Source organism: Asticcacaulis excentricus CB 48 (genome assembly GCF_000175215.2).
Taxonomy (GTDB): Bacteria; Pseudomonadota; Alphaproteobacteria; order Caulobacterales; family Caulobacteraceae; genus Asticcacaulis; species Asticcacaulis excentricus.
In genome coordinates, this window is the sequence record NC_014816.1 from 1633780 (window position 1) to 1860067 (window position 226288).

General features: G+C 60.0%; 211 protein-coding genes, 3 tRNA genes, 1 other RNA gene and 2 riboswitches (1 of these 217 cut by a window edge). Of the genes, 94 read left to right on the top strand and 121 right to left on the bottom strand.

Annotation, left to right across the window (positions count from 1 at the left end):
* From ASTEX_RS07495 to glmU, 8 genes are all read right to left on the bottom strand, one after another.
* Nucleotides 1–1046, bottom strand: partial view of an MATE family efflux transporter gene (locus ASTEX_RS07495; RefSeq protein WP_013479007.1) — the 5' portion only. The gene continues 325 nt to the left of window position 1, outside the view; 1046 of the gene's 1371 nt are visible here — the first part of the coding sequence; it begins with the start codon at nt 1044–1046; its stop codon lies beyond the left edge, outside the window.
* 79 nt (nt 1047–1125) lie between these two features.
* On the bottom strand, nt 1126–1533 hold the full coding sequence (locus ASTEX_RS20270; protein WP_144004631.1) for a hypothetical protein: 408 nt from the start codon (nt 1531–1533) through the stop codon (nt 1126–1128).
* A gap of 175 nt (nt 1534–1708) precedes the next feature.
* A complete protein-coding gene (locus ASTEX_RS07505) occupies nt 1709–3412 on the bottom strand; it encodes a methyl-accepting chemotaxis protein (protein WP_013479009.1) in 1704 nt (567 codons plus the stop codon).
* A 136-nt stretch (nt 3413–3548) separates the two neighbouring features.
* Nucleotides 3549–4922: a class II 3-deoxy-7-phosphoheptulonate synthase gene (locus tag ASTEX_RS07510; protein ID WP_013479010.1), complete on the bottom strand. Its 1374-nt coding sequence runs from the start codon at nt 4920–4922 to the stop codon at nt 3549–3551.
* Between the two features lie 114 nt (nt 4923–5036).
* Nucleotides 5037–6317 (bottom strand): O-antigen ligase family protein, encoded by a 1281-nt coding sequence (locus ASTEX_RS07515; protein ID WP_013479011.1) that lies wholly within the window; start codon nt 6315–6317, stop codon nt 5037–5039.
* Nucleotides 6318–6427: 110 nt separating this feature from the next.
* Entirely contained in the window at nt 6428–7804 is a 1377-nt protein-coding gene (gene gor, locus ASTEX_RS07520) for a glutathione-disulfide reductase (protein WP_013479012.1), read from the bottom strand.
* Between the two features lie 11 nt (nt 7805–7815).
* Nucleotides 7816–8508, bottom strand: a complete 693-nt coding sequence (rpiA, locus tag ASTEX_RS07525) for a ribose-5-phosphate isomerase RpiA (RefSeq protein ID WP_013479013.1) — start codon at nt 8506–8508, stop codon at nt 7816–7818.
* A gap of 3 nt (nt 8509–8511) precedes the next feature.
* Entirely contained in the window at nt 8512–9876 is a 1365-nt protein-coding gene (gene glmU / locus ASTEX_RS07530; protein ID WP_013479014.1) for a bifunctional UDP-N-acetylglucosamine diphosphorylase/glucosamine-1-phosphate N-acetyltransferase GlmU, read from the bottom strand.
* 91 nt (nt 9877–9967) lie between these two features.
* Here glmU and ASTEX_RS07535 point away from each other — a divergent pair, with 91 nt between their 5' ends.
* Nucleotides 9968–10654 (top strand): HAD-IA family hydrolase, encoded by a 687-nt coding sequence (locus tag ASTEX_RS07535; RefSeq protein ID WP_013479015.1) that lies wholly within the window; start codon nt 9968–9970, stop codon nt 10652–10654.
* Nucleotides 10655–10709: 55 nt separating this feature from the next.
* Nucleotides 10710–10784, top strand: a tRNA-Val gene (locus ASTEX_RS07540).
* Nucleotides 10785–11016: 232 nt separating this feature from the next.
* On the opposite strand, the gene ASTEX_RS07545 is transcribed toward ASTEX_RS07540, so the two are convergent.
* A complete protein-coding gene (locus tag ASTEX_RS07545; protein WP_013479016.1) occupies nt 11017–12861 on the bottom strand; it encodes a monovalent cation:proton antiporter-2 (CPA2) family protein in 1845 nt (614 codons plus the stop codon).
* 129 nt (nt 12862–12990) lie between these two features.
* Here ASTEX_RS07545 and ASTEX_RS07550 point away from each other — a divergent pair, with 129 nt between their 5' ends.
* The 5 genes from ASTEX_RS07550 to ASTEX_RS07570 all read left to right on the top strand — a co-directional run bounded on the left by ASTEX_RS07550 (nt 12991) and on the right by ASTEX_RS07570 (nt 17419).
* The gene (locus ASTEX_RS07550; RefSeq protein WP_013479017.1) at nt 12991–13806 is read left to right on the top strand and encodes an N-formylglutamate amidohydrolase; all 816 of its coding nucleotides are present in this window, start codon (nt 12991–12993) and stop codon (nt 13804–13806) included.
* Between the two features lie 34 nt (nt 13807–13840).
* Nucleotides 13841–14746: a bifunctional methylenetetrahydrofolate dehydrogenase/methenyltetrahydrofolate cyclohydrolase FolD gene (folD, locus tag ASTEX_RS07555; protein WP_013479018.1), complete on the top strand. Its 906-nt coding sequence runs from the start codon at nt 13841–13843 to the stop codon at nt 14744–14746.
* Nucleotides 14747–14749: 3 nt separating this feature from the next.
* Nucleotides 14750–15979, top strand: coding sequence for an NAD(P)/FAD-dependent oxidoreductase (locus ASTEX_RS07560; RefSeq protein ID WP_013479019.1), 1230 nt, complete (start codon nt 14750–14752; stop codon nt 15977–15979).
* Nucleotides 15980–16064: 85 nt separating this feature from the next.
* A complete protein-coding gene (locus tag ASTEX_RS07565) occupies nt 16065–16772 on the top strand; it encodes a CoA transferase subunit A (RefSeq protein WP_013479020.1) in 708 nt (235 codons plus the stop codon).
* Between the two features lie 2 nt (nt 16773–16774).
* Entirely contained in the window at nt 16775–17419 is a 645-nt protein-coding gene (locus ASTEX_RS07570; RefSeq protein WP_013479021.1) for a 3-oxoacid CoA-transferase subunit B, read from the top strand.
* Between the two features lie 159 nt (nt 17420–17578).
* Here ASTEX_RS07570 and ASTEX_RS07575 read toward each other — a convergent pair whose 3' ends face one another.
* A complete protein-coding gene (locus tag ASTEX_RS07575) occupies nt 17579–18025 on the bottom strand; it encodes a PaaI family thioesterase (protein ID WP_013479022.1) in 447 nt (148 codons plus the stop codon).
* Nucleotides 18026–18068: 43 nt separating this feature from the next.
* Between ASTEX_RS07575 and ASTEX_RS07580 the strand changes: the two genes are divergently transcribed.
* The 5 genes from ASTEX_RS07580 to ASTEX_RS07600 all read left to right on the top strand — a co-directional run bounded on the left by ASTEX_RS07580 (nt 18069) and on the right by ASTEX_RS07600 (nt 22187).
* Nucleotides 18069–18317 (top strand): histone H1/H5 family protein, encoded by a 249-nt coding sequence (locus ASTEX_RS07580; protein ID WP_013479023.1) that lies wholly within the window; start codon nt 18069–18071, stop codon nt 18315–18317.
* 198 nt (nt 18318–18515) lie between these two features.
* On the top strand, nt 18516–19649 hold the full coding sequence (locus ASTEX_RS07585) for an MlaE family ABC transporter permease (protein WP_013479024.1): 1134 nt from the start codon (nt 18516–18518) through the stop codon (nt 19647–19649).
* Complete coding sequence (locus ASTEX_RS07590; protein WP_013479025.1) at nt 19649–20458, top strand: ABC transporter ATP-binding protein; 810 nt, start codon at nt 19649–19651, stop codon at nt 20456–20458. The genes ASTEX_RS07585 and ASTEX_RS07590 overlap by 1 nt, the downstream gene beginning before the upstream one ends.
* 71 nt (nt 20459–20529) lie before the next feature.
* A complete protein-coding gene (locus ASTEX_RS07595) occupies nt 20530–21492 on the top strand; it encodes an MlaD family protein (RefSeq protein ID WP_013479026.1) in 963 nt (320 codons plus the stop codon).
* Nucleotides 21492–22187 carry an ABC-type transport auxiliary lipoprotein family protein gene (locus ASTEX_RS07600; protein WP_013479027.1) on the top strand — a complete coding sequence of 232 codons (696 nt, stop codon included), beginning with the start codon at nt 21492–21494 and terminating at the stop codon, nt 22185–22187. Before ASTEX_RS07595 ends, ASTEX_RS07600 begins: the two co-directional genes overlap by 1 nt.
* Nucleotides 22188–22232: 45 nt before the next feature.
* Here ASTEX_RS07600 and spbR read toward each other — a convergent pair whose 3' ends face one another.
* Nucleotides 22233–23384, bottom strand: coding sequence for a SpbR family protein (spbR, locus tag ASTEX_RS07605; RefSeq protein WP_013479028.1), 1152 nt, complete (start codon nt 23382–23384; stop codon nt 22233–22235).
* Nucleotides 23385–23562: 178 nt separating this feature from the next.
* Between spbR and ASTEX_RS07610 the strand changes: the two genes are divergently transcribed.
* Complete coding sequence (locus tag ASTEX_RS07610) at nt 23563–25344, top strand: ATP-binding response regulator (RefSeq protein ID WP_013479029.1); 1782 nt, start codon at nt 23563–23565, stop codon at nt 25342–25344.
* On the opposite strand, the gene ASTEX_RS07615 is transcribed toward ASTEX_RS07610, so the two are convergent.
* The 14 genes from ASTEX_RS07615 to ASTEX_RS07680 all read right to left on the bottom strand — a co-directional run bounded on the left by ASTEX_RS07615 (nt 25334) and on the right by ASTEX_RS07680 (nt 37917).
* The gene (locus ASTEX_RS07615) at nt 25334–25954 is read right to left on the bottom strand and encodes an HD domain-containing protein (RefSeq protein WP_013479030.1); all 621 of its coding nucleotides are present in this window, start codon (nt 25952–25954) and stop codon (nt 25334–25336) included. The genes ASTEX_RS07610 and ASTEX_RS07615 overlap by 11 nt on opposite strands.
* Nucleotides 25942–26748 (bottom strand): transglycosylase SLT domain-containing protein, encoded by an 807-nt coding sequence (locus ASTEX_RS07620; protein WP_245532486.1) that lies wholly within the window; start codon nt 26746–26748, stop codon nt 25942–25944. Before ASTEX_RS07620 ends, ASTEX_RS07615 begins: the two co-directional genes overlap by 13 nt.
* 126 nt (nt 26749–26874) lie before the next feature.
* On the bottom strand, nt 26875–27957 hold the full coding sequence (locus ASTEX_RS07625) for an NAD(P)/FAD-dependent oxidoreductase (protein WP_013479032.1): 1083 nt from the start codon (nt 27955–27957) through the stop codon (nt 26875–26877).
* A gap of 135 nt (nt 27958–28092) precedes the next feature.
* Nucleotides 28093–28168 (bottom strand) — tRNA-His (locus tag ASTEX_RS07630).
* A gap of 103 nt (nt 28169–28271) precedes the next feature.
* The gene (locus ASTEX_RS07635) at nt 28272–28826 is read right to left on the bottom strand and encodes an energy transducer TonB (RefSeq protein ID WP_013479033.1); all 555 of its coding nucleotides are present in this window, start codon (nt 28824–28826) and stop codon (nt 28272–28274) included.
* A 22-nt stretch (nt 28827–28848) separates the two neighbouring features.
* Nucleotides 28849–29625 (bottom strand): M48 family metallopeptidase, encoded by a 777-nt coding sequence (locus ASTEX_RS07640; protein ID WP_013479034.1) that lies wholly within the window; start codon nt 29623–29625, stop codon nt 28849–28851.
* A 140-nt stretch (nt 29626–29765) separates the two neighbouring features.
* The gene (locus ASTEX_RS19295) at nt 29766–30482 is read right to left on the bottom strand and encodes an energy transducer TonB (protein ID WP_013479035.1); all 717 of its coding nucleotides are present in this window, start codon (nt 30480–30482) and stop codon (nt 29766–29768) included.
* A gap of 391 nt (nt 30483–30873) precedes the next feature.
* Nucleotides 30874–31524, bottom strand: coding sequence for an energy transducer TonB (locus ASTEX_RS07650; RefSeq protein WP_245532487.1), 651 nt, complete (start codon nt 31522–31524; stop codon nt 30874–30876).
* A gap of 83 nt (nt 31525–31607) precedes the next feature.
* Nucleotides 31608–32045, bottom strand: coding sequence for an ExbD/TolR family protein (locus tag ASTEX_RS07655; protein WP_013479037.1), 438 nt, complete (start codon nt 32043–32045; stop codon nt 31608–31610).
* 6 nt (nt 32046–32051) lie between these two features.
* Complete coding sequence (locus ASTEX_RS07660) at nt 32052–32927, bottom strand: MotA/TolQ/ExbB proton channel family protein (protein WP_013479038.1); 876 nt, start codon at nt 32925–32927, stop codon at nt 32052–32054.
* Nucleotides 32928–33678: 751 nt separating this feature from the next.
* A complete protein-coding gene (locus ASTEX_RS07665; protein ID WP_013479039.1) occupies nt 33679–35007 on the bottom strand; it encodes a lytic murein transglycosylase in 1329 nt (442 codons plus the stop codon).
* An 80-nt stretch (nt 35008–35087) separates the two neighbouring features.
* Nucleotides 35088–35390, bottom strand: coding sequence for a winged helix-turn-helix domain-containing protein (locus ASTEX_RS07670; RefSeq protein WP_013479040.1), 303 nt, complete (start codon nt 35388–35390; stop codon nt 35088–35090).
* A gap of 4 nt (nt 35391–35394) precedes the next feature.
* A complete protein-coding gene (locus ASTEX_RS20650; protein ID WP_013479041.1) occupies nt 35395–36684 on the bottom strand; it encodes a hypothetical protein in 1290 nt (429 codons plus the stop codon).
* A gap of 9 nt (nt 36685–36693) precedes the next feature.
* Nucleotides 36694–37917: an acyltransferase family protein gene (locus ASTEX_RS07680; protein ID WP_168148083.1), complete on the bottom strand. Its 1224-nt coding sequence runs from the start codon at nt 37915–37917 to the stop codon at nt 36694–36696.
* A gap of 270 nt (nt 37918–38187) precedes the next feature.
* Here ASTEX_RS07680 and ykgO point away from each other — a divergent pair, with 270 nt between their 5' ends.
* The 4 genes from ykgO to ASTEX_RS07700 all read left to right on the top strand — a co-directional run bounded on the left by ykgO (nt 38188) and on the right by ASTEX_RS07700 (nt 39888).
* Nucleotides 38188–38313 carry a type B 50S ribosomal protein L36 gene (ykgO, locus tag ASTEX_RS07685; RefSeq protein WP_013479043.1) on the top strand — a complete coding sequence of 42 codons (126 nt, stop codon included), beginning with the start codon at nt 38188–38190 and terminating at the stop codon, nt 38311–38313.
* 193 nt (nt 38314–38506) lie between these two features.
* Nucleotides 38507–38776 (top strand): nucleoid-associated protein GapR, encoded by a 270-nt coding sequence (gapR, locus tag ASTEX_RS07690; RefSeq protein ID WP_013479044.1) that lies wholly within the window; start codon nt 38507–38509, stop codon nt 38774–38776.
* A 71-nt stretch (nt 38777–38847) separates the two neighbouring features.
* Complete coding sequence (locus ASTEX_RS07695) at nt 38848–39246, top strand: hypothetical protein (protein WP_013479045.1); 399 nt, start codon at nt 38848–38850, stop codon at nt 39244–39246.
* A 54-nt stretch (nt 39247–39300) separates the two neighbouring features.
* Nucleotides 39301–39888 carry a DUF3833 domain-containing protein gene (locus tag ASTEX_RS07700; RefSeq protein WP_013479046.1) on the top strand — a complete coding sequence of 196 codons (588 nt, stop codon included), beginning with the start codon at nt 39301–39303 and terminating at the stop codon, nt 39886–39888.
* Here ASTEX_RS07700 and ASTEX_RS07705 read toward each other — a convergent pair whose 3' ends face one another.
* Nucleotides 39889–41352, bottom strand: coding sequence for a sigma-54-dependent transcriptional regulator (locus ASTEX_RS07705; protein WP_013479047.1), 1464 nt, complete (start codon nt 41350–41352; stop codon nt 39889–39891).
* Nucleotides 41353–41547: 195 nt separating this feature from the next.
* Between ASTEX_RS07705 and ASTEX_RS07710 the strand changes: the two genes are divergently transcribed.
* On the top strand, nt 41548–43371 hold the full coding sequence (locus tag ASTEX_RS07710; RefSeq protein WP_013479048.1) for a M3 family oligoendopeptidase: 1824 nt from the start codon (nt 41548–41550) through the stop codon (nt 43369–43371).
* Nucleotides 43372–43858: 487 nt separating this feature from the next.
* On the opposite strand, the gene ASTEX_RS07715 is transcribed toward ASTEX_RS07710, so the two are convergent.
* Complete coding sequence (locus ASTEX_RS07715) at nt 43859–44515, bottom strand: YitT family protein (protein WP_013479050.1); 657 nt, start codon at nt 44513–44515, stop codon at nt 43859–43861.
* Nucleotides 44516–44708: 193 nt separating this feature from the next.
* On the opposite strand from ASTEX_RS07715, the gene ASTEX_RS07720 reads away from it, so the two are divergent.
* The 5 genes from ASTEX_RS07720 to ASTEX_RS07740 all read left to right on the top strand — a co-directional run bounded on the left by ASTEX_RS07720 (nt 44709) and on the right by ASTEX_RS07740 (nt 48902).
* Nucleotides 44709–44951, top strand: coding sequence for an aa3-type cytochrome c oxidase subunit IV (locus ASTEX_RS07720; RefSeq protein ID WP_013479051.1), 243 nt, complete (start codon nt 44709–44711; stop codon nt 44949–44951).
* Between the two features lie 47 nt (nt 44952–44998).
* Nucleotides 44999–45838 (top strand): DUF817 domain-containing protein, encoded by an 840-nt coding sequence (locus tag ASTEX_RS07725; RefSeq protein ID WP_013479052.1) that lies wholly within the window; start codon nt 44999–45001, stop codon nt 45836–45838.
* A gap of 172 nt (nt 45839–46010) precedes the next feature.
* Nucleotides 46011–47138: a Re/Si-specific NAD(P)(+) transhydrogenase subunit alpha gene (locus ASTEX_RS07730; protein WP_013479053.1), complete on the top strand. Its 1128-nt coding sequence runs from the start codon at nt 46011–46013 to the stop codon at nt 47136–47138.
* Nucleotides 47139–47148: 10 nt separating this feature from the next.
* Nucleotides 47149–47484, top strand: coding sequence for an NAD(P) transhydrogenase subunit alpha part 2 (locus ASTEX_RS07735; RefSeq protein ID WP_013479054.1), 336 nt, complete (start codon nt 47149–47151; stop codon nt 47482–47484).
* Nucleotides 47484–48902, top strand: coding sequence for an NAD(P)(+) transhydrogenase (Re/Si-specific) subunit beta (locus ASTEX_RS07740; protein ID WP_013479055.1), 1419 nt, complete (start codon nt 47484–47486; stop codon nt 48900–48902). The genes ASTEX_RS07735 and ASTEX_RS07740 overlap by 1 nt, the downstream gene beginning before the upstream one ends.
* Nucleotides 48903–48981: 79 nt before the next feature.
* Here the strand turns inward: ASTEX_RS07740 and ASTEX_RS19880 are convergent.
* The 5 genes from ASTEX_RS19880 to gcvT form a co-directional block, all read right to left on the bottom strand.
* Nucleotides 48982–50336, bottom strand: a protein-coding gene (locus tag ASTEX_RS19880) for an IS3 family transposase (protein WP_085930436.1) whose coding sequence is annotated in 2 segments (ribosomal slippage) — nt 48982–49865 and nt 49865–50336 — 1356 coding nt in all. Because the reading frame shifts where the segments join, the coding sequence is not laid out codon by codon here.
* A gap of 59 nt (nt 50337–50395) precedes the next feature.
* Nucleotides 50396–50905, bottom strand: a complete 510-nt coding sequence (locus ASTEX_RS07755; RefSeq protein ID WP_013479056.1) for a PGPGW domain-containing protein — start codon at nt 50903–50905, stop codon at nt 50396–50398.
* A 370-nt stretch (nt 50906–51275) separates the two neighbouring features.
* Entirely contained in the window at nt 51276–54122 is a 2847-nt protein-coding gene (gene gcvP, locus ASTEX_RS07760; protein ID WP_013479057.1) for an aminomethyl-transferring glycine dehydrogenase, read from the bottom strand.
* A gap of 45 nt (nt 54123–54167) precedes the next feature.
* Nucleotides 54168–54536 (bottom strand): glycine cleavage system protein GcvH, encoded by a 369-nt coding sequence (gene gcvH, locus ASTEX_RS07765; protein ID WP_013479058.1) that lies wholly within the window; start codon nt 54534–54536, stop codon nt 54168–54170.
* Between the two features lie 12 nt (nt 54537–54548).
* Nucleotides 54549–55661, bottom strand: a complete 1113-nt coding sequence (gene gcvT, locus ASTEX_RS07770) for a glycine cleavage system aminomethyltransferase GcvT (RefSeq protein WP_013479059.1) — start codon at nt 55659–55661, stop codon at nt 54549–54551.
* Between the two features lie 151 nt (nt 55662–55812).
* Nucleotides 55813–55902, bottom strand: a riboswitch (glycine riboswitch).
* Between the two features lie 137 nt (nt 55903–56039).
* On the opposite strand from gcvT, the gene ASTEX_RS07775 reads away from it, so the two are divergent.
* A complete protein-coding gene (locus tag ASTEX_RS07775) occupies nt 56040–56234 on the top strand; it encodes a hypothetical protein (protein WP_013479060.1) in 195 nt (64 codons plus the stop codon).
* Here the strand turns inward: ASTEX_RS07775 and ASTEX_RS07780 are convergent.
* Nucleotides 56221–56985, bottom strand: coding sequence for an NYN domain-containing protein (locus ASTEX_RS07780; protein WP_013479061.1), 765 nt, complete (start codon nt 56983–56985; stop codon nt 56221–56223). The two genes, ASTEX_RS07775 and ASTEX_RS07780, sit on opposite strands and share 14 nt — an antisense overlap.
* A gap of 108 nt (nt 56986–57093) precedes the next feature.
* Nucleotides 57094–57762 (bottom strand): hypothetical protein, encoded by a 669-nt coding sequence (locus ASTEX_RS07785; protein WP_013479062.1) that lies wholly within the window; start codon nt 57760–57762, stop codon nt 57094–57096.
* 179 nt (nt 57763–57941) lie between these two features.
* Here ASTEX_RS07785 and ispH point away from each other — a divergent pair, with 179 nt between their 5' ends.
* Together ispH and rnhA are read left to right on the top strand one after the other, a co-directional pair.
* Nucleotides 57942–58892 carry a 4-hydroxy-3-methylbut-2-enyl diphosphate reductase gene (ispH, locus tag ASTEX_RS07790; RefSeq protein WP_041659089.1) on the top strand — a complete coding sequence of 317 codons (951 nt, stop codon included), beginning with the start codon at nt 57942–57944 and terminating at the stop codon, nt 58890–58892.
* A gap of 1 nt (nt 58893) precedes the next feature.
* Nucleotides 58894–59337 carry a ribonuclease HI gene (gene rnhA / locus ASTEX_RS07795; protein ID WP_013479064.1) on the top strand — a complete coding sequence of 148 codons (444 nt, stop codon included), beginning with the start codon at nt 58894–58896 and terminating at the stop codon, nt 59335–59337.
* A 37-nt stretch (nt 59338–59374) separates the two neighbouring features.
* Here rnhA and ASTEX_RS07800 read toward each other — a convergent pair whose 3' ends face one another.
* The 3 genes from ASTEX_RS07800 to ASTEX_RS07810 all read right to left on the bottom strand — a co-directional run bounded on the left by ASTEX_RS07800 (nt 59375) and on the right by ASTEX_RS07810 (nt 62588).
* The gene (locus ASTEX_RS07800) at nt 59375–59761 is read right to left on the bottom strand and encodes a TFIIB-type zinc ribbon-containing protein (protein WP_013479065.1); all 387 of its coding nucleotides are present in this window, start codon (nt 59759–59761) and stop codon (nt 59375–59377) included.
* A 95-nt stretch (nt 59762–59856) separates the two neighbouring features.
* A complete protein-coding gene (locus ASTEX_RS07805) occupies nt 59857–61944 on the bottom strand; it encodes a TonB-dependent receptor (RefSeq protein WP_041658600.1) in 2088 nt (695 codons plus the stop codon).
* A gap of 122 nt (nt 61945–62066) precedes the next feature.
* Nucleotides 62067–62588, bottom strand: coding sequence for a gamma carbonic anhydrase family protein (locus ASTEX_RS07810; RefSeq protein WP_013479067.1), 522 nt, complete (start codon nt 62586–62588; stop codon nt 62067–62069).
* A gap of 449 nt (nt 62589–63037) precedes the next feature.
* Here ASTEX_RS07810 and ASTEX_RS07815 point away from each other — a divergent pair, with 449 nt between their 5' ends.
* Nucleotides 63038–63832: a PhoH family protein gene (locus ASTEX_RS07815; RefSeq protein WP_280959870.1), complete on the top strand. Its 795-nt coding sequence runs from the start codon at nt 63038–63040 to the stop codon at nt 63830–63832.
* A gap of 69 nt (nt 63833–63901) precedes the next feature.
* Here the strand turns inward: ASTEX_RS07815 and ASTEX_RS19885 are convergent, their stop codons facing one another.
* The 3 genes from ASTEX_RS19885 to ASTEX_RS07835 form a co-directional block, all read right to left on the bottom strand.
* Complete coding sequence (locus ASTEX_RS19885; protein WP_013479069.1) at nt 63902–64987, bottom strand: D-Ala-D-Ala carboxypeptidase family metallohydrolase; 1086 nt, start codon at nt 64985–64987, stop codon at nt 63902–63904.
* On the bottom strand, nt 64987–66360 hold the full coding sequence (locus ASTEX_RS07830; protein ID WP_144004634.1) for a hypothetical protein: 1374 nt from the start codon (nt 66358–66360) through the stop codon (nt 64987–64989). Before ASTEX_RS07830 ends, ASTEX_RS19885 begins: the two co-directional genes overlap by 1 nt.
* Nucleotides 66361–66498: 138 nt before the next feature.
* Entirely contained in the window at nt 66499–67875 is a 1377-nt protein-coding gene (locus tag ASTEX_RS07835; protein WP_049781639.1) for a hypothetical protein, read from the bottom strand.
* 167 nt (nt 67876–68042) lie between these two features.
* Between ASTEX_RS07835 and ASTEX_RS07840 the strand changes: the two genes are divergently transcribed.
* From ASTEX_RS07840 to ASTEX_RS07850, 3 genes are all read left to right on the top strand, one after another.
* The gene (locus ASTEX_RS07840) at nt 68043–69098 is read left to right on the top strand and encodes a DUF2336 domain-containing protein (RefSeq protein ID WP_144004635.1); all 1056 of its coding nucleotides are present in this window, start codon (nt 68043–68045) and stop codon (nt 69096–69098) included.
* Between the two features lie 49 nt (nt 69099–69147).
* Nucleotides 69148–69906, top strand: coding sequence for an NAD kinase (locus tag ASTEX_RS07845; RefSeq protein WP_013479073.1), 759 nt, complete (start codon nt 69148–69150; stop codon nt 69904–69906).
* Between the two features lie 96 nt (nt 69907–70002).
* Nucleotides 70003–70491: a hypothetical protein gene (locus ASTEX_RS07850; protein ID WP_013479074.1), complete on the top strand. Its 489-nt coding sequence runs from the start codon at nt 70003–70005 to the stop codon at nt 70489–70491.
* Between the two features lie 70 nt (nt 70492–70561).
* Here the strand turns inward: ASTEX_RS07850 and ASTEX_RS07855 are convergent, their stop codons facing one another.
* On the bottom strand, nt 70562–71884 hold the full coding sequence (locus ASTEX_RS07855) for a NupC/NupG family nucleoside CNT transporter (RefSeq protein ID WP_013479075.1): 1323 nt from the start codon (nt 71882–71884) through the stop codon (nt 70562–70564).
* A gap of 234 nt (nt 71885–72118) precedes the next feature.
* Here ASTEX_RS07855 and ASTEX_RS07860 point away from each other — a divergent pair, with 234 nt between their 5' ends.
* Together ASTEX_RS07860 and ASTEX_RS07865 are read left to right on the top strand one after the other, a co-directional pair.
* A complete protein-coding gene (locus tag ASTEX_RS07860; protein ID WP_013479076.1) occupies nt 72119–72820 on the top strand; it encodes a response regulator in 702 nt (233 codons plus the stop codon).
* 135 nt (nt 72821–72955) lie between these two features.
* On the top strand, nt 72956–74317 hold the full coding sequence (locus tag ASTEX_RS07865) for an ATP-binding protein (RefSeq protein WP_013479077.1): 1362 nt from the start codon (nt 72956–72958) through the stop codon (nt 74315–74317).
* Here the strand turns inward: ASTEX_RS07865 and ASTEX_RS07870 are convergent.
* Complete coding sequence (locus ASTEX_RS07870; RefSeq protein ID WP_013479078.1) at nt 74310–74672, bottom strand: VOC family protein; 363 nt, start codon at nt 74670–74672, stop codon at nt 74310–74312. The genes ASTEX_RS07865 and ASTEX_RS07870 overlap by 8 nt on opposite strands.
* A 134-nt stretch (nt 74673–74806) precedes the next feature.
* Here ASTEX_RS07870 and ASTEX_RS07875 point away from each other — a divergent pair, with 134 nt between their 5' ends.
* Nucleotides 74807–75376, top strand: coding sequence for a hypothetical protein (locus tag ASTEX_RS07875; protein ID WP_013479079.1), 570 nt, complete (start codon nt 74807–74809; stop codon nt 75374–75376).
* 301 nt (nt 75377–75677) lie between these two features.
* Here the strand turns inward: ASTEX_RS07875 and ASTEX_RS07880 are convergent, their stop codons facing one another.
* Genes ASTEX_RS07880 through ASTEX_RS07890 form a run of 3 tightly spaced genes read right to left on the bottom strand, consistent with a single transcriptional unit; the run spans nt 75678 to nt 77415 of the window.
* Nucleotides 75678–76460: a GIN domain-containing protein gene (locus ASTEX_RS07880; protein ID WP_013479080.1), complete on the bottom strand. Its 783-nt coding sequence runs from the start codon at nt 76458–76460 to the stop codon at nt 75678–75680.
* A gap of 17 nt (nt 76461–76477) precedes the next feature.
* Nucleotides 76478–77044: a DUF1700 domain-containing protein gene (locus tag ASTEX_RS07885; protein ID WP_013479081.1), complete on the bottom strand. Its 567-nt coding sequence runs from the start codon at nt 77042–77044 to the stop codon at nt 76478–76480.
* 5 nt (nt 77045–77049) lie between these two features.
* A complete protein-coding gene (locus ASTEX_RS07890; RefSeq protein WP_013479082.1) occupies nt 77050–77415 on the bottom strand; it encodes a PadR family transcriptional regulator in 366 nt (121 codons plus the stop codon).
* Nucleotides 77416–77635: 220 nt separating this feature from the next.
* Here ASTEX_RS07890 and ubiA point away from each other — a divergent pair, with 220 nt between their 5' ends.
* The 8 genes from ubiA to hisN all read left to right on the top strand — a co-directional run bounded on the left by ubiA (nt 77636) and on the right by hisN (nt 86317).
* Nucleotides 77636–78562, top strand: coding sequence for a 4-hydroxybenzoate octaprenyltransferase (ubiA, locus tag ASTEX_RS07895; protein WP_013479083.1), 927 nt, complete (start codon nt 77636–77638; stop codon nt 78560–78562).
* Between the two features lie 27 nt (nt 78563–78589).
* On the top strand, nt 78590–79387 hold the full coding sequence (locus tag ASTEX_RS07900) for a DUF3298 and DUF4163 domain-containing protein (RefSeq protein WP_013479084.1): 798 nt from the start codon (nt 78590–78592) through the stop codon (nt 79385–79387).
* Nucleotides 79384–80028, top strand: coding sequence for a class I SAM-dependent methyltransferase (locus tag ASTEX_RS07905; protein WP_013479085.1), 645 nt, complete (start codon nt 79384–79386; stop codon nt 80026–80028). Before ASTEX_RS07900 ends, ASTEX_RS07905 begins: the two co-directional genes overlap by 4 nt.
* Nucleotides 80025–80363 (top strand): VOC family protein, encoded by a 339-nt coding sequence (locus ASTEX_RS07910; RefSeq protein WP_013479086.1) that lies wholly within the window; start codon nt 80025–80027, stop codon nt 80361–80363. The genes ASTEX_RS07905 and ASTEX_RS07910 overlap by 4 nt, the downstream gene beginning before the upstream one ends.
* Nucleotides 80364–80423: 60 nt before the next feature.
* Nucleotides 80424–82013, top strand: a complete 1590-nt coding sequence (locus ASTEX_RS07915) for an ArnT family glycosyltransferase (protein ID WP_013479087.1) — start codon at nt 80424–80426, stop codon at nt 82011–82013.
* Nucleotides 82014–82077: 64 nt separating this feature from the next.
* On the top strand, nt 82078–84942 hold the full coding sequence (locus ASTEX_RS07920) for a M16 family metallopeptidase (RefSeq protein WP_013479088.1): 2865 nt from the start codon (nt 82078–82080) through the stop codon (nt 84940–84942).
* A gap of 81 nt (nt 84943–85023) precedes the next feature.
* Complete coding sequence (locus ASTEX_RS07925) at nt 85024–85416, top strand: helix-turn-helix domain-containing protein (RefSeq protein WP_085930442.1); 393 nt, start codon at nt 85024–85026, stop codon at nt 85414–85416.
* 73 nt (nt 85417–85489) lie between these two features.
* The gene (hisN, locus tag ASTEX_RS07930) at nt 85490–86317 is read left to right on the top strand and encodes a histidinol-phosphatase (RefSeq protein ID WP_013479090.1); all 828 of its coding nucleotides are present in this window, start codon (nt 85490–85492) and stop codon (nt 86315–86317) included.
* Here hisN and ASTEX_RS07935 read toward each other — a convergent pair whose 3' ends face one another.
* The 7 genes from ASTEX_RS07935 to ASTEX_RS07960 form a co-directional block, all read right to left on the bottom strand.
* The gene (locus ASTEX_RS07935) at nt 86318–87661 is read right to left on the bottom strand and encodes an alpha/beta hydrolase (RefSeq protein ID WP_013479091.1); all 1344 of its coding nucleotides are present in this window, start codon (nt 87659–87661) and stop codon (nt 86318–86320) included.
* 23 nt (nt 87662–87684) lie between these two features.
* The gene (locus ASTEX_RS07940; protein ID WP_144004636.1) at nt 87685–88569 is read right to left on the bottom strand and encodes a class I SAM-dependent methyltransferase; all 885 of its coding nucleotides are present in this window, start codon (nt 88567–88569) and stop codon (nt 87685–87687) included.
* Between the two features lie 128 nt (nt 88570–88697).
* A complete protein-coding gene (gene bfr / locus ASTEX_RS07945; protein WP_013479093.1) occupies nt 88698–89183 on the bottom strand; it encodes a bacterioferritin in 486 nt (161 codons plus the stop codon).
* Between the two features lie 47 nt (nt 89184–89230).
* Nucleotides 89231–89416 (bottom strand): (2Fe-2S)-binding protein, encoded by a 186-nt coding sequence (locus ASTEX_RS19890; protein ID WP_013479094.1) that lies wholly within the window; start codon nt 89414–89416, stop codon nt 89231–89233.
* A 115-nt stretch (nt 89417–89531) separates the two neighbouring features.
* On the bottom strand, nt 89532–89768 hold the full coding sequence (locus ASTEX_RS07950) for a hypothetical protein (protein ID WP_013479095.1): 237 nt from the start codon (nt 89766–89768) through the stop codon (nt 89532–89534).
* A 160-nt stretch (nt 89769–89928) separates the two neighbouring features.
* Nucleotides 89929–92313: a glycoside hydrolase family 3 N-terminal domain-containing protein gene (locus ASTEX_RS07955; protein WP_013479096.1), complete on the bottom strand. Its 2385-nt coding sequence runs from the start codon at nt 92311–92313 to the stop codon at nt 89929–89931.
* Between the two features lie 395 nt (nt 92314–92708).
* Nucleotides 92709–93356: an OmpW/AlkL family protein gene (locus ASTEX_RS07960; RefSeq protein ID WP_013479097.1), complete on the bottom strand. Its 648-nt coding sequence runs from the start codon at nt 93354–93356 to the stop codon at nt 92709–92711.
* Nucleotides 93357–93570: 214 nt separating this feature from the next.
* Between ASTEX_RS07960 and ASTEX_RS07965 the strand changes: the two genes are divergently transcribed.
* Nucleotides 93571–93882: a rhodanese-like domain-containing protein gene (locus ASTEX_RS07965; RefSeq protein ID WP_013479098.1), complete on the top strand. Its 312-nt coding sequence runs from the start codon at nt 93571–93573 to the stop codon at nt 93880–93882.
* 587 nt (nt 93883–94469) lie between these two features.
* On the opposite strand, the gene ASTEX_RS07970 is transcribed toward ASTEX_RS07965, so the two are convergent.
* The 3 genes from ASTEX_RS07970 to uvrC form a co-directional block, all read right to left on the bottom strand.
* The gene (locus ASTEX_RS07970) at nt 94470–96851 is read right to left on the bottom strand and encodes a TonB-dependent receptor (protein WP_013479100.1); all 2382 of its coding nucleotides are present in this window, start codon (nt 96849–96851) and stop codon (nt 94470–94472) included.
* Between the two features lie 68 nt (nt 96852–96919).
* Nucleotides 96920–97108: a YezD family protein gene (locus tag ASTEX_RS07975; RefSeq protein WP_013479101.1), complete on the bottom strand. Its 189-nt coding sequence runs from the start codon at nt 97106–97108 to the stop codon at nt 96920–96922.
* A gap of 307 nt (nt 97109–97415) precedes the next feature.
* Nucleotides 97416–99335, bottom strand: a complete 1920-nt coding sequence (gene uvrC / locus ASTEX_RS07980; RefSeq protein WP_013479102.1) for an excinuclease ABC subunit UvrC — start codon at nt 99333–99335, stop codon at nt 97416–97418.
* Between the two features lie 157 nt (nt 99336–99492).
* Between uvrC and ASTEX_RS07985 the strand changes: the two genes are divergently transcribed.
* Nucleotides 99493–100692 carry an acyltransferase family protein gene (locus ASTEX_RS07985; protein ID WP_144004637.1) on the top strand — a complete coding sequence of 400 codons (1200 nt, stop codon included), beginning with the start codon at nt 99493–99495 and terminating at the stop codon, nt 100690–100692.
* On the opposite strand, the gene ASTEX_RS07990 is transcribed toward ASTEX_RS07985, so the two are convergent.
* On the bottom strand, nt 100625–101098 hold the full coding sequence (locus ASTEX_RS07990; protein ID WP_013479104.1) for an NUDIX domain-containing protein: 474 nt from the start codon (nt 101096–101098) through the stop codon (nt 100625–100627). The genes ASTEX_RS07985 and ASTEX_RS07990 overlap by 68 nt on opposite strands.
* A 210-nt stretch (nt 101099–101308) precedes the next feature.
* Here ASTEX_RS07990 and ASTEX_RS07995 point away from each other — a divergent pair, with 210 nt between their 5' ends.
* Complete coding sequence (locus tag ASTEX_RS07995) at nt 101309–102082, top strand: SDR family oxidoreductase (RefSeq protein ID WP_013479105.1); 774 nt, start codon at nt 101309–101311, stop codon at nt 102080–102082.
* A 206-nt stretch (nt 102083–102288) separates the two neighbouring features.
* Here ASTEX_RS07995 and ASTEX_RS08000 read toward each other — a convergent pair whose 3' ends face one another.
* Nucleotides 102289–103320: a polyprenyl synthetase family protein gene (locus ASTEX_RS08000; RefSeq protein WP_013479106.1), complete on the bottom strand. Its 1032-nt coding sequence runs from the start codon at nt 103318–103320 to the stop codon at nt 102289–102291.
* Nucleotides 103321–103485: 165 nt separating this feature from the next.
* Between ASTEX_RS08000 and ASTEX_RS08005 the strand changes: the two genes are divergently transcribed.
* Nucleotides 103486–104220 (top strand): tRNA1(Val) (adenine(37)-N6)-methyltransferase, encoded by a 735-nt coding sequence (locus tag ASTEX_RS08005; protein WP_013479107.1) that lies wholly within the window; start codon nt 103486–103488, stop codon nt 104218–104220.
* 443 nt (nt 104221–104663) lie between these two features.
* On the opposite strand, the gene clpB is transcribed toward ASTEX_RS08005, so the two are convergent.
* Entirely contained in the window at nt 104664–107243 is a 2580-nt protein-coding gene (gene clpB / locus ASTEX_RS08010) for an ATP-dependent chaperone ClpB (RefSeq protein WP_013479108.1), read from the bottom strand.
* 190 nt (nt 107244–107433) lie between these two features.
* Between clpB and ASTEX_RS08015 the strand changes: the two genes are divergently transcribed.
* A complete protein-coding gene (locus ASTEX_RS08015) occupies nt 107434–107883 on the top strand; it encodes a MarR family winged helix-turn-helix transcriptional regulator (RefSeq protein WP_013479109.1) in 450 nt (149 codons plus the stop codon).
* Between the two features lie 17 nt (nt 107884–107900).
* Nucleotides 107901–108302, top strand: a complete 402-nt coding sequence (locus ASTEX_RS08020; protein WP_013479110.1) for a DUF1398 family protein — start codon at nt 107901–107903, stop codon at nt 108300–108302.
* Here ASTEX_RS08020 and ASTEX_RS08025 read toward each other — a convergent pair whose 3' ends face one another.
* The 3 genes from ASTEX_RS08025 to ASTEX_RS08035 form a co-directional block, all read right to left on the bottom strand.
* Nucleotides 108303–108650 (bottom strand): cupin domain-containing protein, encoded by a 348-nt coding sequence (locus ASTEX_RS08025; protein ID WP_013479111.1) that lies wholly within the window; start codon nt 108648–108650, stop codon nt 108303–108305.
* A 73-nt stretch (nt 108651–108723) separates the two neighbouring features.
* Entirely contained in the window at nt 108724–109245 is a 522-nt protein-coding gene (gene infC / locus ASTEX_RS08030; protein ID WP_013479112.1) for a translation initiation factor IF-3, read from the bottom strand.
* A gap of 152 nt (nt 109246–109397) precedes the next feature.
* A complete protein-coding gene (locus tag ASTEX_RS08035; protein WP_245532488.1) occupies nt 109398–110558 on the bottom strand; it encodes a glycosyltransferase family 4 protein in 1161 nt (386 codons plus the stop codon).
* 43 nt (nt 110559–110601) lie between these two features.
* On the opposite strand from ASTEX_RS08035, the gene ASTEX_RS08040 reads away from it, so the two are divergent.
* Together ASTEX_RS08040 and ASTEX_RS08045 are read left to right on the top strand one after the other, a co-directional pair.
* Nucleotides 110602–111360 carry an alpha/beta hydrolase family protein gene (locus ASTEX_RS08040; RefSeq protein WP_245532489.1) on the top strand — a complete coding sequence of 253 codons (759 nt, stop codon included), beginning with the start codon at nt 110602–110604 and terminating at the stop codon, nt 111358–111360.
* Nucleotides 111361–111396: 36 nt separating this feature from the next.
* Nucleotides 111397–113139, top strand: a complete 1743-nt coding sequence (locus tag ASTEX_RS08045; RefSeq protein ID WP_013479115.1) for a gamma-glutamyltransferase family protein — start codon at nt 111397–111399, stop codon at nt 113137–113139.
* On the opposite strand, the gene ASTEX_RS08050 is transcribed toward ASTEX_RS08045, so the two are convergent.
* The 3 genes from ASTEX_RS08050 to ASTEX_RS08060 all read right to left on the bottom strand — a co-directional run bounded on the left by ASTEX_RS08050 (nt 113122) and on the right by ASTEX_RS08060 (nt 115586).
* Nucleotides 113122–113976: a Rossmann-fold NAD(P)-binding domain-containing protein gene (locus tag ASTEX_RS08050; protein ID WP_041658605.1), complete on the bottom strand. Its 855-nt coding sequence runs from the start codon at nt 113974–113976 to the stop codon at nt 113122–113124. The two genes, ASTEX_RS08045 and ASTEX_RS08050, sit on opposite strands and share 18 nt — an antisense overlap.
* Nucleotides 113977–113981: 5 nt before the next feature.
* Nucleotides 113982–114239: a hypothetical protein gene (locus ASTEX_RS08055; RefSeq protein WP_013479117.1), complete on the bottom strand. Its 258-nt coding sequence runs from the start codon at nt 114237–114239 to the stop codon at nt 113982–113984.
* A 69-nt stretch (nt 114240–114308) separates the two neighbouring features.
* Nucleotides 114309–115586, bottom strand: a complete 1278-nt coding sequence (locus tag ASTEX_RS08060; protein WP_013479118.1) for a Y-family DNA polymerase — start codon at nt 115584–115586, stop codon at nt 114309–114311.
* A 114-nt stretch (nt 115587–115700) separates the two neighbouring features.
* On the opposite strand from ASTEX_RS08060, the gene ASTEX_RS08065 reads away from it, so the two are divergent.
* Nucleotides 115701–116999 carry an MFS transporter gene (locus tag ASTEX_RS08065; RefSeq protein ID WP_013479119.1) on the top strand — a complete coding sequence of 433 codons (1299 nt, stop codon included), beginning with the start codon at nt 115701–115703 and terminating at the stop codon, nt 116997–116999.
* Between the two features lie 2 nt (nt 117000–117001).
* On the opposite strand, the gene ASTEX_RS20960 is transcribed toward ASTEX_RS08065, so the two are convergent.
* Nucleotides 117002–117136 (bottom strand): hypothetical protein, encoded by a 135-nt coding sequence (locus ASTEX_RS20960; RefSeq protein ID WP_280959862.1) that lies wholly within the window; start codon nt 117134–117136, stop codon nt 117002–117004.
* Nucleotides 117137–117331: 195 nt separating this feature from the next.
* Here ASTEX_RS20960 and ASTEX_RS08070 point away from each other — a divergent pair.
* Nucleotides 117332–117408 (top strand) — tRNA-Arg (locus ASTEX_RS08070).
* 115 nt (nt 117409–117523) lie between these two features.
* Here the strand turns inward: ASTEX_RS08070 and ASTEX_RS08075 are convergent.
* Nucleotides 117524–119209 carry a methyl-accepting chemotaxis protein gene (locus ASTEX_RS08075; RefSeq protein WP_013479121.1) on the bottom strand — a complete coding sequence of 562 codons (1686 nt, stop codon included), beginning with the start codon at nt 119207–119209 and terminating at the stop codon, nt 117524–117526.
* A gap of 165 nt (nt 119210–119374) precedes the next feature.
* The gene (locus ASTEX_RS08080; RefSeq protein ID WP_013479122.1) at nt 119375–120670 is read right to left on the bottom strand and encodes a protein kinase; all 1296 of its coding nucleotides are present in this window, start codon (nt 120668–120670) and stop codon (nt 119375–119377) included.
* Between the two features lie 180 nt (nt 120671–120850).
* Here ASTEX_RS08080 and ggt point away from each other — a divergent pair, with 180 nt between their 5' ends.
* Together ggt and ASTEX_RS08090 are read left to right on the top strand one after the other, a co-directional pair.
* On the top strand, nt 120851–122551 hold the full coding sequence (ggt, locus tag ASTEX_RS08085) for a gamma-glutamyltransferase (RefSeq protein WP_013479123.1): 1701 nt from the start codon (nt 120851–120853) through the stop codon (nt 122549–122551).
* Between the two features lie 4 nt (nt 122552–122555).
* Complete coding sequence (locus ASTEX_RS08090; protein WP_013479124.1) at nt 122556–123266, top strand: NAD-dependent deacylase; 711 nt, start codon at nt 122556–122558, stop codon at nt 123264–123266.
* Here the strand turns inward: ASTEX_RS08090 and ASTEX_RS08095 are convergent.
* The 12 genes from ASTEX_RS08095 to ssrS all read right to left on the bottom strand — a co-directional run bounded on the left by ASTEX_RS08095 (nt 123263) and on the right by ssrS (nt 134824).
* A complete protein-coding gene (locus ASTEX_RS08095; protein ID WP_013479125.1) occupies nt 123263–123802 on the bottom strand; it encodes a hypothetical protein in 540 nt (179 codons plus the stop codon). The two genes, ASTEX_RS08090 and ASTEX_RS08095, sit on opposite strands and share 4 nt — an antisense overlap.
* A gap of 33 nt (nt 123803–123835) precedes the next feature.
* Nucleotides 123836–124999, bottom strand: a complete 1164-nt coding sequence (gene rodA / locus ASTEX_RS08100; RefSeq protein ID WP_013479126.1) for a rod shape-determining protein RodA — start codon at nt 124997–124999, stop codon at nt 123836–123838.
* Nucleotides 125000–125006: 7 nt separating this feature from the next.
* The gene (gene mrdA / locus ASTEX_RS08105) at nt 125007–126989 is read right to left on the bottom strand and encodes a penicillin-binding protein 2 (RefSeq protein ID WP_013479127.1); all 1983 of its coding nucleotides are present in this window, start codon (nt 126987–126989) and stop codon (nt 125007–125009) included.
* Nucleotides 126986–127609, bottom strand: a complete 624-nt coding sequence (locus ASTEX_RS08110; protein ID WP_013479128.1) for a hypothetical protein — start codon at nt 127607–127609, stop codon at nt 126986–126988. Before ASTEX_RS08110 ends, mrdA begins: the two co-directional genes overlap by 4 nt.
* 4 nt (nt 127610–127613) lie before the next feature.
* Nucleotides 127614–128747 (bottom strand): rod shape-determining protein MreC, encoded by a 1134-nt coding sequence (gene mreC / locus ASTEX_RS08115; protein ID WP_013479129.1) that lies wholly within the window; start codon nt 128745–128747, stop codon nt 127614–127616.
* A gap of 139 nt (nt 128748–128886) precedes the next feature.
* Nucleotides 128887–129930: a rod shape-determining protein gene (locus ASTEX_RS08120; protein ID WP_013479130.1), complete on the bottom strand. Its 1044-nt coding sequence runs from the start codon at nt 129928–129930 to the stop codon at nt 128887–128889.
* Between the two features lie 190 nt (nt 129931–130120).
* The gene (locus ASTEX_RS08125; protein WP_013479131.1) at nt 130121–130921 is read right to left on the bottom strand and encodes a TVP38/TMEM64 family protein; all 801 of its coding nucleotides are present in this window, start codon (nt 130919–130921) and stop codon (nt 130121–130123) included.
* A gap of 108 nt (nt 130922–131029) precedes the next feature.
* Nucleotides 131030–131788 (bottom strand): YebC/PmpR family DNA-binding transcriptional regulator, encoded by a 759-nt coding sequence (locus tag ASTEX_RS08130; protein ID WP_013479132.1) that lies wholly within the window; start codon nt 131786–131788, stop codon nt 131030–131032.
* Between the two features lie 57 nt (nt 131789–131845).
* Nucleotides 131846–132679, bottom strand: a complete 834-nt coding sequence (locus tag ASTEX_RS08135; protein WP_013479133.1) for a TIGR00282 family metallophosphoesterase — start codon at nt 132677–132679, stop codon at nt 131846–131848.
* Entirely contained in the window at nt 132679–133266 is a 588-nt protein-coding gene (locus ASTEX_RS08140; RefSeq protein ID WP_013479134.1) for a 5-formyltetrahydrofolate cyclo-ligase, read from the bottom strand. The genes ASTEX_RS08135 and ASTEX_RS08140 overlap by 1 nt, the downstream gene beginning before the upstream one ends.
* A gap of 71 nt (nt 133267–133337) precedes the next feature.
* Nucleotides 133338–134354 carry a TerC family protein gene (locus ASTEX_RS08145; RefSeq protein WP_013479135.1) on the bottom strand — a complete coding sequence of 339 codons (1017 nt, stop codon included), beginning with the start codon at nt 134352–134354 and terminating at the stop codon, nt 133338–133340.
* Between the two features lie 305 nt (nt 134355–134659).
* Nucleotides 134660–134824, bottom strand: a non-coding RNA gene (ssrS, locus tag ASTEX_RS19670) — 6S RNA.
* 200 nt (nt 134825–135024) lie between these two features.
* On the opposite strand from ssrS, the gene ASTEX_RS08150 reads away from it, so the two are divergent.
* The gene (locus ASTEX_RS08150; RefSeq protein ID WP_013479136.1) at nt 135025–137307 is read left to right on the top strand and encodes a beta-glucosidase; all 2283 of its coding nucleotides are present in this window, start codon (nt 135025–135027) and stop codon (nt 137305–137307) included.
* Between the two features lies 1 nt (nt 137308).
* The gene (locus ASTEX_RS08155; RefSeq protein WP_013479137.1) at nt 137309–137698 is read left to right on the top strand and encodes a glyoxalase superfamily protein; all 390 of its coding nucleotides are present in this window, start codon (nt 137309–137311) and stop codon (nt 137696–137698) included.
* Here the strand turns inward: ASTEX_RS08155 and ASTEX_RS08160 are convergent.
* Together ASTEX_RS08160 and ASTEX_RS08165 are read right to left on the bottom strand one after the other, a co-directional pair.
* A complete protein-coding gene (locus ASTEX_RS08160) occupies nt 137695–138024 on the bottom strand; it encodes a cell division protein ZapA (protein WP_013479138.1) in 330 nt (109 codons plus the stop codon). The genes ASTEX_RS08155 and ASTEX_RS08160 overlap by 4 nt on opposite strands.
* On the bottom strand, nt 138024–138323 hold the full coding sequence (locus ASTEX_RS08165) for a hypothetical protein (protein ID WP_013479139.1): 300 nt from the start codon (nt 138321–138323) through the stop codon (nt 138024–138026). The genes ASTEX_RS08160 and ASTEX_RS08165 overlap by 1 nt, the downstream gene beginning before the upstream one ends.
* Before the next feature lie 182 nt (nt 138324–138505).
* Between ASTEX_RS08165 and tkt the strand changes: the two genes are divergently transcribed.
* The 4 genes from tkt to ASTEX_RS08185 all read left to right on the top strand — a co-directional run bounded on the left by tkt (nt 138506) and on the right by ASTEX_RS08185 (nt 142774).
* Nucleotides 138506–140518 (top strand): transketolase, encoded by a 2013-nt coding sequence (gene tkt, locus ASTEX_RS08170; RefSeq protein WP_013479140.1) that lies wholly within the window; start codon nt 138506–138508, stop codon nt 140516–140518.
* Nucleotides 140519–140774: 256 nt separating this feature from the next.
* Nucleotides 140775–140984, top strand: coding sequence for a cold-shock protein (locus ASTEX_RS08175; RefSeq protein ID WP_013479141.1), 210 nt, complete (start codon nt 140775–140777; stop codon nt 140982–140984).
* A gap of 87 nt (nt 140985–141071) precedes the next feature.
* Nucleotides 141072–142076: a class I SAM-dependent methyltransferase gene (locus ASTEX_RS08180; RefSeq protein WP_013479142.1), complete on the top strand. Its 1005-nt coding sequence runs from the start codon at nt 141072–141074 to the stop codon at nt 142074–142076.
* A complete protein-coding gene (locus tag ASTEX_RS08185; RefSeq protein ID WP_013479143.1) occupies nt 142073–142774 on the top strand; it encodes a pseudouridine synthase in 702 nt (233 codons plus the stop codon). The genes ASTEX_RS08180 and ASTEX_RS08185 overlap by 4 nt, the downstream gene beginning before the upstream one ends.
* Before the next feature lie 40 nt (nt 142775–142814).
* Here the strand turns inward: ASTEX_RS08185 and ASTEX_RS19300 are convergent, their stop codons facing one another.
* A complete protein-coding gene (locus ASTEX_RS19300; protein WP_013479144.1) occupies nt 142815–143285 on the bottom strand; it encodes an EF-hand domain-containing protein in 471 nt (156 codons plus the stop codon).
* 172 nt (nt 143286–143457) lie between these two features.
* On the opposite strand from ASTEX_RS19300, the gene ASTEX_RS08195 reads away from it, so the two are divergent.
* The 6 genes from ASTEX_RS08195 (at nt 143458) to ASTEX_RS08220 (ending at nt 150467) form a co-directional block, all read left to right on the top strand.
* The gene (locus tag ASTEX_RS08195) at nt 143458–144183 is read left to right on the top strand and encodes a response regulator (RefSeq protein WP_013479145.1); all 726 of its coding nucleotides are present in this window, start codon (nt 143458–143460) and stop codon (nt 144181–144183) included.
* 12 nt (nt 144184–144195) lie between these two features.
* Nucleotides 144196–145731: a HAMP domain-containing sensor histidine kinase gene (locus ASTEX_RS08200; protein WP_013479146.1), complete on the top strand. Its 1536-nt coding sequence runs from the start codon at nt 144196–144198 to the stop codon at nt 145729–145731.
* 181 nt (nt 145732–145912) lie between these two features.
* Complete coding sequence (gene gap / locus ASTEX_RS08205) at nt 145913–146935, top strand: type I glyceraldehyde-3-phosphate dehydrogenase (RefSeq protein ID WP_041658606.1); 1023 nt, start codon at nt 145913–145915, stop codon at nt 146933–146935.
* Between the two features lie 433 nt (nt 146936–147368).
* A complete protein-coding gene (locus tag ASTEX_RS08210; RefSeq protein ID WP_013479148.1) occupies nt 147369–148562 on the top strand; it encodes a phosphoglycerate kinase in 1194 nt (397 codons plus the stop codon).
* A gap of 136 nt (nt 148563–148698) precedes the next feature.
* A complete protein-coding gene (gene fba, locus ASTEX_RS08215) occupies nt 148699–149739 on the top strand; it encodes a class II fructose-bisphosphate aldolase (RefSeq protein WP_013479149.1) in 1041 nt (346 codons plus the stop codon).
* A 251-nt stretch (nt 149740–149990) separates the two neighbouring features.
* The gene (locus ASTEX_RS08220; protein WP_013479150.1) at nt 149991–150467 is read left to right on the top strand and encodes an Hsp20 family protein; all 477 of its coding nucleotides are present in this window, start codon (nt 149991–149993) and stop codon (nt 150465–150467) included.
* Nucleotides 150468–150637: 170 nt separating this feature from the next.
* Here the strand turns inward: ASTEX_RS08220 and ASTEX_RS08225 are convergent, their stop codons facing one another.
* A complete protein-coding gene (locus tag ASTEX_RS08225) occupies nt 150638–151369 on the bottom strand; it encodes a helix-turn-helix transcriptional regulator (RefSeq protein ID WP_013479151.1) in 732 nt (243 codons plus the stop codon).
* A 66-nt stretch (nt 151370–151435) separates the two neighbouring features.
* Nucleotides 151436–152599: a cystathionine beta-lyase gene (gene metC, locus ASTEX_RS08230; protein ID WP_013479152.1), complete on the bottom strand. Its 1164-nt coding sequence runs from the start codon at nt 152597–152599 to the stop codon at nt 151436–151438.
* Nucleotides 152600–152841: 242 nt separating this feature from the next.
* On the opposite strand from metC, the gene ASTEX_RS08235 reads away from it, so the two are divergent.
* The 4 genes from ASTEX_RS08235 to ASTEX_RS08250 are packed head-to-tail and all read left to right on the top strand — an operon-like array spanning nt 152842 to nt 156670.
* Entirely contained in the window at nt 152842–153870 is a 1029-nt protein-coding gene (locus ASTEX_RS08235; RefSeq protein ID WP_013479153.1) for a sulfate ABC transporter substrate-binding protein, read from the top strand.
* A gap of 12 nt (nt 153871–153882) precedes the next feature.
* On the top strand, nt 153883–154776 hold the full coding sequence (gene cysT / locus ASTEX_RS08240) for a sulfate ABC transporter permease subunit CysT (RefSeq protein WP_013479154.1): 894 nt from the start codon (nt 153883–153885) through the stop codon (nt 154774–154776).
* A 2-nt stretch (nt 154777–154778) separates the two neighbouring features.
* On the top strand, nt 154779–155624 hold the full coding sequence (gene cysW, locus ASTEX_RS08245) for a sulfate ABC transporter permease subunit CysW (RefSeq protein WP_013479155.1): 846 nt from the start codon (nt 154779–154781) through the stop codon (nt 155622–155624).
* An 11-nt stretch (nt 155625–155635) separates the two neighbouring features.
* Nucleotides 155636–156670: a sulfate/molybdate ABC transporter ATP-binding protein gene (locus ASTEX_RS08250; RefSeq protein ID WP_013479156.1), complete on the top strand. Its 1035-nt coding sequence runs from the start codon at nt 155636–155638 to the stop codon at nt 156668–156670.
* On the opposite strand, the gene ASTEX_RS08255 is transcribed toward ASTEX_RS08250, so the two are convergent.
* The gene (locus ASTEX_RS08255) at nt 156671–156988 is read right to left on the bottom strand and encodes a hypothetical protein (protein ID WP_013479157.1); all 318 of its coding nucleotides are present in this window, start codon (nt 156986–156988) and stop codon (nt 156671–156673) included.
* Nucleotides 156989–157050: 62 nt separating this feature from the next.
* Entirely contained in the window at nt 157051–157770 is a 720-nt protein-coding gene (locus ASTEX_RS08260; protein ID WP_013479158.1) for an SDR family NAD(P)-dependent oxidoreductase, read from the bottom strand.
* Nucleotides 157771–157926: 156 nt separating this feature from the next.
* On the opposite strand from ASTEX_RS08260, the gene ASTEX_RS08265 reads away from it, so the two are divergent.
* On the top strand, nt 157927–158493 hold the full coding sequence (locus ASTEX_RS08265; RefSeq protein ID WP_013479159.1) for a TetR/AcrR family transcriptional regulator: 567 nt from the start codon (nt 157927–157929) through the stop codon (nt 158491–158493).
* Nucleotides 158494–158552: 59 nt separating this feature from the next.
* Nucleotides 158553–158741, top strand: a riboswitch (cobalamin riboswitch).
* A gap of 213 nt (nt 158742–158954) precedes the next feature.
* Nucleotides 158955–160784 carry a TonB-dependent receptor plug domain-containing protein gene (locus tag ASTEX_RS08270; protein ID WP_013479160.1) on the top strand — a complete coding sequence of 610 codons (1830 nt, stop codon included), beginning with the start codon at nt 158955–158957 and terminating at the stop codon, nt 160782–160784.
* A gap of 20 nt (nt 160785–160804) precedes the next feature.
* Here the strand turns inward: ASTEX_RS08270 and ASTEX_RS08275 are convergent, their stop codons facing one another.
* Nucleotides 160805–161350, bottom strand: a complete 546-nt coding sequence (locus ASTEX_RS08275) for a hypothetical protein (RefSeq protein ID WP_013479161.1) — start codon at nt 161348–161350, stop codon at nt 160805–160807.
* Between the two features lie 81 nt (nt 161351–161431).
* Here ASTEX_RS08275 and ASTEX_RS08280 point away from each other — a divergent pair, with 81 nt between their 5' ends.
* The gene (locus ASTEX_RS08280) at nt 161432–163264 is read left to right on the top strand and encodes an aminopeptidase P family protein (protein WP_013479162.1); all 1833 of its coding nucleotides are present in this window, start codon (nt 161432–161434) and stop codon (nt 163262–163264) included.
* Between the two features lie 92 nt (nt 163265–163356).
* A complete protein-coding gene (locus ASTEX_RS08285; RefSeq protein WP_013479163.1) occupies nt 163357–163611 on the top strand; it encodes a hypothetical protein in 255 nt (84 codons plus the stop codon).
* A 42-nt stretch (nt 163612–163653) separates the two neighbouring features.
* Here the strand turns inward: ASTEX_RS08285 and ligA are convergent, their stop codons facing one another.
* From ligA to ruvC, 19 genes are all read right to left on the bottom strand, one after another.
* Entirely contained in the window at nt 163654–165747 is a 2094-nt protein-coding gene (gene ligA, locus ASTEX_RS08290) for an NAD-dependent DNA ligase LigA (protein ID WP_013479164.1), read from the bottom strand.
* Between the two features lie 64 nt (nt 165748–165811).
* Nucleotides 165812–167521, bottom strand: coding sequence for a DNA repair protein RecN (gene recN, locus ASTEX_RS08295; RefSeq protein WP_013479165.1), 1710 nt, complete (start codon nt 167519–167521; stop codon nt 165812–165814).
* 51 nt (nt 167522–167572) lie between these two features.
* On the bottom strand, nt 167573–168481 hold the full coding sequence (locus tag ASTEX_RS08300) for an outer membrane protein assembly factor BamD (protein WP_013479166.1): 909 nt from the start codon (nt 168479–168481) through the stop codon (nt 167573–167575).
* 95 nt (nt 168482–168576) lie between these two features.
* Entirely contained in the window at nt 168577–169470 is an 894-nt protein-coding gene (lpxC, locus tag ASTEX_RS08305; protein ID WP_013479167.1) for a UDP-3-O-acyl-N-acetylglucosamine deacetylase, read from the bottom strand.
* 206 nt (nt 169471–169676) lie between these two features.
* Nucleotides 169677–171335: a cell division protein FtsZ gene (gene ftsZ / locus ASTEX_RS08310; protein ID WP_013479168.1), complete on the bottom strand. Its 1659-nt coding sequence runs from the start codon at nt 171333–171335 to the stop codon at nt 169677–169679.
* Between the two features lie 419 nt (nt 171336–171754).
* Complete coding sequence (gene ftsA, locus ASTEX_RS08315) at nt 171755–173113, bottom strand: cell division protein FtsA (protein WP_013479169.1); 1359 nt, start codon at nt 173111–173113, stop codon at nt 171755–171757.
* Nucleotides 173114–173125: 12 nt separating this feature from the next.
* The gene (locus ASTEX_RS08320; protein ID WP_013479170.1) at nt 173126–174010 is read right to left on the bottom strand and encodes a cell division protein FtsQ/DivIB; all 885 of its coding nucleotides are present in this window, start codon (nt 174008–174010) and stop codon (nt 173126–173128) included.
* A gap of 280 nt (nt 174011–174290) precedes the next feature.
* Nucleotides 174291–176192 (bottom strand): ATP-dependent zinc metalloprotease FtsH, encoded by a 1902-nt coding sequence (gene ftsH, locus ASTEX_RS08325; RefSeq protein ID WP_013479171.1) that lies wholly within the window; start codon nt 176190–176192, stop codon nt 174291–174293.
* Nucleotides 176193–176283: 91 nt separating this feature from the next.
* Entirely contained in the window at nt 176284–177564 is a 1281-nt protein-coding gene (gene tilS, locus ASTEX_RS19305) for a tRNA lysidine(34) synthetase TilS (RefSeq protein WP_342626486.1), read from the bottom strand.
* Nucleotides 177555–178463: a tol-pal system YbgF family protein gene (locus tag ASTEX_RS08335; protein ID WP_013479173.1), complete on the bottom strand. Its 909-nt coding sequence runs from the start codon at nt 178461–178463 to the stop codon at nt 177555–177557. Before ASTEX_RS08335 ends, tilS begins: the two co-directional genes overlap by 10 nt.
* Before the next feature lie 175 nt (nt 178464–178638).
* The gene (locus ASTEX_RS08340) at nt 178639–179574 is read right to left on the bottom strand and encodes a CsgG/HfaB family protein (protein WP_013479174.1); all 936 of its coding nucleotides are present in this window, start codon (nt 179572–179574) and stop codon (nt 178639–178641) included.
* A 229-nt stretch (nt 179575–179803) separates the two neighbouring features.
* On the bottom strand, nt 179804–180358 hold the full coding sequence (gene pal / locus ASTEX_RS08345; protein WP_013479175.1) for a peptidoglycan-associated lipoprotein Pal: 555 nt from the start codon (nt 180356–180358) through the stop codon (nt 179804–179806).
* A gap of 275 nt (nt 180359–180633) precedes the next feature.
* A complete protein-coding gene (gene tolB, locus ASTEX_RS08350; RefSeq protein WP_013479176.1) occupies nt 180634–181944 on the bottom strand; it encodes a Tol-Pal system beta propeller repeat protein TolB in 1311 nt (436 codons plus the stop codon).
* A gap of 13 nt (nt 181945–181957) precedes the next feature.
* Entirely contained in the window at nt 181958–182764 is an 807-nt protein-coding gene (locus ASTEX_RS08355) for a hypothetical protein (RefSeq protein ID WP_013479177.1), read from the bottom strand.
* A gap of 2 nt (nt 182765–182766) precedes the next feature.
* Nucleotides 182767–183249: an ExbD/TolR family protein gene (locus tag ASTEX_RS08360; RefSeq protein ID WP_013479178.1), complete on the bottom strand. Its 483-nt coding sequence runs from the start codon at nt 183247–183249 to the stop codon at nt 182767–182769.
* A 13-nt stretch (nt 183250–183262) separates the two neighbouring features.
* Nucleotides 183263–183967 carry a MotA/TolQ/ExbB proton channel family protein gene (locus ASTEX_RS08365; RefSeq protein WP_013479179.1) on the bottom strand — a complete coding sequence of 235 codons (705 nt, stop codon included), beginning with the start codon at nt 183965–183967 and terminating at the stop codon, nt 183263–183265.
* 292 nt (nt 183968–184259) lie between these two features.
* Nucleotides 184260–185303: a Holliday junction branch migration DNA helicase RuvB gene (ruvB, locus tag ASTEX_RS08370; protein WP_013479180.1), complete on the bottom strand. Its 1044-nt coding sequence runs from the start codon at nt 185301–185303 to the stop codon at nt 184260–184262.
* Between the two features lie 65 nt (nt 185304–185368).
* On the bottom strand, nt 185369–185986 hold the full coding sequence (gene ruvA / locus ASTEX_RS08375) for a Holliday junction branch migration protein RuvA (RefSeq protein ID WP_013479181.1): 618 nt from the start codon (nt 185984–185986) through the stop codon (nt 185369–185371).
* Nucleotides 185983–186561 carry a crossover junction endodeoxyribonuclease RuvC gene (gene ruvC, locus ASTEX_RS08380; RefSeq protein WP_013479182.1) on the bottom strand — a complete coding sequence of 193 codons (579 nt, stop codon included), beginning with the start codon at nt 186559–186561 and terminating at the stop codon, nt 185983–185985. The genes ruvA and ruvC overlap by 4 nt, the downstream gene beginning before the upstream one ends.
* 232 nt (nt 186562–186793) lie before the next feature.
* Between ruvC and ASTEX_RS08385 the strand changes: the two genes are divergently transcribed.
* From ASTEX_RS08385 to nagA, 12 genes are all read left to right on the top strand, one after another.
* Nucleotides 186794–188596 carry a hypothetical protein gene (locus ASTEX_RS08385; RefSeq protein ID WP_144004639.1) on the top strand — a complete coding sequence of 601 codons (1803 nt, stop codon included), beginning with the start codon at nt 186794–186796 and terminating at the stop codon, nt 188594–188596.
* A 106-nt stretch (nt 188597–188702) separates the two neighbouring features.
* Nucleotides 188703–189053 carry a DMT family protein gene (locus tag ASTEX_RS08390; RefSeq protein WP_013479184.1) on the top strand — a complete coding sequence of 117 codons (351 nt, stop codon included), beginning with the start codon at nt 188703–188705 and terminating at the stop codon, nt 189051–189053.
* Nucleotides 189054–189165: 112 nt separating this feature from the next.
* Nucleotides 189166–189543 (top strand): hypothetical protein, encoded by a 378-nt coding sequence (locus ASTEX_RS08395; protein WP_013479185.1) that lies wholly within the window; start codon nt 189166–189168, stop codon nt 189541–189543.
* 200 nt (nt 189544–189743) lie between these two features.
* The gene (locus ASTEX_RS08400; RefSeq protein WP_013479186.1) at nt 189744–191921 is read left to right on the top strand and encodes an autotransporter assembly complex protein TamA; all 2178 of its coding nucleotides are present in this window, start codon (nt 189744–189746) and stop codon (nt 191919–191921) included.
* On the top strand, nt 191921–196180 hold the full coding sequence (locus ASTEX_RS08405; RefSeq protein WP_013479187.1) for a translocation/assembly module TamB domain-containing protein: 4260 nt from the start codon (nt 191921–191923) through the stop codon (nt 196178–196180). The genes ASTEX_RS08400 and ASTEX_RS08405 overlap by 1 nt, the downstream gene beginning before the upstream one ends.
* A gap of 96 nt (nt 196181–196276) precedes the next feature.
* Complete coding sequence (locus ASTEX_RS08410; RefSeq protein WP_013479188.1) at nt 196277–197905, top strand: ABC-F family ATP-binding cassette domain-containing protein; 1629 nt, start codon at nt 196277–196279, stop codon at nt 197903–197905.
* Nucleotides 197906–197994: 89 nt separating this feature from the next.
* Nucleotides 197995–200247 carry a sensor domain-containing protein gene (locus tag ASTEX_RS08415; protein ID WP_049781642.1) on the top strand — a complete coding sequence of 751 codons (2253 nt, stop codon included), beginning with the start codon at nt 197995–197997 and terminating at the stop codon, nt 200245–200247.
* 149 nt (nt 200248–200396) lie between these two features.
* Nucleotides 200397–201134, top strand: a complete 738-nt coding sequence (locus tag ASTEX_RS08420; RefSeq protein ID WP_013479190.1) for a GntR family transcriptional regulator — start codon at nt 200397–200399, stop codon at nt 201132–201134.
* A 73-nt stretch (nt 201135–201207) separates the two neighbouring features.
* Nucleotides 201208–202344 carry an acyltransferase family protein gene (locus ASTEX_RS08425; protein ID WP_013479191.1) on the top strand — a complete coding sequence of 379 codons (1137 nt, stop codon included), beginning with the start codon at nt 201208–201210 and terminating at the stop codon, nt 202342–202344.
* A gap of 164 nt (nt 202345–202508) precedes the next feature.
* Nucleotides 202509–203780 carry a sugar MFS transporter gene (locus ASTEX_RS08430; protein WP_013479192.1) on the top strand — a complete coding sequence of 424 codons (1272 nt, stop codon included), beginning with the start codon at nt 202509–202511 and terminating at the stop codon, nt 203778–203780.
* An 11-nt stretch (nt 203781–203791) separates the two neighbouring features.
* Nucleotides 203792–204691: a glucosamine kinase nucleotide-binding domain-containing protein gene (locus ASTEX_RS08435; RefSeq protein ID WP_013479193.1), complete on the top strand. Its 900-nt coding sequence runs from the start codon at nt 203792–203794 to the stop codon at nt 204689–204691.
* A complete protein-coding gene (gene nagA, locus ASTEX_RS08440; protein ID WP_013479194.1) occupies nt 204688–205824 on the top strand; it encodes an N-acetylglucosamine-6-phosphate deacetylase in 1137 nt (378 codons plus the stop codon). Before ASTEX_RS08435 ends, nagA begins: the two co-directional genes overlap by 4 nt.
* Nucleotides 205825–205883: 59 nt before the next feature.
* Here the strand turns inward: nagA and ASTEX_RS08445 are convergent, their stop codons facing one another.
* The 3 genes from ASTEX_RS08445 to ASTEX_RS08455 all read right to left on the bottom strand — a co-directional run bounded on the left by ASTEX_RS08445 (nt 205884) and on the right by ASTEX_RS08455 (nt 207807).
* Entirely contained in the window at nt 205884–206447 is a 564-nt protein-coding gene (locus ASTEX_RS08445) for an OmpA family protein (RefSeq protein ID WP_013479195.1), read from the bottom strand.
* A 116-nt stretch (nt 206448–206563) separates the two neighbouring features.
* Nucleotides 206564–207388, bottom strand: a complete 825-nt coding sequence (locus ASTEX_RS08450) for a protein phosphatase 2C domain-containing protein (protein WP_013479196.1) — start codon at nt 207386–207388, stop codon at nt 206564–206566.
* Nucleotides 207389–207399: 11 nt separating this feature from the next.
* Entirely contained in the window at nt 207400–207807 is a 408-nt protein-coding gene (locus ASTEX_RS08455) for an acyl-CoA thioesterase (protein ID WP_013479197.1), read from the bottom strand.
* A gap of 251 nt (nt 207808–208058) precedes the next feature.
* Between ASTEX_RS08455 and ASTEX_RS08460 the strand changes: the two genes are divergently transcribed.
* Nucleotides 208059–208952 carry a hypothetical protein gene (locus ASTEX_RS08460; RefSeq protein WP_013479198.1) on the top strand — a complete coding sequence of 298 codons (894 nt, stop codon included), beginning with the start codon at nt 208059–208061 and terminating at the stop codon, nt 208950–208952.
* A 43-nt stretch (nt 208953–208995) separates the two neighbouring features.
* On the opposite strand, the gene ASTEX_RS19895 is transcribed toward ASTEX_RS08460, so the two are convergent.
* The 3 genes from ASTEX_RS19895 to ASTEX_RS08475 form a co-directional block, all read right to left on the bottom strand.
* Complete coding sequence (locus tag ASTEX_RS19895) at nt 208996–209424, bottom strand: YdcH family protein (RefSeq protein ID WP_013479199.1); 429 nt, start codon at nt 209422–209424, stop codon at nt 208996–208998.
* 83 nt (nt 209425–209507) lie between these two features.
* Nucleotides 209508–210008: a TIGR02444 family protein gene (locus ASTEX_RS08470; RefSeq protein WP_013479200.1), complete on the bottom strand. Its 501-nt coding sequence runs from the start codon at nt 210006–210008 to the stop codon at nt 209508–209510.
* Complete coding sequence (locus tag ASTEX_RS08475) at nt 210001–210579, bottom strand: UbiX family flavin prenyltransferase (RefSeq protein WP_013479201.1); 579 nt, start codon at nt 210577–210579, stop codon at nt 210001–210003. Before ASTEX_RS08475 ends, ASTEX_RS08470 begins: the two co-directional genes overlap by 8 nt.
* Nucleotides 210580–210817: 238 nt before the next feature.
* Here ASTEX_RS08475 and ASTEX_RS08480 point away from each other — a divergent pair, with 238 nt between their 5' ends.
* Nucleotides 210818–211018, top strand: coding sequence for a DUF465 domain-containing protein (locus tag ASTEX_RS08480; RefSeq protein WP_013479202.1), 201 nt, complete (start codon nt 210818–210820; stop codon nt 211016–211018).
* 114 nt (nt 211019–211132) lie between these two features.
* On the opposite strand, the gene ASTEX_RS08485 is transcribed toward ASTEX_RS08480, so the two are convergent.
* The gene (locus ASTEX_RS08485; protein ID WP_013479203.1) at nt 211133–213070 is read right to left on the bottom strand and encodes a sialate O-acetylesterase; all 1938 of its coding nucleotides are present in this window, start codon (nt 213068–213070) and stop codon (nt 211133–211135) included.
* A gap of 205 nt (nt 213071–213275) precedes the next feature.
* Nucleotides 213276–213986 carry a DUF1013 domain-containing protein gene (locus ASTEX_RS08490; protein ID WP_013479204.1) on the bottom strand — a complete coding sequence of 237 codons (711 nt, stop codon included), beginning with the start codon at nt 213984–213986 and terminating at the stop codon, nt 213276–213278.
* A gap of 192 nt (nt 213987–214178) precedes the next feature.
* Here ASTEX_RS08490 and ASTEX_RS08495 point away from each other — a divergent pair, with 192 nt between their 5' ends.
* Entirely contained in the window at nt 214179–214862 is a 684-nt protein-coding gene (locus tag ASTEX_RS08495) for a hypothetical protein (RefSeq protein ID WP_013479205.1), read from the top strand.
* A 4-nt stretch (nt 214863–214866) separates the two neighbouring features.
* Here ASTEX_RS08495 and ASTEX_RS08500 read toward each other — a convergent pair whose 3' ends face one another.
* Complete coding sequence (locus tag ASTEX_RS08500) at nt 214867–215838, bottom strand: NAD(P)H-quinone oxidoreductase (RefSeq protein WP_013479206.1); 972 nt, start codon at nt 215836–215838, stop codon at nt 214867–214869.
* 137 nt (nt 215839–215975) lie between these two features.
* Between ASTEX_RS08500 and ASTEX_RS08505 the strand changes: the two genes are divergently transcribed.
* The 3 genes from ASTEX_RS08505 to thiE all read left to right on the top strand — a co-directional run bounded on the left by ASTEX_RS08505 (nt 215976) and on the right by thiE (nt 217666).
* Nucleotides 215976–216200, top strand: a complete 225-nt coding sequence (locus ASTEX_RS08505) for a DUF1192 domain-containing protein (protein ID WP_013479207.1) — start codon at nt 215976–215978, stop codon at nt 216198–216200.
* A 145-nt stretch (nt 216201–216345) separates the two neighbouring features.
* A complete protein-coding gene (gene rcdA / locus ASTEX_RS08510; protein ID WP_013479208.1) occupies nt 216346–216864 on the top strand; it encodes a protease adaptor protein RcdA in 519 nt (172 codons plus the stop codon).
* A 184-nt stretch (nt 216865–217048) separates the two neighbouring features.
* Complete coding sequence (thiE, locus tag ASTEX_RS08515; protein WP_013479209.1) at nt 217049–217666, top strand: thiamine phosphate synthase; 618 nt, start codon at nt 217049–217051, stop codon at nt 217664–217666.
* A gap of 1 nt (nt 217667) precedes the next feature.
* On the opposite strand, the gene ASTEX_RS08520 is transcribed toward thiE, so the two are convergent.
* Entirely contained in the window at nt 217668–218348 is a 681-nt protein-coding gene (locus tag ASTEX_RS08520; protein WP_013479210.1) for a hypothetical protein, read from the bottom strand.
* A 164-nt stretch (nt 218349–218512) separates the two neighbouring features.
* Here ASTEX_RS08520 and efp point away from each other — a divergent pair, with 164 nt between their 5' ends.
* Nucleotides 218513–219079 carry an elongation factor P gene (efp, locus tag ASTEX_RS08525; protein WP_013479211.1) on the top strand — a complete coding sequence of 189 codons (567 nt, stop codon included), beginning with the start codon at nt 218513–218515 and terminating at the stop codon, nt 219077–219079.
* A gap of 180 nt (nt 219080–219259) precedes the next feature.
* Nucleotides 219260–220054 (top strand): inositol monophosphatase family protein, encoded by a 795-nt coding sequence (locus ASTEX_RS08530; protein WP_013479212.1) that lies wholly within the window; start codon nt 219260–219262, stop codon nt 220052–220054.
* A gap of 65 nt (nt 220055–220119) precedes the next feature.
* Here ASTEX_RS08530 and ASTEX_RS08535 read toward each other — a convergent pair whose 3' ends face one another.
* The 3 genes from ASTEX_RS08535 to ASTEX_RS08545 form a co-directional block, all read right to left on the bottom strand.
* Nucleotides 220120–220764, bottom strand: coding sequence for a TetR/AcrR family transcriptional regulator (locus ASTEX_RS08535; protein ID WP_013479213.1), 645 nt, complete (start codon nt 220762–220764; stop codon nt 220120–220122).
* A complete protein-coding gene (locus ASTEX_RS08540) occupies nt 220765–221625 on the bottom strand; it encodes an SDR family NAD(P)-dependent oxidoreductase (protein WP_013479214.1) in 861 nt (286 codons plus the stop codon). It abuts the gene before it with no gap.
* A 347-nt stretch (nt 221626–221972) separates the two neighbouring features.
* The gene (locus ASTEX_RS08545) at nt 221973–223823 is read right to left on the bottom strand and encodes an ABC transporter transmembrane domain-containing protein (RefSeq protein ID WP_013479215.1); all 1851 of its coding nucleotides are present in this window, start codon (nt 223821–223823) and stop codon (nt 221973–221975) included.
* Nucleotides 223824–223957: 134 nt separating this feature from the next.
* Between ASTEX_RS08545 and rpmE the strand changes: the two genes are divergently transcribed.
* The gene (gene rpmE, locus ASTEX_RS08550) at nt 223958–224182 is read left to right on the top strand and encodes a 50S ribosomal protein L31 (protein ID WP_013479216.1); all 225 of its coding nucleotides are present in this window, start codon (nt 223958–223960) and stop codon (nt 224180–224182) included.
* Between the two features lie 299 nt (nt 224183–224481).
* Here rpmE and ASTEX_RS08555 read toward each other — a convergent pair whose 3' ends face one another.
* Both ASTEX_RS08555 and ASTEX_RS08560 read right to left on the bottom strand, forming a co-directional pair.
* Nucleotides 224482–225639 (bottom strand): calcium:cation antiporter, encoded by a 1158-nt coding sequence (locus ASTEX_RS08555; RefSeq protein WP_083805570.1) that lies wholly within the window; start codon nt 225637–225639, stop codon nt 224482–224484.
* A 115-nt stretch (nt 225640–225754) separates the two neighbouring features.
* Entirely contained in the window at nt 225755–226171 is a 417-nt protein-coding gene (locus tag ASTEX_RS08560; protein ID WP_013479219.1) for a cupin domain-containing protein, read from the bottom strand.
* Nucleotides 226172–226288 lie beyond the last annotated feature (117 nt).

A 226288-nucleotide genomic window follows, 5' to 3' on the forward strand; every position in this document is an offset into this window, starting at 1 on the left:
GACGTATAGCCCGCCGCAATCCCCTGCGAACCGATCAGCACCACAAGGCAGACTCCCATCATAAAAGCCGCCGCTGCCGAAAAGCTGACCCGCCCGATGCGCGCCAGACCCGGCATGTCCCCGGCCCCATAGGCGCGCCCGACCAGCACCGAACAGCCGATGGCCAGCCCCATCGGCACCATGAAGACGATGGAGGCGAAGTTGAGCACAATGGCCCATACAGCGACTGCCTCTTCGGAAATGCGCCCCGCAAACAGGGTCATGCCGGCAAAGGCGGCGACCTCAATGAAGTAGGACGCCCCGGCCGCATAGCCGATCTGACGCTGTTCGCGCCCGCCTTGCGGGTCAGGATTGTGCCGCTTCAGCAGGCCATATTGCGCAATACCCGGCAGCGTCAGGACATAGACAATCAGGGCCACCATGACACAGGCGCGCGCGATCAGGGTCGAAATCGCCGCGCCCATCGCGCCGTCGCTGTCGATGCCCGGAAGAGTGATCACACCGGGTACTAGCAAGAGAAGGAGCACGCCATTGAGAACATTGCCCGCCCAGGTGAAAATCAGGCCCGGACGGGTCCGCCCCAACCCTTCGAGAAACTCCGAACCCGCCACGGCGATCATGTAAAACGGCATGGACAGGGCAAAAACCAGCAGCGGGCCTGACGCGCCATCGGCCATATCCGGCTTGACGGCCAGATGCAGCAGGCCCGGCCCGGCGAGGAACAGCACCACCGCCGCGAAAAGACCAAGGATGATGGCATAGACCATGCCGCGCTGAAACACCGGCCCAATGCGGTGCGGCTCATCGGCACCGATAAAGTGCGCTGTTTTGACCTGAATTCCAACCAGCAGGCCAATCGACGTGACAAGGAAGATCGAGGTAGGGGCCCAGGCCAGCGAATGATAACCCAGTTCCGCCGCGCTGTAGTGCCCGACGATCAGCGTGTCCATCAGCCCCATCAGCATGAAGCCGAGACGCGACCCCACCACCGGCCACGACAGATGGAACAGTTCCTTAAAGGCGGCGGTGTACAGGGCTCTGGTCATGCCCCCGCGTGTAGCCGGTTTCGCTGACCGCATCAACGCTGTGATCACGGCTCTGCTGACAGGGAGTGTCAGCGTGAGTCTAAGGCTTCTGTATAAATATGCTGACGCTTTTGACCTCTTTCAGCAAAGCATCACCTTCCACGCCGTAATTATAACAACGCCGGGGTATGGCTGTTTCGTCCAGTGCGAAAATAGGACCTTCGCCACTGTTGAAAACGGCATACCCGCTTTCTTCTTCACCAATGTAGACTCTGCCTCGTCGGTGGTGACTTTTCAGTTGAGCAACGGTCATACCGACACGGCTGCCAGCAGGGGTCACAAAAATCGAGGAATCCGCCGTCAATCGCCCAATTTTATCGCCTTGACCGAAGGTCTCAGCAACGAGATCGACCTGTCCGCAAATCGCCACAAGGTACCGACTGCCACCTTCACCATCATCCTCGAACATCTCGGTTCGATAATGATCCGCTTGGACGGCGGCGGGCATCGACGCCCCAAGGCGTAATGGACCCATCTGCGTGCCGCTAACAGACATGTCTGTGGCACAGACATAAGGCGTGCCCCCCAATGCAATAACGATCGTAGCCAATGATAGCAGGCCGCCTCCTCTATCAGCAAAGCAGCGTAATCGTGACAACGCCGATGAGATAGGTGTTCAGTGATTACGCCGCACGGCGACCGACAAAGGTCTCCACAGCCGCAGACAGGCTTTGCAGGGCATCGGTCACACGCCGGGCCGTGTCGTCCAGACGCTGATTGGCTTCGCGTGAACGCGCCACCTGGGCGGCCGCGTCCCGCACAGCCTGTTGCGTGGTGTCGGCATTGCGCGCAGCCGTGCTGGCGCCGTTTGAAATGGCGGCCGCCGCCGTACTCTGTTCATAAACTGCGCCGTGGATGCCCGCCGACAGGTTCTCGACCTCGGTCATGACGCCGGTGATCGTGCGGATAGCCTCAACTGTTTCCTGGGTCGCCGTCTGGATGGCGCTAATCTGGCTGACAATATCTTCAGTGGCCTTGGCCGTCTGATTGGCCAGCGACTTGACCTCGGTGGCGACGACGGCAAAGCCCTTGCCCGCGTCACCGGCTCTGGCGGCTTCGATGGTGGCATTCAGCGCCAGCAGATTGGTCTGTTGCGCAATAGCCTGAATGAGAGTGACAACATCGCCGATGCGGCCCGCCGCTTCGACCAGTTGCCCCACCTTTTGCGAGGCAAGTTCGCCCTCCTGTCCGGCCTTGCGGATGACGTCCGAGGCACTTTGCACCGACGCCGTGACCTCTTCGATGGTCGCCGCCAGTTGCGTTGTGGCTTCGGCCATATCCGCGACAGAGCCTGAAGCTTGCGCACTCGTCTGCGCCGCCTGCGCCGTGGCGCGCTCGGTCTGGCCGCCCAGGTCGCGCAGAGTGTGGCTAAGGTCGGTGAAGGTGCCAATATCGCTCTGAAGCGTGCCAAACAGGCCCCGCACCTGTTCCAGAAAGCGCTCGATGTCCTGCTGACCGGCGTCACGGCGCGCCAGAGCGGCCGCGGTTTCCTCAGCCTGCTGCCGGCGCATGGCCTCGCGTTCACGGGCGGCCTCACGCAGGTCCGTAACCGCACGGGCGATCAAGGCAATTTCGTCCTGCCCCGCAGTATGCGGAATATCACGATCCAGTTGCCCCTGAGCCACGTCACGGGCCGCCGAGGCGATCCTTTGAATCTTGCCCAGTTCGCGGCCCAACAGCGGATAAAGCACCGCAATGGTCGCCAGCAGCGTCCCGACCGCAAAGCCCAGTAGCAGAAACGCCTGCGCCCACAGGGCCTTGGTAATATCCGCCACCTTGGATACGCCGACGAACAGGATACCGATTACCTCACCCGCACCGTTACGGATAGGGGCATAGGCGGTCTGGTAATCTTCGCCCAGAATGGCCGCCTTGCCAAAATAGGGTTCTCCTCGGCTGATCGACGGCCATGCGGCACTGTCCTTACCCAGATTGGTGCCCACAGCGCGGTTGCCGTCCGGCTTAATAACATTGGTGCTCAGGCGCACAAAGTCGCCAGGCTTTTCCGCGTCGACGCCGAATACCGTGACGTAGCCCTTATTGATCTTGCCGGTCTCATCGACCAGCGTGTGATCCTCAGGTACCGTGATGCTCTCGGCGGTAACGCCGGTTACCACCCCGTCTGTGATCCCGACCTGTGCGCCATTGGCCTGCGCATAGCGGTCAGCGGCCACGCGCAGCGACCATTCGAGGTCGCGACGCACCTGAGCCTCAAGATTAGAGCGATAGTTGAAGAATTCGATCCCGGCGATGGCGAGTACCGCCACACTGACACACACAAATGCCGCCGAAAGAATACGGCCGCGGAAAGTAGAAAAAATCGACATGGTACGCCTCAGACAAACGGGAAAGCCTGAGTGCGACTATTTGTCGCTATGGTAACCAAGTTCTTAAAAGGCAGGGTTGCAAATAAAAAAAGGGCCGCCGAAGCGACCCTTTTGACAATCGATGCGACCTTCAGGCTTAAGCGGCCTTGGTCACCTTGTCCTTGAGGCCTTGCAGGCGCTCGGCCACAAGGAAGCTCAGTTCCAGCGCCTGATCGGCATTAAGGCGCGGATCACAGTGAGTGTGGTAACGGTGGCTCAGTTCGTCCTCGCTCAGGGCGTGCGCGCCGCCCAGACATTCAGTGACGTTCTGACCGGTCATCTCAAGGTGCAGGCCACCCGGATGGACGTTTTCCGACGCCGCGATGTCGATGAAGGAACGCACTTCCGATAGGATGCGGTCGAAGGGGCGCGTCTTGTAGCCGTTGGCAGCCTTGACGACATTGCCGTGCATGGGATCGATTGACCACACCACCGGCACGCCATGTTCGCGCGAAGCCTTCATCAGGCGCGGTAGGCGCTCACCCACCTTGTCGGAGCCAAAGCGGCCGATCAGGGTGAGACGGCCCGGAATACCTTCCGGATTGAGCGCGTCGATCAGGCGCTTCAGATCGTCAGGCTCCAGGGTCGGGCCGCACTTGACACCAATGGGGTTCTTGATCCCCTGCATGAAGTGGACGTGCGCGCCATCGAGCTGACGGGTGCGCTCACCGATCCACAGGAAGTGGGCCGAGGTGTCGTACCAGTCGCCGGAGGTCGAATCGACGCGCGTCAGGGCCTGTTCGTAATTGAGCAGAAGCGCTTCGTGCGAAGTGAAGAAATCGACCTGCCGGATTTCCTGCGCCTTGTCCGAAGTGATGCCGATGGCCGACATGAAGTTTAGCGTCTCGGAGATCTTTTCGGCCAGTTCGCGGTAACGCTCACCCTGCGGCGAGCCGGAGACGAAGCCCAGCGTCCACTTGTGGATGTTGTACAGGTCTGCATAGCCGCCATTGGCGAAGGCGCGCAGCAGGTTTAGGGTCGAGGACGACTGATGGTAGGCCTTGACCAGACGCTGCGGGTCCGGAATGCGCGCTTCAGGCGTGAATTCCATGCCGTTGATATTGTCGCCGCGATAGCTGGGCAGGGTCACGTCGCCGATGGTTTCAATCGGCGAGGAGCGCGGCTTGCCAAACTGTCCCGCAATGCGCCCAAGCTTAACCACCGGCTTGCCGCCAGCAAAAGTCAGCACGACGGCCATCTGAAGGATCAGACGGAAGGTGTCGCGGATGTTGTCGGCCGAAAATTCCTTGAAGCTTTCGGCGCAGTCGCCACCTTGCAAAAGGAAGGCTTCGCCATTGGCAACCTTACCCAGCGCGGAGGTCAGGCGACGGGCTTCACCAGCAAAGACCAGCGGCGGCAGCGTGGCGATTTCGGCCTCAGCGGCACGTAGCGCCGCCGCATCGGGGTAATCGTCAGGGATGTGGAGCGCGGGGCGCGCGCGCCAACTATGGGGAGACCAGGACTTGTTCATGGCCGCTATTTAAGCGGAGGGCGAAGCAAACTCAATATCCACAATCGTCGAAATCTGCCAAAACCGCTGAGAACACAGTATTTTATAGTATATTCCGCAACCATACGCCGGTTTTTAGATGTTTTGCGAGGCGGTACGCGCCATCAGATAGATGGCCGTCACCAGCGCCATTAGGGCCAACCACCATTCCTGCCAGATGCCGAAGCTGAGCTGCGCGATGACAAACACCGCTGAAAGAGTCGCCAGCGCGTAGGGGCGCGGATCGGTCTGTATCGGGGCAGCGGCTCTGGACAGTTCCCTCAGTTCAACAAAGGCAGCAGCCGGCGCTTCCGGGGCTCCGCGACCGATGCGCAGGATCAGCAGCACCCACACAGCCGCCAGCAGGAACAGGCCGATATAGCCTAGCTCCAGTCCGACCTGAATCGACATGTTGTGCGGATGCAGGGGAATGGGTTTACCGAAATGGCGGCTGGAATCGAAGCCCCAGCCTAGAAAAGGTTTTTGCAGGATTTTCTGAGCGGCGAACTCCCAGATATCGAGGCGCGCATCCCAGGAGGCGGGCAAGAACTGACGGATATTGTCCCCCCATCCCAGACGCCGGATGGCGTCGATTATCAGGGGGGTGAACAGAATCTTGAAGCCTAACAACGTCGCGATGATTTTGTATATGCTGAAGCCACCCACGACCGGGAAACGGCGGGCGACCCAGAACAGCGCCATCGAGACGATCAGGGCCAGCAAGGGGGCACTGGCCCCCGTCACCAGCGGTGCGAGCACACAGGCCGCCAGCGCGATCAGTTTCAGGATACGGAAACGGTGCTCTCCCGCCAGCATGACAGGCCAGTAAAGCAGTACGAAAGCGTAGGTCGCGAGCGACACCTTGACCATGGCAAGGTCCGGGCGGATGGGTTTATAAAGCGCCGCCGAAATCGCCTGATATAGGCTGGCACCGGACAGCGCATCCATGATAATCAGGCCGCACAAGCCGATATAGGTATAAAGAAGACCGGTCATCAGGCCAGAGGCCGTTTTGGGTGTCATCGACCACGCTGCAAGAATAAGAGCCCCGTACCAAACAGGCTGAAGCATGACCTTAAGCCATTCCTGATCTTCCCAGGTCTTGTACTGGCTGAAATCAGCCCCGCTATTGAGGTCGTAAAGCAGGGTCGAACGCGACACCAGCCAGAGCAACAGGATCAGAAGCAACACGCCTATCCAGCCAAACTGGCGCGCTTGTCGCCAGTAACCGAGGAGTAGCAACCCACCAAAAGTCGCCGTCAAGGCATAGCCAAGCGGTCCGGCATAAGTAAAGAACGCCAGAAAGACCAGCGTGATCCCCATGATCACAGCCGTGTAGGAGGGCAATTGCAATTTTGAGGCTTTAGCCGAGGTCATGTACACAATCTTTTCGCGAACACCCCGCTCTTACGTCAGAATTGGTGCAGGAATAAGACAAATAATGCTGCGCTGCAATATTTATCCCCAGCCCATGCCGGGTCTGACGCTTACGCCATGCGCTTGTCGCGTAGGGTGACAAACTCTTCGGCGGCCGTCGGGTGGACGGCGCAAGTGGCATCCCACTGGGCCTTAGTCAGGCCTGCCTTCACGGCAATGCCCGCCATCTGAATAATTTCCGCTGAGTCTGGCCCGACCATGTGCGCCCCCAGCACGACATCGGTCTTGTGATCCACGATCAGCTTCATCAGGGTGCGGCTTTCACCGGCCACAAAGGTCGTCTTCATCGGACGGAAACGTGCCGTATAAATATCAACGCGGATACCTTTGGCTACGGCGTCTTGTTCTGTCAGACCGACTGTGCCGATCTGCGGCTGCGAAAACACCGCCGTCGGGATATTGGCATAGTCATAGGCCATCGGATTGTCTTTGAAGGCCGTCTCGACAAAGGCTACGGCCTCGCGGATGGCCACCGGCGTCAGGTTGCAGCGATTGGTGACGTCGCCCACGGCAAAGATATGCTCAACCGCCGTACGCGAATAAGAATCAACCACCACGGCCCCATCGCGGTCCAGCTCAACCCCGACATCGGTCAGGCCCAGGCCGTTCGTGTGTGGGCGTCGGCCCGTGGCATAGAGCACCTGATCGACCGTCAGTTCGGTGTCGTCGGTCAGGGTAATCTTGATGCCTTTATCGGTTTTTTCGAGCTTTTTGGGGTCGGCGTGGCACATGACTTTAATGCCCTTCTTGCCGATCTCCTGCGTCAGATGCTCGCGCACTTCCTGATCAAAGGCGCGCAGGATCTGATCGCCGCGATAGAGAATATGCGTATCAATACCCCAGCCGTTCATGACACCGGCAAACTCAACCGCGATATAGCCGCCGCCCACGATGGCGATGGATTTCGGCAGCTTATCGAGCAGGAACATGTCGTTTGAGGTGATGGCCAGGGCGTGCCCTTCGACCTCTTCTGGCACAAAGGGCTGACCACCGACGGCGACTAAGATGGTTTTGGCCGTCACCTCATAGGGGGCATCGCCATTGGTAGGCGAAAGATGCACCGTGTGCGGACCGGTGAGTTTCGCCCAGGCGGGAATCAGGTCGGCCCCGGCCTTGACCAAATTTGCGGCGTAGATGTCCGACAGGCGCGACACCTCGGCCAGGTTGGCATTGCGGAACTTGGTCCAGTCGAAACGGCCCGTCTGCGCCTCCCAACCGAAGCCCCGCGCATAGGCCACCTGCTCCGGCACTTCTGATGCATAGACCATGAACTTTTTGGGGACGCAGCCGCGCACCACACAGGTGCCGCCGGGTTTGTCGCCTTCGGCCACGCCGACTTTAAGGCCCAACTGCGCGCTCAGCCGCGCCGCGCGCACCCCGCCGGAGCCAGCCCCCAACACAAAAAGATCATAGTCGAATGTAGACATGTCGCGCTTTCTTACGGATGGAGGATATCGACGCCGCTATCAGTGCCGATCAGCGCAACGTCGGCCAGATCGAGGAACAGGCCATGATCAACGACCCCCGTGGTGGCTTTCAGTGCGCTGGCCAGACCGGAAGGATCAAGGATCGCCCCGCACGGCACGTCAAAGATAAGATTCCCGCCGTCGGTCACAAAGGACTCGCCGCCTTTTTTCCGCAAAACCGGCAATTTGGCGATGTCGAACTCACTCAGCACGTCGCAGATGCGGTTGATCGTGCCCTTATAGGCGAAGGGCTCGACCTCGATCGGCAGGGCAAAGGCCCCCAGCGTGGCCACGTGCTTGGCCGCATCGGCGATAACGATACAGCGATCAGCCATCTCCCAGATCAACTTTTCGCGCAGCAACGCCCCGCCGCCGCCCTTGATCAGAGCCAACCCGGAACCAATTTCGTCCGCGCCATCGACGCAGACGTCCAGCTTGCCCACATCGTTGATATCCTTGATTTCCAGCCCCAACGACTGCGCCAAATGCGTCGTCTGGTTCGAGGTAGAAACGAGCGTCAGCTTCAGTCCGTCTCGCACCGCGTCGGCCACGGCCTTGACGAACCAGGCGGCGGTGGAGCCGGTGCCAAGCCCTACCTTCATGCCGCTCTCGATATGGTCGATAGCCGCTAGACCGGCGGCCTGTTTCTGCGTATCGGCGGACATGACTTAACCTTTCTTTTGGGCGGCTTTTTCCGCCGTCCTTCGTTCACGGAATGCCTTGGCCCATCCAGCCTTTTCGGTCTGCAGTGACCGCTCAAAGGCCAGTGCATCGGCCGGCACATCCTTCGTAATCACCGAACCCGACCCAGTAATGGCCCCGGCCCCCACCGTCACCGGCGCAACCAGCGAGGCGTTAGAGCCGACAAAGGCCCCTTCGCCGATCACCGTGCGGTGTTTGAAATATCCATCATAATTGCAGAAGATAGTGCCCGCACCGATATTGGCCTTCGCGCCGACCTCGCCATCGCCCAGATAGCTCAGGTGATTGGCCTTGGCCCCCTCACCGATCCTGACGTTCTTCACCTCGACGAAATTACCAATGTGCACGTCCTTGCCAATGTCGGCCCCAGGACGCAAACGGGCATAGGGACCGATCAGCGCCCCTTCGGCAACGCAGGCCCCCTCAAGGTGCGAAAAGGCCCGGATCACTGCCCCTGAGGCAACGCTCACACCTTCAGCAAAGACGACATTGGGCTCGACCACCACGCCCGGCGCGATTTGTGTATCCCACGACAGGAAGACCGTCTCCGGCGCGGGCATCGTAACGCCATTCAGCATCAGCGTCTTGCGGCAGCGCGATTGCCAGATGGCTTCGGCAGCGGCCAGTTCGACCTGAGAATTAACGCCAGTGACGTCTTCTTCGCCGACGAAACAGACCTTCGGTTTCAGCCCGCGTGCTTTGGCTATACCCACCACATCGGTCAGGTAATATTCTCCCTTGGCATTGTCGTTGCGCACTTCATCAAGCAGCGAAAACAGAGTGGCACGATCCGCCGCTAGCACTCCGGAATTGCAAGCGCGGATAGCCAGCTGTTGCGCCGTCGCCTCCTTGGCCTCGACAATGGCGCTGAGATTGTCCGCCCCTTCGATAACCAGACGGCCATAGGCCCCCGGATCGGCGGCCTCAAAACCCAGTACCGCCAGATCAGCCTTATCGGCCAGATCAAACACGGTCTTGAGCGTCTGCGTGTCAATCAGCGGGCAATCGGCATAGGAGACCACGACCTGACCTTCGAAATCACTCAGCGCCACCTTGGCCGCCAGCACAGCGTGGCCAGTCCCCAGCGGCGGGTCCTGCACTACCACGTTATCGGCCCCCAGACGCTGACGCGCGCTGTCGCCCACCTGCGGCGAATGCGCCCCGACCACGACAACAATCCGCTCACAGTCAAGACCTTCGGCCGCGTCGATCGCCAGGTCCATCATGGCGCGCCCCGCTACCCGGTGCAGCACCTTGGGCAGAGGCGATTTCATGCGCGTGCCCTGCCCAGCCGCTAGAATGATAGCGGCGCGTTTGCGGTTTTGGCTCATTGTCGTGATTCACCTGTTGCCGTTTGGCCCGATTTAGACCAAAGCACCGGCGAATTGAACGTCAAAAACATCGGCCGGAGCGATTTTGCCTATGACGACCCTTCCCGACCTCAGCGGATTCGGTATCGCCTTCGATCTCGATGGCACGCTGGTGGAAACCGCGCCGGATATTATCGGCACGCTGAACACCATTCTGGCCGAATACGACGTGCCGCCCTTCCCCTACGAAGCCGCACGCAGTCTGGTTGGGCGCGGGGCGCGCTCATTAATACAGCGGGGCTTTGCGGCGGCCAATGTCCCTTTGAGCGAAGAGGCCGAACTGCCCATGGTCGGGCGCTTTCTCGACCTCTATCGTGAACGCATTGATCAGGAAAGCCACGCCTTTGCGGGGCTCGAGGGCGCTCTGGATCAACTGAGAGCCGCCGGTGCCCGATTGGCCGTCTGCACCAACAAGCCGACGGCACTGTCGGAACTACTGCTAACCAAACTCGGTCTGATCGAGCGTTTCGGCTCGGTGCGCGGGGCGGATAGCGTGCCGCTCAAAAAACCCGATCGCGGTCACCTGAAGGCCTGCGCCGTCGACCTCGGCCTGCCGCTTGATAAAATGTTGCTAATCGGCGATTCCGAAACCGACTATCTGACGGCGCAAAACGCCGGCGTTCCTTGCGTGCTGGTTAGCTTTGGCTATTGCGACACGCCAATGGAAGCGATGTCGCCTGCGGCCCTGATCGACCATTTCGACGAACTGCCCACAGCCATCGCCTCTATCCTTCGATAAAAGGTCTTGTCAGGGCGGCGCGCAGCGACTAATAAGCCCGCTCCCAGCTTTGGATGGACGCGTAGCTCAGCGGGAGAGCATTCGCTTCACACGCGAAGGGTCACAGGTTCAATCCCTGTCGCGTCCACCATTCCCTCGTTTCGTCCGAAAAATCGAAATTGATCCTCGAGTTTACGCTCAGAGGTTTCGCCGCACCTTGTTCAAGATGGTCTTCACCCTCCCGGCACCGCACAGGTTGCGCTCCCGCTGGATCTCAAAAAGCACAGCGTTAGATCATCAACAAATTCTCGCAAGTCGTTTCGACCCTACCCTAATCGCCGACGCCCGCTTGGGCCCTTTGATTTTCGTTTAAGTTGTTACACTTACGCCCGCTTGGTCGCTTCGGCGCTGTCAGTCTCGTCGTCGGTCAGTATGCGTTCCAGTTCCTTCTGACTCAGGCGCGTGAAGTTTACCAGATCGGGCTCGGAGTCGAAAAACGCGAAGGATTTTCGCAGCGTCACAATGTCATGCTGCAAGAAGGCCTGCGCGCGGCGTTCGACCTGGGCTTTGGGCGCGCCCATGGTGATCAGGGCTTCACGCGCCACCGCCATCGACGAGTCTAGGGTTTCGCGGTGGTAGTAATCCACCCCCGCCCGGTCCAGCTCATAAGCGTGGCGGCGGTTACGCGCACGGGCAAACACCTTGAGATGCGGGAAATTTTCCTTGGCCAGTTGCACGATCTTCACCGCGCCTTCAGCATCATCAATGGCCACAATCAGCATCCGCGCCTGATCGGCCCCGGCACTACGCAGCACGTCAAGGCGCGTGGCGTCGCCGAAATAGGCGCGGTTGATACCGAAGCGTTGCAGAAGCTGGATCTGGTCCGGATTGTTCTCCAGAATGGTCACCATCACCCCCTGCGAGCGCAGAAAACGGCCAATGATCTGACCAAAGCGACCGAAACCGGCGATGATGACGCTGTTGCGTTCTTCGATAGGATCGGGCGCACGTTCCGGCAACAGCGACAGGAAGCGTGGCACAACGTAGCGGTTAAATAGCTCAAGACAGATGGGGGTGATGCCAATGGAAATGGCCACCACAAGCGTCAGAAACCGCCGCAGATCGGGCGTCAGAAGGCCTAACTGCCCCGACAACTGAAACAGCACAAAGGCGAACTCCCCACCCTGCGCCAGAGACAGGGCCAGACCCGATCCGGCGATGTTATCCATACCGAACCGCCGCGCCAGAGCGTACAGAATCAAGCCCTTAATGGCCATCAGCCCGAAGACCGCCAGCATCAGCTGCACCGGTTGCGTGAGCAGACGATCGACGTCCATGCCCATCCCGACCGAGATAAAGAATAGGCCGAGCAACAGCCCCTTGAACGGCTGAATGTCGGTTTCAATGGTAGTCTTATAGGGGGAGTTGGCCAGAACGACGCCGCCCAAAAACGCGCCCAATGCCGGCGACACGCCGACCAGTTGCATCAAAAGCGTCACCCCGACCACCAGCCCCAGCGAGGTTGCCGTGAACACTTCGCGCAGATTGGTGCGCGCAATACGCGGCAGGAAGTGGCGCGACAGAAGCTGCCCACCCGCAATGACCATGGCAATTGTGGACAGGCCCGCCAGCGCCTGCGCCCAGACCGGCAGGTTTTCCACTAGACTGGCCCCATGCGCTTCCGGGACCTGTCCACTACCGGCAGCCAGAAGCGGGATGATGATCAAGATAGGAATAACGGCGATGTCCTGGAACAGTAGGACGGAGAAGGTCGTTTCGCCAACCTGGGTCTGCATCAGATGCTTTTCCTCTAGCATCTGAAGCACAAGCGCCGTGGATGACATGGAGAGCGCCATGCCGATGGCCAGCGCCGTTTCCCAACTCAGATTAAAACCGAACTTGCTTAGCGCCATGATCGCGCCCATCAGGGCCAGCGAGCACAGAACCACCTGAAGTCCTCCCATGCCGACAATGGTGCGGCGCAGCCGCCACAGCAGCGCGGGCTCAAGCTCAAGGCCGATGAGGAACATCATCATCACCACGCCGAATTCGGCAAAATGCATGGTTGAGGTGACACGATCAATGAAGCCAAAGCCAGACGGTCCGATCAGGATGCCCGCGATTAGATAACCCAGCACGGCCCCCAGCTTGAATCGTGCCGCCAGCGGCACGACCAGACAGGCCGCCGCCAGAAACACAAACACATTGAGCAGTAATCCCGTATCCACGCGCCGTCTCCGCAATCGTCGTCAGAAGATAGGGGCGTTCGGGGGGCTTTAACAATAGCTTGACTCGCAAAAAGGATTCCCGGGACCGCTGCGGTTGACAGGCCGCCGACGGTCGTCTCAACTGTCATTATGAGTGACCCTTCGTCTTCGGACCTCTTCATCCTGACCGAACGTGGCGGACCGCTGGTTATCGCTGCACCACATGTCGGGACCTACCTGCCGCCGGACATTGCCGCCCGGCTAAACCCTGTGGGCCTGTCGGTGATGGAGACAGACTTCCACGTCCATCGGCTGTACGATTTTGCGGCAGAGATTGAGGCGACCACCCTGTTCGCCACCCATTCGCGCTATGTGGTCGATCTCAACCGCGATCCGCACTCCTCGCCTCTCTATCCGGGGATGTTTGAAACCGGCCTTTGTCCCCTGAGCGATTTCGACCGCAACCCCATCTATCTCGAAGGGCAGGAACCAAGCCTTGCCCAGACCGAACAGCGGCGTTTTCAGTACTGGTTCCCCTATCACGCCCGGCTGGAGGAGGTGCTGGAGGCGACGCGACAGCGTCACGGCTTTGCGCTTCTGATTGACGCGCATTCGATCCGTCCGTCCATCCCGCTACTGTTTGACGGTGCCCTGCCCGACCTCAGCTTCGGGTCCGACAGCGGACGCACCCTGCCGCCTGTAGTGATTGAAGCCCTGCAAAGCTGGATGCAGCGCACAAGCGACTGGACTAGCGTGCTGGATGGACGTTTCAAGGGCGGCTTCACCACGCGCGGTCACGGCCGCCCGGAAGATAAGATTTACGCGCTGCAAATTGAAATCGTACAGAGCTGCTATCTCGACATGGATGACCCCACCCGTTTCGACCCACAACGCGCCCGGCCTTTGTCGCAAACGCTGAAACCGTTGCTGGAGATCTTGATTTCGGCGGCGAAACAGGCCAAGTGAGCCGCAAAATTCCCAAGCTTCTCCGGAGAGCCTCATGAGCGCGCGCGGCAATATTATCGACGGCTTCGGCTATGCCAAAGGTCTGCGCGAACGCATCGCCGGGCGCGTAGCCACCTTGAAGGCCGAGCACGGCCTGACGCCTTGTCTGGTGGTGGTGATCGTCGGCGAAGACCCGGCCAGCCAGATCTATGTGAAAAACAAGGGCGAGACGACGAAGGCCGTCGGCATGGAAAGCCGCACTATCGTTTTGCCGGCGGACACGACCGAGGCCGATCTTCTGAAACTGATCGGTGAACTGAATGCTGACACCGGCGTCAACGGCATACTGGTGCAACTGCCCCTGCCGGCGCACATGTCATCGCTTAAGGTCATAGACGCTATCGACCCGCTGAAGGATGTCGATGGCTTTCATGTGCAGAATGCCGGGCGTCTGGCGGTCGGCCTCGACGCCATTGTCCCTTGCACGCCGCTGGGCTCGCTGATGCTGCTGAAAGACGCGCTAAAGACACACGATGACGGCAATCTGTCGGGCCTCAATGCTGTGATCGTTGGGCGCTCCAACATCGTGGGGAAGCCGATGGCGCAGCTTCTGCTCAATGAAAACTGCACCGTGACGATCGCCCATTCGCGCACCGCGAACCTGCCGGACCTGTGCCGCACCGCCGATGTGCTGGTCGCCGCCGTGGGGCGTCCGAAGTTCATTCAGGGCGACTGGGTGAAGGACGGGGCCTATGTCATCGACGTCGGCATCAACCGCATCGAGGTTGACGGCAAGAACAAGATCGTCGGCGATGTCGATTTCGACGCCGCCCTGCCGCGTGCTACGGCCATCACGCCCGTGCCGAAAGGCGTTGGTCCGATGACCATTGCCTGCCTGCTCAACAATACCCTGCAAGCTGCCTGCGTACAGCACGGCCTGCCCGTCCCCGGCGACCTGTAAAACATGAGCGCGGGTGTCGTCATTATAGGGGCGGGGCACGCCGGCGGATCGGCGGCGGCCTTCCTGCGCCAGTACGGGTACGAAGGTCCGATCACCCTGATCGGGGATGAGCCGCACCTGCCTTATCAGCGTCCGCCCCTGTCGAAGGCCTGGCTGAAAGGCGAGGCGTCAGGCGATGACCTCTATCTGCGGCCGCAAAACTTCTATGACGAAGCCAATATCGCCGTTTGGCTGGAGCGCCGCGTCGTGGCCATCGACACGCAGCATAAGACGGTCACCATCGACGGCGAAACGATCGCCTATGAGCACCTGATCATCGCCACCGGCTCAAAGGCGAGGCCTTTCGGCTGTCCGGGCACGGATGAAACGCCTTATCACCTGCTGCGCACCATCGTCGATGCCGAATGGCTCAAGCCGCACCTGAAGGCCGGGCAGCGCATCGGCCTGATCGGCGCGGGCTATGTGGGGCTGGAAGTCGCCGCCTCAGCACGCAAGCTCGGCAGTGCAGTGACGGTGTTTGAGCGCGAAAGCCGCATTCTGGCACGCGTCGCCTCGCCCGTCCTGTCCGACGCCTTTACGCACATCCACGGCGATAACGGCGTCACCCTGATCACCGGGGCGGAGGTGGTGCGCGTCAGCGCCGAAGGCGATTTGCGCTGCGTGCATATGGCCGACGACAGCGTGCATCGATTCGATGTGCTGCTGGTCGGTATTGGCGCGCTGCCCGCCGATGATCTGGCGCAAGCCGCTGGTATCGCGTGTGCAAACGGCATCGTCGTCAATCACGAAGCCCGAACCTCGGTCCCGGATGTGTTCGCCATCGGCGACGTGACCTCGCGCGAAGTCAAGCCGTGGTACGAGGGCCGCTATCGGCTGGAAAGCGTGCCGAGCGCACTGGAGCAAGCCAAGCAGGCCGCCGCCGCCATCACCGGCTTCAAGGCTCCACCGCCCGAAGTGCCGTGGTTCTGGTCTGATCAGTACGACTATAAGCTCCAGATCGCGGGCCTGATGCGCCCTGGTGCCAAACTGATCACGCGCGGCGATCCCATGACGGGGGCGTTCAGCGTGTTTCACCTGAACACCAATCAGCAGGTTATCTGTGTGGAAAGCGTCAACCGCCCAGCAGACTTTATGGCGGGCAAGCAGTTGATCCATAAGGCGGTGGCGGTCGAAGACAACGTCATCGCCGATGCGGAGTCCACACTGAAACCCTATTTGCAGGCTGCCCGCTAAAACCTGCTGCGTTGCGGCAATTTAGGCATGACACAGGGCGGCGTTTCAGTCTAGCTTTCAACAGATACGCGAACGGGAGAGACCGATGCCGTCGAAGATATATTCGGACGCGAAGAGTGCGCTGGAGGGGCTGACGTTTGACGGGATGACGGTGATGGCCGGGGGCTTTGGCCTTTGCGGTATCCCGGAGAACCTGATCGGAGCCCTGCGCGACACGGGCGTGACCGGGATCACCGCCATTTCCAACAATGCCGGGGTCGATGGCTTCGGGCTGGGGATGCTGCTCAATACGCGTCAGATCAAAAAGATGATCTCGTCCTATGTTGGCGAAAACAAGGAGTTCGAGCGGCAGTACCTGGCGGGCGAGCTGGAGCTGGAGTTCAATCCGCAGGGCACCCTGGCGGAACGGATTCGGGCCGGCGGAGCCGGGATTCCGGGCTTCTATACCGCCACCGGCGTTGGCACGCTGGTTGCCGAAGGCAAGGAGCTGAAAGAGTTCAACGGGAAGACCTTTGTTCTTGAGACAGGATTGGTCGCCGACCTCTCCATCGTCAAGGCGTGGAAAGCCGATGAACGCGGCAATCTGATTTTCCGCAAGACGGCGCGCAATTTCAACCCGATGATGGCCACCGCCGGCAAGGTCTGCGTCGCCGAGGTCGAGGAGATCGTGCCGGTGGGGTCGCTCGATCCCGACTGCATCCATACGCCAGGCATATATGTCGATCGCCTGATCAAAGGCACGTTTGAAAAGCGGATCGAACAGCGCACCGTGCGTCAGAGACAAGGAGCCTGATCATGCCCTGGACACGTGACCAACTCGCTGAGCGCGCCGCTAAAGAACTTCAGGACGGTTTCTACGTCAATCTGGGCATTGGCATCCCGACCCTGGTAGCCAACCACATCCCGCAGGGCATGACCGTCACCTTTCAGTCAGAAAACGGTATGCTGGGCATGGGCCCCTTCCCCTATGAGGATGAGGTCGACCCCGACCTGATCAATGCGGGCAAGCAGACCATCACCGAACTGCCCGAAACAAGCTATTTCTCGTCGTCGGACTCGTTCGCCATGATCCGCGGCGGCCATATCGACCTGACCATTCTGGGAGCGATGGAGGTCGGCGAAAACGGCGACATCGCCAACTGGATGATCCCAGGCAAGCTGGTCAAGGGCATGGGCGGGGCGATGGACCTCGTCGCCGGGGTGCAAAAGGTCGTGGTCGTTATGGAACACGCCAACAAACACGGCGAATCCAAAGTGCTGAAACGCTGCGACCTGCCCCTGACCGGAGCCGGCGTGGTCGATCTGATCATCTCGACTTTGGGTGTATTCGAGGTCAAGCCCGATGGCTCAGGCCTTATCCTGGTCGAACTGGCCCCCGATGTGACACTCGAATACATCGCCGCCCAGACACAGGCCTCCTACGAGGTGGCGCTGCGCTAAGGGTTACGAGATTAGCCACAGAAAACAAAAAGACGCGAAAAGGTGCGGTATCGATCTTGTCCGGAGGCAACTATTAAACCGCACAAAGACACACTAAGCGCGTCGCGCCTTAGGTTTAATATCGCATTCCGTGTTTTTTGTTTTTCGTGGTAAAACCCGCTATGCCCCGGACTTACTCGCCCGCTTGATAACGCCGGAGAAGGTCATGACCATGCGGTCGCCGACCTTAATCTGACCCCGGCCGAAGATGGTCGATTGGCCAGCACGGGTAATCTCACCTGTGGCAATCACGATGTCACCCAGATTGCCAGGGCTGAGGAACTGCGCATCCAGTTGCATGGTCACGCCGCCTGAGGTCTGCAAATTGTCCAGCGCAAACACATAAAGCGCCGTATCGGCCAGAGAAAGCAGACAGCCCCCGTGCATGATACCGCCGCCATTGAGGTGTCTTTGCTCGACCTTAAGCGCCACCTGCATCTTGCCGTCGGCGCCGGGCAGATAATAAAACGGCCCTATATGGTTGACATAGTCGTCATGGAAGGGCGAAAGGAACCACCCTTTGAAATCGCCGTCCTTGACCTGAAGCGGTTTGGGCTGATCGGCCATTTGCATACCTCGTTTAAACACGCACAAAAGAGTTAGGCCCGTCATGGCGAACCCGGTGGAAGAGCTGATTGTTGAACTCCTCACGGAGTTGGGAGATAAGGAAACCCTGAGTCCTAATCAAGTCGCCAAAACCATAAACGCCGAAAACTGGCGACGCCAGCTACCGCAGGTGCGTGCCGCCATAGGGCAACTCGTAGAAGCCGGGCGTATCGAAGTGGTGCGCAAGGGCAAGGTGGTCGCATTCGACGGTATCCGCGGCATCTGGCGTATCCGACTGGCGGGCGCGGCGTAAGCCCGCTCCTGATCAAGGTCACCCGCTTGTTTCAATGCGGCCGGCCTGTCTATGGTAATATGTGACTTAAGCGCGAATGTGTTGAATAAATCCGGCGCCTATTGTCTCCTTATTTCAGGAACCTTATCTTTTCGCCGTTATATCCGCTATTGATTGAAGACTGGCGCATAACGCGTTTTGCTTTTACCCTCAGGTTTAATGTCGAAGGCTGATTTTAAAATTGAGACGCCGCCGGGTGGGGAGGCAAGGGTCGTCAGCCTGACAGGTGACTGGACCGCCATTGGTCTGCGCGACGCAGGAGAACGGCTGAAGTCCGCTCTCAAGTCAGCTTCTGCGGTCCGCGTCGAAACGGATGATTTGAAGGGCTTTGATACGGCCGGAGCTTATGCCTTGCGTACCGCTCTGGGCGCGCTTGGCGACGATGCCTTGTTTTCGCATGATCCACGCCTGAGTGCCGTCTATGAGCTGATCCGTGATATCCAGCCTCAGGTGGTTGAGGCACAAAAAAAGACGGCCCAGCAGAAAGCCCATCCGATCATTGCCGAACTGGCGCAACTGGGGCGAAACACAGAGGACGTATTCAACGATCTGCGCGATCTTAACGTCTTTATTGGGCAGTTGATCGTCACCGCCTTTATGTCGCTCGTCACACCGGGACGCATTCGCTGGACACCACTCGTGGCGCAGATGCAACAGGCGGGTTTCGGGGCGCTGATGGTAGTCTGCGTCACCAACTTCTTCGTCGGCGCAGTGATCGCGTTTCTGGGCATCTTACAGCTTCAGCAGTTTGGGGCCGCCGTCTTTGCGGTCGAACTGATCGGCATTTCGGTCCTGCGTGAATTTGGCCCGGTCATCGCGGCTGTGCTGATCGCCGGGCGCTCGGCCTCGTCCTTCACGGCCGAAATCGGTGCGATGAAGATGAATCAGGAAATCAGTGCCATGCGCGTTATGGGCATCAACCCTTTTGATGCCCTGATCTTCCCACGCCTTGCCGCCCTGGTCCTCACCATGCCGCTGATCACCTTCGCAGGGTCCATGGCCGGTCTTCTGGGCGGTTTCGTCGTAGTGTGGGCACAACTGGGTTATGGGCCGCACTTCTTCTCGATCCGGATGACTGAGTACGTGCCCTTCGTGAACTTCTTTGTCGGCATGATCAAGGTGCCGCTCTTTGCCATTGCCATTACCATTATAGGCTGCCGACTGGGCATGAACGTCACTGAAGACGTCATCTCATTGGGCCGTCAGGTGACGCGCGCTGTTGTGCAGGCCATTTTTACGATCATCCTCATAGATGCGATCGTCGCCATGATGTTCAACGGGTTTAACTTCTGATGACCGAAGCCCCCGCACCCGTTTCCGCCCCCCCCACCCATCCCCTCGTCATCGAAGGACTGCGCAATCAGTTCGGTGCCAATATTGTGCACGACAACCTTGACCTGACGGTCGACCGCGGCAAGGTCATGGGTGTGGTTGGCGGCTCCGGCACCGGCAAGACGGTGCTACTCAACTCGATCCTTGGGCTGCAAAAGCCCTCCAAGGGGGCGATACACCTGTTTGGAAAGGACATCACGAAGCTCAGCGAAAAGCAACTACGCCTGACGCAATCACGCTTTGGCGTGCTGTTCCAGAGCGGGGCGCTGTTTTCGGCGCTCAGCGTAATCGAAAATGTCTGCGTGCCCCTGACCGAATACGCGAAGCTGAAACCCGCACAAATGCGCGAAGTCGGCCTGATGAAGATGGCCTTGGCGGGCTTGCCGCTCGATGCCGCTGACAAGCGGCCGTCAGAACTGTCAGGGGGCATGATCAAGCGCACGGCTTTGGCGCGTGCGCTGGTGCTTGATCCGGAGTTGCTGTTCCTCGATGAGCCGACCGCTGGCCTCGACCCCATCGGGGCAGCGGCGTTCGACGCGCTGATCCGCGAACTGTCGGACAGCCTGAACCTGACCGTTTTCATGATCACCCACGATCTCGACAGCCTGTACGCCATCTGCGATGAAGTGGCGGTGCTGGCCGACAAACGCGTGGTGGCACAGGCCCCACCAAAAGTACTGGAACAATCCGACCACCCGTGGATTCATGAGTATTTCAACGGCCCGCGTGGGCGGTCTTCGCAAAGCCGAGGGACGGGAGACGCGTCATGACATGCCGAGGTTATGTCCACGTCTACACGGCGACCCTGAACGGCATACGCGCCGTGACGAGAGGAGAGTAAATGGAAAGACAGGCCCATTACGCGGTTGTCGGACTGATCACCCTGGTGCTCACCGCGGCCGCCTTTGTCTTTGCCTTCTGGCTGATTCAGGGAAGTTTCAACGAAACCTATTCGGAATACGACGTGGTTTTCAACTCTTCGGTCAATGGTCTGACCGAGGGCGGCGAAGTGCATTTCAACGGCATCAAGGTCGGCGAGGTCAAGGAGCTACGTCTGGGTAAGGCCAATACGGCTCAGGTTATTGCGACCGTGCGCGTCGATTCCTCAACCCCTGTGCGCGTTGATTCCACCGCCGTGCTGGAGCCGCTGGGCGTCACTGGCCTCAACTATATCCAGATTTCGCCGGGCTCCAAGGAAGCGGCACTGCTCAAGCGTGAGCCCGGTATCGGCGCCCGCAACCCGATTATTCGAGCCACCGAAAGCCGTCTGGACAAGCTGCTGGCGGGGTCGGGGGGCGTGATAGAGAGCGCCTATGAATCGCTCAACCGTATCAATCGTCTGATGTCCGATGACAATCTCAACGCCTTTTCCAAGACGATGAAAAATATCGAAGACATTACCAGCGATATTGGTGAAGTCACCGAAGACCTCAAACAGCGCAAGCAACTGTTGGATGACGCTCACGAGGCCATTGTGCAGGCCGGCATCGCCGCTGAGAACCTGTCCAAGCTGGCCAATTCGGCCGATGTGCTGGTCAAGGACCGTGTGCCGCAGACCATGAACCGCATCGACGACGCCGCTGCCAAGCTGGCCGATGCCGCGACCGAGGTCGCCAACCTGTCGAAGGTGGCACAAGGGCCGATCAACGAAGTGTCCGAGACCACCCTGCCCGCTCTATCGGATAGCCTGCGCAACCTCAATCAGGCCACCCGCTCCGTCGAAGACCTCGTTGAAGAGGTTCGCGCCAGTCCGCAGGGCCTGATCGGCAAACCCAAGGCCAAAGAGAGAAAGGTCAATCCGTAATGATGACGCGCGTTACACGTCGCTCTTTGAGCCTCGGTCTGCTGACCGCCGGTCTGGCCACCGGCCTCAGCGGCTGCATTACCCTACTGCCCGAAGTGAAGCCGGTGCAGCTTTACAGCATCCGCTTCAATCCGGCCCTGTTGGAAAAAGACGAGGTAAAGGCCCCGCCTGCCTCGCCGGACGCCCGACCGGCCGACGTCTTCGTCAATTTCGATGGCTTTCCCCGTGCCGCCGCCGGAGACCGTATCGTGACCATAGAAGGCAACGAGGTTTCCTACGTGTCGGGCGGCCGTTGGGCCAGCACGGCGCAGGGCCAGTTCCGTGACCTCATGTCTGAAGGCTTTGCACGGCACGCTAGTCCTGAGGTGCGTCTTGGTGATCAGGGCCGTGTGTCCGGCAATTACCGGCTTGACATCAATGTCCGACGCTTTGAAGCGGTTTATGCCAAGCGCCGACCAACCGTCGTTGTGGCTCTGGATGCGCGACTAGTGCGGCTGAAAGACCGGCAGGTGATGGCGGAAAAATTCATATCCTCAGAAATCGTCGTGCGTAAGGGCAGTCTGGGGCCGATGATCGAAGGGTTTGAAAGCGCCGCATCACGTGTGACGGTGGACGTAATCGCTTTCACCGAAACGGCAGTGGGTGAGGCAAAAGCCAAAGAGGCCGCGGTGGAGATACCGGCACCCGCCCAGTAACAAAAAAGCCCGGTCGTTGAACCGGGCTTTTTTATTGACCGTGCCTCAGGCCGCTTGAAGGGTTGATTTGCCACCCCGGCGGCGGCCGCGCGCATCGCGGTCCAGACGCTCATACAGATAGATCAGATCTTCGCGCGGCGCGAACGGCACCTGAGTCAAAAAGCGTTCGATCATACGGGCCTGAAAGCGAAACACGTCGGGATCGGTATTTTCGCTGGCCAGCGAGTGATATGTGTCCACGGCAATACGGAAGGTCTGGAACATACGCGCCGGAAGGCCCGCCCGGTCATAGATGGCGCGCAATCCCAAGGCCCCGGCATCATGCACCATCAGCCAGCAACGATCGTGCGGCACTCCCGACAGCTCCGCCAGAGCGTGCTCAAAGAAGGCCATATGTCCGCGCGCTAGCGCTCGCAGCATCAGGGACGGTGTCATGCGTCCGGCAATGACAAGGTGGCGCGCCAGAGCCGCTGGATCGCGGCTGGCACCCGTCTGATCGGCGACGTCCAGTGTGGCGCGCTCCTGCGTCGCCTCGGTGATCTGCACCGCCGTCTCCGGCTGGATGGCGTGGCGGGACACCAGTTGTTCCTTAAGCGACTGGCTGACCATATGGATAAGCTTTTCGGTCACGGCGACCGGCAGGTTCCGGCGATTGATCAGCGTATTCTGTACAATTTCGGACTCTCCAAAACGTTCCAGCACCGCATCCATCCCTGCACTGCTGAACACGGCTTGATTATTAGCGCAGGCGATCAACACGGCCTCTTCGACGCCGTGCTCGGCCAAAGCCGTGGTCACGGTTTCCGACAAAGTCTCGCGACGTGCCACCGCCATCTGACGCGCAGGCCCTCCAGAGCGGATTATGTCAGCCAGATCTTCGTCCGTAAACACCGGGGAGTAGCTTAGGACGGGTATGGCCACCGCCTGCACGTCGCGCGACAGGCGCAAGGCGACGTCGTGTGGCAGAAGGCTGGAAGTGCGCAACGTGACAGCCAGCGACTTGCGCACCAGCTCGGCGGCATCGTCAGCCAGCAGGCGGATGATTTCCTGCGCGGCGGCACGCTCGACTTCGCTCAATTCGCTGCGCTCCATCAGGCGGCATACCTTATGGGTGGCGACAGCACGATCATCGGCATTGTCACTTCTGACCAGACGGGCGACGTCCGTTTCGGAAAGCAGGTTACGCGAAGCGGTCATGGGAGGAGGTCCTGATCATCTCGTACCGGACGAGTCTAGACGGCACGTCTTGCAATTGTCCGCTCCGCCCCTTAACGAATCCTTACCGACACCCGCGTGAGGGCCTGATCACCTCTCAAAAATTAACTTTTCCGGTTTTGGTAACGGGACCGCAATCTGTTTGCGCCATTCTGGGGCCATGTCAGAGCCCACGTCCCCCTCATATGCCGAAGCCGAGGTCGTTCTCACGCAAGAACAGATCGCGCTTGATTACGGTCTGAAGGCGCAGGTGCGCCTGTTGCCCTATGCGCTTGGCTTTTTTGCCATCGGCCTACCAGTCTATATCTGGGGTGCCAACTATTTTATGTCGCCCCTTTACATTGCGCAGAATATTGGGCTGTTTGTCTGCGTCTGGGCAGCGTTTTTTTTACTTAAACCCTCGCTGAAAACCGACGCCCGCCCCACTCGTCAGAGTCTCAATGTGCGGCTGAGACGGCAGTGGCTGTGCGGGGCCTTGTGGTCGCTGAGCCTTCTGGCGGCATCTTTGAATTGCATCGGCGGCGGTCAGGCCGCACAGGTCTTCGCGACCATCTGCGCCGGGGCCGCGGTGGGCATCATCTTTTTCAGCGCCCCGGTCCTGCTGTTCCTGCTGACGCTTGCGCCGCTGGCCATGGCCGGCCCTATACTGGCTCTCAATCTGACCCATCCGGATGGCGCCTGGACGAGCCTGATTACAGGTGGACTGGCCATGGCACTGGCGCTGGGCTTGATCATGAACCGTCATCTGCAGGAACATTATCAACTGGCCTTCGCGCAACTGCGCACCCTCGAGGAGCGCGAGGCCGCCCGAACCGCCCGCGACGCCCTGACCCGCGATCAGATGGCCCTGATGAAGACTTTGTCGCGCGAAATCGCCACAGGTCTGCGCAGCGTGGATCAGACGCTGGGGCAGGGTCTGTCGCACCTTAGCCGGGCTCCCGCCCCGCGCCATTATGTCGAAAGCGCACGCAGCGAAATCGACCATCTGCTGGGGCTGATCACCACTACGCTGGATGAGGGGGAAGCCCGCTCAGGCCAAATGGTGCTGGACCTGCGGCCGTTGGATATCGAAGGCCTGGTCCGTGAGGTCACCGCCGGTTTCCAAGAGATGGCCGACGCCAGAGGGCTGGATCTCACACTCACCCTGCCGCCCCGCCCCGACGCAGGAGCGGCCATCGGTGATGCGCCGCGTGTGGAGCAGATTCTGTCGCATCTGCTGGCTAATGCCTTGCAATATACCCCAAAGGGCAAGGTCGAGGTTCGGCTGCTGCCACCCTCAGACGGGCATCTGCGGGTGGAGGTGGTGGACTCCGGGCCGGGGCTTGAGCCCGACGAACTGCATCGTGCCTTCCTGCCGCATGAGCGTATTGCGCGCACCTCCGCCGGTTATTCCGGAGCCGGGCTGGGTCTGAACCTATCGCGGCGTCTGGCCGAGTTAATGTACGGTAACGTCGAGGCCCAGAGCACACCGGATGTAGGCTCCAAATTCTGGCTGGAGCTACCGTTTGATCCGACCGCTATACCCCCGCGTCTGATTGACGAGGCTGTCACACCAGTTGCGGAGTCCGTCAGCGGCCTGAAGGTCATGCTGGTATCCAACGACTCTCTGCGTTCGGTTGAATTGCGCGATACGCTGGAAGGGCTGGGGCATCGCTGCCTGACCGCCACCACACGCCCGCGCGCCGTCTCTCTGGCCGCAAAGGGGGATATCGACGCCGTGCTGATTGCCACGGGTGCGTTCGAGGATCTGGACAATGCAGCCAACCGCCAGAAGGTGGGTGAATGGTTGGAGCGACTCCGGGCGACACAGACCCGCGAAACCCTCAACATTCTGGCCCTTTTGCCGGATGGTCAGCAAGCGGAACCTTTGAGTGAAATGGGCGTGCGCCCCCTGCTGATTCCGCAAACGGAGGACGCCCTGCGCCGTGCGCTTAGCGCCTGAGGGTTGCCAACTCACGTTGCAAGTTGGCGCGGGCTTTCGTGTCCAGAGGCTGGAATGCCGGTGTAAGAAACAGACGTTCTGTGGCCAGCATGGGCTCGATAAAGCGCGTCACACGCCCCATGCGATAGGTTTCAATGCCATAGACGGGCTCGTACTCCTGACGCACCCCGTCGGCATAGAGGGCATAGTCAGCCCACGAGGCGCCGAGTATGGCCATGTCGAGATCGAGGAATTGATCCGTGTCAGTATCGCCCGTGCCCCGATGCGTTTTAGTCGCCTCAATCAACGCCGCCACCTTGTCCAGGAGGGAAACATCTAAGCAATCACTCAATCGTTGATAAGTCGCCTCGGCGCTACGCATCTCATTATCCACCCGCGCAGGATCATAGATGACGTCGTGGAAAAAGATGGCCAACGCCACAGCGTCAGGCTCACGCCAGAAAAGGCCGCCGCCGCCGTCGAACATGGCTGAGATATGGCTCAGACGATGATAATAGCGATGGGGTTCCTGGTATTGAGTAGCCAGCCACTGCCAAGTTTCCACGCTAAGCCTGTCTGGCCATCCAAGCCGCGCCGCCAGATCGTTCCAGCGATCGCTTAGCTGAACCATGAGCCGTTCCCGCCCTCTTCGCTCTTGTCCTTTTCCGGACCGAAGGCCGAAAGCAGTTGCGTGGCGAATAACAGACTCTGATCGCTCGTACCATTGCCAAAGGCGATATTGAGCAACTGGGCGTCCGATTGTACGCGTTGCAAACGCGCCAGAAGATAACCGTTGCCATTGGCTTCCATCGGCGTGTCGCTGTCGGGCACATTGGGCAGGTCCATCTGCAACGCCCCTCCGGCTTTGGAATTGAGATTGGCCATCAACTGGGCGGCGCTGACCGGCGCGCCATTGCGGTAGAAGATCGAACGGTTGGCGTTAGCCGCCGCCGGAAACAGGCTGGCCGCCGTCGCACTCGGCCGCCGCTCCACCGCTTCAATCAGGTTGGCGGCACCCGCGGGCCCCAGAAAATGCGCGGCATAAAGCTCACCCGCCGTTGGGTTGCGGCCCGTACGGCCTTTCAGATAGGCGGCATTGCCTGCGGTCATCTCCGCTGCCATGGCCGCCGCCGCGTCCTGATTGTAGCGCAGGCCCAGCACCTGCTGACGCGCCTGCGAGTCGGCTACATAATATTGCCCGTTGCCGCTCTGACGAATGGCGTCGGCATAGCCGCCATAGCCGTGCTTGCCGCCATGTTTTTTGACGGTCGCCAGCCAGGTCTGTTCTATGAATTGAAACAGCCCTGCCGCCGACGAGGTCGGGGCCTTGGCATTGGGGTTCAGTGAGCTTTCGCGCTGAGCGGTTTTCAACAAGTAGCTGAAATCCACGCCCGTCCTCTGGGCCGCCCGCGTGATGGCAGACACCACACTCTGCTTTCGCGGCGAAAGGCCGGAAGAGTCGGGAACGGGAGACGAAGGGCCGGACATGAAAGGCGCGCATTAACCAAAAGATGGGCAAATTTTGCCCGACGAAGGTTAACGACATGTGAATCAAAAACGCTGCGGTGCGTAGGCCTCCGCGCCTTCCGGCGGTTCCTGCCCGGTTATCAGGGCCGTCAGCACAGTGGCGGCATAGGGGCCATATATCCAGCCATTACGGCGCATTCCGGCGGCGACGTAGACGCCGCTAACGTCGCGCCCGATCAGCGGCCATTGATCCGGTGTCGCGGCCCGCACCCCAACGCGCGGCGTAACGTCACGAAGCGCCGACACGGACGCAGGCGTGAATTTACCCGCCTTGTCTTTCAGCGACTCAACGACGCCCGGCTCCACCGCCTCATCGGCCTTACCGGCCTGCATGGTGGCACCAAACTTGGTCAGGCCATCGAGAAACACCCAGTAGCCCCAGGGCGAACGCACCATGCGCCCGGCCAGTGCCGGGTCGCAGCGTCCCTCACGATCGAGCAGATGTCCCTTGATGGGTGTCAGGACCTTCAATGACGGTACAGAGTCTGCAAAGGTCGCCGCCCCATACCCGGCGCAGACCGCCACATGCCCGGCCTGATGCACCGATCCGTCGGACAGTTCGACGCTGTGGGCGGCTACCTTAGAGACATTGCCCTCGACCCAACGCCCGCCCCGCGCTTCGAACTGCGTTTTCATAAAGGCCAGCACCGGCGCGGCCGCCATCAGCCATTCGCCGACAATCTCGATACCGTGCAAAGGCGCATGAAACCCCAGTTTGGCGAGGTCTTCTTCGGCCATCACCTGCCCCTTGGCCCCCAAGGCGGTAAAGCGCGCCATCATGCCGTCAGGCGACGGCCCCGCCTCACCCGACCACACCCAAACGGCGGGCTGCGCCATTTCAAGAATTTCCGACAATCCCAGATCAGCCGCAAAGGCGGGCCAGTGCTTTTGCGCCGCGACATAGCGGACATAGGACATCTCCGGCTGCGCTTCGGTTAGGGCTTCCATCGCTGGGGCAATCATGCCCGCCGACAGGGCCGAGGTGGTGTCTTCGACCCCATCCCTGGCAATCAGGGTCACCGCCAGACCGTAATCCAGCGCGCGCAGAGCGAGGCTGACGCCGGTAATGCCGCCACCAATGACGATAAGGCTGAAAGATGAAGACATAGGCATATCCTTTTCAGGCCTGCCTTATAACCGGATTTGCCCGCAGGACCAGAGCCCACGCGATCATCGCGTCAATACGTCCGTGGACGATCGAATTAACCATGCCGTAGGTTTTTTGGGAGGCTTTTATCACGATGGTACCGTCTGCTGGTTTCGAACCAGCTACCTCCAGAGCCACAATCTGGCGCTCTACCAAGTGAGCTAAGACGGCAGACCATCGTGAGGGCCGATCCTCTAAACCGCGACGGCCCTCCAATCAAGGGGTAATTTCACACGCCGACGCAATAAGCGGTGAAAAAGCGGTTCCGTAACATTCAGTCCACCACCCAGCGAAAGCGGATTTTCAATCCCTCGCCAGCTGTCAGGGTCTCATCCGGATTTCGTGCGGCAACCCGCCCGTGGTCACGCATCAGACGCAGGGTTGCCTGTCCAAAGCCAAATCCCTGCGGACTCTCAGAGATGATCGTACACCCCGTCACACGCCCTTCAGCATCCCAGCGGCACGCAACTGTGCTTTCACCCTTGGCATTGGCATCTATGGCCTTATCGGGCATGTAGTCGGCGAGGTCTATGGTATCGCCGAGGTCCCACCTGGCCTTAATCGTGTTCGAGTCTATGTTTACGGGAACCGGTGGCGATGCCTCCACGGCGGGAATATCATAATGACGGGGTTCGTGGCGCGTCTGACGCGTGACCTGCCCCGAAAGGAAGGCCTCAATACTGTCTGAGACCTGGGACAGACTGGGAAGTGGCTTTGTGTACTCGGCCAGCAAGCCGGCCCCCACAAACAGCAGCAAGGCCACGATAAGCCAAACCACTAGTCTTTTCAGGCGGCGAGCAGCCGCCTCCCGCTCGTCCTCAACGATCATACCCCCGCCCCCTTATATAGTGCTATTTATAGCCCTTTGACTGGATGTAGGTTTCCAGTTGCGCGATGCGCGTATTGTCTGAAGGGTGGGTCGAAAGAAATTCCGGCGGCTTGCCCTGATTGAGCGCCTGCATATTGCGCCACAGAGCGATGGATTCTGAGGCCTTATACCCCGCCTTGACCATGATATCGACGCCGATCCGGTCGGCCTCCAGTTCGTGCTTGCGCGAATAGGGCAGCAGAAGCCCAAGTTGTGCCCCCATGCCGCCATAATTGGCAATCACCTGCTGCGTGCGGCCCGACGTGGCGCCAGCCGCTGTCTGAAGCGCGATCTGCGCGCCGACCTGCTGCGAATAGCGTTCGGCGGCGTGCTTGCCTATGACGTGCGCCGTTTCGTGCCCCAGAACCGCCGCCAGTTGATCATCATTCTTGACCACCTTAAACAATCCGGTATTGACGCCTACCTTGTTGCCCGGAATGACGAAAGCATTCGGCTGATCATCCTGAAACAGCACATATTCCCACTGATTAGGATTGTAGCCCGCCGCCGCGACGATCTTCGCACCGACGGTCTTGACCCGGCGGTTCAGCGCGGCGTCAGTCGAGACTTTCGAGGTCCGCATCAGTTCCTGCCACCCTTGCAGGGCCGACGGCTCCAGATCGGCATTATCGACCAGAAGGAACTGACTGCGGCCAAGCGTGTCATTCGTTTCGCAGGCCACCAAAGTCCCGGCGGCCGCGATCAGGGCCGCGATGGTGAGGGTCTTGGGGCTCAGAATGGTTTTCAGACGCGCAGGCATGGTCACTCCCTCGGATTTTTCCTAAAATATAATGGCGGCTCCGCGTCGGGCGGTCAATGAAAGCTACGCGCTTGTCCATAAGCCGGACGTAAAAAGGCCTCCGGATGTCCGGAGGCCTTGGGATATTCGAGACTTTACGCCTACTGAAGCGCAAAGCCCATCTTGACGCGCATAGTGGCTCCGACTTCAACGGCACCGTTCGATGTATCGGCCCGGCCCTTGGCCTCCACCGCGCGCACGGCGGCATCGCCAAAGCCGTAACCTCTAGGGTCTTCCGACAACACCTCGCACTTCACGCGGCCCTTGGTGTCACGCACCGTGCAGGCCAGCGTCGCCGCCCCTTCAACCTCGGCGTCCATGGCGCGGGTGGGGTAATACTCCATCAGGACTGCTGAGTCGGGGAAACGCGACCATACCGCCCTGACATATGTCGGGCCAACGGCATGAACCGGACCGGATTCGGCCACAGAGCCGGGCTGACCGGTGATGACCGGAATGGGACCAGTGACTTCGGGCAGGTCCGACGGCGTCGCCATGAGAGGCAGACTGTCCTCGACCGGCGGGGCCAGCTTATCCGGCGTGTTTAAACGGATCGGCGTCGTCTGAGGTTTGTGTTCCTGAACCGTTGGCTCAGCGGGCTTTGGCTTGAACGTGACCATTGGCGCTTCGATAACCGGCGTGCCGTCCGGAGCCTCGCCCAGCTTTACTTCAAAGCGTTCGTTGATGATATAGGCCGCAAGACCAAGATGCACCACAGAGGCAAAGGCAATGCCCACCATGACGGGTTTGGACAGGCGCTTTTGGGCGGGGGCCTGAAACAAAGGGTTGCGGGTCGGCGGGATGATGGTCGTTGCCATGCGGCGTTTCCTTTCCTTATGGTCTGGTCTCATGACCGGGGCTCGTCCGGAAAACGGGCGCCGGTACGTTACCGTTTGTTAAACGGCAAGGGTTCGAAGTCTGTTAGCCCGTGTGTCTCAAAGCCCCCTTGCCTGAGACCATTCATCGGGAGAAAACCATCTTCCTCTGACTTAGCAAAACATATCACTTAGTGTTTGTAAGTTAAAATGTCTTTTTCGTGATTGGAGCATATTCCGAAAAGCAGGCAACGGCGTTCGGAGTAAAATACGTTATAAAACAGCATATTGAATCGGATGAATGTTTAGTTGGGCGGATGTTCCGCCACCCGCCCCGCAAACAAAAAAGCCCTCCGGCAGAACCGGAGGGCTTTTCTGAGTTTCGGTAAGAAACCTATTGCAGGGTCCACTTGAAGCGGAACTTCTTGCGGTCACCATCGCGAAGTTCACCATCGGTGCCCTTCTTGATCTTGGCGTACTTCATGAAGCCCTTCACAGTCGCCGCGCCGAAGCCATAGCCCGCAGGCTTTTCGCTTTCGACCGTACAGCCCGTGATCTTGCCTTCAGAGTTCAGAACGCAGTCAATCGTGACTTCGCCCTCAACTTCCGCGTCCTGAGCACGCGGGGGATAAAGGTCAAGCAACTGATCCGATGACGGCGGCGTCCATTGAGCCGTCGTGTAGCGCGGACCAGCGGGAACAACCGGAGCCGGAGGCGGCGGAGGTCCCGGGACGATTTGCGGCGGCCCCTTATACTCGACGCGGTCTTCCTTCTTCGTGGCTTCGATCTGAATCGGAGCCGGAGGCGGAGGCGCATCGGTCTGGATCACCGGTTCGCGAACCTGAAGCTTCGGCGGAGGCGGAGGCATGTCAGGCGGCGGAGGCGGGGGCGGCGGCGGAGGTGGGGGCGGCGGCGCCAGATCTACCAGTTCGGTATCAATCTTGGTGTCTTCATATTCCACCGGCTTGATTTCGAACTTTTCGTGATAGATGTAGTAGGCCAGTCCCACGTGAGCCACGATTGCCACGCCAATACCGACAAACAAGGGCGTTTTGTCCTTGTTTACCGGGGGGTCGAGAATAGGATCTCGACGCCTGTGTGGGGTCTCTTCCATAATCTCAGGCCCTCTTACTTGTTACCATCTTCACCGATCAGAGCAACGCTGTAGTAGCCGTTGTCCTGAAGGGCATTCATCACCTGCATGAAGTCCGCATAGCGGGTCTTGCGATCGCAACGAATGAAGATGCGCTCCTTGTCCGGATCACGTTTGCCGACCTGAATCTTCATGTCGGCCCCAAGATCAGCCAGAGAGGTAGGTTTATCGCCGATGAACACACCGCCATCCTGTTGGATGGAGATATAGATCGGCTTGGGCGGGTTTTGTTGCGGCGGGGCGACGGCTGTCGGAAGGTTCACCTCGATCGACACGGAGGCCATGGGAGCGGCAACCATGAAGATAATCAGAAGAACCAGCATGATATCGACGAACGGCGTAACGTTAATTTCGCTGTTCTGCTCGATATGGAACTTCGAGCCGCCGCTGCCAGAGGATAGCTTGGCTCCCATGAGTACTTACGCCCCTTTGTCGAGTTGACGCGACAGCGAGTTCATCAGTTCCGCAACAAATTGCTCCGAACGAGTACCGTAAGCAGCGATCGAGGTGTTGAAGATGTTGTACATGACGACGGCCGGGATAGCGGCAGCCAGACCAATACCGGTAGCGAGCAGGGCTTCGGCGATACCCGGAGCCACGACGGCAAGGTTTGTCGTACCCGAGTCAGCGATACCGATAAACGAGTTCATGATGCCGTAAACCGTACCGAACAGACCGACGAAAGGCCCGATCGAACCGGTCGAAGCGAGGAAGGTCAGGCCACCCGACAGGCGCTTAGCCAGACCGGCCTGAACAGCGTTGATCGAGGACGAAGCACGGTGCAGGGTCGAGTCGCGGTGCTCACCCGAAACCTGAAGGCCGGCTTGCTTCGAGATCTGGATTTCTTCGGTAGCAACGGCGGCCATGTCAGCCATCGGGTTGCCAGCGAACTCATCCGAAGTCGAGATGCGGTTAATGTCGGCGATCGAACGGGCGCCGCGGAAGGCTTCGAGGTAGTTGTTCGACGACTTGTTCAGCTTCGCGAAGAACATCAGCTTTATGACCAGAATGGTCCAGGAGATAACGGACGCGGCCACCAGACCGATCATGACAGCCTTAACGACCGGCACGGCCATAATGAACATCGAGGCAACGGTGATCTTGCCGTGACCGCCGGAAGCGGACGAGGTGGACGATTCTTCGGTGGTCGCCGCAGGTGCCGCCTCAGCAGCCGGGGCTTCAGCAGCAGCGGGCGACGTAGCCGCAGCCGCGGCAGCCATCGTCGGAGCGCTCAGAAGCAGCGCAGCGGCGCCGAGCAGAGCAATGAGCGGGTTGTGTTTCTTGTGTTCGAGCATTTTTCGCCAATTCCTGAATAAGGATAACCCCCGGTAGGAGGGCTGACCAAGGATTTTCGGGGGCAGCGTGAACCCCCTGGTTTAAGCCTAAGACATATTTAGAACGTGGCACACGAAAGCTCATGTTTCCGTTAAGGTCGCATGTCCCTTCGTGAACCTCTCTTGTGTTACGCATCGTCACGGATCTGCGTCCGCATACGACTGCGCTGCGCACAAACCTTTTGTCCCTACCCTGCCGAATGACTGAGCGTGGACGATCCCTCTGTTACACCAGTGGTTACAAAGTGATTTGCGAACTAAAAAAGCAATCCTCCCTCACCCCGTCAAGGTGCTTATCGTGCCACCGTGCGTTACATTTCGGCCACAGGCAAGGCAATTCCTGCGGCTTTTAGCCAAAAACTCAAACATGTCCGATAGTTAAGCTCGGCCGGTCTTGAGAGAATATTTTTGCGTGAAATGAATTTTTTTTAATTCAGGGTAGTGGTTGTCGTGCAACGTGCATCGAAAAGGCGAAAAAGCACCCGCTTTCAACGCTATGTGTCAAATTTATAAAGACGTTTTTACAAACGCCAAGGCGTCTCACGTCCCGAAAACGGACCGGATTCGGCTTCGTCGGCGCCCTCCATTTTGTTTCAGATAGCGCTACCACCAGTAATATATTACTTAAATCGGGAAAATTTCCCGCGTTGCAGCAAATGACAGTGTTCGGAGCATTCAAAAAGCAGATTTAGCCGCAGGAAACGGTGACCGCTTAACGGCTCGACGGGCCAAGCACTGTGTAGCCTGCCACCTTGGCCGACAGTTCACTGGCCAGTTCGTAGCTGAGGTAGCCATCCGCGACGCGGCCATTGGCCTTTTGCCATTCCCGTAAAGCCTTACGTGTACCAATGCCAATGACGCCATCGACGGTCCCGGCGTTGAAGCCAGCCGCATTCAACGCAGTCTGAACATTTTTGCGCATCGCCAGTGACAGCGGCTGTTCATCCGGCCACGGCATCTTCAACGCGCTTCGACCCGCGATTCCATCGGCGTTCAGCCCGACGGCCAGCGCATAAGCGGTGGAATTATTGTATTTGCGAATGACAAAATGATTGGGCAGCGCGAGAAAGGCTGGCCCTTTTGCCCCCGACGGCAGAATCAGTACCGCCGATGCCGTCTTTTCGCTGGCATTCCAGTTACCGCCGTCGGCGCGGACCACGCCCTTTTGCGCCCACCAGTCGGGCGTCTGGCTTTCGGTTTCAGCCAGATAGAAGTCGAAACCCGCTGGAAGCGTCACCTCAACCGCCCAGGCCTGCCCTGGACGCCAGCCCTCGCTTTTTAGCAGATTGGCGGCGGAAGCCAGAGCGTCCGAGTCCGAGGTCCAGATATTGACGTGGCCATCGCCGTCGCCATCCTGCCCAAGCTTAAGATAATTCTCAGGCAGGAACTGCGTCTGACCCATCGCCCCGGCCCATGAGCCCTTCAGTTCCTGACGCGTGGCCTTGCCGCTCTTTATAATAGTCATCACGCTGAGCAACTGTGTTTCGGCCCAGTCGCGGCGACGCCCGTCATAGGCCAATGTCGCAAAAGCGGTGAGGACATCGATATCGCCCTGCACGCGGCCAAAGTCGCTTTCCATGCCCCAGACACCGCCCAGCACCTCGCGGGGCACGCCATAGCGCGCCTCGATGGCGGCAATATCAGGATTAGCGTTGACGCGCTCACGCCCTGTCTGGATACGCGCGGCCGACACGGCGTTTTTGACATAGGACGAGATCGGCTTTGAAAACTCCGGCTGCCCCGTATCGGCCTTGACAACCGATTCCTTCGGCTGGACGTCAACCAGCAAGTTTTCGACAAAGGCGCGCTCAAAGCCTCTGGCTGCCGCCTTGGCCACAAAGGCTTCACGCCAGTCAGCGAAATTAGCATAGGTTACCGGCGCAGACGCCGGTGAGGTCTTCGGTGGCGTTTGCGGCTTATCAGTCGCCTGCCCTGTTTCCGCCCGCGGCGGCTGCGGCTTGTTCTCAATCGACGTCGGCAGGCTGGAGGCCGTCGAACAGGCGCCGAGGAACAGACACAGACTGAGTACACGCCGCTTCATACAGATCATCCTTCCGATACAAGTCCGAATCTTAGCCTTGGAATGATGTCATTTCCAAGCGCAAAGCGGTAAACATGCTGTTATGAGCGCTTATCGACCAGACCGGATAGCACCTGTATGTAGCGGGCGAAGGCCTGACGCCCGGCAGGGGTGATATGCACGCGCGTCAACGGCTTCTTGCCCTGATAGCCCTTGATGATCTCCACATAGCCCGCGTCCTCCAGCTTGGAGAGGTGCACCGACAGATTGCCTTGCGTCGCTTCGAGCACGCCTTTCAGCTCGTTGAAATCGGCGGCTTCCGCGTCGGCCAGATAGGCCATTATCCCCAACCGCAGGCGGCCGTGGATCGCATCGTCCAGCCGGTTGACGTCAAAGCCACTCATAAACCTACGCCCGCTGCCCTGCGTCGGAACGCATCAGAAGATAACCCGGCACCGCCATCAGCAGGACCAGCGCGCCCGACAGGATCAGCAGATATTCCGGCGTTTCTACCCGCCAGGCCAAAAGAACGGCAGTCACAAACCAGCCGGCGCAGACGAGCGCAGGCCACAACTTACGCTGGGCCACCGCCGCCACGTACCACCCGGCTCCCATTAGGGCGCAGAGCGATATCGGATAAAGCATCCAGATGAGCCACAACTTTTGTGTGAAGGCAGCATAACCAAAGACAAGGTTCATAAACAGGTTGGCCAGCCCGACACCGCCAAATGCGGCATTAATGGCCCGACTGCCGGCATTGGCGTGCGTCTTGTGCCGGTCGCGCCACAAAACCACGCTCAATATAACAAGAAACAGAATGGTCGGCAGGATTCCGTTGATCAGATGCCCCAAGGCCCCCATTCGGAGGCTGCCGCTCATGTCAAGACCGTGCAACAGGCATTGCACGCCGTACAGCAGGCCACCGGACAGGAGCAGCAAGCCGCCCGATAACTGCACCTGCTCGCCGCGATCGACCAAGGCCTTGATAAAGGCTAGAGCTTCCCGCGCGGCCTGCGGATCTGTGTCGGAACCTGTATTGACAGATTTTTCGGTCCTGAGCGTTTCCAGCGCCCGCTCGCGCACCGACGACTGCTTCATCGCATAGCCCGGCGCGGCCATCAGCACCAGCAGGGCCACTCCCAGACAGAAAAGATAGGCCGCCACGTGGGTCATCAGCACGGTTAGGGCTAGCGTCGTTAGGAACCAACCCGCCGAAACCAGACCCAGCCACAGCTTTCGCCGGATCAGGCTGGCGGCGTACCACACTGCACCCTGCATGGCGCAGATGACGATGGGGTACAAAAGCCAGATCGTCGTGGACTTGCGGCTGATCGCCAGCCAACCGAACGTCAAGGCAATGATCAGGTTTAGCAGTCCTGCTGAGGTGTAGCAGGCCGTCAGGGCGCGGGTCGCCACCCCGCCCTTCCCTTTGCGCTCGCGCCAGGCGACATAGACGATCACCCCCAGAAACGGCAGGGTCGGACCGATCGCCAAGCACAGACCATAGGACGACGGGACCTTAATCCAGCCCGCTTCGACAGCCGCGTAGATGAGCGTCTGAAGGCCATAGAGCAGCCCAGCCCAGAAGAAGACCAGCCCCGCCGAAGCCTGCGCACGCGGCCCTTCCCCGGGGAAGGATCGGGCAAATGCCAGATCCGCCGGTTCGGCAACACGCGATTTAAAAAATACCCGACCCATGATCAGCAATCAGACTGTAGCGGTTGTTGCGGGCGACTCGCGCTTGGGTGACACGCGCTTGCGACCCTCCAGAATCGCCCCGATGAAGCTGTACCTTACCAGAAGCTGATAGCTGAGCAGCGAAAGAAACAGCGTGCTCAGAACCGCCAGCGGCAGCTTGACGAAATAAGGCGCCGACAGGTTGAGTAGCAAGTACTGCATCAACAGCACCAGCGGTAGATGTACCAGATAGACCCAGTAGGCCGAATCCGCCACATAGCGCCAGAAGCGACTGGGTCGATCCAGAAAGCGCAGGGCGACGCCGGTCAGCCCCAGACACCAGCTCCAAAGGCCCAGCACATAGGCTGCGGAATACAGAGCCCGCCACGCGCCCCCAGTCACCGCATCGGTTTCGGCCTGATGCCCACCCAGCCATTGCGCCGCGAGCGTCAAAGCCACCGCTGAAAAGAGATTCAGAAACCCTTTCTTGCGGACCATCTCCAGCCGGTTAGCATTGCGATGCAGGCACCAGCCGAAGACGAAGGCCGACAGGTAGGCGGCGGCGGCCAGAGCGTTAGGGACAAACCCCTTGTCCGGCGTCGGGATTCCAAGCCAATGCTCCCATTGCGGCTGCACCTGAATAAGCAGCCACAACGGCAGGCCGAACACCAGCGAAGTCAGGTCCCAGCGGATGACAAAACCAAACAGGCTGTCGGCTGCGCGGCGCAAGGCCCCGGCGCTGTCTATAAAGGCCAGCAGGCCGCGCAGCGGTACACACACCGCATAAAGCAACAGCAGCATGTACAGGAACCAAAGGTGCGTCAGGGGAAAGGTCTCTGCCGTTAGGGGTGGCGGGGGTGCGGGCGGCTGGTTCGCCAGTGCCGGGTTGGCTTTCAGGGCGGCGAGAATGAGAACTGTGATGATGGCTGCCAGAACTGGAAACCAGAACAGGACCAGCGGCCCCGCCACGCGTTTTAGTCGATCTAGGAAAAAGCCCTTAGCCCCGCGCTTGCGATACAGCAGCCGCGCGAAAAAGCCGGCCAGTATGAAGAACAGGCTCATACGGAACATGTGGATGGTGAAAAACAAAACCCCTACCGCGGCATTGCCCGAAGGGTCGTTCACAATCCAGGCGGGCGGCGACATATAGGCCAGCCCGGCGTGCAGGATGATGCCCAAAAACAACGCGCCACCGCGTACCGCATCCAGCGCATAAAAGCGCGCGTCCCCTGTCATTTGCGTCTCATTCGTCATGGCGCCCTCCTCCGGCGTCACCCCGGCCATAACGCCGTTGCATCGAATGGTATAAACTGGTTTATATTTTAAACTAGTCTAAAAATGATAATTCCGTGAGCCGGTCGCCTCCGGTCGTGATTTGTGCAAAAAGCCGCTCACAGATTGTTGACTTGTGTGTGCGCTTCGCGTAGGAACCGCGCCTCACACATGGCTTGAAGGCTTCGCCCCCGTCTGGGTTGTGCGAATTCGGTCAAAGCCTCAGTCATTACTTAGTCAAAGGTTGGGACCATGAAAGTCCGTAGCTCGCTGAAGTCGCTGAAGACCCGTCACCGGGACTGCAAGATCGTCCGTCGCAAGGGCGTGGTCTATGTCATCAACAAGACCGACCCGCGCTTCAAGGCCAAGCAAGGCTAATCGACCCCGATTAGACCCTGAGGGCTTACAGAATTCAGCGTCCGGAGCCCGCTCCGGACGCTTTTCTTGTTTATCATCGCTACAAAATTCATCCACAGCTCAGGCGCGGCTGGCAAATCGCGACGTATTGAGCGGGTGATTCGCATGGTTTATGGTGAACGGGACCCTCGTTTTCCCTTTCAAGGATAATTTAATGGCCGACGATCAGTCCGCTCACCCCGACGTCATCACCGCCGCCGCGCAAGGCCGTCTGAAATCGTTCATCGAGCGCATCGAACGCCTCGAAGAGGACAAGGCCGCCATCGCCGGCGATCTGAAAGACGTTTATGCCGAGGCCAAGGGCGAAGGTTTTGATACCAAGGTGATGCGTAAGGTGGTCAGCCTTCGCAAGAAGGATAAGGTCAAGCTGCAGGAAGAAGAAACCCTGCTGGACCTCTACCTGTCGGCCATTGGCGGGCTGTGATGTGTTCCTCTCCTGACAAAGGAGAGGATTTTTTATTTGACCCAAATGCCTGAGCGGCGTGTGATGCTCAAATGGCGTTCAAATCCAAAACGCCCGGCAAGGGGCTGACGCGCAAGAGTGAACTGAAGACAAAGGCCCCTCTCTCATCACAGGGCGGCCTGACTTCCCGGTCGGCTGCGCCCAAACTGCCCTCCCCGCTCGATGAAAAGAAGGCGTTGCAAAAGCGCACTCTGCGAGCGCTGGAACGCGCCAAAAAGACCGCCGCTGAGGCCGGCGTCGATCTGTCCGAATGGGAAAGCGACTTTATCGACAGCGTCAGCGACCGCGTCAAGACCTATGGCCGCGCCTTCGCCGATCCGGACAAGGGCGCAATCAATGGCACTTTGTCCCTGCTTCAGGGCGTTAAGTTGCGTGAAATCCGTCAGAAGGTGAAATCACGCGCCGCCAAAAATGCCGATGATGAAAATTGAACTGAAGCGTCCCGGATAACGTACCCTGATAAACCGCTATTAATGGAGCGTCCGATGCGTCCACGCGCCCTTCTGTTTGCCCTAGCTCTGACTACCGTTGGTGCTGGCGGTCTGTCCGGCTGTGCTTCACTGGACATCACCAGCAACAGCCGCCCGCAACCAGCTTTTGAGCTTGAGTCCTACTTTGCCGGGGAAACCCGGGCCTATGGCGTGTTCGAAGACCGCAGCGGCAAGGTTAGCCGCACCTTCAGCGTAGTGACGCGCGGCACGCCTACGGCTGATGGCTTTGTGCTGGATGAGCGCTTTTTGTGGAATGATGGCGAGCGTCAGACACGCACCTGGACCTTCCGCAAGCTTAGCAATGGCCTCTATGAAGGCCGCGCACAGGATGTGGCGGGAACCGCACGCATCGAAACGGGCGGCGACGCCATCCGCATCCGCTACCTGCTGAACCTCCCCTATCAGGGCGGCACGCTTAAGGTACGCTTTGACGACTGGTCGCATCTGGTAGCCGACGGGGTCGCTATAAACCGCGCCGATGTGTCAAAATTTGGCGTGCGCGTGGGGCGGGTGACCTTAAGCTTTATCAAGCCTGGACACCCGGCCCCGGTGGCCGAATCATTGACTAAGGACTTCCGGTAATTAACCGGCTTCCTTGACCATACCTTCAAGGCCGCAGTCACGCACCTTGCGATAGAGTGTAGAGCGGCCGATGCCGAGGCGGCGCGCCACTTCCGACATATGCCCGGCATAGACGCTGATGGCGTGTTCGATCAGGTCGCGCTCGATCTCTTCCAGCTTGCGCAGGTGGCCAGCTCCGTCGAGGATCTTCACCGGCTGATCCGGCAGGCCCGCATCAAGCTGCGTCATAGCCGCCTGGTGTTCGGCAATGATAGGCGGCACCGGCGTAGACACGGCGGCCTGCGGCAGGTGCTGACCCGAAATGGCCGGGAAGTCATAGGCCTGAAGGTGCGGCGTATCGGCCAGCACGATGGCGCGATAGATGGTATTTTCCAACTGACGTACATTGCCGGGCCAGTCGTAAGCGCACAGAAGCTGAATGGCGTCCGACGCCACCCCCGCCACGCGCTTGCCCTCTTCGACATTGAAACGGCGAATGAAGTGTTCGATCAGGGCCGGAATATCCTCACGGCGCTCACGCAGGGACGGCGCTTCGATCGGGAAGACATTAAGGCGGTAGAATAGGTCTTCGCGGAAATGTCCGGCCTTGACCTGATCCTGAAGGTTGCGATTGGTCGCCGAAATAATGCGCACATCGACCTTAACCGGGCGTTTGGCACCGATAGGGTCGATTTCGCCTTCCTGAAGGGCGCGCAGCAGCTTGACCTGCATGTCGAGGGGCAGTTCGCCGACTTCATCGAGGAACAGTGTGCCACCGCTGGCCTCCTGAAACTTCCCGAGGTGCTTGTCTGACGCGCCGGTGAAAGAACCTTTTTCGTGGCCGAACAGGATGGATTCGACCAGATTGGCCGGCAAGGCACCGCAGTTGACGGCAACGAAAGGCTTACCTGCGCGATCTGAAGAGCCCTGAATAGCGCGTGCAATCAGTTCCTTACCGACACCGCTTTCGCCCAGGATCAGCACGGGGATGCCTGACCGCGCCGCGCGTTCGCCCAGGCGGCGCACCATCTGCATAGCTCCAGACGTGCCGACCAGATCTTCGAACGAGGTGCGGTTGGTGACCTGCTTTTTTAGACGCGTCACCTCAGCAGCCATATCGCCCATCTGCAAGGCGTTGCGCACGCTGACTAAAATACGCTCGGGCGAAGCCGGCTTAATAAAGAAGTCCTGCGCACCGGCCTGCATGGCTTTGACCACCGTATCGATGCCGCCCGACGCGGTGAGCACCACCACCGGCGTGCGGATGCCCGCCGCGCGGATGTCTTTGAGAGTGTCGATACCCGACTGCCCCGGCATGACCAGATCGAGAATGACCGCATCGATGCCGGAAGTGGTAGTCAGGCGATCATACGCCTGCGGTCCGTTCTCGGCGTGGACGACCGCAAAGCCCTCGCGTTCCAAAACGGCCTGAATCAGCCGCCGCTGGGTCGGGTCATCGTCGCAAATCAGGATTGTCTTGGCCATTTCGGACACCATCTCATCGGGTTTACCGGTCCGAAGGGAGGCGGACACGGCTTATTTTGAGACAGCTTGTAAACGAAAGCCTTGAAAATCTCGTTGAGAGACAAGGTTAATGTGCCGTTGAGAGACTCTTGTCTCCCCCGCTGTTCTGCGCTTTCCCTCTCGATTTTGAATTTTGTTTTGGTTAGAGCCAGAGACATGACACAGACCGCATCGACCGATTCCGCCCCTACCCTGTCCAACGCTCTGCCGGTGTGGGACCTGACGGATCTTTACAGTAGTGTGGACGATCCGAAGATTGCCGCCGACTTCGCCGAAGCCACGGCGACCCTGAAAGAGCTGCAGAAGCTACAGGGCAATTTTGTTGCGGCGCGGGGCAATGCCGAGCGGTTGGGTCTGCTGATTGACCAGGCGGCAACGCTCTATGAGCGGGCCTCGGACCGCATGGCCGGCGCCATGGCCTACACAACCCTCGCCTCGACGATCTCGCGAGAGGATACGCGGATTGCCAAGCTAGATGCCGACCTGCGTAACAAAGCGGCGCTGATCTCGACTGACAGCCTGTTCCTGTCGCTGGAACTGAACCAGTTGGAAGACTGGGAAATCGAACAGGCTCTGCGTGTCACCGAAAAGGCCCAGAAGTGGCGGCCGTGGCTACGGCGTATCCGCGCCAACCGCCCACACGAATTATCGGCCGATCTTGAAAAACTGCTGTTGGAAAAAATGCCGGGGGCGACCTCGTGGGTGCGCCTGTTCGATGAAACCCTGACCCGTTTGCGCGTTAAAATCGGGCCAAAATCGAAGCCCGAAGTCTTGACACTCAATGAAGCCCTGACGCGCCTGTCCTCGCCGGACGAGGCCGTACGCAAGGCGGCTGCCGAAGGCCTGTCGGTCGCGCTTAAAGATAACGCGCCGGTGCTCGCTTTGGCGCTCAATACTCTGGCGTTTGAAAAGCAGGTCGAAGACCGATGGCGCAAGTTCGCCACACCCGCCGCGTCACGCCATCTGGCCAATGAGGTGGATGGGGATGGCGTCGATGCCATGGCCGAAGCGGTCGGCGAATCCTACGCCGCCCTGTCGCATCGCTATTATGCGCTGAAGGCGAAGGTCATGGGCAAGACGGTGCTCAACTTCTGGGACCGCAATGCGCCCCTGACCGCCGCCGCCCCCAAACTCTATAGCTGGGATGAAGCCAGGAGCATTGTGCTCGATTCCTTCGCCCGTCTGGGTCCAGACTTTGCCGAACGCGCTGCTGTCTTTTTTGAAAAGCCGTGGATCGACGCTCAGCCGCGCGAAGGCAAGTCGTCGGGGGCCTATGCCCATCCGGTGTCGTCCAGCCACCACCCCTACGTGATGCTCAACTTCACGGGCGAGCGGCGCGAAATGCTGACCTTAGCTCATGAACTGGGCCATGCGGTGCATCAGACTCTGGCCGCGCCCCTGGGGTCAATTCTGGCCGACACACCGCTGACGCTGGCGGAAACGGCCTCGATTTTTGCCGAAGGGCTGGTGTTCGAATATTTGGTCGCCGACGCTTCGCCCGAAGACAAAAAGGCCCTGCTGGCCGGGAAGATTGAGGACGGCCTCAACAGCGTGGTGCGTCAGATCGCCTTCCACCGGTTCGAAGAGCGCTTCCATGCTGAACGTCTTGAGGGCGAGGTGCCGGTCGATCGGCTCAACGCCCTATGGCTTGAGGTGATGGGCGAGTCACTGGGGCCCGCGATCACGCTGAACGACGGTTATGAATACTGGTGGGCCTATATCAGCCACTTCGTCCACGCGCCCTTCTACGTCTACGCCTATGCCTTTGGTGATCTGCTGGTGTCGGCCCTGATGGAAAAGCGCCGGGAAAACCCCGAAGCCTTCACGCCGCTCTATGCGCAGCTTCTGTCGGCGGGCGGGACTAAGACCTATGTTGAAGCGCTGGCCCCGTTCGGCCTCAATCCGCGCGAAAAGGCCTTCTGGGAGATGGGCTGTCAGCGGCTTAAGGGCCTCATCGACCAGTTCGAAGCACTGGTTTAGGTTCAATTTCCTTCAATCGGAACATAATGACATCCGTTTCATCCGAACGTATGTCTCGACGGTACAGCGCACACCTGATGTGCATCCTCATAAAGGACTTGTCTTACGTCACGCGTCGTCAGGACCTGTACATAGACCCCGCAGGCATCCAGCGCTGTTTTGAGGTCGTACGTACGGCGAATATGCGCCACCGCATCGGGTTTAAACCACGACAAACCGGGATTTCCGGGCTGCCATCTATCCCCGTGATAGAATCGATCTGTTTTTTTAAATGGCGACCGAACCAATCGTAAGTTTCGTTCAGGAGGGCGAGCGCCCAGCCCTCTGCATGATGACTATCTCGCGCGTCATCACAGGCCTGAAATATACCCAATGCATGTCTTTGCCCTTCGATGGTCTTGAAACATACAAAGCGGATAAAGACCGGGGGATCATCTCTTAAGCGCATGGGGTTAATCTGAGAGAACCCAATTGCAAAGTAAAGATTTTAGCGCCCGATGTATCGTTCCGGGCGGTGCCAGCTCATCATCACCAGACTCATGGCGGCTGCGGAGACGACTGAGTACAAAAGCCGCTCCCCCGGTATGACGAACATCGACGCGGCCATAATGATCAGGTCGATGATCAGTTGCGTTTGACCAGCGTTGATGCCGCGTTTTTTCTGAAGATAGAGGGATAAGACCCCCGTACCCCCGGCTCCGGCTCCGTGCCGCGCCAGAGACAATATCCCCATGCCGATGATCGTCCCGCCGAAGACCGCCGCAAACAAAGGCTGCACATAGTCGATATGCACGGCCATCGGCATCAGCACGGCGAGCCCCATGATCGCCATCGAAACAATGATGGTCTTGATCATGAAGACCCGGCCCATGCCCAGATAGGCAAAGACGAAAAAGGGCACGTTGATGAGCATGAACAGCACGCCAACCGGCAACGGGATCAGATAGGACACCAGCAGTGCAATCCCGGCCACCCCGCCCGTAACCAGCCCGACGGTCTTCAGCAGGACGATCCCCAATACGATCATCGAACAGCCGATGGCGAAGGCATAAGCGTCCTCAAGAGGCGTGTGTTTCAAACGCTCCGTCGATCCGTCATTGGTGTTACCGGGCTTTAGCGAGGCCCAAAGTCTGGCAAAAATCATGCGTGTGGCTCTAAGCTAAGATCCCACCCGCCTGTCGTTCATCCCTGCCCGGACCATGCCGGAACCTGCCTTTATAATTTCACTTGCAACCGTTTTAAGCGATTTCAACGCCTGCGTCCATCAGCCGTTGACCGCAAAGCCGCGCTTTTGTAGAAAAGTACGAACGACAGACTTTTTCAGGGACACGAATCCAATGGCCGGACATCAATCGGGCGACTACCACAAGGGCGAGATGAACATCCACGAACAGTCGGAAACCTACGACCTGTTCATGGGCCTCACCAAGTGGGGCAGCCTGATCATCGCCGTCGGCATCCTGTTCTTCGTCCTCCTGTTCGCCGTTAAGGGCGCAGGCTTCTTCATCGCCGGCTTTGTTTCCGCCGTCGTGGCCGTGATCGGCTTTCTGGTGCTCAAGAAGAAGCCGGACGCCCACTGAGCGCGTCAAAAGATCAGAGCCAAAGGCCCCACCCGCTGGGGCCTTTTTTGCAACCGGCGCGGCGGATCATCCACCGCACGCTCGACAGGTTACCCGCGCCGCTGGCGGAATTTATCCTGTTTGGCCTGAAGATGGCTTGGTCATGCCTGTTCGGCGCAGCCATGCTGGGGCTTCTGATCGTTACGCACCTGTTCTGGCCAGATAAGGCCCCGCTGTTGCGCTACGACTTCCTGTTCGTTGCGGCCGTCATCCTGCAAATCCTAATGCTGGTCCTGCGGCTTGAAACCTTCGAGGAGGCGCGGGTCATATTTCTCTATCACGTCGTCGGCACGGTGATGGAAATTTTCAAGACGCATATGGGCTCCTGGGCCTATCCGGGCGACGCCCTCATCCGTATTGAAGGTGTGCCGTTGTTTACCGGCTTTATGTATGCCTGCGTCGGCTCCTTCATCGCCCGCACTAGTCGGGTCATGGACCTGAGATACACCCACTATCCGCCTGTGTGGGCCACCTTTGGACTGGGGGCGTTGATCTATATCAACTTTTTCACTCATCATTACATCTGGGATTTTCGCTATCTGCTGTTCGCCGCCATCGGCGGACTGTGGTGGCGAAGCTGGATCGTCTTCCGCGTTGACCAAAAGGATCGCCGGATGCCCTTCATCCTCGCCAACGCGCTGACGGCCTTCTTCCTGTGGGTGGCCGAAAACATCGGTACGGCCACACGCACCTGGGCCTATCCGGATCAGGACGTCTGGCACATGGTCAGCCTGCACAAGATGGGCGCGTGGGCGTTACTGCTCGTCCTCAGCTTCGTCATGGTCAGCCTCGTCATCCCACCCCTCCCCCCACAGGAAGTTGAAGACCGTAAATCCGCAGAACCGTGATAGGTTGACATCTGCCGCACGTCAGTCTGACTCAACGCTTAGGCCTCTAAAACTGTCTTTACTAAACATCGGCAAGGCCGTAAGGCCAAAGCATAATAAGAATAAAGTGGCGTAAATCGTTGCAATTGTGAGGATTTTTCTGATGTAATCAGACAAATCCGGGGAGAGACACTTGGTTCTTGTCATCGGAATACCAAAGGAAACCCTGACGGGCGAAACGCGGGTCGCCGCGACCCCAGACACGGTCAAGAAATGGGTCGCCAGCGGTCAGCGCGTTGTGGTGGAAACGGGCGCGGGCGTCAGCGCGGCCTTTACCGACGAGGCGTTCACCGCCGCGGGCGCAGAGATCGCGGATACCAAAGTCGTGTGGTCGTCGGCAGACATCCTGCTCAAGGTGCGAGGCCCATCTACGACCGAGGCGAAAACGCTGAAAAAAGGCACGACGGTCGTCGCCCTCCTAGACGCCTACCGTGAGAAAGACGCACTCAAAGCGCTCGTGGAGGCCGGTGTGACCGCCTACGCCATGGAGTTCGTGCCACGCATAACCCGCGCGCAAGTGATGGACGCCCTGTCGTCTCAAGCCAATCTGGCCGGTTATCGCGCCGTGATCGAAGGCGCACACCTTTACGGCAAGGCCTTTCCGATGATGATGACGGCGGCGGGCACGGTCGCCCCGGCCAAGGTGTTTGTGATGGGCGTCGGCGTGGCCGGGCTTCAGGCGATTGCTACAGCGCGGCGTTTGGGGGCGGTCGTCTCCGCCACCGATGTGCGCCCGGCGACCAAGGAACAGGTCGAATCACTAGGGGCCAAGTTCATCGCGGTCGAGGACGAAGAATTCAAAAACGCCCAGACCGCCGGTGGCTATGCCAAGGAAATGTCTGACGACTATAAGGCTAAACAGGCCGAACTGATCAGCGGCCATATCGGCAAGCAGGACATCGTCATCACCACCGCCCTGATCCCCGGCCGCCCTGCACCTCGTCTGGTTACCGCGGCACAGGTCGCTTCGATGAAAGCCGGTTCGGTGCTGGTTGATATCGCGGCCCCGCAAGGCGGCAATGTCGAAGGCTGCGTGCCCGATAGCGTTGTGGAAACGAATGGCGTCAGAATCTACGGCCCGACCAATATCACGGCGGCCATCGCCAATGACGCCTCAGCCCTTTATGCCAAAAATCTTCAGGCCTTCCTGGGGCTGCTGATCAAGGACGGCGCGCTGAGCCCGGATTTCGAGGATGAGATTCTCAAGGCCGCACTCGTCACGCAAAACGGTGCCGTGGTGCACCCCAACTTACAAAATTAAGGGGGAAACCGTGGAACATATCAATCCCACCGTCTTCCATTTCGCCATCTTCGTGCTGGCGGTCTTTGTCGGCTATTACGTTGTTTGGTCGGTGACACCGGCCCTGCATACGCCGCTGATGGCCGTCACCAACGCCATCTCCTCGGTCATTATTGTCGGCGCGCTAATCGCGGCGGCGGCCTCCGGTTTCGGCGCAGGCACCTGGTTTGCCAAGGGCTCCGGCGCGATCGCCAGCGCGCTGGCGGCTGTCAATATCTTCGGCGGTTTCATGGTCACGCGCCGGATGCTGGCCATGTACAAGAAAAAAGAGCGTCCCGCTCAGGCTAAGAAAGAAGGGGCGCACTGATGTCTTTCGCTGATTTTTCTGCCACCGCCTATCTGGTTTCCGGCGTGCTGTTTATTCTGGCCCTGCGCGGCCTGTCGTCACCCGAAACCTCACGTCAGGGCAATCTTTACGGCATGATCGGCATGGCCGTAGCCGTCGGCGTGACGCTTCTTGGTCTTTTTATCGGTGGTGAGATAGACCCCGTAACCATCGCTCTGATTCTGGGCGGTGTGGCGGTCGGCGGCTTTGCCGGGGCGACCATTGCCAAAAAGGTCTCGATGACCTCCATGCCACAGCTTGTGGCCGCCTTCCACTCGCTAGTCGGTCTGGCCGCCTGTCTGGTCGCCGTGGGGGCCCTTTATGCGCCCGACGCCTTCCACATCGACTCCGGCCTCGGCATAAAGACGCAGTCGATCATCGAACTGAGCTTAGGTGTCGCCATTGGCGCCATCACCTTTACCGGCTCGGTCATTGCCTTTGCCAAGCTGAACGGCAACATGTCCGGTGCCCCGATCATCCTGCCGGCCCGTCACGCCCTCAATATCGGCTTAGGGCTGGCTGTCTTTGGCCTGATCGGCGTGCTAATCGCCACGGCGGGGCAGGCGCAATGGGCCTTCTGGCTGATCTTTGCCCTGTCACTGGTGCTGGGTGTGACACTGATCATCCCCATCGGCGGGGCCGACATGCCGGTCGTCGTCTCCATGCTCAACTCCTATTCAGGCTGGGCTGCGGCGGCGCTAGGCTTCACGCTGGAAAACATCGCCCTGATCATCACTGGTGCTTTGGTCGGCTCCTCCGGCGCCATCCTCAGCTACATCATGTGTAAGGGCATGAACCGCTCCTTCGTCTCGGTCATTCTGGGCGGGTTCGGTGCCGATACCTCAACGGCGGCTGCCGCTGGCAAGTTCGAAACGCGCCCGGTCAAGCAGGGCTCCGCCGATGACGCCGCCTTCATTATGAAGAACGCCTCCAAGGTCATCATCGTGCCAGGCTACGGCATGGCGGTGGCTCAGGCTCAGCACGCTCTGCGCGAAATGGCCGACAAGCTGAAAGAGGAAGGCGTTGAGGTCAAATACGCCATCCACCCTGTGGCGGGCCGGATGCCGGGCCATATGAACGTACTGCTGGCCGAAGCCAATGTCCCCTATGATGAGGTCTTCGAACTGGAAGACATCAACAGCGAATTTGCCACGGCGGATGTCGCCTTTGTCATCGGGGCCAATGACGTCACCAACCCGGCGGCCAAGACCGACCCGACATCGGCTATCTTCGGTATGCCTATCCTCGACGTCGAAAAGGCCCAAACCGTGCTGTTCGTCAAACGCGGAATGTCTTCAGGCTATGCCGGGGTCGAAAACGAACTCTTCTTCCGTGACAATACGATGATGCTCTTTGCGGACGCGAAGAAGATGGTCGAAGGGATCGTCAAGGCCCTCTGAGACCCGTCATTGCAACCACAAAAAAACCTCTCGATCCATGATGAACTGACCCCATAAAGTTGGACGGTTTATGGTCTGGCTAGGCGGTTAAGGGCTGAGTTCTGTATTGCACAGGGCTCAGCCCATTTAATTTTAGCTTGATACGGTCATTATTGTAATAGTGGATGTAGGTTTCGATGCCTTCTTGAAGGGCTTCGAAGCTGTCAAACTTTTCGAGATAGAAGAACTCAGATTTCAGGACGGCGAAGAAGCTTTCAATGGGGGCGTTGTCTAGACAGTTCCCTTTTCGTGACATGCTCTGGAGGACGTGGCTTTCCTCGAGTTTTCGTTGATATTCTGGCATCTGATAGTGCCAGCCCTGGTCGGAATGGATTGTGGGTTTCTCGTCCTTTCCCAGTTTGTTCAAGGCCTTCTCGAGCATGTTTCCGACGAGCTTAAAAACAGGATGCCTGGCAGTTTCAAAGGCGATGATTTCTCGATTGTATAGATCCATGACGGGTGAAAGATAGAGTTTTTCACCAGCTACTTTGAACTCGGTCACATCCGTCACCCATTTTTGGTTGATGCCTGGCGCATCGAACTGGCGCTGAAGAAGATCGGGCACCGTTCGTCCGACAGCCCCTTTGTAGGACTTGTATTTCTTGGATCTTACCAACGACTTCAGGCCCATTTGCCTCATCAAACGTTGAACCGTCTTGTGGTTGACGATCGTGCCCAGAAGCTTGAGCGCAGCGGTAATCCGACGATAGCCATACCGGCCTTTGTGGCGGTCGTAGACCGTCTGGATGCTCACTCTTGTCTTTTCGTGTTTATCGCCGGCAAGAAGCGCTTTCTGCTGATAATAGAAGGTACTACGAGCCAACCCTGCTAGTTTCAGTAGGCCTGCAATCGGGTATTGGCGCCTTAGCTCAAGCACTATTTGCGCTTTTTCGGCGTTCGCTTTGCTTGAACTAAGGCATCCAGTTTTTTTAGGTACGCATTCTCCATGCGTAGATAATTCAGCTCGGAAAGCAACTCTTCACGTGTGCGCTTATCATCACCTGAAGATGGCTCGGGCTCGGTGCGTCCTTGACCTGACATGGATTTGGGCCTTCCCTTGCGGCGTGGGTTCAGAGCATCGATGCCGCCAGCACGGTAACGCCTTTCCCATTCTCGAAGGCAAGCCGGATTGCGGATGTTGAAGAAGGCGGCTGTCTCCCGGCAAGCCAGCTTATTCTCCCACATGTGCTTCAGCACGGAAAGCTTGAAAGCACCGCTGTAATGACTGAACTTTTTGATGATGCCCGCCCTGCCATGAAGCCGATAAAGAGCTACCCAACTGCGCACCGTCGTGCAGTCGATGCCCAAGGGCCGACAGATCGTTTCTAAACTCGACGAACCAGCGAGATACTCGTTGATAACCGACAGCTTAAAAGCCTCGGAATATTTAGACATGGAAAACCCCAAAAGTTGGTGTCCAACTTTTGGGGTTCAGTTCATGATCGGGAGGTTTTTTAATCGGCCGATTGCGGACGAAAGCCATGTCGACGGGCCTTACGCAGGAAGCGCCGCCGCACCGGCCCTAGAACGCGATCCTTAGTCCGGGATATTACCAGTTTTTCGGTCCTCAGCATCTGATGCCAGATGATCGACAGGAACTTTGCACGTGGACGCAATAGACGGCGAACAGGCGTCAGCCACTTCGGGTGACGCCGCCATGTGCGGATAAACTGCCGCTTGGCCCAATAAGAGTTACGCAGGACGATAATCAGGCCCGCAATAGATACCGGCATACCCAATGGCCCCGGCAAGGGCGCAATGATAATCCCTAAGACAACAATGAAAAACCCGAGCGCGACCAGTGCCCCGCGCCACAGACGGCTGGCGCCATTGCGAACGTGGCCTTTGCGACGGGTTTTGGGCTTGCGGACTTGCGGCGAGGCGCTTACGAGCGCGCGCGACTTCGACGCCTTCCCAGAGGAAAGTTTGAAAAGTCCCGCCAATAAGCCCTTCGGCCCGTTCATCGTCTTGCTCCGTGGTCCTGTAGCGTCGTTCTAAACCGTTTCAGGCCCTATTCTGTCAGTAGCCCTTCAAAGCTACCATACCAAGGTTATGATATCGTAAGCTCACGCTAATAAACCCGCCGTGATCGCGATATGGGAATCGTCGCAATGTTTATAAAGAGCCTCTAAGGTCTAAATTGCGGCCCTTTGGCCTTAATTCGTTTCACGTTGGGTAAAATCCGCGACACGTGGCGTGATGAGCACAAAGCGTGTCTTTTTTATCGCAAAAAAAAGGACGGCCCCGCAGGACCGCCTCTTATTGAATGAATTCACCTTTGCCAGGTTAGGCGTATTTCTCCGCCGCCTCGCGGGTTATCCGCTCACATTCGCTCTATTCCGCCGCCTCGTCCAAATAGCTTTCCATCGGCGGGCACGAGCAGACTAGATGGCGGTCGCCATAGACATTGTCGATGCGGTTGACCGGCGACCAGTACTTATTAGTCATCGCCCCCCTGGTCGGGAAACAGGCTTCCCGACGGCTATAGACGCGGTCCCAAGTCTCGGCGGCCAGATCGAAGATCGTATGCGGCGCGTGACGCAGCGGGCTTTGTTCCGCCGTTAAGCGGCCATTGGCCACGTCGTCGATTTCGCGCTTGATGTCGATCATGGCATCGCAGAAACGATCCAGCTCGGTCTTAGCCTCGGACTCCGTCGGTTCGATCATCAGCGTCCCCGGCACTGGGAAGCTCATGGTTGGCGCGTGGAAGCCGTGGTCGATCAGGCGCTTGGCCACATCGTCGACCGTTACACCGGTGGTGTCCTTGATCGGACGCATATCGATAATGCACTCGTGCGCCACGCGGCCCTTTTCGCCGCGATAGAGCACCGGATAGTGCCCTTCGAGGCGCGCGGCGATGTAGTTGGCGTTGAGAATGGCCACCTCGGTCGCCTTGCGAAGGCCCTGATCCCCCATCAGGAGCATGTAGGCAAACGAGATCGGCAGGATCGACGCCGAACCATAGGGGGCCGCCGACACCGCCCCCGCCTCGCCCGTTTGCGGGTCGGACGGCAGAAACGGTTTCAGGTGCGCCTTGACGCCGATGGGGCCCATGCCGGGACCACCGCCGCCGTGCGGGATGCAGAAGGTCTTATGCAGGTTAAAGTGACTGACGTCAGAGCCGTAGTGCCCCGGACGCGACAGACCGACCTGCGCATTAAGGTTGGCACCGTCGAGATAGACCTGTCCGCCCGCTGCGTGGACGAGGTCGCAGATCTCCTTGATCGCCTCTTCGAAGACGCCGTGCGTGGACGGATAGGTGATCATGATAGCCGCCAGATTGGCCGCATATTGATCAACCTTGATCTTCAGATCTGCCATATCGACATTGCCGTCCTCGTCACAAGCGACCACGACTGTCTTCATGCCGACCATCTGGGCCGACGCCGGGTTGGTGCCGTGCGCCGAAGCCGGGATCAGGCAGATGTCACGGTGCGCGTCACCACGCGACAGGTGATAGCCCCGGATAGCCAAAAGACCCGCATATTCGCCCTGCGCGCCTGAATTGGGTTGCAAGGAGACCGCGTCATAGCCCGAAATGCCGCATAGGTAGGCTTCGAGCGTGTCGAACATGCGCTGATAGCCCTTCGCCTGATCCTTGGGCGCGAAGGGGTGTAGGTTTGAAAATTCCGGCCATGTAATGGGGATCATCTCAGTCGTGGCATTGAGCTTCATGGTGCACGACCCCAGCGGGATCATGGTGCGATCAAGCGCCAGATCCTTGTCTGACAGACGGCGCAGATAGCGCAGCATCTCGGTTTCCGAGCGATAGAGATGAAAGACCGGATGGGTCAGGATATCGTCTGAACGCCGCAGGGCCGCCGGGATGGCCACGTCCTCGCCCGTGCCGCCGTCCCTACCGGCGGCGAAAGCTTCGATAACGCGCGCCAGCACGGCCGGGGTGACGCTTTCATCCAGCGACACGCCGATGTGGGCGTCGTCGACGCGGCGGAAATTAATGCCGTCGGCCACCGCACGCGCGTGGACGGTCGCTGTGTCGGCTCCGGTCTTCACGGTGATGGTGTCGAAGGCCGCCGTGGTCACGACCTCAAAGCCCAGACCGCGCAGATGCGCGGCAAGGGCGTTGGTCTTTTCATGAATGGCTAAGGCAATGGCCTTCAGCCCTTCCGGACCGTGATAGACGGCGTACATGGAGGCAATGACCGCCAGAAGCACCTGAGCGGTACAGATGTTTGAGGTCGCCTTCTCACGCCGGATATGTTGCTCGCGTGTTTGTAGCGCTAGACGATAGGCCGGCTCGCCGCGGCTATCGACCGACACGCCGATCAGGCGGCCCGGCATAGAGCGTTTCAGCGCGTCCTTGACGGCCATATAGGCAGCGTGCGGGCCACCATAGCCCATCGGCACGCCGTAACGTTGCATGGAACCGATGGCGATGTCCGCGCCCAGTTCGCCCGGCGAGGTCAGCAGCGTCAAGGCCAGCGGATCGGCGGCCATCGATACGACAGCGCCCTTCGCCTTGGCAGACGCGATCACCTGACGGAAATCGCGCACCTCACCCGACGAGCCGGGATATTGCAGCAGGATGCCGAAAACCTCGACACCGATGTTGGTTTGCGGATTGCCGACGACGATTTCCCAGCCCAGCGGTTCGGCGCGTGTGCGGAGGACAGCCAGGGTCTGCGGGTGGCAGTCGGCGTCGACGAAGAAGCGATCGGCCTTGACCTTTGACGAGCGACGCGCAAGCGCCATAGCCTCGGCGGCGGCGGTCGCCTCATCGAGCAGCGAGGCATTGGCCACGTCAAGCCCGGTCAGGTCGCACAGTAGGGTCTGGAAGTTCAGCAGCGCTTCAAGACGCCCCTGACTGATTTCCGGCTGATAGGGCGTGTAGGCCGTGTACCAGGCCGGGTTTTCCAGAATATTGCGCTGAATGACGCCCGGCAGCAACGTGCCGTAATAGCCTTGCCCGATTAGCGACACGAACGGCATGTTTTCCGCCGCAATTCCGCGCAAATGCGCCAGAACCGCCTCTTCGTCCATTGCTTCGCCCACGCCCATGGGGGAGCGTTCGCGGATGGCCACGGGAATGGTCTGATCGATCAGGGCGTCGATATCGGACACCCCCAACTCTGCCAGCATGGCGGAGATTTCAGCTTCTGAGGGACCGATGTGACGGCGGACAAAGGCGCCCTGTTCGACGGGCTGATTGGACTTGGACATGACTAATCCTTGCATCCTCCCCTGCTAAGCAAGGGAGGCACGTGTTTACAGAGTCGCCAGATAGGCTTCGTAGGCTTCGCGATCCATCAGCGCGGCAAGTTGCGACGGATTGGTCAGCTTGATTTTCGCGAACCAGCCACCGGCTTCAGGCACGGCATTGACAGTTTCCGGCGCGTTGCCCAGCTCGCTATTGCCTTCGATCACTTCGCCATCGACCGGCGCATAGACGTCTGAGGCGGCCTTGACGGACTCAACGACAGCGAAGGCGTCGCCCTTGATCAGGGTCTTACCCGCTTCAGGGACTTCGACGAAGACCACATCGCCGAGCGCGTCTGCGGCATAGGCGGTAATGCCGACGAAGGCCGTGCCATCGCCCTGATCCTTGACCCACTCGTGTTCCTTGGTGAATTTCATGATGACGACCTCTTAAGCCTTTGGTTTGCGGTGATAGGAATTAGGGACAAAGGGGATGCTGACGACTTCGCAGGCATAGGACTTGCCGCGCACCTCCAGCTTCAGATGCGTACCAGGCGCCGATTGCGTGGCAGGCACATAGCCCATGGCAATCGAATAGCCGAGTGTCGGCGACGGCACGCCGGAAGTGACGATACCGATGGCCTCACCCTCAATGTTAAGAATTCTGGCCCCGTCACGGGCGGGCGGGCCTTCCAATACGCGCAGCCCCACGCGGGTGCGTTGCGGGTTGTCACGCTCCGCATAGATGCGCTCGATACCGCGGATGTCACCGCGTTCCAGACGCGACTTCGACATGCCAAAACTCAGACCCGACTCGACCACGCCGTAGGTTTCGTCCATTTCATGCCCATAAAGCGGCATCCCGGCTTCCAAGCGGAGCGAATCACGTGCGCCAAGACCGATCGGCTTCACCTGCGGAAAGGCCAGCAGCAGGTCCCACAGTTCAGCGGCGCGGGCGGCAGGGAAGCTGATTTCAAAACCGTCTTCGCCCGTGTAGCCCGACCGCGACACAAAGGCCGTCTCGCCCATCATCTCGAACGTACCGCAATCCATGAAGTACATTTCACAGGCGGCGGGGCAGACCTGCGCCATCACTTCGCTGGCGCGCGGCCCCTGCAAGGCCAGAAGCGCACGATCGGACAGGATGTTAAACGTCGTATCGCCCTTAAGGCTGTCGGCGATGATTGCAAAGTCCTGATCCTTGCAGGCGGCATTGACCACCAGAAAGAAACCATCTGTTTGCGGACGCGACACCATCCAGTCATCGAGAATGCCACCCGCTTCGTTCAGCAGTAGCGAATATTTCTGCTTACCGGGCTTCAGCGCCGCGAAATCGGTCGGTGTCAGGGCTTCGAGGGTGTAGACCGCATCCATCCCGCTCAGGCGTGCCTGCCCCATGTGCGACACGTCGAACAGACCCGCTTCGGCGCGAGTCCATTTGTGCTCAGCCATCACGCCTTCGTACTGAACGGGCATGTTGTAGCCGGCGAACGGGACCATGCGGGCACCGAGCGCGATGTGACGGTCCTCAAGCGGGGTGGATTTCAAAGCGCAATCGGTCATACGCGGCCTCAGGGTTGCAAACGTGCGGAATCGCAGATCTTTTCACTAAAAAGTCTGCCCCCGCTGTCCCTGTGACCTGAGAGATTTAGACCCGGTTCTCGGGCCGTTGCTCCGTCGGTAGGCGCATCATGGCGCCATTTTCCAGCGTGTAAAATGATCCACGGTCCTTTGGCCTGAGCGTTTCCGGGGCGGTTGCGCCTTCGGCGGCATGACAAATCATGCACTCTCCCGTGGGTCATCTCGCTTGTGCGTGAGGCGGGCCAAAGAGTCAATAGGTCGCTCGTCTCTCGACGGGCGCCACTCACAGACGGGAGTTGTAAACTGTCCCCGCCCCTTACGGCTATGCCTACACTCACCGCATCAGCTTAGGAGCCGCACATGACACCCTCTTCGCAATTCACCGAAACGGCAGCTAGCCTCAGCATTGAAGTCCGCAATTTGTTTTACGGCAGCGCGCAGGGCAAGGTCGCAATCGACGCTCTCGCATTTTTGGTGATTTTTCTCAGCGCCCTGATCTTTGGGGCCTTCGCGCTGGCTATTTATTACCGGCGACCGAGCCCTAACCGTTGTTGACCACGACCTTGAGGTGGCCCTTTTCGCGCAGTTCCGGCGGATCATAGGCTTCAGGGCGTTCAATCGCTGAGGGCGGCCCCAGTAAGCGCGTCCGGTATTTGGTCATCTGCGGCAGCAGCGACGCCTCAAGGTGCTCGCGCTCGATCTCGACCACGCGGTCTGCAAATCTAAGGATGTGCTTATTGGGATAGCGACCCGGCGGGCAGACCAGCACCAGTTCCTTCTTGGGGAAGCGTTCCTTCAGGTAGCGGGCGGTCGCTGCGTGGTCGCCATCGGCGGAAACCAAATAACAAACATCGAACAGGTTATCTTCGGCATCCGAAGCAATCGACAGGGCAAGGTTAACGTCGCCCTGCTTTTCAATGGCCAGATGCCACTGATGTCCACAAGCATTGCAGCCGTCGATGGCCGAAACGAAATGGCCTAGACGGCAGAGGACGCCGCGGGCCTGAAGTGCCCGCATGTAGTCTTCGTGGCGCTTCATTTTCGACTTGTTTTGCGGACGGAACGCGGAGCACCACACAACGCGTTTGACCACCTCGTCAGAGGGACTGATCGCCTGCGCCAGCGCCTTGAGGTCGAGCCATTTCAGATAGGGCCGCTTATAGGCATCCACCGCATGATAGAGGTTGAAGCCATCGTAATAGACAGCGGCTCGCTTGCGGAAAAAGGGTAGCCTGAACCCGCCCCCTCGACCGCGTCCCGTTACCGGTGCCGTGCCATGATTTTTGGCTTTATCTGGCTGCGACATGGACCCCGAAACGACGCAAGCGTTAACTCTCTGCTAACACTAAAGCGCATGTTTCGGCGTTTGTCAGTATCTTTCGGGTGACAGTTTTATTTTCACCCACCCGGAGAATTATTGCGGCTTGACCTTGGCGAAGCGGAAGCGCTTGCCCTGACGGTTGAAGTCCACCATTTGCGGCGTCACATCAAAACCAACCAAAACTTCGAAATTCGAACCGGCCACGGTCGAAGAGGCGCGCGGAATGACGATGTTTTCGACGCGCGTGGCCACATCTACCGTTTGCTGACCATTGAATCGTACCGGCAGGTCGAAATATTCCTTGGCCAGCACCGCCTTGTCGCGGTCAGTCACCGCCACCCAGTAGCGATAGGTGTTGGTATCGGCCGGGGCCTTCGGGCCCTTGCCCAGCGAGAAACCAATGATCATAGCGATCTCAATCGGCTCATCACCCTTATAGGCACAATCTGACGCCACACCGTTAATCTGACCGGTCCAGGTGGCGTCAGACGAGGCTTCCTTGTTATCGGCAAATTCGTGATAGCGGGCGGCTTCATAGAGCACCTTCACGTAAGGGCACGGACCATCGGCGCGACGCTTGGCCAGACGCAGGTCCTTCTGTTCCCACTCTTCTTCCTTTTTGGCGCGCTTTGACGCGTCATCTTCCGACTGATCGCGGTCACGGTCGCGATTCTGGGCCGAGGCAAGATCGGGCAGAATCGCCGCCGAAGCGACACCGGCCAGCGACAGACCAATCAGAAGCGCACGCAATTTGGAAGACATTCAGGTCTCTTGAGCTTGAAAAGGCGAAAGGGCGCTGCGAAGCGCCCCCACTTAGTAGCGTCTCGCCTGCGAATTTCAAAGAGCTAAAGAGGGATGTGGGCGACTTCATGGCGAAGCGGTGTTGTGTATGATGCACAAACTCTATGGCGCGCCGCCAAGAAAGCGCTTATCTAAGCCTTATGCCTGATGCCCTTACTCTCAAACTGGCGACCCCGCGCGGTTTCTGCGCCGGCGTCGATCGTGCCATTCAGATCGTCGAACGCGCCCTCGAACTTTACGGCGCGCCGGTCTATGTGCGCCATGAGATCGTCCATAACAAACACGTAGTGGACCGCCTGAAAGGACTGGGCGCGGTGTTCGTCAAAGAACTGGATCACTGTCCGCCAGACCGCCCCGTGGTTTTTTCGGCGCACGGCGTGCCGAAATCGGTCCCGGCCGAAGCGCAGTCGCGGCAGATGTTCTTCCTCGATGCCACCTGCCCGCTGGTATCCAAGGTGCACGTGGAGGCCGAGCGGCATCACGAGGCTGGGCGCGAAATTCTGCTGATAGGCCACGCCGGCCACCCCGAGGTCATCGGCACCATGGGACAATTGCCCGAAGGCGTGGTCAAGCTGATCGAAACGGTCGAAGATGCCCGCCACTTTCAGCCGGCAGACCCGAAAAACCTCGCCTTCGTCACCCAGACCACCCTGTCGGTCGATGACACGGCCGATATCGTCGCTGAACTGAAGGCACGCTTCCCAGACATCTCCCTACCGCACAAGGAAGACATCTGCTACGCCACCACCAACCGCCAGGAGGCGGTCAAGCGCGTGGCCGAAGACTGTGACCTCTTCCTCGTTATCGGCTCCAAAAAATCCTCTAATTCGCAGCGTCTGGTCGAGGTAGCCCTGCGTACCGGGGCCCGTAGCGCGTATCTGATCGATGATGCATCAGAGGTGGATTGGGCATGGTTCGACGGCGCGAAAACGGTGGGCGTCTCCGCCGGAGCTTCGGCACCGGAAAACCTGATCGAAGACCTGATCAAGGCCATTCACGACCGTTTTGACGTGTCAATGAGTGAAGACAATGGCGTTCGAGAAACCGTGACCTTCAAGCTGCCGCGCGTCCTGACCGAAGCGTCGGCCTGAGATGAAGAAGGTCACGATCTACACCGACGGGGCCTGTAAGGGTAATCCCGGCAAGGGCGGCTGGGGTGCCATCCTCACCTTTGGACCGCACGAGAAGGAACTATACGGGTTTGAAGCCGAGACGACCAATAACCGTATGGAGCTGATGGCCGTCATTATGGCGCTGGAGGCGCTGAAAGAACCGTGCGAAATTGATGTGCACGCCGACAGCCAGTACGTTCTCAAAGGCATCAAGGAATGGATTCACGGCTGGAAGGCGCGCGGATGGAAGACCGCCGACAAGAAGCCTGTGAAGAATGACGACCTGTGGATACGCCTCGATGCGGCCCGTCAGCGCCACAAGATTCACTGGCACTGGGTCAAGGGCCACGCAGGGCATGAGATGAACGAACGCGCCGACGGACTGGCCAACAAGGCGATCACAGAAGCGGCGGCTGCGTTTTAAAAGATCGCGGGGCTTGCGACCCCGCGTCTTTCTTTCCTTAATCGAAATCGAAAATATCCAGCATATCAAAGCCCTTCTTCTTCTTGCGATGGCCGTACTTATCGTACTCGATCTTGCGGCCGTATTTGTCGTATTCGACAGGCCGCCCGTACTTGTCCATTTGAGGCGGGCGCTGCTGGTGATAGGGCTGTTGCGGATAGGGTTGCGGCGGTTGCTGATACTGAGGTTGTTGCGGCGGCACATAAGGGGCCGGTTGCGGCGCGGGCGGCGCCACAGTCCCCCCGGCGGCCAGCGACAGCAGCTTTTCCAGTTCCCCGCGATCCAGCCAGACACCACGACACTGGGTGCACACGTCGATCAGTATGCCCTCCTTCAAAACCTCACGGAAGTCACCCCGGCAAACGGGACACTGAAGGGCAGACATGATTTCTCTCCTGTAAAAGATCGTACAAAGAAGACATTGGCCCATAATGGACGCGCTTCAAGAGCACCCGCCCAACGCAATCGGTTCCACAACGCTTAATTTCCAAATTTGTAGTTCAGCGCCAGCTTTACCGCCCGACCGTAATAAAATTGCTCAGCCTGTGTAAGGTAGCGCGCCGTTACTGTACGGGACTCGTTGGATTGAGCGCCCACAAGATTGGAGCCGGTCGCCACAAGGGTCAGCTTCTTGTTCAGCGGATGCGACCAACTGATTTCCGTGCCCCAGTTGACACCTGAACGCGACTGCAAGCCACGGTTTTGCGACAAGAACACCGTAAACTGGTACTGGTCACCGCTCAGGCCGGCACGCTTCGGGCCATCATATTGCAGCATCGGCTTGATTATCCAGAAGGTCGCCTCGCGCGGCCCTCCCGACTCTATAGCTTCTGAACGGTTGCGGGTGAAGCTGGCGCTCCCGCTCTGGCTCCAGCGCCCCTTGCCGGGCAGACGTTTGACCGGAAAGCGCCAGTTGACATCGAAGCCGGCATACTGGGTCTGGCCGCGATTGACCGGTCGCGACAGGATGACCTCGCTGTCGATCAGGGTATTGACGTTTTCGATGGCATTGCTGGCTTCGCGCATGAATACGTTTGCGCCCCAAGACGAGTCCTTGTGCTCCCAATCATAGCTGGCCTCCAGCGAATTGACGAGGACGAGTGCCAGATCGGGATTGCCGCTTTGCGCCCAGGTCAGCGACCCGCGCAGAATTTGCGCATCATATTGCCCCAGATTGATGGGATCGAGGCGGCGGCTATAGCTGAAGCGTATCTTGGCATCTTCGCCCCAGGCGCGGCTAAGGTGCAGGGAGGGGAACCATTCCGTCTCACCGCCCCGACTTCCGGCAATATCGCGGCGACGGTCTTCAACGCGAAGCCCCGGCATGGCTGTCCACTTGCCGGTCAGGGGCCATTGCAGGGTCACATAGGCCGCCGCCGTGGTTTCGCGACCGGCAAAGCGGCTGTCATAGTCGATCAGACCTGGCATATCGCTGTCGAGAGATCGCGCCATATCCAGGCTTTGCCTCTGCCAGTCGAAACCGGCACTGAGCAGCTTATTGTCTCCCAGCGGCTTCTCGTAATCGGCCTTGATCTCCTGCCCGTGATCGCGCTGAATATCGCTGACCTGATTGGTGCCCGCGCTAGCGCCCCTGTACTCATATAAAGTGGAGTCGCGCGTATGGTTCAGTTCGTCGCTCACCTCGACCGTCAGCCGTTCCCCTTTCTCGTCGGCAAAGGTGTAGTTCAACTCGTAAGCCCACAGGCGCAGGAACCACGGCTCATAGGCGCGTTCGCGCGTCATCCCGTCGGCGCTGTCGTCATAGGCTGTCAGAGTATTGCCGGTCCAGCTGGCCTCACTTTGCCGGACCTTCAGCTTCAGCGAACTGCGCGGCCCCAGCTTGTATCCCCCGCGCAAGCCGATATTGCGCCATTGGTTGTCGCCGATATTGATGCCTTCTTCGCGCAGACGGCCCGTCACCTGACCTTGGGCATTGATGTACTCACGCGTGGAAAACGAGCGATTTTTTGCCGGACCGCCATTGGCGGATAGGCTAAGACCCCACGACCATGGCCCCTTCCCGTCGTCATAGCTGAGATTGCCCCCATAGCGATCACGCGAATGCGCCCAGACCGAGGCCGACCCTCTGCGCACGACCTTACCGCGTGGCTTTTTGGTGATGATATTGATAATGCCCTTGCTCGTAGCAGCTGCATACTGGGCCGATGGGTTAGTAATGACCTCAATACGCTCAATCTCCGAAGCCGGGAGCATGCGCAACACCTGCTTGCCCTCCGCCGGTGGCTTGCCATCGACCCAGATGGTCACACCGGTATCGCCGCGCAGAAGGACCTTGTCATCGGGGGAGACGGTGACCGAGGGCACTTTGGACAACACATCGCTCAGTTGGCCCGTGGTCGCCTGCGGGTCCGTCTTGATGTCATAGACGCGACGGTCGATGCGCGTGCCGGCGCTTTTGCTCGCCGTGACGGTGATTTCTTCAATGGCTTCGCTGGATTTGGCGTCTTTTTCAGAGGTCGCGGGTGCCGCCTGAGCGGTTTGGGGGCCCTCCTGCGCCTGAACCGCCGTCGTCAGCGCCAATCCCGCCAGCAGCCCGACGGCTGACATTACATGCCCCAAGCGTCTCTTCATCGAGCCCCCCAAACTGTCGGTATCCCCTCATCCCAAGGACACACGCAATCAAGGCGAGATTCCGGCAGATCCAATCTCAAATACACACGAGCGCGTGATCAGAGAGGTATGAGACCCTTAGCAAATCTGTGGGCGTTCCACACATAGTGATCCGCCGAGAGTGTGAGCCGGGCAATCTGGTCTTCAGTCAGTTCGCGCGCCACCCGCGCCGGAGACCCGATCAGCAGCACGCCGTCCGGGAAGACCTTACCCTCCGGCACCAGCGCCCCGGCCCCTACGATCGAGTTTTTTCCGATAACTGCGCGATTGAGTACCACGGCATTGATGCCGATCAGACTGTTGTCGCCGACCGTGCAGCCGTGCAGCATGGCCTTGTGCCCGATCGTCACGCCCTCCCCGATAGTCAGGGGCGATCCGGGATCAGAATGCAGGACCGATCCATCCTGAATATTGCTGCGCGCCGCAACCGTCATGGGCTCATTATCGGCGCGCAGCACGGCGTTGAACCACACGCTGGCGCTGGCCCCCAGACGCACATCACCGATTACCTGCGCCGAAGGGGCAATCCATACCCCTTCGCCCAGTGTTGGCGCGACGCCGTCCAAAGCAAAAAGACTCATCACAGCCTCTTGGTCAGATTGTTTCCTTACGCTTATGAGCGTGAGATACGGCCTGTGGCAAGCCTTGGGCGGTCGTCGCGTGAAATTCCATTGTTTCGCGTATGCACAAAAGTTTTCCACAACCCATTTAAGAACTCGGTAAGCATTCTGCCGGAATCTGGTACTGTTCTTAAGGGGGGAATCACCAGAGCCCCCCAACAGGACCCGGCGACATCCGGCCCGTTACCTTTCAAGAGGTTTTCAGTGGCTCACAGGTACGTGTTTGCACCCGAAAATGTCCCCCCGCCCCCGGCGGTGCGGCCCCAAGGATGCGACACACCCGGACGCGCCCGCCTTTCCTCCCCTGACGCATATGCGAAGACGAACCCTTACACGGTTTCGTCTTTTTTTGTGCCTCAAATCCCGCTCTTGCTGACGCGCACTGACCGGACGCCTGCGCTGCGATCCGGCTGGCGCTCTTTTCTAAGGAGGCTGTCATGACCAAGCGTTCCACCAAGCGTTTTCTGCGCGAAGGTACTCTCGATGCCGAAGAATATGCCCGCGACACTAAGGTGCGCCGCATTTCCGTGCATCACGCCGCCTGGTCACCGGTCGCTCCGGCCAACGAAGAAAGGGACCAGAGCTACGTTAAAACCATTAAGGCCAAGTCCGACGGACAGGCACAGCTTCTGACCGCCATTGACGAGAAAAACCTCGTTCTGGCCCTGGGGCCCGCGGGGACCGGCAAAACCTACCTCGCTATTGCCAAGGCCGTTGAGGCGCTTGAAGCCGGGAAGGTCGGCCGCATCGTCCTCTCGCGCCCGGCGGTCGAGGCCGGGGAGTCAATTGGCTTCCTGCCCGGCGATATGGAGGACAAGCTCGCCCCCTATCTACGCCCGCTGTACGACGCCCTTACCGATCGCCTCAGCATGAAGCGCGTAAAGGCGCTGATGCAAGAAGGCCTGATCGAAATTGCGCCTGTCGGTTACATGCGCGGCCGCACGCTGAACAACGCCTTTGTGGTTATCGACGAAGCGCAGAACTGCACCTACACACAGCTCAAAATGCTGCTGACGCGGCTGGGCTGGAATTCGACCATGATCGTCACCGGTGATCCGAACCAATCGGACCTCCTGCCTGGCCTGTCGGGTCTGGCCGATGTGGCGGCTAAGTTCGAAGCACTCGACACCGTCGCAGTAGTGCAGTTGAAGGACAAGGACATCGTCCGGCACCCGCTGGTCGCACAGATGCTCGGCGTTTTGTAGGTCCAGACGATTTTGGATGGAAGGGGCGGGGTGTATCCCCGCCCTTTTTCTCAGAATTGCGAAAAAAGGCTACAGCACCAGCGGACGATAGGCCGTCGGCGTCACGCTAAAATCGGCGCGAAGGGCCTGCCGGCGCGGCGTGTCGGAAAAGCCGATATGCACCCATGTCCCCTCATAGATCAACTGATCGAAGACGATATCGCTGGCCATGATCTTGCGGCAGATATCGAGAGGCGTGCCAAAGCGCTGCGACACAAAATCCACCGCCCGGCCAATCATGTGGGCGCTGGTCTTCGAGCCGCCAATTTTCGCATTGAGTGCCGGACCGCGATAGCCACTGCGCACAGTTATGGGCTGCCCGAGAAGCGCGCGCACCTTGTCCATGCGCTGCGCCGTGTCCTTGAGATTATTCAGATGCTCAGGTGTCGGCATGTTTTCTATACCGTTGCGCTCAGCGATGTCCGATTGGGTCAGTTCTTCGAGCGTGAAATACTGGCTGAGCGGCGTATAGCCGGGATAGCTGGGCGGCAGGACCGGCTCCGGCCACACCTGTTTGGCGCGTTCATACAGCGCCTTACGATGATCAAGGCCGTTGGTACCTCCATTGATGATGCGTGTAATGCCTACAAGATCATCGGCATCGGCTAGGGCATTGAGGTTTTTGGCGCGCCAAAAGGCCCCGGAGGCGCGCGCCGCCGTCTCGGCCTCTTCCAGCTTTTGCGGCTGCTCGACCAACGGCAAGCCCGTCAGTTCGCCGTAGCGCTTATAATTGGCCCGCCCGGTAATCATAATAAAACCGCGCCCGATATAGCGAAAGCCGTCGCCGGGTTCGACATTGCCCAATTCCGGACGGTTGCCATAGATGGCTTCGGCAATGGCCGCCTTGCCCTCATTGACCAGTCGCTGGGCATTCTCCAGAGAGCCGACGCGCTTAGGGAAGGTCTTGTAAAGACCCTGGGCGCTGTAGTTCAGGTTTTCGACCAGTGCGCGGAAGTTATCGCACTCATGCGACAGTTGCGCCATGAAGTGCGCTACCCGCCGCGGCGTGTCGATGCCGTATTCGTCCCGCGCGGCTTCTAGTGCCGGAGCATAGACGGATATTCGCGTTGCATTGGCCTGCGGCGACAGGGCTTTGAGCGTGTCCGCCGTAATCATCAGTAATCCCTCGGCCGCAGCGACGGATCGGGCAAGGCGTCGTCGGCCTCGACCACCTGAGCCGGAACCGCTGCCAGCGCCGGGGCGACCGCGGTTGTGGTCACGGCAGATGAAGTCGGCAGGGTGATGACGCGCATTGACGTCTCATCCGCGAAAGGCTGGAGCGGCGTGAAGGTCGAAGCCGGCGGTGGCGCGCCCCCTTTGAAGGTCGAGCGCACCGTCATCAGCTTGCTCAGCACGTCGAACCAGAAGGGCGCGCCCAGCGTCACGGCAAAGGCCGTCATCACCCAGCCTGAAATCAGCGCCACCATCGGCAGCACATTAAACAGCGCGTTGTCGCCGAGCGTCGGCGTCCCGTTATAGGCGTTGGTCGTGATTTCGACCGTGCGCCCAACGGCGAGCTGCGCATTGTGCAACCACTGATCCGGACGATCGAGCCGGAAATCCGGCGCGGGTGTCCGGGGTTCCTTGCTGGGCGGACATTTGCGGTTATCGTGCAGCGGCGTGTCGTTGCCGCAAAAGCGGAACAGGTGCTGCATACTGTCCATGGTGGTGGCGTTCCACCCCAAAGGCAGGCCCAGGCGGCTCAACGGGTTATCCAGACTGGCCGTCGCCTCCACGCCCTTTGCGGCGGTGTCGGTATAGTATTGCTGGGCCGAGGCCTCAACCGCCTTGCGGAGGCTGGGCGAGCGATAGAGCGTATCGGCAATCACCACCGTGTTGACGTTCATCACCACGCAGGCGACGAGGCTGAACCAAAACAGGATGGTTTGGGTTTCATGGCGATACCAGCCAGACACCCGGTCCATGGTGGCATTGAACCACTGTTCGAGAAAAGCGCGCGCCTTGTTCATATCGCCATCGCCGGTATTGACTGCCAGTTGCACCACCTTGGCCAGACGCGGATTATTGAGGTTATGGGTAGCGTTCAGCACGGCTTGGGGGTCGAGACGTCCGGATTGGGTCTGGCCGCCCTTTTCCCCGATCATGTCCAGTACGACAAAGGCAAAATGCTCCGCCGGTATATAGGAAGGCAGCTTGCGTCCCTCAAAAAAACGGCGACGCGGCGGCGGCTTATACTGGCCGCGATAGAGCGTCATGATCAGCGGGTGGTTATAAAACCCTTCGAGAAATTCAAAACCGTGCAGCTTTTCGCCTGATTTACGGTCAAAGCGCAGGGAATGGCCCTTGGGCAAGTTGCACAGAAGCTCGATGAGGCCGCGCTCCAGATTGCGCGACCGACTTTTAAAAAAGCCCTCCAGGGCTTCGCGCGCCGTCGTCGCCAGCACGCTCATCAGCAGGTAGATGAACACCAGCCCAGCGGCGACATCGATGGATTCCGGCAGCAGCATGTCCCCACCCCACCCGTTCATGTAAATTTTTATAAAAAAACAAACAGCCGGGGAATGACGTTAACCAAAATTAACGAAAGCGCAATCACCAAATCGTGACACTTCCCTCAGGGTGGAGAGTGGCGCATTCAGGTCACAGACAATGGCGCGAAAGACGGCCTATTCCGGCCGTTCGAGCGCACTCAACTTTTCGCGGCCTTCGGGGCTGACCGCCAGACCGTCTGCAACGGTTTTGGCCGTCGCGACGGCTCCACGCGGCGACATCATCGCGGCCGCTTTCATAGACGCGTGCGTAATGCCCGCCAGCCGCGCCACTGCCATCTGACGATAGCTGTCAAAGCCCTGCACCATGCAGGCACCGGCGGCCTGTTTGGCCGCAGCCGCCAGCTGCCCCAGATATTCGCTGAGCGCGTCGTCATCGCGTTTAACGCCATCATATTCAATGCACACGCCCGACAGGCCGCACTTGGCCAGAGCCGAGATGACCTTGCGGTCCGAAGAGACGTGCCCCACCACCGTCATGCAGAAGGGCTTGATCAGCGACACAATTTCGAGAACGCGATGGGGCGGCACCCCGTCCAGACCACGCACCTCAAACAGAACTTTCAGCCCCATCTCATTGGCGGCCTTTGCCACTTCGTGAGTGATCTTCTGACGCGCGCGTTGGGAGGCGAAGGTGGAAAAGGCCGCGGGCACGACCATCAGCATCTTGCGCTGATCGGGCTCACGCATGCGCAGAATTTTCAGGCCCTGCTCGATATTGGTGATATCGACCAGTTCACGCAGACCCCAGTCCATATTGGCCAGTGCCTTGCGATCCAACAGGGTGTTGTCAGACGCCTCTACTACCAGTGGCTCCAGACGGTGACCGATCATCACCATCTTCTTCATCTCGAACAGGGGCTCGTTGGACGATGCGATGCGCAGGGTGCGATTGGCCAGAGTTACGGTGGCCGCCACCATCATCGGACGCTGGATATTGGTCATTTGCGGCCCCTGACCGGGTGTGCGAACGGCCTCACCCGTGGATTCGCCCGTGATCGGTTTTACGCGCTCAGGCCCGGCTTCCGGGCGGTCGAACCAGGTCTTAAGGTCAATCGGATTGAGTAAAAAGCGGTCCACATCCTCGACCTGAACCTCATAAAGAGGCACCGGCACTTCGGAAACGTCACCGACAAAGAAATTCCCCAGGTCACGCCACATCTCAGTCACCGACAAGGCCCCGCGCCGCGATCCTTCTGTTGGGATAATGGCCAGCCAGGCGTCGTCATTTATGCGCAAGCACCAGTTCGGCTCCTGAAACCGGCGCTCAAACCCAGTCTTGAGATGTTCGTAAACCAGTTCGCTCTTAACGTCCCATTTGGACCCCAGCCGCACGATCAGAGCATCAAGTTTGAGCAGGAAGGCATGGCCCCGCGCACTGACACGGGTTTCGCGCAGGCGCTCGATGATCATCACCGCGTCCTCACGCTCGAGCACAAGCCGTTCAGGCTCCGCTGCGCTACCCTGCCCTGTCGAAAGGATGTCTTGAGACATGCCGCTGACACCAGCCTTAATTACAACACCATCCCCCTCAGCCTACGGATGCAGCGTTGAAACAACATTAACGCACATGTCAAAAATGCAGCGTACGGGCCTGAGGAGAGAAAGGGCCCTCCGAACGAAAGAGTTAAACAAGTCTTCACCCTAAGTGTTAAAACCTTGTGCACCTTAAGCGAATCGCCCGGAGGCTTGCCATTTCCGCCGTCGCACCGGCCCCTGACGACCTGAACCGCGTCGCCCCTGCGGCAGACGCACCCGAAGTCGTGCGCCCTGACAGCGGTCTTCAGCCTCTAACTCAAGTGCGGACACTTTTGCATCTGATGCAACTAAACGCACTGGCGCGGCGTCAGGCTGGTTTGGCGATCGAAAGTCAGCCAGGCTTTGTCGCGCGCCTGAAGGCGCTGATCGCCGACCTGCCCACAGACAGCGCGCAAGCCGTGCTCGACGAACTGGCTGAGGCCGACTGGGCTGATCCGGATCTGATTGCCGCCCTGTGCCGTATATCGCGGGCCGGGGCCGCGGCTTTGTTGCGTTCGCCGGTCCTGCGCGATCACGACCTTCTGTCGCTTTTAAAGGATTCAGCCGACTGCGCCAGCCTCATCGCGCGACGGTCCCATCTCAGCCCTCCGGTCATCGACGCCCTGATCGCGGGTGCTGACACCGTCACGGTTACAACGCTGTTGAACAACCACAACCTGCGTCTCAATGCCGCCGCCTTCGACGCCCTGACCGACCGCGCTCGCACAGAAATCGCGCTCCGCGCTCCCCTGACGCGCCATCCCCTTCTGACGCGCAAAGCGGCCACCCGTCTGCTCGATTTGGTGGGGCCTGACCTGCGCGCCAGCTTGCTTGGCCGCTTTGAAGGCCTGCATGCCCGGCACTTCCACACCACGCCGCCGACCGATGCGGCGCAGACCCTGCACCGGCTGCAAGGCGGCGACTTCGTTGCCTTCCGTGAGGGCCTGTCGCGCCTGACCGGACTGGACCGCGCGGTCGTGGACCGCGCCCTGACGCAGGACTCTGCCGTGCCTCTAGTTCTGCTTCTGAGCGCCGCTGGGATCGACCGGGCCGCCTTTGCCGACATACTGACTCAGGTTCAGGCTCTTAATGACGGGCACCCACGTATTAATGAGCGCCATCTGGCTTTTGTGCGCGGCCTGTTCGATCTCGATGCCGACGAAGCCCGCCAAAGGCTTGGCGCGATCTATTCCCATTGAACGAAATCCGTTTTAAGACGGCTATCTCCTGCTGTTCAGACCCTGCCTCATGCCCCTAAAACTTGCCTTTACCGCCTCCGAACGCCCCGAAGCCCAGGCCGCCTGCGCGGTCTTACGCAAACGGTATGGCGAGTCGAATGACCCGGATGTGATTGTGGCGCTGGGCGGCGACGGCTGGCTTCTGGAGTGTGTGCACGCGCATTTCCGCGACGAGCGCCCGATCTTTGGCATGAATATGGGCTCAATCGGGTTTCTGCTGAACGAATATCGTGAAAGCGACTTGATGGCACGCATCGAAAGCGCCGAACAAACACGCATCAGCCCGCTTCGCATGACCGCCACCAATGGCCGTGGGGAAGTGCAGGAGGCACTCGCCTTCAACGAAGTGTCACTGCTGCGCCAGACGCATCAGAGCGCTAAACTACGCATTCTGATTGATGGCAAGGCGCGGCTGGAGGAACTGATCTGCGACGGCGCGTTGGTAGCGACGCCGGCCGGTTCAACCGCTTACAATCTGTCGGCGCACGGGCCAATCATCCCTCTCGATGCGCAGGCCCTCGCCCTGACCCCAATCAGCGCCTTCCGCCCCCGCCGCTGGCGCGGTGCTCTGCTGCCTCATTCGGCCAAGGTGCGCTTTGAGGTATTGGAGTGTGACAAGCGCCCGGTGGCGGCCTCGGCCGATACGTTCGAAGTGCGCCATATCCGTGAAGTAGAAGTCGTCGAGGCCCCAGAACTATCGGCGTCCATCCTGTTCGATGCCGGCAATGGCTATGACGAACGCGTATTGACAGAACAGTTTTCGAGCTGATTTTACCGTCCAAAGGTGAAAAAAGCTGGCTATTAGGGCTTCCTAAAGGGGTTTGGGGTATGGTTGACAAAACAGCACCACGGAAATAACCACGTCATGTCCGAAAAAGCCCAGGTCATTCAGATCCCCAACACTTTGCGCGCCAAGGTTGGTGGCAAGCTGGGTGCGCTTGATCCGGCCACGCTTGCCAAGGCGGAAGAAGCCCTGTCGTCTCTTTCCGATCAGTTCGACAACTGGCTGGATGATGAGGTCAACAAACTGGAAAAAGCGCAGGAGACCATCCGTAACGAAGGCCTCAGCGAAAAGAACGCCGAACAGCTCTATTTCCGCTGCCATGACCTCAAGGGGCTCGGCACCACCTATGGCTATCCGCTGATCACCCGCATCGCCGGTTCGGTGTGCAAGATGCTGGACGACGAGATTATTCGTTTGCAGTCGCCGCGCCTTCTGATCGACGCTCACGTTGATGCCATCCGCGCCGTTGTGCGCGGCAAGATCAAGGACGAAAACCATCCGGTGGGCGTAGCGCTGGCTGAAACGCTGGAAGCCCGTGTTAAGGAACATATGGACAAGTTCAAGGACTGAACCGCTTTCGGTCTAGTCACGAGAAAAACCCCGGTTCACACCGGGGTTTTTACATTTCAGGGGACTGATGTCAGTGCTTGACGACTGCTGCGGCGGCCAGCTTGACCTCGCTGAGGCCGAACAGGGTGTCCGGTAAAGCCCCAATGATAGCCGCCGAAAGGCAGGTGGCGACAAAACCGGCAAACAAAGCCTTCCACACCAGACTCAACACCTCTTCGCGACGCTCAGGCATCAGCACACCCAGCCCCGTGACCGTTATACCAACCGAGCCGATATTGGCGAACCCGCAAATGGCATAGGTCATCAGCATCCGCGTGCGCTCGCTCATATCCTCTGCCGGAATGGCACCCAGCTTGAGAAAGGCGACAAATTCGGTCAGGGTCAACTTGGTTCCGAGGATATAACCCGCCTTCTGCGCCTCTTCCCACGGCACGCCGATGATCCACGCCAGAGGCGCAAAAACAACCGACAGACCGCGTTCCAGCGATAAAGGCTCGCCCGCGACGTTCGGGAACATTCCCAGCAGGATATTCACCAGCGAGACGAAAGATACGAAGACGATCAGGATGGCGGAAATATTCATTACCACCATCAGGCCGTCCGCCGTGCCCTTGGAAATGGCGTCGATGGCGCTGTCGTATTTCAGCGACGAATTGTAATCGGCGACGACGCCGCCTTCGCCTTCTTTTTCAGGGACGATAATGCGCGACAACAGCACGCCTGCGGGAGCTGAAATGATCGAAGCGACCAGCACGTGACCCGCCGCATTGGGCAGGGTGGCCTTGAGGATAAGGGCGTAAGCGACCATAGTCGAGCCGGCCACCGTGGCCAGCCCTACCACCATCATCATGAACACTTCTGAGCGCGACAGCTTTGACAGATAGGCGCGAATAACGATGGGGCTTTCGATCATGCCTAGAAAAATATTGGTGGCCACCGCCAGTGCCGAAGCCCCGCCAAGGCCCATCGTCTTTTGAAACAGAAAGCCGAAGCCCTGCGTGATCCATTTAAGGATGTGCCAATGCCACAAAAGCGCCGACAGGGCCGAGATGACAAGGATCAGCGGCAGAACCTGAAAAGCAAAGACGAACAGGGCGCTCTGGTCCTGCACGGTGTAGGGCTGGGCACCGCCCCCCAAATAGCCAAAAACAAACTGCGTTCCCTGATTGGTCGCAGCTGCCAGAGCGTCCACGCCAGCATTCACGCTGTCGAGGACGGCCTGCGATTGCGGAAAACCGAAGAATAAAAACGCCAGAAGGACCTGAACCCCAATGGCACCGAGGGTCAGAAAGACCGGAAACTTTTTCTTGTTTTCCGAGAGCAGCCAGCAGGCTAGCAGCATGATCCCAATGCCCAGTATGCTCTGGACGTTTAGCATTCCGTAAGACGGCATGTACACTATCCCCTGGCGGCTCTGCACACGATTGCGCCGCCCAAACCGTAAATATCCGATAACCTTTGAAACCAAGGCAAGCGGTTTCTTCGTCTGGCTGAAACTATTTTCGCTATCCGCGACCCGCTATGACAAAAAGGCGACAAATCCAGATGACAAATCACCCTATGCCCCTGTAGTCTCGCTACAAACCGGCCCTAAGACGCCGCCCATAACAAGGACAGGACTTATAAAGTGAGCCCTCAGCCCGGTCTTAATGACGCCGTCGTTCGCCATCTGCTGGTTGTTGACGATGATGATCGCATCCGTACCCTGCTCAAGGAGTTCCTGTCGCGTCAGGGCTTCCGCGTCACCGCCGCCGCCCATGCCGACGCCGCCAAGCGGATGCTACAACTTCTGGATTTCGACCTCCTGATCCTCGACGTGATGATGCCGGGCGAAGATGGCTTCTCGCTGTCGAAATGGGTGCGGCAGCATTCCAATGTTCCCATCCTCATCCTGACGGCGCGTGGCCTGCCAGACGACCGCATCATGGGGCTCAGTTTAGGGGCGGATGACTATTTGTCGAAGCCGTTTGAGCCGCAGGAACTCTTGCTTCGGATTGAGGCCATTCTGCGTCGCACAGGTGTCAAGCCTGCTCTGCCGAAGACGATCAGCATGGGTCAGATCACCTTCGACCTGGAACGCGCCGAACTGACGCGAAATGGCGCGATGGTGCGCCTGACAGAGGCAGAGGCGCAGCTTCTGAAATACCTCGCCGAACGCGCCAATGTGCCCGTTGACCGTATGGACCTGGCAAAAGACAGCGTCGATACTACTGGTCGCGCCGTGGATGTACAGGTCACCCGCTTGCGCCGCAAGATCGAGCCGGACCCCAAGAACCCGCGCTACCTGCAAACCGTGCGCGGCAAAGGCTATATGCTGGCACCCGATTAAAGCAACTCCCTCCCTGCTCGCGAGGAGGGAGGACAACGAAGTGGTGGGTGGGGCAAACCACGCAAAGACATGCCCCTTCCGGCGCAGACCAACTGCGCCACCTCCCCCGCCTTCAAGGGGAGGAGGATCGATTGAATGCGCATACCCCGTCTCAAATTCTGGCCCCAGGCCATCAAGCGCAAGATCCCGAAGACACTGTGGGGCCGCGCCCTACTGATCATCGTCCTGCCCGTCGCCTTGATGCAGGTGGCCGTGACCTGGGCCTTTTTCGACATGCACTGGGAAACCGTCACCGCCAAGCTATCGGAAGGCCTGGTCGGCGATGTCGCCTGGGCCGTCGATACTTACAAGGCCGACCCGACGCCGCAGACCATGGCCACCATCTCCGCCGCTGCGCAAAAATCGATGCAGCTGTCCATCGTCTACCAGCCCGGCCGCGCTCTGCCCGAAAACCGTCGACGCAATGCCTGGGCTGCGCTCGACCGGTCGCTGAAACGCGCGCTCAATGAGCAACTGGATGACCCTTTCTGGTTTGACACTACCCGATATGCCGGATCCGTCGATATCCGCGTAAAAGTGAAAGACGGTGTCATCCGGGTGATTGCGCCGCGTGAGCGCGCTTTCGCCACCCGTGCCCATATCTTCGTACTGTGGATGACCGGCGCGACCCTGCTTTTGACCGCCGTGTCGATCCTTTTCATCCGCAATCAGGTGCGCGCCATCGAGCGTCTGTCCGTCGCGGCCGAAAAGTTCGGACGCGGGGAAGACGACCCCAACTTCAAGCCCTATGGTGCGGCCGAAGTGCGGGCGGCGGCACAGAACTTCCTCAAGATGAAGTCGCGCATTCAGCGTTATATCGAACAACGCACCACGCTTCTCGCCTCGGTCAGCCACGATCTGCGCACGCCCTTGACGCGCTTGAAGCTGGAACTGGCCATGGCCCCGCCCGATCCGGCGAATGAACGCATGAAGCAGGACGTTTCCGAAATGGCCTATATGATCGACGAATATCTGGCCTTTGCGCGCGGCGAAATGCAGGAAAGCCCACAGACCACGTCGGTCAACGCTCTGCTGGAAACCGTCGTGGATGGTGCCCGCCGCGCCGGACATCAGCCGGAGTTTGTCCCGCTGTCTGAAGACGTTCAAACCTCGATTCGAGTCATGGCGCTCAGCCGCGCCCTGTCTAATCTGGTGATGAACGGCTTTCACTACGCCACTCAGGTGCACGTCTCGGCCGAAATCGAGCATAAACCGGGCGGTAAACAGTCGCTGCACATCTATGTCGATGATGACGGCCCCGGCATCCCGCCCGAAAAGCGCGAAGAGGCTCTCAAGCCTTTTTCACGTCTTGATGATGCACGCAATCAGAACAAGAAGGGCGTGGGCCTCGGCCTGGCCATCGCGCGCGATACGGTGCGCAGCCACGGCGGCGAACTGAACCTCGACCAGAGCCCACTGGGCGGCCTGCGCGCCGATATAGGCATACCGCTTATTTAACCGGTTTGCGACAGACGGCTTCGATATTGTGCCCGTCCGGATCAAGAACAAAGGCGCCGTAATAGTCCGGATGATAATGGGCGCGGATGCCGGGCGCTCCGTTGTCACGTCCTCCCGCCGCCATCGCTGCCGCGTAGAAGGCGTCCACGGCCTCACGTGTTTCGGCCACCACCGCCACGTGCAGATGGTCCGTCGGTTTGCCGTCGCTCAGCCACAGATAGGGCTTGTGCGTGCCAAAGCCCGTTCCCCACGGCCCGTCCATGACGATCCGATAACCCAGCGGGGCAAAGGCCGCCTCGTAGAAGCGCTTGCTCTGCGTGCGGTCGGACACAAACAGATTCATATGGTCGATCATGATGTCAGGCCTTTCTGTGGCGGGCTTGAAGATTCAATTAACCGTGTTTTCTAACCCTTTATTGACCATATGGGCCCATTGTGCACGCTAAAGCCGAAAAAAATGATCGGCTTGCCCAGAACAGAAGGTTCCCAATGGCCAAGGCCTCTACGCATCGAACGGTTGCCCGTTCCCGCGCCCCGTTGAAGGCGTGCGGTGAGTGCAATCTGTGCTGTAAGGTCTATGACGTCGAGGACGTCGGTAAAAAGGCCGGGAAGCTATGCAGCCACACCCGCGAAAACGCCGGTTGCGGCATCTGGGGACTTCACCCGCAAATCTGTCAGGATTTCAAATGTCTGTGGCTGAAACACGATGACCTGAATGGTCTGTGGCGGCCCAATATAGCGGGCTTTGTCCTGCGCCTTGAACCGAACGGCACGACGCTGAATGTCGATGTGGACCCGGCGCGCCCGGATTCGTGGCGGCAGGCCCCATACTACGCGCAGTTCAAGCTGTGGGGCGAAGGCATCCTGCGGAACGAAAGCCTTGTGGTCGTCTATGCCCCCGAAGGCCTCTATGTGGTCACGCCTGACGAAGACCTGTTCCTGCGCCAGCCGAGACGTGGCGACATACTGGAAACCGGCATGGAAATGACGCTGTTCGGCCCCCGCGCCTTTGCCCGCGTCGTACCCGCCGCCAGAGGCCGTGACGCGCTACGCGCTTAAGACTTTAGCCACGAAAAGCACTAGATCATTATGATTTCTGGTAGAAACATAATGATCTAGATTTTTGTTTAGCCCCTCGCCGGGCGGTGGCTCGCGCCACCTTGGCCGCGGCCTCAAGGGCGGCTTGAGCGGACTGATTCCATTAGAAATCATTCCGCTTTAAAACACAAAAACCACCAAAAGAACGCGAAGCGCCTACAAGAGTATAAGGCCCTGCGGGCCGGTTACTTTTCGTGGCTTTTCGTGTTTTTGTGGCCAACACATAAGGCCTCTCCGTGCAAGCGGAGAGGCCTTTTCGGTTTTAGTCCTGTTCGACGCTGCCCGCACCGCTGATGCGCGTGTCAAGCTGCGCCGGACGGGTTTGCAGATCGACATTGCCCGAACCCGACACATCGACCTTGACCTTGCCGGTCGGGGCGATGGTGGCATCCCCTGAGCCAGAGATGCTGACATCGGCGTCTTCGACGCTGAGGCCGGACAGGTCGGCTTCGCCCGCGCCGGTGATGTCGAGCTTCAGCGCCTTGGCCTTGCCTGTCACCTCGGCTGAGCCCGAGCCACTGATGCGCAGATCAATGGTTGGCTGATCATAGGCGCTGACCCGGAGGTCACCAGAGCCGGAAATCTCGAAATCCTTCACCGAAGGTGCGGTGATAACGATCTTCAGTTCGTCGCTGGCGTGGGCTTCGATATGACCCGGCCCGAAGCGGAACTGCACCACTTTTTCAACATCTGCCCCGTCGGCCAAATAGAGGCGGCCGTTTTCAAGACGCACCCGGTCGGTCAGGGCCTTAGGGCCATTGACGGTCACCGAAGGCGTGGCCCCTTGGGTGTAGACCACCTCTGCCGGGACTTCGATTTTGAGCTGTTCACTGCCACTCCAGACGAGGGTGCGTGTCACGGTGGGTGCGATTTCGGTCTTGGTCGTTTTCATGAAACGAATGTGCTTGTCACCGGCCTCCGACAGGGTCCACACCCCGCCGTTTTTGGCGATGTCATGGCTGGCTAGGCCGGCGGCACCGGCGAGACACGCGACCGACAGGACGAAGGCGGAGCCGGAAATAATGGCAAGTTTGCGGATCATCATGGTCTTCCCTCCTCCGATCAGGCGTTTTGCGCGTCAAGCGCGGGTTTCAGCAGGCGATAGTGCAGACGGGCGTACCAGACGAGGCCGTTGACCAGCCACACGCTGACGATAGCCGTCAGGCCGGCGATGGTGACGGCCAGAGCCATCCCGCCGACGCCGCCCAGAAGCGCAGCAAACACACCGCCCGGCATCCAGAAAGCCCCGGTCGCGAAGACGACGCCGCTGGCGATAAAGATACCGATGGCGCTCATGAAGAAGCCAAACAGGGTGCCGATGACGCCCATCAGCAGCGGCAGCAGGATCAGGATGTCGATGGCCCCAAGCCCCAGAACGGCGAACACCGCGCTGATCGCCGAAGACGGCGACTTGGTGTCTTCCCACTGTTTCAGGCCAATTTCGGCCCGCAGTTCGCGCGCCAGACGCGCTGGATCACCCAGGGCAGATGCCACTTCGGCTTCGCTGCGACCGGCAGCCACGCCGTCCGTGAAATGGGCTTCGTAGTCGGCGACCACATCGGCGATGGAAGCGGCGGGCAGGCCCGTCAGGCCCTGCTTCAACCGGTTGATAAATTCGTTGCGGGTCATGTCCCTTACCCCTCTTGCGTTTCGGTGTGAGCCGCTTGCGGCTCAGGCGGTGCGGCGTCGAGCAGCGCATCGACGCTGCGGGCAAAGCCGCGCCATTCGGCGGCCTGCGCCGCCAACGCGGCGTGCCCGGCCTCGGTCAGACGATAATATTTGCGCGACGGGCCCGATGAGGATTCGACCAGTCGCGTATCGACCAGCCCGTCGGTCTGCATCCGCCGCATCAGCGGATAGATGGTGCCTTCGCCCATGCCGATGGCGTCGGACAGGGTCGAGGCGATCTCATAGGCGTAGCTCTCGTTGCGGGCCAGTAGCGCCAGCACGCACAGGCCGAGCACGCCTTTCTTCAGTTGAATGTCAATGGTTTCAGCCATCTCCGGTTTCCTTTCGACGGAGCCGTGTGCGCCCCGTGATGAAGAGGTGTATATGACAAGCTACTATTTATTACAAGCTACCATTTTAAAACATGTACCATTTGTAATGTAGTAGCCATCACCAACAGGTAGCTTGTCAAAGTCGCCTCCTTGCCGCCTTGCACACACAGAACCGGCTTGGGGCTCGACACCTGCCCGCGAAAGGCGCAAATGAGGGCACATGACTCACGATCCCCTTGCCCTCCCCGATGCCCCAAAAGCCAACTGGGTTGATCTCTATGCACCCGCCCCCCTGCGCCCGTGGCTGAGACTGGGGCGTTTCGACCGCCCCATCGGTATCTGGCTGCTGTTCCTGCCGGGCGCGATGGGACTGGTTTTCGGTGCCGCTGATCCGTTGTCGCCGGAGGTGGCCTATAAGCTGGTCCTGTTTGCGCTGGGTTCCGCTTTGATGCGCGGGGCGGGCTGCGCCTATAATGACTTTGTGGATCGCGATTTCGATGCGCAGGTCGAGCGCACGCGTTTGCGCCCTATCCCGTCCGGACAGATCAGCCCCAAACAGGCGTTGCTGTTCGTCGCCCTCTCCGCGCTGATCAGCCTTGTGATCCTCCTGCAACTGGGCCCGACCGCCATCTGGCTGGGGGTGGCGTCGCTGGGGCTGGTGGCCGCCTATCCCTTTATGAAGCGCATCACCTGGTGGCCTCAGGCGTGGCTAGGGCTGACCTTCAACTGGGGCTTTCTAATGGGCGTCGCCACTATGAAGGGAACGCTGAGCCTTGCCGCCGTGCTCTTCTACGCGGGTCTGATCTTCTGGACCCTGGGCTACGACACCATCTACGCCTATCAGGACATAGAAGACGACGCCATGATCGGCGTCAAATCCTCGGCCCGCGCCTTAGGGGCCAAAGGCAAAAGCGGGGTTTCACTCTTTTACGCCGCCGCCGTGGCCCTGACCGGCATAGGGGCCATAGTCGGCGGCCTGAGCTGGCCGCTGTATGCCGGGCTTGCGGCCGTCTGTCTGCACCTGTTCTGGCAGGTCAACACCTTGCGAATCGATGACAACGCGCGTCTTCTGAAACTGTTCAAGGCGAATCGCGACACCGGCCTGTTGTGGGTCACGGCCATACTGATCGGCCACTGGTCAGCTTAATCAATGGGCGACCCTAAGGAGTTAGACATGCGGATGAGACCGCACCTGCTGATCACGGTCGCGTTTTGCGCACTGACGCTGGCGTCGTGCTCGCGCAAGGACGAGGCGCGCAAAGATGACGCCCCGCCTGTGGCCGCCGCACCGCTTGAGTTTGCGCAGACAACCCCGGACGCCGAAGTCAAGCTGACCTTCCCCGAAGCGATCAAAGCCTTCCCGGACCTGCACAACCGCCTCTATGCCGAAGGCCAGAGCGAGCTGAAGGCCTTTGGCGATCAGGCCGCCAAGGATCGTAAGGAACTGAGCGCCGCCGGTTCCGAGCCGCCACCCTATTTCCGTTCGATCACCTGGACCCTGCCCGCGCAGTCCGAGCATCTGGCCTCGCTCTATGCCGAGCAGTCGGAATTTACCGGCGGCGCGCACCCCAACGCCAATTATCAGAGCGTGCTGTGGGACAAGACCGCCAAACAGGCCATCGACGCGCGGCTATTGTTCGCACCCAATGCCGATCTCGCTGCGGCTGACGCCTTCCTGTGTCGCCAGATCGAGGCTGAGCGGTCGCGCCGCAATCAGACCCCGACGACGCAGACCGCCACCGGCTTTACCTGCCCCAAGCTGATCGACAGCCATCTGGCGCTGGTGGCTTCGACCTCCTCTGGCAAGATCGGCGCGATCGAGGCCTTGTTCGCCCCCTATGAGGTCGGCCCCTATGCCGAAGGGGCCTACCAGATCCGCGTGCCGCAGGCGGTGCTGCGTGGCCTGATCAGCCCGGCCTATGCGGCGGATTTTTCGGGGGAACCCGTGCCGGCCCCCGTAGCTACCCAATGAACGAACCGTCGGCGTTTATCCGCGCCCACACCACCCCTCTGCCGGTCCCCTCTCTGCCCGACCTAAGCCTCTATCAGGCAGCGGAGGTGACGGCGCTTTGGCAAATGACCGAGGCCGAGCTGGCGCAAAATGGGGTGCCCCCTCCCTTCTGGGCCTTTCCGTGGGCGGGCGGTCAGGCGCTTGGCCTGTGGCTTCAGGAAAACCCACACGTCGTCCACGACAAACGCGTGCTCGATCTGGCCTGCGGGTCCGGGCTGGTTGGCATAGTGGCGGCGAAGCTGGGGGCGGCACAGGTCATCGCGAATGATATCGACCCATTTGCCGGGGCCGCCTTGGCACTTAACGCGGCGCTGAACGACGTGGACATTATCTATGATGGCGTTGACCGGCTATCGGGCGAGCCTACCGCCGTCGATGTCATCCTGGCCGGGGATATCTGCTACGAAGAGTCGATGACCGCCGCCATGCTGACATTTCTGCGCAAAGGCCGGTCGCAAGGTATCGCCGTCTATGTTGGCGACCCTCACCGCAACTACTTCCCCGGCGAAGGGTTTGCGCGACTGGCGACCTTCGACATCCATACCGACACCCAAATCGAAGACCGCGCGGTGAAACCCGCCAGCGTCTGGAGCCTGATATGAGCAAACATCACAAAATCGACTATGTTGAATGGCAGGCCACCGCCCTGCCCGAAACCAAAGCCTTCTACCATCAGGCGTTTGGCTGGACCTTTATTGATTACGGCCCAACCTATGCCGCCCTGTCCGAGGCCGGTCTGGATGGCGGTTTCGACGCCGATAACGGGCCGGTAAAGCCGCTGGTTATCCTCTATTCTGAAAACCTCGAAGCGTCACGCGACACGGTTGTCGCCGCGGGCGGACACCTCACGCAGGATATCTTCAGCTTCCCCGGTGGCCGGCGTTTTCATTTCACCGATCCGTCGGGCAATGAACTGGGCGTATGGAGCGACAAATAGGGGTTGCCGCCCCTGCCCCGGCTTGCCATAAGGGCCGGGGCCCCACTCGCGCGTATTGAAATGACCGACACCCTGCTTGCCGACGTCAAAACCCGCTGGACGCAAATCCGCCGCGGCAAATGGGGCGACGACTCTCTGATGCAGGCTCTGGGGCGCGAACCCGTTATGCGCTGGCTTATGGGATTTGCCGTCCTCTGTCTGGCCTGCTTCAACTTTGCGCGCGACCTCAATGATCCGCCCAGTGCCTTTTGGGACGAAAGCTACTACGTCACGGCGCTGGAACGCTACGAAGGCCACATCGCCTCCTACGCCTCGCATCCACCTCTGGGCTTCATGCTGATGAAGGTCGGGCGCGATCTTGTCGGAGACGCCAAAAACGCCGACAGTCGTTTTCTGGCTGAGGTCAAAAAGACCGACACCCGCAAAATCCCCAAAGGCTACAGCTTTACCGGCGTGCGCCTGATGGGGGGCCTGTTCGGCGCGGCTGGAGCCGTTCTGTTCTATCTGATCTGCCTGACGATAACGCGCGAAGCCTTTTCCGCCGCCATCTTCAGCCTGCTCTACGTGTTTGAAAACGCGCTGATTGTGCAATTTCGCGCCGGGCATCTCGATCCGTTTCAGATTACCTTTGCGCTGGGCGGCATACTGGTATGGCTACGCGCCTTCTGTGATCCGCAAAAGGACAGTTGGAAGCAGGCGGCACTGTTCGGGGCGCTGATCGGCCTCAGCTTTATGGTCAAGGTCAATACGATCGTCCTGCTGGCGCTTCCGGCTTTTACCGCCCTCCGCGACCTAAGCCGCAGCCGCTGGCCGATGGACCGCGCGATCGGCCATATCGCCGCCAAGGCCGTGGCCGTTTCCGCCAGCTTTGCCGCTATCACGGTCTCGATCTTTGTGCTGCACACCGTGCTCAACCCGGTGGCACCGGATTTCAAAAGCGATGCCGGACGCAAGGACGCCCCCTTCATCACCGAGCCTTACAAGGCGTGGCTGGAAAAGCGCGGCCCGCTGACGCCGCAGGTGCTCTACGATGCCACAAACGGCTATTTCCGCTTCATGAACAATGACTTCACCGGCATTGTCAAAACGGAAAAGAACGGTTCGAACCCGGCTCTGTGGCCGCTGATGCACAAGAACATTACCTATCGCTGGGACGCCCACAATGGCCGTACCAGCTATGTGCAGATGGCCGGCAACCTGTTCAACTGGACGCTGGGCGGGCTGGCGTTGCTAGCCACTCTGGTGCTTCTGGCACAGCGAACCTTCCAGAAAAAGCCGTGGCTCGATACGCACGATATGGACATAGCGGCGGCAATCGTCGGCATGTGGGTCGTCTTCATGCTAGTCCACATCTGGCTCGGCACGCAGCGGGTCATGTATATCTACCACTATTTTGCGGGCCTGCTGCTAAGCTTTATGCTTCTGCCCCTGCTCTATCAGGTGCTGAAAAGCCGCTTTGCCCGGATCGAAAAGCACAAGGACTACGCGCTGGGGGTTGTCTGTATCGGGGCCGCAGCGGGCTTTATGTGGATCGCCCCGCTGACTTACCATCAACCCCTAACTCGCGCCGCATGCGAAGCGCGCAATGTGCCTTTCAAAATGGTGCCCTGCCAGCCCCGGCTGAAACCGACCGCTTCTTCCTCATCTTAAGCGCGTGCCGTCTTTAAAAGGCCCTAAAGCCTGATAAGGTCTTCTGCATATCGAGGAGCTACGGATGACACTGAAGGCTTTGGCAGTGGGCGTAATGCTGGTGGTTGGGCTGAACGGCGCGGCGATAGCCGAGCCCTTGAAAGCCGGAGCGCCGGGTGCACAGTTCGCACACCTCTATTCCGACCTCCCCGTCGATCCACAGGCACGCTTTGGCCGCCTGTCCAATGGCATGACCTATGTCCTCTATCCCAACGCCGCTCAGCCGGGGAAGATGGTCATGCGCCTGCGCATCGGGGCCGGACCGCTGGATGAGGCCGACGAAGAGAGCGGCATCTCCTACCTCATCACCTTTATGGCCTTTTCGGGTTCGACCCACTACCCCGACGGCGACCTGTTCCGGCAGCTTGAGCGTCAGGGCATCCAGATGGGGGCGGGTCAGCAGACCCTGACCGAGGAAGGCGAAACCAGCTATCAAATCGCCTTGCCACGCAATGATGCGGCGACGCTCGATACCGGTTTCACGGTGATGTCGGACATGGCCTTCGGTTTGACCTTCCCCGAAACGGCGGATCAGCGCGACCGCGCGCTGGTGGTCACGCAACTAAACAATGCCGATCAGCCGGTGCGGCGCCGGTATGACGAGTGGTTGCGCACCGCCTTTGCCGGTCAACTCCTCCCAGAACGACCGCAAAAGGGTCTGCGCGACATCGTGCTCTACACGCCGCGCGAACAGGTCCGCCGCTTCTATGACACCAATTACCGCCCTGAGCGCGCCACCTTGATCATTGTGGGTGACATCGACGCCGCCGCGCTGGAAAAACGTATCGAAAAGACGTTCAGTGCGTGGAAGGCCAAGGCCCCAGCCCCGGCGGCGCGCGATGCCGGCGCCTACACACCCAAAGGACCGCGCGGCACCACCTATTTCGAGCCCGGCCTGCCGGAGATCATCGATATCGCCTGGCTTAAACCCGCCGAAACGCGCTTTCAGAACCGTGAGGCGGTGCGCGACATGATGCGTGAGCATCTGGCGCTGGCCGCGCTCGACAACCGGCTGGAGCGCGTCGCCGCCCGCCCGGATAGCGCCTTTGCCCGCGCTGGTCTCAACCGTCAGTCCTTTCAGCGAACCGGCGAAAGCCTCAGCCTGATGGTTATGCCCAAACCCGGTGAAACGCAAAAGGCCCTTAACGAGGCCCTGACCCTGTCGCGGCAGGTCGGCGAATACGGCTTCAGCGACGCGGAATTTGCCCGCGCCGCCGCCGATTATGAAGCCGGGCTGCGTCAGCGCGCCGACAGCGCCGCCACACGCTCAAACGAGTGGATAGCCGACATGATAGCGGGGTCTATCGGTGATCGCTACGTGATCAATTCCCCGGCGCAGGATCTGCAATTCTATCTGGACCTCAAGCCCGAACTGTCGCGTGATGCGGTCAATAGTTATATCAAGGCGCTGATGCAGCGCGATGGCCCGCTGATTTCGGTCAGCGGCCCCGCCCCGGTGGCCGGGCTGGATACCACAGCCCTCGAGAAGACGTATGCTGCGCTGAAAAACTTACCCGTCGCCGCACCGGAAGCCGAAACGGCCAAGGCCTGGGCCTATGCCGATTTCGGCGCACCGGTCGCGCCGGTCCGCACCGAACAGGATACGGCGCTGGGCACAACGCGCCTGACCTATGCCAATGGCGTAAAGGTGACGATCAAGCCGTCAAAGCTGCAAGCCGGGTCGGTGATGGTCAGTGTGCGCGCCCTCGGCGGGCTTAAGCGTTTGTCGCCCAAAACACCGGATGCGGCCTTCGCCCTGAACTTCTACGATATTTTTCAGGGTGGCCTGAAAAACATGTCAGCCAGCGAGATCGAAGAATCGCTGGCGGGCATGAATTTCGACCTCGCCTACCGCCTGACCGAAGACGCGGCCGTCCTGATAGGGCAAAGCACACCGCACGATTTTGCGCGCGAAATGCAGTTGCTGCGCGCCTTCTACTCAGACGCCGCCTTCGATCCGGCCTATCTGGAGCGTCTGCGCCACTCGATGCCGGCCTACTATACCTTCGCCTCGACCAACCCGTCGGGGGTCATGGCCATGCACCTGCCGCGGCTGGTCTATGATGGCGATGCACGCCTGACGCCGATGTCGCAGGCCGACATGCAGAGCCTCGGCAATGACCGTATCGCGGCACTGATCCGCAATTCGTTGCGCGACACCCCGTTGGAAATCGTCATTGTTGGTGACATCACGCCAGAACAGGCTCGCCCGGCGTTGGATGCCACCTTCGGCGTCCTGCCGCCCCTTCCAGCCCACTATACTCCCGCACCCGATGGAGGCGAGACGGCTCGCTTCCCGACCGCAGGCCTCTACAAGACCCTTTATCACCAGGGCAGCCCCGAACAGGCACTTATGATGATCGCCTTCCCCACTACCGACCGCTACAGCGACCCGAAGACCGGTCTGGGTCTCGACCTGCTGGCTGAGGTCCTGAGCCTGCGCCACTATGAGGCCGGGCGTGCCGAAACCGGCACCACCTATGTCCCTCTGGCCCGCCATGTGCCCTCCACAGGATTTAAAGCCTTCGGCTATCTATCGGCCACGGTGCAACTCTATCCGGGGGCCGAGAGCAGCTTCTATACCGGCTTCCTCAGCCTGATCGACGGGTTGAAAACCGCGCCGGTGACCGATGACGAACTGCTGCGCGGGCGTCAGTTGCTGTTGCGCCGCATGGCCGAAGAGGATCGCAATAACGGCTACTGGTTGGCGGCCCTGTCCGGCATCGACGCCAATGCCGGACAGCGTGACTACGTGCTAAAACGTCAGAACATGCTGAACAGCCTAACCCCCGCCGACCTTCAGGACTTAGCCAAACGCTATCTAGATCCGGCAAAGGCCTTGAAGACGGTGGTGTTACCTGTGCCGAAAGGCGACTCGAAGTCCTCATAACGCACTCATAACGCTGGCACGCCATTTGAACCCTCACAGGCGAACCGTCCCGGAACGGCACGCTTACAGATAGAACGAGGGATAACTCACATGGCTAACGATATCGACCTTCACCTGGGCAAGCGTCTGCGCCGCCGCCGCCGCCTGCTTGGTCTGACCCAACAGCAACTGGCCCTGGCCGTCGGCATCCGCTTCCAGCAAATCCAGAAATATGAGTGCGGGGCCAACCGCATCTCCGCCGCCCGCCTGTTCCAGCTCGCCAAGGCGCTGGAAACTCCAGTGACGTATTTCTACGACGGCCTCGAAGACAACACGACCGAAGTGGCCGCCGTGCAGAACGAAGGCATCGAAGTGTTTTCGCGCAAGGAAACGCTCGACCTCATTCAGGCCTATTACCGTCTGTCGGAGCGTCCGCGCCGCCGTCTGCTCGATCTGGCTAAGTCGCTGAACACCGAAACCGAAACCGCGGCCTGATCTGTCTTCCGTCTTGAGTTCCGCCCGGCGGACGCCTACACATGCGACCGATTCAATGCGCGCAAGGTGGTCAATGGCGTTTTCAGCCGAACTCGAAACTCTGGAAGCCTTTATCCTTCGTCTGGCGGAGGCAGCGGCGGGCGTGGCCCTGCCGCTGTTCCGTTCCGTCGAACTGGGTGAGGTAAGTAAACCCGGCCATTCGAGCGGTTTTGATCCCGTGACCGAAGCCGACAAGGGGGCCGAACGCGCTATCCGCGCCCTGATCGAGGCCGAATATCCCGATCACGGCATTATCGGCGAAGAATACGGCACGGTTCGCGCCGAAGCCAACTATGTGTGGGTGTTGGACCCGATCGACGGCACGCGCGCCTTTATCTCTGGCCTGCCATTGTGGACCACGCTGATCGGTCTGCGCCACAAGGGTCGCCCGATTATGGGCGTCATCGCCCAGCCTTTTCTCAAGGAAATCTTCCTCGGCTCGCCTCTGGGCTCGCGTCTGATCACGCCCTCAGGATCGACGCCGCTCCGGGTACGCGACTGCGCGTCGCTGAGTCAGGCCGTTCTGGCCACCACTGACCCCCACCTCTATTCGAACGACGAAGAACCGGCCTTTACCGCCTTGCGCAAAGCGGCCAAGCTGATGCGCTATGGCTGCGACGCCTACGCCTTCGCCATGGTGGCGCAGGGCACGATGGACGGCGCGCTGGAAACGGGGCTCAAGGCTTGGGACATCGACGCCATCATTCCGGTGATTGAAAATGCCGGGGGCGTCGTGACCGACTGGGCGGGTACGCCTGTGGGGCCTTATGGCGGTCAGGTCATGGCCGCCGGTTCACGCGCGGTGCTCGAGGCCGCCATAGGTCACCTGTCGCCCGCTTCCAAGCCCGCCGAGGCGCACTGATTACGGTTTGGCGCTAACGTCAGCCGGAGTCTCTTCGGCGGCCTCCGTTGGGGCCTCTTCCCAGTCCGCGACCTCGACCTCATCCCGCTGCGCGCGCAGGCCTTCCGGCACCGATAGACGTTCCGGCGGCGGTTGCGGCGCATAGACGGGAATGTCATTCAGTTCATAGGAAAAAAAGATAGGCTGTGCCGTTGCCGGACGCACTTCCGTCTCCACGGGCTCCGCGACAACCACCGCCTCCACTGCCTCAGCGGGGACGTGCGAATCGAACACCTCGGTAGCGGCGGGCAGGACCGGTTCGCTCACCGTAACTTCGGCCACCGGGACCTCTGCCACAGATGAAATAACAGACGCGCTCGGTAGAGCCTCGGAGGGCAGGTTGAAGCTGACCTGCTCATCAAATTCGGCCCAGAAGGCGCGGCGATACGCGTCCATCTCCATCAGGATTTCATGATCAGCGCCCGCGATTTCGACGCAACGCCCCTTGGCCAGTTTCTTGACGAAGGCCTTGGTCGGCTGCTTCATCATCAGGCTATCGTCGCTGGAGATCACCACCGACACCGGCGTGCGCACCTTTTTCAGCACCTTGCCCTTATCCTTGAGCAGGGTATCGCCGATGCGCAGCGCAAACAAAAGCCAGCCCCAGGTCGGCGTCCCCACCGCCAGATGCGGGCAGGCAAACAGTTGCTCGCGCCACAGATTATAGCGCGCTGCATCGTGGGTCAGGGCGTCTTCTTCGAAGGTGTGCTCAAACGGATCGTCAAACAGTTCCGGCACATATTCGCTGGCCTGACCGTGTTTGACCTTCCAGTCGGTCTGGAACATCACCGACCACAGGGAGTGCTTGCCCGTCTTGATGCGCAGCATCGGATTGATGAAGACGGCCGCGCTGAACCGCTCCTCACCACGCGTCAGGGTCGCCAGATTGAGCGCCGCCCCCATAGAATGGCCCAGCATCACCCACGGCTTGGGCGCGCGGTCCTCAAAGCCATCCAGCAGGCGTTGATAATCGTCGAGAAATTCGTCTTCGGAGCGCGCATGACCTTTCAGACGGTCGGGCAGCAAACGCGCCGATAACCCCTGCCCGCGCCAGTCGTGCACGACCACACAAAACCGCCGCTCCAGAAGGTCAGTGACGACCTCATAATATTTTTCAATCGGCTCGGCCCGGCCGGGGCTGACGAAGACCGTGCCGCGCGCCGGTCCCTTCGGATGCCAGAAGCCCAGCCGCAGACGCAGCCCCCCCGCACCGCGGAACCATTCACCCACGCCCCCTTCGGGCGGCCGGTATTCCGGTATCGCCATCAGCGGGGCCGCGGTGGACAGGGAAGCAATGCGTGTCACGGGTGCAGTCTCAAACAGGGTTGTCAGGCAGGCTTACGGAATTTCAGCGTCATCCGGTCGCTTTCGCCGATGGATTCATACAGTGTACCATCAAAATCCGGATTTGGCGGCTCTCCTCTGGGGGCCGTGAGGCGATAGGGCGGCAGGGTCCACACACCGAACGGATGCGCCTTGTTATCCTTGGGGTTGGCGTTGATTTCCGACGCCTCCAGAAACTCAAAACCGGCCTCGGCCGCCAGTTGCTTGACGAAGGGTTCCTGCACATAACCATTGGTCGCCGCCGGGTCCTGCGCATTGCCGACATCGGCGCGGTGCTGCTCAACACCCAGCAGACCTCCGGGCTTAAGCGCCGAAAAGGCATCGGCAAAAGCCTTTTCGGCCAAGCCCGCCGCCATCCAGTCGTGCAGCACCAGCAGGAACAAAACCGAATCAACGCTTTCGGCATCGGCCAGCGCCCCGGTCTGCGGCCCGAAGGCGGAAAAACCCAGTTCACCATAAAGTTTGGGATCGGCGGTGAAGCGGCGGCGATATTCGGCGGTCAGGGTGGCCGCTTCGGGGGCCGTGGCCTCGTTCTCGATCAGGGCGGCGACATAGCGTCCCTTGCCGCGCGCCAGCCACGGCGCCAGAATATCGGTCATATAGCCGGCACCGGGCCACATATCGATGACCGTATCACGCGGCTTGATCTCGAAAAACTCCAGCGTTTCGATGGGGTGGCGAAACTTGTCACGCTGACGGTCGATGTCGTTGCGCCACTTGCCCCCCACGGCCCACGGCAGAGTGCCCTCTTGCGCAGCGCCATTGGTCGCTGTGGACTCGCTCTTGCGGCCACATGCGGTAAGCCCCGTGATGGCCAGAGCCGACGCAGCCAACCCCAGACGCATCATACCGCGCCGGTCGAAACTCATTTTGGAATGGTCACGCGCCAATAGGCTACCCGGATGAACTCGTTTCAATCTGAGAAAACCTAAAGCGGTTTCCCCGCCCTGTGAAGCCTCTTGCAGGACAAAAGCACCAACAAGAGACAAAGGGCTGATCAGGCCTCGCCTTCGATTTCCTTCATGGCACTTTGCAGGTAGTTGGGCTCACCCATCAGACGGATCAGACCAATCTGCGTTTCCAGCCAGTCGATATGGTGTTCGGTATCGGCTAGAATCTGGCGCAGCAGGTCGCGGCTGACGTAATCCTGCACGTCTTCGCATTGCTTGATGCCGGACACGAGTACGCCGTGGCCGCGCGTTTCCACCGACAGATCAGCAGTCAGACACTCGGTGATGGTTTCACCGATCTTCAGCTTGTGCAGGTCCTGAAGATTGGGCAGCCCCTCCAGAAAGAAGATGCGCTTGATCAGCAGATCAGCGTGCTTCATCTCCTCGATGGATTCCTGATAGACGATACGGCCCAGATGCGTCAGGCCCCAGTTTTCCAGCATACGCGCATGGAGAAAATACTGGTTGATCGCCGTCAGCTCATTGGTGAGGACGATATTGAGAAGCTTGATAATCGCCGGATTGCCCTGCATGGCCGCACTCCTGAGGTTGACGGTTGTGGCAGGGCCGAAAACGCCGTCTATTCAGCCGCCAGCCGTACGGTGGCGCTAACGTCTTCGATCATCTGCCGGATGTCGCAGACGCATTTGGCGCATTGCGGGCGGGTCTGGCAATGGTTGAAGACGGCTTTTACCGTGGTTGCCCCCGATAAAATGGCCTTCTGCGCGTCTCTTTCGCGGATAGCGTTACAATTGCAAACGTACACGAGGGAGCCTGTGAGTCCACCATTCTGAGAATGCGTCTCAGATAGCATCGCTCACATTCAATTGCAAGTCACTCGCAATGCGGTTCGCACAAAAATGCGAGGCTTCTTGAGAAGCTCAGGCCTGTTCCTTAAAGGTCACGGCGACGCCGCGCTTTTTGAAATAGGACTGCATCAGCTTGCGGCCCGCGCGATTGTTCTGCGCCAGACGCGACGGCTCCACGACCGCCTCCTTTTGACCCTCTGCCGCCAGAGCTGCCTTCAGAGCGGCAATGTGCGTGTCCAGTTGCGCATTATCGTCGATCAGCGACGTATAGACGTTTTCGAGCGCTTCAGTGACAGTCAGGGTGGTCAAAAGGAAACTCCATTATTCGCCGCTCGTCTGCATTAAACGCAGTCAGAGCGGCCTTCATCAGAAAGCCGCTCTAGCAGAAGGCCCCGGCCCTATCAAGCCGCAGCCCAAAACAGGAAAATAGCGGATGTCGCAACGGGGCGACATCCGCCAGGCCCGACCGTCACGCCACGGTCAGGGTAGTCGTTTTCAGGTCGCGGCTGTTAGGGCCGACCATAATGGTGAAGGTGCCGGCTTCGACGACGCGCTTCATATCGGTGTCGAAGAAGGCGAGATCGGCCGGGGTGATTTCCAGCGTTACTGTCGTCTTCGCACCCGGTTCCAGCGTTACGCGCTTGAAGCCCTTAAGCTCCTTAATCGGGCGCGTAACTGACGAATAGTCGTCGCGGATATAGAGCTGCACCACTTCGTCACCCTTCAGTTTGCCCGTGTTGGTCACATCGATCGAAACGGTCAGGCTTTCGCTGGCGGCAATCGTGGCCTTCGAAAGTCGCGGCGCCGAAATGTCGAAGGTGGTATAGCTAAGGCCGAAACCGAACGGATAGAGCGGTGTGACGTCCCCATCCAGATAGCCGCGACGCGCCGTCGGCTTGTGGTTATAGAAGACCGGCAACTGACCGACGCTGCGGGCGAAAGTGATGGGCAGCTTACCGCCCGGATTGGCGCGCCCAAACAACAGGTCGACAGCGGCATGGCCCGTCTCCTGCCCCAGATACCAGCCTTCGATGATGGCATCCGCCTTGTCCTGAAGCAGGTTGATCGACAATGGGCGGCCATTCAACAGGAAGACCACTGTCGGCTTTTTGAGCGCAAAAATGGCGGCTGCCAGATCGTTCTGCTGTCCGATCAGATCCAGCGATTCGCGGTCACCGAGGTGATTGTCGGCCCAGGCTTCGCGCGATGTTTGCTCATTATCGCCCAGCACCATGACGATGGTGTCGGCAGATTTGGCGGCTTCAACGGCCTCAGCGATCAATTTGGCATTGACGGCCGGATCGACGAACTTCACCTCGTCAGCCGCCCAGTCGCGCTTTTCGGTCAAACGAATGGCCTCACGGTATTCCAGCGTGAAGCCTTGCGCCTTGGCTTCCTTTTCCAGCCCTTCATGAATGGACACGACGTGACGAGGGACTTCCGAGTAGCCACCGATAGGTGTGTCCTTGGCGTGCGTGCCAAGCAACAATAGCTTGCCGACCTTTTTGCCATCAAGTGGCAGGACGCCGTTATTCTTCAGCAGCACCGCCGAGCGCACCGCGGCTTCGCGGGCCAAGGCAATGGCATCGGGCGTCGCTGTCAGCTTGTCGGCCTGCTTGGCATCGACATAGGGGTTTTCGAATAGGCCACCGAGGAATTTCAGCTCCAGAATGCGATGAACGATGGCGTCGATCTCAGCCTCTGAGACGCGCCCCGACTGTACCAGCTTGATCAAGTTCGGATAGGCTTCGCCGTCCGGCGTCTCGATATCCACCCCGGCCTTGACGGCGCGATAGGCGGCCTCGGTCATGTCTGGCACCAGATGGTGACGGCTGATCATCTCCTTGATAGCGAAATAGTCGGATACCAGCACGCCCTTAAAGCCCCACTCGCCGCGCAGAACCGTGTCGAGCAGCCACTTGTTGGCGTGCGACGGGACGCCGTCGATTTCGTTATAAGATGGCATGACCGCCGCGATCGGGGTTTCCTTCACGATCTTTTCAAACGGGGGGAAGAAGACTTCACGCAGGGTGCGCTCAGAAATTGGTGCTGGCCCAACATTGGTGCCGTTTTCTGGCTGACCGTGGCCGGTCATATGCTTGAGCGTGGCAAACACCTTGTCCTTGGCCAGCTTGCGGTCCGTACCGGAGAAACCCAGTACCGCCGCCTTGCCCATCACACCCATCAGGTGGGTGTCCTCTCCATAGGTTTCTTCGACCCGCCCCCAGCGCGGCTCCCTGCAGACATCGACCACCGGCGCCAGTGCCAGATTGGCCCCTCGGGCCCTCATTTCCTTGGCACACACGGAAAACACCTTCTCGACCAGTTGCGGATCGAAACTCGACGCCAGACCAATGGCCTGGGGGAAGGAGGTGGAGTCGCGCGCCACGTAGCCGTGCAGGCTTTCCTCATGCATGAACATCGGGATGCCGAGACGGGTCTTTTCCACGGCCCACTTCTGCGCGGCATTGATATAGACGGCGGTTTCCAGTGGATTGCGATTGATTACGCCGACATCTGCACCAGCATTGGCCTGCGTATTTTCGACACCACGGCGGTCGCTTGGGCGCGCAATCATGCCGAGACCGTGGGGGAAAGCTTCGCTGGCCTTTTTGGGGTCAAAATCGCCTTTTTCGTTTTGAATCTTGCCCTTTTGCAGCCAGATACACATCATCTGCGCGACCTTTTCCTCCAGCGTCATGCGCTTGAGCAGGTCAGTTGTGCGGGCTTCGACCGAGGCCGAGGCGTCCTTATACAGAGGCTTGTCCGTCGCAGCGTGCGAGGCGGCCGAAACCGCCAGAGCGGTAGCGCTCACACCGGCAGCAAAATGGCGTCGGTTCAGTTGCAAAGTCATAACTTTTCTCCCTGTGGTCGTCGCGGGACGCATCCCGTTTCACATTCCGATTAACCGTTTTGTGTGACCGCACACGTTCCACACCGCGGTTATATTTTTGCGACGCACGCGGATTACACCCCGTCGTCGCTGTTTATTGACGACTTGCATAGCCGATATACTGGGCCTTGGAAAGGGGCTAATGATAGCGCTACCAGATCGTTTGCGCACGGTATCGATTGCAGCCGACGCGTCAAATGCGGCACATGAAAAAGGCGGCACCGTTCACGGGGAACGATGCCGCCTTTTTTATCGCGCATAGAAAAAATAACGGCGGACAGCACAACCCGCAAGGCTGTCCGCCGCTACCTGAAACCCTCAGCCCTGTCCGAGGAGACAGAGCCAGAAGGTCAGATTTAGAACCGATAGGCCAGACCGACCGAGGCGACGACCGGGTTGAGATCGACCTTGGACTTCAGCGCACCGTCATTGATCTTGGCATCGGTGTTGAACCACACCTTCTTCACGTCGGCATTGAGCGACCAGTTGCCTTTTAGGGCGATATCTACACCGCCCTGCAGCGCATAGCCCAAACCATCATCTAGCTTCACCTTGAAGCCGTTATAGTCCTTACTGTTGTAGAAGATCATGGCGTTGACGCCCGCACCCACATAAGGGCTGACGCGGCCCTTAGGGTTGAAGTGATACTGAGCCGCAATTACCGGCGGGAGGACGCGCGTCGCATGCACCTTCACATCAGTTGTGCCGCCCACGGCGCGTACTTCGTGCTTGGACGTGCCCAGAATAGCCTCAACGGCGATATGATCAGTGAAGAAATAGGTGAAGCCGAGGCTGGGGATGGTGTCGTCCTTCACCTTGACGTCCAAACCACTATCGACGCCGGCGGCTGTCTTGATGTCGCCTTTTTCGTCAGGGGCGACGCTGGTAATGCGGGTGGTTACGATGAACTGCCCCTTGGCCTTTGGCTTGAAGTCCTGCGCCGACGCGCCGTTGGCAAGGCCCATAACCAGCAGGCTGGCACCGATCAGATAAGCGATTTTCATGGCGAATACTCCTCTTCGTGCGTTTCGCTTCGAAGGTGGGTTTAACCGCCCGCCGCATATCTGTGACCTGCGCATTCCGCCGCGCGTCAGCCTGCCTCAGGGACCGGACGCCGCGCGACAAAAAACCACATTTATTACATGGATATTAGGTGATTGCGACGACCGTTCAAGGATTGTATGACCTTCACACCAGCAGCTTACTAAAGGCAAACTCATGTCCGTTCGTAATCTTACGCCCGCAGAAGTTCAGGCCGCTCTCGACAGCGGGGCAATCCATCTGATCGATGTACGCGAAGTGTATGAATATGAGCGGGTCCACGTCCCCGGCAGCGTCAACCTCCCCTTGTCCACCTTCCATCCGGCCGAACTGCCACAGGACGCCAAGGAGATCATTTTCATGTGCGCCGGAGGGGTCCGATCGCTACGTGCCATTGAGGCGGCGCAAGCCTTCGGCCTCACTGCAGACTCGCATCTGGCCCCCGGCATCAATGGCTGGATCGCCGAGGGCCTCCCGGTTGAGGCATAATAAAAGGCCTTTTCCGCTTAAATCGGACAAGGCCTTTTAAAAACTACAGATCGGAGCCGGTATCAAACCGTCTGCATTGCCATCCCTCGTCTCTATTTCCGCGATACGCTTGACCGTCTTGGGATCATCGGGCGGTTCTATTGCGAAATAGAACTTTTCATTCTCATCCTTGTTCAGCGCTTAATCGCCATTGGCGTCGACGCGTTTGGACGGTGGCAACCTGTCAGGCACCCATTCGTCGGGGCTCAGCTTGCTATCGCCATCCTTGCCCATCCTGGTCAGATCGCCCGTTGGTTAGGTAAGGCCTGAGCCGATAGGGTCATGATCAGCACCATGGTCGTCAACGGCGAAGCGCACTCAAACACAATGAAACGCGTACGCTTGAGCATATGTCCTCCCCGTCTGATCTATGCACCACTGCATTCCTTGCCAGCGGCAGGGCCGCCGAGAGAAAGCGATCGGTTTTTTGAGCAATGTCTATGTTTTCGATCAATCTTTCGCGGTTAAAGGACGCTGTGTGAAAGATGCCGCATTCGGAGAACCGGATCGCGTGAGCTGCAACGTTTACGCGATCCGGAACATAGGGTTTAAAACGCTTTGCGCACCGTGACGCCGAAGCTGCGCGGGTCGCCGGGCTGGCCATAGATGGCCCCGGAATTGCCGGCCTGAAGGCTCAGGAACTGCAGATACTCTTCGTTGAAGGCGTTCTTGGCCCACAAGAAGACCTCAGTGCCGCCGCTGGCGCGGTAGCCGACGCGGAAGTTGGCAATGGTTGAGGCTTCGACGACCGTATATTTCGACACCGACGGATCAGAGTTCCAGTCCGAGCGGTAGGAGACATCACCGCTGAAATAGGCGTCGCCGCTTAGCTTACCGATGGTGGCCGGATGGTTATATTCCCAGCCGATCGAGCCCGCCCACTTCGACACAACGGGCAGATCCTTGCCGCTGAGGTCAGCAATAGAGGAACTGGAGGTTTGCAACTCCAGCGGAGCCGGACCGTTCTTGAACGAAGCGTACTTGCCGTCAGTGTAGCTCACGGAGCCGTAGATCGAGAGGTTGTCGGTCGGACGCCACTTGCCATCCAGTTCCACACCACGCACCTCGACCTTCTCGATATTGGCGAGATAGGGACGGATGGCACCCAGATTGCCGTCCACCACGGTCGCCTGATAGTCTTTGACGTTGGTGCTGTAGATCGCGACATTGACCGTGGCGCGCTTGTCCCAGAACTGTGTCTTCAGGCCCGCTTCAATGGTCTCCACCTCTTCCGGCTTGACGACAATCGAGGCGGTGAAGGGCTGGAAGCTGGCATCAACCGGTACGCCGGCGGCATTGATACCGCCCGACTTATAGCCCTTCGACAGGTTGACATAGCCCAGAACCGTAGGCGTCAGATCATAGGCGAAGTTGATCTGACCCGAAGGGCTGTCGTCCTGATAATCGGCCGTATAGGCATAGGTCGGGGCAATATTGTATTTGGCCGTGATCTGGGACGCGACCGTGGTGGCCAGCCCGCCGGTGACGATCTGACGGAAGCTGCCGTCCTTTTCCTCATAGGTGTAACGCAGGCCCGGCGTGATGCGGAAACGATCCGTCACATTCCAGGTCAGTTGCCCGAACAGCGCATAGGAGCGCACCTTGGTGACCACGTGCGTGTTGGAGGTCAGGCCGTCGATCAGGTTTGCGGGCACATTGGTACCGATCAGCCAGAAGGCGCCGTCCTTGCCCCACTGCTCCACGCCATTGGTTTCGACGCGCTGATTAAAGCCATAGGCCCCGACCACCCAGTTGACCTTACGCTCGCCGTTCGAAGCCAGTCGGAATTCCTGAGAAATCTGCTGTTGTTCGGACGGATTGTTGGATTTGACTCGGATTGACAAAGAGGTGTAGTCGCGGTCGTTTTGCGGCGTCCAGTCCCAGTCACGATAGGCCGTGATCGAGGTCAGGGTGACATCGCCCAGATCCCAGTTGACGGTACCCGACAGGCCATTGATCACCTGCTTGGCTTCGAGTGGCGAATTGACATCGACCAGACGGTCATAGGGGTTGGTGGACGGCGGCGCATAGTTGAGCGCTGCGGCCAGCGCCGGGAACTGACGATTGGCGGCTCGCAGCGATGCACCATAGCGCACGAAGGTCTGGGTATTGGCCTCAGGATCCTGATAGGCGAAGTCGTAGGACAGGCGCACATTCAGCGTGTCGGAGGGCTTCCACAGCAACTGGGCGCGCAGAACCTGACTGTTTACGTCGTTCTGCTTGACGTTTAGGAAGGTGTTCTTGAACAGGCCGTCGCGCTTGGTGCCGCCGAAGGCGAGGCGCACCGCTACCGTGTCGCTGAGCGGACCCGACAGGCTGATCTTGGTTTGCAAGAATCCATAGTCACCGACGCTGGCCTCAATACGACCTTCCGGCGTAAAGCTGGGCGCGCGGGTGGTGATGTTGAGAGCACCGGCGGTGGTGTTCTTGCCAAACAGGGTGCCTTGCGGGCCGCGCAGGATTTCCACGCGCTCGATGTCGATCAGATCGACGACGGCCGAGCCGGGGCGCGCATAAAAGACTTCATCGACATAGATGCCGACGCCCTGTTCAAGGCCGTCGTTGGTCAGGCCGATGCCCGACCCCAGACCGCGAATGGTCGTCGCCGTATTGCGCGGGTTGGACGAGATGAATTGCAGGCTCGGCTGCACCTTTTGCAGGTTCTCGACATTGTAAACACCGCTCGCTTCCAGTTGTTCACCCGAAATGGCCGAGACGGCGATCGGCACCTTTTGCAGGTTTTCGCTTTTGCGGCGGGCGGTGACATAGACATCAGTGATGGCGTTATCGCCAGAGGTTACGTCAGCTGCCCCATCGACAGCAGGCACATCAGCGGCAAACACAGGGGAGGCAAGGGCGAGCGAAGAGACACCAGCCAGAAGGGCGAGCGACATCTTCCCCGCCTGCAAAGCGGAGCGAGAATTGGACATGGAGGATACCTTCGTGTGTGAGAGGCGTCGCTTCCGGTCTGTCCGGTCAGGGCGCGTGTTTTTTTGTTTTAAAGCCGGTCGTCTTTGTCGCGGCGGGTCTCAAAGCGAACCTTTTCGCTCTTTTCGATCTGAACGATACGCGAGTCGTGGATGACCACTTCGACCGACCCATACCGGATCTGGCTGATGGCGTTCAGGATGTGCTGCTCCGCCTCGGATAGGGGCCGCGGTGCGGTCAGGTGATGCAGAGGGCTCATCGTGTATTCCCCAGCGACATTAATTACTATCAAATAAGTTGACTATAACCCCGTTTCCGTCAAACGAATTCTGGCAGAGTTTAGAAATCATCCTGTGTGTCCGCGCTGCAACCCGGCACGCTATGGAAGGCCCCTCTCAGGGAGCGCTCATATAAAATTATGATATTACACGATTATGTTTAATTTCCACAACGCAGTCGCGGCAAGCACGCACACTTACCCCGGCTACAAACCCGGACCGCAGGACTGCCGCAATGCCGCCCTGCTTTAGCAATTCTAATTCAAATTACGACTGGTTTGGTTTTATTCAGATTGCGCCATGAAAGAAGGCGTAAATGCGCTGAGCTAGGGCCTCGCTGATGCCCTCGACCTTTCGCAGGTCTTCAATACGCGCCCTGCCCACCTCACGGCCCGATCCGAAGGCCGCCAACAGGGCACGCTTTTTCCGGGGACCGATCCCTTCGATCTCATCTAGCGGATTTTTGATAATCGCCGCGTCGCGCTTCTGACGATTGGCCCCGATGGCGTAGCGGTGTGCCTCATCGCGCAGGCGCTGGAGATAGTAGAGGACCGGTGATTTGGGCTCCATCATGAAGGGGGCACGCCCCGGCATGAAAAAGCGCTCCATTCCGGCGTCACGGTCCGGCCCCTTGGCTACACCGACAATGCGGATGTCCTCCATGCCGAGCTCGCGCATCACTTCCAAAACGGCCTCCAACTGCCCCTGCCCCCCATCGACGAGCACCAGATCGGGACGGCCAAAGCCCTCTTCCTCAGTCGCGCTTTCCGTGCGGTTTTTCAGACGCAGGAAACGACGGCGGAACACCTCGCGCATCATGGCGTAATCGTCACCGGCGGTCATCTTGTCGAGATCGCGGATGGTAAACTTGCGATACTGCCCTTTCATAAAGCCTTCGGGCCCAGCGACGACCATGCCACCCACCGCGTGCGTGCCACCGAGGTGCGAGTTGTCATAGACCTCGATGCGGTTGGGTGGAGCTGCCAACTCGAAGGCCTCTGCCACGCCCTTAAGCAGACGCGACTGCGCCGACTGCTCAGCCATTCGCCGACCCAAAGCCGCCTTGGCGTTGTTGAGTGCATGGGCCACGGCGTCGGCCTTCTCGCCCCGGCGCGGGCAGTGGATTTCCACCTTGCGCCCCGCGCGCAGTGACAGAGCCTCCATCATCAGGTCCGGTTCACTCAGGGGGTGCGAGACAAGGATGAGCTTCGGCACCGGCCGGTCCTGATAGAACTGACCCAGAAAGGCATCGAGGATTTCGCCCTCAGCACTGTCGGCATCTTCGCCGCTGTCGGGCACACGCGGGAAGTAGGCGCGGTCGCCCCAGTTCTGCCCTGCCCGAAAAAAGATAGTCTGTACGCAGGCGGCACCTCCTTCGCTGACCACAGCAAAAACGTCCGCCTCAGCCTCACCGATGCCAATGGACGACGTCATGGATACGTGGTTGAGCGCCCGCACACGGTCGCGCAGATGCGCCGCCTTCTCGAAATCCATGTCGTCGGAGGCATTCATCATCCGTTTGGTCAGGTCATCGATGACCACGCGCGAGCGGCCCTTCAGGAAGGCCTCGGCCTGTCCTACTAATCCGGCATAATCCTCAAGACTGATCTCACCGGTACACGGCGCCGAACAGCGACGAATCTGGTGCAACATGCAAGGCCGCGTACGCGAAGCATAGACACTGTCGGTGCAGGTACGCAGCAGGAAGGCGCGTTGCAACGTGTCGAGGGTCCGGTTCACCGCCTGGGTCGAAGCAAAGGGGCCAAAATATTCGCCCTGAATGGCGTGGGCGCCACGGTGCTTCGTGATCTGGGCCGCCGCATGGTCCTTTCGTACAAGAATCTCAGCAAAAGACTTATCGTCGCGCAGCAGCACATTGTAGCGCGGTTTCAGCGCCTTGATCAGGCGCGCCTCGAGCAAAAGCGCCTCGCCCTCGGTCTGGGTGCGCACGATGATCATGGACCGGGTCAAATACACCATACGCGCGATACGCTGAGCGTGGACGCGACCCTGTGCGTACTGAAGGATGCGCTTTTTCAACGACTTGGCCTTACCCACGTAGAGCACCTCGTCGTTTTCGCCAATCATGCGATAGACACCGGGCTTGTCATCGGCCAACCGCGCCTCACGCAAAATCAGGGCCGCACCCGTCAGGGGGGCATCGGTCGGGAGAGCTTCGATTTCGGTGTCGGTTGGCAGGTCGGACATGCGCCTGATATAGGCGAAGGGTCAGAACGGGGCAAGAACATCCACATACACCTTCGGCGCTTAAATGACAAAATTGCAAAGGTGAGCCACAGGAATTGACTTGCCATCGTCTGGGCATGGCGTCATGGAAAGACACCTCACACAAAATCGTGATCGCATGACCGCCACGCCCGCCGCCCGCTTGTCCGAAATCCGCGCCCTCACGGGCTTGCGCGGAGTGGCGGCCCTGTTTGTGGTGCTTTATCACGCCACCGGCTATTTTCGCTTTCCCGATCCGTGGCAACACTATGTGCGGCATGGCTACATTTCCGTCGACCTGTTCTTTGTACTGTCTGGCTTTGTCATGGCTATGACCTATGGCAAACTGTTCGATACCGGATTTCAGTGGCCGAATTTTCGCAAATTCATCCTCATGCGCGTGGCACGCGTGTGGCCGTTGTTCGCCCTGATGACACTGATTACCGCCGCCCTGATACCGAGTGTTCTGGGCACGCGCTACTATTCCGAAAACGTCTGGCACGGCCTTCTCCCCAACCTGACGATGACTCAGGCCTGGGGGCTGGCCAATTCTATCGTCCGCCCGTCATGGTCGATTTCGACCGAATGGGCGGCTTATCTCGTCTTTCCCCTGCTGGTGATCGGGGCCCTAAAAGGCTCATGGCAACGAGCGCTTCTGTGGGTTGTGGTGGCCGCCTGTCTGTTGGCCTTTGTCGCCTATGGCCCTCTATGGTTCGGGCAGACGATTCGCCGCTCAGGCCCGCTCGACATCGCCGCCTCCTACGCCAGCGGGACCATATTGCGCTGCCTGCTGAGTTTCTTTATTGGCATGGTTGCCTATCGTTTCCGCGCCCTTGTGCCGTCACGTGCCGGGGTCCTGTTTCTGGTCGCGTCGCTGCTGCTGATCGCGTGGCGGCCTTCAGACCTGATTCTGGTTAGCTTATTTACAGGGCTGATCATGGCCCTGTCCGAAGATGAAGGCCCGGTAGCGAAAATGTTGGCGTGGCGTCCCGTCTATCTGATCGGCGTGTGGTCCTACGCCATATACCTGATCCACGACGTCGTGCTGTTCGTTACGTTTCGCACCCTACCGAAGTTCGGTCTGAGCCTGCCGGGGGAGCGCGTTCACTGGCTGATGGCGGCCATAGGGATTACGATTATTCTGTCCGCCCTGGCCCACTATGGCTTTGAAAAGCCTTCTCGCGATGGGCTGCGCCGATTGATCAGCCGCTGGACGGCCCGTAAGCCGGACCTTCATGCCGTCCCCGGCGACCTCCCGACTGAGCCCGCCCCTACCACAGCGGGTCCGGCGGTAGACCTTGCAGAGCTTCCTGTATCCGCCGCAAAGACCCGCCGTTGATATTGCCCGGCAAGGCGTCGATATCGAAGAAATCAACATTCTTGATTTCGCCTTGCGAGGTCAGTTCACCGCGCTCGAAGCGGTCGATACGATAGAGCAGCACGTGATCGCCGGGGAAGAAGCGTTCATTGGAATGGATGGACAGTAGACGCGGCGTTTCCTGGGCAATAATCCCCGCCTCTTCGCGCAGTTCACGCACCACAGCATCACCCGCCGCCTCAAAGGCATCGACGCCACCACCGGGCAACCACCAGCCTTCAAGATAGGTGTGCTCGATGAGCAGAACGCGGCGCTCATCCTCGACCACCAGGCCACGCACGCCCAGAGTCTTGCCCCGGGTCATGCGCGAATGGGCAAAAAACAGCGGCCGTGTGTACGGCTCGACAAGGCGCTTCCAGTCTTCCATGATGGTAAAAATAAGATAAATAACGCTGTGCGCAAGCCTTGCGCCCGGCTTTTTCTCGCAGCGCCGCGCAACAAGGCTTGAGTTCGCCGTAAGAGGCGCTTAATCAGATTAAAACAGGACTGACCGGGAGATCTCACATGCTGGCCATCGGCATTTTTGCGGGCTTCATCGCCTTCTATTTCATCGTCAACTATATCGACTTTGGCCGTATTGACTAAACCCGCTCCCAAAGTCGCCTCCAAAATCGCTTTGGTCACCGGAGCAGCCAAACGCATCGGCAGGGCCGTAGCCTTTGCGCTGGCCAAACGCGGCTATGACATCGGCGTCCATTACGGTACTTCCGCTAGCGATGCGCAGGCTCTGGTCGAGCGGTTACGCGCCTCGGGCGTACGGGCTGAGGCGCTTCAGGCCGATCTATCGGACGCCGACAGCGTCAACGCGCTCATCCCCGCGGCGGTGGCCGCTCTGGGGCCTGTGAGCCTGCTGATCAACAATGCATCTGTCTTTTTCGATGACCGCGCCGGGACGCTGACGGTCGAACGCTGGCACGCCCATATGAACACCAATCTGCTGGCCCCTGTCCTGCTGGCGCAGGGGTTTGCGGCACAAGGCCCTCTGCCTGATGGGGCGGCCATCGTCAATCTGATCGATCAACGCGTACTAAAGCCCTCACCGCCCTTCTTCTCCTACGGTTTGTCGAAGGCCGGGTTGTGGCACGCTACGCGCACTCTGGCGCAGGAACTGGCGCCCCGCATCCGGGTCAATGCGGTGGGGCCGGGCCCCACCCTGCCCTCCATCCACCAGACCGACGCCGATTTCGAAGCCGAGGCCGCTTCGACCCTGCTGCAAAAGCGGGTGACGCCGGAGGAGATCGCCGAGGCCGTGGTGTTTCTCGCCGAAGCTCCTTCGGTCACCGGCCAGATGATCTGCGTCGATTCGGGCCAGCATCTGGGCTGGAAGACGCCGGATATGGAGGGGCTGTAGGCTGTTATATCGCTGCAATGTCTCGGCGCATCCCAGTCGTTGAATCCCGTCCCGATTATACCTCCCACTTTACTGGGGAGGGGTAGCGCACGACGCCGCGTTTACGCGGTAAGATGCGGTCATGGGGGCTCTTTGTAAATTCCAACCAACGCCCGGGCGGATACAGCGCATGGCTCACCACCTCGCCCTTGGTGCGATGCGATAGATTACTTTGTACGTTCTACGCTGTAATCGGCGAGCGCTTCCAACGCTGTGCGCCAGTCTGAGGGCTCAAAGCCTTTCAGTGCATCCTTAGCCTTCTGTGCGTAATGGCGGGCCGTTTCCATTGTCTTGGCCATCGCCCCCGATTCGACGATCAGGGCCTGAGCCTGCGCCAAATCACCGTCGGTCTGATCGCGCAGGGACACGGTGCGGTGCCAGAAAGCAGCGGCTTCGGGCGTCGCCTTAACCGCGAGGATCAGCGGCAGGGTCGCCTTGCCCTCGGCGAAATCGTCACCGGCATTTTTACCAAGGCTCTGAGTCGTACCGCCGTAATCCAGCGCGTCATCTTGAATCTGAAAGGCCAGGCCGAGGTTCAGGCCATAGTCGCGCAGCGCCTGCTGACCTGCCGAGGACGCGCCCGCCGCCACGGCTCCGCTTTCTGCGGCCGCCGCAAAAAGAACCGCCGTCTTGGCCGCGATGATGTCGATATAGGTCGCTTCGGTAAGGTTAACGTCGTAGGCCTTCATGAGTTGCAGAACTTCGCCTTCAGCAATGACCCCCGATGCCTTGGACAGGATGCCGAGCGCCTGAAGCGAGTCGGTTTCGACCATCAGCTCAAAGGCTCTAGCGAACAGAAAATCCCCGACCAAAACCGAAGAGGGCGCGCCCCAGATAAGGTGGGCCGCAACCTTGCCCCGGCGCAACTGGCTGGAATCAACCACGTCATCGTGCAACAAGGTCGCTGTGTGGATAAACTCAACGGCCGCCGACAGCTTTCGGTGGTGAAGGTTCGTCGTCCCGGCCACACGCGCCGCCGCCACACACAGCAGCGGACGTAAACGTTTGCCACCCGCGCTGACCAGGTGCTCGGCTAGAGCTGGAATCACCGCGACATCACTCTGCATGCGCTCTGTGATGATGGCGTTAACCGCAGCCATGTCGTCTGCGCACAGACGCACCAGCGCCTCGACATCCGCCTTACCCGCAGTCTTCGCGGGGGAGGATTTGTGCGTTTTCTCGATATTGGCGGTATCCAAAACCCACTACTCCGGCACACTTGTAAAGTGTTAAACCCCTTAAACTTCCTTTACGTCTTAGTCCATGCCCCGCGAAGCGAGTTTGTGCTATATCCCGATAAAATTGCTACAGCCCCGGATACACACCTTTTGTCAGAGACAGCCTTACCCCCCCCTGCTGATGTCATGCCGACCACCCTGCTGGGGGGACGGGTGCGGCTTTGGCAACCCGTGAAGGGCTATCGAATTGGCATGGACGGCGCCTTGCTGGCAGCGGGTGCAGCGGGCATGCTGGCTGAGCGCGCCAAAAGGGCCGTGAGTGCTTTAGAGTTAGGCTGTGGTGTGGGGGGCGTCATTTTGTCACTGGTGGCGCGCTGCCCGTTAGTGCACGTCGTGGGTATCGAGCGTGACGAGGCGACCTTTGCAGTGACCCAAATCAATCTGGCACAGGCGGGAGGCGACCACCGTGCGATTCTCGGCGATATTGGTGCCGGATACCGCAGTTTTGACCTAGCGCGATTTGACCTTGTCCTGAGCAATCCGCCCTATTTCGACGATCCTGAGACGCTGCGCGCACCGCATGAGTTGAAACGACCAGCGTGGATTGCCGATGACGGGCTTCAGGCGTGGCTCGACTTCGCACAGGCCGCCGTGGTCGATGGCGGGGAGATTATGTTCATCCACCGTGCCGACCGTTTGGGGGATATCTTAAGTGGCTTACCAAAATGTGGTTCGTTCGTCATCCGCCCCATCCAGGCTTTTGCTGGTGAGGCGGCAAAGCGGGTGCTGGTGCGCGCCAAACGACTGGGAAAGGCCCCGCTGCGTCTCCTGCCACCGCTGGTCCTACACGATAACGGCGAGCGCAAACATACGCCGGAAGTCGAGGCCATTTTGCGTGGCGAGGTGGATTTGGGGTGGTAGAAAACACCTCTCCCGTTTTCAGAGGTGTAGGTCTATCTTTCGCTACCTATGGGATTAAGGCCGCTGTGGCGTTGGGATGCCAGCTTAAACTACCGCTTATTGTGTCATTGTTTATTTGAAAGCAGCCGGCCATATTTAGCGTGGTCTCAAATATTGTTCTTGCGAGTTTTCCGACGAATATATTTCATTTGAGATCGATTTGGCGCATCGACATTAGTCTCGCCTTCTGCGCTCTTATTGGCGACCGCCACAATGATCCATGCGAATGGCAACAAAATCAAGCCAATGATCATACCGATGTCATATGATCCGCGTCTTCATACGCGGCGTTCAGTGCGCTACGCACCACCCTCCTCAGGATCAGGGCAGGCGTTAAAGATGGTAAACCCCACCGCGTGAACCGCGGTGAGGCATTTTGCGCAAGGGTATAGGCGAGTCCCCGTTTAGTTAACCGTCGGCTTGCCGATAACAAGATGATCGCCGTCAAAGCTGACACTGATCACATCACCATCGGCGAACGCCCCCACAAGGATGCGTTTGGCGATCGCATCGACCAATTGTTTCTGAATTACACGCTTGAGCGGACGCGCGCCATAGGCCGGTTCGTATCCCAGTTCCGCCAGGTGGTTGAGCGCCGCGTCGTCGATGGCGAGTGTCATCTGACGATCCTTCAGCAACTTTTCCAGACCCTTGAGCTGGATACGCACTATATTGCCCATTTGAGCCCGACCTAGCCGGTGGAAGAGAATAGTTTCGTCTATGCGATTGAGAAATTCCGGCCGGAAGTGTCGCTTAACCTCATCCATAACCAAACCGCGCACCATTTCGACGTCCTGATCATCCTCCATATTGACGAGATACTGCGACCCCAGATTGGACGTCATGACGATCAGTGTGTTGCGGAAATCGACCACACGCCCCTGCCCGTCTGTCAGCCTTCCATCGTCCAGCACCTGAAGCAGGACGTTGAACACGTCCGGATGTGCCTTTTCGACCTCGTCAAACAGCACGACTTGATAGGGCCGGCGGCGCACGGCTTCCGTCAGCGCCCCGCCCTCGTCATAGCCGACATAGCCCGGAGGCGCGCCGATCATGCGCGAAACCGCATGCTTTTCCATATATTCGGACATGTCGAGGCGCGTGATGGCGGTCTCATCGTCGAACAGGAATTCTGCCAACGCCTTGTTCAACTCAGTCTTGCCGACGCCTGTCGGCCCAAGAAATAGGAATGAACCGATCGGACGATTGGGGTCTTTGAGCCCTGCCCGCGCCCGGCGCACGGCATCGGACACGGCTTCAAGAGCTTCGTCCTGACCGACGACGCGCTTGCGCAGTTCGTCCTCCATGCGTAGCAGCTTGTCACGCTCGCCCTCCATCATCTTGTCTACCGGAATACCGGTCCAGCGCGAGACCACCTGAGCAATCTGCGCCGAATCAACGACTTCCGGAGTCAGCGGGGCCTCTTCCGAGTTGGTTTCAGCCTCAGCGACCATTTTTTCCAGTTGCGGAATCTGACCATAGAGAATTTCCGACGCCCGTTGGAGGTCTCCCGAACGCTGCGCCGACTGAAGCTCGATACGCGCGCGGTCCAGAGCTTCGCGAGCGCGCGAGGCGGCCCCGACCTTGTCCTTTTCCGACTGCCAGCGAGCGGTCAGATGGGCCGACTTGCCCTCCAGATCGCCCAACTCCTCATTGAGCTTTTCCAGGCGCGTTTTTGAGCCCTGATCGCTTTCCTTCTGTAAGGCCTCGCGCTCGATTTTGAGCTGGACGATGCGGCGGTCCAGCTCATCCAATTCTTCCGGCTTGGAATCGACAGCCATACGCACGCGCGAGCCGGCCTCGTCGATCAGGTCAATGGCCTTGTCCGGAAGAAAGCGATCGGCAATATAGCGGTTCGACAGGGTGGCAGCCGCCACGATGGCGCTGTCGGAAATCTTGACGCCGTGGTGAACCTCGTACTTTTCCTTCAGTCCGCGCAGGATAGAAATGGTGTCTTCGACAGTCGGTTCCTGAACAAAAACGGGCTGAAAACGCCGAGCCAGAGCCGGGTCCTTTTCGACATGCTTCTGGTACTCATCGAGCGTCGTCGCACCGACGCAGTGCAATTCACCGCGCGCCAGAGCCGGTTTCAGCAGGTTCGACGCATCCATCGCCCCGTCGGACTTACCGGCACCGACAAGCGTGTGCATTTCGTCGATAAACAGAACAATCTGACCTTCGGCCTGCGTAACCTCATTTAGGACAGACTTTAGACGTTCCTCGAACTCGCCGCGGTACTTGGCCCCGGCGATCAAAGCGCCCATGTCGAGCGACAAAAGCTTCTTGTCTTTCAGCGATTCCGGCACGTCGCCATTGACGATTCGTTGCGCCAGACCTTCGACAATGGCGGTCTTACCAACACCTGGCTCACCGATCAGTACAGGGTTGTTCTTAGTGCGACGGGCCAACACCTGAATGGTCCGGCGAATTTCCTCATCGCGTCCAATGACCGGGTCGATCTTACCATCCAGCGCCGCCTGCGTGAGGTCCCGCGCATATTTGTTGAGCGCATCGAAACCGGCCTCGGCATTGGAGGAGTTGGCGGGCTTGCCCTTGCGAAATTCCTTCTGCGCGTCCTTCAGCGCCCCCAGCGACGTGCCCGCCGCCTTGAGCAAGGCCGCGCCGTCGCTGTTGTTCAGCGCGGCGACCAGCAAACGGTCGGCGGTGACGAAGGCGTCGCCTGCCTTGTTGGCGTCATTTTCCGCATCGGTGAAGGCCTTGGCGGTATCATTGTGCATATAGAGCTGCTGCGTGCCACCGGTGACGGACGGCAGCTTGTTCAGTGTCGCATCGACAGCACCGACAAAGGCTTCTGGGCGTCCGCCCGCGCGCTCAATCAAAGGCCGCGCAACGGACTCGCGGTCCTCGCTCAGCGCCTTGAGCAGATGCAGCGGAGTGAAATACTGATGGTTGCGGCTTTGGGCAATAGCCTGCGCGCTTTGGATAAGCTTTTGAGTTTTCTCGGAGTATTTTTCGATATTCATCGTCTGGGTTCCCCTTCAGAGGCGGATGGATGTGACCGGCCCTTCAACGGAAGCAACCGCTCATGTTCTCCGATATGGTGTGATCTTCGCGCCACACAAGGGGAATTCACAGGGGAATTATTGTCGCATGACAACGGCATGAAACATTTTAATTAACTAGGAAATCAATTAATATAATTTCCTAGTCAACATGACCATATCTCACCTCGAAGATCATCTCGGCTACTGGCTTCGGCTAGTGTCGAATGCTGTCTCTCACAGCTTTGCCCGTCAGGTCGAGGCTCTGGGCGTGACAGTGGCCGAGTGGGTATTCCTGCGTACCCTTTATAACTATGACCACCGCTCACCCTCTCTGCTGGCCGGGCAGATGGGCATGACTCGCGGAGCCATCACGAAATTGGCCGACCGCCTGATCGCCAAATCTTTGGTGACGCGCACCGCCGATCCGGAGGATGGCCGCGCTCAGACCCTTGCCCTGACCCCGGAAGGGCGGGCCAAGGTACCGGTGCTGGCAAAATTGGCCGATGCCAATGACGCGGCATTCTTCGATGCCCTGAGCGCGCAGGAACGCGCTGCCCTGGAGCAGTCTCTCAAGAGCTTGATTACCCGCCGCCACCTGAGCGGCATCCCTACCAATTGATTTTAAAGAACTCTGCAATGAACACGCAACAGATCGCCACCGCCCAAAAGGCCGTCGCGGCTTCACACGATGGCTCAATGGCCTTTCCCCACATTGTGGGCACGCTGATCGAGGCCGGGTTCGAAGCCTATACGGTCGATTATCGCCGCAACCGCAGCACCTACTATCTGCCCGATGGTGATAGTGTGGACATCGACTTGCACCCGGTCGATGACATCGTGGCCGCTGCTTTTGACGCCTCCACTGTCGAGGCCGCCGTGCGCGAAGCCCAAACCCAAGCGCCCGGCTACACCTATGCAGGGTTTTGCCGGAAGGTCAGAGCTGCGGGTTGTGCCGGCTACATGGTGTCCTTCTCAGGTCGTCACGTGGTCTATTTCGGCCGCACGGCTGAAGTACACGTGGAGTATTTTCCGCAGTAGTCAGAGCCGGATCACATAGGTTTTCAGCGTGGTCTCGACCACTTCCCACACGCCAGTGAAACCGGGCTGAATGACGAAACGCGTCCCGGCCTCCAGCCGCAGCGGAGCCTTGCCGTCCTCGTGCAAGATCGAGATGCCCTCGAGGATTTCGCAATATTCCCATTCGTCATAAACGACGCGCCACGCACCCGACGTCGCCTGCCAGAAGCCGGCATATGTCTTTTCATCCTTAGAGATGTCGAGGTTCCACGTCAGAAAGCGCGGATCACCGGCCACGACCCTCTCAGCGGCCGGCGCGCCTGCTTCGGGCTCAGGCAGGGCGTTGCGATCAAACAGAATTACTGACATGCACACCTCAAAAAAAAAACGGCCCCGATTTAATATCGGAGCCGGTTCCAATTCCATTGAATAAGCCAAACGCCTATTTCGGGGCAAGAATCATGATCATCTGGCGACCTTCCATCTTCGGCTCATATTCCACCTTGGTGGTCGCCTCAAAGTCAGCCTTGACCTGATTGAGCAGTTTCATACCCAGTTCCGGGTGAGCCATTTCGCGGCCACGGAAACGCAGCGTCACCTTGACCTTATCGCCTTCTTCGAAGAAGCGCGTCATGGCCTTGGCCTTCACCTCATAATCGTGCTTGTCGATATTGGGGCGAAGCTTGATTTCCTTGATTTCGACGACCTTCTGCTTTTTGCGGGCTTCGGCCTTCTTCTTCTGCTCTTGGAAGCGGTACTTGCCGTAGTCGAGAATTTTGCAGACGGGAGGATCGGCGGTCGGGGAGACTTCGACCAGATCAAGTCCGGCTTCCTCGGCGGCTTCGAGCGCGGCGGACGTCGGCATGATGCCTTGCTTCTCACCGTTCTGGTCGATCAAAAGGACGCGCGGAACCTTAATGTCCTGATTGATACGGGGGCCGTCTTTCGCGGGCGGGGCTTGCATTGGGCGACGAATAGGGATGTCTCCATGGACTGTTTAAACGGACCGGACTCACTTGTCCGGGATTGGGGCCTAATTATAGGAAGGGCCTAGGGGTGATCAATCCCCTTTATGGCGCACAAGAGGTTAATTTTTCAGCCCGTTGTGCCACCGCCTCATGTAAGCAGGGAACGGTAGATATCAAGGGTTGCTGCGCACATGGTTTCCAGGCTGAAACGCTCCTGCACCCGCGCCCGGCCAGCGGCCCCCATGACGGCGCGCGACGAGGCGGAGGTCAGGGCAGCCGCGCGCATGGCGTCTGCCCAGGCCGTGACATCGCCGGGCGCCACCAGCCATCCGGTCACCGCGTCTTCGACCGTTTCCGCCGTCGCGCCGTGTTTAGCCGCTAATACCGGGCGGCCCATAGCCTGCGGCTCAACAGCCGTGCGCCCGAAAGCTTCGGGCTCAAGCGACGGCGCCAGCGCGAAATCGCATAGGCTGTAGGCAGCGGGCATATCGGAACAGTGCCCCACGATCTTTACCTGTGCCTCAAGGCTGAAACCGGCGGCCAGCGCGCGCAATGCTTGCGTATAGTCGCTGCGCCCCTGATCGTCACCGGCAAGGATCAGTTGCACATCGCTGCGATCCAGACCCTTCAACGCTTCGATTACGAGCGTCTGTCCCTTCCAGCGCGTCAGGCGTCCGGCCAGCAGAAAGCGCGTGCGGCCATCGCCGCGGTCAATCCCCCAAGCTTGCGCCAGCTTATCCTTGCGCACCTCATCGACGGCTCCCGGATCAAACTTTTTGAGGTCCACGCCGCGCGGCACGGCGATGACCTTCGCTGGGTCTAGATCGTATTCGCCCAACACATGATCGCGCGTGTAGTCAGAATTGGCGATCACCACATCCGCCGTAGTCATCCGTCCGTTATACCAGCGCTTGAACCCTGACCCCGCCTTATAGATGCCGTGATAGGTGGTGACGGTCTTTATGCCTTCGGCCTTTGCAGCAGGCAGTGCCGACAGCGCCGGGGCGCGCGAACGCACGTGCACGATGTCCGGCCTTTCTTTGCGGATCAGTGCCCTGAGCGCGTAGTAGTTCTTGAACTGTACATAGGGGTTCTTGGAGTGCACAGGCAGGGGCAAAACCACTGCGCCGATCTGCTTCAGATAGCCCTCGAGCCGTCCGCCTTTCGAGACCACTATCGCCCGCCCCCCGGCCTCGATTACCGCGCGTGCCACATCCACCACGGTCTGCTCCACGCCGCCGGTATCTAGCTCCGGCAAGACCTGCATCACGGCATAGGGGAAGGATGAAGGAGAGGATATGGGGGGCATAAGCGCTTGTTCGAGAGGCTCCGGGCAATTAAGGCTTATGCGCATGAGCACCGAACCAAATCAAGACAGCACGCAGTTTCTCAACGAGTCGATCGCTTATCGGCACATTAGGGGGAAAGGGCCTACGGTCCTATGGCTGGGCGGCTTTAAATCGGACATGACCGGCTCAAAAGCCGAAGCGCTGGCGCAGACTGCGCGCCCAGAAGGCTGGGATTTCCTGCGCTTTGACTATGCCGCGCACGGCGAGAGCGCCGGTCGCTGGGAAGACGCTCGCGTCGGCCAGTGGCGGCAGAATGTCTTGGACATAGTCGATCATCTGACCGACGGACCGCTGCTGATCATCGGCTCAAGCATGGGCGGCTGGATGGCGTCGTTGCTGATGCGCGACCGGCCCGAACGCGTGAAGGCCGCCGTCCTGATTGCCCCGGCCCCCGATTTCGCTACCGAACTGATGCTTCCCTCATTGTCGCCCGAAGACCGGCGGGCGCTGGAAATTTCCGGCTTTTTTCATCTGCGCGGGTACGACTACGATGTGCCAATGTCACAGGCCTTTTTCGACGAGGCACGCGTCCACCGGGTGCTGGATCAGCCGCTCGTCTTCGACGGTCCGGTGCGCATCCTGCACGGCCTTGAGGACGAGGTTGTGCCGTGGCAGCACAGCCTGCGGCTGGCGCAGCACCTGTCGTCAAAGGACGTGACTCTTGAACTGATCAAAGGCGGCGATCACCGCCTTTCCAGCCCAGCTGACCTGCAGCGACTGGTGCATACGGTGCGCGCCCTACGCCCCCTTGCCAAACCGTAGAATTTGATACCACATGTGGCGAACCGGAGTTTGCCCATGCACCGCCGATCCTTCTTTGCCGCCCTGCCCGCTCTCGCCACGAGCCCGGCTCTGGCGCTGGACCCGCTGCACGGTGGGGACCGCATTACTGGAGCCAAATTCGCCGGGCGTTCGACCGTCTGGGGCACGCAAGGGGCCGCAGCCACCGCGCACCCGCTAGCCAGCCTGATTGGTATAGACATTCTGCGGCAGGGCGGATCGGCCATCGACGCCGCCATCGCCATCAATGCGGCGCTGGGCTTCCTTGAGCCCATTGCCTGCGGCATTGGTGGGGATGCCTATCTCATGTTGTGGGACCCGGCGCAGAAGACTGTGGTCGGGTTTAATGGGTCAGGCCGCTCGCCCAAGGGCATGAGTCTCGACTATGTGCGCTCTAAAGCGAAGAACGGCCACATCCCGTCGTGGGGCAGCATCTCGGTCTCCGTGCCCGGCGCGGTGGACACCTGGGGGCAGATGCACGCCCGCTACGGCAAGCTGAAATTCGCCGATGTGCTGGCCCCGGCCATCGCCCTGTGCGAACGCGGTGTGCCGGTGGCCCAAACCATCGCCTTCTATCTCAATTCCAGCTACCGGCGCTTTACCAACCCCGATTCGGGCATTGAGGAGGTGCAGAACTTCCTGAAGGTTTACGCACCGAACGGGCGCACCCCGCGCGAAGGCGAAATCTTCCGTAACCCAGACCTTGCCCGCACCTATCGCTATATTGCAGAGAACGGCGCGCGCAGCTTCTATGAGGGACAGATCGCCGACACCATCGATGCCTATTTCCGCCGCATCAGCGGGCATATGCGCAAGTCAGACCTGATCGCGCATCACGGTGAAGACACGACACCGCTCAAGACGACCTATCGCGGCGTAGAGGTGCTGGGGCTGGGGGCCAATACACAGGGCCTGTCCACGCTGCAGATGATGAACATACTGGAGACGTTTGATCTGAAAGGCATGGGGTTTCAGACCACCACTTCGCTGCACACCCAGATCGAGGCCAAGCGTCTGGCCTTTGAGGACCGGGCCAAATTCTTTGGCGATCCCGCCTTCTCCAATATCCCGGTCGAGACCTTGTTGTCCAAGGCCTATGCACAGGAACAAGCGGCAAAAATCCGACAGGACGCCATCCTGCCGCGCATCGTCCCCTATGAGGCTCCGGCGCGCGGAGACACCACCTATTTCACCGTCTCGGACAAAGACGGCATGATGGTAAGCTGGATTCAATCCAACTATCGCGGCATGGGATCAGGCCTGATACCCGACGGTCTCGGATTTATGCTTCAGGACCGTGGCGAATTGTTCTCGCTGCGCGACGGCTCGCCCAATATCTACGCGCCGGGCAAGCGGCCGTTCCACACCATTATTCCTGGCTTTGCCTGCAAGAATGGTCAGCCGTGGCTCAGCTTCGGCGTCATGGGCGGTGATATGCAGCCGCAGGGCCAGGCCCAGATTCTTGTCAATCTGATTGACTACGGGCTGGGCTTACAAGAGGCGGGCGATGCGCCGCGCTGGCACCATGAGGGGTCTTCGGAACCTACGGGCGAAGCGGCGGAAGGCACCGGCACGCTCAATCTCGAAAGCGGTGTGCCGCTCGAAACGCGCATCGGGCTGGAAAAACTCGGCTGGTCGATCAAGCCCTCGCCCGGTAATTATGGCGGCTATCAGGCCATCGTGACGCAGACCGAGCCTTTGGGCCGGGCATATGGAGCGGCCACCGAAATGCGGAAGGACGGACTAGCTCTCGCCTATTAGGCGCCAGACGTCGTGCAGACCTTCGCGATAGGTCGGAAATTGCGGTCGCCAGCCCAGTTCGGCCTTGGCCAGCGCATTGGAAACACGCTTGTTTTCGGTATAAAAGCGCCGCATGCCGGGGCTCAGGTCCGGCGCGTCAAAAGGAATTTTGGGCGGCACAGCAAATCCAAAGGCCTGCGCCGCCCACACCAGCACCGCATCCGCCGGGGCTGGCTCATCGTCGCACAGATTATAGACCGCGCCCGCCCGTCGACGCTCAGCGCTGCGCAACAGAGCGTCGGCACAATCGGTATCATAAAGCCGCGAAAAGACCTGACCCGGCTTGTGAATGCGTCGCGCCGTCCCGTCACGCAGACGTTCTATGACGCTGCGCCCCACACCGTATAGACCGGGCAGACGAAACACGGCCACATCGTGCTGATCGCTTAAGGACTGCCATTGCGATTCGGCTTGCACACGGCGGCGACCTTCGGTGGACAGCGGCGTGAGGGCCTGATTTTCAAAGGCCCAGCCGCCACCCCGGTCACCATAGACACCCGTTGTTGAAAGATAGCCCAGCCACTTGCGTGGCGCATCACGCAGTGCAGTACCAAGTGCCGCAAAGGCCGGACAACCCGCATCATCCGGCGCGGGAGTTATCAGGATAAGGTCGGCCGCCGCGGCAGTATCGCTCAGGTGCAGGCTAAGCGGGTCCACGGCGTCGATGCCCTGCCCGGACAGAAACGCTCGCTTTTCCGCCGTGCGGGCGGTGGCTGAAATGCAATAACCTCGCGCGCGGCACAACCCCGCAAAGGCCTCGCCGATAAAGCCGTACCCGAACACCAGAACGCGCCTCATCGGTTCTATTGTGCGGAGGCCGAAGAGGCCGAAGCTTCGGTCGCCGCCTGAGCCTTGGCTGCACGCTCAGCGGCCTGCTCGGCCTTGCGCTTGGCTTCGCGCTCGGCCTTCTCGCGCTGAGCCCGCACGACATCGGGCAGAACGACTTCATGTCCGAACGGTGCCGGCGAGCGCGTACCCAGCCCCTGCGGCCAGACAAGGCTGAGCGCAATCATCAGAAGGGCGACCACCGCCGAGCTGGTATAAAAGACCTTGTCATTCATAAGCTAAGCTATAACTCGCCCTTGGGCGTTTGAGAACTCAAAATTGCTGCACTGCGTAAGCGCACGACGTCATTCCCAAAACTCAGGCGTTTCCGGTACACGGTTAAAGGCAATCTTGGCACCCACAAATTCGTGGAGTTTGGGCTTGGGGCCAATACTGATCCGATCCTTGCCGAAGCGCTGATTCAGGGCGTCTATGGCCTCCAACAAGCGCATATGGCGCGGGTCTTCGTCAGCTGCCGGACTATAGCCAAAGAGGTCCGGAGCTGTATCCGCCGGAACCAGGCGCATACAGGTGACCGAAACCTTTTTGATACTCGTCTGGTTGAGGGTCCGCACGCAGACGTCCCACAGTGCATCCGCCGCTTCCAGCATCCGGAAACTGTCGGCCGTGGCCATAAACAGGCGCTCGGCCTGCGCGCGGCCTTCTTGTGTGCCGCGGATCGACAGGTGCAGCCCGCCGCACTTATAGCCCATGCGCCGCAGCCGCGATCCGCACTTGGCCGTCAGGCGCCGGGCGACAGCACGGGCAGCCTCCACCGGACGAAGCTCGACGGCCAGAACGTGCGAATGGCTGATGCTGCCGCGTTCAGTCTCAATCTCCGGCGGGTCGACGCCGCGCAAAGCGTACCAGAACTGATCCCCGCCGATGCCCCCCCACAACTGGCGCATCCGGCTGGGACTAAGGTGCCAGAGCTGACGCGGATCGCTGATCCCTGCCCTGAACAGCCTCGCCTTCGTAGCCGGGCCTATCCCCGGAAAATCGCCGATGTCGATGTCGAGCAATGGCCCCGGCAACTGGTCGCGACGCAACACCGTCATGCCCAACGGCTTTTGCATATCGGCCGCTGTCTTGGCCAGCATCCGCGACGGAGCCAGCCCGATCGAGGCCGTCAGACATTCGCCAATATTTGATAAAATCCGCCTTTGAATGCGATGCCCCAGCGCCCGCGCCGCCGCCTCCACCGTCTCAGGCCCCATCAGCCGGCACGCCACCTCATCAATCGAGCAAATCTTTTCGACGGGGATGACATGATCGACCTCCTCAAGGATACGGTGGTGAATGCGCACATATTCGTCCGGGCGAGCCTGCACGACCTTCAGGTCTGGACATATCTGTTTTGCGATCTTTACCTGCGTACCCGTCTTGATCCCCAGCCGCTTGGCCTCCTGACTGGCCGCGATGGCGCAGGTATATTCGCTATCCACCGGCACCACGATCAGCGGACGGCCCCGCAAGCACGGATCAGCCTGTTGCTCACAACTGGCAAAAAAGCTGTTCATGTCGAGATAGAGCCACTTCAGCCCGCTCCCGTCGTCCCACTGTCTGATCTGCGCTTTCTGCATATTGGAACAAAACAAGAACTGATTGAAGGAGTCAAGACACCCCGGTTTCAAAAACCGTATGAAGGCGAAAGGCGGGGCTTTCGCACCTGCACCCAAATGCACTATAGAACGTCAATGTCAGTGACGAAGCCCCAGCCGCCCCGACCGGAACCGTCCATCTCAGGTCCCGACGCCGAGACCGCCACCTCACCCGACACAAAAGGCGGCAAGCCGACGCTTAGACGCGCCATAATGGACAATGGCGCGCTCAGCGTCATGTTCGCCGTCGTCTTCATCAATCTGGTAGGGTTTGGCCTGCTGGTGCCCCTGATGCCCTTCTTCGCCCAGACGTTGAACGCCGGGCCATGGCAGGTGACGCTGATGTTCGCCGCCTATTCGTTGGGGCAGTTCTTTGCAGAACCCCTGTGGGGCAGCCTGTCGGACAAGTGGGGACGCAAACCCGTTCTACTGATCACCACCGCGTCTAACATCCTCTTTTATGTGCTGCTGGCTTTTGCGCCCAATGTCTGGTGGGCCATTGCCATCCGTTTCCTGAATGGTATCGGTTCGGGCAATGTGTCGTGCATTCAGTCCTACGTGTCGGACATGTCCGAACCGCATCAGCGTGCCGGCCGAATGAGCCTGATAGGTGCCGCTTTTTCACTGGGCTTTGTGATCGGCCCGGTCATGGGAGGGTTCCTGGCCCACGAAGAAGCCGGGGCCGCCGGATTCCGCCTACCCCTGTTCCTCGCCGCGGGCCTGTCGGCCGTCGCGACGCTGGGCATACTTTTTTATGTGCGTGAAAGCCGCGTACGCACCCATGCTGCCCCGCAAAATTTCCGCGCCACCTTCGCCGAGGCGCGCCGTCATCCGATCATCAGCCGCCTGATCCTCTCCACCCTGTTCTACATGGCGGCACTGGCCGGACTTGAGGCCACATTCGGCCTTTGGGCCAAGGCCCGCTACGACTGGGGCCCGCGTGAGGTCAGTCTGGTCTTTCTGTTCATTGGCGTCACCGCCGCCCTTATGCAGATGGTCTTTACCCGCCCGCTGGTTCGCAGGTATGGCGAAGCGCGCATACTGGTGCTGGGGCTGACGGTATTCGGCCTGGGCTTCTTCCTTCAGGGGATAAATCAAGTCCCGTGGCTGGTTACGCCGCTGGTCATGGTGGCTGCTCTTGGGCAGGCAGTCATCTTCGCCTCGATCTCAGCTATTATCTCAAAATCGACGGCTACTGACCGTCAGGGTGCCATGCTGGGCCTCAATCAATCAACGGGGGCGATTGCGCGCATCGCCGGGCCGGTGGTCGCCGGCTTCCTGTTCAGTCAACTGGGGGCCGATGGCCCTCTGTGGTTCTGCGCCCTCATGTGCTTCACGGCTGCCCTGCTGGCCCTGCGTGTGTCACAGGTCGAGCGCCGATTGAATGCGGGTTAGACTCAGAAAATCAGAAATGCCGCCAGTGCCATACCGATGCTCAGGCCCACAATGATGTCTAGCGGGCGCACCAGAGACGGTTTGAGCGGCTTGTCAGCGACTTCGCGCCGGAAGGCATAATGATGTTTGATCGCCACGGTTTTTGTCCCGAAATGAGGCAAGGCCCTCTGCGAAAAGCAAGAGCCGTGCCTGTGTTTCGAGAGGGGGCACACAATGGCTCTTCAAAAAAAACACAAAATCAGGGGAAAACTTTTTAAAAGCGCTTGCGTTTAAAATGGCAAGAGACTAATTGTCCGGCCCTCGCCGCTGAGGCGGGAACACGAAATGGACACGCACTCGTAGCTCAGCTGGATAGAGCATCAGACTACGAATCTGAGGGTCAGGAGTTCGAATCTCTTCGAGTGCGCCATTCGTTTCAAAGACAGGCTCCCTTCGGGGAGCCTTTTCTTTTGCTTTTCGTACAAATGCCCAAAACAAAGCCCCGCCATTTCTGACGGGGCTTGTTCTGATAACAGTGACTGTAATCAGGCCGCGCGGACCGTTTGCAGAAACTTGTCCATCTCATGATGCAGACGTTCGGCCTGGGTCGCCAGTTCGGCAGACGAGCTTTGCACCTGCACCGCGGCCTCACCGGTTTGTTCCGCGGCCTGAGCCACACCGGACATGTTAGAAGTGACCTCCTGCGTGCCGACAGAGGCCTGATTGACCGCCTGAATGATCTCCTGAGTCGCCGCACTTTGTTGCTCGACCGCCGAAGCGATGGCCGTGCTGGAGTGGTTCAGGCTCTGGATCGTTCCGGCGATGTTACGCATGGTCGTAGCCGCCCGATTGGTGGCGTCCTGAATCTTGGCGATCTTTTCTGAGATGTCGGTCGTTGCCTTGGCGGTCTGTGACGCCAGCGCCTTGACCTCAGCGGCAACGACCGCAAAGCCCTTACCCGCTTCACCGGCGCGCGCCGACTCGATCGTGGCATTGAGCGCCAGCAGGTTGGTCTGGTTGGCCAGGCCGGCGATTAGATCGACCACCCCCCCGATAGAGGCGGCGGTTTCGTTCAGTTCGCTGACTACGATCTGCGCCTCTTCGGCTTCGCGCACGGCGTTGGCGGCGACCGACGATGAGGTTTCGACCTGACGGCCGATTTCGCCGACCGAGGCGCCCAGCTCCTCTGTAGACGCGGCCACAGAGGTCACATTGGCCCCAGCCTCTTCGGCGGCGGCAGACACCGCCACAGACTGTGCCGAAGCCTCCTGTGCCGTGGCGCTCAGTTGCGCGGCGGCAGCCTGCATCTCGGTGGCAGCAGACGACACCAAAGACACGATACCGCCCACCGACTTTTCAAAATCGTCAGCCAGCTTGAGCATGGACGTGCGGCGTTCGGCCTCGGCTATGGCTTTTTGCTGTTCGGCCGACGCGCGCAGGGTTTCGGCCTCCATCAGGCCCTGACGGAAGGCTTCGGCGGTACGCGACATCGAACCGATCTCGTCGCGACGCTCCTGACCAGGGATGACGACGTCGAGCTTGCCCTTGGCCATCTGCCCCATCAGGCCATCGAGGCGAACAACAGGAGCCGAAATCCCGGTGCGCGTCAGCCACACGGCGAAGCTACCGGCAACCAGTAGGCCGATAAGACCGATGATATTCGCATTACGCACGGCATCATCGGCGCTTTTCTGAAGGCTGGCTGCGAGAGCATTGTTCTCTTCAATCGTACGGTCCACCACACCCCCGACGCCGGTCATGACCTCAAGCAATTCGGGGCCACAGCCATTATCCATCGTTGTGATCGCCGCGTCTTTCTGGCCAGCCTGCGCCAGGCTGAGCACCTCGGCGCAGGCGGTGCTCAGCGCCGTATTGTACTTTTCGCGCAGGGGTTTGAACTCGGACACCTTGCTCGGCAGAAACTTTTCAGCCTTGTCCAATTCGGCATTGAACTTGGTCTTACCCTCTTCGATATCATGCTGAGCCTTTTCCAATTTATCTGCGTCAGAGGCGATCACCGCCTTGAGGATCGAGCGCGACGTCCACGCCGCGTGACGACCAGAGCGCGCCAGTGCCACTGTACCGGGTGCAGGCCCGGTCAAAGCCTGATCATATTTGTTGATGTTGCCCCCCAGCGAAGCATCGGTGTAGAGCACAGCCCCGACGCCGACGATGGCAATTAGTGCTAGAAGCACTATTACCTTAATTTGCATAGATAAGTTGTTCAGCATTGGTGGCCCCGGTTACAGTTACGCTAATGAAACGGCGTTACAAGAAGTCCCGCATTAACATTAACAAGTGGTAACAGGCGCCAGCGCTTCGCCTGACGCCACCCACCCAATTCACGCGATCGATTGCAAAGCCGACCCCATTTCCAAGGGTTGTTACCCGTTAAATCAGAGCGCAATCGCCGCGAGACTTTTAACAATATCAGTGAACAGGGGACGCTTTTCCGGCACATCGAGACATGCCACTGTCAGCCTTTCCATGGCCTCAGGTGCGTCGCATAGCCGCGTCAGCTCCTCCAGCAGGCAACCAAAGGCGCGAACCTCCAGACGCTGAAGCGCCTCCGCTTGCGTGCGGTCAGCCGGGTCATAGGCAGAGGCGGCTCCAAAATCGCCCAGGCAGGCGCGACCATTTCCGTCATGCAGGATATTATGCGCGTAAAGATCGCCGTGCAGGATACCCCGATTGTGCAGGTGGTCGGCGGCGCTCGCGATTTGCTGAGCGATACCCAACACTGTCCCGACGTCAAATCGCACCCCTTCCGCATAAACGTCTCGCGTGCAGGTTTTCAAACTCGGTGGCCCCGCAAGCACGCACCAGTCGGAATCAATTCGCTCCATCACCAGCGCACTGCGTCCGTCCGGATGATCGCACACCTTGCCCATTACGGGTATCAGGCCCTCGTGATGCCCGGCAGCGACGCAGGCCGCCATCTCGCTTTGGGGCAGGCCATCGCTAGTCATGGCGCCCTTGAATATCTTAACGGCGACCTGGCGAGAGAGGTCGCCAGCCGACAGTTGCCCCAGATACGTGGTGCCCGACGCCCCCTCGCCCAGCACGTCACCCAGCGACAGCTGAGACCACGCGATGTCCGCCACCAGCACACGGGCAAGTGCCGCCTCAGCCCTTGCGGCGAAGGGATTGCCGGCCAATCCCAACCAGGAGAGGCGCGGCAACCGGGTCAGCCAAACCGGCAGAGTTTCAAATTGATTGGCCGCCAGACGCACCAGTTCGAGCGCCCGACAGTTTTGAATGGTTTCCGGTAAAGCCGTGAGCCGGTTTCCGGCCAGCATCAGCTTTTGCAGGTCCGCACAATCGCCCAGCCTCCGTGGCAACCTTTCGATGCAATTATCGGTCAGGATCAGCCAGCGCAGACGTGGCGGCAGCGCTTCAGACGGCACCTCGCGGATGCGGCAGGATTTAAACCCGACCATTTCGAGCGCCACGCAGCACCCCAGTACCGGCGGCAGGGTCTCAAACGGATTGTTCGAGCCGAAAAAGATTTTCAGGCGGTGCAGTCGCGCGAAATCCTCAGGCAAGTGGGTCAAGTAGCTAGCGCTCAGATCGAGCACTTCCAGCGTGTCGGCCAGATCGTAAAGCGCTTCGGGAAACGCCGTGAGCCCGCTGAGCCTTACCTGTTTCGCGCCTGAAAGCGCGCCGGAACGGAGATCGTCGAGCGTGTGCATAAAAGTGATCCTGAGCCCCCCACCAAGAGGTCTCCTAGCATCTTTGGTGCTGACTCGCTGTCTTTGTTTCACGCTTAATCAGGGTCAAAAATTGAGCGCGCGTCCCTAAAGCTCTGGCGACTGCGGTAATGGCCTCCTATAGTACGGGTCTGTGTGTTCAATTCCCGCGGAAGCCTCCCCATGCTGTCACGCCGCCTTGTTCTTGCCGCCGCACTGGCTTTTGGTCTGAGCGGATGCGCCGCCTTTACCCCTCGGCCTGCGGAGCGCTTCACCCCGGTTGTGGCAGCGGCCAATCCGCTGGCGGCCAAGGCGGGTATGGAGATACTGGAACGCGGAGGCACGGCGGTCGATGCTGCCATCGCCGTTCAGGCCACCCTGTCTCTGGTTGAGCCGCAAAGCTCCGGCCTCGGCGGCGGGGCCTTCATGGTCTATTACGACCACAAAACAGGTCAGGCGACGGCCTATAATGGCCGAGAGACCGCCCCGAAGTCCGCCGACGGCACCCTGTTCCTCAAGCCCGACGGCACCCCTCTGCCCTTTGGCGAAGCGGTGGTGTCGGGCCGCGCCACCGGCGTGCCGGGTGCGGTACTAATGCTTGACATGGCCCATGCCCAGCACGGCAAGCTGGCCTGGAGGGAGTTGTTCCACACGCCGGAAAAGCTGGCCGAGGAGGGCTTTGTCATTTCGCCGCGTCTGGGGAACTATCTGGCCAGCGGCCGCTTCCCGCAAAGCCAGACGCCCGATGTTAAGGCGTATTTTGGTGACGGCAAGGGTGGCATCAAAAAGACAGGCGACGTGCTTAAAAACCCCGCCTACGCGCAAACCCTGCGCACCCTGGCCGACAAGGGTGCAGTCATCTTTCGAGAAGGGCCGCTGGTCGAGGCCATGATCGTCAAAACCCACGAAGGCCCCCTGCCAGGCGATCTGCAACCGCTCGATTTCAAAATGTATTTCCCGAAGGCCGGGGCACCGGTCTGCGACACCTATCGCGTCTATATTATCTGCGTCCCGCCTCCGCCTTCGTCGGGCGTGTCGCTGCTTCAGGCCCTGAAGATCGTCGAAACCTTCCCGATGAACGACTACGGGGTCAATGATGCGCGCGGCTGGCAGGTGATTATCGAAGCCGAGCGGCTGATGTACGCCGACCGCGATCAATACGTTGCCGACAGCGACTTCGTCAGCGTTCCGGTCAAGGGCTTGCGCGATCCGGTCTATGTGCGCAGCCGTGCGGCCACCATCACCATTGGCAAGGCCTCACCTGCCCCCACCTATGGCACGCCGCCTGCCGCCGTGGCCTGGGCGAGGGACGCCACGCAGGAGCCGGCCGGGACGACGCATTTCGTCATCCGCGACCGCTACGGCAATGCCGTGTCCATGACCACAACGGTCGAAAGCATCTTCGGTACGGGCCGCATGGTTGGCGGGTTCTTCTTGAACAATCAATTGACCGACTTCTCTTTCACACCCGTGACAAAAACCGGCCAGAAGATCGCAAATGCGGTCGAAGGCGCTAAGCGGCCACGCTCCTCCATGTCGCCTGTGCTGATTTTTGATAAGGATAAGCGCCTAGTCGGCATGATCGGTTCGCCGGGGGGCTCGTCCATCCTGTCCTATAATCTCAAGGCGCTGGTGGGGATGCTCGACTGGAATCTCAGTGTGCAGGAGGCGGTCGCCCTGCCGAACGTTGTGGCCAACCCGACGGCCATCCGCATCGAATCAGGCCTGAAATCCGACGTTCTGCAAGGGTTAAAAGACATGGGCTATACGATACAGGAAGTGCAGGGCGAAAACTCCGGTCTGCACGGCGTCATTTTCCGCAATGGGGGCATCGACGGCGGCGCCGATCCACGCCGCGAAGGCGTGGTACTAAAAGGGCAATAGCGCCGTGCGACCCTCCATCGTCATCCTCACGGGCGCCGGCATTTCGGCAGAGTCGGGCGTGCCGACCTTTCGTGCCTCAGACGGACTGTGGTGCGGGCACCGCGTCGAAGCCGTCGCGACACCCGAGGGCTTTGAAGCCAATCCGGTTCTGGTCCACGACTTCTACAATCAGCGCCGCGCACAGTTGAAGGACGTGGCACCCAATGCGGCGCATCACGCTCTGGCGCGGCTGTCGGCGTCCTACGACGGCGATGTGCTGCTGGTGACGCAGAATGTCGATGATCTGCACGACCGGGCGCACCGGGGGGTTACGCCGAAAAACGGCTTCGGCCTGATCCATATGCACGGTGAGCTTCTGCGGGCGCGCTGTGTCGAAACCGGCAAGATATGCGACTGGACGGGCGACATACATATCGACACGCCCTCGCCCTTCGGGAGCCTGGGCCTACGCCCGGACATTGTGTGGTTCGGCGAAATGCCGTTTCAGATGGAACGCATCTACGATGCCCTGTCGGGCTGCGGCCTGTTTATCTCTATCGGCACGTCGGGAAATGTCTATCCGGCAGCGGGCTTCGTGCAAGAGGCCACGCGCGCCGGGGCGCACACGGTAGAACTGAACCTCGAACCGTCTCAGGGCCACAGTTTGTTTAAAGAGTGCCTATATGGCCCCGCCACGGCGTTGGTCCCGGCCTATGTCGAGGGTTTAGTGGGTTAAAACACCCGCACCGCCGTGCAGCCGTTCATCTCGATCAGCAACAGGAGGTCGATCAGAGCCTGCACCGGAGCCGTGCCGAAATCGACGTGCAGGTGGTCAGTATCGACCAGCAGAGAATGGATATGACCTGAAAAGCGCGAGTCCAAATCAACGTTGCGGTCTTCCGGATCAAACCAGGTCTCAAACCACGCCTCCAGCCCCTGAAGGGTTTCCGGCGCGCCGGTCAATGACAGGTTCATTTCGTGCCAGTCGAGCGCTTCGACCGTCATTTCAAGCTCATTGAGCGTCACCACGATCGGGTCAAAGGCCACCTCTTCATCAGGCGACAGTTCAACGATCTGCGGTGCGCCATCCTCGGCCGGACCGGTCATGTAGTCGGCGCAGTAGAGCGACCGGTAAAGCCCCGCCTCGACCGAAACCTCCAACTTGACCTCGGCCACACCGCCCGGATGGGCCTTGGCCTGTACATCGGCGAAATGCGCAAATTGCCCCACATAGGAGTCACGCGCCAATTCGATCAGTTCTTCAAAATCCATAGTCTGTTTCTTTCGCGCCTGTCGGAAGCGCCTTTACTCAAAATGCGACAGGAAAGACTGGGTGCGCGGCAACTCCTGATAACGATGCACCTTGACCCCCATAACCAGGCCGAAGCCGATCATCACGGTCGTCATCACCGACCCGCCATAGGACAGAAGTGGTTGCGGCACGCCCACAACGGGTGCCAGCCCCATCACCATGGCCCCGTTGATCAGCACATAAAGCGCGAAGGTCGCCGTGACCCCCGCCGCCGCCAGCCGCCCGAAATGCGAGTGCGACAGCGACGCGATGCGCAGGGCCATAAACACCGCCAGCGCATAGAGGGCGAACACCGTAAACGCCCCCAGAAACCCTAACTCCTCCCCCACAGCCGCCAGAATAAAGTCGGTGTGTTTTTCCGGGAGAAAGCTCAGTTGCGACTGCGACCCCAGCCCCAGCCCCTTGCCCAGCAACCCGCCGGAACCGATAGCGATCTTAGATTGCAGGATGTGATAGCCGTCGCCGGATGGGTCGGCTTCGGGATTGAGGAACGTCAGGACGCGTTTGCGCTGATAGTCGTGCATGACGAACAGAACAAAAAACGGAATGGCGACCGCGCCACCAAGGGCTGCGGTGCCGATAATACGCCAGTCGAGCCCAGCCACGATCATCACGGTTATCCCGGTGAGCAGGATTAGCATAGCTGTCCCCAGATCGGGCTGGTGCGCCACCAGCAGCACGGGGGCCATGATCATGGCAAAGGGGATCAACAGCTTCCACGATAGAACCGCGTCTTTGGTCCCCGCTTCATGATACCAGCGCGCCAGCGCCATAACGATAGACAGCTTCATGAATTCAGACGGCTGCATGGAGAAGGACCCGATTTCCAGCCAGCGCTGCGCCCCCATACGCACATCGCCGACCAGTTCCACGGCCACCAGCAGCAGTAAGGATACCCCATAGGCCGGATAGGCCAGAAGCATCCACCAGCGCAGGTCGACCAGAGCCAGCACAATCATAAAGAGGAAACACAGACCAAAACGCAGAACGTGATTATAAGCCCAAGGCTCCCATGACATGCCGCCCACCGAATAGAGGACCAGTGCCCCGATGCCGGCAATCAGCGCTAGGACCAGCGCAAAGCCCCAGTCCACCTGAAGCAGTTTGATGTCATAACGTTCGCGTTCACCCCGCCGGGTCATTGCGCTTTCGGCCATGGGAACCTCAGGGTACGGGAGGGATGTAATCGTTGCTTTCAGGCGCAACTTCGGTGCTTTCGACCTCAGGAGGCGCGGTTTCGGCGGCTTCGACGGGCTCGGGCGGTGGCGGGGCGACGATGCGCGCCTGAAGCTCCGGGTCCTTCAGGAGCGCCACCTTCATGATCTCGCGCGCCTTGGGGGCGGCGAAGCGGCCCCCCGCGATACCGTGCTGCACGATAACCGCCATGGCGTAGCGCGGATTATCGACCGGCGCATAGCAGACAAATAGGCCGTGGTCCTTGTTCTTCCATTGCGTCGCCTTGCGGGTGCCCGCGCGGTCATAGTTGATGACCTGAGCCGTACCGGTCTTGCCGGCCATCTTCATGTCGCCCAGATTGAGCTGAGAGTTACGGAACGCCGTGCCGTCGGCGTCATTCGACACCATCTCCATGCCGTCGCGCACGATCTGGATATGCTCAGGCGGTATGCCCAGCGGTTTGAAATCGACATCGGTATCTACCGCCCCGATTTTCTTGATCAGGTGCGGGGTAACCGCCTTCTGGCCGTTGGCGATACGCGCTACATAGACGGCCAGTTGCAGGGCCGATACCGTGGTCGCCCCCTGCCCGATGGCCACCGACAGGGTTTCGCCCGGATGCCACTGCGGGTCCTTGGGCCGCCAGCGCGAACTGCCGTCGTAATATTCGCGCTTCCACTGCGTATTCGGCACCAGTCCCTTTTTCTGTCCGCTGATCTCCAGATCGAAGACCTCGCCCAGCCCCAGCTTGTGCGCCGTGGCCGAGATGCGGTCGACGCCCGCGTCGTTGCAGAAGTGGTAGAAATAGGTGTCGCACGAATATTTCAGCGCCTGACGCATATCGACCGAACCATGCACGCCGTGGCAGCGGAAGGTGCGATTGCCGAAGCGGTAAGACCCGCGGCAGACCACGCGCTGCGCCGGGTCGATGCCCTTGTCGAGGAAGGACAAGGCCGTGGCCATTTTGAAGGTCGAGCCCGGCGCGAAGGTCGAGCCAATCGCCTTGTCCAGCAACGGCGTGCGCTCATATTCATTCAGAAGCTTGTAGGCCTTGGACGAAATACCCGACACGAAGAGGTTGGGGTCGAAGGAGGGCGCCGACACCATGCACAGGATTTCGCCCGTATGGATGTTGATCAGCACGGCGCTGCCTGAATCCTGCTCGAAGACCTCCAGCGCACGGGCCTGCACCTCGGCGTCGAGCGTCAGGGTGATGTCCTCGCCCGGCGTCGGCGGACGCGTGCCATCGGGGTCTTCGGCGACGATATTACCCCGCGCATTGACCTCGATCTTCTGGGCCCCCGCCACGCCACGAAGCTGCTTGTCAAAGGCCTTTTCAACCCCCTGCTTGCCGATGCGGAAGCCCGGATGCAGAAGCAACGGATCGGGGTTTTCCCCTTCAGTCTCAAGGTCATTCTCGGAAATTTTCGAGACGTAGCCCACGACGTGCGAAAAGGCCCCGCCATAGTGATAGACGCGAATTTCGTCCATTACCGCCTGCACGCCGGGGATTTCGGCGGCAAACAGGTTAACGCGCGAAAACTCCTCCCAGGTAAGGTCAGCCGCCACCACCGTTGGCACAAAGCGCTGCGACTGGTTGATGTCGCGTACGATGCGGCGGCGGTTGTCCTGTACCTGCGGCAGGACATAAGAAATCTGATCCAGTGTATCGTCGAGATCGTCGATTTCATTGCGGATAATCAGCACTCGAAACGACGGACGGTTCCCGGCAATGACATTGCCATTGCGATCGAGAATCTTGCCGCGTGGGGGCGGCATGACGCGGAAATTGAACTGATTGGCCGCCGACAGGCGCTTGTACTTGCCACCCTGCACGATCTGAAGTAGCGCCAGTTGCCCGCCCAGCGCAAAGATACCTAGCGCCGTCACCCCGCCCATCAGAAAGATGCGGCGATGAAACGTCCCCTGCTTCTCGTTAACGTCCTCAAAAAAGATGGAGGGTTCGCTCAATTGAACCTCACATCACTGTTGAGAAAGCGCTCAAGCTGAATCAGCACCACGACCACCAGACACCAGGTGGCCAGCATCTGTTCAAACACGCTGATCAGGCGCGGCACAACACCGGAATCGAGCGTCGTCATGATCACGCCGAGTGTAAAAAACAACAGAACCGCAAGGGTATAAGCCCCGATCACCACCCAGGTGTCCTGTCCCACAATATAACTGCGGATGATGAGCGTCACGGCGTGGACGGCCATCAGGCCGATGACATAAAAACCGAGCGGCGCGCCCCAGAAATAATCGAGAAACAGCCCCATCAAACCCAGCAGGATCGGCGCGATAAAGCTGGGGCGGATCAGCGGCCAGGCAAAGGCCAGCGCCACGGGCCACACGGGCTCCGGCAGGTCCCATCCAAACGGCAAAGGCAGGTCGGTGGCCAGCACCAGCGTCGCCAGAACCGCCAACAGGGCCGGATAGAGCAGCCAGTCCTGCGGCCCGACGATCCCTCCCGATCCACGGCGCGGTGTGCGGTTTTCAAACAGCGCCTTGTAAAGGCGCGCACGGCGGCTGGCCGACGGCGTCATGCTGCGGGTGGACGATGAGCGGGGGCGGCGTTGCGGAGCCAGCATGGCCTCAGCCTCCGCTGACGCTGGCGGACGTGGTCGACGCCGGCGCCTCATGGGCCGGAACGGGTTGCGGACGCGGCGTCTGTGCGGCGGGAGAAGACACCGGCGTCGGGCGCGACCGCGCCACACTGGCCGGATTGGCGCTGGAAGCGGTAGAGCTGACAGCGGTTCCGCTGGCTGATACCGTAGCACTGGAAGCGCTGGTGCTTTGCGCGGTCCGGGCCGCCGTTGGAGGCGGCGGCGGCAGGACATCCGTGACAAGTGGCGTTCGCAGCACCTCCTCGGCGCGCGGAAGCTGGCTGAAATCCTTGAACTTCATGACCTTGACCAGATCAACGGGTCCGCGATTGGTGTACAGGTCAACCCGCCAGACGCCATCGACGCCGCGACGCGCCTCCCCTACCGGCAAGCCACGAGGGAAGATGCCTCCATCGCCGGAGGTCAGGATCTGATCACCTTTCTTGAGCACATCCGGCCCTCCGCGCACAAACTCCAGACGCGGAAATCCACCCCCGTCACCCACCATCATGGCACGGGCGTCGGTGCGCGCGACCATGACCGGCACGCGGCTTACGACATCGGTGACCATCAGCACGCGGCTGACGTCCGGGCTGACGCCGACCACACGACCGACAAGCCCGTGTTCATTGATCACCGGATTACCAAAGACGAGTCCTCTGGATGACCCGGCATCAATCAGGCGATTGTTGTTGAACGGACCGCGCGAAACCGAAACCGAACGCGCCGAGACGCTTTCGACTTCCGGCTCCGTGCGCAGATTAAGCAGGACCTCATAGCGGCGGTTAAGTTCCTTGGCCTTGCGATACTCGTCGCGATAGCGTTCCAGCTCTACAATCTTCTGTTTCAGGACACGGTTTTCGCTTACGGCAAAGAAATAATCCTCAATGCCATTGGTACGGTCGCTGACGAAGTGCGCCGGTGAGGACAGCAGATTATTGCTTTTGGCCGCTGCCCGGTCAAAGCCGGCCCGGTTGCCATAGGCCGCCGCATCCAGCCCGCCGCGCCGGTCACCTAGGAACAGCAAAGCCGCAACCACGCAAATGGCGGCGACAAGGATCATCACCCCCCAAGTAATGGGCAGTTTCAGATGTTCAAAAGGCTGGTTATCCCCGTATCGCACGCTGACTTCCCTCCAGGCCCACCCGGACCCTCACTCAGAGGACAGATACTGCAAGTTTCGGTCCGAAACTATCAAGGAAATTGTAGACGCTCTGATGACAGGGCCGACGATTTACGGCCTTGCCCTCGCCTATTCAGGCTCAGAACATCGTCGAGTCGAGGATGCCCTTCATCCAGCGCGGATGCTCCAGCACCTTGCCACAGCCGATGGCCACGCACGACAGCGGGTCTTCGGCGATCGTCACTGGCAGGCCGGTCTGATCGCGGATTTCCGAATCAAGCCCGCGCAACAGCGCGCCACCACCGGTTAGCATGATGCCCTTGTCCGCGATGTCAGCAGCCAGTTCGGGCGGCGTAGCTTCCAGCGCCACCTTCACGGCCTCAATGATTTGCGCCACCGGTTCAGCCAAAGCCTCAGCGGCCTGACGCTCGCTGATGCGCACCTCGCGCGGCACGCCCTGCATCAGGTCACGGCCCTTCACTTCGATAGCCAGACCTTCGCCATCGTGCGGGACGCGGGCGGTGCCGATGTCCTTCTTGATCCGCTCCGCCGTGGTTTCACCGATCAGCAGATTGTGGTTGCGGCGCATAAAGTTGGTGATGGCTTCGTCCATCTTGTCACCACCCACGCGCACCGACTTGGCGTAGACCACACCCGACAGCGACAGAACAGCCACTTCGGTGGTGCCGCCGCCAATATCCACGACCATCGAGCCGGTCGGCTCATGGATGGGCAGGCCAGCGCCGATGGCGGCGGCCATCGGCTCAGGCAGCAGACCGACGCGACGCGCCCCGGCGTTCAGGCACGAGTCGTTGATGGCGCGGCGTTCCACTGCGGTGGCGCCCGACGGCACGCAGACAATAACCTTCGGGTTTACAAAACCCTTGCGATTGTGCACCTTGCGGATGAAATACTTGATCATCTCTTCGGCAACTTCGAAATCGGCAATAACACCGTCGCGCATCGGGCGGATGGCTTCCATATGGCCCGGTGTGCGGCCCAGCATTTGCTTGGCCTCGATGCCCACCGCGTGCACCACCTTGCGCCCACCCATGTTGCGCAGCGCCACCACCGACGGCTCATTGAGCACGATTCCGCGCCCCTTCTGATAGACCAGCGTGTTGGCCGTGCCGAGGTCGATGGCGATATCGTTGGAGAAGCTGCCGAAGAAGGGCTTTAACATTGAGCACTACCGCGAGAAATTTGTCTGGGAGGTGGCCGGGATACCGGCGGCGCATAGGGCCCCGTTAAGGGCGTCGCGCCGCGAAAACACGCGCCGTCCGCAAGGGGAGAACTCCCTTGCCCTTATCTCGCGTCAATTTCAAGGCCTTCAAAAAAAAACTTCGAATCACCTTGAAACGCATAACGGTAAACTATTGATTTTCGTGAGTGCCACTCACGGCGCTGCGGCCTTCGCGCCATTTGGCGATCAGGTGTCTGGCCAGAATGACAACGCCCAGCCAGGCCAGCCCGATCAGCGCGATCAGCGCGGTGCCCTTCCAATCGCCGCCCTCGACGATGCGCGTAAACACATTGCCAAATAGCGCCACCAGCGCCGTCTTGGGGATCGAGCCCAGCCCCAGACCCATTATGAAACCAGTGAACGGAGCCTTTGATACGCCAAAGGCCATGTTGACGATGATAAACGGCGCTGAAGGGACATTGCGCACGATGAACGAGGCCGAAAAGGCGTTGCGCCCGATATAGTCCGACAGCCGCCCCAAATGCCCGCCACCGATGCGGTTGAACGTCTCTGCCCCAATAAGCCGGCCCGTGTAGAAGGTGATCGCCCCGGACACAACGGTCGCCACCCATGAATAGAAGAAGCCCAGCCACGGTCCGAACGCCACCACGCAGGCGGCGATCAGTACAAACTGCGGTGCGCCAATATAGGCCGACAGCGTAAAGACGGCGATGACGATGAAGATACCCCAGGGGGAATCCCGATATTCGGCCATCCACAGCTCAAATTCGTGAGTCACCTCATGGCCAAAATCGGTCTTGCCGATCAGGAAAACGACCCCGATCATGGCAAACAGAGCCAGCGTCACCCAGATGGCCCGAACCGTTTTCGCGTCCATCTCGAACAGAAACTGGCAGCAACGCCGCCACAGGGGCAGCGGGCTGTTGGCGGCATCGCGCCCCGGTTCGGAAGGGTCAGGCGTTTCGGTCATGACGTGCCTATGTGCGACGGCGCGCAATCGAAATCAATATGAAGAGGCAAAGTTTATAGGGTGGCCTTACTGAAACAAAAACCCCTCCGTTTCCAGAGGGGTTGATGATCAGGCGCTGAGCGCTTCCATCTCTTCGTCCGAGATGTCGAAATTGGCATAGACCGCCTGCACATCGTCATCATCATTGAGCGCGTCGATCAGCTTCATCAGCGTCTTGGCCGGGTCGCCGGTGATGGGCGACAGGGTTTGCGGCTTCCAGATAAACTTGGTCGACTTGGGGTCGCCCAAAACCTTGGCTACGGCCTCTGTAACGGTGTTGAGGTCTTCATAGGCCGTGAAAATCAGGTGGCCGCCGTCTTCCTCGTCCTCATCGGTTTCGACATCGGCAGCCCCGGCTTCGATGGCCGCTTCCATGATGGCGTCAGCCGACCCGGCCTTTAGCGGATACTCGATCTGGCCCATGCGGTCCCACATGAAGCTGACCGAACCGGTTTCGCCCAGATTGCCGCCGAACTTGGTGAAGTAGGAACGCACATTGCCACCGGTACGATTGCGGTTATCGGTCAGTGTTTCGACAATGATGCCGATGCCCTGCGGCCCGAAGCCTTCGTAGCGGATTTCTTCCATATTGTCGGATTCACCGGCCGCCCCTTTCTTGATGGCGCGGTCGATGTTGTCCTTCGGCATGGACTCGGCCTTGGCGTTATTGACCGCCAGACGCAAACGCGGATTCATGGCCGGATCAGGCATTCCCGACTTGGCCGCCACAGTGATGTCGCGTGCCAGCTTGGAAAACAGCTTGGAACGGGCCGCGTCGGCACGCCCCTTCTTGTGCATGATGTTCTTGAATTTACTATGGCCAGCCATGGGAAACCTCTGTCAGCGCGCACCCGCGCGCTCATCTTATGGGGATTGGGCGGGGTTCTAAACCGAAACCTGAAGTTCTGGCAACACCGTCTTGAGCCGCCCGCCGAGGCGGATGGGCTCGACGCGCGTAGCCAGCCCCGTCTTGTCATCTGTTTCAACAAACACGCCGCACAGGGTCGCAGGGCCGGAAGCCGGCTTATAGCGCTCCTTACCGATGCGTGTGGTGAAGCGGCGCAGTGGCTCCTCCTTGTCCATGCCAATGACGCTGTCATAATCGGCGCAGGCCCCAGCATCGGTCTGGTAGGCGGTGCCGCCGGGAAGGATCTGCGCATCGGCGGTCGGCACGTGGGTGTGAGTACCCACCACCAGCGAGGCGCGCCCGTCGCAGAAATGCCCCATGGCCATCTTCTCAGAGGTGGCTTCGGCGTGGATATCGACCACCACCGCATCAGCCACCAGACCCAGCGGCGCGCTTTCCAGCGCTTTATCCACGGCGGCAAACGGGTCGTCCATCGACGCCATATGCACCAGACCCAGCGCGTTCATTACCAGAATCCGCTTGCCCGACGCGGTTTCAAACAGATTGACCCCCCGCCCCGGCACATCGGCCAGAGGCGGATAGTTGAGCGGGCGGATCAGGCGCGGCTCACGCACAATATAGGTCAGGGCCTCTTTCTGGTCCCAAGAATGGTTGCCGAGCGTCAGGCAGTCCGCCCCCGCCTCAAACAACTGATTGGCGGTGTTTTCCGACACGCCGAAGCCAGAAGCGGCATTTTCCGCATTCACGATTACGAATTCGAGGTCGAGCGCTCGGCGCACAAAAGGCAGATGTTCGGACACGGCGTCGCGGCCGGCCCGGCCGACCACATCACCGAAAAAAGCAAAACGCATCAGGTGTTCTTTCTAATCTCGATTAGGCCCTCTTCGGTGAGGACGGTATCGAGACGCTGATCGTGGGGTTCGGTGGGCACGCGGGCGACCGCCTGAGCGGAAAAGGCCACGCCCCACACTTGCAATGGATTTGCATTACTCTGATTTACACAGCGAAGATAGTCCAAAGCGCGGTCGTAAAAGCCTCCGCCATAGCCCAGCCGCCCACCTTCACGATCAAAAGCCAGAAGCGGTGCCAGAATGAGATCGGGGAACACTTCCGGTGCATCAGGCCCCGGCTGATGCGTGCCCAATGGGCCTGCCACCAGACGTGCGTCGAGGGTGTAGGCGCGGAAGATCATGCGTCCCTCCGCTTCGACGCTGGGCAAGGCCAGAGTATAGCCGCGCGCTTGAAAGTGCCGCATCAGAGGTCGGGGGTCGATCTCATCCCTGATGGGGTGAAACCCGGCCACGACTGACGCCTTGGGCCACCCCCCCTGCGCCAAAAAGGCCCGAGCCAGCCGTTCACCTGCATCGGGACAGGCGGCGGCCAGCGCGGCCCGGCGGACCTTCATCTCTTTGCGCATGGCGGCTTTGGCGTCTGACATGCCTGTTTAAGGCCATTTCAGACCGTAAAAAGCAAGAGCCCCCTCCGGACAGAGCCGGAAGGGGGCAAAGGTTAGTCTTCTTCGTTTGTCTTCTTTGAGTCGAACGGGAAGGCCCCGGTTGCATGTACCTCGCCCTTCGGCTTGATCAGCAGCGACAGGATCATGGTCAGGACCAGTATCGAGGCTGTCGCCGTCAGGGACCACACAATCGGTATCTTATAGACGTCGATCAGCAGCATCTTCGCACCGATAAAGACCAGAACCAGCGCCAGACCATAGGGCAGCAGATGGAACTTTTCGTGCATCCCGGCCAGCAGGAAGTACATGGCGCGCAGACCCAGAATAGCGAAGACGTTAGAGGTCAGGACGATAAACGGGTCGGTTGTGATGGCGAAGATTGCTGGAATCGAGTCCACCGCGAACACCACGTCGATAATACCGATAAGGATGACCACGATCAGCAACGGGGTGGCGATACGCTTGCCGTCAATGGGGGTAAAGAACTTCTCACCGTCGTAGTGGGGCGAGATGGTGAAGGTCTTGCGCACCCATTTTAAGGCCGGATTGCTCTCAAGATCAGGCTCCTGACCGGCGGCAAGCCACATCTTGAAGCCTGTGAACACCAGAAACGCGCCGAACACGTAGAGCACCCAGTGGAACTGCGCCACCAGCCACGCCCCCACCACAATCATGCCTGCGCGCAGGACCAGCGCCATCAGAATACCGATCATCAGCACGCGCTTTTGGTACTCTGCCGGCACGGCGAAATAGGTGAACAGCATAAGGAAGACGAAGATATTATCGACCGCCAGCGCCTTTTCGACCAGGTAACCAGTGGTGAATTCCAGCGCCTTAGTGTTGGCCAGAGCCTTGGCGGCCGCATCGCCCGAAAGCCCACCCATTTCCCACCACATAATGCCGAGAAAAATAAAGGACGTGGCGACCCAGATCAGCGACCAGATAGCCGCTTCCTTCATCGAGACCTTGTGGGCCCCTTGTTTGTTCAGAGCAAAAAAATCAATAAACAGCGCGACAACAACAAAGGCCGCGAACGTCCCCCACATCAGGGGCGTTGCAATCGTATCCATAGGTGAGACTCAATCTCTAAGGGTTGGCTAGGACAGGTCGGTCAGACCCGCCCTCAGTCTCGCCACTCCGCCGAAACGGTGTCTGATGCCGGAGCTAGGCTCGTGTTGACGACATCAAACGATCGCACCCGGCGATCTGGCTACTCCCTGAGGATAACCGCTTTATTCCAGACATGCGGCACGGATGTCAAGTTGGGATTGTAACGATTGCGCGGTTTAAATCCCGACAAGCTCGACTGTGCAGCAAAAGAGAGGCGGCGGGACCCAGAGATTTTAAAGGACGTGGTTTCGCCACCCCAAAGGGTGGCGGCGCCACGAGAACCGTTGCGAAGCGTTTAAATCCACTCAGACCTGACGTATCAGGTGGGAGCCATATGATAGGGACCACGGTCCCAGTCAGGGACAGCCCCCGTTCTAAGAGATTAAGGTCAGAAGGATTAGGTGTTCGCTGACGTGAGCCGCAGCACGACCCGCCGTCAGACAATCTAGGCGCAAGGCCGCTCCCTTACAAGGGGGACGACCACAGGCTTTTGTAAATCACTGATAAAGCGCTGACTTGTCCTAAGCCATTCAAAAAAAGACATCGATGTCATAAAAACTGACTTCACAGACATTCGATCCCGGCTTATGAAATTGCCCAACCACAAAACCAATTCCAGGGACACCGATCATGCGCCATTTTAAGCCCAGCCTGCTGGCGACCGCCGCCCTTGGCTTCGCCTTCGTCTCGACAATACCCGCCTATGCTCAGGCCCCTGCCACCGCTGTGGAGGCCCCCAAGGGCACGCCATGGACCGACACACGACTGGATGCCGACACCCGGACGGAACTGCTGCTTAAGGAAATGACGCAGGACGAGAAGCTGAAACTCGTCTTCGGTCACTTCGCCACGGCGGCCGACTGGCTGAATGCGCGCGGCGACATTGCCGGGCTAAATTGGAAGCCGCCGGTTGAAAGCCACCACCAATCGGCAGGTTTTGTCTTTGGTGTGCCGCGTCTGGGCATCCCGAACCAGTGGCAAACCGACGCGGGCGTCGGCGTCGCCTCTCAAGTCGGTGATAAGCCGCGCCTGCGCACCGCCCTGCCGTCAGGCATGGCAACGGCGGCGACCTGGGACCGCGATCTGGCTTTCAAGGGCGGTGCCATGATCGGGCGCGAAGCGCGTCTGTCGGGCTTTAATGTCCAGCTGGCCGGCGGCGTCAACCTGATGCGTGAACCGCGCAATGGCCGCAACTTCGAATATGGCGGCGAAGACCCGCTGCTGGCCGGTATCATCGTCGGTGAACAGATCCGCGGGATTCAGTCAAACCACATCATTTCGACAGTCAAGCACTACGCATATAATGCTCAGGAAACCAACCGCTTCACCGCCTCGTCTAACATTTCGGACAAGGCCGGACGCGAGTCCGATCTGCTAGCGTTTCAGTTTGCCATCGAAACCGGCAATCCGGCTTCGGTGATGTGCGCCTATAACCGCGTCAATAATGTCTATGCCTGCGAAAGTGACTACCTTCTGAACGAAGTCCTGAAAAAGGACTGGGGCTACAAGGGTTATGTGATGTCGGACTGGGGCGCGACCCATTCGACCATCCCGGCCGCCAATGCAGGTCTGGATCAGCAGTCGGGCTATCCCTTCGACAAGAGCAACTACTTCGCCGGACCGCTGAAAGAAGCGATCGAAAACGGCTTTGTGAAGCAAGAGCGTCTTGATGATATGGCGCGCCGCATCCTGTGGGGCCTGTTCTCGACCGGTGCCTTCGACAAGCCGGTGCCGGTGGCTGAAGACCAGATCGACTTCAAGGCGCACGCCGCCGTCACTCAGGCCGATGCCGAAGGTGGCATTGTGCTGCTGAAAAACACCGGCCTGCTGCCGCTGGCAACCACCGCCAAAAAGATCGTCGTCATCGGCGGCTATGCCGACAAGGGCGTCATCTCCGGTGGCGGCTCGTCGCAGGTCTATGGTCAGGGCGGTAATCCGGTCAAGGATCTGGGCCTTGGCCCCAAAGCCTTCCCCGGCCCCCTCACCTACTATCCGGACTCGCCGGTCGAAGCGCTTAAAGCCCGCACGAAGGCCGAGGTCGTCTATCATGACGGTAAGGACGTCAAGGCAGCGGTGAAGGCGGCCAAAGGCGCGGACGTGGTCATCGTCTTCGGCACCCAGTGGACGGGCGAATCGCTTGATGCCGAACTGAAGCTCGATGAAAACGCCGACGCCCTGATCGACGCGGTGGCCAAGGCTAATAAAAAGACCGTCGTCGTGCTGCAAACGGGCGGGCCGGTCTTCATGCCGTGGCTGTCGAAGGTCGGAGCCGTGGTCGAAGCCTGGTATCCCGGCACGAAGGGCGGCACGGCCATTGCGCGCGTCCTGACCGGTGAAGTCTCGCCGTCGGGTCGCCTGCCGGTGACCTTTGCCGCTTCGCTTGATCAGTTGCCACGTCCGAAATTGGACGGTGACCCGAAGAGCGACACCATCCGCACCCAGGTCAATTACGACATCGAAGGTGCCGCCATCGGCTATAAGTGGTTCGACAAGAAGGGCCTGAAGCCCCTGTTCGCCTTCGGCCACGGCCTGACCTATTCGACCTTCGGCTATAGCGACCTGAAGACCTCAACGGCGGGCGATAAGCTGCGCGTCAGCGTCACCGTAACCAATACGGGCAAGGTCGCCGCTTCGGACGTGCCGCAGGTCTATGTTTCGGCCCCCGCCTCGGCCGGCTGGGAAGCGCCCAAGCGCCTCGGCGGCTGGGATAAGGTGGCGTTGAAACCCGGCGAGTCGAAGACGGTGACGGTGACGGTCGATCCGCGCTTGCTCGCCACTTTCGACAGCGCGTCAAAGACGTGGAACGTCGCCGCCGGTGCCTACGAGGTGATCCTCGCCCGCTCGGCCACCGATACCGCCAGCAAGACCACCGTCACGCTGAACGCGCAGAAGTATGATGTGAGAGGGAAGTAACATGGCTGCGGCAGAGGACGATCAACTTGACGTTCTGCCTATTCTGCCCAGCCTCTCTCTGAGCGAAACCCAGAGGTTCTATCGCGAATTTCTGGGTTTTGATGCCACCGTGTTTGAGGATCACAACTATCTGATCCTCCGACGCGATGCCTTCGGTTCACCAATCGAACTGCACTTCTGGCTGACGGATCGCCGCGAACTGTGCGAACAGAGCGCGGTCTATATTCGCGGGGGAGGCATAGACAGGCTGCACCAAGAGTTTTGGCAAAAAGACCGTCTGCGCGTGTCGCCAATCCTACCGCGGCCGTGGGGCATGACCGAATTTTACATCCAAGACCCACACAGGAACTTACTCAAATTCGGTCGCGTGAGCGACGAAAGCCGCCGCTAAACCTCGCCAACGAGCTTTTCGAGCCGTTCGGCGGCGTCGGAAATGGCAAAGGCGGCCTTACGTTCGATCTCAAAGGCCCCAGCGGACATGCGCGCCTGCGCCGACTGCGCCTCTTCCAACTGCGCGCGCAGTTCTTCCATCTCATCGACCAGCAACAGCGACGCCATCAGGAACAGGCGCACCTCGCCGATCGCCCCTACGTCGGAGACCACCATTTCCACATGGTCGTTAAAAACGCGCGCCAGTTCCTGCACACGCGCTTCCTGACCGTCGGCGCAACCCACCGTATAGGGCTTGTTATTGACCTTGACCGTAACCTCAGCCATCAGGCGGCCTGTTCGTTGAGAAGTTGACGGATATCCTCGGCGGCCATGCCCAGCGCCTCAAAGGCTTCCGAAGCTGCGGCTTCCAGCGCCTTTTCACGGGCCTTCAGCGCGCCGATTTCGTCCTGAAGGCGGCGGGCCTCTGTGATGGACGAATCGCCCTGCGGATCGACGCTACGTGCGTGCAGATCGCGGATTCGGATTTCGAGCGCATTGAGCGCGCTGTCCAGACGCTCGACCGCCGCTGTCAGGCTGGCGCCCGCGACCGGAGAAAGCTGAGCCGTGTTCTGAGCATTTTCCATAGCTTGACTGTACTTCCTAAAGGGCTGCTTCACAAGTCATGCAGCCTGAAAGGCGAAAATTAGCCCCGTACACCCCTGCGAGGCCAAATTCCTAAAACTCGAATATGGCCATTGTCCGGCATATGGGCTAAAGGACCGCGCAACCTCACCCGCTTTTCCGCGTTTCATTAGTTGAGATTGCCATGTCCCTGCCGCCGATCCCCGGCCTCCCTGCTGCCAAGCCGTCCCCTACCGTTATGGCGGATGCGATTCGCGTCTTGTCGATGGAAGCGGTGCACCGCGCCAAATCCGGCCATCAAGGGATGCCGATGGGTATGGCCGATGTGGCGACCGTTTTGTGGACAAAGTTCCTCAAATACGATCCTAAAAAGCCCGACTGGGCCGACCGCGACCGCTTTGTGCTTTCCGCAGGTCACGGCTCGATGCTGATTTATTCGCTGCTGCACCTGACGGGTTTCAAGTCGGTGTCGATGGAGGACATCAAAAACTTCCGTCAGTGGGGCTCGACCACCGCCGGTCACCCGGAATACGGCCACACGGCGGGCGTCGAATGCACCACAGGACCGCTGGGTCAGGGGTTGGCGACTGCTGTGGGTATGGCCATGGCCGAACGCCACCTCAATGCACGTTTTGGTGATGAGATCGTCGATCATCGCACGTGGGTCATCGCCGGTGACGGCTGCCTGATGGAGGGCGTGTCACACGAAGCCATCTCTCTGGCCGGGCGTCTGAAACTCAACAAGCTGATCGTGCTGTGGGACGACAACAACGTCACCATTGACGGCGTGGCGACCATAGCCGAAACCGGCGATCAACTGGCTCGATTCAAGGCGGCGGGCTGGGCAGTGAAGGCTGTCGATGGCCATGACCACGCGAAGATTGCTGCGGCCATGCGCTGGGCCACTCAACAGTCGAAGCCGGTCCTTCTGGCCTGCAAGACCCTGATTTCGAAGGGAGCCGGCCCCAAGGAAGGCGACCCCCATTCTCACGGCTATACCCTGTTCGATAGCGATATCGAATTGTCGCGCAAGGCCATGGGCTGGGACGCCGAAACCTGGACCGTGCCCGCCCCGATCAAGAAGGCGTGGGAGGCCGCCGGTCGCAAGGCCGCACGTCCGCGCAAGGCGTGGGAAGCGGCTCTGAAAGCGCATCCGCAGCGCGAAGCTTTTGAACGCGGCATGACCGGCGACCTGCCCACCAATGCGTTCGACGCCCTCGATGCGCATATCGAAAAGCAACTGGAACTGAAGGCGGGAGATGCGACGCGCTCAGCGTCCGGAGCCGCTCTGGCGCAGCTTGTGCCGCATATCGACGAAATGATCGGCGGCTCAGCCGACCTGACGGGTTCGAACAACACGCTGGTCAAGGGCATGACCGCCTTCGACGCCCCGGCCTATGACGGTCGCTACGTGCACTACGGCATTCGCGAATTCGGCATGTCTGCGGCACTGAACGGCATGGCGCTACACGGCGGCATCATCCCTTATTCGGGCACCTTCTTTGTCTTCTCCGACTATTCGCGTCCGGCCATCCGTCTGGCGGCGCTGATGGGGATTCGCGTCATCAACGTCCTGACGCACGACTCGATCGGTGTGGGCGAAGACGGCCCCACGCACCAGCCGGTCGAGCATTTGGCCAGCTTCCGCGCCATGCCGAACCTCTTGACCTTCCGCCCTGCGGATATTGTCGAAGCCGCCGAATGCTGGAAAGCGGCGCTTGTGGAGCGCAAGACGCCGTCGCTGATGGTGCTGTCGCGTCAGAAGGTCCCGGCTGTGCGCCATCAAGGCGGCAACCTGTCAGCCAAAGGCGCCTATGAGCTGAAAACCGCGTCAGCTCCGGCGACGGTATCGATCTTCTCATCGGGCACCGAGGTTTCGGTAGCCGTTGCGGCGGCTGAGGCCCTCGAAGCGCAAGGCATCCCGACCCGCGTCGTTTCGACGCCGTGCTGGGCGCTGTTCGACCGTCAACCGGCCAAATATCAGGCCGAAGTCATCGGCTCAGCCCCCGTCAATGTCGCCATCGAAGCGGCGGTGTCGCTGGGCTGGGAACGCTTTATCGGTCAGGACGGTATCTTTGTCGGCATGAACAGCTTCGGCGCCTCGGCACCGCAGGACGTGCTCTACAAACAGTTCGGCATCACCAAGGAGGCCGTGATCGAAAAAGTGACGGCGAAACTGGTGACCAAGGCGGGTTAATCCAGCCGTCAGGCGCAAGCCCTATCGGGCGCGGGCCACGGTCCGCGCCTTTTTCATAAGATACATGTAATAAAAACCGATTGCACCGGTCAAAGCCGCGTGATCGGCCGTTTGGTGTTTGACGCGCCGCACCTATACCTGTACGGTCTTTCGCATCGACTTTTGAACTGCGACTTTCTACTGCGGCCCCGGCCGTATCTGCGAACTTCCTTTCATAGATCGACGACTACCACGCTGCCTTTGAAAGGAATTTATCATGAGCACAGGTACGGTTAAGTGGTTCAACGGAACCAAGGGTTATGGCTTCATTCAGCCGGACGACGGTGGCAACGACGTGTTCGTTCACATCTCGGCCGTTGAACGTTCGGGCCTGCGCGGCCTCAACGAAGGCCAGAAGGTCACCTTCGAACTGGCCCGCGACAAGCGTTCGGGCAAGATGTCGGCTGAAAACCTTCAAGTCGCCTAAGCCTTTTCAGCTTTTGCTGAATGAAAAAGCCGCTCCATCCGGAGCGGCTTTTTTGCATTTGTGCGACGGCTGTGCCAAAAGCCCCCGATGCATGACCCTGTACTTGATACCCTGCTCCGCCCGTTCGATGATGGCCTGATCGACTGGCCCACCACCCCTGCCCTATTCCTACGCGCCCGCTATGGCGCAGCTTTGAGCAGTGTAGAGCGCACGCGCCTGATCTGCGAACAAAGCTTCAAGCCCGAACACGACCGACTGGAACAAGCGGGCTTCAGCCTGCGCGCCGCCACAGACACGGCGCGCTATCCGCTGGTGATCGTTTTGCCGCCTCGTCAGCGCGAGGAATACCGCGCCCTTTTAGCCCGTGCCGTCGAAAGGGCCGAACCGGGCGGCATCGTGCTGGCCTGTGTTTCCAATCTCGAAGGGGCAAAGACGGTCGAAAGCGACCTGAAAGCCCTTTGCGGTAATGTCACCTCGCTGTCGAAGAACAAGTGCCGCGCCTTCTGGGCCACAACCGACGCCATCAACGCCGATCAGGTGTCGCTGTGGCGGACGCTGGATGCACCGCGACCGATTCTCGACGGGCGGTTTCAAAGTCGTCCCGGCCTGTTTGCCTGGGATCGAATTGATGCTGGGTCTGAGCGACTGGTGGCGCACTTACCTGCTTTGAGTGGTCATGGGGCTGATCTGGGCGGCGGCTACGGCTATCTGAGCGACGAAGTTCTGCGCCGCTATCCGGAGGTGCGCCTCGACCTTTATGAGGCCGAACAGCGGGCGGTCGAGTTGGCCGAACTCAATCTCAAAGCCTATGGCGAACGGATCGCCTGCCGCTGGCACGACGTGACCAAGGGCATCGACGGCCCCTATGACTTTATCGTCTCCAATCCGCCGTTTCATGCCGGACGCGCCGATCAGCCGAAACTGGGGCAGGCCTTTATCCGTAGCGCCGCCGCCGCGCTGAAACCCGGCGGCAGCCTGTACATGGTCGCCAACCGCCACCTCCCCTACGAGGCCGGGCTGAAAGCGGCTTTCAAAAGCGTCAGCCTGCTGCACGAGGACCGCGACTATAAGGTCTATCGGGGGATTAAATGAGGCTGATCAAACTTCTGGCCAATCTTGGTTACGGGTCGCGCAAAGAGGTGCAGAAATATATCCGCATGGGTATCGTCACCGACGCCGAAGGCAACCTTCTGAATGACGATGCCAAAACCGCCCATGAGGATATCCGCTTCAATGAGCGTCCGCTTGACCCGGCGCACGGCGTTGTATTGATGCTGAACAAGCCAACCGGCTATGTCTGTTCTCTGAAAGACACAGGCAAGCTGGTCTATGAGTTGCTGCCGCACCGTTTCAGCGAGCGTAAGCCAGTCCTTTCCACCGTCGGGCGGCTGGACGCGGACACGTCGGGCCTGCTGCTGTTCACCGATGATGGCGACTATCTGCACCGCATCATCTCGCCCAAAAACCACGTCGCCAAAATTTATGAGGTGACACTGGCCCGCCCGCTGCAAGGCCATGAGGCGGCGATCTTTGCCTCTGGTGAACTGATGCTGGAGTCGGAAAAGACGCCGCTCAAACCGGCGGCAATGGAACAAACGGGCGAAAAGACCGCGCGCCTGACCCTCTATGAAGGGCGCTATCATCAGGTGCGCCGCATGTTCGCCGCCGTCGGCAACCACGTCGAAGCCCTGCACCGCTCCCAGATGGGTGATCTGACGCTAGGGGAGCTGCGACCGGGAAAATGGCGCCTTCTGACGACCGAAGAACGCGACGGTTTGCTGCAAGGTTAAAAAAGCGGCCTGAGACAACTTCAGACCGCTTTTTCATCATCTACTTCTTTTGTGGCCCACATTCGCCATGGGGGCGTTTCGGCGCGTCACCTCTGGGGCCCTTGCCCTCCGGACCCTGCGGCGGTCCGGGCAAGGCCAGACGCTCATCGGCATCGATAAAGCCGTTTTTATTGACGTCACCGGCATCGAAATGCGTTTTCAGCGGGGCCGAAACCTCTGTCCACGATAGCTTGCCATCATGGTCGCTGTCCAGCGCCACAAGACGGGTCGGCCCCATCGGTGGGCCTTTGACATCAGGGCCGTCTTTACCGTCCGGGGCACAGTGCGGCGGCCGGAAGGCCTCGAACTCGGCCTTGCTGATCTGGCCATCCTTATTGCTGTCCATCGCCTCAAAAACAGGCGGCGGAGGTGGCGGCGGTGGTGCCTTGTCTTCTGCCCATACAGGCAGGCTGGCGAGGATCAGAGCGCTGCCGGCGGCAACGCTGGCCAAGAAAACAGAATTACGTGTCATGGGTGTCTCCCAACATCTGGAAACCCCAAAATGCACGGGCCGCGTATCCTCAGAATTTCAGTGTTGGTTGAATTTTGTCTAAAATGTGTCTTGGTGTGTCCATGGCGACATTCTGCGACCCAGATGTCGCGTCATAAGTCGCCTCTGTTCCTGATTAGACGTAAGATATCTCATGACGCCCGACACCGCCGCCAGCCCCCACCGCCCGCACATCCTCGTCGTCGATGACGATTTCGACCTCCGCGAACTGATTTCCGGCTTCCTCAGCCAGAACGGTTTCGAGGTCCACACCGCCGCCAGCGGGCGTGAGATGGACAAGGTGCTGCAACGCGGCGATATCGGTCTAGTCGTGCTCGACTACATGATGCCGGGCGAAGACGGCCTGTCGATCTGCAAGCGCCTGAACCAGAAGGGCGGCCCACCGGTGATCATGCTTTCGGCCAAGGGCGAAGAGATCGACCGCATCGTGGGCCTTGAGTTGGGGGCCGATGACTATCTGGCCAAACCCTTCCACCCGCGTGAGCTTCTGGCGCGTATCCGGGCGGTGATGCGGCGCGGCGACGGGCGTGGTCAGGGTGAAAAATCGCCGCTGACGACCTTTTTCGGCTGGACGCTCGACAATATCAAACGCACGCTGCAACGGCCTGACGGCGTGCAGGTGGCTTTGTCCAATGCCGAATTTGAACTGCTGCGCGTGTTCCTGGAACGACCGGGGCGCGCCCTCACCCGAGATCAGATCCTCGACCACCTGCATGGCCCCAACAGCGACAATTTCGACCGCGCGATTGATGTGCAGATTTCCCGCCTGCGCCGCAAGCTGAACGATGAGGCAAACGATGGCGAGGAAATCATCCGCACCATTCGCGGCATCGGCTATATGTTCCGCCCTCTAAAGTAAGCATCTCCCGCCGTGCGCCTTCCCCCCCTGCCGCGATGCCTGACCCGCCTGCCCATCTTCACGCAGGTGATGGGCTTGTGCGTTTTTGTGCTGATCATCTCTATCCTGATCAATATTGCCCTGGTGGTGCTGATGCCGCCGCCCAAACCCTCAGGCTATACATTGAACGAGGCGGCCAGGGCGCTGAGCGAGGGGCAGGTCAAGCTGCGCAATGGCCGCACGCTCAAAACCGAAACCCTCGGCTCCCCGCCCGCCTTTATCCGCGAAAAGCCGCCGCATCCTTTCGGTGAAAACGGCTTTGAACAATTGATGCGCCAGAGGCTGGCTCAATCCCTCAAGGTGCCGGAAAGCCGCGTGTTTATCGACGGTCGCCCGGACTTTCGCCGCAACCGCTTCGGCCCGGACCGCATGGTCTTTCGCCCGCCGGATCAGGGGGCGAGGGGCCCCGGCTTTCAGGGCGTGTTTGTCGAGCGCGCCGGCCGCCCCAGCTCACAGCATCCTTCCGGCCCGCCTCCCGATGCGACCCCGGATGGGGCCACCCTGCACCGGATGCGCGAGGCCTTTCTGATCAACAGCCTGCCGCCCGGTTTTAATGAGCAGATCACCTTCCCCGCCTTTCGGGCGGCGATGCAACTTCCGGACGGGCGCTACCGCAGCCTGATCCCGCCGCGGCAGTTCCCGGAACCGTGGCAGGTCAGTCTGCTGCTGGGCTTTCTGCTGACCGCTGCCCTGATTGCCCCTTTGGCCTGGCTTCTGTCACGCCGCCTGACCCAACCGATCGCGGCCTTGGCCGAAGGGGCTGCCAAGCTCGAATTCGACCGCGCCGCCGAACCGCTGAAAGAAAGCGGGCCGGCGGAGGTGCGCCGGGCGACGCAGGTGCTGAACGCCATGCAGGTGCGTATCCGTCAGCACGTCGAAAGCCGCACCGCCGTCATTGCCGCCATCGCCCACGATCTGAAAACCCCGCTGGCGAGGCTTCGGCTGCGTATCGAAACCCTCCCCGCCAAAGAGCGCGATAAGATCGCTCAGGACATTGCCCATATGGACAGCCTGATCCGTTCCGCCATGACCTTTGCCTCGGCAGACAAGATGGCGCAGAACGTGGTGCGGCTTGATCTGAGCGCCTTGGCCGAAAGCCTCGCCGAGGACATGGCCGATCTGCACAATATCGAGACGGGTCCGATAGAACCCGGCCTCACCGTCATGGCCGACAGCATCGCCATGAAGCGCATTCTGTGCAACCTGTTTGAAAACGCGCACCGTTATGCAGGCGGTTCGCGCCTCAGCGTGCAGCGTGACGGCGATCAGGTTGTGGTGACCCTCAGCGACGACGGCCCCGGCGTACCTGACGAGGCGCTGGAGGCGGTGTTTGAGCCGTTCCATCGGCTGGAATCCTCACGCAACCGCGATACCGGCGGTGCGGGACTTGGGCTCAGCGTCGCCCGCGCTCTGGCCGAAGCGCATCAGGGCACCTTAACCCTGCGCAATCGCGTCACAGACGGTCGTGTCGAAGGGCTGGACGCCCTGCTGACCCTACCGTTAGCCTGACGGCATCGCCCCCCAACCCTCCCTGTTACCTTGCGAAACAAGGCGTGCACCGGGTAGCGCTACCACGTGCCGCATGATGGTATTTTGCGCTTGACTTGGCGAGACTTAGGGACAAAACCAAGGTCGCAAAAACATGGATTTGCCGCCGGTTTCGACGGCCCTGAGCACAAGGGATGTGACAATGACTTTACGTGTGGCGATTAACGGATTTGGTCGTATTGGCCGTCTGGTTCTGCGTTCGATCATCGAGAACAACCGTACCGACATCGAAGTGGTGTCGATCAACGATCTCGGCCCGGTCGAAACCAACGCCCACCTGCTGCGTTACGACTCCGTGCATGGCAAGTTCCCGGCCGAAGTCAAGGTCGATGGCGACAGCCTGATCATCACCGCCAATGGCAAGACCTATGCCCCGATCAAGGTGACGGCAATCAAGAACCCGGCCGAGCTGCCGCACGCCGCGCTCAAGGTCGATATCGCCATGGAATGCACCGGCATCTTCACCTCGAAGGAAAAGGCCTCGGCCCACCTCGAAGCCGGTGCCAAGAAGGTTATCATTTCGGCTCCCGGCGACAATGCCGACAAGACCATCGTCTATGGCGTCAACCACGACACCCTGACCGCTGAAGACACCGTGATCTCCAACGCCTCGTGCACCACCAACTGCCTGTCGCCAGTGGCCAAGGTCCTGTCGGATCTGTGCGGCATCGAACGCGGCTACATGACGACGATCCACTCCTATACGGGTGATCAGCCGACACTCGACACCATGCACAAGGACCTCTACCGCGCCCGCGCCGCGGCGCTGAGCATGATCCCGACCTCGACCGGGGCCGCCAAGGCCGTGGGCCTCGTCCTGCCGCACCTGAAGGGCAAGCTGGACGGTTCGTCGATCCGCGTGCCGACCCCAAACGTCTCGGTGGTGGACCTCAAGATTGTACCGTCGCGCCCAGTAACGGTCGAAGAGGTCAATGCCGCCATTATCGCCGCCGCCGACGGCCCGATGAAGGGCGTCCTCGCCTATACCGATGAGCCGCTGGTGTCTTCGGACTTCAACCACAACCCGGCCTCCTCGACCTTCGCGCTCAAGCAGACGCAGGTCATCGACGGTCAGTTCGTGCGCATCCTGACCTGGTACGACAATGAGTGGGGTTTCTCGACCCGCATGTCAGACACTGCCGTCGCTCTTGGCAAGTTCCTGTAAGATGACACACCCCGCCGGAGCGATCCGGCGGGGTTTTCTCAAGTAAAGGCACAGCTATCGGGGACGCGAAACATCACGTCTGAGGCGCCCTCAGCAGGAGTTGAACATCAGGTTCCTGTAGTGGCTGGGAGGTAGTTTCCTAACCGGCGCTCCGTTTGTCGCTTCGCCGATATGTCTGTCACTCTTAACGCCTCTAGCCGTCGCATTTATAGTTCTTCAGAAATCCCATTGAAATTTATATAATTTTCTCAAAACCACTTTCTCGATCCTCATGATGAAATAATTAAGAACGGAAACTTAATCCTCTCCAACCGGCCTTTAGCCTACCTATCCCAGCTGCTGTCCACGCTGATCGACAGCATTGTTGTTGGATGGGTGTTTTTTCAGGCATTATCGGCTCCATTTACAGATTCTGACCCTAAAGCGAGACCCCATGACCTTCAAAACCCTTGATGATATTTCCGACCTTCACGGCAAGACCGCGCTGGTGCGCGTCGATTTCAACGTGCCGGTCGAAGACGGTCGCATCACCGACGATACGCGCCTGAAGGTGGCTTTGCCGACCATCGAAAAGCTGCAAAAGCTCGGCGCAAAGGTCGCGCTTCTGGCGCACTTCGACCGCCCAAAGGGCAAGGTCGTGCCGGAAATGTCGCTGCGGTTCGTCGCCCCTGCCCTGTCAGCGCTGCTCGGAACCACCGTCGCCTTTGCCGATGACTGCGTGGGTGCAGATGCTGCTGATGTGCTGAAACTGCTGCCCGCCGGGGGCGTGGCCCTGCTAGAAAACGTGCGCTTCCATGCGGGCGAAGAAAAGAACGATCCCGACTTTGCGGCGCAACTGGCGGCACTCGGCGATATCTACGTCAATGACGCTTTCTCCGCCGCCCACCGTGCCCATGCCTCGACCGAAGGCGTCGCGAAGCTTTTGCCCGCCTATGCCGGAGAGTCGATGCGCCGCGAACTGGACGCCCTGAACGCCGCGCTGGGCACGCCCGTACGCCCGACCATCGGTATCGTCGGCGGTTCTAAAGTGTCCACGAAGCTCGACCTGCTGAAAAATCTGGTGGGCAAGCTCGATGCGCTGGCCATCGGCGGCGGCATGGCCAACACCTTCCTCTATGCCCAAGGACACGAAGTCGGCGGTTCCCTCTGCGAAAAAGACCTCAAGGACACGGCCCTCGAAATCCTGAAAGAGGCAGAAGTAAAAGGCTGCCGCATCCTGCTACCGCTCGATGTAGTGGTGGCGCAGGAATTCAAGGCGCACGCGCCCAATCGCATCGTTGATCTGGGGGCTGAGCTGAGCGGTGATGACAAGATTTTCGACGCGGGCCCCAAGACGGTGGCACAACTGAAAGACGTCATCGACAATTCCAAAACCCTGATCTGGAACGGGCCTCTAGGTGTGTTCGAACTGCCACCGTTTGACACCGCGACCGTCGAAGCAGCGAAATTTGCGGCAGAACAAACGCAATCGGGTAAGCTGATCGCCGTGGCTGGTGGCGGTGATACGGTTGCTGCACTCAACCACGCCGGTGTGGTGCAGGACATGACCTTTGTCTCAACGGCGGGCGGTGCGTTTCTGGAATGGATGGAAGGCAAGGACTTGCCCGGCGTCTCCGCACTCGGTTAAGTGAAGAGGCTATCGCTCTGGCGTCAGGGAGCCAGAGGGTCTAATATTTAAATGATTTTCAGACCTTGCGGCCTGAGACCGGAAACCGGCCAATCCGCAAGGTCCTCACTGAGCATATGAAAGAGGGAAATTTATCATGGCTCGTATCAGTCTGCGCCAGCTTCTCGACCACGCGGCCGAGAACGACTACGGCGTGCCAGCCTTTAATATCAACAATATGGAACAGGGACTGGCGGTCATGGACGCCGCCCGCAAGGCCGAAAGCCCGGTTATTATTCAGGCATCGCGTGGCGCACGCAACTACGCACACGACACCATGCTGACCAAGATGATCGACGCCCTGGTCGAAATCTATCCGGAATTACCTATCGTCATGCACCAGGACCACGGTAATTCCCCGGCGACCTGCGCTACGGCCATCCAGAACGGCTTTACGTCGGTGATGATGGACGGGTCGCTGATGGCCGATGCCAAGACGCCCGCCGACTATGAGTACAATGTCAATGTAACCAAAACCGTCGTCGATTTCGCTCATGCCTGCGGCGTGTCGGTCGAAGGCGAACTTGGCGTGCTGGGTTCGCTGGAAACCGGCATGGGCGAAGCCGAAGACGGCCACGGTGCCGAAGGCGTGCTCGACCATTCACAACTGCTGACCGACCCGGATCAGGCTGTGGATTTCGTCGCCAAAACCAATGTCGATGCCCTGGCGATCGCAATGGGCACCTCGCACGGCGCCTACAAGTTCTCGCGTAAGCCGGACGGTGAAGTGCTGGCCATGCACGTCATCGCCGAAATCCACAAACGCTTGCCCAATACCCACCTTGTCATGCACGGTTCGTCCTCGGTGCCGCAAGAGCTACAGGACCTGATCAACGCCTATGGCGGGGAAATGCCGCAAACCTACGGTGTGCCGGTCGAAGAATTGCAAAAGGCCATCAAGATCGGCGTGCGCAAGATCAATATCGACACCGATTGCCGCATGGCCATCACCGGCACGATCCGCAAATGCTTTATCGAAAATCCAGCCAACTTCGATCCGCGCTCGTACCTGAAACCCGCAAAAGAAGCGATGCAGCAGGTCTGTTATGACCGCTTTGTACAGTTCGGCACGGCGGGCAATGCCTCGAAGATCAAGGCCAAGCCTTTGTCTAGCATGGCGAAATACTATCTGGCCTAAGAAAATCATACCTCTCTGGCTTGCCGGAGAGGCATAAGAAGCGAAAAAGCGCAGGTCCTTCGCCTGCGCTTTTTTTGCATTTGCCCTCTTGAAGCGGCGCCAATCCTCCCCAAATCCATAGACGTAAGACGCCGACACCGGGTCTTTCTGGACCGCTTCATCGCCCGTTTTGGGGATGCTCAAGCGATCCAACCAACAACCCAAGACAGCTCTACGCCGCTGTCTATCTCGCTTTGGATAAGGAGACTTTTATGCGTACTCAAATCGACTTTTCCCCCCTGTACCGCAGCGCTGTCGGCTTTGACCGTCTGGTCAGCCTGCTCGATTCCGCCGCGCGGACCGACACCGCGCCGGGCTGGCCGCCTTACAATATCGAACGCATTGCCACCGGCACCGATGGGGATGGCGACGCCTACCGCATCGAAATCGCCGTCGCTGGCTTCCGCCCTGATCAACTGAATATCGAGGTGAAGGAAAACGTTCTGACCGTCACCGGCAAGAAGGACGCCGAAGACGGGTCACGCACTTTCCTGCATCGCGGCCTGGCCGAACGCAGCTTTGAGCGCCGCTTCCAGTTGGCCGACCATATCCGCGTCACCGAGGCCGAACTGGCTAACGGGCTTTTGACCCTAAATCTGGTAGTCGAAATTCCGGAAGCCAAGAAGCCAAAGCAAATCGCCATCAAAACATCTGGCAATACCTCGCAGGCACTGGAGGCCGCCGAGTAAGCGTAATGTGTGCACTGAATGCCCCTTCGGTCGGCGCGTATCGGTGCTCCTGATCCTGATCACCGACCGAATGGGCCGCGTCTCTCTTATCTCTCTGATGAGAGATGCGACCCGCCCCTTCTCTCTCCCCCTCCGAAACTTCCCCGGAAGCGCCCCGCGCTTCCGGTTTTTTATGCCGTCTCGGCCTGACGCGCCTCGTAGGCCCGGTACATAGCCTCTTCCTGCTCGCGCCATTGCCTGAGCAGTGTCGTACGCCGCGTCGGATAGCGCTGATCAGCAACGCTCAGATTTAGAATACGGTCAGAGCGGAAATGCCGGAAATCCTGCCGCAATTCGCACCAGCCAACCAGCAGCCGCGCCCGCTCGTAAAAGCCCAGCGCCACAGGCCAGACGATACGCTCAGTCGTCGCCTCTTTTACGTCGCTATAGTCCATGATGAGCTTACGTTCGGACTTCAGCGCCTGCCGGATCATTTTGAGGTAGCGGTCTTCAAACTCCGTCACCTCGGTGTCTTTCCAAGGCGGCGGCACCATCAGGCCGGTCGTTTGCAGGCTGTCGCGCATATCATCGGGAAGGACGGCATTAATCTTGGCCAGCGCATTGACCGCCGCCGCCGAAATTGCCTTGTCCGTGCGCCCGGCCACCCATTTGACGCCCAGCGCAATGGCCTCAATCTCATCGTGCGACAGCATCAGAGGCGGCAGCATGAAACCGGGCCGCAGCAGAAAGCCCACCCCGGCCTCGGCCTCGATATCGGCCCCCTGCGCGCGCAAGGCGTCGACGTCCCGATAGAGGGTACGCAGCGAGACGTTCAGCTCCAGCGCCAGACAATCACCGGTTACCGGATAGCGGTGCCGACGCAAAATCTGTAGCAAATTCAAAAGCCGGGCGGCGCGTGACATATCCCTTCCCCTGCGTCAGTCCACTCCTGACATAGCGCAAAGGCCAGAACAAAGCAAAAACAAAATCTACAAAACGGCCAAAGCCCGTTCGATATCGGCGATCAAGTCATCGGGGTCTTCGAGGCCAATATAGAGGCGCACATAGCTGCCTTCCAGCGGCGCATGGTCCTCGGGCGTCAGCTTGTGACGACCGATGAATTGCGGCTCACAATTGACGGCGAGGCTCTCATAGCCACCCCATGAAAAACCCAACCCGAACAGTTTAAGAGCATTCAGAAAGCGCTGCGAGGCCGGTTCGCCGTCGCCTCTGAGCACCACGAGAAAAAGGCCATTGGGCGCGCTGAAATCCCGGCGGAAGACGTCGCTGGCCGGATGGCTGTCCAGCCAAGGGTGGACGACGCGGATGACCTCGGGGCGCGTGGCAAGCCATTGCGCTACCTTCAAACCCGCCTCGCCCGACTGTTTAAGACGTAGGTGCAGGGTGCGCAGACCGCGCAGGGCTAGATAGGATTCGTCGGCCGAGGTGAAGAAGCCCCACGCCTTGATGGCATCGTAAATCGCCTTGGCCAGCGCCGAATCATTGACCGCCACGGAGCCAATCAGCACATCGGAATGGCCGCCGACATATTTGGTCAGAGCCTGCATGGACATATCGACCCCGTGCGCCAACGGCTTGAACAGCACACCCGCCCCGTAGGTGTTGTCGCAGAAGGTCAGTATACCACGTGCTTTAGCGGCTGCGGCAATGGCAGGGATATCCTGGATTTCAAAGGTCAGAGAGCCAGGGCTTTCGAGATAGATAAGCTTGGTCTTTTCGGTGGCGAGCGCCATCACTTCGTCAGGAGTGGCTGAGGGCGCATACCAGGTGACATCGACGCCAAAACGCGCCAGTTGGGTATCAAGGAACCGCCGCACCGGACGATAAGCCGAATTGACTGCTAGCACGTGGTCGCCGGCTTTCAGAACCGCGAAAATGGGCAGGGTTTGCGCCGCCAGACCGCTGGGCAAGATAAAGGCCTCTTCCGCGCCCTCCAGTTCAGCGAGCAGGCGACAGAGTTCGCGCTGTGTCGAAAGTCCTTCGGTTCCATAGGTCGGCTTGATATCGTCGCGATACAGCACCTCCGCGCTTTCCATCAGCACGGTCGATCCGCGCTCGACGCCCGTATTGACGGCGCGGCGGCTGCGAGGCTTATCCAGAACCGGAGAGATAACGCGGGTGGTTTCACGCATGGGAAGGGCCTTTCGTATACGATGACTGCTCTGCCGCCGAATGGCGTCAGGCGCAAGTGAAGATTGACCAGATCGCAGATTAGAACGACTAATCCGACCCGGTAAAAATCGTCGTCTGACCAATTGTCATGGATTTGGCATATGCTGCGTCATGGGGTAGGCTGTGGCGTTACCAAAAGACGCGCGCAAAATTCCTACCAAATTGCATTCGTAACCGGCCTTTTCCGTACAGGAGACCGACCATGACCCGATCTGTTGTTCTTTCCCGCCGTAGGCTGCTCCAAGGCGCGACGGCGGCTGGCCTTACGGGTTCGGCCCTGGCTCTGGCGGCCTGCGGACAAACCGGTGACGCATCGGCCAAGACTCTGCTGAACGTTTCCTACGACCCGACGCGTGAGCTTTATGTTGCTTATAACAAGCTGTTCGCCACCAAGGTGAAGACTCCCGTGACAGTCAATCAGAGCCACGGCGGCTCCGGCAAACAGACGACCGCCGTAATCGAAGGGCTCGATGCCGATATTGTCTCTCTAGCGCTCGCCCACGACATCGACGCCATTGCCCAAAAGGGCCTGATCAGCGCCGACTGGATTAAACGCCTGCCGCACAATTCGACACCCTACTATTCGACCATCGTGTTTCTTGTGCGCAAGGGCAACCCCAACGGTATTAAGGACTGGGGCGATCTGATCAAGCCGGGCATCGGCGTTATTACCCCCAACCCCAAGACTTCGGGCGGCGCACGATGGAACTATCTAGCCGCCTATGGCTGGGCCAAAACCAAGGGTCAAGAACCGGCGGCCTACATCGAAGCGCTTTACCGCAACGTGCCGGTGCTCGACACCGGGGCGCGCGGCTCCACCACCACCTTCGTTCAGCGCGGTCAGGGCGATGTCCTGTTGGCCTGGGAAAACGAAGCCCTGCTGGCATTAAAGGACAGCGGGTCCAAAGATTTCGAGATCGTCTATCCGTCCCTGTCGATTCGCGCCGAGCCGCCGGTCGCCGTAGTGGACAAGAATGTCGATAAGAAAGGCACGCGCGCACTGGCTGAAGCCTATGTGAAGGGCCTGTTCGACGACGACGCACAAAAGCTGGTCGCCGAAAACTTCTACCGTCCGGTCAGCGAAACCGTCGCCTCGCAGTTCACGCAGACGTTCCCGCAACTGCGGCTGTTGTCAGTGGACAGCGACTTCGGCGGCTGGAAAAAAGCGCACGCCGATTTCTTTTCGGCAGGCGCGGCCTTCGATGCGCTGCAAGTCAAACTGAACAAGTAAGCCCAGCCCTTTATGACCGTCAACGCCACCCCCACGCCGGGCGATCTTCCGCTGGCGACCGAAGGCTACAAGCCGCCCAAGGCGACGCACAAGGCGCGCGTCCTGCCGGGTTTTGGCCTGTCGCTGGGCATCACGCTGACCTATCTGTCGCTAATCGTGGTCTTGCCGCTGGCTGCCCTATTGGCGCGTCCGTGGGAGCATGGACTGGATGGTGTGTGGCAGACCATCAGCGATCCGCGCGTGCTGGCCAGCTTGCGCCTGACCTTCACCACTTCACTTTTGGCGGCGCTGGTGAATCTGTTTGCCGGACTGATTGTGGCCTGGGTGCTGACACGCTATGATTTTCCGGGCAAGGGACTAGTCGATGCGCTGGTCGATCTGCCGTTTGCCCTGCCCACCGCCGTGGCCGGCGTGTCGCTCTGTTCAATGTACGCCGCCAATGGATGGGTCGGCAGCCTGTTCGCCCCCTTAGGTATCAAGATCGCCTACACGCCGCTCGGTATCTTCGTGGCTCTGGTCTTCGTCGGCCTCCCCTTCATCGTGCGCTCGGTACAGCCCGTTCTAGCCGAATTCGATGCCGAGGTCGAAGAGGCCGCCGCCACTCTTGGGGCCACGCCTCTGCAAACCACCCTGCGCGTCATCGTGCCATCGCTGGCGCCGGCCCTTCTGACCGGCTTCTCACTGGCCTTTGCCCGCGCAGTCGGTGAATACGGCTCGGTCATCTTTATCGCCGGCAATATGCCCTTTGTGTCGGAAATCACGCCTCTTCTGATTGTTATCAAACTGGAAGAGTTCGATTATGCCGGGGCGGCCGCCATTGCGGTGGCGATGCTGAGCCTCGCCTTCCTTAGCCTGCTGCTGGTCAATGCCCTGCAGCTGCTGCTCTCGCGCCGGGGACGCGCTTGAACATGAGAGCCCGCGCCCCCGAAAAACCCAAGACCCCCGCCGCCTTTCTGCTGATGACGCTGGCCGCCGTGTGGATGGCGCTGGTCATCGTCCTTCCGCTGGTCAATGTGCTGGCCGAAGCCTTCAAGCAGGGCATTCAGCCCTATCTGTCAGCGATCGTGCAGCCTGACGCCCTGAGCGCCATCCGGCTGACCCTGACGGTCGCCGCCATCGCTGTGCCTCTCAATGCCGTCTTCGGTATCGCGGCTGCCTGGTGCGTGACGCGCTTTGATTTTTCCGGCAAGGGTCTGCTGTTGTCGGTGCTCGACCTGCCATTCACCATCTCGCCGGTCATTTCAGGCATGGTGTGGGTGTTGCTGTTCGGGGCCCACGGCTGGTTCGCCAGCGTGCTCGAAGCCAGTAATGTCAAGATCATCTACGCCCTGCCCGGCCTCGTCATCGCCACTGTGCTGGTTACCCTACCCTTTGTGGCGCGCGAGTTGATCCCGCTGATGCAGGATCAGGGCACGGACGAAGAAATCGCTGCCGTAACGCTGGGGGCTTCGGGCTGGGACGTCTTCTTTCGTATCACCTTGCCCAATATCAAATGGGCCCTGACCTATGGCGTGCTTCTGTGTACCGCGAGGGCCATGGGTGAATTTGGCGCCGTGTCGGTCGTGTCGGGCCATATTCGCGGCCTGACCAACACCCTGCCCCTGCACATCGAAGTGCTCTACAACGAATATGACAGTGTGGGGGCCTTTGGGGCCGCGACGCTGCTGGCGGGTCTGGCGCTTGTGACGCTGGTCCTGAAAACCCTGCTGGAATGGCGCTTCGGTGACGAACTGGCCGCCAACCGCCGCCACTGATTGAGCTTTTTATGTCTTTAGTCGTCAAAAACATTACCAAACGCTTCAGCGACTTCGCCGCGCTCAACGACGTGTCGTTCGAAGCCCAGCCGGGCGAGTTTCTGGCCCTGCTGGGCCCATCAGGTTCGGGCAAGACGACGCTTCTGCGCCTGCTAGCCGGGCTCGATCGTCCGGATACAGGCAGTATCGACTTCGATGGTCTCGATTACCTGACGCTTTCGGCGCGTGATCGCCGCGTCGGCATGGTGTTTCAGTCTTACGCCCTGTTCCGCCACATGACCGTGGCCCAGAACATCGCCTTTGGCCTCAATGTGCGCCCGGCAAAGGAGCGCCCGTCAAAGGCCGAGATTCAGGCCACGGTGCAGCGCCTTTTGAAACTGATCCAGCTCGAAGACCTCGGCAAGCGCTACCCCAGCCAGCTTTCGGGTGGGCAACGCCAGCGCGTCGCGCTGGCGCGCGCTCTGGCCATCAATCCGCGTATTCTGCTGCTTGATGAACCCTTTGGCGCGCTGGATGCGCTGGTGCGTAAGGATCTGCGCCGCTGGCTGCGCCGCATTCACGATGAGACGGGCGTCACGACCCTCTTTGTGACCCACGATCAGGAAGAGGCGCTCGACCTTGCCGACCGTGTGGTGGTGCTGAAAGACGGCCAGATCGAACAGATTGGCGAGCCGCTGGAGCTTTATCGCCATCCGCAGTCGGCCTTTGTCTTCGATTTTCTGGGCACGTCGAATCAGGTGCCGGCCAGCCTGTCGGAAGGCGTGGCCGATTTCGGCGGCTTCAGCGCTCCGGTCGTCAGCCCGAGGTCTCTCAGAGGCGCGCAGACCGTGCGTTTCCGCCCCTTCGATACGCATCTGCATCGCGAGGGGCCAGGCTTTGAAGCCAAAGTGCTGTCCCTCCTGCCCGCCGGGGCCAATCTGCGTCTGGAACTACAAAGCGCGACAGGTCAGGTGTTCGAAACCCAGCACGCTCACGACTCAGAGGCCTCTGACCTACGCCTGAACGACACGGTCTTTCTGCGCCCGTCGAAGGTGTATGCGTTTTGATCATTCGTCAAAGAACACCTTAACCACCGTGCAATCCGTAGGATCAATGATCGCATGTCCTGAGCCCCCCACGGAAAAGTTGGGCAGCTGGTAATAGACATCAACCTTATCCTTTCTGGGCTCCACTACCAATCGCTCCTCGACATGAGCAGCCTTATATCCCGGTACTTGAGCCTCTATAGCTCGCGCCCCAATAGCGAGGTAGTCGCATCGCTTAGCTACCTCAGGAGACATCGGGCTAATCTCAGGGTATTTGACCGCTTTCTCGCATCCTCCGAGGCCGCACACAGCCAGAAGAACCCCGCCAAACATCTTCATTTAGCTCTCCCTTATCGACTCAATCGTAGATAAAAAAGCCCTTCCGAGGAAGGGCTTATCTGTTACTCCGCTCCGGCCATTGCCGCCTCAAGAGCCGGTGCATTGGTACGCCACGTATCGCCGATATGATCCGCCACCGGGTCAGTGAAGATATATTCCTCACCCGCTTGCAGACCCTCAACTATGCGTTTGGCCGCGGTTTCCGGCGTTGCCTTTTGCATAGGAATATCGCGCGCCAGATCGGTGTCGATTGGACCGGGGAATATACCCAGCACCTTGACGCCCGTGCCTTTCAGGCCCGCCCGCGCCGACTGCGTGACCGACAACAATGCCGCCTTGGACGCCGAATAGCCGCCCAAAGACGCAGCGGCGACAAGGCCCACGACGCTTATGACATTGGCAATCGTACCTGAGCCCTTGGCAACCAGCTTCGGCGCAAACGCGCGCATGACCCGCAGTGTCCCATAGAGGTTGGTGTCGAAATCGGCAGCGACCACGTCCAGCGGGCTGTTAAGCACGTCCGAAAACACCGCCGTTCCGGCATTGTTGACCACAATATCGACATCCCCCGCCGCTTCGGCGACAGCGGTCACTTGAGCTTCATTGGTAATATCAAGCGCCAGCGGCACGACACGCGGGTCCGCAAAATCCGGCAGAGAGGCGGGGTTACGCGCCGCGGCATAGACCTTTTTGACGTCGTGGGTGAGCAGTGCGCGCACCGTGGCGGCACCAATGCCGCGATTGGCACCGGTAACGAGAATGACTTGGTTGGAGAGGGACATAACAGGCTCCTAGGTTTCATGCTTAAAAAGTAAACAGATCTGTTTACATGTCGCCGATGTAAACCGATCTGTTTACTTTTGCAAGCCGGCAGGCTATAATTTTTGCTCACCGGCCACTCCACAAGCTTCCCGCCCCTTGCTGTTAAAAGCCCTCTCATGACCAAACCGCAAAAAAAACAGGATATTATCAACCACGCTTTTGAGCTGTTCTATGATCACGGCTTCGGTCTGGGCGTCGATACGCTGATGGCCGATACCGGCATTTCCAAACGCACCCTGTATAAATACTTCCCGTCCAAGGAGGCGCTGATCGCCGAACTGGTCGATCACTACCGCGAACAATCCCTTCCGCAACTGCGCGCCGGGGTCGAAGCGCTGAGCCCCGATCCGAAGGGGCGCCTGATGGCCCTGTTCGATCTGCGCCAGAGCCTGTTTGCCAGAGGTTGTTTCCGTGGTTGTCTGGCCATCTCGGCGCGTCAGGAATTTGGCGGCCGTCAGCCGGAAATTGAGGCCGCCGCCACAGCCATGTTCGCCGATATGCACGCCCTCGTCCGTGAACTGAGCGCCCTTTCCGGCCATGCAAACCCCGACGCTCTGACCGATCAGGCGATGGTGCTGTTCAATGGCGCGGTTGTCGCCGCTCAGGCGACGCGCAACCCGGCCCCCTTCGACACGGCCAAGTCGGTGCTGCGGGTCTTGTTAGGCACAGATACCGCGTCCTAAGCGCCACACTTGCCTTTATACACGCGCCCCGCGCTTGACCTTCTCGTCCTGCTCCCCTACCCCGACACTGTGCAGACGGTGCCGCAGAGATGCGGCTTAAAAGGGAAGCAGGTGCAAGGCCTGCGCTGTCCCCGCAACTGTAAGCGTCGAGTGTTCCGCCATATGCCACTGGTTGTCTTTGTACCGGGAAGGCGGCGAAACGCGCCTGAGACGCGAGTCAGGAGACCTGCCCCTGCTGTCGTCCTTCGCGTGGTCGGGGTGTGCCACAAGAGCGGATAAGCCTTTGAGCGCTTGCCGAAAGTGTGACGCACTTTTCGGATGAAAAAGCGCTTTAACCAAAATCTAGAGCATGGTTTCGATGCAATCGAAATGCGCTCTGACAAAGGCCTTCCTCAGAGACGATTCGTTGTGCGCGCCGGTCCGTCCGGGGCGCTCGTCCTGTTGTGAATAGGCATAAGATCTTGAAAACCTTCTTTTGCGGCGTCGCGTTTGCCGCCTTCCTCACCTCGCCTGCGCTGGCCGAAGACGCCCCGCAAGAGGTGGTCGTCACCCTGACCCGCGAACCCGTGGCCTTGTCAAAGGTGGGGCAGAGTGTCAGCACGTTTGATGCCGCCGCCATAGAACGCAGTCAATTGGTCTTTCTTAAAGACCTGATCGCCCTCACCCCGTCCGTCTCTATCGCTCAGACCGGCGGTCACGGTCAGGCCGGCACGGCACGCTTTCGCGGCGCCGAAAGCGACCGCAGCCTGTTTATCGTCGATGGCGTGAAGCTGGGCGACCCGTCGATGATAGGAGGCGGGCTAAACCTCGGATTGCTGGCGCTTAACGATGCCGTGCGTGTGGAAATCCTGCGCGGCCCGCTGTCGACCCTGTGGGGCTCTCAGGCCATCGGCGGTGTGGTGTCGGTGACGACCCGCATGCCCCAGGCCCCTTTTGAGGCGCAAGGCTCCATCGAAGGCCTGGATGAATACGTTGTAGGCAAGGCCGGTATCGGCGGCAAGACGGGCCCTTTGAGTTGGCGTCTAGCGGCGTCGTATATCGACGATGACGGCGTGTCGTCGCTGCGCGGAGCGGCGGAAAAGGACGGCTTTACGCAGAAGCACCTCAACACCTATCTGCACTACGCCTTGAGCGACACATCAGGCCTGCGCGCCCGTCTGGCCCGCACCGAAAGCGAGTACGATTTCGACGGCTATAATGCGGCGTTCCAACTGGCCGATACCCGAGACACCGGTTTTCAGAACGAAAATCTGGCCAGCCTCGGCTATTACACGCAAGCCTTTGGCAGCGCGCTGAAGCAGACCTTCACCCTCAGCTACAGCACGACGAAGCGTTCCACCTCTGACCTCGCAAATGCCACCACCTATCCGTTCGAAGGGCGTCAGACCAGCTTCGATTACACCGGAGCTCTGGCCCTGTCGGAGTCGTCCAAACTCGTCTTCGGCGCGTCGAGCGAGCGCTCGCAAGCTATTGCCTCTGGTCTAAACAAGCGCGTCACCCTCAATGGCCTGTTTGCGCAACTGCGTCAGGAGGTGACGCAGGCCCTGACAGTGAACGCCAGCCTGCGCTATGATGATCATTCGGTCTTTGGGGGCAACTCCATCGCTCAGGTAGCCATCGCCTACGCTCTGTCGCCGTCTTTGGTACTGCGCAGCAGCCTCGGTCAGGGTTTCAAGTCCCCCAGCCTGTATCAGCTCTATGACGGCTGGTCAGGCAATCTCAAGCTCAAGCCCGAGGAAGCGACCAATCTCGACGTCGGCGTCGATTATCACGGTACCAACGACAGCCGTCTCGGCGTGTCGCTGTTCGGGCGTAAGACCGACAATCAGATCGACTATGACATGTCGTCCTTCCTCTATGGCAATATCGCCCGCACCAAGGCCTATGGTATCGAATTGGATGGCGAGACGAATCTGACAGCGAACGTGCGCCTGTCGGGCAACTACAGCCACATCGTCGCCCGCGACGATGCCCCGAGCAGCGCGACCTTCCGCAACGATCTGGGCCGTGCACCCCGTCATCTGGCCAATGCCAGCATTGAATGGCAGGCAACGGACGCCCTCGAACTGGGGGCCTCGCTACGCTATGCGGGTAAGTCGTTCGAGAATATCTACAATACCCGTCGACTAAACGCCTACACACTGCTCGATCTGCGCGCCAGCTATGCGCTGAATGAAACGATGACGCTGGTCGCGCGCGTCGAAAACGCTACGGACGAAGACTATGAGACCGCCGCCAACTACGGCTCCGTCGGTCGCCGACTGTGGCTGGGCCTGCGCGCTAAATATTGACTGAAAGAAAGGCCCGGCAGCTAACGTCGGGCCTTTTTGAACTGTTTCTTCTTGTAGCGTTTCTGAGCGTGATAGAGTGCCATATCGGCCACATCGAGGTCTGTCGGGAACGGTCCGCCCCCCTCGTCGTGATATTGCCCGTCCCACGGCTCAGGGCACAGGGCATATTGAAAAGGACGGACATCCGCACGGGTTCGACCGCAGACCGTACAATGGTTGGGTATGCTGGCCGTTGACCAGCGGTTCCACGTATTCTTGATCAGAGACAGTTCACAGCGCGGGCAACGATAGCTGGAACCTATAAAAAAGAGGCACAGGCCTGCGGCAAAAGCCACTGCGTCCCAAATTAGGTCCACATCGCCAAACAGATATCTCAGCGCCAGATTCAAAATCACACCAACGGCGGCAACCCAGATGTTTGCCATAAGACCAACGATTACAGCGCCGCCAGACAGCAGAAACATCCACAGACCGTTCATTCCACCAACCCACACCGTCTGTAACAGAGAGTTCGAGATCAGAAAGAACCCCGTGAACGAGAATCCGATCGTCCATACAAAGCGCATAATCCACCCCTCATAAACTCATGATTTGAAACCAAATCACGCAGGGCTATATAGAGGCAACTGATTTCCAGAGGCCCCACCATGACCGCCGATACCGCCCACACCTTTCAGACCTACAGCGTCACCACCCATCCGTCGCAGGGCGTGACCAACGTCGCTGCATTGCGCGCGCAGTTTGCCGGTCTCGGTATCGACGGCTTTATCGTCCCGCACGAGGACGAGCATCAGAACGAATATCTGCCTGATGCCAATGAACGTCTGGCGTGGGTATCGGGCTTTACCGGCTCAGCCGGTGCGGCCCTGATCCTTAAGGACAAAGCCATCCTGTTTGCCGATGGCCGCTACACCCTGCAATCGCGCGAACAGACTGATCCTTCGGTGTTCGAGGTCGTCGATTTCACCGCTACGGCTATCGCCGAACAGATCGCGTCTCAGCCGCGCGGCAGCGTCATCGGCTTTGATCCGCGCCTGCACAGCCCGGCGGCGCTCAAGGCGCTGCAACAGGCGGCTACCCGCGTCGGCCTCAACCTGAAAGCCGTCGATCCCAACCCTATCGACCTCGCCTGGGGCGCGGCGCGCCCGGCCCAGCCGATGACGCCGGTGGTGCCGCAGCCTCTGCAATTTGCCGGGGTGGCGTCAGGCGACAAGCGCGCCAAACTCGCCGAAAGCCTACGCCAGAAGGGCGTTGCTGCGGCCCTGATCACGGCGCCGTCGTCTATCGCGTGGCTATTCAATGTGCGCGGCGGTGACGTCATCCGCTCGCCCCTGCCACTGGCCCAGGCCCTGCTCAAGGCCGATGGCACGGCGGAGCTGTTCCTCGAACCGGCCAAGGTGACGGAAGGTCTGGGCGAATGGCTGGGCAATGAGGTGGCGCTGAAAACGCCCACGGACATCCCCGCGGCGCTAACGGCTTTATCCGGTCAGGGCATATTGGTTGATCCCAACTGGTCCTCGGCCTGGTGGGTGGAAGCCATCGAAGGGGCCGGGGCCAGCGCCGTTGCGGGCGATGATCCTTGCCTTATCCCGCGCGCCTGCAAAAACGCGGCAGAGATCGCCGGGACCACCGAAGCCCATATCCGCGACGGGGCCATCCTCAGCGAATTTCTCTACTGGGTGGCCACCGAGGCGCAGACCGCCCTGCCCTCCGAAATCGAAGTGGCGCAAAAGCTGGAGAGCCTACGCATCGCGTCGGGTTTGGTGAAGGACCTCAGCTTCGACACCATTTCCGGCTTCGGCCCGCACGGGGCCCTGCCGCATTACCGCGTCACCGAACAGAGCAATATACGCATTAAGCCGGGCAATCTGCTGCTGGTCGACTCCGGCGGGCAATATGTTGATGGTACCACCGATGTCACCCGGACCATCGCCATTGGCACGCCAAACGCCGAACACAAACGCATGTTCACTCTGGTGCTCAAGGGGCATATTGCACTGGCCACCATTCGCTTCCCGGCGGGCACAACCGGCACGCATCTCGACGTGCTGGCGCGGCAGTTCCTGTGGAACGCCGGCTTTGACTACGACCACGGCACGGGCCACGGCGTCGGCGTCTATCTGGGGGTGCACGAAGGCCCGCAGCGCATCGCCAAGGCGCTCAATGCCTATGCCCTGCAACCCGGCATGATCGTTTCCAACGAGCCGGGCTTCTATAAGGCCGGTGACTTCGGTATCCGTATCGAGAACCTGCAATACATCACCGACGCTGCCCCCATTGCCGGGGGTGAACGCCCGATGCTTGGTTTCAAGAACCTGACCTGGGCACCGATTGACCGCAGCCTGATCGAGGTGTCGCTGCTGACCGAGGCCGAGCGCCGCTATATAGATGATTACCATGCCGAGGTGCTGCGTCTGCTGTCGCCGCGCGTAAAGCCGGAGGTGGCAGACTGGCTTACAACCGCCTGCGCCCCTTTATAAAGGCTTTATATCCTTCAAAATCAGAACGGCCTGAGCCCTTATCCGGCGGTAGGTAAGGTGTCCTCGTAGCCATCTGTATGCGGAGGGACACCATGCCTACCAGCACCGTTTTTCAACCCGCCACCGACACCTTCGGTCAGTTCACCGTTTCACACAGCCCGGCGCGCGCCCTTTCGCCCGAAGCCGAAGCGCGCAAGGCTGCCCGCAAGCATTTCCTGATCGGCACGGGCTTTGTGGCCGGACTGATCGCCCTGTTTGGCATGGTGTCTGTAGCCGACCGCACCCTGTTCCCTGAACCTCAACTGACAGCGCAGGAACAGGCCTATTTCGCGTCCGCGTTGGATTGATTTTAGTCCTCCCCTGCTTTTTAAGTGGGGAAGGATAAAGCCTTACACCGCCCCGATAAAGGCCAGCCATTCGTCCTCGGTCATCACCTGAACGCCCAGCTCCGCGGCTTTCTTGAGCTTTGAACCCGCGCCCGGTCCCGCGACTACGATATGCGTCTTGGCCGAGACTGAACCCGCTACCTTGGCCCCCAACCGTTCGGCCTGCGCCTTGGCCTCATCACGCGTCATCTTCTCCAGCGTGCCCGTAAACACGACCGTCTTGCCCGACACCGCCGAATCACCGGCCACGGCCTCGGCATCCTGAACGCTGAGTTGCGCCACAAAGCGCATATAGATGCCGACATTGTGGTCATTGGAGAAGAACTCGATCAGCGCAGCCACCAAAGACGGCCCAACCTGATCCATATTATCGAGCGCCGCCTTTACCTCTTCATCCCCCGCAGCCAGCGCTATCATAGCGTCGCGGAAGGTGCTTTCAGAGTGATAGGCCCGCGCCAGCAGACGCGCCGTGGTCTCCCCCACCCCCTTGACCCCCAAAGCGGCGATAAAGCGGTCCAGCGGCAGTTGTCGGCGATCTTCAATGGCCTTGAACAGGTTGCGCGCTGAGGTCTCGCCCATGCCTTCGCGATTACGCAGCGGCGTCAGGGACGTCTTGTCGCGCGCCTCGAGCGTGAAGATGTCCGCCGGTTCACGGATTAGTCCTTCTTCGCTAAACTTTTGAAGCTGCTTTTCGCCCAGGCCCTCGATGTCGAGCACCTTACGGCTGACGACGTATTTCAGATATTCGACGCGCTGATGCGGGCAGGCGTGTTCGCCGGAGCAGCGACGCGCCACCCCCTCCTCACCTTTCAGGTTTAACTCGCGCGCCACAGCGGTTTTCAGCGGACATGGGCAGACCGTCGGAAATACATAGGGTTCCGTGCCCTCCTGACGCTCAGATAGCTCGACCCCGACAATCTGCGGGATGACATCTCCCGCGCGCTGCACCCGGACCAGATCGCCGATGCGGATATCTTTGCGCGCGATTTCATCGGCATTGTGTAAGGTCACGTTCGACACCACCACGCCGCCAACATTAACCGGCTCCAGCCGCGCCACAGGCGTCAGCGTGCCGATACGTCCGACCTGAATGTCGATGGCCTTAAGGTGGGTCAGGGCCTGTTCCGCCGGAAACTTGTGCGCAATGGCCCATCGCGGCGAGCGCGAGACGAAGCCCAGCCGGCGCTGATAATCAAGCCGATCGACCTTATAGACCACGCCATCGATGTCGTAACCGAGGCTCGACCGGTCGCGCTGAATCGCTTCATAAATCTTCAGCAAACCATCGCTGTTTTCGGTCGTGGCCGAGCGCGGATTGACCTGAAACCCCCATTCGTGGAACTTGGCCAGCGCTTCGGTCTGTGTCGTGACAAACCGCGGATCGCTGACCTCTCCCCAGGTATAGGCGAAAAAGCGCAGTGGCCGCGAGGCGGTAATAGTGGCATCCAGTTGCCGCAGCGCGCCGGACGCTGCATTGCGCGGATTGGCAAAAACCTTACCGCCCTCTTCGGCGGACTTGGCGTTCATGGCCGCAAAATCGGCCAGCGGGTAATAGACCTCGCCGCGGATTTCGATGCGTTCGGGATGGTCCCTGCCGCTCAACACGTGCGGCACGTCCTTGATGGTACGTACGTTTTCAGTGATGTCTTCGCCCGTGCGCCCGTCGCCGCGCGTCGCCGCCCGCACCAGCTTGCCATTCACGTACAGCAGCGAACAGGACAGACCGTCGATCTTGGGCTCCACCGCGAAAGCCAGCTCCTCTTCCGGCGGCAGGCGCAGGAAGCGACGGATGCTCTTTTCAAAATCGGCCACGTCTTCCGGCGCAAAGGCATTGTCGAGCGACAGCATGGGCACGCCGTGCTGAACCGGAGCAAACTTGCTCGAAATCTCGGCCCCCACCTGTTCGGTCGGACTATCGACCGTATGCAGGTCCGGATACTGCGCCTCCAGCGCGCGCAACTCCTGCTCCAGCGCGTCGTATTCGGCGTCAGTGAGTTCGGGCGCTTCCTGATTATAGTAGAGATCGCGGTGGTGCTTGATCTCGGTAGAAAGCTGTGCGTGGCGCGTCTGCGCCGTATCGGGTGGGTGTGTGGTCATAGCTTGTCTTTATCACTCCCCTGATTTGGGGGCGCCGAACTGGCGTTTCAGCGGAGGTGCTTTTCTACCCTTTCACCAACGCGATCGCGGCGGCGCGGGCTTCGGGGGTGATTTCGGCGCCCGACAACATGCGGGCCAGTTCTTCCAGCGTCTCGTCCTTATTTAGTTCGACGACGCGCGAGCGCATCCCCTCACCTGCATCGGCCTTCGACACCTTCAAATGCTGATCGCCGCGCGCGGCCACCTGCGGCGAGTGGGTTACGACGATCACCTGAGAGCGCTGGGCCAACTTCCGTAGACGCAAACCCACGGCATCTGCTACGGCACCGCCCACACCCTGATCGACCTCGTCGAAGATCATCACCGGACCGGCCGCGTCTTCGCCGCCCCGGGTCGATAGAGCCGCCTTCAGCGCCAGGGCAAAGCGCGCCAGTTCGCCGCCCGACGCAATAGCCGCCATCCCCCCCCAGTCAGCGCCTGGATTGGTGCGCACCTCAAACGTAATCACATCGCCGCCAGTCGCCCCGTATTTTTCCGGCTCAAGCGGGCGGAGGTTGACGCGGAAAGCCGCCTTGTCCAGCTTGAGCGGCACCAGTTCGGCCATTACGGCGGCACTCAACGCCTCACCGGCCGCCAGACGCTTCTGCCGCAGGTTTTCAACCGCTGTATTGAAGGCCTGCTCTGCGGCGGCAATCGCTGCAGCCAGCTTCTTCAGCTCAGCATCGGCATCTTCGATACGACCTAGAGACTGGGCGATCTCGGCGCGTTTTCGGGGCAGATCCTCGACCAAAATATTCAGCTTGCGCGCCATAGCCCGCAGGGCGAACAAACGCTCCTCAACGCGGTCCAACTTGCCTGGCTCTACGTCCAGCGCATCTGCCGCCGCATCCATCAGGGCTAGCGCCTCATCGGCGGCAATCAGGGTGCGGTCGAGCGCTTCGGCGGCATCGGAGAGCGCCTTGAGTACCGCATGACCCTCCCCCGCTCCGGCCTGCTGCGCACGGGTTCGGGCATGATCGAGGGCGCGAAAGGCCTTAGAAAGGCGCTGCGACAACTGATCGCCGCCGACCGTTGTGCGCGCCTCATTGATATCTTCTAGCGCCCGCTCTGAGGCCCCCAGAAGCGCGCGATCAGACGCGAGTTGTGCCTCCTCATCCGGCAATGGATTGAGACGGTCCAGTTCCTGAAGTCGCAAGGTCAGTTCTTCGATTTCGGCCGTCGCATTGTCCGATTGCCGCTTGAGGTCGCGGTACTGATCACGCAGGGCCTTGAGCGTGCGGAAGGCAGCCGCCGTGGCCACCAGCGCACCCTCACAGCCGCCATACGCATCGAGCATGGCCCCGTGCGTGCGCGGATCGAGGAGGCCAACCGTTTCATGCTGACCATGCACTTCCAGCAGGCCGTCACCTAGCGCCTTGAGCACGCTGACCGACACCGACTGGTCATTGACAAAGGCCTTGGAGCGCCCGTCACGGCTGACCACACGGCGCAGGAGCAACGGCTCACCAGGCTCTACGGCCAGCCCTTTGTCTTCGAGAAATTCATAAAGCGGGTGGCCGGCGCCCAGGTCGAACTCGGCGGTGACCGAAGCCTGTGGCGCGCCTGCACGGATCAGCCCGGCATCGCCGCGCGCACCAGTGGCCAGACCCAGACTGTCGAGAATGATGGATTTGCCTGCCCCGGTTTCACCGGTCAGTACCGAGAGGCCCTGCCGGATATCGAGATCCAGCCGATCAACGAGCACAACGTCTTGAATAGACAGGCGTGTGAGCATGAAAACCCTGACGAAAAAGCCGTGAGTCGGCTCACGGCTGTTTCTCTAAGATTACATCGGGTTGATGCGGCTTAGCCAGCTCTTTTTCTCTTTTTGTTCTTTTTTCGCGGGTTTGGTTTTTTCGGCAACTGGAAGTGGCTTGATGTCCATCGGCTGCCCACGTTCCTGCATAAGTTTGTAGGCCGCAGTGTACCAGCGATCGCCCGCATAGTTGTAGCCCAACACCGCCGCATTGCGGTTGGCTTCGTCGGTAATGCCCATCATCAGATTGGCTTCGACAAGGCGATAGAGAGCTTCGGGCGTGTGCGAAGTCGTTTGATAGCGAGTGATGACCGTCTTGAAGCGACCAATGGCCGCCAGCGGCTGGTTCTGCGCAAGATAGAAACGGCCAATTTCCATTTCCTTACCCGCCAACTGGTCATAGACCATGTCGAGCTTGACCTGGGCGTCCCGGGCATATTCGGTGCCCGGATAACGCTGCACGATTTCACGCAGATAGGCCTGCGCCGTCTCGGTATAAGCCTGATCCCGGCCAACATCGACGATCTGCTCGAAATAGTTGATTGCCCGCATGTAGTAGGCATAGGGGGTCAGGGGCGAACCCGGATAAAGCTTGATGAACCGCTCAGCTGCCGCCGTCGATTCGTTGTAATCATTGGCCTGATAGTGGGCGTAGATTTCCATGATGATCGAGCGGCGCGACCATTCCGAATATGGGTGCTGACGCTCCACCTCTTCGAAGTAATCCACCGCTTCGTTCCAGCTCTTTTCATCCAGACGCTGCATACCTGTATTGTAAAGCGCTTCGACGGGGCGCTCCTCATACACAAGACGCGTGCGTTGCTTGGGCTTACCGGCGCACGCCGTGAGGGCCACAGCCGCCAGCGCCGTCAGCAGCAGAAGCTTTGCCGAGGTCTTGCCGAAGGAGGGAGAAGCGATCGAAGTCGTATAGGCCGGCACGATAAATCCTCATCAGGCCGGTGTCAGTCGCCCGGCAGTCTTAACGCTTTATGGAGGATAGCTCTACAACGGCGCGCCACAAACGCCAACAGGTTTTAACCAACCTGCTGGAGCACGGGGGCGCGGGTCACGATCCGGTAGGCATCCGGTTGCGACAGTAGGGCACGGACCGCGGCATTATTAAGGCCGTGACCTGCACGGATTCCTTCAAACCTGCCAAGAATGGGCATACCGAGCACGTAGAGATCACCAATGGCGTCTAGCGCCTTGTGACGCACGAATTCGTCTGCAAAGCGCAGGCCTTCGACATTCAGCACACGGTCACCGTCGATGACAATGGCATTGTCCATCGAGCCGCCACGCGCCAGACCGGCTGCACGCAAGGCTTCGACGCCTTCGACAAAACCAAAGGTGCGGGCCGCGGCCAACTCGGTGCGGAAAGTGTCTTCTGTGACGACGATTTCAATTTCCTGATGGCCGATGACGGCGCTGGGGAAGTCGATTTCAAAGTGCATTTCAAAACGTTCAGCCGGATAGAAGGCCGCGCGCTTATCGCCTTCCACAACCACGACCGGCTTGAGAATTTCGATGACCTGCTGCGGCTGCGCCTGACGACGGAAACCGGCCTGATCCAGCAGTTGCACAAAAGGCTGAGCCGAACCGTCCATGATCGGCACTTCCGGACCATCTAATTCGATCAGGGCATTATCAACGCCCAGCGCAGACAGAGCGGCCATCAAGTGCTCAATAGTCGAAACGGATACGCCCGCTGCATTGGTGATGACGGTGCCTAAACGGGTCTGCGTGACCAAGTCGGCACGTGCCGGCACGCGATTGTCGCGGTCGCAGACGTCGGTACGCACAAACACGATGCCCATACCGGCGGACGCCGGACGCACGGACAGGCGCACACGTTGACCGGTGTGCAGGCCGACGCCCGCGCAGATGGCAGGAACGGCAATCGTATGTTCGTGGTGGTCAGGCGACATGGAACGCATAAACCCAAAAAAGAACGCGCGGAAAGGTTTCCGCTCACGTCAGTTTATACGCCCCGACACCCCCTCGCCTCAACTAAACATGAATTACGGTTTGTAACGCCATGATTAACGGGCGAGGCACCAACGTAACGCCTTCAAGCCAAAAGAAAAAGCCCACCGCGTAGGCGGTGGGCTTTAATCAGACACTAGGGTCTTCTTCAGTTCGCGAGGCGGCGAAGAAAGGATGGGATTTCAAGATCATCCTCCGCTTCCATACCCGGCAGAACGTCTGATTTGGCAGCGGTCTGAGGGGCCGCTTGCGGGGCTGATGCGGTCGCATAGGGGGATGGGGCCAGCGCCGAAGGCTGACGGTATTCCGGGGTCTGTGTCACCGGAACGTCACTGCGCTTGGGAAACAGCCCCCGCCACAGTCCACCACGATCTTCTTCACGGGGCGACTGTACGGCAGGACGGGCGGGCTCAGGAGCACGCGTAGTACCATAGCCTGCAACCGGACGCTGTGGAATTTCGCGCTGCACCTGCTGTGATGCCGGTTGAACGGCGGGAATATCGAAGTCGTCTTCGACCGACGGATCGACGATTTTCGCAATTATACGCGGCTCAGGCTGAGCCACAGGGGCCGGAACCGGCTGCGGCGCAGGCGCTGCGACGGCAGGTTCCAGACGCACCTCCGGCTGATAGACCGGTTGCACCGGGGTTTCGGCCACAGGGGCAGGTTGAAACGGAGCCGGTTGCGGTGCAGGCGCCGCAGCAGTCTGGCTGAGCGGGGCCTGAACGGCGACCGTCTGAACCGGCTGAGCCTGACCCGGACGGCCGGGTGTGATGTAGATAGACTGACGCGGTGGGGTCGAAGCCGAAGCCTGCGGCATCGGCGGTTGTTGCTGCGCGGCAGCGGAGTCCATGCCAGTCGCCACGACCGACACCCGCAACTTGCCTTCCAGCGACGGATCGAAGGCCGCGCCGAAGATGATGTTGGCGTCCGGATCGACTTCCGACGAAATGGCGTTGGCCGCTTCATCGACTTCGAGCAGGGTCATGTCGAGGCCGCCGGTGACATTGACCAGCACTGCCTTGGCGCCCTTGAGTGAGGTTTCATCGAGCAGTGGGTTCTGGATGGCGTTTTGCGCCGCCTGAAGCGCGCGGTCATCGCCGGTTGCTTCGCCCGTCCCCATCATAGCCTTGCCCATTTCGGACATCACCGAGCGAACATCAGCGAAGTCAAGATTGATCAGGCCCGGCAGTACCATCAGGTCGGTGATGGAGCGCACACCCGAGTGCAGGACCTGATCGGCCATGCCAAAAGCTTCAGCGAAGGTGGTGCGCTCATTGGCAATACGGAAAAGATTCTGGTTCGGAATGACGATCAGCGTATCAACATAGCGTTGAAGCTCCGCAATACCGGCATCGGCCAGACGCATACGATGCCGGCCTTCGAACATGAAAGGTTTTGTCACCACACCGACGGTCAGTATACCGCGTTCACGCGCCGTCTTGGCGATGATCGGCGCGGCGCCCGTGCCGGTTCCGCCACCCATACCGGCGGTGATGAAGACCATGTGCGCACCTTCAAGGTGCTCACCGATTTCATGCGCCGACTCTTCGGCGGCGGTCATACCAACTTCCGGGTGCGCACCCGCGCCCAGACCTTGCGTCAGAGAGACGCCAAGCTGAACGCGACGGTCAGTCTTGGCAAACTGAAGTTGTTGCGCGTCGGTATTGGCGACGACAAACTCAACCCCTTCGAGGCCCGCCTCGATCATGTTGTTAACGGCGTTGCCGCCCGCGCCACCGACGCCGAAAACGACGATGCGGGGCTTCAATTCCGTGGCGCGCGGCGCCGAGAGATGTATAGCCATGTGATCAGACCAACCTTCCGTGACCCTGTCCGGGCGACCTTTGTTCCCGTCCAATTATCGACCCGGCGCTTTTGCCAAAAGCGCTCACAAGCATCGATCATGAGACATCGAATATGCTTAATGAATAGTTACCCGATAACTTGAGTCGCAGCGATTTGAAGGTCTTTTTCAGATAAATTTTAACAAAAGTTACCGCTTGATGAATTTCCGTCCTGCCATCCGAATCAAGCGGCAGGCCACCAAGCGAAAATGGCCAAAATTACGGCTATTTATGCACAGAAGGTTAATCAGGAATCAGGAATCCTTACTCGCGCATTAACACGAGTACCGTGCAGCCACATACCGCTCAAACGCAAACGGGACGCCCGAAAGCGTCCCGCTAAAACTGTGGATTTCTTTCTGCGCAGTAGGGCAACCGGTTACAGATTTTGCTTGAGCCACTCCACCACGCGGCTCATCAGGTGCCCCTTGGCGGCGCTCGGTGCGTCCTTGGGCGACAGGCGCGCCGTCATGATTTTGCGAGCCGGCACCACATCGCGCGGACCATAGAGCGTGCGCAGTATTACGCCGGCACAGGCGGCAAAGGCCGGACCGGCAGCCGCGTCGGCCAGGTGTGGTACGCGCTTGGGCTTGCCCAGACGCACAGGACGGTCAAACACTCGGATGGCTAGTTCCCGCACACCCGCTAGCTGCGACGCACCACCTGTCAGAACAATGCCGGCACCGGGATCAATTGGCACGCCAGAGGCTTTCAACTTTTCACGCAGCAACTCAAAAGTTTCCTCAACGCGTGGCGCGATAATGCCTTTGAGTATAGAGCGCGGTACCGAAATCGGCGGGGCGCCGGCATCGTCACCGCGAGGCGGGGCTTCGACCATTTCGCGGTCTTCGTTGGACGAGGCGATGGCCGAACCATGCAGCGTCTTTACGCGCTCAGCGCCCACAAGCGTAGTAGACAAACCGCGCGCGATATCGGCCGTGACGTGGCTGCCGCCGACATTCAGGCAATCGACGTGCACCAACGCCCCGCCATAGAAGACGGCCGCCGTGGTGCAAGAGGCCCCCATGTCAATGCAGATGCAACCCAGTTCCTTCTCATCCTCTTCCAAGGCGGCAACGGCCGCCGCCAGAGGCGCGGAAACAATTGCCTGCACCTCAAGGTGCGCCATGCCGACGCACTGCATGATATTGTTAAAGAGGTTTTCGTCGATGGTGACGACCAGCAGCTCTAGGCCGAGTGTACGCCCCGTTAGGTTGCGCGGATCGCGCACACCGCTATGACCATCGACAGCCCAACTCACCGGCAGCAGGTGAATGGGGCGGCGATTAGGGAAACGCACCTGCGCCAGACCCGAAGCGATGGCGCGGTTGAGGTCATCATCCGAGATCGGTTTTACGCCGACAGACACCTGAGCGAAGACGCGATGCGACGCGGTCTGCGCGCCCGGGACCGAGACGCGGACCCCCTGTACCGAGACATTGGCCATGGCTTCGGCACGCTCAACCGCCTGAGCGATTGCGGTGGCGGCGGCTTCCATATCAATAATATTGCCCGCGCGAACGCCGCGCGATTGCACAAAGCCGACACCGGCAACGCGGATCGAATGATCGGCACTGCGCACACCGTCCGGCTTCATGATGAAACAGCCGATCTTTGAGGCCCCCAGATCCAGAGACGCAACCACGCCCGGCGTCAGTGCCATTACGGAGGATTGTCGCGAAGCGGCTTCGACGTGACGTCCTTCTTTGGCCAGTTTGCGATCTTCTAGACGCGACATGGACGGAGAACCTTAGGCTGCGGGTGCGGTTTCAAAGGGTTTGACGACCAGGGCATTAGGATCAGTCAAGTCAATGACCGCCAACCCCTGATCAAGAATGCGCTGCTGGCTAATCAGACCATCGAGACGGTTGAGGGCCTCATCCTGATCCAGCGCCGGCAACTTGATAATGGTGTTGTTCTTCAAGCGAATATCCCAGCGGCGCGTATCCACACGCACAAGTGCCCAGACCCGCGACATCAGCTCCGGACGCGCCTGCATCAGACGCAGGATATCGGCACTGGCCGCATTGGCCCCCTGCCCCACCACCAGAGGAAGGTCGAGAAAGTTGCCGGAACGCGCTTCTGGGATAACCTCTCCCGTATCGTCGATGACGTAGGTCTTGTTCTGATACTGCCACACGGCCAGACGCGGTCGCTCCACGACGCTGATGATCAGCTGATCCGGCAATTGACGGCGCACTACAGCCGATTTGACCCACCCAACAGATTCCACGTCAGCCTGGACTTTTTTGAGGTCCATTAGAGCCAGCGGCTGCCCGCGCTGAAACTGCATCGCCTTGCGAATATCTTCGCGGGCCACATCGGACACCCCTTGTAGGCGCACATTCTGAAGGTTGATGCCAACGGACGCAATGCGCGCATCCGTAAAATTCACAACCCCTGCACGCAGGGCTTCGGCACGCCCGCCAGTCAGCAGGAAGACGGCCATCAGGCCCGCCGCGCCCAGAAAGCCCAGCCAAGCCGTCAGCTCGTTGGGCATAGCCACACCACCAAGCAGGGCAAATTTTCCGGCTTCGACTTTGCGCCCGCCACGGCCACGCGGAGCCGTCTGACGGGGTGACGCTTTCGAAACCGGGGCCGCCTGACGGCGCCCGCCTCTGACGACGGCTGGCATATTCTGTCCTCGTGATCGTCCGCCCAGTAAGGGCCGGTGGCGCTTCAGCCCCCCGGAACACGGACACGCTCTGCGGTTCATTGAACCGGTACGGCAGTGCCCTAAAATCAGGAGGCTGGGAGCATCAATAGACCGCAACAACCTTAATGATCCGCTAACGAACGCCGCCTCAGGCAGGTTTTCGTTAGGCATATTTTGTGGAGCCTTTTCCTTCACTCCTCAAACCCAAAAGGCCTGCGCCGAACGGCGCAGGCCTTTTATCATAAAGCTACAAACGGTATCAGACGCCTTCCTTAACCTCCGGCACAACGGTTTCCGGCAATGGCTCCGGATCATCCGTTGTGGGCACCGCCAGGCGGGTGGTGTTTTCGATCAGAATGCCGGTGTCTTCGTCACGCACGATCTCTTCACCGCGCAGCACCTTTTCAATCTCTTCACCGCTGAGGGTTTCAACGTCCAGGAGGGTCTGCGCAAGACGGTGCAGGTTGTCGAGGTTTTCGGTCAGGATGCGCTTTGCCTCATCATAGCCGCCCTGCACCAAACGTTTGACTTCACCGTCGATGGTCTGAGCCGTTGATTCCGACACATCGCGACCAAAAGCCCCGTGCTCGTCCTCTGCATCCTTGTAGTTGACAAGACCCAGTGCGTCGGAATAGCCCCAGCGCGTGACCATCGCCTTCGCCAGACGGGTCGCCTGCTGGATGTCCGACGACGCGCCCGATGTGATCTGCTCTTTGCCAAAGATTAGTTCTTCGGCAACACGACCCGCCATAAGGATGGCCAAACGCGAGGTCATCTGCACATAGTTCTGTGAATAGCGGTCGCCTTCGGGAAGCTGCATCACCATACCGAGCGCACGGCCGCGCGGAATGATGGTGGCTTTGTGCACCGGGTCGGCTTCCGGGGCTTTCAGCGCCACGATGGCGTGCCCCCCTTCGTGATAGGCCGTCAGCTTCTTTTCGGCTTCGGACATGGCCATGGACCGGCGCTCGGCCCCCATCAGCACCTTGTCCTTGGCGTCTTCAAAGTCCTTCATGGTGACTAGCTTGCGGTCCTTGCGCGCCGCCATCAGCGCCGCCTCGTTGACCAGATTGGCCAGATCGGCCCCAGAGAAGCCCGGAGTGCCCCTCGCCACCACCTTGACGTCGACGTCTACCGCCAATGGCACATTGCGCATGTGTACGCGCAAGATTGCTTCACGGCCCGTCAGGTCGGGGTTCGGCACGGTCACCTGACGGTCGAAGCGGCCAGGACGCAACAGGGCGGAGTCCAGCACGTCCGGACGGTTAGTCGCCGCGATGATGATGATGCCTTCCTGGGCTTCGAAGCCGTCCATCTCGACGAGCAACTGGTTGAGGGTTTGTTCGCGCTCGTCATTACCGCCACCATGACCGGCGCCGCGATGGCGACCCACGGCGTCAATTTCGTCAATAAAGATGATGCACGGAGCATTCTTCTTGGCCTGTTCGAACATGTCGCGGACACGCGAGGCACCCACGCCGACGAACATTTCCACAAAGTCCGAGCCCGAAATCGAGAAGAAGGGCACACCCGCTTCGCCGGCCACAGCGCGGGCCAGCATGGTCTTGCCCGTACCCGGAGGGCCAACCAGCAGCGCTCCCTTCGGGATCTTACCACCCAGCTTCTGGAACTTGGTCGGGTCTTTCAGAAAATCAACCACCTCCTGCAATTCTTCCTTGGCCTCATCAACGCCGGCCACATCGGCAAAGGTGACACGGTTTTTGTGCTCGGTCAGAAGACGGGCCTTGGACTTGCCGAAGCCCATGGCCCCACGACCGCCGCCCTGCATCTGACGCATGAAGAACAACCAAAGGCCAACAATCAGCAGGATGGGCAGCAGGCCAGACAGCAATGACACTAGGAAAGGCTGGGTGACGGTCTTCATATTGACCTTCACGTTCTTGGAATCGAGCCAGTCTGCCGTATCGCTGTTAGGATAGGGGATGACGACCTTATGCTTCTGCTTGGCGCTGTCGGTAACCACAGCCTGATCGCGGTCGATGTCGGCCGATACGATCTGACCTGCATTGACCTGTTCCTTGAGCACCGAATAGCTCATTTCTTTCGGCGCATTCTGATAGGGGGTCTTGCCGACCACGGCATAGCCGACCATCAGAACCGCCAGAAGTATCCCGACAATCGTCAGAGCACGAAAATTCATAAGCTTCCTCACAAGCAGCCAGAGGGCTGCGGGTCTTGACAGCGGCCTGAAACCGCCTGTTGGTTGAACCTATATAGTAGGCTCTTTAACGCTACGCTACCGGCAGTCCGCAGGAAAACACAGGATGACAGACCTCCTTTTCGTTGCGGATGAGGCCGAGCGCCGCACCCAACCGGTCATACGTCACGTCTTGCAAATCTCCTGCCGCGAGCAGGCGTACCGATTCGTTGTGTTTCAGAACAGGCAAGGCTGCACGCACGGCAGGCGGCAGGCCTTTCAAACGAAGGCGCTCTTCCCGAGACAGAGCGTTAAGATGCCCCTTTGCCGGGACGATTTCGCCTCCGATGGTATAGGTGGGCACGCGGTAGCGTCCGTCCCATATACCGCCGATGCGTTCAGGACGTGACCCATTGCGGGTCATGTCGCCGGGCTCACGGCAGATCAGCCAGCCACCCTCGTGCGCTTCGATGCGTGCCCCGCACAGGGTAAAGCGCCTGCGCCCCGCAGAGGCGGCCGCGCGGATATGCGCAAGCTCCGCGTGACGCGGCAGCTTGTCTCCGCCCCCGGCGCAGACCACAAGGGCCGAGAGCATTTCAGGTGGCGGCAAGGTAGGTACATAGAAAAAGGCGGCCCCCATCTGTTTCACTTTTATGGATTCAGTCAAATCCGGCGAGCTGGGGGCCCGACGCCTATGCGTCTCAGAGGGCGTCACGCCCTGTTGCCGCACTCTCGCACGCAGATAAGCAGGGTTGGTATTGGCCGGGTCATCGACATAGGACATCCCCACCGTCTTTAGCCAGTCCCGCAACCGCGCCCGGCCGACGCCCAGCAGAGGGCGCAGGTAGAACATCCCCTCCCCCTGTGGCCAGAAGGGCGCAGGTGACCACAGTTTCGGTGCGCCGACCGTCGAGCCTTCGGCGCGCATGGCGGCGGCTTCGGCGACGTCATCGGCATTGTGGCCCAGACACAGTACGCGGATATCTTTCGCCCGCGCCGCATCGAGGATCAGATGATGCCGTGCCCGGCGCGCCGCGGCCTGAAGCCCGCTTCGCGGCTTATCGCCTTCCCAACGCAGGACGGTGAGCGGTAGCCCCAACTCGCGCCCCAGCGCTTCGACACCACGAGCCCACTCGGCGCTCTGGGGATTGACACCATGATCTACCGTGAACACCTCTAGCGGTCGCTGCCCCCACAACCACAAAAGGAGGAGAAGGGCCACAGAGTCTCCGCCGCCAGACACAGCGACCCCTACGGGCCGTCCCGCAGGGCCATTTAGATACTCCGCGAAAACCGAACAACTTGCGGCTATATCCGGAAAGCGCTCCAGCCCCACCGCAAGCCGAGATTTTACGTCAAGAGGTATTAGCTGCACTTGCCCTTCGTCGCCAACGCCTTCGCCTGCGACTTGATAGCCGCCGATGCGGCCGAGGCATACCGCTTGTTAAATTCCGAAATCGCAACACACGACTTCGGCGCATCGGTTTGCGCCAGGGCAGTAGCTAGTTTCACGGTCGCTTCGGGGGCCCAGCTCGTCTTGGGCCAGCCCTTCAGCGAGGTTGCATAGGCGGCCACAGATCCGGAGATATCCCCCTTGACGGTGCGGATCTGCCCCAGACGAAACCAAGCTTCCGGAGTCTGCGGCGCGGAGGCCCACTTGGTCGTAAACTCGGTAAAGGCGCGCTCGGCATCTTCCATCTTGCCATTGGTCAACAGGTCATAGGCCTGATTGAAGTCGCCCTCGGCCGTCCCGGTAGTGGGCGGCGGCGGCGGCGGTCCGGCCAGCGCCGCATCGATGTCTTTGAGGTGCGCTTCGGCCAGATCAAGACGTTGGATCAGCGTACCGATGCGCGCCTCCAGCCCGGCGGTCTTTTCATTGGCCTGACGGGCGGCGAAGCCGGCCTCTTCGATCTGACCGGTCAGGCGCGTAATCTGCTGCGCCTGATCATCGACCTTTCGCGACAAGATTTCGACCGTGGCTTGGAGCGCAACGACTTCGGGGTCTGGTTCGATCAGCGCGGGTGGGCCGGCATTCTTACCCGTCTTGCCTTCATAATTCGAGATCGCGCGTTCAAGCTTGCGTACATTGCGATCCAGGCGCTCCAGACGCTTCTTGTCCCATTCGACCGGAGGAGATTTGTCGTCGACCTCATCCTGATCAATCGAAAAGAGTTGAGCGTGGGCGGGTGTCGGCGCAACCGCACTCAGTGAAGCCGCCGTCGCAACGGCGATCGTCAGGGCGGAAAGAGTGGCCTTTAAACTCTGGCGGGTCATGCGTGTCCTGGAACCTGTGAGGCGCGTGTTCAAATACCTGACGTGCGCGCCTCAGATGTCAACCATTTTTGTACCGGTTTCCATCGTGACCGGCCACTCCGGCTAAATTAAGACGCCGGATGTGGCCTGGCGACGGCAGTAAAGAAAACCCCACCGGGTGGCGGGGTGTCCTCAGCTATTTCGCAGCGGTAAGCTTGTCGTTCTGGACCCAGCCGACATTGTCGTTGTCGTCCATGACCTCCCACCATATGCCGTCCTTGTTGCCGGTCGGATAGAGGAGCATGTCCTTAGGCAGGGCGCGGATCATCTTGCCCGTCGCGGCCGGGGTAGCACGAAGGCTGGTCGGCGTCAGGACGACAAACGAGCGCTGCGGCGCGGTGGCCTTACCGCCAACGTCAAGTCCGCCCATTTCCTGCACCATATTGGTGTAGGTGACGATAAAGGCCTGAGTGACAATACGACCGATTTCGGTATCTTCATAGCCGCCCCCCACGGCACCGGCAAAGCCCACGCCACCGCCGACACCCCAAGTTAGGTCGTTCTTGGCCGCGCTGCCTTCAAACGAATTGGATTCCGACGTGCGCACGTCCGTCAGCGACAGGATAGTGTTGGCTTCGAGCTTTTTTGTACGGAAACCGCCAATGACGGCACCGGCGCGCCCCCCCACCATGCCGCCAATGATGCCCGCGGCACCACCACCACCCGTATTGGAATCCGCCGCTGCGACCTCTGCCACTAGGACAAAGTCCGCTGCCTTGATCTGATTCTGGCCGACATTGGAACCGCCTTGTAGGCCAATTCCCGCCGCCAGATCACGCTCACGTTGCGCCGCGTTCATGCCTGCTCCACGATCGACTAGCGAAAAGCAGCCGGACTTCTGGACGATAACGCGTAGCAGCTTTTGCGGTGGCGCCAGATTGTTCTGCGCCCAGCCGCGTTCGTCGTCACCATTGACGATCGAGATGGTACCCAGCTTCTTCGTGCACTTCGGGATCGAGTCCATCATGCTGTTCTGGGTTTGCTGAACCTTGGACGGTTTAGCTGTCTGGGCCATGCCGGTCGCCGGCACAACAAGAGCGGCCAACGCGATGGCGCTGAGATACTTATGCATATCCTACCCCCTGGTATGAAATGTCGGGATGCTTTTCGTGTGAGGGCCGCCTGTCAACTAGACAAAGCGACCAATGCGGTGACGTGTACTCTACCTTCCCCTGCGATAGCAGGCGGGAGGTGTCGCGGCAAGTCTGAGCCCGCTGCCCTATCGAGGTTACAAAAAAGGGTCCGGCGAACCAGACCCTTTTCATTCAGTCAAGGCGGGCAGTCATGCCAGAACGTAAAACCTATTGCGCGCCTTCGGTTATGGCGGTGTGTGCGTTACGGTTTTGCGACCACGCTTCTTCGTCAGTACCCGTGGCAATCGGGTTTTCCTTACCGTAGGAGATGGTCGAGATACGCGACGGCACAACGCCCTTCGAGGTCAGGTATTGAGAGACCGATTCGGCGCGACGCGCGCCCAGGGCGAAGTTGTACTCACGGGTGCCTCGCTCGTCGGCATTTCCTTCAATACGGACCTTCACGGCCGGGTAGCGAACCAGCCACGCCGCTTGCTTATCGAGCAAGGCCTTAGCGTCTTCACGCAGCGACGACTGATCCAGTTCGAAGAACACCCGGTCGCCGACATTGACGACGAAATCCTGCTGCGAGCCCGGGACCGGACCGGTCGGCGACAGCGGCTTGGTGTCGGCAGCCGGCGGCGGCGTATAAGCAGGGGCCGGGGTCGGTTGCTCGGCAACGGCCGGCGGGGGCGTCACGACTTCCGGCTTCTTACCGGCACAGGCGGCCACGGAAAGCGTGGCGCAGGCCATCAAAGCGAGTTTGAATACAGACTTGGTCATCGAAAAAACCCCTTGTTTGGAACAATCGCAAAGTGGATGGAAACGGCGTGCCATTTCCTGAGAAGATGAATGATGCTACTTTTCCGCCAGATGGCGGATTTGTCAAACCCTAACGCCACGTTTAGTTACATTTTGTAACAGTTCTGCGGCAGAGATGTTGCGCTGCACACATAATGCGCTAAAAACAGCAGGGTGAGCCCAAAACGTCTCTCGTAAAATGAGGATCTGGCGCCCAAAAATCAGTTTCTGATACGGAATGCGGCGCAAAATCGCCCCTATTTGAGCCGGGGTGACCAAGCTGGGTCTGATGCTCCGCCAGAATAGGGCACCTGACGCTCAATCCGGCCTGACGCCTCGACCATCCATAGAGAAGGCAGCGCCCCAGGCGGTTCGCGGAAAAACATGATGTAACGGCCATTGGGTGCCCAGGTCGGGCCTTCTTCGAGGAAGGACGAGGTCAAGAGCTTTTCGTTGCCGCCACCGGCATCCATTACCCCGATGGAGAACCGCCCGCCCGACTGCTTGGTGAAGGCGATCTTGTCACCCTTGGGGCTAAACACCGGTGTCGAATAGATGCCGCCTCCGAACGAAATGCGGCGCACACCCGAACCATCGGCATTCATGGCATAGAGTTGCGGCGAACCGCCCCGGTCTGAATTGAACACAATCGTCGAACCGTCCGGCGAGAAGGACGGCGAGGTGTCGATGCCCGGATCAGTCGTCACGCGGCGCGTGGCGCGCGTGCGCAGGTCCATCACATAGATATCTGTATTACCGCCCTGCGCCACCGAATAGGCCAGCTTGCTGCCATCGGGCGAAAAGCGAGGCGCGAAGACCATGCCCTTAATCTGGCCTACAGCCTCCTGACGCCCCGTCTCGATATTAAAAACATAGATGCGCGCCGAGTCCTCGCGCAGCACCATGTAGGCCACTTCCTGCGAGTCGGCTGAGAAGCGCGGCGTCATCACCTTATATGAGCCATCGGTCAAATAGGAGGGATTGGCACCGTCCTGATCCATGATGGCCAGACGCTTGACCCGCTTGCCACGCGCCCCGCTCTCGGCCACGAAAACGATGCGAGTATCAAAATAGCCCTCTTCGCCGGTCAGCTTTTCATAGATGGCATCGGCGATTTTATGCGCGATACGGCGCCAGTTTTCAGGCGTCGCCGTTACCGATTGCCCCAGAAGCTGCTTTTCGGAAAAGACGTCCCACAGGCGGAAATCGACCTGAAGGCGACCCTCCCCATCGACGCGCGCCGCCCCGTTGGCGAGCGCCTGCGCATTGATGGTCTTCCAACTGGCAAAGGTCGGCGTGGCGTCGATACCGACGCTTTGTTCGATAAAGGCATTGGGGTCGATGGGCTTGAAGAAGCCCGATCTCTCAAGGTCAGCCATCACCACCCTAGTGATCTTGTCGCCCAGATCAGAACCGCTCGATTCGATATCGATGGCGATGGGCATGGGAGCGATCACGCCTTCAGCAACCTCAGCGCGGATAGGGGCCTGCGCAAAGGCGGCGAGCGGCGCACCCGTCAAAGCCAGAAAAGTTGCGAAAGCAACGGCAGCGATTTTAAAGGGTTTCATAAAGGGCCTCCCGTTATGCGCCTGCGCAGGCCTTCTGCGCGTTGAAGGTGATTTCCAGAGGTTGATTATAAAGTCCGTCGGGCAGATTGTCGTACAGTTCGCCCTTCTTGACCGCCGCCTGCGCGCGACCGGCTGCCGCCTGCCACACAGGGTCATTGCGCGGATTTTCCCACTCCGGCCCCTTTATCACGCGACCATTGGGGGAAATGGTGAAGGCAATAACTGCGCGCACCTGATCGCCGCCGGGCACATCGCAGTTCGGCGACCACAAACGTTGCAGCTTGGCCGTCAGAGCGTTCAGCGCCGGACCGGTATCCGCCGCCGCACTACCGCGCGCTGATGAGCCGTCGGTGGGCGCGCGCGTGGGGCGCGCCGGGGTGCGCGTATTGGATTTTGGTGGTGAGGACTGATACTGGCTGAGCGCGCCCAGATCGAGTGTCTGAGGTTTCGGCTTCTGCGTACCCTTGGGGTCTGGCTTGGTCTTCGCTGGTATGACGGGCTCCAGCTTTTTGGGCTCGGGCTTTTTGGTTTCTTTCTTCACCTCCGGCACCGGCTGTTTCGGTGCGGGCGGCGTCGGGACCGGTTGTGGCTCTGGCGTCGGCACAGGTTCCGCTGGCGCGGGCTCAGGCACTGGTTCCAGCACCGCCGTTTCATCGACCGGCGCGGCGGCCATCGAGCGTTCGGGCAGTTCAGCCACGATCTGCACAGGTACCGACACCACTGGCTTAGCGTCGGGCAAGGTATTCCAGTTGAGGAAGGCAAGCGCCAGCACACCCGCGTGCAGGAGAAGCGAACCGATAAGGGCGCGACCCATCTTCATGTTTACGGCGCCGCCTCCCCGGCCGTCGCCGGTTTTTGCGTCTTGCCGAGGTTTTCGGTGAGAAGGTTAATCTTGGTGAAGCCAGAGGTGGAAAGACGCGCCATCACCTTGGCGACCGTCTCATAGGGCGCGGCCCCTTCGGCGCGCACATAGATGGGCTTGGAGGTGTCGTTGTCGGTCATGGCCATCAGGCGGGGCGTTAATTGGTCAAATGTGGCCGTATCGTCCATGACGTAGAGCGCGCCGTCGCGCTGGATCGAGACGGTGATTGGATCGCCCTCGTCCTTAAGCGCCGCCGCCTCGGTTTTAGGCAGTTCGATCTTGATGCCTGAAGTCAGAAGAGGGGCCGAAATCATGAAGATGATCAGCAGCACCAGCATGACATCGACCATCGGCGTGACGTTGATTTCCGCCAGAGCGCCACGGCGTGCTCGCCGCCTGCCGCGCCTGCGTCCGCCGCCCGTCCCTGCATTCCCCATTGCCATGTACGTTCCCCTCTCAGCGACCGGCCAGCTTGCCGCCAAGGCGACCGGTGACCGACACCATCAGCTCATCGGCAAAGCCTTCGAGGCGACCCACGAAGCGTGCTACCTTGGCATTATAAAGGTTGAAGAAGATGTAGGCCGGAATGGCAGCGCCCAGACCGATGGCCGTGGCAAACAGTGCTTCCGATATGGCTGGAGCGACGGTGGCCAGATTGGTGTCGCCCTGCGAAGCGATAGCCGAAAAGGCGTTCATGATGCCCCACACCGTACCGAACAGCCCAATGAACGGCGCCGCGGTGGCGACGACAGCCAGCAGGCTCAGGCCGTCTTCCATTACGTCTGCCTCTGTGGATATAACGTGGTTCAATTCGCGATCCACGCGCGACAGCAAAAGCTCACCTTCCGGGGCGGAAATGCTCTTCCCCTTATACTCGCCCCAGGCCGAAGTGACCGTCACCAGTAATTTGGGGAAGGGCGCGGTCGGCTGAGTGCCGTGTTTAGCGGCAATGTCTTCGAGGGCGCGTCCGGCCGCCAGCTCGGCTTCGAAACCAGCGGCTTCCTTATTCAACTTGGCGAGCTTGAAGCCCTTTTCAATGATGATGGCCCATGACCACAGCGAACCGAGCGCCAGAAGAAGCATGACGCCCTTCACAACCCAGTCGGCCCGCAGGAACAGGTCGATAAAGCTGAGGGACTCGGCGGCGTGGGCGGCTTCCATGAACAACTCCTGAGGCAATAGTTAGGTCGGGGCCGGATTTAGCCTAAAGCCGGTGTCGTTTCGCGAAGAACAAAACCCACTTTAGATCCTTTTTCGCGCGCTTCATTCGAACAATCGGTGTCCACTTTTTCGAAGCACGCTCTAGCTTAACCATGCGATCAAATTTTTAAAGGCGCAAAATGGGTGTTTTTTCCCGCGTAGCAGCGCTTTACCCGCAGGCTTCCCACCTGACACGGGTTTGGCGACATTAATGTGGCGCGCGGATTATAAAATTCCGAAAAAATCGAAAGGCTCACTCGAACAGATCACCAGTTGAGGGCGTCATCGCGCCATTGGCCGGAGGGTTTAGCCCCAGATGGGTATAGGCACGGGCGCAGGCCATTCGACCGCGTGGCGTCCGCTGGATGAAGCCCTGCTGCATCAGATAGGGCTCGATCATGTCTTCGACCGCGTCGCGCGCCTCGGCAATGGCGGCGGCAATGGTTTCAAGTCCCACCGGCCCGCCATTATAGTTTTCGATCATGGCGGCCAGGTAACGGCGGTCGAGCTGATCCAGCCCGGACGGATCGACCTCCAGTCGCGCCAGCGCTCGTGAGGCAACCTTTTTATCAATAATTTCGGCACCTTCGGCGGTGGCGAAGTCGCGAACCCTTCGCAGCAGACGCCCGGCCACCCGCGGCGTTCCGCGCGAGCGAGAGGCGACCTCAAAAGCGCCGTCCTCACTCAGCACCGCTCCCATCTTGCGCCCGGTGCCCATCACTACGCGCACCAGTTCTTCGGGCGTGTAGAATTCCAGTCGCAGCGGGATGCCGAAACGATCGCGAAGGGGCTGCGACAAGAGCCCGGCCCGCGTCGTTGCCCCCACCAGTGTGAACGGCACCAGATCAATTCGGACCGTGCGCGCCGCCGGCCCGTCGCCGATGATCAGGTCCAACACATAGTCTTCCATGGCCGGATAGAGGATTTCCTCGACCTGTGGGCTCAGGCGGTGGATTTCGTCGATAAACAGCACGTCATTGGGCTCGAGATTCGATAGAATAGCCGCCAGATCACCGGCCTTGGCCAACATAGGGCCGGACGTAGCGCGAAACCCGACCTTCAATTCCTTGGAAACGATCTGCGCCAGCGTCGTTTTGCCGAGCCCAGGCGGGCCGTAAAACAGCACGTGATCCAGCGCTTCCTTCCGCGCTGCGGCGGCCTGCACAAAGATCTTGAGATTGGCCTTGAGTGGGGCCTGCCCTACAAAGTCATCAAAGCTTTGTGGGCGCAGGGCGCGGTCCGAAGCAAAGGCCTCGACATCGTCGTCGGTCGGTTCGCCGGAAATGATACGCGCCATGAGTTATCCTTTTTACGCGCGGCTTGACCCCAAAACCGCTTCACACTTTTGGGGCCGCGCTTAAATTACTTGCCAATCAATTTCAGAGATGCCCGGATCACCGCCGCCAACTCGGCTTCGGGCCCCAACTCCTTGACCGCTGCTTCGACTGCCTGCCGCGACTGCGCTTCGGGAATGCCCAGCCCCATCAGGGCCGCCACACTCTCGCCACTGCGGCTGGCCGCCGAGCTCGCCGAGGCTAACACCACACCGGGGGCCACAGGCACGAAGGCCTCCCCGATCGCCAGCGCTTTGCCCTTCAGCTCGATAACGATGCGCTGGGCCAGCTTAGGCCCCACTCCGTTGGCCTTGTTGACCTTCGTTTTGTCCTCATGGGCTACAGCAATAGCCAGTTCGTGCGGCGTCAGGATGTCGAGCACCGATAGTGCCGCCTTGGGCCCTACTCCCTGTACGGTCAGCAATTGCTGAAATGTCTTGCGCTCGTCCTTCGACAAAAAGCCATAAAGCCGTGTGCCATCTTCGCGCGTCTGGCTCTCGATGTGCAGAATCGCTTCCTGACCATTCGCAGGCAGGTTGGCTAAGGTGCGCACCCCGCATTTGACGATGTAGCCAAGGCCCATGACCTCGATCACGGCTTCATCGTCTTCGATTTCCAGCAGAATACCGCGTAGCCGCCCGATCATGCCGCCGCCCCTTTTTTACCTGGTTGCGCACCTGTTTTCGAAAACCGCTCCACACTTTTCGGGACGCGCTCAAGAAGTCTATGTTTGCGCTTGTGCGCGTGGGTCACCGCTACTGCCAGCGCATCTGCCATATCGGGAGTCAGGCCGTTTTCAGCCGCCGCCGCACGCGGCAGCAAACGCTTAATCATGAACAGGATCTGATCCTTATCGGCGCGTCCGGCGCCCACAACAGATTTCTTGACGTCCAGCGCCGCGTATTCGGCGACACTCAGGCCCGCTTGCGCCGGGGCCAGCATGGCCGCCGCGCGCGCATGGCCAAGCTTAAGAGTCGATGCCGGGTTCATATTGACGAAGGTTTCCTCAATCGCGGCTTCCTGCGGGCGATACAGAAGGATCACCTTGCTCAATTCTTCGAACAGATAGAGCAGCCGCACCGACAACTCAGCCTTTTCATCAGGCAGGATGACGCCATGCGCGACCCAGTTCAGCCGCGCCCCTTCGACGTCCAAAACGCCCCAGCCCAGACGGCGCAGGCCGGGGTCGAGCCCGATAATACGAATCCTGTTGTTCTGCATTCGTTCAGCATTACCCCTTCGCTGCCGCCTGCGCAATCGGCAATTCTTGCCGCCGGAGTTAACCGCTTCAAGCCGCCAAAGCGTGGCGTGAAACCTGCACCCATAGTCGCAAGGCGAGCCCAAATTTCGTGTGGGCGCGCCAGCCTGCCCCAAACTGACGCACGAAGCGATTGTCAAGAACATCGGCTTGGGGTTAAGCTTTGTCACTAAATTTTTCACGGGGGTTATGGACATGGCGGCACATAAGGGACCTTCCCGCGCCAATGCAGGCCTGTTTATCGGTATTGCTATCGCCGCAGGGGCTGCGGTGGCATTCGCGCTGATCAACGGCGGTGCGCCTTTGTCCGCTGGGCTTTATCTTCCGGACTGGATTAACTGGGTGCGCATTACGCCGTCCATGTCGGGCCTTCTGGCCTTGGGGCTGGTCGGCCTGCTGGTTGGGATCGTCGGCACAGTGGTCAGCCTGATGACGCCAGCACACAATACCCCGGTTACGCGCGCCACTGCCAAAACAGTTTCCCCGGCACCCGCTCTCGCCATCGCATCGGAGCCCGTCGCCGTCCCCGAGGCTTCTGAGACGCCCGCGCCTGTGGCGCAACTGGTTGCCGACAATACACGCAAGGCGTCTTTGCGCTTCGAAGCGCCGGTCGTCGTTGCCCCGCCGCGCTCTCCCGTCAGCGCCGCACCTGAGCCAAAATCGCAGACGCAACCCCTGCCCAGCGCCGAAATCATTCCATTCCGACCGGACCCCGCGCCCGAAACCGCGGAGGTGGCGGCCACCGAGCCTGTCGCAGACGCCGCCGAACCTGCCGTGGATGAGACGCCAACGCACTCTGGTGACCCCATCGCGACGGCCCTGTTGCATGAAGGCCCCGAAGCACGCACCGAGCCGGAAGCTGCTCCGGATATCAATGCGGTTATCCATTCGGCCATGCGTTTCATCGACAGGCCTGATCCGACCTCGGTGACCACTGTTGAGGAAGTCCACGCCGTGCGTACACAGGAGGTCGATTCCGACGCCCCGCCACGCGTCGCGCAAACGGGGTCCCTGAGTGACCGGATGCACGAGGCCCCGATCGGATCAGCAGCAGATTACAAGGCTTTGTCAGAAGCATTAGCCGACAACGGCACCTTCGAAGACCCCACCCCCCTGCTTGACTCGGTGGTGCTGGAAACGACACCTGCCGAAGCCGTAGAACCCGTAACACCCGCGCCGGACCCCAAGCCTGCCGGCGACAGCGAGGCTGCCTCTGTGAACGCCGACCCTCAGGCCGAGATTGCGCGCGCCCTAACGGCGGCCCTCACCCACTGGCCTGACGCCACGCGCGATATCGCCGAAGGTGAACTGCACGTGCGCCTCGGTCAGCTTTACTACGACAACGCGCTGGAAAGCCGCGAAGCCTTTACGCGTATCGTTCAGGGCGATCTGAGCGGCGGGGCGGCGGTGCTGGCACGGGAAGCGCAAACCTTTGCCGATGCCCGCCTGCCGGAAAAGGCCGCCGAACTGTGGCGCATCTATGGGGCCCTGCATATGGGTCGCGACGATACGGCAGCCATGCACGCCTATGAGCAGGTCTCGGCACTGGATCCGGTTGACACCAACATTCATATGTATCTCATCCACCGCTACCGCATGGCCAATGAAACGGTGAAACTGTTGCCGGTCATCGCTCGCGCTTTGGGAGTGGTAAGCGACCGTGACGCACGGCTTGACCTGCTAACGCAATATGCGGAACTGACCCAGGCGGGCGGCCACCTCAGCCATACGGCGCAGGCGCTTGAGGAACTGAGCCGCATCCGTGGCGAATTGTCCGCCGAAGACCCTGACAATCTACAAAAGCGTTCCGCTCATGCCATCGCTCTGGCCAAACAAGCGCAGGTGCGCGAACGGATGGGTGAAGGCCCGAAGGCTGCACCGCTTTATCAGCACGCCCATCGCGTCTTCGCCGAGCTTTCTGCGCGCGTACCCGATCACGCCGGGTTGAAGGCCATGGCTGAAAACGCCCGTCGTGACGCTGAACGGCTGAGCGCCTGAAAACTAGAGACGCGTCTTTTTAAGGCACCTTGAAATCTTATCACCGAAAACCGTATGGCAAGCTGACACAGCTGCCGGCTGGCGGCGGATCTTGTGAGTATTTCGTATGCCTACTCTGCCCCCCGGTCTGATGACCGTGCTCTTACTGATCGGTTCCAACATCTTCATGACCTTTGCCTGGTACGGGCACCTGAAGATCAAGCACGAGAAGCTCTGGATCCTCATTCTGGCCAGTTGGGGCATCGCCTTCTTTGAGTACTGCCTGATGGTGCCGGCGAACCGCATCGGTTATGGCGTCTTTTCCGCGGCGCAGCTTAAGACCATTCAGGAAGTCATTACTCTGTCGGTGTTTGTGCTGTTTTCGGTCTTCTATCTTGGCGAGGCCATCCGCTGGACGCACATTGTGGGCTTTGCACTGATCGCACTGGGGGCGGGTTTCATCTTCTACAAGGGGTGATGCCGGGAAGCGACAGAGGACAAACGTCACATTCTAAGGCTTTGACTCAGACGACATCTGTGCCAGTATAGGCGTTAACCATTTTTTAGCGTCGGCATTTCGAGGGATAGGTATGAAACGCGCATTGGTAATCATGGGGGGTGTTGCGCTGATGGGGGGGCTGTCGGCTTGTAGCCCTACGCCCCGTTACGACTATGTCGATGCCCGCACTCAGGCGCAGCGCGCCGACGCCTGCGTGGCGCAGTTTGAGCCCGGTGGCACAGCGCCTCAGGTGATGACATACGACTCGCAGAGCAAGACCGAAGTTCACCTGAATCAGGACGGCAAGCTGGTCACCGTCACGGCCCAGAACAAGCCGGATGCGACCTCACTGGGCATGGAAGGCAAGGTCGGCGGCTCACGTCCGGCCTCCTGCACCGACGCCACCGTGGCACGCGGGCGTACCGATCTGCCGAAGGACCCGCCCAAGCGTGGCTGGTGGTGGAAATAGACTTCCGCTAGGACAATTTCCAAAGCGCCCGGTGCCTGCCGGGCGCTTTTTTATGGCACCAGGCGGGCGAAAAAGACACAGTTTGCCCTCATCCCTTTATTACAAAAGTCTCTAAGTGCTTTTTTATATATCCGGCGTGCATAAAGCGCGGTGCGGGTGTAGTCCCGTCATATTACGGTACTTACTGACAGGATAATCCCTTGCGTCTGGCGGCTCCGGCCTTGATGGCATTTACCTGCTTGGCAGGACAGGCGACGGCCCAGACATCCGCTCAGCCCGCGCCAGGGGCAAGCCCTGCATCCACGCCACCCGCATCAGACATCACGCTTACCGAGACCTCCATCATTAGTGATGACGACTTCGAAAAGGCCCTACCGTCCCTGACCTCCCCGGCCATCACGCCGCAACCCGTGACATCCGCTCAGGCGACAGAAAAGCCGGCCACACCTGTGATCACCGCGCCCGCTCCGGTCGCCGAAACGCTGGAACTACCGTCGCTTCAGTCCGCGGAAGACCCGGCCCTGACCGCTCCCCTCCCGCGGCTCGACGGTTTCAACCCTCAGGCCGCCCCCGTCATTATCAGCGAAAATCAGCAGGCGATCCCGGCCATCCGCTATGACCTGCACATAGATGGTCTGGCGGCGCTCGATCTGGAAACCCGCTTTAAGGATCTGAGCGCCCTGCAATCCGGAAAGGGCACGGCCGCCAACGCGGCCATGCTGCGCGCCCGCCTGACCGAGGATGAGCAGACGGCGCTGCGTCTGCTGAAAGGCGAAGGTTACTACGACGCCGTGGTGGTGGCGCGCATCGACACCCCGATCCTGCAACCGGGCGAGAGCCTTCAGGACGCCACGGCACGCACCCAAGGCCGGGTTCAGGTGCGCGTCTCGGCGAGGGCCGGAGAACGCTACAGCCTGACTTCCGTCACCGTGAAGGCTGACCCGACCGAGCCGCCTACCCTCATTGCTGACAATCTGCGGCTAAAGGTCGGCGATCCGGTGGACGCCACCCTAATTAAATCCGCTGAGGCCAATCTGGCGCTGGTCCTGCCACAGCAGGGCTACCCGTTTGCCGATCTGGGGATGCGCGACGTCTTGATCGACCCGCAGACGCGCACGGGCGACTACACCCTGGCCGTCACCACCGGCCCGCGCGCCCGCTTTGGGGCCATTCATTCGGAAGGCCAGCGTCCTGCGTTTGGTGACGATCATGTGCGCGTCCTGTCGCGTTTCGACAGCGGCGACCTGTACGACAGCCGTCAGGTGGACGACCTGCGTCAGGCCCTGTCGGCCACCGGCCTCTTTGCCTCGGTGGCGGTTGAGCCGGTCCTTACGGAACAAAAGAATGCAGATGGCACGGCCGTCGTCGACCTTAAGGTCACGCAGAACGCCGGACGCCCGCGCACGCTGGCCGGAGATATCGGTTTTTCCACCGGTCAGGGCCTGCGCACCGAACTCAACTGGACGCACCGCAATTTCCGTCCGCCCGAAGGGGCTCTGATCGCGTCGGTCATCGCCGGGACGCAGGAACAGGGTCTTGGCGTCACCTTCCGTCGCTCCAACGCCAAACGCCGCGACCGCACCTTTCAGTATGGTGCAGCCTTTAATAATCAGGCCTACGATTCCTACGAAGCCCAGACGGTGTCGTTTAGTGTGAATGTGTCGCGCGTATCGACACCTTTGTGGCAGAAGCGGTGGACCTGGTCTTACGGAGCGGAGGTGCTTGCGACGCGAGAAACCGGCTTTTCCAAACGCCGAAACGCCAATGTGCAGGATGACTACTTCTATGCCTCAGTGCCGATGAAGCTGAATTACGACCGCTCGGACAATCTACTCAATCCCGTGCGCGGCTGGCGCGCCGGTGTGCAATCGACGCCGACCGTGTCACTCAATGGCGGGGCGGGCAACTTTATTTCCAACGTCGGTAGCGCCACCTTTTATCGCGAGGTCAGCCCGACGGTCGTGCTGGCGGCGCGGGCACAGCTCGCCTCTATCTATGGGGCGGAAACCTCCAATATCGCGCCGTCGCGTCGCCTTTATGCCGGGGGTGGCGGCTCAGTCCGCGGCTTCGGTTATCAGGAACTGGGGCCGCGTGATCCGGCAAATAACAACAACCCCATCGGCGGGCGTTCCTCGGTCGAACTGGCCTTTGAGGCGCGCTATCGGATGGGCAATATCGGCATTGTGCCCTTCGTCGATGCCGGTCAGGTCTATGACAAGGAATTCCCGCAGTTTTCCAACCTGCGTTTTGGCGTCGGCGTCGGGGCGCGTTACTACACCAATTTCGGGCCCATCCGTATTGACATCGCCACGCCGATCTCACGCCGTGATGGGGAATCGCCCGTCTCCCTCTATGTCGGCATCGGGCAGGCCTTCTGATGACGCAGGACCCGACCCCCGATACGCCTGAAACCGCCAGAGCAGGGATAGAGACGCAGGACCACGCGCACGTGGAAACGAGCGACGACCTGCCGCCGCCAGAACGCCCGGCCCCGGTGCGTAAAGCGTTTGCGTCGCGCAAGGCCCTGATGTGGACAGGCGGCGCGGTGGGCAGCCTTCTGGTGCTGGGTGGGGTCGGTGTGGCGGCGCTCGATAGCGCACCGGGCAAGCGGTTCATTGTTTCGCAAATTACCGGTCTAAAGCCCGATAACGGCCTGAGGATAGGTGTCGGGCGCATCGACGGCTCGATCTACGGCGATTTCACTGTCCATGACCTGACCCTGTCCGACCCTCAAGGCGTCTTCCTCAAAAGCCCAGCGGTGCGGCTCAACTGGCAGCCCTTTGGTCTGCTGAACAAGCATCTGGATGTGCGAGAACTGTCGTCGCCGCGCGTCGAGTGGCTGCGGCAACCCGCCCTGAGCGAAACCGCCAAAACGACGCCGTCCGAACCCTTCACTCTCCCTGATCTGCGTATCGACGCCGAAAAGGTCGATATCAGGGCTATTTATTTGGCTCCGCCGGTGACCGGGGAGGCCCAGACCCTGACACTCAGCGGCACGGCCTATCTGAAAAACAAGCGCGCCCTGATCGACGCCCGTCTGAGCGGCAATCGCGGCGACCGCGCCGTCCTGACACTCGACGCGCAGCCCGATGCCAACCGCCTTGACCTCAGTGCAGCGGTCGATGCGCCAAAAGGCGGCGCCATCACTGGACTGGCCAGACTGGAGACGCCCCTGACGGTGCGATTGGAGGGCAAGGGCGACTGGAAAGCGTGGAACGGTCGTCTCAGCGGCACGGCGGGGGATCAGCCGCTGGCCGATCTGAGTCTGACAGCGCGCGACGGCCTGTTCGGCGTGAAGGGCACGGCGCGACCGCAGGCCCTTGTGCCATCATTGTCGGACATGCTGTCTCCGGCCGTCAGTATCGATCTTTCGGCGACGTTTAAAGACCGCGTCGCCGATGGGACACTCTCTCTGGCCGCCGATGCCCTGACGCTAGACGCAAAAGGCCGCGTCGATCTCGCAAAGGGGGCGTTTGACGATCTGACTATAAACGCCGCCCTGCTCAAACCCGCCAATATCGCCAAGGGACTGAACGGCAAGGATATTGTGGCAAGCCTGCGTCTGGATGGGGCGTTCAAACGGCCCCTGATCGACTATAAACTGTCGGCGGGGAGCATCGGCTTTAACGATGTGGTGGTGCATCAACTCCGCGCCGAAGGTAAATCGCGCCTTGATGGCGACCACATCCTGATCCCAGTCAAGGCTTCGGCCAAACATATGACGGGGCTCAATGCCGCCGCCGAGTCGTTAGTCAGCAACATCACGATTAATGGCGATCTGGCCTGGTCGGACGGCCTGATCCTCTCGGACAATCTCAAGATCCGTTCGGACAAAATCAATGGCACGGCCATTATCCTCGCCCAGCCGTCGGAAGGCCGTTACGAAGGGGCGCTCAAAGGGCGCATCAATTCGTATCTGGTCAATGGCGTGGGCCTGCTCAATCTGGTTGTCGATGCCGATCTGCGTCAGCTCAGGGCTGGCGGCTTCGGTATTGTGGGCAAGGTCGATGGCGAGAGCCTGCGCCTCGACAATGGCGGCCTGAAGTCGTTTTTCGGCGGCAATTTCAAATTCTCCGGCGCGATGAACACCACAGCCAATGGTGACGTCATCCTGCAACGCCTGACCCTGACGGCACCCGATTTCCGCCTGACCTCGGCCAGCGGTCGCCTGTCGAGTGGGCGACTCGCTTTCAAACTGGCAGCACAGTCGGCCAAATACGGCCCGCTGAGCGCCGAGGCCGGGGGGACATTAAAGGCCCCCACCCTGACCCTGCGAGCGGAAAAGCCCGGTCTGGGGCTCGGTCTGCAGCAGGTGGTGGCGCGTCTCAACACCACGCCGCAAGGCTATGCCATCACGGCGGAAGGTGACTCGCAGTATGGCCCGCTGAACGCCGACGTTCTGGTGCTGAAAAGCGACGGCCCGCTCACCATAGACGTGCGCACGGCGCAGGTGGCGGGCTTCAGCGCGCAGGGGCGCGTGGCCCAATCAGACAGAGGCCCCTTCACGGGCACGCTGAACCTGACCGGACGCGGGATCAACGGCACGGCGCGTCTTCTCGCCTTTGACGCCGTTCAGGGCGCGCAGGTCTCGGCCCGCGCCAACAATGCCCTTCTGCCCGGCGAGGCGGAAATCCATATCGGTCGCGCTATCATCGAAGCCGCGGCGCGCTTTGATGGACAACCGACGATCAAAGGCGATGTGCAACTGGCCGACGTGGTCTATGGTCAGAACTATGTTGAAAAGGCCCGCGCCCGCATCGACCTCAAAGGGATGCGTGGCACGGTGCAGATGATCGCCAATGGCGATGCCGGTACGTCGTTCAATCTGGCGGCCAATGCGCAGGTGTCGCCCGATGACGCCCTGATCGCCTTATCCGGTCGCGCCGGGCAGGTGCCGTTTGCGCTAGAAAATCCTGCCCGCGTCCTGCGTCAGGGCGAGGATTGGGTGCTGACCCCGGCCGTGCTTATGACGGCGCAAGGTAAGGTCAATCTGGCCGGACGTTTCGGTGAGGTTCTCCGCGCTCAGGCGCAGTTCGACCGCTTTGACCTCAGCATCCTCAACATCATCGACCCCAATCTGGGGGTTAATGGTACGGTGTCCGGCGGGCTAGACTACACCCAGCGCGGCAAGGCCTTCCCGCAGGCCCAGATGCGGCTCAGCTTCGACAATCTGACACGCACCACTATTGCCCGCGTTTCGACGCCCCTCGACATCCAGATGCACGCCAGCGTCAGTGAAAACCGCTCCGAAGCGCGCGGCCTGCTGCGCCAGGGCACTGCCGATATCGGCCGCTTTACGCTCAGCATTGAGCCGCGCGGTGACGGAGCGTGGACGCAGCAATTGCAAAATGGCGCCGTCTCAGGTGGGCTGCGTTTCAACGGCCCGTCCAGCGTGCTGTTCTCACTCGCTGGCCTTGGCGATCAGCAGATGACCGGCAACGTGGCGCTGGCCGCCGACCTGTCGGGCACGCTGCGCCAACCGCGGCTCAATGGTCTGGTGCGCGGCAACGGCCTGGTGTATGAACACCTGACCTTCGGCACGCGCATCAGCGATATCGCGTTGGAAGGCCGTTTCTCCAACGACCGGTTGGAACTGCAAAAGTTTGAAGGCCGCGCCGGAGACGGCCGCGTGTCGGCCACCGGCTTTGTGGGCCTGAGCGCCGATGACAACTTCCCGATGAAGCTGAATGCCAAGCTGGACAATGCACGTCTGGCGGCGTCGGACGCGCTGGCCTCTACGGTTTCCGGTACGCTCGATGTCACCAATGATGTGCAAAACGGCCCGTGGATACGCGGCAATCTGAACCTGCCGCAATTCCGTTATCAGGTGGTGTTTCAGGGGGCCTCAAAGGTCGATGAGCTGGAAGGCGTGCGCATAAAAGGCGCGCGTATCGAGCCGCGTAAGACGACCCGCGTCGCTCCCACCTTATGGAACCTAGACATCCGCCTGCGCGCCGACAACCAGATCTTCGTTTCCGGCATGGGGCTGGAGTCGGAATGGAAGATGAACCTGAATGTCGGCGGCACGACGCGCGAACCGCGTATCGTGGGGCGGCTCAATGCCCTGCGCGGCACCTATGCCTTCTCCGGGCGTGAGTTTGACATCGACAAGGGCGAGATCACCTTCGATGGCGGCAGCCTGAACAATCCGGAAATCGCCCTGACGGCGACGACCAAGGTCGATGACATCACCGGCACTATCGGTGTGTCGGGCCGCGCCCAGAACCCGCAGATCGCCTTTGGCTCAACCCCGGCCCTGCCGCAGGACGAGGTGTTGTCGCGACTTCTGTTCGGCGAAAATGTCGCCAACCTGTCGGCGACGCAGGCCCTGCAACTGGCGGCCTCGCTTCAGGCGCTTCAGGGGGGCGGGGGCCTCAACCCATTGGGTAAGCTGCGCTCGGTGACCGGTATTGACCGCCTGCGCGTGCTGGGGGCCGATGCCTCGACGGGCCGCGGCACGGCGCTGGCGGCGGGTCAGTACCTGACCAACGACATCTATGTCGAGATCGTCACCGATACGCGCGGCTTCACGGCCACGCAGGTCGAGATCGCCCTGTCACGCGTCCTGTCGGTCCTGACACAGGTCGGCTCGACGACGGGCACTAGCGTCAATCTCCGATATTCGCGAGACTATTAGCCTTTCCTAAATGATCCTGCCATTGTAGAGGCCTTTGCACACCGCGTTGCGCTGCAAAACGCGCGGCTCTCCCCGCCTCTACCATGTAAGTCCCTTATGATCCGCCTCGACAATATCAGCAAGCAAAACGGCCACCAGATCCTGTTCATTGACGCCTCTATGGGCGTACAGAAAGGCGAGAAGGTTGGGCTGGTCGGGCCGAACGGCGCGGGCAAGACGACCCTGTTTCGCATGATCACCGGTCAGGAACCACCCGATGACGGTCAGGTGTCGATCGATGCCGGCATGACCATTGGCTATTTCAGTCAGGATGTCGGCGAAATGTCAGGCCAGAGTGCCGTGGCCGCTGTTATGGATGGCGTCGGCCCGGTGAGCGCGCTGGCTGCCGAAATGGCCGAGCTTGAGGCCACCATGGCTGACCCGAATCAGGCCGACAACTTCGATGCGGTTATCGAGCGTTATGGCGAGGTGCAGGCGCGCTTTGAGGAGCTGGACGGCTATGCGCTGGAGGCCCGGGCGCGCGAAGTGCTGGCAGGTTTGAGCTTCAGTCAGGAGCGTATGGACGGTGATGTAGGCCTGCTCTCCGGAGGCTGGAAGATGCGCGTGGCGCTCGCACGCATCCTGCTGATGCGGCCCGATGGCATGCTGCTCGACGAACCCTCGAACCACCTCGACCTCGAAAGCCTGATCTGGCTGGAAGCCTTCCTCAAAAACTACGACGGCGCGCTGCTGATGACCTCGCACGACCGCGCCTTCATGAACCGCATCATCGGCAAGGTCATTGAAATCGATGCCGGTTCGCTGATCACCTATTCTGGCGATCTTGACTTTTATGACCAGCAACGCGCCCTGACCGAGGCGCAAAGGCAGGCGCAGTATGAGCGTCAGCAGGCCATGCTGGCCAAGGAAATCAAGTTTATCGAACGCTTCAAAGCGCGCGCCAGCCATGCCGCACAGGTCCAGAGCCGCGTCAAGAAGCTCGACAAGATCGAGCGCGTCGAAGCGCCACGTCGCCGTCAGTCGGTACAGTTCGAATTCCGCAGCCCCCCGCGGTCAGGCGACGACGTGTTGAACCTGCGCGACGTGCACAAAAGCTACGGCGACCACACCATCTATAGCGGGCTGGACTTCAAGGTGCGCCGCAAGGAACGTTGGTGCGTGTTGGGGGCCAATGGCGCGGGCAAGTCCACCCTGCTCAAGCTAGTGGCCGGGGATACCACCCCCGACAAAGGCACAGTCAGCATCGGGGCGAGTGTCAAGATGGGTTATTTCGCCCAGCATTCGATGGACCTGCTCGACGGCGAAGAGACGATTTTCGAATCTCTGGAAGGCGCATTCCCTCAGGCCCCTCAGGGCGCCCTACGCACCCTGGCAGGATGCTTCGGCTTCTCTGGCGACGATGTTGAAAAGCCCTGCCGTGTGCTTTCGGGCGGGGAGAAGGCACGGCTGGTCATGGCGCGGATGTTGTTCGATCCGCCCAACCTTCTAGTGCTGGACGAACCGACCAACCACCTCGACATGGTGACAAAGGAAATGCTGGTTGCGGCGCTGGCCGATTTCGAAGGGACCATGCTGTTCGTCTCACACGACCGTCACTTCCTTGCCGCCCTGTCCAACCGCGTACTGGAACTGACGCACGACGGCGTGCATGAATATGGCGGCGGCTACACGGAATATGTGGCACGCACCGGTCAGGAAGCGCCGGGCCTGCACCCCAACGGGTAAGCTCCGGTTAACCCTGTCGCTTACCGGAATGTTCATGCGCATGAAATATCATGGTTACTTCCGCAATCCAGCGGTACGTATTTTTGCACATGACCGGTTCGTCCACCCCGTTCGCCTCTATGCCTTCCCGCTATTTGGAAGGCGACGCCACTGAGCTTATGCAGCTCAAGGGTAAGGCCGTGGATGCCATAGACACCGCTATGGTGATCACCGACACCAGCGGCCGGTTTCTGTATGTCAACGCGGCGTTTCGCAACCTTCTTGGCTTCAGCGCCTCGGAGCTGATAGGAAAAACGTTGGGGGATCTATGCCAACGGCATTCGGATTCCTGCGAGCAACTCGAAGACATATTGACCGAGGTCCACCGCAACGGTCAGCGCAGTGGCGAACTGTTAGTTCATAATCGCCACGGTCACCCCATGTGGGTGTCTTTCAGCGCCACCATCATGGCCGACGACGCCCATCGCCGCCGCGTAATTGCGATCGTCAGTGACATCACCTACGCCAAACTGAACGAAACGCTGCAAAGGCTGGTCTTTGATGCCATGATGCAAGACCAGCCCTTGCCCGAAACAATGTCGCGGCTCTGCCTTGAGGTCGAGCATATGGTGCAGGACGTCACTATGTCCGTCCTGCGAGTGGCGGATGGCAAACTGAACGCGCTTGCAGCGCCCGGTTTGCCCGACTGGTACAATGCGGCCATCGGAGGCCTTGCCATTGGCCCCGTCGTCGGCTCGTGCGGCACCGCCGCATGGCGGGGTGAGCCCGTCATGGTCAATGACATGCGCACCGATCCGCTGTGGGCGCCGTATCAGGCATTGGCCGTGCCGCTGGGATACACTGCTTGCTGGTCTACACCCTTCAAGGACAAAGCGGGCAAGGTCATCGGCACGTTCGCCTTCTATTCGACCCGCCCTTTCGTCCTCAATACTTTCGTGCAGAGCATCGTCGATATCTGCACACAGTTATGCACCCTGGCTTTCGAAAAGGATGCTTTTCAGGCGCGTATCCAGTATCTGGCCCATCATGACTCCCTGACAGGCCTGCCCAATCGCGGCTTCTACCAGACACGTCTGGCTGAGGAAGCTGCGCGTGCCACACGTCAGAAGACGCAACTGGCCCTCCATCTGATCGACCTTGACCGCTTCAAGGAGGTCAATGATACCATGGGGCACATGGTCGGCGACGAGGTGCTGATCACTGTTGCCGAAACCCTGCGCGATTTGGCGAGCCCCGACGACGTGCTGGCGCGACTGGGGGGCGACGAGTTCGTCTTTCTTCAGGTGGGAGTGACCCAGCGCGCTCAGGCCGAAGCCAAGGCCGAGGCGCTGGTTAAAGCCCTTCAGGCGGAGATGCACGCGCAATTTGGCCCTCAGGCCCCCGATGTTGGAGCCAGTCTTGGTTTTGCCCTCTATCCGGACGAAGGCCCGACGCTTGATCGCCTAACGCGCCATGCCGATATGGCGCTGTATAAAGCCAAAACGGATGGCCGTGGCTGCTGGCGAGCCTTCGATGCCACCATGGCCGAGGCCCTGCGCCGCCGTCGTCGCCTTGAGGCTGATCTGCGCGACGCGCTGGCCCACGGTCAGCGAGGCTTGTCGCTCGTCTATCAGCCGCAGTTCTGCCTGAACCTCAATCGTTTCATCGGCTATGAGGCTCTCGTGCGCTGGACGCACCCGGAACTGGGTGCGATCCCGCCGTGCGATTTTATTCCCGTAGCCGAAGAAGCCGGCCTGATAACCGCTCTGGGGCAATGGATTTTGTCGCGCGCTCTGGAAACCGCCGCCACTTGGCCTGCTCATCTAAACCTTGCGGTCAATCTGTCGCCGCTACAAATCTGCGAGGGCGATCTGACCCGTTATGTGCAGCAAGAACTGGTACGTACGGGCTTCCGGCCGCAACGTCTGGAACTGGAGGTCACCGAAGGCGTGCTGATCGAGAATACTGACCGTGCCCTTCATGTGCTGCGTCAGCTTAAGGGCATGGGCGTGCGTATCGCCATGGACGATTTCGGCACCGGCTATTCCTCGCTTTCCTACCTTCAGACCTTCCCATTTGACCTCATCAAGATCGACCGCAGCTTTGTGGAGGGTCTGACTCCTTCGCCGGACCGCAAGATGCATAAACACGGCATACCGGCCGAAGCGATTGTGCGCGCCGTTATCGGTATGGCGCACGCTATCAACATACCGGTCATCGCCGAAGGCGTAGAAACCCAGGAGCAGATGGACCTGCTGCGCGACATGGGGGCCGATGCCGTACAGGGCTATCTGATCGGACGGCCGCAAGCCTACTGCCTCAGCGAAGCGCCGCCTGCGGTTTTGGCCGTAGGTCAGCGCTGAGACCCTGGAGATATAGGGAGATACCAAGACCCTGCCCCGGTTGTGGCTTTGACTTTGACGCCACCCGGTCACTATTATACGGGGTCTGAGTCGCCGACACCTGCGGCTTGATTAAGAGCGGCTGAGGTCGCGAGAGAGACTTAAACTCCATGTCCATTATAGACTCTGTCGGTCGCCTCGAAAAAAACGATCCAGCCCCGCTCTATCTGCAACTCCAAAAGGTGTTGCGCGAAGCGATCCGCGCGCGCGTCTTTGTCGCCGATGACGCCATCCCGCCCGAACGTGATCTGGCCGAGGCCTTTGACGTTTCACGCATTACCGTGCGCAAGGCCATTGACGGGCTGGTCACCGAAGGACTTCTGTCGCGCCGCCGCGGGGCCGGCACCTTTGTCGCCGCCCGCGTCGAAAAAAGCTTTTCCAAACTGTCCTCCTTTTCCGAAGACATGATTTCGCGCGGCCGCAAACCGCACAGCGTCTGGGTCAGCAAGGCGGAAGGGGCGGTCACTCCCGAAGAGGCCCTATCTCTGGGTCTGTCGCCCGGTTCACTCGTCTATCGCTTTCACCGCATCCGTTATGCCGACGATTCGACCATGGCGCTCGAATATTCGACCATCCCGGGCTACTGCCTGCCCTCAATCGAAGCGGTCGGCGATTCGCTTTATGCGGCGCTGGAAACCTCCGGCCACCGTCCAGTGCGTGCGCTTCAGCGCCTGCGCGCTATCTCCTTTTCGCGCGATCAGGCCGAACAGTTGCATGTCACAGCCGGTGAGCCAGGCCTGTTTATCGAACGGCGCGGCTTTCTGGCCGACGGGCGCGCCGCTGAATTCACCCAGAGCTATTACCGCGGCGACGCCTATGATGTGGTCGCCGAACTAAACGATCTTTAAGCGAAACATGCGTTTTGACTTTTGCGCGTAATCGGGCATCGTCACCCTCAATAATCAGGCGGGGAGACAGCCAGTGAGTGAACCGAAGACCGCGACGCAACGCCTGCCCTCTCTAGATGTCCTGCGCGGCCTGACGGTCATTGGAATGATCCTCGTCAATGCCACGGCAGGCATGTATTACGGCCTTCAGGCCAAGGTTTTTCCGTTGCTCCTGCACGCCCACTGGGAAGGCCTGAAGATAGCTGATGTGGTCTTTCCCGCCTTCCTGACCATGGTCGGCCTGTCCATCCCTATGGCCCTAAATCGAGCGAAGATGACGACGGGCCTTGATGTCGCTCAGGCTCGCAAGATCGGGGGGCGCGTTCTGAGGCTTTTTCTCATCGGCTGGCTCCTGTCGAACCTCGGCTGGCTGGCGCATTTCGATGGCGAGCCCTGGCGCTTCTGGGGTGTGCTTCAACGCATTGGCCTCGTTTATGGCGCGGCCGCGGTACTGTTCCTTTGGTTCGGCTCGAAGACGCGATTGGGGATTGCTGCGGTCATCCTGCTGCTCTACTGGCCTTTGAGCCTGCTTCCGGCGCTTGATGGCCTGCCGGGGGATATCTGGGAGCGTGGCCACAATTTCATCGCCTCGGTCGATCGTCTGATGTTCGGCGCGGGTGGCCATAATTACGTCAAGGGGCCGGAGGGCTACGACCCCGAAGGCCTGCTTGGCACCCTGCCCGCCCTCGCGCAGGCTTTGCTGGGAATGGCGGCGGGCGAGTTCCTGATGCAGAACTGCAGGCGCAGCGCCCTGACCCTCGCCGGAGCGGGCGTGGTTCTGCTGATTCTTGGCGCTGGCTGGGGCTTCGTGTTTCCGATCATCAAGGACATCTGGTCCTCATCCTTTGTGCTGGTTACGACGGGGATCACCCTGCTTGCTCTGGCACCGCTTCATGCGTGTCTTGATAATCGCGATACCCCATTACGCGGCCCCCTCACCTTGCCGATAACCTTCGCCAGCGCCTTTGGACTCAACGCCATTGCTGCCTATGTGCTGCATTTTCTGATGAACCCGCTTCTCGGTTGGGACCTGCTGACCCAAACCTATTTCCTGAGCCGCGCCACGGTCGGCGAGGCCATGGCAGCCCTGTTTCCGGTCGCCCTATTCATTCTCTGCGTCTGGCTGCCGGTCGAATATCTGCGTCGGAAGGGCTGGATCCTAAAGGTTTAAATCCGCTCCTTAGCCCAATTCATATCCAATTTTACCGTCCGAGGCGACCATTCCGGGGGTGGAAATCACGCCCAAACAATTGAAACCAAGTTTTCTATAGACAGAATTGCGATTTTGCCTTCCTATCTGAACAATACCAAAATGCAGAATAGGTCCTATAGATCATGAATGCGTCTCCCCCGGAAAAAGCTCCCAGCCTTGTCGTCACAATGGGCCTGATTGGCCTGATGTTCTTCATCTTCGGTTTTGTGACCTGGCTGAACGGGCCGCTTATCACCTTCGTCAAGTTCGCCTTCGACCTTGATGATGTCGGCTCCTTCATGGTGCTGATGGTGTTCTACATGTCCTATTTTGTGCTGGCCTTACCGTCAGCTTTCATCCTGCGGGTAACGGGGATGAAGAAGGGAATGGCACTAGGGCTTTTGGTCATGGCCGTTGGCGCCGCCATGTTCGGGCAGTTTGCCACCCATCGCATCTATGTCGGGGCCATGACAGGCCTGTTCACCATCGGCGCGGGTCTCGCTCTGCTTCAAACGGCTGCCAACCCCTATATCTCCATTGTTGGGCCCATTGAATCGGCGGCGCAGCGCATCGCCGTCATGGGCATTTTTAACAAGCTGGCCGGCATAGCCGCCCCCTTCGTCTTCGGCGCTCTGGTGATGAGCGGCATTACCGAGTTCGGGGCGAAGCTTGAGGCCACGACCGATCCCGCCGCCCGCGAACTGTTGCTCACCGGCTTCGCGCAAAAGGTTCTTTGGCCCTATATGGGCATGGCGGCCCTCCTGGTGGCGCTGGCTTTCTTCGTGCTGAAGTCGCCCTTGCCCGAACTGAAGGGCGAGTCGAAGGCTGAAACCCCTTCGCAAAAAGGCAGCAAAGGCCTGTTCGCTCACCCCAACCTGTTCTTCGGCGTCCTGTGCATCTTTCTCTATGTCGGCGTTGAGGTCATGGCCGGTGACGCCATTGGCACCTACGGTGCGGCCTTTGGTTTGCCGCTCGACCGCACGGTACTGTTCACCTCGCTGACCCTCGCCGGGATGCTGGTCGGTTATATTGTTGGCTGGATCGTCATTCCGCGTTTTGTCTCGCAGGAAAAATACCTCGCCTTCTCGGCCATTCTGGGCGTGCTATTCACTCTGGGGGCCTTCCTGACCAAGGACTATGTCTCGGTCGGTTTCGTCGCCGCTCTGGGCTTTGCCAATGCCATGATGTGGCCGGCCATCTTCCCATTGGGCATCCGTGGCCTTGGTCGCCATACCGAGATCGGCTCGGCCCTCATGATCATGGGCATCTGTGGCGGAGCTATCCTGCCGCGCCTCTATGTCGGTCTGGCGGAGATCATACCGTTCCAGACGGCCTTCGTTGCGGTGATGGCGCCGGCCTATCTCTATATTCTGTTTTTCGCACTGTTCGGCAGCCGCGTGGCGTCCAAGGGCTAAGGAAACCGGTAATGACGCAGTACTTTCTCGGCATAGATGGTGGCGGCTCAAATTGCCGTGCGCGTCTGCGTGACGCCGAAGGCCACCTTCTGGGCGAAGGGACGAGCGGATCGGCCAATATCCGTCTAGGGCTCGACCTCATCTGGGGCCACGTCCTCGAAGCCACGGATCAGGCGCTGGCGCAGGCCGGACTTACGCGCGAGGCCTTTGCTCGCACCGCGATCGGGCTCGGCCTGGCCGGCATCACCACCGCCGAAGACGCCGCCCGAACGATTGCCGCCGGGCCGCGCTTCGCCTTCGCGTCGGCCGGAACCGACGCCCACGCCGCCGTGCTGGGGGCGTTTTCGGGCCGCGACGGGGCCATTCTGATCACCGGCACCGGCTCGGCTGGCTATGCCTGGGTAAAAGGCAAGGGCCATGCGGTGGGCGGTTGGGGCTTTGAAGTCTCCGACGATGGCTCGGCCGCCGTTCTGGGCCGCGAAGCAACGCGCGTCGCCCTGCACGCCTATGATGGCCTAGCGCCGCGCAGCGCCTTTACCGACGCCGTGATGGCACACTTCAACGATCAGCCGTCGCAGATCGTGGCCTGGGCGACGACGGCGCGCCCCAAGGACTACGGCACTCTGGCCCCGCTGATCCTGTCGCATGCGCAAGACGGTGATGCCGTGGCCGTTGCTCTGATCGAGCAGGCCGCCCGTGATCTCGGCCGTTATATACGCCGCCTTAACGAACTGGGGGCCGCGCAGGTCTGTCTTGTCGGTGGCATGGCGGGCGTGTTGACGCCGTGGCTGGCGCCATGGACCCGGCCGCTTCTGGCTACGCCCGAGCAGGACGCCATCGAAGGCGCGCTGTTGATGGCAAAGGGCGCAGGCAATGGCCTGAGCCCGGTTACTAGTGAGGTTGTTTCGTGAGTTTTACCCTTTCCAATGCCCGCCTTGTTACGCCGGTCGGCGTCGTCGAAGGCTCCCTGACCATCGACGGTGACCATATCACCGCCATCGGGGCCGAAACCGGCGGGCTTGATCTCGAAGGCGGCTATCTGCTGCCGGGCTTTATCGACACACAGGTCAATGGTGGGGGCGGTGTACTGTTCAACGACAGCCCCACCGCCGAAGCTATTGCAGCCATTGGGGCGGCGCATCGCACCTATGGCACCACGGGCTTCTTCACCACCCTGATTTCGGACGATCTGAGCGTGGTCGACAAGGCCCTGCGCGCCACCGAAGCCGCCATCGCCCAAGGCGTACCCGGCGTGCTGGGCATCCATATCGAAGGGCCCTTCCTCAATGTAAAGCGCAAAGGCACCCACGACGAGAGCAAATTCCGCCGTCTCGATGCCGAGGCCGTGCAGCTCTTGTCCTCGCTTAAAGCCGGCAAGGTGCTGCTGACGCTCGCCCCCGAACTGGCCGCCCCAGAGGACATCCGGTCTCTGGCCGAGGCGGGCGTGATTATCGCCGCCGGTCATACGGACGCCACCTATGCCGAAGCCCGGCGCGGCTTTGAGGCGGGAATTAGCGGCGTCACGCACCTCTTTAACGCTATGTCGCCGTTGTCGCATCGCGCACCGGGCGTCGTCGGTGCCGTGCTCGAAAGCGATGATATCTATGCCGGGATCATCGTCGATGGCGCACACGTCGATCCGGTGGCCCTGAAGATCGCCCTTAAAAGCCGCCCGCACGACCGTTTCATGCTCGTCACGGATGCGATGCCGACGGTGGGCTCTGCCACCAAACACTTTAACCTGATGGGCAAGGATATCCGCGTCGAAAACGGTGTTTGCGTCGGGCCGGACGGCACATTGGCTGGGTCTGATCTCGATATGGCTACCGCAGTGCGCAACAGCGTCCGGATGCTGGACTTGTCGCTGGAAACGGCATCGATGATGGCATCTGAAGCCCCCGCGCGCTTCATGAAGCTGCCCAAGACCTTCGGTCATGTGGCGGTCGGGGCGCGTGCGGACCTTGTGTGGCTCGATACCGACCTTACGGTTCGCGGCGTTTGGATCGGCGGTCAGTCGGACGAGACCCTCCGCAAGGCCGCGTGATCGGCTTTTAGGTGACGAAAGACGAAACGCCCGGCTGATCGCTCAGCCGGGCGTTTTGTTCATGACAGAACCACAATCACAACCCGGCGGTTGGCCGCACGGCCTTGCGCTGTGGAATTCGGTGCAATGGGCTGTTCCGCCCCGTAGGAGATAGAGGCCATGCGATTGAGCGCCACGCCCTGGCTGTTCAGGAAGCGCTTGACGCTATCGGCGCGAGCATTTCCAAGACGGTAATTGATGTCATCTGTCCCGGTGGAGTCTGTAAAACCCTGAATTTCCAGATAGACGTTCTTGTTGTCGCGCTTAAGCCGCTCGGCTAGGTCGGCGAGCACCTGCTTACCCGCTTCGGAGAGCACCGCCTTATCGGTATCAAACTTGATAGAGTCGTCGCTCAACACAACGGAGTAGTTGAACTTGCCTTCTGCCAGTTTGCCGGCCGCCGTGGCGCGGGTCAGGGCCTCTTGCGTCGTCTGATCGAGTTGCGTGAGACGGGTCTCCTGCTGGTCAATGCGGCCATTGGTCGCCGTAATCTTGTCATCGACGTACTTGTGGCTGGCACAGGCCGTCATGGACAGCATAAGGGGGATCGCCACGAGCAGGGCCCCGGATTTTAAACGCGTCATCGAAAACCTTTCTGTTCACGAATCCACCCATTTCCGCCACGCTCTTCGATTGATAGGGCAAAAATCGACCGAAAAAGGGCACGTATTGGCCGTCGGCTGAGAACCGCATCGTTCCTTTATATTTCCGACAACACCCAACTGGCGTCGTCATGCGGCTTGAAACGCGGGTAGCGGAGCCCTTCCGGATCGGCGCGTTCGATGTCACGCAAGCCCCGGATCAGTGCGTCCCCCTGCCCGGCATTAAGCCGCTCCAGCACCTCGGGAAAGGGCGCGCCATACGCACCCCACAGGTCGTAAAAGCCATCCGTGGCCATCAGCACAGAGTGAACGTCTGCCACCGGTACGCGCGTGACCTGCATCCCCGCTAGGGAGGCCGTATCGAGGCTCAACACCCAATAGCCGCCCGGCGTATTCATTTTCGAGCGGTTATCGCGCAACAGCGGATCAAGCTGGGTCCGTGCCGCTTTTAGTCCGATCGGTCCTTGTTCGGCGCGGATGGCAACCAATCGCTCCAGCGCGGCGGCATCGAGCGCTTCCAACACCTCACCGCCCAGCAGGGCCGTTACCGCGCCGTCCGGAGCGATCAGCCACACCTTAACGTCACCCAGTAGGCCAACTTCCAGCATTTCCCCGTCGCGTCGCATCAGCGCGGCACCCGCCGATGGCATGGCCCACGGGGCCTCTGGCAGCGAGCCCAGAGCCTCGTAATCAGCCCTCGCTGCCTCGATGGCCGCGCTCAGGCGCTCGTGCACGCTACCGGTCGTGTGGACCAGCCAGTCAGAAACGAAGTGCGCAAACCACGCGGCATCGCTAGTCCCCGCCATGCGCGATGGCCCCAACGACGTAGCCCCATCCAGCAGCCACACGGCGTCACCCGATGCCCCCAGCGCGTCCTCATTATAGATGCCGCCACGATCCGATCCCTGAGACACAATTCGCATAACCCGCTCCTTTAAACCGGCATATAGGCGTCAAACCAGTCCCCGCGCGTGAGGCGGCCGTCGATTTTGCAAATGACGTCGACGCGCGCGCGGATACACACGGCCTGATCGGCGACGCGCACCACCTCTTGATCGAAGATGATCTTGGCGCGTTCGCGCCGAACCGTTGAGCGCACCTCGAACACCTGCCCGCCGGTGAGCGAGTTCACGAAGGCGATCTCCATATGCGAGGTCATCAGGAAGATGTTCTGCGGGATTAAATCCGCGAACTTGACGCCCTGATGCTCCAGGAATTCGTGCCGGGCATATTCCATATAGACCAGATAGTTGGCGTTATTGACCACGCCCTGCGCGTCGCATTCGGAATCGCGCACCTTGAGCGTGGTGATGAATACGCTGCCTTCGACACGGTTCAGCATGGGCACCTCCGATAGTGCTGGTAGCGGTCCAAAGCGCGCCCGGCAAGTTGGAAACGCGAATTCCCTTTACGGTGAAATTACAAACGGCCAACTTTCAGGCACGGCAAACCCACCGCAAAAGGTACAAGCTGAAGAGGCTGATCATTATAGGGAGATACGATCATGGGCCGTGCCGTTCTGCTGTGGCTTCTCGGGGTGCCGATCCCCGTCATCATTCTTTTGGCGCTTCTGTTCCGTTGATTGAGGGCATCATGAAAACGCTCGATCCGGCCGTTCAATCCCCACAGCCGAACCTTTACGAAGACGACTATTACGAAGTCACCCCCGGTTCTGGGGCCTGCTGGCCGTCGATACTGGCAGGGGCGGCCGCCGCTGCGGCCTTGTCCCTGATTCTGCTGATGCTGGGGCAAGGGCTTGGGCTGTCCTCGGTGTCGCCTTGGGAATCTATGGGCGAAACCGCCGCCAAATTGACCGTCGGTGCGGCGATCTGGCTGATCGTCATGCAGTGGCTGTCCTCGGCGCTGGGCGGCTATCTGGCGGGGCGTCTACGCAAAACCTATGTCGGCGTTGATAAGGATGAAGCCTTCTTCCGCGATACGGCACAAGGCTTCCTCGCCTGGGCCGTGGCGACTCTGTTTACCGTGGCCGTACTGACCAGTGTGGCCGGAGCCGTTGTAGGCTCCGGTGTAAAGGTCGGGGCCACCGTCGCCGCCGGAGCCGCGTCGGGCGACAAGGCCGATCCGGCAACGGCCTATTATACCGACATGCTGTACCGCGGCTCAGCCAATCCCTCCGCATCCGTTGCAGGGGCGCAGGCGGGTCAGACTCTGCCAGATGCGACCGTCGAGACCGGGCGCATTCTGAGCTACAGTATTGAACACGGAGATGCGTCGCCGGCGGACAAGGCCTATCTGGCCTCACTGATCGCGGCGCGCACCAATCTCAGCGAAGCGGATGCCTCGGCGCGCGTCGATACGGTTCTCGCTCAGGCCAAGGCCGCCCGTGACGCCACGCTCGAAGCCGCTGATGAGGCGCGCAAGGCGTGGGCTAAGGTGATGCTGTATAGCTTTCTGTCGCTGCTGATCGGTGCCTTTATCGGCGCAGTGGCAGGGGCCGTCGGCGGCCGCCAGCGGGATCAGGATTAGGCCTTCATCCTCCTCCCTGTTCCGCCGCAACGGGGAGGAGAAATTAGGCGATAATGTCGGGGCGAATGCGGTCTTCCAGCGTGCTGATCTGGTCGCGAACAGCCAGTTTCTTTCGCTTCATACGGGCAATCAGGATCTGATCCGGCAGTGGCATGGTTTCCAGAGCCAGAATCGAATCGTCGAGATCCTTATGCTCCTGACGCAGGTGCGCCAGTTGCGTGCGAAGATTCACCGTTTCGGCATCCAACGGCAGGGAGGCGATGCCAGGATCGGTCTCACGCAACACGGGTTCGAGGTCGTCCTTCTGGTATTCCAGTGCCTCTTCGGTCACAAGTTCCAGATTGCTGTGATCAAGGTCTTCACGATGGATCACCCGCCGTTCGAGGTCGCTGCTCGATTCGACCGGTGTGTTTTTCACCAGTTGCAGCGAGTCGGGACGGAAAAGAGCGCGGATATTGCTGTCATCGTGCATGTGGACCAGCTCCGGTTCGTTCTGAATGGTACAGTCTGAAGGGCCAGGCTGTTCCTGTGTACGCACCGGACGGCCTGTCTATATTAAGCATTATACCTCAAAAAACCGCGCTCCGAAAGGGCATCGCAGAAGGCATACAGCGGATTTCGTGGCACAACCCGCGCCCACAGCCGCGCCACAGTCAGCAGGTTGTCGCGCGCGGTGTTTTCCGGATCAGCCGAGCCGTCGCCGACCAATGCCGCCAAAGCTTCCATCTGGGCGCGTTCGGCCTCCACCTCTAGCGCCTTCACGCGTGTGCGCAAGGCGTCTCGGTGGACCTCGTCCATGTCGCCGACGACAGCGCGCATCCGCTGACGGATGGAGCGCAACGGCACGACGACGGTATCGGCATAGGCGCGCGATATATCGACCGCCGCCTCCGCCGTCTCTTCGTCCAGCGCCAAACCGCGCACTCCGGCCCAGACGGCAAAAAGCACCAGCGGAACGTTCTGTCCGTAGATATCCTGTAGCTCCAGACACAGGGACGGCACGCCATCGCCCGCATAGGCCGTCAGTGCCCAATCCCAGAAGGCGGTGTCACTCATCCTTAAGTCCGTTCCAGCGCGTCATCGGGGCATCGAGGCCGAACAGGTCCAGCGCCCGCGCCACGCTTTGATCCACCATCTCCTGCAAGGATTGCGGGCGTGTATAGAAGGCTGGCACGGGTGGCGCGACAATCGCCCCCATCTCGGTCACGGCGGTCATGGTGCGCAGATGCCCCAGATGCAGCGGGCTTTCGCGCACCATCAGCACCAGTCGGCGCCGTTCTTTCAGAACTACGTCGGCGGCCCGGCTGATAAGGTTGGAGGTGACGCCGGTCGTGATTTCACTCATCGTCTTGATCGAGCACGGGGCGACCAGCATCCCCAGGGTGCGAAAGGAGCCGGACGCAATGGTCGCCCCGATATCACCGACCTTATGCACCTGATCGGCCATAGAGTTGAGATCGCCAATCGTCAGGTCCGTTTCGGCGTTCAGAGACAGGGCCGCCGCCCGCGATACCACCAGATGGCTTTCGACCTTAAGCTCACGAAGCATTCGCAGTGCGGTGATACCATAGACTGCCCCGGACGCCCCGGATACGGCCACAATAAGTCTTTGATTAGCTTCCGCCATTGCCGCACGTCCTTTTATAGCCACAATAAGCGGCTCATAAGATTAAGCTTTTACTAAATATAAATCTCGCAAATCCGTGATCGGATGTAATGGATCGTGATTACACAGTAAAGCGCTTTGGGTGTTTCCTATACGTGTTCAGGCCTCGATCCGACCACGGAGAATGTGGGAAAAGGGATGGGGTTCCGGTCGGCAGTATCCTCTTCCGACCCAGTCTTACGAGCAAAGGAGATAGCTCATGAGCATCGAAGCGAGAGTGCGTGAACTTGATCACCGTCACCAGGTCCTCAAGGACACCATCGCCCGCGAATCGCGTTCGCCTTCTGCGGACTCGCTCTATCTCAAGGAACTTAAGCGTAAGAAGTTGAAATTGAAGGATGAAATCGACACTATCAAAGCCACTCTGCGACAGGAACGAACGTACGAGACTCTCCAGTGATGGGGGGTGATGGCTTTTTGAAACACGAACGCCGGAGGGGACCCCTCCGGCGTTTTTTTGTTGCGAACCAACCGGGTGCAGGGGCTAAGCCCCTGCCCGCCGGAGGCCTCTTTGCTACTTGACCGCTATTTCGAACGGGCTGACCGGCAGGGTGGCGTCGGTGAGATTGCACACCGGCGAGTCCCCCCAGCAGTAGCGCACACGGGTCGCGGTCGTGACAGAAGGCCCGCTCAGCACCAGAGCGTCGCCGGCAAGGCGCGCCTCGGCGTACTGACAGCTTCCGACGCCCTCGCCGCACAGTTCAAAGCGTAACGCGACCTGTCCATCACTGGTTTTCAGCGCACCGTCCAGGTGGGCGAAGCGCACCGTGACCTGCCCGTTGGCGCGAGTGGCTTCGACGGGCACGCCACCGGAGGGCGACAGCGGCGCCTTATAGATCAGGCTTTGCGCCGCACGCGAGAGGCGCTTGCCCACGGTCAGCTTGTCGCGCGGGTGGATGTCGAGCGGATTGCCGATGTCGATGGTAACGGCATAGGCGGCGCGCTTGTCATTCAATGCGGCACGGCGTTGCGCCTCACGCACCCCTGACCAGCCGGACTCGACGGGCGCGGTGGGGATGGTCCCGAAATTGGCCAGTTGTACCAACAGGAAGGCCGTATCCGGCCCGAACTGCTGCCGCCAGTCAGCCATCAGCCCGGCCATCAGTGCCTCATATTTCGCCGCTTCGCCGGTATTGGACTCGCCCTGATACCACAGCGCCCCGGTCAGGGCGTAAGGCCCGATAGGGGCGATCATCGCCTGATGCAGGGTGATCAGGCCACCGGTCGGATCCCACGGAGCGGTCGGCGGGAAGCGGACGTTTTGCGGCGGCTGCCAGTAGCGCCAGCCGCTCTGCAAGGGCTTGGCGGTGCCATTAGCCAGCCGCAGCTCGCGCACGGCGTCGCCGAACATGCCACCCTTAGCCCACAGATCAACGGCTTGCACGACGATGACATTGTCACCCGCCTTCAGGGCTCCGGGGGCCAGCTTGTAATGGCGCGCATCGGCCGGGGCCGAGGTATAGCCAACAGCCACACCATTCACAAAGGTCAGGTCGATATCGTCGATTGCCCCCAGGCTGAGCGTCGCCCCCTGCTTCGCTTCTTCAGCCGTCAGTTTGACCGTCAGCGCATACCACAGTGGCCCGTTATACTCGCTCAGGTCCTGGATACCCCAGTCCTCGAAATTGCGGCTGACATCAGGGACGGCAGCCCAGCCGCTAAGCGCCTGCGGCGTCACCGCCCACGGTGTCCCCGGCCCGCCTGCGGCCTGCCACCAGCGGATATAGGTCTGGCCATAGACCTGCGCCGCCTGACTGCGATCGGCGGCATAGGTGTCGAGCACATCAAGATCAGCCTGATAACCGCCAATTTTTTGCAGGGCGGCGCGGCTCATCCACGGCTGAATTTTAGACCCACCCCAGGAGGCATTGATCAGGCCAATGGGCACATTGACGTGGGTTTGCAGATCACGGGCGAAATTATAGCACACGGCTGACCAGTTGGGCGTGGTGGCGGGCGAGGCCGTCTGCCATTCGGTCGGGGCGAGAAAGTGCGATTGCGGCGTGAAGGCCTGCATCTTCTGCACCGTCATCATGCGGATCGTCGGGTTTTGCGAAGTCGCGATCTGCTCCGCCGCGCCGAGAGTGTCCTTCAGGTTCCATTCCATGTTCGACTGACCAGAACAGAGAAAGACATCCCCTACTAGCACATCTGACACGGTGTGCCTCACCGCGCCGGCCGAGGCGGTCAGCACATAAGGGCCGCCGGCTGACTGGGGGGGCAGTTCGGTGCGCCAGTGCCCGGACGCGTCCGTCACCGCCGTCACGCGGGCGGAGCCGAAGCTTAACGTCACCGTCTCACCCGGCCTGGCCTCGCCCCAGACGGGGACGGGCCGGTCACGCTGAAGAACGGCATGGTCGCGGAACACGTCAGCCAAAATGGGTTTGTCCTGCGCCTGTGCCGCCATAGGCAGGCTGAGCGCGATCAGTCCGGCAAGCCAGTGTTGTCGCATGGTGATAACTCCCTGTGTGTTATTGTTAGCGCTAACGCTAACCCCGCCCGCCCCTACCGGTCAAACGCAAAAAGGCCAGACACCCTACAGCTTCCGACCTACTTTAGTCGTACAATAGTATTTTTGAAGCCGACGATTTGGCGCTCAGCCACAAAAAAAGCCAGCGTCTCCGCTGGCTTTTTCCGTCTTGTGGCCGTGTGGCCGATCAGTATTCGTCGTCTTCCTCGTCATGGACGGGCTTGGAAGGAGCCGATCCGAAGACGTCTTCGACCGTCAGGTCGGCCTTGCGCGAGAAGGTCTCTTCTTCCTCATCGAACGGCACCACGACCGGGGCGGCCGGTTGCAACGACGGGTCGTCCAGCGGGATGCCCAGCTTTTCGGCCTGCTTGCGCTTCACCTCGGCGGCCTTTCTGACGGCGGCGTCCAGCTCGATCTGAGAAACAAGGCCCAGCGTCACCGGGTCCACCGGCTTGAGGTTGGCTGCGTTCCAGTGGGTGCGGTTGCGCACCTGCTCGATGGTGGTCTTGGTGGTGCCGAGCAGCTTGGATATCTGCGCGTCGGTGACTTCCGGATGGTTCTTGACGAACCAGTAGATGGCGTCAGGGCGGTCCTGACGGCGTGAAACGGGCGTGTAGCGTGGGGCCTTCTTCTGCGGCTTAAGCAGTTCTGCGTGGCGGCTCTTTTGCGCCTGCATGCGGTAGGACGGCGTCTTTTCCGCCTTGTCCAGTTCTTCGCGGGTCAACTGACCATTGGCGATCGGGTCGGCCCCACGGATGTCGCGCGCCACTTCGCCGTCGGCAATGCCTTTCACTTCGAGCAGGTGCAGGCCGCAAAAATCGGCGATCTGCTCGAACGAGAGGCTGGTATTATCGACCAGCCACACGGCGGTCGCTTTCGGCATCAGGATATCGGCCATATTCAGTCTCACAAATAGCTACGCCCGGCCTTTGCGACCGGGCGTGAGGGGATTCTTGACATTGCTATAGACCGATTTTTTATCGAAGGGAATAGGATTATCCGCGACAAAACGGATCGCGGGTTTTCACCTCGACAGAAACCTCCACTTGCCACAGCTTGCACATAATACCGTCGGATCAGGGGAAAAGTGATGACCGTCGCCGCCTCCCTGGCCCCGTGGCTTCTGACTGCTGCGACTGTCGACCAGGCACCACCGCAACCGCCCGTTTATACAATGCGTGATCAGGTCCGCCGAGCGGCCTTCGACCCAGCAACCTATTTCGACGATCCACAGTTTGATCTGATCCATATTGCCTATCATGGGGATGACTATGACTGGCCCTACTACGCCATTGCGATCCACCAGAACTGCGATCACGGAACAAAGGAAGGTTGTGAAGTACGGTTTCAGGCTCGTCGGGTTAAGGTCCCCGTCGAACCGGGCGAACGACCGCGCAATAGCGGTAGCCGTTTTGTCCACAAGGTGATGCAAAAAGCCGAGGGGTCTGCGGACCTGCGCCCGGTACTGGATCAGGCCGGATTGATGTGGGAAGAAACGGACCTGAAGGCCTGTCCCCATGCGATTAAGGTGCTGGCGGAAGCTTCCGGTCTGGAGTGGGTACGCAAAACCACCGTTGCCCCCGTCAAGGGAGACGAAATCCGCATCGCACTGCACGCGGACAAGATCACGGTCGTTTTCAACGACTATTTGCAGGAAGCGACCTATTACGGCGCGCTCTATGAGGGCACGCCCGCCGCATGGGCCGACAAGCTGGCTCAGACACTTGAGCCCTGCTGGAAACCGGCCACGCCGCCGCCGCCGTGGCGGAAGTGAGGGGCTACCACCTCAGCACCACCTTGCCCGTGTGCTGGCCACTGTCGAGATAGGCTTGCGCCGCACCGGCGTCTGCGGCGTCGAACACCCTGGCCAGCACCGGGCGAATAGCCCCGGCTTCGATCAGCGGCCACACGCGTTCGGCCACCGCCGCGCTGAGGCGGGCCTTTTCGTCGGCGCTGCGCGGCCTGAGCATAGACCCAGTCAATATGCCCTGCTTCTGCATCAGGCGCGGCAGCTCGATTTCGGTTTTGTTGCCGCGGATCATGCCGACCTGCACGATGCGGCCCCGGTGTTTGAGACACAGGATGTTTTTGGGCGTGTAGTCGCCGCCCATGATGTCGAGCACCACATCGGCCCCGCCAAGGTCTTTGACCGGCGTGACAAAATCAGTGTTGCGGGTGTCGATGACGTGATCGGCCCCCAGCCCCTTCACCCACGCTGCCCGCTCCGCCCCGCGCACCGTGGCGATGACGTTGGCACCAAATCCCTTGGCCATCATGACCGTCATCGAACCGATACCGGAATTGGTCCCGTGGACCAGCACGGTCTCACCGGCCTGCAACGCGCCGTGCTCCATCAGATTGGCATAGACGGTCAGGCACACTTCGGGCAGGCCCGCCGCTTCGGCCTCGCTCAGACCGCGCGGCACGGGCAGGAGGTGGCGGGCATCGACGCTGACATATTCGGCATAGCCACCGCCATTGACTAGGCTGCACACGCGGTCACCCACTGTCCACAGATTTTCGTCGCTGTTGACGGTTTCGACCGTCCCGGCGACCTCAAGGCCCATAATCGGCGACGCACCGGGCGGCGGCGGGTAGCTGCCCTGCCTCTGCAGGATGTCCGGGCGGTTCACACCAGAGTGGCTGACCCGAATTAACACATGTCCCCGCCCCACTTCGGGACGCGACACATCCCCCACATAAAGATCCTCGGCAGAGTGGCCGCCGTCCCGGATGAGAATAGCTTTCATGATCAACCGTGCCGCTTGCTTTCTTCGCCCCATGGGGGTTTTATAGGACATGTAGAGACATTTACGGCGAGCGCAACGGTTCGCGCGCTGGCTGCAAAGGTTTCCAAGCCCAGATATAACCCCAGAGGAGACGCCGCATGTCGGACGAGGAAGCGTTTACCCCCGCTTTTCGCTCAGGCACCGGGCCGGGCGGGCCGCTGAATGCCTTGATCCATGAGGATCTGAGCGGTTATTCGGTCATCGACCTCAAGGAGCGCATCGGCTCGCTTGAGGCTGAAATCGTGCGTACCCGGACCATGCTCGACTCCAAGCAGAGTGGTCGCAGCGCGGCGGAAGCCCTGTTCTCCTTCAAGGGGAGTTAGGGCTTTGTTAGGGTTCGCCATAGCAAGTGCGCGCCCCGTCCTGTCGCTTCGCGTGGCACGCCCGTTGCAGGACGATCAGTGACCCTGAGGGTGCGGTTTGCGCCCCTTACGTATTGTGTGTTTTGAGATTTTCCGAAGGCCAGCCATGTCCGATACCGGTGCCGTAGTTTCCCTGTCCCAGCGTGCGGACCTCGTGCGTGATTTTGCCCGTTCGGACCTATTCGACCGGACTTTCCGCGAAGGCATGGGGCTGGTGGAAGAAACAGCCTCCTATCTGGACGGCGATGGCCGCCGCGACTCGCGTATCCTAAGCCGCGAGGACGCCCTGCTCTATGCCGGTGAATCCATGCGCCTGACCACGCGCCTGATGCAGATCGCTTCGTGGCTACTGGTGCAGCGCGCCGTGCGCGAAGGCGATATGGAAGCTACCGATGCCTGCGACGAAAAATATCGCCTGTCGGCCGCCGCCCAAAGCGAGTATGGCGACCAGCTTAAGGTGCTGCCGCAGGGTCTGCTGGAACTGCTGGACCGCTCCAACCGCCTTTATGACCGTATCTCGCACCTCGACCGCCGCATGTTCGTCGAAGCCGAGGCCGACAAACCTCAGACCAATCCGGTGCTGGATCAGATGGCCCTGCTGCGCAACACATTTGGCAATCTCTAAATCAAAGTGTTTCTATTAGAAGCACTCTGATTTGGCTTTATGCCTTGCTCTTCGCTGGGCGTTGACTGCGCCACCTTGGCCGCCACCTCAATTGCGGCTTGAGCGGAATAGCTATTCCGCTCTCGGAGTGAGATGGCCGCAATACAAACTTGCCCCCGGCCGGCTTTTGGGGCAGGACGAGGCGATGACCTCGCAACTCTACCTGATCACGCCACCGAGCATTACCGACCATGCTGCCTTTGCACGCGCTCTGGACGACGCCCTATCAGCTGGACCGGTCCCCGCCCTTCAGATCCGCCTCAAGGACGTGTCGCTGGATGAAATCCGTGCCCTGACAAGGCTGATCTCGCCGATCGCTCATCGGCACGGCACGGCAGTGCTGATGAACGATCATGTCGATCTGGCCAGGGAACTACGACTCGACGGTGTGCATGTGGGTCAGTCGGACATGTCCTACAAGGACGCGCGCAAGCGGCTGGGAACCGAGGCCATGATCGGTGTCACCTGCCACAACAGCCGCCATCTGGCCATGGAGGCCGCCGAGGCCGGGGCCGACTACGTCGCCTTCGGGGCCTTCTATCCAACCGCCACAAAGACGGTCGAGCACATGGCCGAGTTGGATACCCTGACCATCTGGCAGGAGACGATGGAAGTCCCGTGTGTCGCCATCGGCGGCATCACGGCGGCGAATGCGGCCGAAGTCTCCGCCGCGGGAGCCGACTTTATCGCCGTGTCCGGCGCCGTCTGGACTCATCCTGACGGCCCCGCGGCTGGCGTCAGGGCGCTGCTGAGCGCGATCTGACCTACTCCACCGCCGCCGAAGGTGACGGCCAGCCGACCGACATTTCGACGATGACCGGTTGCAGCGCCTGCATATTGGGGTTGGATGATGCGACCTGCGTGTCGCCGACAATATCGCTGGTCAACTGACCGGTGTGGCTTTCCGGTGGCGCGAAGCGCAGGCTCAGCACGCAGTCGCCCGACATCATACCGAGCGTGCCGCCCTTGAAGTCCGCCGCATAGCCGCCGTAGTCCCAGTCAAAGCCATAAAGGTCAAACGCCTTGCCATTGGCCGCCTCAACCGCTTTCAGCGCAGACCCGATGCGGATATTGCCGGCGCCGGACCACTGCACCGCGCCGCGACCGATGCGCACATCCGCCACCTGCGTTTTGGCTTCGTCCCAGAAGGTGACCACCACCTTGCGCGCCGGATCATCGGGATAGAGGACGACGGCGCTTTCGGTCGTGCCTTCCGGCCCAGGCACCGTTTCTTCGCGCGCCTTACCGGCAAAGGCCTGAAGCAGTTGTGCCGCTGTGGCCGATCTGGCCACCGGCGTTTCGCACGACAGGATTTGCGCGCCCTGATCCGCTATGGATGACGACGACACGCCTGAGCCTTCGTCCGATGCCGCCGGCTTGTCCGGCTTGCCACAGGCCGTCAGGGTCAGAAGGGCCATAAGGGCTATACCAGTCGGCTTAAGCATGTCGCGCTCCTCTTTGTCTCAACGGGCGTTACCATGCGCTGCCCGGCATAAAAAGTCGATTCCCGCTGCGGCTTCGCGGCCCCTTGCCTCGTTTGGGGTAAGCGTGTAGTAACGCGCGCAAACTCTTCTGGGCCTCCGCGCTCGCTCCTTGACAAGTCGAATCCATGAAAATCAACGCCAATACCATCAAACCGGGCATGATCCTCGAATATCAGAACGGTCTGTGGGCCGTAGTGAAGACCGAGCACGTGAAGCCCGGCAAGGGCGGCGCCTTTGCCCAGGTCGAAATGAAGAACCTCGTTACCGGCACCAAGCTGAACGAGCGCTTCCGTTCCGACGATACGGTCGAGCGTGCGGTCCTGGAGCAACGCGATCACTCGTACCTGTATGAAGATGGCGACATGCTGGTGTTCATGGATCAGGAAAACTACGAGCAGATTTCGCTATCGAAGGACTGGGTCGGTGACGATCAGGTCCGCTTCCTGCACGACGGCATGATCGTCGTCATCGAATCGCACGAAGGCAAGCCGATCAGCATGAGCCTGCCCGACACGGTGGTGCTCGAAGTCATCGAAACCGAGCCGACCATCAAGGGCCAGACCGCCTCGTCTTCCTATAAGCCCGCCAAGGCCTCCAACGGTATGCGCGTCATGATCCCGCCCTTCATGGGCACGGGCGAGCGCATCGTCGTTTCGACCGAAACCGGCGAATATATGCGTCGCGCCGATTGATCCGCCTCTTCCCCTGTACGCCTCGCGAACAGGGGAGCCGGATCGCCGGTGCAATGCCGGGATAACGTAGTGCGCTGAGGCGGAAGGGCCATCCTTTCGTCTCGTCGCCCCCTCCGGCCAGACAAGCTGGCCACCTCCCCCGCCAAGGCAGGGGAGGAGGTGTTTTTAAAAGGCCCTGACATGGTAATCCAATCCGCCCTCATTCAGGCCATGGTCGCCGCCATCCGCAAGGCGTGCAAGGGCGTGTCCCGCGACTTCGGCGAAATCAGCGAGCTTCAGGTGTCGCGCAAAGGCCCCGGCGACTTCGTCACCGCCGCCGACAAGCGCGTCGAAGCTGCCCTGTTCGAGGAACTGACCCGCCTGCGCCCCGGCTACGGCTTTCTGGGGGAAGAACAGGGCCTGCGCGAAGGCACGGACAAGACGCACCGCTGGATCGTCGATCCCATCGACGGCACCACCAACTTCATGCACGGCATTCCGGTGTTTGCCTGCACCGTGGCGCTGGAGCGTGATGGTGAGATCGTCGCCGGTGTGACCTATAACCCGATCACCAACGACCTCTACTGGGCCGAAAAGGGCAAGGGTGCCTACCACAATGACCGCCGCCTGCGCGTTTCGGCACGCAAGGTGATGGAAGACAGCCTGATCGCCACCGGCCTGCCCTTTGTCGGCAAGACCGGCCACGCACAGGCCCTGAAAGAACTGCATCAGATCATGCAGCGCACGGCGGGTATCCGCCGTCTGGGGGCCTGCTCGCTCGACCTCGCCATGGTGGCCGCGGGTCAGGTGGATGGCTATTGGGAACGCGGCCTTAAGCCGTGGGACATGGCCGCCGGAACCCTGCTGATCACCGAAGCGGGCGGCAAGATCGGCTCGCTGGACGGTGATCAGTCGCCGCTGATCACCGGTGAAATGCTGGCCGCCAATCACGACCTCTATCCGCAACTGCTGGAAAAGCTGCAACTGGCGAAGTAAGGCGTCACCACGCCAAACAAAAAGCCGCGCAGAGCTGTCTCTGCGCGGCTTTTTGTTGAGCGGTATCAGGCGTCGATCAGGACGTCCGCACTGACGGGCTGCGCAACCGGCGCAATGCCCCGGAAGACCATCCCGATCAGCTTGTCGGCCTCTTCGGCGTTCATCATATGGAAGCGCCCGGCCAGAAAACGGAACATCAGCGGCCCATAAATCAGATCAAGCCCCATCTGCATGTCGATATCGCTGCGCAGGTCGCCGCGTTCGACGCCCCGCCGCCAGATCGTCGCCACGGCTTCGCGACGCTGGTTGAGGAAGCTTTCCAGCAGGGCCTGATTGAAGGTTTCATCCCCCTGCCCTTCGGCGATCAGTTGCGCCAGCGTGCGCCCGGCCGCCGATGAATAGAAGGCCATGGCATCACGCATCGCCATCAGGAAGTCGCGCTCCGACGAACCCGTATCCGGCACAACGATCTCATCGCTCATGCGCGCCATAAAGGCATCGAAGGCGATATGCAGCTTGTTCGGCCACCACTTGTAAAGGGTTGCCTTGGAGACCCCGGCCTTGCGCGCGATGGCCTCCGCCGTGATGTCGCGCAGGTTCCCGGCTTCCAGCAGGTCGAGCGTCGCCTGAAGGATCTGTTCGCGCGCACTTTCCGAGCGCGGGCGACCCCGCGGGCGCTTTACAGGGGGCGAGAGAGTGTCGATGGTCATTTACGCGGCCTCGGATTGATACAAACTCAGATTACGCCAGGCCGACAGTTCGGCCTGTAGGGCGCTCAGGCGTCGCAGCGCCCGTTCATAGGCGCGCGCCCCCAGCACCAGATGACCCGGCGCTTCGGGCAGGTCCATGGCGCGCAACACGGCCTGTGCGCGACCGGCCATGATCATCTCATCCAGTTCTTCCTGCCACAGACGCGCCGGCCCAAGCCGGGTGTCGTAGTCAGCGATCACCTGACGCGCGATGAAGCGGGCTTCGGGGCCGCCCAGCATACCGGGATCCACGGTCGTCACCTGAATGCCGAGCGGTTTCAGTTCCTGCGTCAGCGACTCGGACAGGCCGATCACCGCGCCACGCACCGCGTGGGTCAGGCCAAAGCCTGCGGCCTGCTCCGGATAGCCGGAGGCCAGTGTCACCACATGGCCACGGCGGCGTTCGCGCATGTATGGCAGCACTTCGCGCATCACATTGAGCACACCGAACAGATTGGTTTCAAACAGGCGGCGCACTTCGAGGTCACTCGCCTCCTCCACCGCGCCGATCAGGCTGGCGCAGGCATTATTGACCAGAATATCAATATGGCCAAAGCAACGGATGGCCGTATCCACCGCCACACGCACTTCGTGGGCGTCATCGGAGTCCATGGCCAGCGCCACCAGCGCATGGGCATAGTCTTCAAACCCGGTGGCAAAGGTTTCCGGGCGGCGGCCGGTGGCCACCACAAAATCACCGCGTTCGAGCGCGGCACGCACCAGTTCACGCCCCAAGCCATGCGAGGCCCCGGCGATGAACCATACCCGGTGGCTTTCCGACTCTTCGGAAACCTCTCCGGCGTTCAACACATCATCTGACACGGTACACAATCCCAAGGCGGCCGGTGCGGGTGAGGACGGCCAAACTCATCCGGAGGGGGAGCTTCCGGGTTGTCGCTATATAAAACTGTACGTACAGTATATCAATGATATGGAGACGTGAATACGTATTCAGTCCGTTAAATACATGACTTCAAATGAGAAAATTTTTCCCGCTTGGGTAGATTTTTATCCCCGATCACGCGATTTACGGGCTTATGATACCGTTTATACACAACCGTAACAATTCTTGATGCAACGGCTCTGCGGCCTGCGAGAGGTCTCGGCTCCGGAGTTGCAGCTCCGCCAATCCTCTTACGTTTTGTCTGGCGGCAACAACCTTCAACCCCTTAGGCCCCGAATTGCAGTTCCGCCAGACGGGCATACAAACCGCCCTGCGCCACCAGCTCCTCATGCGTCCCCTGCTCGACCACGCGGCCCTCGTCCATCACCACAATGCGGTCGGCCTTAAGCACCGTGGCCAGCCGGTGGGCAATGACCAGTGTCGTGCGTTCGCTCATCGCTTCGTTAAGTGCGTCCTGCACCAGCCGCTCGTTTTCCGCATCCAGCGCCGAGGTCGCCTCGTCGAGCAGCAGGACTGGGGCCTGCCGCACCAGCGCGCGGGCAATCGACAGGCGTTGCTTCTGACCGCCAGATAAGGACTTGGCGCGTTCGCCCAGAGGCGTGTCAAAGCCCTGCGGCAGGGCCTCGATAAAGGCCTGCGCCTGCGCCTTCATCGCGGCGGTCTTTATCTCTTCGGGCGTGGCCTCTTCGCGACCGAAGCGGATATTCTCGGCCGGCGAGGTCGAAAACAGGGCGGCGTCCTGCGCCACCAGCGACAGGCGCCGTCGCACCGCCTTGGGGTCGGCCCTGGCGATATCGACACCATCGAGCGCAATCGTCCCGGTCGTGGGCTCATAATAACGCAGCAGCAGCTTGAACACAGTCGATTTACCGGCCCCCGAAGGCCCGACCAGCGCCACCGTTTCCCCCGGCTGGACGCTCAGTGAAAAGCCGCTCAGGACCGGCTGTTCTGGGCGGGCCGGATAGGCGAAATCGACCTGATCGAACACCACCGCGCCGCGCGCCGGTTCCGGCAGCGGCGGAGGATTGGCAGGGGCGACGATCGTGGGCTGCGCCGTCAGCAGCTCGTCGATGCGGCTCATGGCGCCGGCTGCCTTTTGCACGTCGCCCCAGGTTTCCGACAGCGAACCGACTGACCCGGCGACCAAGACCGACAGCATCACGAACTGGATCAGCGTGCCTTCCGACATCTCCCCGGCCAGTACCGCCCGCGACCCCAGCCACAGCACAAAGGCAATGCCGCCAAAGACCAGCGAAATGACGAGCGCGGTCATCAGGGCCCGCGCGCCCATGCGCCTCAGCGACTGACGAAACGCCGTTTCCACGCCGTCACCAAAGCGCCCGCGGGCATAGTCTTCGCGCACAAAGGCCTGCACGGTTTCCAGCGCATCCAGCGTCTCACCCGCCGTGCCGACGGCGGCGGCAAAGCTGTCCTGCGTCTGGCGCGTCAACTGCCCTACCCGCTTGCCGAAGGTGAACAGCGGCACCAGCACCACCGGAAAGATGCACAGCACGAACAGGGTCAGTTTGGGGCTGACGAACATCAGCAGGATCAGGCCGCCGATGAACGAAATGCCGTTGCGCAGCGCCATAGAGATCGAGGTCGAAACCAGCGTATCGACGATCTGAAGATCGGTGGTCAGGCGCGAAATGACCTCACCTGTGCGGATTTTCAGGAAGAAGCCGGGATCGAGGCCCAGAATGTGGTTGAACACATCCTTGCGCAGATTGGCCACCACCCGCTCACCCAGCTTGGTGATGTAGAAGTAGCGCAGCGCCGTCGCCAGAGCCAGCACCAGCGCCACCCCGGCCATCACCCCGAACCACAGGTTCAGTTGCGATCCGTCCTGAGAGCCAAACCCATTGTCGATCAGATAACGCGAGGCGACCGTCAGCGACAGGGTGGCCCCCGACGACAGCAGCAGGAAGAAGATGGCAAAGACCGCATCGACCTTCAGCCGCGCAATATAGGGCCACAGACGCAGCAAGGGTTTGAGGTTGCGCGTCTTTTCCCGCCCGGCCGCGGCGGAGGTGATCTGCCCCACCAGTTCGGCTCCCGATCCGGGGCGGTCTTTGAAGGCGTCGGCGTCGCTGTGCGGAGGTGTCTGTGCGGTCATAAACCCGCGTTTAATGCGTTATGGCTTGCGCCGCAACGCCGCTTACGCTATGAGCCGCGCTTCGCTGTAACAGCTTCACCCTTTCTTCGCGTCTGCATCCCTGCTGGCCGGACGTTTTTAAGGACTTAATAGAGATGAAAAAAGACGGTCACCCCGACTATCACTGGATCACGGTTACCCTGACCGACGGTTCGTCCTATCAGACCCGCTCGACCTACGGCAAGGAAGGCGCTGTCCTGAACCTCGACATCGACCCCCGCACGCACCCGGCGTGGACCGGCGGTCAGAACACCCTGCTTGACCGCGCCGGCCGCGTGTCGCGCTTCAACAACAAGTTCGGCGGTTTCCTTAAAAAGTAACTGTGAGCTGACGCTCACGGGCTCAAGAAGTAAGCCTCAGCACTTAGTTGCAGATTTTAAAACCGGCTCAGGCAACTGGGCCGGTTTTTCGTTGTCCCTCTCTCTGTGAAGCGGCGGAGCCGCGTGAAGTCGATGACGGGCAACATTCAGTCGGGGCTAAAGCCACAGATTGCACAGATCAAGAACGTCTAACGGCAGCTTTATCTGGATTAATCCGAGGCGCGAAGCGCCCATCTGTGTAATCTGTGTCATCTGTGGATACCTTCTCTTCCTGCGTTGCAGGAGGAAAAGCGACGGGCTTACGGCACCACGGTCACAAACAGATAGGTGGCAAAGATCACCAGATGCGTCACGCCCTGCAACACGGTCGTGCGGCCGGTGCCCAGTGAGAAAATCGACACCACAAACGACAGCAGCAGCAGGACCATCGACTTGGTATCGAGCCCCAGCGACAGGGGCCAGCCCATGATGACGCTCAACACCGCCACCGCCGGAATGGTCAGGCCGATGGTCGCCAGAGCCGAGCCCAAGGCGAGGTTGAGGCTGGTCTGAAGGCGGTTGCGGCGCGCCGCTTTGATGGCCGACAGACTTTCGGGGGCAAGTACCAGGGCCGCGATAAGCACCCCCACCACGGCCAGCGGCAGACCTGCGCCCACCACCGCCTTTTCTACATGCGGCGACAGGCTCTTGGCCAGCAGGACCACCCCGGCCAGCGCCACGATCAGCACACCAAAGGCGATCAGGGTTTCTTTCAACGTCGGCGGCTCGGCATGGGCGTCAGGTTTCAGATCACCTTCGCCCGAGGGCAGGAAGTAGTCGCGGTGACGCACCGTCTGCACCAGCACAAAGGCGCCGTAGAGTATCAGCGACACCACGGCGACGAAAATGAGTTGTGATGGCGAAAAGAACGGCCCCGGTACCGAGGAGGTAAAATTGGGCAAAACCAGCGACAGGGACGCCATGGCCGCCAGCACGCACAGGGCCGAGCTGACGCCTTTGAGGACAAAGCGCTGCTCGTGATGGCGCACTCCTCCGACCAGCAAACAGATACCAACAATGCCGTTCATGATGATCATGATGGCTGCAAACACCGTGTCGCGGGCCAGTGTCGCCGTATCGCCCGATCCCGACAGCATCAGCGACACGATCAGCGACACCTCGATAATGGTCACGGCGATCGCTAGAACCAGCGTCCCGAAGGGCTCCCCCACGCGGTGCGCTACGACCTCGGCATGGTGCACGGCCGCCAGAACACAGCCCATCATGATAACCGCTGCTCCGATCACCCCGGCCAGCCCCAGATAGGACAGGTGCGCCAGATAGGAGCCGATCCCCAGAAACGGCACGACCAGCGCCCATAAGGGCAGGACCGAGTGTGCAGGGGTGTGCGGCTTGGCGCTCTCTGCCAACGACGGCCCTGGCCTGTCATTATGGGTTTCGGGGTGTGTTTCTGGCATTCGGTGGCATAGCTCCTGTGTGGCGAGGGGCGGCCCGGACGGATCAACAGGCCTCTTTTCAGACATAGGGTGCCCGGTCCCCATTTCAAACCCGGATAGAAACGATTTCTATGGTTTATCCCGGTTCCCACCCCGGCGGAGCCATTTCAAATCCGGTAAAGCTGAACCCCGGTGCGACGGTGCAGCCGACCAGCGTCCAGTCTCCCAGGCTCTCTGCGCTTTGCCAGCCGCCGACCGGCACCACACTCTGCGGCCTCTGCCCGCTCAGCACATCCGGCCCCAACACCACATCCCATCCTCGCTCTTGGTGATGCAGGCTGAGTTTTAGCGGCGCACCGGCATAGTAATGCCACACCTCAACGGCATCTATGCGGTGCCAGTGTGAACGCTCCCCCGCCTGAAGCAGGTAATAGATGCACGAAGACGCCCCGCGCCCACCCGAAGGGTTATCACGGAAGGTTTCGACATAGTGCCCGCCTTCCGGATGCGCCTGCATCCTTAATTCAGCTATGATCGTCTGGGCGTTGGTCATGCCGCGTCTCCTTTGCAGCCCTCAGCTTAGCCTGAATTTTGAGGCGCATCAGGCATAAAACGCTAATGACACGCCGCCGCATATCCTGTAATGCGCGCGCTCATCGTACTGTCACCT

Bases quoted from the DNA above. Each gene is read 5' to 3' on its own strand.
- ASTEX_RS07740 (WP_013479055.1), top strand. From the start codon at position 47,484: ATGTCTTTCGCTGATTTTTCTGCCACCGCCTATCTGGTTTCCGGCGTG.
- ASTEX_RS20650 (WP_013479041.1), bottom strand. From the start codon at position 36,684: ATGGGTCGGGTATTTTTTAAATCGCGTGTTGCCGAACCGGCGGATCTG.
- efp (WP_013479211.1), top strand. From the start codon at position 218,513: ATGAAAATCAACGCCAATACCATCAAACCGGGCATGATCCTCGAATAT.
- ASTEX_RS08285 (WP_013479163.1), top strand. From the start codon at position 163,357: ATGCCTACCAGCACCGTTTTTCAACCCGCCACCGACACCTTCGGTCAG.
- infC (WP_013479112.1), bottom strand. From the start codon at position 109,245: ATGCAAGCCCCGCCCGCGAAAGACGGCCCCCGTATCAATCAGGACATT.
- ASTEX_RS07780 (WP_013479061.1), bottom strand. From the start codon at position 56,985: ATGTCGCAGCCAGATAAAGCCAAAAATCATGGCACGGCACCGGTAACG.
- ASTEX_RS08405 (WP_013479187.1), top strand. From the start codon at position 191,921: ATGACGCAGGACCCGACCCCCGATACGCCTGAAACCGCCAGAGCAGGG.
- ASTEX_RS07880 (WP_013479080.1), bottom strand. From the start codon at position 76,460: ATGATGATCCGCAAACTTGCCATTATTTCCGGCTCCGCCTTCGTCCTG.
- ASTEX_RS08180 (WP_013479142.1), top strand. From the start codon at position 141,072: ATGCATGACCCTGTACTTGATACCCTGCTCCGCCCGTTCGATGATGGC.
- ASTEX_RS07875 (WP_013479079.1), top strand. From the start codon at position 74,807: ATGGCCAAGGCCTCTACGCATCGAACGGTTGCCCGTTCCCGCGCCCCG.
- ASTEX_RS08560 (WP_013479219.1), bottom strand. From the start codon at position 226,171: ATGACCAACGCCCAGACGATCATAGCTGAATTAAGGATGCAGGCGCAT.
- ASTEX_RS08220 (WP_013479150.1), top strand. From the start codon at position 149,991: ATGCGTACTCAAATCGACTTTTCCCCCCTGTACCGCAGCGCTGTCGGC.
- ASTEX_RS08080 (WP_013479122.1), bottom strand. From the start codon at position 120,670: ATGCACACGCTCGACGATCTCCGTTCCGGCGCGCTTTCAGGCGCGAAA.
- gor (WP_013479012.1), bottom strand. From the start codon at position 7,804: ATGTCTACATTCGACTATGATCTTTTTGTGTTGGGGGCTGGCTCCGGC.
- ASTEX_RS07890 (WP_013479082.1), bottom strand. From the start codon at position 77,415: ATGGCTGAAACCATTGACATTCAACTGAAGAAAGGCGTGCTCGGCCTG.
- folD (WP_013479018.1), top strand. From the start codon at position 13,841: ATGAGCGCGCGCGGCAATATTATCGACGGCTTCGGCTATGCCAAAGGT.
- ASTEX_RS08365 (WP_013479179.1), bottom strand. From the start codon at position 183,967: ATGGAAGCCGCCCACGCCGCCGAGTCCCTCAGCTTTATCGACCTGTTC.
- ASTEX_RS08250 (WP_013479156.1), top strand. From the start codon at position 155,636: ATGTCTTTAGTCGTCAAAAACATTACCAAACGCTTCAGCGACTTCGCC.
- ASTEX_RS19295 (WP_013479035.1), bottom strand. From the start codon at position 30,482: ATGGCAACGACCATCATCCCGCCGACCCGCAACCCTTTGTTTCAGGCC.
- ruvB (WP_013479180.1), bottom strand. From the start codon at position 185,303: ATGGCGCGTATCATTTCCGGCGAACCGACCGACGACGATGTCGAGGCC.
- ASTEX_RS07805 (WP_041658600.1), bottom strand. From the start codon at position 61,944: ATGTCAGCCGTCGGGCTGCTGGCGGGATTGGCGCTGACGACGGCGGTT.
- ASTEX_RS07695 (WP_013479045.1), top strand. From the start codon at position 38,848: ATGGCGTTCAAATCCAAAACGCCCGGCAAGGGGCTGACGCGCAAGAGT.
- ligA (WP_013479164.1), bottom strand. From the start codon at position 165,747: ATGACCACACACCCACCCGATACGGCGCAGACGCGCCACGCACAGCTT.
- pal (WP_013479175.1), bottom strand. From the start codon at position 180,358: ATGACCAAGTCTGTATTCAAACTCGCTTTGATGGCCTGCGCCACGCTT.
- ispH (WP_041659089.1), top strand. From the start codon at position 57,942: ATGCCTGATGCCCTTACTCTCAAACTGGCGACCCCGCGCGGTTTCTGC.
- ASTEX_RS07870 (WP_013479078.1), bottom strand. From the start codon at position 74,672: ATGATCGACCATATGAATCTGTTTGTGTCCGACCGCACGCAGAGCAAG.
- ASTEX_RS08530 (WP_013479212.1), top strand. From the start codon at position 219,260: ATGGTAATCCAATCCGCCCTCATTCAGGCCATGGTCGCCGCCATCCGC.
- ASTEX_RS08130 (WP_013479132.1), bottom strand. From the start codon at position 131,788: ATGGCTGGCCATAGTAAATTCAAGAACATCATGCACAAGAAGGGGCGT.
- ASTEX_RS07910 (WP_013479086.1), top strand. From the start codon at position 80,025: ATGAGCAAACATCACAAAATCGACTATGTTGAATGGCAGGCCACCGCC.
- cysW (WP_013479155.1), top strand. From the start codon at position 154,779: ATGAGAGCCCGCGCCCCCGAAAAACCCAAGACCCCCGCCGCCTTTCTG.
- ASTEX_RS08140 (WP_013479134.1), bottom strand. From the start codon at position 133,266: ATGTCAGACGCCAAAGCCGCCATGCGCAAAGAGATGAAGGTCCGCCGG.
- rcdA (WP_013479208.1), top strand. From the start codon at position 216,346: ATGTCCGATACCGGTGCCGTAGTTTCCCTGTCCCAGCGTGCGGACCTC.
- ASTEX_RS07670 (WP_013479040.1), bottom strand. From the start codon at position 35,390: ATGAGTGGCTTTGACGTCAACCGGCTGGACGATGCGATCCACGGCCGC.
- thiE (WP_013479209.1), top strand. From the start codon at position 217,049: ATGACCTCGCAACTCTACCTGATCACGCCACCGAGCATTACCGACCAT.
- ASTEX_RS08025 (WP_013479111.1), bottom strand. From the start codon at position 108,650: ATGTCAGTAATTCTGTTTGATCGCAACGCCCTGCCTGAGCCCGAAGCA.
- rnhA (WP_013479064.1), top strand. From the start codon at position 58,894: ATGAAGAAGGTCACGATCTACACCGACGGGGCCTGTAAGGGTAATCCC.
- ubiA (WP_013479083.1), top strand. From the start codon at position 77,636: ATGACTCACGATCCCCTTGCCCTCCCCGATGCCCCAAAAGCCAACTGG.
- ASTEX_RS07920 (WP_013479088.1), top strand. From the start codon at position 82,078: ATGACACTGAAGGCTTTGGCAGTGGGCGTAATGCTGGTGGTTGGGCTG.
- ASTEX_RS07900 (WP_013479084.1), top strand. From the start codon at position 78,590: ATGCGGATGAGACCGCACCTGCTGATCACGGTCGCGTTTTGCGCACTG.
- ASTEX_RS08150 (WP_013479136.1), top strand. From the start codon at position 135,025: ATGCGCCATTTTAAGCCCAGCCTGCTGGCGACCGCCGCCCTTGGCTTC.
- ASTEX_RS08340 (WP_013479174.1), bottom strand. From the start codon at position 179,574: ATGCATAAGTATCTCAGCGCCATCGCGTTGGCCGCTCTTGTTGTGCCG.
- ftsA (WP_013479169.1), bottom strand. From the start codon at position 173,113: ATGTCGCGTCTAGAAGATCGCAAACTGGCCAAAGAAGGACGTCACGTC.
- ASTEX_RS08260 (WP_013479158.1), bottom strand. From the start codon at position 157,770: ATGTCCCTCTCCAACCAAGTCATTCTCGTTACCGGTGCCAATCGCGGC.
- ASTEX_RS19885 (WP_013479069.1), bottom strand. From the start codon at position 64,987: ATGATTACGGCGGACACGCTCAAAGCCCTGTCGCCGCAGGCCAATGCA.
- uvrC (WP_013479102.1), bottom strand. From the start codon at position 99,335: ATGTCCGACCTGCCAACCGACACCGAAATCGAAGCTCTCCCGACCGAT.
- ASTEX_RS07850 (WP_013479074.1), top strand. From the start codon at position 70,003: ATGTCCGAAAAAGCCCAGGTCATTCAGATCCCCAACACTTTGCGCGCC.
- ASTEX_RS07610 (WP_013479029.1), top strand. From the start codon at position 23,563: ATGTCAGAGCCCACGTCCCCCTCATATGCCGAAGCCGAGGTCGTTCTC.
- ASTEX_RS07660 (WP_013479038.1), bottom strand. From the start codon at position 32,927: ATGCTCGAACACAAGAAACACAACCCGCTCATTGCTCTGCTCGGCGCC.
- clpB (WP_013479108.1), bottom strand. From the start codon at position 107,243: ATGAATATCGAAAAATACTCCGAGAAAACTCAAAAGCTTATCCAAAGC.
- ASTEX_RS07990 (WP_013479104.1), bottom strand. From the start codon at position 101,098: ATGGAAGACTGGAAGCGCCTTGTCGAGCCGTACACACGGCCGCTGTTT.
- ASTEX_RS08050 (WP_041658605.1), bottom strand. From the start codon at position 113,976: ATGAGGCGCGTTCTGGTGTTCGGGTACGGCTTTATCGGCGAGGCCTTT.
- ftsH (WP_013479171.1), bottom strand. From the start codon at position 176,192: ATGAATTTTCGTGCTCTGACGATTGTCGGGATACTTCTGGCGGTTCTG.
- ASTEX_RS07800 (WP_013479065.1), bottom strand. From the start codon at position 59,761: ATGTCTGCCCTTCAGTGTCCCGTTTGCCGGGGTGACTTCCGTGAGGTT.
- ASTEX_RS07575 (WP_013479022.1), bottom strand. From the start codon at position 18,025: ATGGCCGATCAGCCCAAACCGCTTCAGGTCAAGGACGGCGATTTCAAA.
- gap (WP_041658606.1), top strand. From the start codon at position 145,913: ATGACTTTACGTGTGGCGATTAACGGATTTGGTCGTATTGGCCGTCTG.
- ASTEX_RS07720 (WP_013479051.1), top strand. From the start codon at position 44,709: ATGGCCGGACATCAATCGGGCGACTACCACAAGGGCGAGATGAACATC.
- lpxC (WP_013479167.1), bottom strand. From the start codon at position 169,470: ATGTCGCCTGACCACCACGAACATACGATTGCCGTTCCTGCCATCTGC.
- cysT (WP_013479154.1), top strand. From the start codon at position 153,883: ATGACCGTCAACGCCACCCCCACGCCGGGCGATCTTCCGCTGGCGACC.
- ASTEX_RS08415 (WP_049781642.1), top strand. From the start codon at position 197,995: ATGACCGGTTCGTCCACCCCGTTCGCCTCTATGCCTTCCCGCTATTTG.
- spbR (WP_013479028.1), bottom strand. From the start codon at position 23,384: ATGACCGCTTCGCGTAACCTGCTTTCCGAAACGGACGTCGCCCGTCTG.
- ASTEX_RS08500 (WP_013479206.1), bottom strand. From the start codon at position 215,838: ATGAAAGCTATTCTCATCCGGGACGGCGGCCACTCTGCCGAGGATCTT.
- ASTEX_RS07845 (WP_013479073.1), top strand. From the start codon at position 69,148: ATGCCCCTAAAACTTGCCTTTACCGCCTCCGAACGCCCCGAAGCCCAG.
- ASTEX_RS07715 (WP_013479050.1), bottom strand. From the start codon at position 44,515: ATGATTTTTGCCAGACTTTGGGCCTCGCTAAAGCCCGGTAACACCAAT.
- ASTEX_RS07985 (WP_144004637.1), top strand. From the start codon at position 99,493: ATGACCGCCACGCCCGCCGCCCGCTTGTCCGAAATCCGCGCCCTCACG.
- ASTEX_RS08075 (WP_013479121.1), bottom strand. From the start codon at position 119,209: ATGCTGAACAACTTATCTATGCAAATTAAGGTAATAGTGCTTCTAGCA.
- ASTEX_RS08275 (WP_013479161.1), bottom strand. From the start codon at position 161,350: ATGCGCTTTGTATGGACGATCGGATTCTCGTTCACGGGGTTCTTTCTG.
- ggt (WP_013479123.1), top strand. From the start codon at position 120,851: ATGCTGTCACGCCGCCTTGTTCTTGCCGCCGCACTGGCTTTTGGTCTG.
- ASTEX_RS07810 (WP_013479067.1), bottom strand. From the start codon at position 62,588: ATGAGTCTTTTTGCTTTGGACGGCGTCGCGCCAACACTGGGCGAAGGG.
- ASTEX_RS19300 (WP_013479144.1), bottom strand. From the start codon at position 143,285: ATGACACGTAATTCTGTTTTCTTGGCCAGCGTTGCCGCCGGCAGCGCT.
- ASTEX_RS07560 (WP_013479019.1), top strand. From the start codon at position 14,750: ATGAGCGCGGGTGTCGTCATTATAGGGGCGGGGCACGCCGGCGGATCG.
- ASTEX_RS07680 (WP_168148083.1), bottom strand. From the start codon at position 37,917: ATGACGAATGAGACGCAAATGACAGGGGACGCGCGCTTTTATGCGCTG.
- ASTEX_RS08335 (WP_013479173.1), bottom strand. From the start codon at position 178,463: ATGACCCGCCAGAGTTTAAAGGCCACTCTTTCCGCCCTGACGATCGCC.
- ASTEX_RS08355 (WP_013479177.1), bottom strand. From the start codon at position 182,764: ATGAAGATGGGTCGCGCCCTTATCGGTTCGCTTCTCCTGCACGCGGGT.
- ASTEX_RS07975 (WP_013479101.1), bottom strand. From the start codon at position 97,108: ATGAGCCCTCTGCATCACCTGACCGCACCGCGGCCCCTATCCGAGGCG.
- ASTEX_RS08235 (WP_013479153.1), top strand. From the start codon at position 152,842: ATGACCCGATCTGTTGTTCTTTCCCGCCGTAGGCTGCTCCAAGGCGCG.
- ASTEX_RS08155 (WP_013479137.1), top strand. From the start codon at position 137,309: ATGGCTGCGGCAGAGGACGATCAACTTGACGTTCTGCCTATTCTGCCC.
- ASTEX_RS20270 (WP_144004631.1), bottom strand. From the start codon at position 1,533: ATGCCCGCCGCCGTCCAAGCGGATCATTATCGAACCGAGATGTTCGAG.
- ASTEX_RS07640 (WP_013479034.1), bottom strand. From the start codon at position 29,625: ATGCCTGCGCGTCTGAAAACCATTCTGAGCCCCAAGACCCTCACCATC.
- ASTEX_RS08430 (WP_013479192.1), top strand. From the start codon at position 202,509: ATGAATGCGTCTCCCCCGGAAAAAGCTCCCAGCCTTGTCGTCACAATG.
- ASTEX_RS08280 (WP_013479162.1), top strand. From the start codon at position 161,432: ATGACCGCCGATACCGCCCACACCTTTCAGACCTACAGCGTCACCACC.
- rodA (WP_013479126.1), bottom strand. From the start codon at position 124,999: ATGGCCGAAAGCGCAATGACCCGGCGGGGTGAACGCGAACGTTATGAC.
- ASTEX_RS08210 (WP_013479148.1), top strand. From the start codon at position 147,369: ATGACCTTCAAAACCCTTGATGATATTTCCGACCTTCACGGCAAGACC.
- ASTEX_RS08040 (WP_245532489.1), top strand. From the start codon at position 110,602: ATGAGCACCGAACCAAATCAAGACAGCACGCAGTTTCTCAACGAGTCG.
- ASTEX_RS07905 (WP_013479085.1), top strand. From the start codon at position 79,384: ATGAACGAACCGTCGGCGTTTATCCGCGCCCACACCACCCCTCTGCCG.
- ASTEX_RS07510 (WP_013479010.1), bottom strand. From the start codon at position 4,922: ATGAACAAGTCCTGGTCTCCCCATAGTTGGCGCGCGCGCCCCGCGCTC.
- ASTEX_RS08135 (WP_013479133.1), bottom strand. From the start codon at position 132,679: ATGCGTTTTGCTTTTTTCGGTGATGTGGTCGGCCGGGCCGGCCGCGAC.
- ykgO (WP_013479043.1), top strand. From the start codon at position 38,188: ATGAAAGTCCGTAGCTCGCTGAAGTCGCTGAAGACCCGTCACCGGGAC.
- ASTEX_RS08185 (WP_013479143.1), top strand. From the start codon at position 142,073: ATGAGGCTGATCAAACTTCTGGCCAATCTTGGTTACGGGTCGCGCAAA.
- gapR (WP_013479044.1), top strand. From the start codon at position 38,507: ATGGCCGACGATCAGTCCGCTCACCCCGACGTCATCACCGCCGCCGCG.
- gcvH (WP_013479058.1), bottom strand. From the start codon at position 54,536: ATGAAATTCACCAAGGAACACGAGTGGGTCAAGGATCAGGGCGATGGC.
- fba (WP_013479149.1), top strand. From the start codon at position 148,699: ATGGCTCGTATCAGTCTGCGCCAGCTTCTCGACCACGCGGCCGAGAAC.
- ASTEX_RS19895 (WP_013479199.1), bottom strand. From the start codon at position 209,424: ATGCACGATGACAGCAATATCCGCGCTCTTTTCCGTCCCGACTCGCTG.
- ASTEX_RS08265 (WP_013479159.1), top strand. From the start codon at position 157,927: ATGACCAAACCGCAAAAAAAACAGGATATTATCAACCACGCTTTTGAG.
- ASTEX_RS07570 (WP_013479021.1), top strand. From the start codon at position 16,775: ATGCCCTGGACACGTGACCAACTCGCTGAGCGCGCCGCTAAAGAACTT.
- ASTEX_RS07565 (WP_013479020.1), top strand. From the start codon at position 16,065: ATGCCGTCGAAGATATATTCGGACGCGAAGAGTGCGCTGGAGGGGCTG.
- ASTEX_RS08480 (WP_013479202.1), top strand. From the start codon at position 210,818: ATGAGCATCGAAGCGAGAGTGCGTGAACTTGATCACCGTCACCAGGTC.
- ASTEX_RS08015 (WP_013479109.1), top strand. From the start codon at position 107,434: ATGACCATATCTCACCTCGAAGATCATCTCGGCTACTGGCTTCGGCTA.
- ASTEX_RS07615 (WP_013479030.1), bottom strand. From the start codon at position 25,954: ATGGTTCAGCTAAGCGATCGCTGGAACGATCTGGCGGCGCGGCTTGGA.
- ASTEX_RS07830 (WP_144004634.1), bottom strand. From the start codon at position 66,360: ATGAACGGGTGGGGTGGGGACATGCTGCTGCCGGAATCCATCGATGTC.
- ASTEX_RS08165 (WP_013479139.1), bottom strand. From the start codon at position 138,323: ATGGAAAATGCTCAGAACACGGCTCAGCTTTCTCCGGTCGCGGGCGCC.
- ASTEX_RS08125 (WP_013479131.1), bottom strand. From the start codon at position 130,921: ATGACCGAAACGCCTGACCCTTCCGAACCGGGGCGCGATGCCGCCAAC.
- ASTEX_RS08160 (WP_013479138.1), bottom strand. From the start codon at position 138,024: ATGGCTGAGGTTACGGTCAAGGTCAATAACAAGCCCTATACGGTGGGT.
- ASTEX_RS08035 (WP_245532488.1), bottom strand. From the start codon at position 110,558: ATGCCCCCCATATCCTCTCCTTCATCCTTCCCCTATGCCGTGATGCAG.
- ASTEX_RS07635 (WP_013479033.1), bottom strand. From the start codon at position 28,826: ATGATCGTTGAGGACGAGCGGGAGGCGGCTGCTCGCCGCCTGAAAAGA.
- ASTEX_RS07775 (WP_013479060.1), top strand. From the start codon at position 56,040: ATGACACCCTCTTCGCAATTCACCGAAACGGCAGCTAGCCTCAGCATT.
- ASTEX_RS08450 (WP_013479196.1), bottom strand. From the start codon at position 207,388: ATGCGAATTGTGTCTCAGGGATCGGATCGTGGCGGCATCTATAATGAG.
- ruvA (WP_013479181.1), bottom strand. From the start codon at position 185,986: ATGATCGGGCGGCTACGCGGTATTCTGCTGGAAATCGAAGACGATGAA.
- ASTEX_RS08195 (WP_013479145.1), top strand. From the start codon at position 143,458: ATGACGCCCGACACCGCCGCCAGCCCCCACCGCCCGCACATCCTCGTC.
- ASTEX_RS08255 (WP_013479157.1), bottom strand. From the start codon at position 156,988: ATGAAGATGTTTGGCGGGGTTCTTCTGGCTGTGTGCGGCCTCGGAGGA.
- ASTEX_RS07535 (WP_013479015.1), top strand. From the start codon at position 9,968: ATGACGACCCTTCCCGACCTCAGCGGATTCGGTATCGCCTTCGATCTC.
- rpmE (WP_013479216.1), top strand. From the start codon at position 223,958: ATGAAAAAAGACGGTCACCCCGACTATCACTGGATCACGGTTACCCTG.
- ASTEX_RS08475 (WP_013479201.1), bottom strand. From the start codon at position 210,579: ATGGCGGAAGCTAATCAAAGACTTATTGTGGCCGTATCCGGGGCGTCC.
- gcvP (WP_013479057.1), bottom strand. From the start codon at position 54,122: ATGTCCAAGTCCAATCAGCCCGTCGAACAGGGCGCCTTTGTCCGCCGT.
- ASTEX_RS08225 (WP_013479151.1), bottom strand. From the start codon at position 151,369: ATGTCACGCGCCGCCCGGCTTTTGAATTTGCTACAGATTTTGCGTCGG.
- ASTEX_RS07915 (WP_013479087.1), top strand. From the start codon at position 80,424: ATGACCGACACCCTGCTTGCCGACGTCAAAACCCGCTGGACGCAAATC.
- ASTEX_RS08120 (WP_013479130.1), bottom strand. From the start codon at position 129,930: ATGTTAAAGCCCTTCTTCGGCAGCTTCTCCAACGATATCGCCATCGAC.
- ASTEX_RS08490 (WP_013479204.1), bottom strand. From the start codon at position 213,986: ATGGCCGATATCCTGATGCCGAAAGCGACCGCCGTGTGGCTGGTCGAT.
- ASTEX_RS08055 (WP_013479117.1), bottom strand. From the start codon at position 114,239: ATGAATGACAAGGTCTTTTATACCAGCTCGGCGGTGGTCGCCCTTCTG.
- ASTEX_RS08435 (WP_013479193.1), top strand. From the start codon at position 203,792: ATGACGCAGTACTTTCTCGGCATAGATGGTGGCGGCTCAAATTGCCGT.
- ASTEX_RS08145 (WP_013479135.1), bottom strand. From the start codon at position 134,354: ATGGATACGATTGCAACGCCCCTGATGTGGGGGACGTTCGCGGCCTTT.
- ASTEX_RS07960 (WP_013479097.1), bottom strand. From the start codon at position 93,356: ATGAAAATCGCTTATCTGATCGGTGCCAGCCTGCTGGTTATGGGCCTT.
- ASTEX_RS08390 (WP_013479184.1), top strand. From the start codon at position 188,703: ATGCCTACTCTGCCCCCCGGTCTGATGACCGTGCTCTTACTGATCGGT.
- hisN (WP_013479090.1), top strand. From the start codon at position 85,490: ATGGCGTTTTCAGCCGAACTCGAAACTCTGGAAGCCTTTATCCTTCGT.
- ASTEX_RS08060 (WP_013479118.1), bottom strand. From the start codon at position 115,586: ATGCAGAAAGCGCAGATCAGACAGTGGGACGACGGGAGCGGGCTGAAG.
- ASTEX_RS08065 (WP_013479119.1), top strand. From the start codon at position 115,701: ATGTCAGTGACGAAGCCCCAGCCGCCCCGACCGGAACCGTCCATCTCA.
- ASTEX_RS08420 (WP_013479190.1), top strand. From the start codon at position 200,397: ATGTCCATTATAGACTCTGTCGGTCGCCTCGAAAAAAACGATCCAGCC.
- ASTEX_RS08455 (WP_013479197.1), bottom strand. From the start codon at position 207,807: ATGCTGAACCGTGTCGAAGGCAGCGTATTCATCACCACGCTCAAGGTG.
- ASTEX_RS07600 (WP_013479027.1), top strand. From the start codon at position 21,492: ATGATGACGCGCGTTACACGTCGCTCTTTGAGCCTCGGTCTGCTGACC.
- ASTEX_RS07755 (WP_013479056.1), bottom strand. From the start codon at position 50,905: ATGAACGGGCCGAAGGGCTTATTGGCGGGACTTTTCAAACTTTCCTCT.
- ftsZ (WP_013479168.1), bottom strand. From the start codon at position 171,335: ATGGCTATACATCTCTCGGCGCCGCGCGCCACGGAATTGAAGCCCCGC.
- ASTEX_RS08555 (WP_083805570.1), bottom strand. From the start codon at position 225,639: ATGCCAGAAACACACCCCGAAACCCATAATGACAGGCCAGGGCCGTCG.
- ruvC (WP_013479182.1), bottom strand. From the start codon at position 186,561: ATGCAGAACAACAGGATTCGTATTATCGGGCTCGACCCCGGCCTGCGC.
- ASTEX_RS08495 (WP_013479205.1), top strand. From the start codon at position 214,179: ATGACCGTCGCCGCCTCCCTGGCCCCGTGGCTTCTGACTGCTGCGACT.
- ASTEX_RS07505 (WP_013479009.1), bottom strand. From the start codon at position 3,412: ATGTCGATTTTTTCTACTTTCCGCGGCCGTATTCTTTCGGCGGCATTT.
- ASTEX_RS07955 (WP_013479096.1), bottom strand. From the start codon at position 92,313: ATGACTTTGCAACTGAACCGACGCCATTTTGCTGCCGGTGTGAGCGCT.
- ASTEX_RS07515 (WP_013479011.1), bottom strand. From the start codon at position 6,317: ATGACCTCGGCTAAAGCCTCAAAATTGCAATTGCCCTCCTACACGGCT.
- ASTEX_RS08005 (WP_013479107.1), top strand. From the start codon at position 103,486: ATGCCGACCACCCTGCTGGGGGGACGGGTGCGGCTTTGGCAACCCGTG.
- ASTEX_RS07625 (WP_013479032.1), bottom strand. From the start codon at position 27,957: ATGTCTTCATCTTTCAGCCTTATCGTCATTGGTGGCGGCATTACCGGC.
- ASTEX_RS08410 (WP_013479188.1), top strand. From the start codon at position 196,277: ATGATCCGCCTCGACAATATCAGCAAGCAAAACGGCCACCAGATCCTG.
- ASTEX_RS08020 (WP_013479110.1), top strand. From the start codon at position 107,901: ATGAACACGCAACAGATCGCCACCGCCCAAAAGGCCGTCGCGGCTTCA.
- ASTEX_RS07655 (WP_013479037.1), bottom strand. From the start codon at position 32,045: ATGGGAGCCAAGCTATCCTCTGGCAGCGGCGGCTCGAAGTTCCATATC.
- ASTEX_RS07865 (WP_013479077.1), top strand. From the start codon at position 72,956: ATGCGCATACCCCGTCTCAAATTCTGGCCCCAGGCCATCAAGCGCAAG.
- ASTEX_RS08395 (WP_013479185.1), top strand. From the start codon at position 189,166: ATGAAACGCGCATTGGTAATCATGGGGGGTGTTGCGCTGATGGGGGGG.
- ASTEX_RS07705 (WP_013479047.1), bottom strand. From the start codon at position 41,352: ATGGCCAAGACAATCCTGATTTGCGACGATGACCCGACCCAGCGGCGG.
- ASTEX_RS07710 (WP_013479048.1), top strand. From the start codon at position 41,548: ATGACACAGACCGCATCGACCGATTCCGCCCCTACCCTGTCCAACGCT.
- ASTEX_RS07785 (WP_013479062.1), bottom strand. From the start codon at position 57,762: ATGTCTTCCAAATTGCGTGCGCTTCTGATTGGTCTGTCGCTGGCCGGT.
- ASTEX_RS08520 (WP_013479210.1), bottom strand. From the start codon at position 218,348: ATGCTTAAGCCGACTGGTATAGCCCTTATGGCCCTTCTGACCCTGACG.
- ASTEX_RS08045 (WP_013479115.1), top strand. From the start codon at position 111,397: ATGCACCGCCGATCCTTCTTTGCCGCCCTGCCCGCTCTCGCCACGAGC.
- ASTEX_RS08485 (WP_013479203.1), bottom strand. From the start codon at position 213,070: ATGCGACAACACTGGCTTGCCGGACTGATCGCGCTCAGCCTGCCTATG.
- ASTEX_RS07940 (WP_144004636.1), bottom strand. From the start codon at position 88,569: ATGAGTTTCGACCGGCGCGGTATGATGCGTCTGGGGTTGGCTGCGTCG.
- ASTEX_RS07580 (WP_013479023.1), top strand. From the start codon at position 18,069: ATGGCGAACCCGGTGGAAGAGCTGATTGTTGAACTCCTCACGGAGTTG.
- ASTEX_RS07700 (WP_013479046.1), top strand. From the start codon at position 39,301: ATGCGTCCACGCGCCCTTCTGTTTGCCCTAGCTCTGACTACCGTTGGT.
- ASTEX_RS08505 (WP_013479207.1), top strand. From the start codon at position 215,976: ATGTCGGACGAGGAAGCGTTTACCCCCGCTTTTCGCTCAGGCACCGGG.
- ASTEX_RS08320 (WP_013479170.1), bottom strand. From the start codon at position 174,010: ATGCCAGCCGTCGTCAGAGGCGGGCGCCGTCAGGCGGCCCCGGTTTCG.
- ASTEX_RS07590 (WP_013479025.1), top strand. From the start codon at position 19,649: ATGACCGAAGCCCCCGCACCCGTTTCCGCCCCCCCCACCCATCCCCTC.
- ASTEX_RS07595 (WP_013479026.1), top strand. From the start codon at position 20,530: ATGGAAAGACAGGCCCATTACGCGGTTGTCGGACTGATCACCCTGGTG.
- bfr (WP_013479093.1), bottom strand. From the start codon at position 89,183: ATGCAGGGCAATCCGGCGATTATCAAGCTTCTCAATATCGTCCTCACC.
- metC (WP_013479152.1), bottom strand. From the start codon at position 152,599: ATGCGTGAAACCACCCGCGTTATCTCTCCGGTTCTGGATAAGCCTCGC.
- ASTEX_RS08175 (WP_013479141.1), top strand. From the start codon at position 140,775: ATGAGCACAGGTACGGTTAAGTGGTTCAACGGAACCAAGGGTTATGGC.
- ASTEX_RS08535 (WP_013479213.1), bottom strand. From the start codon at position 220,764: ATGACCATCGACACTCTCTCGCCCCCTGTAAAGCGCCCGCGGGGTCGC.
- ASTEX_RS07965 (WP_013479098.1), top strand. From the start codon at position 93,571: ATGTCCGTTCGTAATCTTACGCCCGCAGAAGTTCAGGCCGCTCTCGAC.
- glmU (WP_013479014.1), bottom strand. From the start codon at position 9,876: ATGAGCCAAAACCGCAAACGCGCCGCTATCATTCTAGCGGCTGGGCAG.
- ASTEX_RS07835 (WP_049781639.1), bottom strand. From the start codon at position 67,875: ATGTCTCAAGACATCCTTTCGACAGGGCAGGGTAGCGCAGCGGAGCCT.
- ASTEX_RS07855 (WP_013479075.1), bottom strand. From the start codon at position 71,884: ATGCCGTCTTACGGAATGCTAAACGTCCAGAGCATACTGGGCATTGGG.
- tolB (WP_013479176.1), bottom strand. From the start codon at position 181,944: ATGAAACCCTTTAAAATCGCTGCCGTTGCTTTCGCAACTTTTCTGGCT.
- tkt (WP_013479140.1), top strand. From the start codon at position 138,506: ATGTCCCTGCCGCCGATCCCCGGCCTCCCTGCTGCCAAGCCGTCCCCT.
- ASTEX_RS08360 (WP_013479178.1), bottom strand. From the start codon at position 183,249: ATGGCAATGGGGAATGCAGGGACGGGCGGCGGACGCAGGCGCGGCAGG.
- ASTEX_RS07970 (WP_013479100.1), bottom strand. From the start codon at position 96,851: ATGTCCAATTCTCGCTCCGCTTTGCAGGCGGGGAAGATGTCGCTCGCC.
- ASTEX_RS08095 (WP_013479125.1), bottom strand. From the start codon at position 123,802: ATGGATTTTGAAGAACTGATCGAATTGGCGCGTGACTCCTATGTGGGG.
- ASTEX_RS08545 (WP_013479215.1), bottom strand. From the start codon at position 223,823: ATGACCGCACAGACACCTCCGCACAGCGACGCCGACGCCTTCAAAGAC.
- ASTEX_RS08110 (WP_013479128.1), bottom strand. From the start codon at position 127,609: ATGCTGGCTCCGCAACGCCGCCCCCGCTCATCGTCCACCCGCAGCATG.
- gcvT (WP_013479059.1), bottom strand. From the start codon at position 55,661: ATGACCGATTGCGCTTTGAAATCCACCCCGCTTGAGGACCGTCACATC.
- ASTEX_RS07665 (WP_013479039.1), bottom strand. From the start codon at position 35,007: ATGAAGCGGCGTGTACTCAGTCTGTGTCTGTTCCTCGGCGCCTGTTCG.
- ASTEX_RS08445 (WP_013479195.1), bottom strand. From the start codon at position 206,447: ATGACGCGTTTAAAATCCGGGGCCCTGCTCGTGGCGATCCCCCTTATG.
- ASTEX_RS07550 (WP_013479017.1), top strand. From the start codon at position 12,991: ATGAGTGACCCTTCGTCTTCGGACCTCTTCATCCTGACCGAACGTGGC.
- ASTEX_RS07585 (WP_013479024.1), top strand. From the start codon at position 18,516: ATGTCGAAGGCTGATTTTAAAATTGAGACGCCGCCGGGTGGGGAGGCA.
- ASTEX_RS08460 (WP_013479198.1), top strand. From the start codon at position 208,059: ATGAAAACGCTCGATCCGGCCGTTCAATCCCCACAGCCGAACCTTTAC.
- ASTEX_RS08385 (WP_144004639.1), top strand. From the start codon at position 186,794: ATGGCGGCACATAAGGGACCTTCCCGCGCCAATGCAGGCCTGTTTATC.
- recN (WP_013479165.1), bottom strand. From the start codon at position 167,521: ATGCTCACACGCCTGTCTATTCAAGACGTTGTGCTCGTTGATCGGCTG.
- ASTEX_RS08470 (WP_013479200.1), bottom strand. From the start codon at position 210,008: ATGAGTGACACCGCCTTCTGGGATTGGGCACTGACGGCCTATGCGGGC.
- ASTEX_RS07885 (WP_013479081.1), bottom strand. From the start codon at position 77,044: ATGACCCGCAACGAATTTATCAACCGGTTGAAGCAGGGCCTGACGGGC.
- rpiA (WP_013479013.1), bottom strand. From the start codon at position 8,508: ATGTCCGCCGATACGCAGAAACAGGCCGCCGGTCTAGCGGCTATCGAC.